The sequence below is a fragment of the Kitasatospora sp. NPDC032121 genome (genome assembly GCF_055580145.1).
This window is the reverse complement of record NZ_JBVILX010000003.1, coordinates 490,975-721,660: the sequence shown is the minus strand read 5'-3', so window position 1 is coordinate 721,660 and position 230,686 is coordinate 490,975. Positions and strand designations below refer to the sequence as shown.

181 protein-coding genes, 1 tRNA gene and 4 pseudogenes (2 of these 186 running past the window's edge) are annotated in these 230,686 nt (G+C 74.3%); 100 read left to right on the top strand and 86 right to left on the bottom strand.

Going from position 1 to position 230,686, the window contains the following annotated elements; translation table 11 throughout:
• The 3 genes and pseudogenes from ACZ5OX_RS13975 to ACZ5OX_RS13965 all read left to right on the top strand — a co-directional run.
• On the top strand, positions 1–855 hold the 3' portion of the coding sequence (locus ACZ5OX_RS13975) for an SDR family NAD(P)-dependent oxidoreductase (protein ID WP_465630105.1). 11,538 nt of this gene lie to the left of the window's left edge; only the last 855 of its 12,393 coding nucleotides appear in the window; the start codon falls outside the window, past its left edge; its stop codon occupies positions 853–855.
• Between the two features lie 127 nt (positions 856–982).
• A pseudogene (locus ACZ5OX_RS13970) lies at positions 983–7,510 on the top strand (type I polyketide synthase); the annotation flags it as partial.
• A gap of 125 nt (positions 7,511–7,635) precedes the next feature.
• Positions 7,636–9,147: an MFS transporter gene (locus ACZ5OX_RS13965; RefSeq protein ID WP_449810230.1), complete on the top strand. Its 1,512-nt coding sequence runs from the start codon at positions 7,636–7,638 to the stop codon at positions 9,145–9,147.
• Positions 9,148–9,346: 199 nt separating this feature from the next.
• Here ACZ5OX_RS13965 and ACZ5OX_RS13960 read toward each other — a convergent pair.
• A pseudogene (locus ACZ5OX_RS13960) lies at positions 9,347–9,528 on the bottom strand (IS982 family transposase); the annotation flags it as partial.
• A 125-nt stretch (positions 9,529–9,653) separates the two neighbouring features.
• On the opposite strand from ACZ5OX_RS13960, the gene ACZ5OX_RS13955 reads away from it, so the two are divergent.
• The 4 genes from ACZ5OX_RS13955 (at position 9,654) to ACZ5OX_RS13940 (ending at position 15,184) form a co-directional block, all read left to right on the top strand.
• Positions 9,654–12,566, top strand: coding sequence for an AAA family ATPase (locus tag ACZ5OX_RS13955; protein WP_465630104.1), 2,913 nt, complete (start codon positions 9,654–9,656; stop codon positions 12,564–12,566).
• Positions 12,567–12,650: 84 nt separating this feature from the next.
• Positions 12,651–13,208 carry a flavin reductase family protein gene (locus ACZ5OX_RS13950; RefSeq protein WP_465630103.1) on the top strand — a complete coding sequence of 186 codons (558 nt, stop codon included), beginning with the start codon at positions 12,651–12,653 and terminating at the stop codon, positions 13,206–13,208.
• 39 nt (positions 13,209–13,247) lie between these two features.
• Entirely contained in the window at positions 13,248–14,042 is a 795-nt protein-coding gene (locus ACZ5OX_RS13945; protein ID WP_465630102.1) for an AfsR/SARP family transcriptional regulator, read from the top strand.
• 92 nt (positions 14,043–14,134) lie between these two features.
• On the top strand, positions 14,135–15,184 hold the full coding sequence (locus tag ACZ5OX_RS13940; RefSeq protein WP_465630101.1) for an LLM class flavin-dependent oxidoreductase: 1,050 nt from the start codon (positions 14,135–14,137) through the stop codon (positions 15,182–15,184).
• Here ACZ5OX_RS13940 and ACZ5OX_RS13935 read toward each other — a convergent pair.
• The 7 genes from ACZ5OX_RS13935 to ACZ5OX_RS13905 form a co-directional block, all read right to left on the bottom strand.
• Complete coding sequence (locus ACZ5OX_RS13935; RefSeq protein WP_465630100.1) at positions 15,127–16,185, bottom strand: LLM class flavin-dependent oxidoreductase; 1,059 nt, start codon at positions 16,183–16,185, stop codon at positions 15,127–15,129. The genes ACZ5OX_RS13940 and ACZ5OX_RS13935 overlap by 58 nt on opposite strands.
• A gap of 83 nt (positions 16,186–16,268) precedes the next feature.
• Positions 16,269–17,891 carry a dipeptide ABC transporter ATP-binding protein gene (locus ACZ5OX_RS13930; RefSeq protein ID WP_465630099.1) on the bottom strand — a complete coding sequence of 541 codons (1,623 nt, stop codon included), beginning with the start codon at positions 17,889–17,891 and terminating at the stop codon, positions 16,269–16,271.
• Positions 17,888–18,766, bottom strand: coding sequence for an ABC transporter permease (locus tag ACZ5OX_RS13925; protein ID WP_465630098.1), 879 nt, complete (start codon positions 18,764–18,766; stop codon positions 17,888–17,890). The genes ACZ5OX_RS13930 and ACZ5OX_RS13925 overlap by 4 nt, the downstream gene beginning before the upstream one ends.
• The gene (locus ACZ5OX_RS13920) at positions 18,763–19,698 is read right to left on the bottom strand and encodes an ABC transporter permease (RefSeq protein WP_449793380.1); all 936 of its coding nucleotides are present in this window, start codon (positions 19,696–19,698) and stop codon (positions 18,763–18,765) included. The genes ACZ5OX_RS13925 and ACZ5OX_RS13920 overlap by 4 nt, the downstream gene beginning before the upstream one ends.
• 4 nt (positions 19,699–19,702) lie before the next feature.
• Entirely contained in the window at positions 19,703–21,334 is a 1,632-nt protein-coding gene (locus ACZ5OX_RS13915; RefSeq protein ID WP_465630097.1) for an ABC transporter substrate-binding protein, read from the bottom strand.
• Positions 21,331–21,558 (bottom strand): ferredoxin, encoded by a 228-nt coding sequence (locus ACZ5OX_RS13910; RefSeq protein ID WP_392925169.1) that lies wholly within the window; start codon positions 21,556–21,558, stop codon positions 21,331–21,333. The genes ACZ5OX_RS13915 and ACZ5OX_RS13910 overlap by 4 nt, the downstream gene beginning before the upstream one ends.
• Complete coding sequence (locus ACZ5OX_RS13905) at positions 21,555–22,790, bottom strand: cytochrome P450 (protein ID WP_449793383.1); 1,236 nt, start codon at positions 22,788–22,790, stop codon at positions 21,555–21,557. Before ACZ5OX_RS13905 ends, ACZ5OX_RS13910 begins: the two co-directional genes overlap by 4 nt.
• A gap of 165 nt (positions 22,791–22,955) precedes the next feature.
• Between ACZ5OX_RS13905 and ACZ5OX_RS13900 the strand changes: the two genes are divergently transcribed.
• From ACZ5OX_RS13900 to ACZ5OX_RS13885, 4 genes are read left to right on the top strand one after another with little or no spacing between them, the layout of a single operon-like run.
• A complete protein-coding gene (locus ACZ5OX_RS13900; RefSeq protein ID WP_449810236.1) occupies positions 22,956–23,729 on the top strand; it encodes a 2-oxo acid dehydrogenase subunit E2 in 774 nt (257 codons plus the stop codon).
• Positions 23,726–24,853, top strand: coding sequence for an alpha/beta hydrolase (locus tag ACZ5OX_RS13895; protein ID WP_449810237.1), 1,128 nt, complete (start codon positions 23,726–23,728; stop codon positions 24,851–24,853). Before ACZ5OX_RS13900 ends, ACZ5OX_RS13895 begins: the two co-directional genes overlap by 4 nt.
• Positions 24,854–24,858: 5 nt before the next feature.
• The gene (locus ACZ5OX_RS13890) at positions 24,859–25,734 is read left to right on the top strand and encodes a TIGR03621 family F420-dependent LLM class oxidoreductase (RefSeq protein ID WP_465630096.1); all 876 of its coding nucleotides are present in this window, start codon (positions 24,859–24,861) and stop codon (positions 25,732–25,734) included.
• Between the two features lie 4 nt (positions 25,735–25,738).
• Positions 25,739–27,226, top strand: coding sequence for an FAD-dependent monooxygenase (locus ACZ5OX_RS13885; RefSeq protein ID WP_465630095.1), 1,488 nt, complete (start codon positions 25,739–25,741; stop codon positions 27,224–27,226).
• 67 nt (positions 27,227–27,293) lie between these two features.
• Here the strand turns inward: ACZ5OX_RS13885 and ACZ5OX_RS13880 are convergent, their stop codons facing one another.
• Entirely contained in the window at positions 27,294–28,328 is a 1,035-nt protein-coding gene (locus ACZ5OX_RS13880) for a 3-oxoacyl-ACP synthase III family protein (protein WP_449793388.1), read from the bottom strand.
• 192 nt (positions 28,329–28,520) lie between these two features.
• Here ACZ5OX_RS13880 and ACZ5OX_RS13875 point away from each other — a divergent pair, with 192 nt between their 5' ends.
• From ACZ5OX_RS13875 to ACZ5OX_RS13855, 5 genes are all read left to right on the top strand, one after another.
• Positions 28,521–40,331: an SDR family NAD(P)-dependent oxidoreductase gene (locus ACZ5OX_RS13875; protein ID WP_465630094.1), complete on the top strand. Its 11,811-nt coding sequence runs from the start codon at positions 28,521–28,523 to the stop codon at positions 40,329–40,331.
• Between the two features lie 101 nt (positions 40,332–40,432).
• Positions 40,433–43,642, top strand: coding sequence for a type I polyketide synthase (locus ACZ5OX_RS13870; protein WP_465630093.1), 3,210 nt, complete (start codon positions 40,433–40,435; stop codon positions 43,640–43,642).
• A 97-nt stretch (positions 43,643–43,739) separates the two neighbouring features.
• Positions 43,740–44,282 (top strand): TetR/AcrR family transcriptional regulator, encoded by a 543-nt coding sequence (locus ACZ5OX_RS13865; RefSeq protein ID WP_465630092.1) that lies wholly within the window; start codon positions 43,740–43,742, stop codon positions 44,280–44,282.
• A gap of 862 nt (positions 44,283–45,144) precedes the next feature.
• Entirely contained in the window at positions 45,145–47,253 is a 2,109-nt protein-coding gene (locus ACZ5OX_RS13860; protein WP_465630091.1) for a flavin monoamine oxidase family protein, read from the top strand.
• The gene (locus ACZ5OX_RS13855) at positions 47,250–49,082 is read left to right on the top strand and encodes an alpha-keto acid decarboxylase family protein (RefSeq protein WP_465630090.1); all 1,833 of its coding nucleotides are present in this window, start codon (positions 47,250–47,252) and stop codon (positions 49,080–49,082) included. Before ACZ5OX_RS13860 ends, ACZ5OX_RS13855 begins: the two co-directional genes overlap by 4 nt.
• 133 nt (positions 49,083–49,215) lie before the next feature.
• Here the strand turns inward: ACZ5OX_RS13855 and ACZ5OX_RS13850 are convergent, their stop codons facing one another.
• Positions 49,216–50,559, bottom strand: coding sequence for a GH1 family beta-glucosidase (locus tag ACZ5OX_RS13850; RefSeq protein WP_465630089.1), 1,344 nt, complete (start codon positions 50,557–50,559; stop codon positions 49,216–49,218).
• A 245-nt stretch (positions 50,560–50,804) separates the two neighbouring features.
• Positions 50,805–52,346, bottom strand: coding sequence for a sialidase family protein (locus ACZ5OX_RS13845; RefSeq protein WP_465630088.1), 1,542 nt, complete (start codon positions 52,344–52,346; stop codon positions 50,805–50,807).
• Positions 52,347–52,742: 396 nt separating this feature from the next.
• On the opposite strand from ACZ5OX_RS13845, the gene ACZ5OX_RS13840 reads away from it, so the two are divergent.
• Entirely contained in the window at positions 52,743–53,264 is a 522-nt protein-coding gene (locus ACZ5OX_RS13840) for a SigE family RNA polymerase sigma factor (protein WP_465630087.1), read from the top strand.
• 622 nt (positions 53,265–53,886) lie between these two features.
• Positions 53,887–54,297, top strand: coding sequence for a hypothetical protein (locus ACZ5OX_RS13835; RefSeq protein ID WP_465630086.1), 411 nt, complete (start codon positions 53,887–53,889; stop codon positions 54,295–54,297).
• A gap of 147 nt (positions 54,298–54,444) precedes the next feature.
• On the opposite strand, the gene ACZ5OX_RS13830 is transcribed toward ACZ5OX_RS13835, so the two are convergent.
• Complete coding sequence (locus ACZ5OX_RS13830; protein ID WP_465630141.1) at positions 54,445–55,869, bottom strand: MFS transporter; 1,425 nt, start codon at positions 55,867–55,869, stop codon at positions 54,445–54,447.
• Between the two features lie 159 nt (positions 55,870–56,028).
• On the opposite strand from ACZ5OX_RS13830, the gene ACZ5OX_RS13825 reads away from it, so the two are divergent.
• Positions 56,029–56,454 carry a winged helix-turn-helix transcriptional regulator gene (locus ACZ5OX_RS13825; protein ID WP_392875880.1) on the top strand — a complete coding sequence of 142 codons (426 nt, stop codon included), beginning with the start codon at positions 56,029–56,031 and terminating at the stop codon, positions 56,452–56,454.
• Between the two features lie 141 nt (positions 56,455–56,595).
• On the opposite strand, the gene ACZ5OX_RS13820 is transcribed toward ACZ5OX_RS13825, so the two are convergent.
• On the bottom strand, positions 56,596–57,759 hold the full coding sequence (locus ACZ5OX_RS13820; RefSeq protein WP_465630085.1) for an MFS transporter: 1,164 nt from the start codon (positions 57,757–57,759) through the stop codon (positions 56,596–56,598).
• A gap of 622 nt (positions 57,760–58,381) precedes the next feature.
• Here ACZ5OX_RS13820 and ACZ5OX_RS13815 point away from each other — a divergent pair.
• On the top strand, positions 58,382–59,158 hold the full coding sequence (locus tag ACZ5OX_RS13815) for a hypothetical protein (protein WP_465630084.1): 777 nt from the start codon (positions 58,382–58,384) through the stop codon (positions 59,156–59,158).
• A gap of 70 nt (positions 59,159–59,228) precedes the next feature.
• On the opposite strand, the gene ACZ5OX_RS13810 is transcribed toward ACZ5OX_RS13815, so the two are convergent.
• Complete coding sequence (locus tag ACZ5OX_RS13810; RefSeq protein ID WP_465630083.1) at positions 59,229–59,774, bottom strand: EF-hand domain-containing protein; 546 nt, start codon at positions 59,772–59,774, stop codon at positions 59,229–59,231.
• A 372-nt stretch (positions 59,775–60,146) separates the two neighbouring features.
• A complete protein-coding gene (locus tag ACZ5OX_RS13805) occupies positions 60,147–60,770 on the bottom strand; it encodes a LysE/ArgO family amino acid transporter (protein WP_465630082.1) in 624 nt (207 codons plus the stop codon).
• 69 nt (positions 60,771–60,839) lie between these two features.
• On the opposite strand from ACZ5OX_RS13805, the gene ACZ5OX_RS13800 reads away from it, so the two are divergent.
• Positions 60,840–61,757 (top strand): LysR family transcriptional regulator ArgP, encoded by a 918-nt coding sequence (locus ACZ5OX_RS13800; protein ID WP_465630081.1) that lies wholly within the window; start codon positions 60,840–60,842, stop codon positions 61,755–61,757.
• A 312-nt stretch (positions 61,758–62,069) separates the two neighbouring features.
• Positions 62,070–64,160, top strand: coding sequence for a HelD family protein (locus tag ACZ5OX_RS13795; RefSeq protein ID WP_465630080.1), 2,091 nt, complete (start codon positions 62,070–62,072; stop codon positions 64,158–64,160).
• Positions 64,161–64,286: 126 nt separating this feature from the next.
• Here the strand turns inward: ACZ5OX_RS13795 and ACZ5OX_RS13790 are convergent, their stop codons facing one another.
• On the bottom strand, positions 64,287–64,619 hold the full coding sequence (locus tag ACZ5OX_RS13790) for a hypothetical protein (RefSeq protein ID WP_465630079.1): 333 nt from the start codon (positions 64,617–64,619) through the stop codon (positions 64,287–64,289).
• A 191-nt stretch (positions 64,620–64,810) separates the two neighbouring features.
• Between ACZ5OX_RS13790 and ACZ5OX_RS13785 the strand changes: the two genes are divergently transcribed.
• Both ACZ5OX_RS13785 and ACZ5OX_RS13780 read left to right on the top strand, forming a co-directional pair.
• On the top strand, positions 64,811–65,632 hold the full coding sequence (locus tag ACZ5OX_RS13785; protein WP_465630078.1) for an ABC transporter ATP-binding protein: 822 nt from the start codon (positions 64,811–64,813) through the stop codon (positions 65,630–65,632).
• On the top strand, positions 65,629–68,238 hold the full coding sequence (locus tag ACZ5OX_RS13780) for an ABC transporter permease (RefSeq protein WP_465630077.1): 2,610 nt from the start codon (positions 65,629–65,631) through the stop codon (positions 68,236–68,238). Before ACZ5OX_RS13785 ends, ACZ5OX_RS13780 begins: the two co-directional genes overlap by 4 nt.
• A gap of 46 nt (positions 68,239–68,284) precedes the next feature.
• On the opposite strand, the gene ACZ5OX_RS13775 is transcribed toward ACZ5OX_RS13780, so the two are convergent.
• The 4 genes from ACZ5OX_RS13775 to ACZ5OX_RS13760 all read right to left on the bottom strand — a co-directional run bounded on the left by ACZ5OX_RS13775 (position 68,285) and on the right by ACZ5OX_RS13760 (position 72,176).
• The gene (locus ACZ5OX_RS13775; RefSeq protein ID WP_465630076.1) at positions 68,285–68,707 is read right to left on the bottom strand and encodes a hypothetical protein; all 423 of its coding nucleotides are present in this window, start codon (positions 68,705–68,707) and stop codon (positions 68,285–68,287) included.
• Between the two features lie 153 nt (positions 68,708–68,860).
• A complete protein-coding gene (locus ACZ5OX_RS13770; RefSeq protein WP_465630075.1) occupies positions 68,861–69,643 on the bottom strand; it encodes a helix-turn-helix transcriptional regulator in 783 nt (260 codons plus the stop codon).
• A gap of 63 nt (positions 69,644–69,706) precedes the next feature.
• A complete protein-coding gene (locus ACZ5OX_RS13765; RefSeq protein WP_465630074.1) occupies positions 69,707–70,315 on the bottom strand; it encodes a hypothetical protein in 609 nt (202 codons plus the stop codon).
• Between the two features lie 316 nt (positions 70,316–70,631).
• A complete protein-coding gene (locus ACZ5OX_RS13760) occupies positions 70,632–72,176 on the bottom strand; it encodes an FAD-dependent monooxygenase (RefSeq protein ID WP_465630073.1) in 1,545 nt (514 codons plus the stop codon).
• Positions 72,177–72,234: 58 nt separating this feature from the next.
• Between ACZ5OX_RS13760 and ACZ5OX_RS13755 the strand changes: the two genes are divergently transcribed.
• Entirely contained in the window at positions 72,235–72,864 is a 630-nt protein-coding gene (locus ACZ5OX_RS13755) for a TetR/AcrR family transcriptional regulator C-terminal domain-containing protein (RefSeq protein ID WP_465630072.1), read from the top strand.
• A gap of 56 nt (positions 72,865–72,920) precedes the next feature.
• On the opposite strand, the gene ACZ5OX_RS13750 is transcribed toward ACZ5OX_RS13755, so the two are convergent.
• Both ACZ5OX_RS13750 and ACZ5OX_RS13745 read right to left on the bottom strand, forming a co-directional pair.
• Positions 72,921–73,259, bottom strand: coding sequence for a cyclic-phosphate processing receiver domain-containing protein (locus tag ACZ5OX_RS13750; RefSeq protein ID WP_465630071.1), 339 nt, complete (start codon positions 73,257–73,259; stop codon positions 72,921–72,923).
• A gap of 132 nt (positions 73,260–73,391) precedes the next feature.
• Positions 73,392–76,853 carry a S8 family serine peptidase gene (locus tag ACZ5OX_RS13745; RefSeq protein ID WP_465630070.1) on the bottom strand — a complete coding sequence of 1,154 codons (3,462 nt, stop codon included), beginning with the start codon at positions 76,851–76,853 and terminating at the stop codon, positions 73,392–73,394.
• A 223-nt stretch (positions 76,854–77,076) separates the two neighbouring features.
• Here ACZ5OX_RS13745 and ACZ5OX_RS13740 point away from each other — a divergent pair, with 223 nt between their 5' ends.
• Positions 77,077–77,610, top strand: coding sequence for a SigE family RNA polymerase sigma factor (locus ACZ5OX_RS13740; RefSeq protein WP_465630069.1), 534 nt, complete (start codon positions 77,077–77,079; stop codon positions 77,608–77,610).
• Entirely contained in the window at positions 77,607–78,416 is an 810-nt protein-coding gene (locus tag ACZ5OX_RS13735) for a hypothetical protein (RefSeq protein ID WP_465630068.1), read from the top strand. The genes ACZ5OX_RS13740 and ACZ5OX_RS13735 overlap by 4 nt, the downstream gene beginning before the upstream one ends.
• A 244-nt stretch (positions 78,417–78,660) precedes the next feature.
• On the opposite strand, the gene ACZ5OX_RS13730 is transcribed toward ACZ5OX_RS13735, so the two are convergent.
• From ACZ5OX_RS13730 to ACZ5OX_RS13720, 3 genes are all read right to left on the bottom strand, one after another.
• Positions 78,661–79,128, bottom strand: coding sequence for a hypothetical protein (locus ACZ5OX_RS13730; RefSeq protein ID WP_465630067.1), 468 nt, complete (start codon positions 79,126–79,128; stop codon positions 78,661–78,663).
• 331 nt (positions 79,129–79,459) lie between these two features.
• A complete protein-coding gene (locus ACZ5OX_RS13725; protein WP_465630066.1) occupies positions 79,460–80,431 on the bottom strand; it encodes an AraC-like ligand-binding domain-containing protein in 972 nt (323 codons plus the stop codon).
• 23 nt (positions 80,432–80,454) lie between these two features.
• The gene (locus ACZ5OX_RS13720) at positions 80,455–81,480 is read right to left on the bottom strand and encodes a helix-turn-helix domain-containing protein (protein WP_465630065.1); all 1,026 of its coding nucleotides are present in this window, start codon (positions 81,478–81,480) and stop codon (positions 80,455–80,457) included.
• Positions 81,481–81,685: 205 nt separating this feature from the next.
• Between ACZ5OX_RS13720 and ACZ5OX_RS13715 the strand changes: the two genes are divergently transcribed.
• Complete coding sequence (locus ACZ5OX_RS13715) at positions 81,686–84,439, top strand: AAA family ATPase (protein WP_465630064.1); 2,754 nt, start codon at positions 81,686–81,688, stop codon at positions 84,437–84,439.
• A 51-nt stretch (positions 84,440–84,490) separates the two neighbouring features.
• On the opposite strand, the gene ACZ5OX_RS13710 is transcribed toward ACZ5OX_RS13715, so the two are convergent.
• Positions 84,491–84,561 (bottom strand) — tRNA-Cys (locus ACZ5OX_RS13710).
• Positions 84,562–84,764: 203 nt separating this feature from the next.
• On the opposite strand from ACZ5OX_RS13710, the gene ACZ5OX_RS13705 reads away from it, so the two are divergent.
• Positions 84,765–85,613 (top strand): hypothetical protein, encoded by an 849-nt coding sequence (locus tag ACZ5OX_RS13705; RefSeq protein WP_465630063.1) that lies wholly within the window; start codon positions 84,765–84,767, stop codon positions 85,611–85,613.
• A 45-nt stretch (positions 85,614–85,658) separates the two neighbouring features.
• Here ACZ5OX_RS13705 and ACZ5OX_RS13700 read toward each other — a convergent pair whose 3' ends face one another.
• A complete protein-coding gene (locus ACZ5OX_RS13700; protein WP_465630062.1) occupies positions 85,659–86,330 on the bottom strand; it encodes a polysaccharide deacetylase family protein in 672 nt (223 codons plus the stop codon).
• Between the two features lie 534 nt (positions 86,331–86,864).
• Here ACZ5OX_RS13700 and ACZ5OX_RS13695 point away from each other — a divergent pair.
• Positions 86,865–87,521 (top strand): hypothetical protein, encoded by a 657-nt coding sequence (locus ACZ5OX_RS13695; RefSeq protein ID WP_465630061.1) that lies wholly within the window; start codon positions 86,865–86,867, stop codon positions 87,519–87,521.
• 66 nt (positions 87,522–87,587) lie between these two features.
• Here ACZ5OX_RS13695 and ACZ5OX_RS13690 read toward each other — a convergent pair whose 3' ends face one another.
• Positions 87,588–88,457: an NAD-dependent protein deacetylase gene (locus tag ACZ5OX_RS13690; RefSeq protein WP_465630060.1), complete on the bottom strand. Its 870-nt coding sequence runs from the start codon at positions 88,455–88,457 to the stop codon at positions 87,588–87,590.
• Between the two features lie 232 nt (positions 88,458–88,689).
• Complete coding sequence (locus tag ACZ5OX_RS13685; protein ID WP_465630059.1) at positions 88,690–89,493, bottom strand: methyltransferase domain-containing protein; 804 nt, start codon at positions 89,491–89,493, stop codon at positions 88,690–88,692.
• Positions 89,494–89,765: 272 nt separating this feature from the next.
• On the opposite strand from ACZ5OX_RS13685, the gene ACZ5OX_RS13680 reads away from it, so the two are divergent.
• Positions 89,766–90,458 (top strand): Tat pathway signal sequence domain protein, encoded by a 693-nt coding sequence (locus ACZ5OX_RS13680; RefSeq protein WP_465630058.1) that lies wholly within the window; start codon positions 89,766–89,768, stop codon positions 90,456–90,458.
• A 188-nt stretch (positions 90,459–90,646) separates the two neighbouring features.
• Here ACZ5OX_RS13680 and ACZ5OX_RS13675 read toward each other — a convergent pair whose 3' ends face one another.
• The 7 genes from ACZ5OX_RS13675 to ACZ5OX_RS13645 are packed head-to-tail and all read right to left on the bottom strand — an operon-like array spanning position 90,647 to position 100,194.
• Complete coding sequence (locus ACZ5OX_RS13675; RefSeq protein WP_465630057.1) at positions 90,647–91,402, bottom strand: class I SAM-dependent methyltransferase; 756 nt, start codon at positions 91,400–91,402, stop codon at positions 90,647–90,649.
• A 3-nt stretch (positions 91,403–91,405) separates the two neighbouring features.
• Positions 91,406–92,200 (bottom strand): SDR family oxidoreductase, encoded by a 795-nt coding sequence (locus tag ACZ5OX_RS13670; RefSeq protein WP_465630056.1) that lies wholly within the window; start codon positions 92,198–92,200, stop codon positions 91,406–91,408.
• The gene (locus tag ACZ5OX_RS13665) at positions 92,188–93,051 is read right to left on the bottom strand and encodes a TauD/TfdA family dioxygenase (RefSeq protein ID WP_465630055.1); all 864 of its coding nucleotides are present in this window, start codon (positions 93,049–93,051) and stop codon (positions 92,188–92,190) included. Before ACZ5OX_RS13665 ends, ACZ5OX_RS13670 begins: the two co-directional genes overlap by 13 nt.
• Positions 93,052–93,063: 12 nt before the next feature.
• Positions 93,064–94,320, bottom strand: coding sequence for an aspartate aminotransferase family protein (locus ACZ5OX_RS13660; RefSeq protein ID WP_465630140.1), 1,257 nt, complete (start codon positions 94,318–94,320; stop codon positions 93,064–93,066).
• Between the two features lie 11 nt (positions 94,321–94,331).
• The gene (locus ACZ5OX_RS13655; RefSeq protein ID WP_465630054.1) at positions 94,332–98,756 is read right to left on the bottom strand and encodes an AMP-binding protein; all 4,425 of its coding nucleotides are present in this window, start codon (positions 98,754–98,756) and stop codon (positions 94,332–94,334) included.
• On the bottom strand, positions 98,753–99,322 hold the full coding sequence (locus ACZ5OX_RS13650; protein WP_465630053.1) for a DUF6309 family protein: 570 nt from the start codon (positions 99,320–99,322) through the stop codon (positions 98,753–98,755). The genes ACZ5OX_RS13655 and ACZ5OX_RS13650 overlap by 4 nt, the downstream gene beginning before the upstream one ends.
• A gap of 11 nt (positions 99,323–99,333) precedes the next feature.
• Entirely contained in the window at positions 99,334–100,194 is an 861-nt protein-coding gene (locus tag ACZ5OX_RS13645; protein WP_465630052.1) for a phytanoyl-CoA dioxygenase family protein, read from the bottom strand.
• A 376-nt stretch (positions 100,195–100,570) separates the two neighbouring features.
• Here ACZ5OX_RS13645 and ACZ5OX_RS13640 point away from each other — a divergent pair, with 376 nt between their 5' ends.
• The 3 genes from ACZ5OX_RS13640 (at position 100,571) to ACZ5OX_RS13630 (ending at position 102,311) form a co-directional block, all read left to right on the top strand.
• On the top strand, positions 100,571–101,233 hold the full coding sequence (locus ACZ5OX_RS13640) for a TetR/AcrR family transcriptional regulator (RefSeq protein WP_449807008.1): 663 nt from the start codon (positions 100,571–100,573) through the stop codon (positions 101,231–101,233).
• 107 nt (positions 101,234–101,340) lie between these two features.
• Positions 101,341–101,535 carry a DUF1918 domain-containing protein gene (locus tag ACZ5OX_RS13635; protein ID WP_449807009.1) on the top strand — a complete coding sequence of 65 codons (195 nt, stop codon included), beginning with the start codon at positions 101,341–101,343 and terminating at the stop codon, positions 101,533–101,535.
• Between the two features lie 44 nt (positions 101,536–101,579).
• The gene (locus tag ACZ5OX_RS13630) at positions 101,580–102,311 is read left to right on the top strand and encodes a DedA family protein (RefSeq protein WP_465630051.1); all 732 of its coding nucleotides are present in this window, start codon (positions 101,580–101,582) and stop codon (positions 102,309–102,311) included.
• Here ACZ5OX_RS13630 and ACZ5OX_RS13625 read toward each other — a convergent pair.
• Positions 102,304–103,053 (bottom strand): PIG-L deacetylase family protein, encoded by a 750-nt coding sequence (locus tag ACZ5OX_RS13625; protein ID WP_465630050.1) that lies wholly within the window; start codon positions 103,051–103,053, stop codon positions 102,304–102,306. The two genes, ACZ5OX_RS13630 and ACZ5OX_RS13625, sit on opposite strands and share 8 nt — an antisense overlap.
• A gap of 108 nt (positions 103,054–103,161) precedes the next feature.
• Between ACZ5OX_RS13625 and ACZ5OX_RS13620 the strand changes: the two genes are divergently transcribed.
• The 3 genes from ACZ5OX_RS13620 to ACZ5OX_RS13610 are packed head-to-tail and all read left to right on the top strand — an operon-like array spanning position 103,162 to position 105,083.
• Positions 103,162–103,569: a hypothetical protein gene (locus ACZ5OX_RS13620; RefSeq protein ID WP_465630049.1), complete on the top strand. Its 408-nt coding sequence runs from the start codon at positions 103,162–103,164 to the stop codon at positions 103,567–103,569.
• 59 nt (positions 103,570–103,628) lie between these two features.
• The gene (locus tag ACZ5OX_RS13615) at positions 103,629–104,648 is read left to right on the top strand and encodes a zinc-binding dehydrogenase (RefSeq protein WP_465630048.1); all 1,020 of its coding nucleotides are present in this window, start codon (positions 103,629–103,631) and stop codon (positions 104,646–104,648) included.
• Between the two features lie 42 nt (positions 104,649–104,690).
• Entirely contained in the window at positions 104,691–105,083 is a 393-nt protein-coding gene (locus tag ACZ5OX_RS13610; RefSeq protein WP_465630047.1) for a MerR family transcriptional regulator, read from the top strand.
• A 94-nt stretch (positions 105,084–105,177) separates the two neighbouring features.
• On the opposite strand, the gene ACZ5OX_RS13605 is transcribed toward ACZ5OX_RS13610, so the two are convergent.
• The 5 genes from ACZ5OX_RS13605 to ACZ5OX_RS13585 all read right to left on the bottom strand — a co-directional run bounded on the left by ACZ5OX_RS13605 (position 105,178) and on the right by ACZ5OX_RS13585 (position 110,822).
• Positions 105,178–106,431, bottom strand: coding sequence for an MFS transporter (locus ACZ5OX_RS13605; RefSeq protein WP_465630046.1), 1,254 nt, complete (start codon positions 106,429–106,431; stop codon positions 105,178–105,180).
• Between the two features lie 5 nt (positions 106,432–106,436).
• Complete coding sequence (locus tag ACZ5OX_RS13600) at positions 106,437–107,024, bottom strand: GNAT family N-acetyltransferase (protein WP_465630045.1); 588 nt, start codon at positions 107,022–107,024, stop codon at positions 106,437–106,439.
• The gene (locus ACZ5OX_RS13595) at positions 107,021–108,316 is read right to left on the bottom strand and encodes a type III PLP-dependent enzyme (RefSeq protein ID WP_465630044.1); all 1,296 of its coding nucleotides are present in this window, start codon (positions 108,314–108,316) and stop codon (positions 107,021–107,023) included. Before ACZ5OX_RS13595 ends, ACZ5OX_RS13600 begins: the two co-directional genes overlap by 4 nt.
• 71 nt (positions 108,317–108,387) lie before the next feature.
• A complete protein-coding gene (locus ACZ5OX_RS13590) occupies positions 108,388–109,731 on the bottom strand; it encodes a DUF6271 family protein (RefSeq protein WP_465630043.1) in 1,344 nt (447 codons plus the stop codon).
• Positions 109,713–110,822 (bottom strand): phytanoyl-CoA dioxygenase family protein, encoded by a 1,110-nt coding sequence (locus tag ACZ5OX_RS13585; RefSeq protein ID WP_465630042.1) that lies wholly within the window; start codon positions 110,820–110,822, stop codon positions 109,713–109,715. Before ACZ5OX_RS13585 ends, ACZ5OX_RS13590 begins: the two co-directional genes overlap by 19 nt.
• A gap of 430 nt (positions 110,823–111,252) precedes the next feature.
• Here ACZ5OX_RS13585 and ACZ5OX_RS13580 point away from each other — a divergent pair, with 430 nt between their 5' ends.
• A complete protein-coding gene (locus tag ACZ5OX_RS13580; RefSeq protein WP_465630041.1) occupies positions 111,253–113,193 on the top strand; it encodes an FUSC family protein in 1,941 nt (646 codons plus the stop codon).
• Positions 113,194–113,303: 110 nt separating this feature from the next.
• Here the strand turns inward: ACZ5OX_RS13580 and ACZ5OX_RS13575 are convergent, their stop codons facing one another.
• A complete protein-coding gene (locus ACZ5OX_RS13575) occupies positions 113,304–114,707 on the bottom strand; it encodes an amidase (RefSeq protein ID WP_465630040.1) in 1,404 nt (467 codons plus the stop codon).
• 309 nt (positions 114,708–115,016) lie between these two features.
• On the opposite strand from ACZ5OX_RS13575, the gene ACZ5OX_RS13570 reads away from it, so the two are divergent.
• Complete coding sequence (locus tag ACZ5OX_RS13570; RefSeq protein WP_465630039.1) at positions 115,017–116,366, top strand: cytochrome P450; 1,350 nt, start codon at positions 115,017–115,019, stop codon at positions 116,364–116,366.
• Positions 116,367–116,474: 108 nt separating this feature from the next.
• The gene (locus ACZ5OX_RS13565) at positions 116,475–117,191 is read left to right on the top strand and encodes a rhomboid-like protein (RefSeq protein WP_465630038.1); all 717 of its coding nucleotides are present in this window, start codon (positions 116,475–116,477) and stop codon (positions 117,189–117,191) included.
• A gap of 68 nt (positions 117,192–117,259) precedes the next feature.
• Here the strand turns inward: ACZ5OX_RS13565 and ACZ5OX_RS13560 are convergent, their stop codons facing one another.
• Both ACZ5OX_RS13560 and ACZ5OX_RS13555 read right to left on the bottom strand, forming a co-directional pair.
• A complete protein-coding gene (locus tag ACZ5OX_RS13560; RefSeq protein WP_465630037.1) occupies positions 117,260–117,841 on the bottom strand; it encodes a DUF421 domain-containing protein in 582 nt (193 codons plus the stop codon).
• A 54-nt stretch (positions 117,842–117,895) separates the two neighbouring features.
• A complete protein-coding gene (locus tag ACZ5OX_RS13555) occupies positions 117,896–118,732 on the bottom strand; it encodes a LysR family substrate-binding domain-containing protein (RefSeq protein ID WP_465630139.1) in 837 nt (278 codons plus the stop codon).
• Positions 118,733–118,799: 67 nt separating this feature from the next.
• Between ACZ5OX_RS13555 and ACZ5OX_RS13550 the strand changes: the two genes are divergently transcribed.
• Both ACZ5OX_RS13550 and ACZ5OX_RS13545 read left to right on the top strand, forming a co-directional pair.
• Entirely contained in the window at positions 118,800–119,228 is a 429-nt protein-coding gene (locus tag ACZ5OX_RS13550; protein WP_449787474.1) for a DUF5997 family protein, read from the top strand.
• 150 nt (positions 119,229–119,378) lie between these two features.
• Positions 119,379–121,160, top strand: a complete 1,782-nt coding sequence (locus tag ACZ5OX_RS13545; protein ID WP_465630036.1) for a DUF885 domain-containing protein — start codon at positions 119,379–119,381, stop codon at positions 121,158–121,160.
• A gap of 116 nt (positions 121,161–121,276) precedes the next feature.
• Here ACZ5OX_RS13545 and ACZ5OX_RS13540 read toward each other — a convergent pair whose 3' ends face one another.
• Entirely contained in the window at positions 121,277–122,404 is a 1,128-nt protein-coding gene (locus ACZ5OX_RS13540; RefSeq protein WP_465630035.1) for a YncE family protein, read from the bottom strand.
• A 384-nt stretch (positions 122,405–122,788) separates the two neighbouring features.
• Here ACZ5OX_RS13540 and ACZ5OX_RS13535 point away from each other — a divergent pair, with 384 nt between their 5' ends.
• Both ACZ5OX_RS13535 and ACZ5OX_RS13530 read left to right on the top strand, forming a co-directional pair.
• Positions 122,789–123,460: a hypothetical protein gene (locus tag ACZ5OX_RS13535; RefSeq protein WP_465630138.1), complete on the top strand. Its 672-nt coding sequence runs from the start codon at positions 122,789–122,791 to the stop codon at positions 123,458–123,460.
• A gap of 120 nt (positions 123,461–123,580) precedes the next feature.
• Positions 123,581–123,967 (top strand): hypothetical protein, encoded by a 387-nt coding sequence (locus ACZ5OX_RS13530; RefSeq protein WP_465630034.1) that lies wholly within the window; start codon positions 123,581–123,583, stop codon positions 123,965–123,967.
• A 105-nt stretch (positions 123,968–124,072) separates the two neighbouring features.
• Here ACZ5OX_RS13530 and nadE read toward each other — a convergent pair whose 3' ends face one another.
• A complete protein-coding gene (gene nadE, locus ACZ5OX_RS13525; protein WP_465630033.1) occupies positions 124,073–124,912 on the bottom strand; it encodes an ammonia-dependent NAD(+) synthetase in 840 nt (279 codons plus the stop codon).
• Between the two features lie 66 nt (positions 124,913–124,978).
• Positions 124,979–127,114 carry an ATP-dependent zinc metalloprotease FtsH gene (gene ftsH / locus ACZ5OX_RS13520; RefSeq protein WP_465630032.1) on the bottom strand — a complete coding sequence of 712 codons (2,136 nt, stop codon included), beginning with the start codon at positions 127,112–127,114 and terminating at the stop codon, positions 124,979–124,981.
• 352 nt (positions 127,115–127,466) lie between these two features.
• Here ftsH and ACZ5OX_RS13515 point away from each other — a divergent pair, with 352 nt between their 5' ends.
• Positions 127,467–128,057: a DUF1707 SHOCT-like domain-containing protein gene (locus ACZ5OX_RS13515; protein ID WP_465630031.1), complete on the top strand. Its 591-nt coding sequence runs from the start codon at positions 127,467–127,469 to the stop codon at positions 128,055–128,057.
• A gap of 89 nt (positions 128,058–128,146) precedes the next feature.
• Here the strand turns inward: ACZ5OX_RS13515 and ACZ5OX_RS13510 are convergent, their stop codons facing one another.
• The 5 genes and pseudogenes from ACZ5OX_RS13510 to ACZ5OX_RS13490 all read right to left on the bottom strand — a co-directional run bounded on the left by ACZ5OX_RS13510 (position 128,147) and on the right by ACZ5OX_RS13490 (position 134,938).
• Positions 128,147–128,788: a mycothiol-dependent nitroreductase Rv2466c family protein gene (locus tag ACZ5OX_RS13510; RefSeq protein WP_392876826.1), complete on the bottom strand. Its 642-nt coding sequence runs from the start codon at positions 128,786–128,788 to the stop codon at positions 128,147–128,149.
• 154 nt (positions 128,789–128,942) lie between these two features.
• Complete coding sequence (locus ACZ5OX_RS13505; protein ID WP_465630030.1) at positions 128,943–130,520, bottom strand: alpha/beta hydrolase; 1,578 nt, start codon at positions 130,518–130,520, stop codon at positions 128,943–128,945.
• A gap of 586 nt (positions 130,521–131,106) precedes the next feature.
• Positions 131,107–131,820 (bottom strand): DUF6461 domain-containing protein, encoded by a 714-nt coding sequence (locus tag ACZ5OX_RS13500; RefSeq protein WP_465630029.1) that lies wholly within the window; start codon positions 131,818–131,820, stop codon positions 131,107–131,109.
• A 189-nt stretch (positions 131,821–132,009) separates the two neighbouring features.
• Positions 132,010–133,245 (bottom strand): glycosyltransferase, encoded by a 1,236-nt coding sequence (locus ACZ5OX_RS13495; RefSeq protein ID WP_465630028.1) that lies wholly within the window; start codon positions 133,243–133,245, stop codon positions 132,010–132,012.
• Between the two features lie 475 nt (positions 133,246–133,720).
• Positions 133,721–134,938, bottom strand: a pseudogene (locus ACZ5OX_RS13490) (amidohydrolase).
• 148 nt (positions 134,939–135,086) lie between these two features.
• Between ACZ5OX_RS13490 and ACZ5OX_RS13485 the strand changes: the two are divergent.
• Positions 135,087–135,578, top strand: coding sequence for an HPP family protein (locus tag ACZ5OX_RS13485; protein WP_465630027.1), 492 nt, complete (start codon positions 135,087–135,089; stop codon positions 135,576–135,578).
• A 254-nt stretch (positions 135,579–135,832) separates the two neighbouring features.
• Positions 135,833–136,483 carry an ankyrin repeat domain-containing protein gene (locus ACZ5OX_RS13480; protein WP_465630026.1) on the top strand — a complete coding sequence of 217 codons (651 nt, stop codon included), beginning with the start codon at positions 135,833–135,835 and terminating at the stop codon, positions 136,481–136,483.
• A gap of 167 nt (positions 136,484–136,650) precedes the next feature.
• Here the strand turns inward: ACZ5OX_RS13480 and ACZ5OX_RS13475 are convergent, their stop codons facing one another.
• A complete protein-coding gene (locus ACZ5OX_RS13475; RefSeq protein WP_465630025.1) occupies positions 136,651–137,226 on the bottom strand; it encodes an SRPBCC family protein in 576 nt (191 codons plus the stop codon).
• Positions 137,227–137,433: 207 nt separating this feature from the next.
• On the opposite strand from ACZ5OX_RS13475, the gene ACZ5OX_RS13470 reads away from it, so the two are divergent.
• Positions 137,434–138,354, top strand: coding sequence for a LysR family transcriptional regulator (locus ACZ5OX_RS13470; RefSeq protein ID WP_465630024.1), 921 nt, complete (start codon positions 137,434–137,436; stop codon positions 138,352–138,354).
• A 132-nt stretch (positions 138,355–138,486) separates the two neighbouring features.
• Here the strand turns inward: ACZ5OX_RS13470 and ACZ5OX_RS13465 are convergent, their stop codons facing one another.
• Together ACZ5OX_RS13465 and ACZ5OX_RS13460 are read right to left on the bottom strand one after the other, a co-directional pair.
• Positions 138,487–139,257 carry a GNAT family N-acetyltransferase gene (locus ACZ5OX_RS13465; protein WP_465630023.1) on the bottom strand — a complete coding sequence of 257 codons (771 nt, stop codon included), beginning with the start codon at positions 139,255–139,257 and terminating at the stop codon, positions 138,487–138,489.
• A gap of 147 nt (positions 139,258–139,404) precedes the next feature.
• Positions 139,405–140,166: a crotonase/enoyl-CoA hydratase family protein gene (locus ACZ5OX_RS13460; protein WP_465630022.1), complete on the bottom strand. Its 762-nt coding sequence runs from the start codon at positions 140,164–140,166 to the stop codon at positions 139,405–139,407.
• A gap of 205 nt (positions 140,167–140,371) precedes the next feature.
• Between ACZ5OX_RS13460 and ACZ5OX_RS13455 the strand changes: the two genes are divergently transcribed.
• The gene (locus ACZ5OX_RS13455) at positions 140,372–141,706 is read left to right on the top strand and encodes an aminotransferase-like domain-containing protein (protein ID WP_465630021.1); all 1,335 of its coding nucleotides are present in this window, start codon (positions 140,372–140,374) and stop codon (positions 141,704–141,706) included.
• A 20-nt stretch (positions 141,707–141,726) separates the two neighbouring features.
• Here ACZ5OX_RS13455 and ACZ5OX_RS13450 read toward each other — a convergent pair whose 3' ends face one another.
• Entirely contained in the window at positions 141,727–142,713 is a 987-nt protein-coding gene (locus tag ACZ5OX_RS13450) for a helix-turn-helix transcriptional regulator (protein ID WP_465630020.1), read from the bottom strand.
• Between the two features lie 193 nt (positions 142,714–142,906).
• Here ACZ5OX_RS13450 and ACZ5OX_RS13445 point away from each other — a divergent pair, with 193 nt between their 5' ends.
• Positions 142,907–143,455 (top strand): DinB family protein, encoded by a 549-nt coding sequence (locus ACZ5OX_RS13445; protein WP_465630019.1) that lies wholly within the window; start codon positions 142,907–142,909, stop codon positions 143,453–143,455.
• Between the two features lie 88 nt (positions 143,456–143,543).
• Here ACZ5OX_RS13445 and ACZ5OX_RS13440 read toward each other — a convergent pair whose 3' ends face one another.
• Positions 143,544–143,759, bottom strand: a complete 216-nt coding sequence (locus tag ACZ5OX_RS13440; protein WP_465630018.1) for a heavy-metal-associated domain-containing protein — start codon at positions 143,757–143,759, stop codon at positions 143,544–143,546.
• 545 nt (positions 143,760–144,304) lie between these two features.
• On the opposite strand from ACZ5OX_RS13440, the gene ACZ5OX_RS13435 reads away from it, so the two are divergent.
• Positions 144,305–145,216: a glutaminase gene (locus ACZ5OX_RS13435; RefSeq protein WP_465630137.1), complete on the top strand. Its 912-nt coding sequence runs from the start codon at positions 144,305–144,307 to the stop codon at positions 145,214–145,216.
• A gap of 87 nt (positions 145,217–145,303) precedes the next feature.
• On the opposite strand, the gene glmS is transcribed toward ACZ5OX_RS13435, so the two are convergent.
• Both glmS and ACZ5OX_RS13425 read right to left on the bottom strand, forming a co-directional pair.
• Entirely contained in the window at positions 145,304–147,130 is a 1,827-nt protein-coding gene (gene glmS / locus ACZ5OX_RS13430; protein WP_449787491.1) for a glutamine--fructose-6-phosphate transaminase (isomerizing), read from the bottom strand.
• A gap of 120 nt (positions 147,131–147,250) precedes the next feature.
• A complete protein-coding gene (locus tag ACZ5OX_RS13425; protein WP_359817625.1) occupies positions 147,251–147,526 on the bottom strand; it encodes a hypothetical protein in 276 nt (91 codons plus the stop codon).
• A 216-nt stretch (positions 147,527–147,742) separates the two neighbouring features.
• Between ACZ5OX_RS13425 and asnB the strand changes: the two genes are divergently transcribed.
• The 3 genes from asnB to ACZ5OX_RS13410 all read left to right on the top strand — a co-directional run bounded on the left by asnB (position 147,743) and on the right by ACZ5OX_RS13410 (position 152,588).
• Complete coding sequence (gene asnB, locus ACZ5OX_RS13420) at positions 147,743–149,593, top strand: asparagine synthase (glutamine-hydrolyzing) (protein WP_465630017.1); 1,851 nt, start codon at positions 147,743–147,745, stop codon at positions 149,591–149,593.
• A 280-nt stretch (positions 149,594–149,873) separates the two neighbouring features.
• Positions 149,874–150,989, top strand: coding sequence for a hypothetical protein (locus tag ACZ5OX_RS13415; RefSeq protein WP_465630016.1), 1,116 nt, complete (start codon positions 149,874–149,876; stop codon positions 150,987–150,989).
• A 159-nt stretch (positions 150,990–151,148) separates the two neighbouring features.
• The gene (locus tag ACZ5OX_RS13410; RefSeq protein WP_465630015.1) at positions 151,149–152,588 is read left to right on the top strand and encodes a pyridoxal phosphate-dependent decarboxylase family protein; all 1,440 of its coding nucleotides are present in this window, start codon (positions 151,149–151,151) and stop codon (positions 152,586–152,588) included.
• 278 nt (positions 152,589–152,866) lie between these two features.
• Here ACZ5OX_RS13410 and ACZ5OX_RS13405 read toward each other — a convergent pair whose 3' ends face one another.
• Positions 152,867–153,094 (bottom strand): hypothetical protein, encoded by a 228-nt coding sequence (locus ACZ5OX_RS13405; protein ID WP_465630014.1) that lies wholly within the window; start codon positions 153,092–153,094, stop codon positions 152,867–152,869.
• Between the two features lie 166 nt (positions 153,095–153,260).
• Positions 153,261–157,205: a non-ribosomal peptide synthetase family protein gene (locus tag ACZ5OX_RS13400; protein WP_465630013.1), complete on the bottom strand. Its 3,945-nt coding sequence runs from the start codon at positions 157,203–157,205 to the stop codon at positions 153,261–153,263.
• A gap of 266 nt (positions 157,206–157,471) precedes the next feature.
• On the opposite strand from ACZ5OX_RS13400, the gene ACZ5OX_RS13395 reads away from it, so the two are divergent.
• The 7 genes from ACZ5OX_RS13395 to ACZ5OX_RS13365 all read left to right on the top strand — a co-directional run bounded on the left by ACZ5OX_RS13395 (position 157,472) and on the right by ACZ5OX_RS13365 (position 165,256).
• Positions 157,472–158,170: a GNAT family N-acetyltransferase gene (locus tag ACZ5OX_RS13395; protein ID WP_465630012.1), complete on the top strand. Its 699-nt coding sequence runs from the start codon at positions 157,472–157,474 to the stop codon at positions 158,168–158,170.
• A gap of 282 nt (positions 158,171–158,452) precedes the next feature.
• The gene (locus tag ACZ5OX_RS13390) at positions 158,453–159,715 is read left to right on the top strand and encodes a MurT ligase domain-containing protein (RefSeq protein ID WP_224281748.1); all 1,263 of its coding nucleotides are present in this window, start codon (positions 158,453–158,455) and stop codon (positions 159,713–159,715) included.
• Between the two features lie 46 nt (positions 159,716–159,761).
• On the top strand, positions 159,762–160,490 hold the full coding sequence (locus ACZ5OX_RS13385; RefSeq protein WP_392876158.1) for a type 1 glutamine amidotransferase: 729 nt from the start codon (positions 159,762–159,764) through the stop codon (positions 160,488–160,490).
• Between the two features lie 351 nt (positions 160,491–160,841).
• Positions 160,842–161,867, top strand: coding sequence for a 6-phosphofructokinase (locus ACZ5OX_RS13380; RefSeq protein WP_392876160.1), 1,026 nt, complete (start codon positions 160,842–160,844; stop codon positions 161,865–161,867).
• Between the two features lie 156 nt (positions 161,868–162,023).
• Entirely contained in the window at positions 162,024–163,022 is a 999-nt protein-coding gene (locus ACZ5OX_RS13375) for a 2-hydroxyacid dehydrogenase (RefSeq protein ID WP_465630011.1), read from the top strand.
• 495 nt (positions 163,023–163,517) lie between these two features.
• Positions 163,518–164,525 carry a cytochrome c oxidase assembly protein gene (locus ACZ5OX_RS13370; protein WP_465630010.1) on the top strand — a complete coding sequence of 336 codons (1,008 nt, stop codon included), beginning with the start codon at positions 163,518–163,520 and terminating at the stop codon, positions 164,523–164,525.
• A 140-nt stretch (positions 164,526–164,665) separates the two neighbouring features.
• On the top strand, positions 164,666–165,256 hold the full coding sequence (locus ACZ5OX_RS13365) for a YdcF family protein (RefSeq protein WP_465630009.1): 591 nt from the start codon (positions 164,666–164,668) through the stop codon (positions 165,254–165,256).
• A gap of 69 nt (positions 165,257–165,325) precedes the next feature.
• Here the strand turns inward: ACZ5OX_RS13365 and ACZ5OX_RS13360 are convergent, their stop codons facing one another.
• Entirely contained in the window at positions 165,326–167,548 is a 2,223-nt protein-coding gene (locus tag ACZ5OX_RS13360) for an NADP-dependent isocitrate dehydrogenase (protein ID WP_465630008.1), read from the bottom strand.
• A gap of 343 nt (positions 167,549–167,891) precedes the next feature.
• Between ACZ5OX_RS13360 and ACZ5OX_RS13355 the strand changes: the two genes are divergently transcribed.
• Both ACZ5OX_RS13355 and ACZ5OX_RS13350 read left to right on the top strand, forming a co-directional pair.
• Positions 167,892–168,233 (top strand): SAV_915 family protein, encoded by a 342-nt coding sequence (locus ACZ5OX_RS13355; protein ID WP_465630007.1) that lies wholly within the window; start codon positions 167,892–167,894, stop codon positions 168,231–168,233.
• A complete protein-coding gene (locus ACZ5OX_RS13350) occupies positions 168,230–168,568 on the top strand; it encodes a hypothetical protein (protein WP_465630006.1) in 339 nt (112 codons plus the stop codon). The genes ACZ5OX_RS13355 and ACZ5OX_RS13350 overlap by 4 nt, the downstream gene beginning before the upstream one ends.
• 57 nt (positions 168,569–168,625) lie before the next feature.
• Here the strand turns inward: ACZ5OX_RS13350 and ACZ5OX_RS13345 are convergent, their stop codons facing one another.
• Both ACZ5OX_RS13345 and ACZ5OX_RS13340 read right to left on the bottom strand, forming a co-directional pair.
• On the bottom strand, positions 168,626–168,898 hold the full coding sequence (locus ACZ5OX_RS13345) for a hypothetical protein (protein WP_465630005.1): 273 nt from the start codon (positions 168,896–168,898) through the stop codon (positions 168,626–168,628).
• Positions 168,899–168,980: 82 nt separating this feature from the next.
• Positions 168,981–169,871 (bottom strand): DMT family transporter, encoded by an 891-nt coding sequence (locus ACZ5OX_RS13340; RefSeq protein ID WP_465630004.1) that lies wholly within the window; start codon positions 169,869–169,871, stop codon positions 168,981–168,983.
• 650 nt (positions 169,872–170,521) lie between these two features.
• Between ACZ5OX_RS13340 and ACZ5OX_RS13335 the strand changes: the two genes are divergently transcribed.
• Together ACZ5OX_RS13335 and ACZ5OX_RS13330 are read left to right on the top strand one after the other, a co-directional pair.
• Positions 170,522–171,142 (top strand): hypothetical protein, encoded by a 621-nt coding sequence (locus ACZ5OX_RS13335; RefSeq protein WP_465630003.1) that lies wholly within the window; start codon positions 170,522–170,524, stop codon positions 171,140–171,142.
• Between the two features lie 561 nt (positions 171,143–171,703).
• The gene (locus ACZ5OX_RS13330) at positions 171,704–173,365 is read left to right on the top strand and encodes an APC family permease (protein ID WP_449787511.1); all 1,662 of its coding nucleotides are present in this window, start codon (positions 171,704–171,706) and stop codon (positions 173,363–173,365) included.
• A gap of 67 nt (positions 173,366–173,432) precedes the next feature.
• Here the strand turns inward: ACZ5OX_RS13330 and ACZ5OX_RS13325 are convergent, their stop codons facing one another.
• On the bottom strand, positions 173,433–175,154 hold the full coding sequence (locus ACZ5OX_RS13325; RefSeq protein WP_465630002.1) for an FAD-dependent oxidoreductase: 1,722 nt from the start codon (positions 175,152–175,154) through the stop codon (positions 173,433–173,435).
• A 208-nt stretch (positions 175,155–175,362) separates the two neighbouring features.
• On the opposite strand from ACZ5OX_RS13325, the gene ACZ5OX_RS13320 reads away from it, so the two are divergent.
• The 9 genes from ACZ5OX_RS13320 to ACZ5OX_RS13280 all read left to right on the top strand — a co-directional run bounded on the left by ACZ5OX_RS13320 (position 175,363) and on the right by ACZ5OX_RS13280 (position 182,204).
• A complete protein-coding gene (locus ACZ5OX_RS13320) occupies positions 175,363–176,538 on the top strand; it encodes a SchA/CurD-like domain-containing protein (RefSeq protein WP_465630001.1) in 1,176 nt (391 codons plus the stop codon).
• Positions 176,539–176,566: 28 nt separating this feature from the next.
• Positions 176,567–176,992, top strand: a complete 426-nt coding sequence (locus tag ACZ5OX_RS13315; RefSeq protein WP_392876212.1) for a cupin domain-containing protein — start codon at positions 176,567–176,569, stop codon at positions 176,990–176,992.
• Positions 176,989–178,245 (top strand): beta-ketoacyl-[acyl-carrier-protein] synthase family protein, encoded by a 1,257-nt coding sequence (locus ACZ5OX_RS13310; protein WP_449787514.1) that lies wholly within the window; start codon positions 176,989–176,991, stop codon positions 178,243–178,245. The genes ACZ5OX_RS13315 and ACZ5OX_RS13310 overlap by 4 nt, the downstream gene beginning before the upstream one ends.
• A 5-nt stretch (positions 178,246–178,250) precedes the next feature.
• The gene (locus ACZ5OX_RS13305) at positions 178,251–179,489 is read left to right on the top strand and encodes a beta-ketoacyl synthase N-terminal-like domain-containing protein (protein WP_465630000.1); all 1,239 of its coding nucleotides are present in this window, start codon (positions 178,251–178,253) and stop codon (positions 179,487–179,489) included.
• A 31-nt stretch (positions 179,490–179,520) separates the two neighbouring features.
• Positions 179,521–179,781 carry a phosphopantetheine-binding protein gene (locus ACZ5OX_RS13300; RefSeq protein ID WP_465629999.1) on the top strand — a complete coding sequence of 87 codons (261 nt, stop codon included), beginning with the start codon at positions 179,521–179,523 and terminating at the stop codon, positions 179,779–179,781.
• A 1-nt stretch (position 179,782) separates the two neighbouring features.
• Positions 179,783–180,238 (top strand): SRPBCC family protein, encoded by a 456-nt coding sequence (locus tag ACZ5OX_RS13295; RefSeq protein WP_449787517.1) that lies wholly within the window; start codon positions 179,783–179,785, stop codon positions 180,236–180,238.
• Positions 180,239–180,243: 5 nt separating this feature from the next.
• Entirely contained in the window at positions 180,244–180,564 is a 321-nt protein-coding gene (locus ACZ5OX_RS13290) for a TcmI family type II polyketide cyclase (RefSeq protein ID WP_097235013.1), read from the top strand.
• A gap of 301 nt (positions 180,565–180,865) precedes the next feature.
• On the top strand, positions 180,866–181,396 hold the full coding sequence (locus tag ACZ5OX_RS13285; protein WP_465629998.1) for a hypothetical protein: 531 nt from the start codon (positions 180,866–180,868) through the stop codon (positions 181,394–181,396).
• Between the two features lie 103 nt (positions 181,397–181,499).
• On the top strand, positions 181,500–182,204 hold the full coding sequence (locus ACZ5OX_RS13280) for a class F sortase (protein WP_465629997.1): 705 nt from the start codon (positions 181,500–181,502) through the stop codon (positions 182,202–182,204).
• A 115-nt stretch (positions 182,205–182,319) separates the two neighbouring features.
• Here ACZ5OX_RS13280 and ACZ5OX_RS13275 read toward each other — a convergent pair whose 3' ends face one another.
• The 3 genes from ACZ5OX_RS13275 to ACZ5OX_RS13265 form a co-directional block, all read right to left on the bottom strand.
• Positions 182,320–183,354 (bottom strand): methyltransferase, encoded by a 1,035-nt coding sequence (locus tag ACZ5OX_RS13275; protein WP_465629996.1) that lies wholly within the window; start codon positions 183,352–183,354, stop codon positions 182,320–182,322.
• A gap of 61 nt (positions 183,355–183,415) precedes the next feature.
• Positions 183,416–184,510 (bottom strand): right-handed parallel beta-helix repeat-containing protein, encoded by a 1,095-nt coding sequence (locus tag ACZ5OX_RS13270; RefSeq protein WP_465629995.1) that lies wholly within the window; start codon positions 184,508–184,510, stop codon positions 183,416–183,418.
• A 423-nt stretch (positions 184,511–184,933) separates the two neighbouring features.
• A complete protein-coding gene (locus tag ACZ5OX_RS13265) occupies positions 184,934–186,280 on the bottom strand; it encodes a cytochrome P450 family protein (protein ID WP_465629994.1) in 1,347 nt (448 codons plus the stop codon).
• 197 nt (positions 186,281–186,477) lie between these two features.
• On the opposite strand from ACZ5OX_RS13265, the gene ACZ5OX_RS13260 reads away from it, so the two are divergent.
• The gene (locus tag ACZ5OX_RS13260) at positions 186,478–187,428 is read left to right on the top strand and encodes a deoxyribonuclease IV (protein ID WP_465629993.1); all 951 of its coding nucleotides are present in this window, start codon (positions 186,478–186,480) and stop codon (positions 187,426–187,428) included.
• A gap of 103 nt (positions 187,429–187,531) precedes the next feature.
• On the opposite strand, the gene ACZ5OX_RS13255 is transcribed toward ACZ5OX_RS13260, so the two are convergent.
• Positions 187,532–187,747, bottom strand: coding sequence for a hypothetical protein (locus ACZ5OX_RS13255; RefSeq protein WP_049652123.1), 216 nt, complete (start codon positions 187,745–187,747; stop codon positions 187,532–187,534).
• A 433-nt stretch (positions 187,748–188,180) separates the two neighbouring features.
• Here ACZ5OX_RS13255 and ACZ5OX_RS13250 point away from each other — a divergent pair, with 433 nt between their 5' ends.
• Together ACZ5OX_RS13250 and ACZ5OX_RS13245 are read left to right on the top strand one after the other, a co-directional pair.
• Positions 188,181–189,581 carry an amino acid permease gene (locus tag ACZ5OX_RS13250; protein ID WP_465629992.1) on the top strand — a complete coding sequence of 467 codons (1,401 nt, stop codon included), beginning with the start codon at positions 188,181–188,183 and terminating at the stop codon, positions 189,579–189,581.
• A 199-nt stretch (positions 189,582–189,780) separates the two neighbouring features.
• Positions 189,781–190,428: an HNH endonuclease family protein gene (locus tag ACZ5OX_RS13245; RefSeq protein WP_465629991.1), complete on the top strand. Its 648-nt coding sequence runs from the start codon at positions 189,781–189,783 to the stop codon at positions 190,426–190,428.
• 118 nt (positions 190,429–190,546) lie between these two features.
• Here the strand turns inward: ACZ5OX_RS13245 and ACZ5OX_RS13240 are convergent, their stop codons facing one another.
• Complete coding sequence (locus ACZ5OX_RS13240; protein ID WP_465629990.1) at positions 190,547–191,440, bottom strand: SDR family NAD(P)-dependent oxidoreductase; 894 nt, start codon at positions 191,438–191,440, stop codon at positions 190,547–190,549.
• Positions 191,441–191,520: 80 nt separating this feature from the next.
• Here ACZ5OX_RS13240 and ACZ5OX_RS13235 point away from each other — a divergent pair, with 80 nt between their 5' ends.
• From ACZ5OX_RS13235 to ACZ5OX_RS13210, 6 genes are all read left to right on the top strand, one after another.
• Positions 191,521–192,186 (top strand): TetR/AcrR family transcriptional regulator, encoded by a 666-nt coding sequence (locus tag ACZ5OX_RS13235; protein ID WP_449807042.1) that lies wholly within the window; start codon positions 191,521–191,523, stop codon positions 192,184–192,186.
• A gap of 160 nt (positions 192,187–192,346) precedes the next feature.
• Positions 192,347–192,535, top strand: coding sequence for a YegP family protein (locus ACZ5OX_RS13230; protein ID WP_449787528.1), 189 nt, complete (start codon positions 192,347–192,349; stop codon positions 192,533–192,535).
• A 112-nt stretch (positions 192,536–192,647) separates the two neighbouring features.
• Positions 192,648–193,865: a glycosyltransferase family 4 protein gene (locus ACZ5OX_RS13225; RefSeq protein ID WP_465629989.1), complete on the top strand. Its 1,218-nt coding sequence runs from the start codon at positions 192,648–192,650 to the stop codon at positions 193,863–193,865.
• Entirely contained in the window at positions 193,862–195,160 is a 1,299-nt protein-coding gene (locus ACZ5OX_RS13220; protein WP_465629988.1) for a glycosyltransferase, read from the top strand. Before ACZ5OX_RS13225 ends, ACZ5OX_RS13220 begins: the two co-directional genes overlap by 4 nt.
• A complete protein-coding gene (locus ACZ5OX_RS13215; RefSeq protein ID WP_465629987.1) occupies positions 195,135–196,019 on the top strand; it encodes an SGNH/GDSL hydrolase family protein in 885 nt (294 codons plus the stop codon). Before ACZ5OX_RS13220 ends, ACZ5OX_RS13215 begins: the two co-directional genes overlap by 26 nt.
• Positions 196,020–196,414: 395 nt before the next feature.
• Positions 196,415–197,611: an NUDIX domain-containing protein gene (locus tag ACZ5OX_RS13210; RefSeq protein WP_465629986.1), complete on the top strand. Its 1,197-nt coding sequence runs from the start codon at positions 196,415–196,417 to the stop codon at positions 197,609–197,611.
• An 88-nt stretch (positions 197,612–197,699) separates the two neighbouring features.
• Here the strand turns inward: ACZ5OX_RS13210 and ACZ5OX_RS13205 are convergent, their stop codons facing one another.
• The 5 genes from ACZ5OX_RS13205 to ACZ5OX_RS13185 all read right to left on the bottom strand — a co-directional run bounded on the left by ACZ5OX_RS13205 (position 197,700) and on the right by ACZ5OX_RS13185 (position 201,329).
• Positions 197,700–198,074: a hypothetical protein gene (locus tag ACZ5OX_RS13205; protein ID WP_449787533.1), complete on the bottom strand. Its 375-nt coding sequence runs from the start codon at positions 198,072–198,074 to the stop codon at positions 197,700–197,702.
• 64 nt (positions 198,075–198,138) lie between these two features.
• On the bottom strand, positions 198,139–198,534 hold the full coding sequence (locus ACZ5OX_RS13200; RefSeq protein ID WP_360356458.1) for a roadblock/LC7 domain-containing protein: 396 nt from the start codon (positions 198,532–198,534) through the stop codon (positions 198,139–198,141).
• A gap of 82 nt (positions 198,535–198,616) precedes the next feature.
• Positions 198,617–199,780, bottom strand: a complete 1,164-nt coding sequence (locus ACZ5OX_RS13195; RefSeq protein WP_465629985.1) for a hypothetical protein — start codon at positions 199,778–199,780, stop codon at positions 198,617–198,619.
• A gap of 4 nt (positions 199,781–199,784) precedes the next feature.
• Positions 199,785–200,168: a hypothetical protein gene (locus tag ACZ5OX_RS13190; protein WP_465629984.1), complete on the bottom strand. Its 384-nt coding sequence runs from the start codon at positions 200,166–200,168 to the stop codon at positions 199,785–199,787.
• A gap of 501 nt (positions 200,169–200,669) precedes the next feature.
• The gene (locus ACZ5OX_RS13185; RefSeq protein ID WP_465629983.1) at positions 200,670–201,329 is read right to left on the bottom strand and encodes a TetR/AcrR family transcriptional regulator C-terminal domain-containing protein; all 660 of its coding nucleotides are present in this window, start codon (positions 201,327–201,329) and stop codon (positions 200,670–200,672) included.
• A gap of 205 nt (positions 201,330–201,534) precedes the next feature.
• Here ACZ5OX_RS13185 and ACZ5OX_RS13180 point away from each other — a divergent pair, with 205 nt between their 5' ends.
• Positions 201,535–203,235: an amidohydrolase gene (locus ACZ5OX_RS13180; protein ID WP_465629982.1), complete on the top strand. Its 1,701-nt coding sequence runs from the start codon at positions 201,535–201,537 to the stop codon at positions 203,233–203,235.
• A 200-nt stretch (positions 203,236–203,435) separates the two neighbouring features.
• Positions 203,436–204,974, top strand: a complete 1,539-nt coding sequence (locus tag ACZ5OX_RS13175; RefSeq protein WP_465629981.1) for an APC family permease — start codon at positions 203,436–203,438, stop codon at positions 204,972–204,974.
• 103 nt (positions 204,975–205,077) lie between these two features.
• On the opposite strand, the gene ACZ5OX_RS13170 is transcribed toward ACZ5OX_RS13175, so the two are convergent.
• The 3 genes from ACZ5OX_RS13170 to ACZ5OX_RS13160 all read right to left on the bottom strand — a co-directional run bounded on the left by ACZ5OX_RS13170 (position 205,078) and on the right by ACZ5OX_RS13160 (position 208,207).
• On the bottom strand, positions 205,078–206,085 hold the full coding sequence (locus tag ACZ5OX_RS13170) for an LLM class flavin-dependent oxidoreductase (protein ID WP_465629980.1): 1,008 nt from the start codon (positions 206,083–206,085) through the stop codon (positions 205,078–205,080).
• 118 nt (positions 206,086–206,203) lie between these two features.
• Positions 206,204–206,707, bottom strand: coding sequence for a DUF2269 domain-containing protein (locus ACZ5OX_RS13165; RefSeq protein WP_465629979.1), 504 nt, complete (start codon positions 206,705–206,707; stop codon positions 206,204–206,206).
• Positions 206,708–207,013: 306 nt separating this feature from the next.
• The gene (locus ACZ5OX_RS13160) at positions 207,014–208,207 is read right to left on the bottom strand and encodes a peptidoglycan-binding protein (protein WP_465629978.1); all 1,194 of its coding nucleotides are present in this window, start codon (positions 208,205–208,207) and stop codon (positions 207,014–207,016) included.
• A 145-nt stretch (positions 208,208–208,352) separates the two neighbouring features.
• Here ACZ5OX_RS13160 and ACZ5OX_RS13155 point away from each other — a divergent pair, with 145 nt between their 5' ends.
• The 10 genes and pseudogenes from ACZ5OX_RS13155 to ACZ5OX_RS13110 all read left to right on the top strand — a co-directional run bounded on the left by ACZ5OX_RS13155 (position 208,353) and on the right by ACZ5OX_RS13110 (position 219,709).
• Positions 208,353–208,532: a hypothetical protein gene (locus ACZ5OX_RS13155; RefSeq protein ID WP_465629977.1), complete on the top strand. Its 180-nt coding sequence runs from the start codon at positions 208,353–208,355 to the stop codon at positions 208,530–208,532.
• Positions 208,533–208,692: 160 nt separating this feature from the next.
• Positions 208,693–210,318: pseudogene (locus ACZ5OX_RS13150) on the top strand (AMP-binding protein); the annotation flags it as partial.
• Positions 210,319–210,336: 18 nt separating this feature from the next.
• Positions 210,337–210,720 carry an acyl-CoA thioesterase gene (locus tag ACZ5OX_RS13145; RefSeq protein WP_392915487.1) on the top strand — a complete coding sequence of 128 codons (384 nt, stop codon included), beginning with the start codon at positions 210,337–210,339 and terminating at the stop codon, positions 210,718–210,720.
• Between the two features lie 70 nt (positions 210,721–210,790).
• Positions 210,791–213,166, top strand: coding sequence for an oxidoreductase (locus ACZ5OX_RS13140; protein ID WP_465629976.1), 2,376 nt, complete (start codon positions 210,791–210,793; stop codon positions 213,164–213,166).
• Positions 213,167–213,175: 9 nt separating this feature from the next.
• A complete protein-coding gene (locus ACZ5OX_RS13135; RefSeq protein ID WP_465629975.1) occupies positions 213,176–214,147 on the top strand; it encodes a carbon-nitrogen hydrolase family protein in 972 nt (323 codons plus the stop codon).
• Positions 214,144–215,343 carry a cupin domain-containing protein gene (locus ACZ5OX_RS13130; protein ID WP_465629974.1) on the top strand — a complete coding sequence of 400 codons (1,200 nt, stop codon included), beginning with the start codon at positions 214,144–214,146 and terminating at the stop codon, positions 215,341–215,343. The genes ACZ5OX_RS13135 and ACZ5OX_RS13130 overlap by 4 nt, the downstream gene beginning before the upstream one ends.
• Before the next feature lie 17 nt (positions 215,344–215,360).
• Complete coding sequence (locus ACZ5OX_RS13125; RefSeq protein ID WP_465629973.1) at positions 215,361–216,281, top strand: fumarylacetoacetate hydrolase family protein; 921 nt, start codon at positions 215,361–215,363, stop codon at positions 216,279–216,281.
• Between the two features lie 31 nt (positions 216,282–216,312).
• Positions 216,313–217,065: a maleate cis-trans isomerase family protein gene (locus ACZ5OX_RS13120; protein WP_465629972.1), complete on the top strand. Its 753-nt coding sequence runs from the start codon at positions 216,313–216,315 to the stop codon at positions 217,063–217,065.
• Positions 217,066–217,250: 185 nt separating this feature from the next.
• Complete coding sequence (locus ACZ5OX_RS13115) at positions 217,251–218,093, top strand: PaaX family transcriptional regulator (protein ID WP_449787549.1); 843 nt, start codon at positions 217,251–217,253, stop codon at positions 218,091–218,093.
• The gene (locus ACZ5OX_RS13110; RefSeq protein ID WP_465629971.1) at positions 218,090–219,709 is read left to right on the top strand and encodes an amidohydrolase; all 1,620 of its coding nucleotides are present in this window, start codon (positions 218,090–218,092) and stop codon (positions 219,707–219,709) included. Before ACZ5OX_RS13115 ends, ACZ5OX_RS13110 begins: the two co-directional genes overlap by 4 nt.
• A gap of 7 nt (positions 219,710–219,716) precedes the next feature.
• On the opposite strand, the gene ACZ5OX_RS13105 is transcribed toward ACZ5OX_RS13110, so the two are convergent.
• On the bottom strand, positions 219,717–220,235 hold the full coding sequence (locus ACZ5OX_RS13105) for a universal stress protein (RefSeq protein WP_449787551.1): 519 nt from the start codon (positions 220,233–220,235) through the stop codon (positions 219,717–219,719).
• A gap of 95 nt (positions 220,236–220,330) precedes the next feature.
• A complete protein-coding gene (locus ACZ5OX_RS13100; protein ID WP_465629970.1) occupies positions 220,331–221,014 on the bottom strand; it encodes a hypothetical protein in 684 nt (227 codons plus the stop codon).
• A gap of 61 nt (positions 221,015–221,075) precedes the next feature.
• Here ACZ5OX_RS13100 and ACZ5OX_RS13095 point away from each other — a divergent pair, with 61 nt between their 5' ends.
• From ACZ5OX_RS13095 to ACZ5OX_RS13085, 3 genes are all read left to right on the top strand, one after another.
• Positions 221,076–221,717 (top strand): alpha-ketoglutarate-dependent dioxygenase AlkB, encoded by a 642-nt coding sequence (locus ACZ5OX_RS13095; RefSeq protein ID WP_465629969.1) that lies wholly within the window; start codon positions 221,076–221,078, stop codon positions 221,715–221,717.
• Between the two features lie 118 nt (positions 221,718–221,835).
• Positions 221,836–222,597, top strand: a complete 762-nt coding sequence (locus ACZ5OX_RS13090) for a VOC family protein (RefSeq protein ID WP_465629968.1) — start codon at positions 221,836–221,838, stop codon at positions 222,595–222,597.
• Between the two features lie 163 nt (positions 222,598–222,760).
• The gene (locus ACZ5OX_RS13085; RefSeq protein WP_465629967.1) at positions 222,761–223,369 is read left to right on the top strand and encodes a DUF7691 family protein; all 609 of its coding nucleotides are present in this window, start codon (positions 222,761–222,763) and stop codon (positions 223,367–223,369) included.
• A gap of 178 nt (positions 223,370–223,547) precedes the next feature.
• On the opposite strand, the gene ACZ5OX_RS13080 is transcribed toward ACZ5OX_RS13085, so the two are convergent.
• Genes ACZ5OX_RS13080 through ACZ5OX_RS13070 form a run of 3 tightly spaced genes read right to left on the bottom strand, consistent with a single transcriptional unit; the run spans position 223,548 to position 226,814 of the window.
• Positions 223,548–224,489: a carbohydrate ABC transporter permease gene (locus ACZ5OX_RS13080; protein WP_465629966.1), complete on the bottom strand. Its 942-nt coding sequence runs from the start codon at positions 224,487–224,489 to the stop codon at positions 223,548–223,550.
• On the bottom strand, positions 224,486–225,463 hold the full coding sequence (locus ACZ5OX_RS13075; protein WP_449787556.1) for a carbohydrate ABC transporter permease: 978 nt from the start codon (positions 225,461–225,463) through the stop codon (positions 224,486–224,488). Before ACZ5OX_RS13075 ends, ACZ5OX_RS13080 begins: the two co-directional genes overlap by 4 nt.
• Before the next feature lie 40 nt (positions 225,464–225,503).
• Positions 225,504–226,814: an extracellular solute-binding protein gene (locus tag ACZ5OX_RS13070; RefSeq protein ID WP_465629965.1), complete on the bottom strand. Its 1,311-nt coding sequence runs from the start codon at positions 226,812–226,814 to the stop codon at positions 225,504–225,506.
• Between the two features lie 326 nt (positions 226,815–227,140).
• On the opposite strand from ACZ5OX_RS13070, the gene ACZ5OX_RS13065 reads away from it, so the two are divergent.
• The gene (locus ACZ5OX_RS13065; protein WP_449787558.1) at positions 227,141–227,947 is read left to right on the top strand and encodes an IclR family transcriptional regulator; all 807 of its coding nucleotides are present in this window, start codon (positions 227,141–227,143) and stop codon (positions 227,945–227,947) included.
• 319 nt (positions 227,948–228,266) lie between these two features.
• Here the strand turns inward: ACZ5OX_RS13065 and ACZ5OX_RS13060 are convergent, their stop codons facing one another.
• Both ACZ5OX_RS13060 and ACZ5OX_RS13055 read right to left on the bottom strand, forming a co-directional pair.
• Positions 228,267–228,818 (bottom strand): universal stress protein, encoded by a 552-nt coding sequence (locus tag ACZ5OX_RS13060; RefSeq protein ID WP_465629964.1) that lies wholly within the window; start codon positions 228,816–228,818, stop codon positions 228,267–228,269.
• A gap of 207 nt (positions 228,819–229,025) precedes the next feature.
• Entirely contained in the window at positions 229,026–229,700 is a 675-nt protein-coding gene (locus ACZ5OX_RS13055) for a TetR/AcrR family transcriptional regulator (RefSeq protein WP_465629963.1), read from the bottom strand.
• Between the two features lie 175 nt (positions 229,701–229,875).
• Between ACZ5OX_RS13055 and ACZ5OX_RS13050 the strand changes: the two genes are divergently transcribed.
• A protein-coding gene (locus ACZ5OX_RS13050) for an MOSC domain-containing protein (RefSeq protein WP_449787561.1) crosses the window boundary here: on the top strand, positions 229,876–230,686 show its 5' portion. The gene runs 8 nt beyond the window's last position; only the first 811 of its 819 coding nucleotides appear in the window; its start codon is at positions 229,876–229,878; its stop codon lies beyond the right edge, outside the window.

Sequence of the window (230,686 nt, the reverse complement as noted above, 5' to 3'; positions counted from 1 at the left end):
CACCGACACACCCTCGGCCTGCCCGCCACCTCCCTCGCCTGGGGCCTCTGGGACGAGGGCGGCATGGGCGAGAAGCTGAACGAGGCTGACCTGACCAGGCTTCGCCGCTCCGGCATCGTCCCGATGGCGCCCGAGGACGCGCTGCGGATGTTCGACGCGGCGCTCGGCCACGGCAGCCCCCTGCTCGCCCCGGTCGCCCTCGACAGCCCGGCCCTCCAGGCCAGGTCGGCCTCGGGCACGCTCCCCGAGATCCTGCGCGGCCTGGTTCGGACCGCCCAGCGGCCACCCCGCGCGAAGGCGGCCCCGACCGCGGTGGCCGCCACCGGCCCGTCCCTGCGCGACCGGCTCGCCGCGGCCCCGACGGAGGAGCGCGAGCCGCTGCTCCTGGAGCTGGTGCGGGAGCACGCGGCGGCCGTCCTCGGGCACGGCTCGCCGGACCGGGTCGAGGCGGAGCGCGGGCTGCTGGACCTCGGGTTCGACTCGCTCACGGCGGTGGAGTTCCGCAACCGGATCAACAAGGTCACCGGGCTGCGCCTGGCCACCACGGTGGTCTTCGACCACCCGACCCCGCTGGCGGTCGCCCGGCACCTGCTCGCCGAACTGGCCCCGGCGCAACCGGCCGGCGCCGGGGGCCCGTTGGAGGCGATCGACCGGCTGGAGGCACTGCTCAAGCAGCACTCGGCGGACGCCGCCGGCGGCGTCGTCCCGGAGGCGGCCGAGATCGCCCAGCGCCTCCAGCACGTGTTGCAGGGCTGGCACGGGCTGACAGCCGAGGAGGACCCGGACGGCGACCTGGCGGCGGCGACCGACGACGAGCTGTTCGACGCCCTCGACAAGGAGCTCGGCCTGGCCTGATCCCGCCCGCCGTCCCGCTCCCGACCGACATTTCCAGCTGAAGGTAGATTCCGTGGCGAACAACGACGTGCCGAACAACCAAGCGGCGAACAACGAGGAGAAACTCCGCGAGTACCTCAAGCGGGCCACCACCGATCTGCGGCAGGCCCGACGGCGGCTGACCGAGATCGAGGACGCCCGGCAGGAGCCGATCGCGATCGTCGGGATGGCCTGCCGCTACCCGGGCGGGGTCACCACGCCCGAGGAGCTGTGGCAGCTGGTCGCCGACGGCACGGACGCCATCGGCACCTTCCCCGAGGACCGGGACTGGGAGGAGGACCTGTACGACCCGGACCCGCACGCGACCGGCAAGTCGATCACCCGGCACGGTGGGTTCCTGTACGGTGCCGCCGAGTTCGACCCGGAGTTCTTCGGCCTCAGCCCGCGCGAGGCGCTGGCCACCGACCCGCAGCAGCGACTGCTGCTGGAGACCGCGTGGGAGGCCGTCGAGCGGGCCGGCATCGACCCGACCAGCCTGCGCGGCAGCGACACCGGGGTCTTCGCCGGCGTGATGTACCACGACTACGCCTCGCGGCTGAAGCCCGCCCCCGAGGAGTACGAGGGCTACCTCGCCAGTGGCAGCCTGGGCAGCGTGGCGTCCGGCCGGCTGGCGTACGTCTTCGGCCTGGAGGGCCCGGCCGTGTCCGTGGACACCGCCTGCTCCTCCTCGCTGATCGCCCTGCACCTGGCCGCCCAGGCGCTGCGGCAGGGCGAGTGCTCGCTCGCCCTCGCGGGCGGGGTGACGGTGATGTCCACGCCCAACACCTTCGTGGAGTTCAGCCGCCAGCAGGGCCTGTCCACCGACGGTCGGTGCCGTTCGTTCTCGGACGACGCGGACGGCACGGGCTGGGGTGAGGGCGCGGGCCTGCTCCTCCTGGAGCGCCTGTCCGACGCCCGCCGCAACGGCCACCCGGTCCTCGCCCTGATCCGGGGCACCGCCACCAACCAGGACGGCGCCAGCAGCCGGCTCACCGCCCCCAACGGGCCCAGCCAGGAGCGGGTCATCCGCCAGGCCCTCGCCAACGCCCGGCTGACGGCCGACCAGGTGGACGCCGTCGAGGCCCACGGCACCGGCACCAAGCTCGGCGACCCCATCGAGGCGCAGGCCCTGCTGAACACCTACGGCCGCGCCCGCGACACCGAACACCCGCTCTGGCTCGGCTCGATCAAGTCCAACATCGGCCATTCCCAGGCCGCCGCGGGCGTGGCCGGCGTGATCAAGATGGTCATGGCGATGCGGCACGCGACCCTCCCCCGCACCCTGCACGTCAGCGAGCCCACCAGCCACGTCGACTGGTCCGACGGCACCGTCCGACTGCTCACCGACGCCCGCCCGTGGGGCACCGCGGACGACCGGCCGCGCCGCGCCGCCGTCTCCTCCTTCGGCATCAGCGGCACCAACGCCCACGTCATCCTCGAACAGCCCGTCGAGGAAGCCGCGGAGCCGAGCACCGGGGAGCCGCCGGCCTCCGCTCCGGCCGCCCTCGAACTCCAGGCCCTGCCCTGGCAGTTGTCCGCCAGGTCGGCCGAGGCCCTGCGCGGCCAGGCCCGCGCCCTGGCCACCCACCTGGAGCGCCGGCCGGGCACCGACACCACCGCCGCCTCCCACGCCCTGGCCGCCCGCACCCGCTTCGACCACCGCGCCGTCGTCCTCGGCCAGGATCGCGAGAGCCTGCTCGCCGGACTGCGGGCGCTCGCCGAGGGCACCGAGGCCCCGGGGCTGGTCACCGGCACGGTCCGGCCGGGTAAGACGGCGTTCCTGTTCACCGGCCAGGGCAGCCAGCGCCCCGGCATGGGACGCGAACTCTACGAGGCGGTACCGGCGTTCGCCGCCGCCTTCGACGACGCCTGCGACCGCTTCGACCGGCTGCTCGACCGTCCGCTGCACGAGGTGCTGTGGGGCGGCGGCGAGGCTTCGGAGGTGCTGCACCAGACCGCGTACACCCAGGCCGCGCTGTTCACCCTGCAGACCGCCCTCTACCGGACGCTGGAGCAGCAGGGCATCGTCCCCGACTACCTGATCGGCCACTCGATCGGCGAGGTCGCCGCCGCCCACGTGGCCGGGGTGTTCTCGCTGGAGGACGCGGTGAGCCTGGTCGCCGCGCGGGGCTGCTACATGCAGGCCGCGCGCAACGACGGCGCGATGGCCGCCCTGGAAGCCACCGAGGAGGAGGTGCTGGCGCTGCTGGAGGTGCTGGGCCGCGAGCTGGACCTCGCCGCCGTCAACGGCCCGCGCTCCACCGTCGTCTCGGGCGACACCCCCGCGGTCGAGGCCGTCGCCGCGCACTTCGCCGCCCAGGGCCGCCGCACCACCCGCCTCCAGGTCAGCCACGCCTTCCACTCCCCCCACATGGCCGGCTTCCTGGACGACTTCCGGGCCTCGATCGGCAAGCTGACCTTCCGCCCGGCCCGGATCCCGGTGATCTCCAACCTCACCGCGCAGCCGGTCACCGGGGAACTCACCGACCCGGCGTACTGGGCCCGCCACGTCCGCGAGGCCGTCCGCTTCCACCCCGGGATCCAGTACCTGGAGGCCGCGGGCGTCACCCGCTTCCTGGAGCTCGGCCCCGACGCCACCCTCACCGCGCTCACCCGCCAGAGCCTCACCACCGACGCCGTGGCGATCCCCACCCTGCGCAAGAACACCCCCGAGACGCAGTCCTTCACCACCGCCCTCGCCACCCTCCACACCACCGGCCACACCCCCACCTGCTACCGGCCGGCCTCCCCCACGCCCCACGCCGACCTGCCCACCTACCCCTTCCAGCGCCGCCACTACTGGCTGGCGGCCCGCCGGACGGCCGGCGGGCAGTCCGGCACCGACCACCCGCTGCTGAGCACCGCCGTCCGGCTGGCCGAGAGCGACCGGCTGGTCCTCAGCGGCCGGTTCTCCACCCGCACCCACCCGTGGCTGGCCGACCACACCATCGCCGGGGCCACGCTGCTGCCGGGCACCGCCTTCGTCGACCTCGCGCTGCACGCCGCGGAGCTGGCCGGAGCGGCGACGCTGGAGGACCTCACCCTGGAGGCGCCGCTGGTGCTCGGCGGGCCCGGCGCCGTCGAACTCCAGCTCACCGTGGAGGGCCCGGACGACCGCGGGCTGCGCGCCTTCGCCGTCCACTCGCGCACCGAGGACTCCGCCCCCTGGACCCGGAACGCGACCGGCGCCCTCTCCGACGCCGTCCCCGGCACCGACCCGGACGCCGGGGTCCTGACGGCCTGGCCTCCGGCCGGCACACCGGTCGACCTGACCGACCTCTACCCGCGCCTCGCCGAGCACGGCTACGCCTACGGCCCGCTCTTCCAGGGCCTCGTCCGGGCCTGGCGCGACGGCGACACCCACTACGCCGAGGTCCGCCTGCCCGAGGGCGCCGCCACGGAGGGCCACGCCCTCCACCCCGCGCTGCTGGACGCCGCCCTGCACCCGTGGGCGCTCGCCTCCGGGGCGCTGGACGCCGACGAGGACGGGTCCGTGCTGCTGCCGTTCAGCTGGTCCGGTGTACGGCTGGCGGCGCTGGGAGCGCGCACGCTGCGGGTGCGGCTGGCCCCGGCGGGCGAGCGGACCATGCGCCTGGACCTGGCCGACCCGGAAGGAGCGCCGGTGGCGACGGTCGCCGCGCTCACCGCGCGCCCCGGCTCGCTGCGGGACTTCGCCGCCCTCGCCGGCCCGGCCGCCCGGGCCGCGGAGACCGCGGGCACCCCGCTGCACCTGGTGGAGTGGAAGCCGCTGGCCACCGCCCCGCTCGACCCCGCCGCCTCCGCCCGGGGCGTCCACGTCCTCGCGCCGGACGGCCTCGGCCTCGCCGACGCCCTGGGCGCCACCGTCCACGCCGACGTGGCCGCCCTGAGGACGGCCCTCGCCCGGGAGTCGGCCCCCGCCCTGGTCCTGGCCGCGCTCACCGGGGAGTCACCGGCCGACGCCGAACTGCCCGATCACGCCCGGGGCCTGGCCGAACGGGCCCTCGCCCTCACCCAGGAGTGGCTGGCCGAGGGCGTCCCCGACGACGCCCGCCTCGTCCTGGTCACCCGGGGTGCGGTGGCCGCGCGCCCCGGCCCGGAGATCCGCGACCTCGCGGCGTCCACCGTCTGGGGCCTGGTCAGGACCGCTCACTCCGAGCACCCGGACCGCTTCGGCCTGCTCGACCTCGACGGTCCGCTCGCCGAGGGCCCGGCCGGGGCCGTCACCGCCGCCCTGCTCGCCGGCGAGGAGTTCCAACTCGCCGTGCGCGACGGCAAGGTGTACGCCCCGCGGCTGGTCCGCGCGGCCGCCGCCACCGAGCTGCTCACCCCGCCGCCGGGCACCGAGCACTGGCGGCTGGACGTCCGCAGCAAGGGCAGTCTGAGCGACCTGGCCCTGCTCCCGGCGCCCGAGGCCGGTGCCCCGCTGGCGCCCGGCGAGGTACGGGTGCGGGTGCGCGCCGCCGGCCTGAACTTCCGCGACGTGCTGATCGGCCTCGGGATGTACCCGGGCGACGAGGCGCAGATCGGGGGCGAGGCGGCCGGCGTGGTGCTGGAGACCGGGCCGGGGGTCACCTCGGTGGCGGTCGGCGACCGGGTGATGGGGCTGTTCCCGAGCGCGGTCGGCCCGGCGGCGGTCACCGACCACCGGTGGCTGACCCGGATGCCGCGGGGCTGGAGCTTCACCGACGCCTCGGTCGTCCCGGTGGTGTTCCTGACCGCCTTCTACGGCCTGACGGACCTGGCCCGGGTCCGCGAGGGCGAGTCGCTGCTCGTGCACGCCGCGACCGGCGGCGTGGGCCAGGCCGCGCTGCAGCTGGCCCGGCACTGGGGCCTGGAGGTGTACGGCACGGCCAGCGCCCCCAAGTGGGAGACGCTGCGCTCGCTCGGCGTGCCCCAGGAGCGGATCGCCTCCAGCCGCACCCTCGACTTCGAGGAGCAGTACCGGGCGGCGACCGGCGGCCGCGGCTTCGACGTGGTGCTCAACTCGCTGGCGCAGGAGTTCGTGGACGCCTCGCTGCGGCTGCTGGCGCCCGGCGGGCGCTTCCTGGAGATGGGCAAGACCGACATCCGCGACGAGGCGCAGGTGCGCGAGCGCTTCCCCGGAGTGTCGTACACCGCCTACGACCTGATGCGGGTGCCGCGTGAGCGGGTCCAGGAGATGCTGGCGGAGCTGGTCGCCCTGTTCGAGGAGGGGGCGCTGCGCCCGCTGCCGGTGACGGCCTGGGACGTCAGCCACGCCCCGGAGGCGCTGCGCCACCTGAGCCAGGCCCGGCACACCGGCAAGGCGCTGCTGACGCTGCCGGCCCCGCTGGACCCGGAGGGCACGGTGCTCGTCACGGGCGGCACCGGGACCCTCGGCGGTCTGCTCGCGCGGCACCTGGTGACCCGGCACGGCGTCCGGCACCTGCTGCTCACCAGCCGCCGCGGCCCGCAGGCGCCGGGTGCCGCGGAGCTGCTGCGGGAGTTGGCCGACCTCGGTGCCCGGGCCCGGATCGAGGCCTGCGACACCGCCGACGAGGCCGCTCTCGCCGCCCTGCTCGCGTCCGTCCCGGCGGACCACCCGCTGACCGCCGTCGTGCACACCGCGGGTGCGCTGGACGATGCCGTCCTGGCCGCGCAGAGCCCGGGGCGGCTGGCCACCGCGCTGCGTCCCAAGGCGGACGCCGCGTGGAACCTGCACCGGCTCACCCGTCACCTGGACCTGAGCGCCTTCGTCCTCTACTCGTCGGTCAGCGGCCTGACCGGCACTCCCGGCCAGGCCAACTACGCGGCCGCCAACGCCTTCCTGGACGCTCTGGCCCACCACCGGCACACCCTCGGCCTGCCCGCGACCTCGCTGGCCTGGGGTCTGTGGGCGCAGGCCAGCACCATGACCGAGGGCCTCGGCGAGGCCGACCTGGCCCGGATGGCCCGGGACGGCGTCCTGCCCCTGGAGAACGAGCAGGGCCTCGCGCTGTTCGACGAGGCGCTGGCGGGCCGTCAGCCGCTGGCCGTGGGGCTGGGCCTGGACCTGTCGGCGCTGCGCCGCCGGGCCGCGGCCGGCGCTTCCCGGCCGCTGTTCGCCGAGCTGGTGGGCCGGGCCCCGACCCGCCGCACCGCGGCGGACGGCGGGGGCGCGGCGCCCGACGGCGCCCGGGCGGTGCGCGAGCGGCTCGTGGCGCTGGACCAGGCGGAGCGGCAGGGGGAGCTGGTGGACCTGGTGCGCGGCCATGTCGCCGTGGTGCTCGGTCACACCGACGCCGGGACGATCGGGACCGAGCGCCCGTTCAAGGACCTCGGTTTCGACTCGCTGACCTCGGTGGAGCTGCGCAACCGGCTGGCCACGGCCTTCGAGCTGCGGCTGCCGACCACGCTGGTCTTCGACCACCCGACCCCGATCGACCTGGCGCGGTTCCTGGCGCAGGAGCTGGCCCCGGCCGAGGAGGACGGGCTGGCCTCGGCGCTGGCGGACCTGGAGCGGGTGGAGCGCCGGCTGGCCTCGCTGCCCGCCGGGGGCGGGGACCGGCACCGGCTGACCGGCCGGGTGCGGGAGTTGCTGCTGCGGCTGGAGGCGGCCGAGAGCGGGGACGGCGAGGGAGGCGAGCAGGTGCAGCTGGGCGAGACCTCGGACGACGACCTGTTCGACTTCATCGACCGCGAGCTCGGGGTGAACTGACTGGTCCTCATCTTGGCTCGATCTCACGCCGATTGATGGGCGTTGATAAACGGGGACTCTCCCTGTATCTTCCCTGGAGGATACAGGGAGAGTCCCCGTTTAGGTTCTGAGGAGACAGCACACCCATGAGCGAACAGACTTCGGCGACCACTGCGGGCGCTCGCCCGACGGGCGCCGCGGGAGCAGGGACGAAGGAGAAGCGCCCGGGCGTGGTGCTCGTCCTCGTCCTGGCCCTCCAGACCATGCTCATCCTTGACGTCAACGTGGTGAACATCGCCCTTCCCGACCTCAAGGACGCACTCGGCTTCACCCCCACCGGCCTTTCCTGGGTGCTGAGTTCGTACCTGCTGACGTTCGGCGGCCTGCTGCTGCTGGGTGGCCGGGCCGGCGACATCCTGGGCCACCGCAAGGGCCTGCTGGTCGGTGTCACGGTGTTCACGGCGGCCTCCCTGCTCGGCGGCCTGTCCACCTCGGCCGGGATGCTGCTGGCCGCGCGGGCCGTCCAGGGCGTCGGCGCGGCGATCGCGGCACCGACCGTGCTCGCCCTGATCGCCACCCACTTCACCGAGGAGAAGGCCCGCGCCAAGGCACTCGGCGCCTACGCGGCGGTGTCCGGCTCGGGTGCGGCGATCGGCCTGATCGGCGGCGGCCTGCTCACCGACTGGCTCTCCTGGCGCTGGGTGCTGTTCATCAACGTGCCGATCGGCCTGGTGCTGCTGATCCTGGCCCCGATGTTCATCCACGAGACCGACCGCACGCCCGGCTCCTTCGACCTCGGCGGCGCGCTCAGCTCCACCCTCGGCATGACCGCGCTGGTGTACGGCTTCATCCGCGCCGCCGAGCAGGGCTGGGGCGACGGTCTGACGATCGGTTCGTTCGTGGCGGCGATCGTCCTGCTGGCGCTGTTCATCGTGGTCGAGAACAAGGCCAAGCAGCCGATCACCCCGCTGCGGCTGTTCGCCGACCGCAACCGCGCCATCGGCTACCTCGCCCTGCTGTTCGTGATGGCGGCGGGCAACTCGATGTTCTTCTTCCTCACCCAGTTCCTGCAGGAGGTCAGCGGCTTCAGCCCGATCAAGGCGGGCCTGGCGTTCGTCCCGCTGGCGCTGCTGATCCTCGGCTCCTCCAGTGTGGCCGCCAAGCAGCTGCCGCGCTTCGGCGCCCGGGTGCTGACGGCCGTCGGCGCCGCCGCCATCAGCGTCTCGCTGATCTGGTTCGCCCAGATCACGCCGTCCTCCTCCTACCTGTCCGCGCTGCTCGGCCCGATGGTCGTCGCCGGACTCGGCATGGGCGTCCTGCTGGTCGGCGTCACCACGATCCTGATGTCCGGCATCAAGCCGGAGGAGACCGGCGCCGCGTCGGGCCTGCTGAACGTGATGCAGCAGATCGGCGGTGCGCTGGGCCTCGCGGTGATGGTGACCGTCTTCGGCGCCGCGACCCGCGGCGCCGAGGCCCCGGCGGGCCTGGACACCAAGGGCGCGGCCGACTACGTCCTGACCGAGGGCGTCACGGCGGCCTTCAGCTGGGGCGCCGGGTTCACCGCGCTGACCATCCTGCTGACCCTGGTCATGCGGCGGATGACGGCCGGCGGCGACACCCAGCAGCAGAACGAGCAGCCCGTGCACGCGGGCCTCTGACTCTCGGGCGATCGTCCGAGAACATCCGCCGGGCGCGGCTGCCCCCGTCCGCACCCGGCACCGGCCCCGGTCGGCAACAGCCGACCGGGGCCTCGCCGCTCCCGAGCGCCGGCTGCGGGTGATCAACCTGAGAGACAGTCATTTAGTAGACTGACCGACTAGATGATTGATGCGAAAGGTCAGTGATCGTAGGCGGAGGACGGGGTCCGGAGGTGAAGCCGAGCAGGGCCTGCAGCACTGCGAGGATGACCGGCCCGGCGTAGCTCAGCCGGGCGCGATGCCGAGCCCGGGACACCGCGACGCTAGATATGACGATTCGATCAACAGATCGTCTGTCTTCGCATAGAGTGCAGTGCCGAGGGAGTCCGGATCAGGCGTCACAACCGATCCTTGGACTCCCTCGCTTCATGTCCTGCGTGCCGCGAGCCCTTGGTGTCGATCATCCAGTGCGGAGTGTCATCGGTAAGCGATCATGCGTATTCCACCGGGGGAAAGGTCAATTCGCTGTGGTGAATGTGCTGCCGGTCACGGACAACCCTGAACGCATCTCCTCCGTCCGCTGTGACGAGTCGCTCGAACTACTGCGCGCGGTGGACCGACTGGCGGGCGGCCAGGGCGGTGTGATCGAACTGATCGGTTGCCCCGGTTCCGGGAAGAGCAGACTGCTCGGCCCCATGACCGCGGCGGCCAGATCCCGTGGCATCACCGTCCTCGACGGTCGCTGCTCCCCCACCGAACGGCAGTACCCGCTGGCCGTCTTCACCCGGGCCCTGGCGGGCGTGATGACCCCGGAGAGGCTGGCCGAACTCTCTCCCGGACACGCCTCGCTGCTGCGCGCGGCGCTCTGCGCCCAACTCGGCCCCGACGCCCGGCGACCGGAGCCCCTCGGCGTCTCCCAGGCCGTACGCGCCCTGCTGGAACGCTCCGCCCGCGACGGCGGCGGGCTGCTCCTGGTCCTCGACGACTTCCACTGGGCCGATCCGCAGTCCCTCGAACTCGCCGACCACCTCGTCCGGTTGACCGCCCCCGCGCCCGTCCTGCTGGTCATCGTCCACCGGCCGCGACAGGCCCACGCCCCGCTCCTGGGCACCCTGGCCCAGGGCGTCGAGTCGGGACAGGTGGAACGGATCGAACTCGGTGCGCTCACCCTCTGCCAGGCCGCCTCGCTGCTCGGCGTACCGACCGACACCGGCTGGCTGCCCGCCGTCTACCACGAGAGCCAGGGCAACCCCCTCTGCCTGCTCGTACTCGGCGAGACCGCGCCGCTCAGCCCGCTGCTGGGCACCAGGCTGCTCACCGGACGGCTGGCCCCGCTGGCCGCCGAACTCGCCCTGCTCGACCCCGCCGAGCGGCTGGTCGCCGAGTCCGGCGCCGTCCTCGGCGACCGCTTCAGCTGGGAGGAGCTGTCCGCCGTCTCCGAGCTGCCCGCCCCCGAACTCACCACCATCGTCACCGAACTGATCGACGTCGACGTCCTGCGCCCGCTGCGCGGCTCCACCTCGCTGCTCACCTTCCGGCACACCGTGCTGCGCCGGATGCTGCACGACCAGGCCGACCACTGCTGGCGCGCCCGCGCGCACCGCCGGGCGCTCACCGTGCTCAGCCGCCGGACCACCTCCGCCGCCGAGCGCGCCATCCACATCGAGCTGTCCGCCAGCAGCTTCACCCGCGAGGACCTGGAGATCCTGGCGAAGGCCGGCGAGGAGGCCGTCCCGTCCTCCCCCGTGGACGCCGCCCGCTGGCTGCTGCTGGCCCTCAAGGGGCTGCCCCCCAACGGTGACTCACCGGGACGGCTGCTGGGCCTGATCCCCCCACTCGCCAAGGCGCTGCGGGCCGCCGAGTACGGCTGCAAGAACGACACCCTGCAGCACCTGCTGACCCAGGGCACCCCTCTGCAGCCCACCGAGTCCTACCGCTCCGCGGTGCGGCTGTGCGCGCTCGTCGACTGCCTGCACGGGCGCTACGAGGCGGCCGACGCCCTGCTGGCCGGTGAACTGACCGCCCTCACCGCCAGCAAGGTCCCCAACGGCGACCTGCTGGCCCGCTTCACCGTCTACCGGGGCATCGTCGCCCTGCTGGGCCAGCACCGGAACCTGCCGCGACTGGCCGCCGAGGCGCTGCTGCTGGCCCGGACCGACGGGCATCCCACCACCCTCGCGGGCGCACTGGTGCTGCACGCGCTGGCCGAACTGGGCGAGGGCCGCACCAAGTCCTGCCTGGCCTCGTACGACGCCGCCGTCCGGCAGATGGACGAGCTGCCGACCGCCGAGGCCTACCTGCACACCGAGTTCCTCGCCCTGCTCGGCTGGTGCGCCTTCGCGCTCGGCCGCCCGCGCGAGGCGGAGTCCTTCTACGAGCGGGGCGTGGAGCTGACGTCGGACTGCTCGCACAACGCGATGCTGCCGGTCCTGCTGAGCGGCCTGGCGGAGACCCAGCTGGTCCAGGGCCGGCCGGCCAGCGCGCGCCGCTCCGCGGCCCGGGCGGCGGACCTCGCGGGCTACCTGAACGCCGACCAGCTGCGCACCCACGCGCTCGCCCAGGAGGCGCTGTGCGTCACCTACGCCGAACCGCCGGGCAGCAGCCGGGCCTCGGCGCTGGCCGAGGAGGCGCTGCGGGCGCTGCGGCCCGGGCCGGGCAGCTGGTACGGCTCCGCGGTGCTGACGCTGGCCGAGACGATGCTGATGCAGGGCAGCCCCGAGCGGTGCCTGAGCCTGCTGGTCGAGCTGAACTCCCCCGCGGTCACGGGGCTGTCCGTGATGAACCGGGCCCGCTACCACGAGCTGCTGACCCGGGCGGCGACCGCCGCCGGGGTCGAGGGCGGCGCCCACTGGGCCGAGACGGCGGAGCGCACCGCGCGGCTGTTCGGGACACCGCACACCTCCGCGTACGCGGCGATGGCCAGAGGCCACTTCCTGCTGCGGGAGGACCGGGCCGGGGAGGCCGTCGCCGCGTACCGGGAGGCGGAGCGACTCTTCGACGGCTCCCACCTGCGGCTGCCGCAGCTGACCGCGCGGCTGCGCACGGCCCGGGCACTGGCCGCCGCCGGCCGCCCGGACCGGGCCCGGGCGCTGTCGGAGCGGATGAACGCGATGGCCGAGCAGTGGGGGGTGCTGCTGTACGCCCGGACGAGCCCGGACCACACCTTCGAGGGCACCCTGGACCGCGGCTGCCACGCGCTGATGCCGACGCCCGCCCCGCCGGCCGCGGACGACCTGGCCCTGCTGACCCAGCGGGAGCTGGAAGTGGCCCGGCTGGCCGGCACCGGCCAGCGCACCCGGGAGATCGCCGAGGCGCTCCAGGTGAGCCCGCGCACGGTGGAGGTCCACCTCTCCCGGATCTACCGGAAACTGGAGGTCGGCTCGCGGGCCGAGCTGGCCAGGCTGATGGCCGTACGTATTTCCCCTGATGCCGTTAAGTGATCCCTCTGAAAACATGAGGACAACGCGCCGGGCGGGGCATTCAGCCCCGCCCGCCTCAATGAGCACTTCACGGGGGCGAATGATATGGGTCAAAGTCAGGTTTCCGGTCTTCATGTCTGGCAGGCTTCCGGGAGTTGTTCGCCCACGGGCCTCGCGGACGGCGAGCCCATCGCCGCCGACGCCTTCCGCCGGGTATTCCGACGCCATCCGGCCGGTGTGGCCGTCATCACGGTTTCCGACGGCGCGAAGCCGGTCGGCTTCACCGCCACCTCACTGGCGTCCCTGTCCTCCACGCCCCCGCTGATCTCCTTCGGCATCGGCCGCACCGCTTCCTCCTGGGCGGCCGTGTGCACGGCCGAGCACCTCGCGGTGCACCTGCTCGCCGAGGACCAGCAGGAGCTCGCGACCACCTTCGCCCGCAGCGGCATCGACCGCTTCGCGCCGCCCACCGCCTGGCGCCCGGGCCCCTACGGGGTGCCGCTGCTGGAGGACGTGCCCGCCGCGCTGGTGTGCCGCAAGGTGTACGACCTGCCCGCCGGCGACCACACCCTGGTGATCGGTCAGCCGGTGCACGCGGTCGAGGGCGGCACAGCGCGGCCCCTGGTCTATCTCGACGGGCGATACGGCTCAGTGTCGCGCTGAGCCCATCGGTCACGCGAATCCCCCCACGAAGGACAGACAATGCGATTCGAGATTCTGGGCAGCCTGCGAATGACCGACGGCGAGAACGTCTTCGGCATCAGCGCACCCAAGGTGGAGTCCCTGCTCGCCGCCCTGCTGGTGCGCGCGGACGACGTGGTGTCCACCGACCAGCTGTGCCACGAGATCTGGGGCGACGCACTGCCCCGCCGCGGCACGGCGACGCTGCACGTCTACATATCGCAGCTGCGCAAGCTGCTGAAGCGGCCGGGGACGGCGGCCACGCCGATCGTCACCCGCCACCCCGGCTACGTGCTCCGGCTCGACGGCCACAGCCTGGACTCGGACGACTTCCAGCGGCTGGTGCGGCTGGGCCGGTCCGCGATCAGGGACGGCCGGTACGCGGAGGCCTCCACCCACTGCGACCAGGCCCTGTCCCTGTGGCGCGGCAGGGCGCTGGGCGAGTTGCGCGGTGGCGCGATCGTCGACGAGTTCGCCACCTGGGCCGAGGAGGCCCGACTGGAGTGCATCGAGATGCGCAACGAGGCGGATCTGATGCTGGGCCGGCACCGGGAACTGGTGGGCCCGCTGTACACGCTGGTGAAGAAGCACCCCCTGATCGAGGCCTTCCACCGGCAACTGATGCTGGCGCTCTACCGCTCGGACCGCCGGGCCGACGCGCTCCAGGTGTTCCACCGGGTGCGGTCGGTGCTGGACCGCGAGCTGGGCATCGCGCCCTGCCGCCAGCTGCACCAGCTGCACGACCAGATCCTGCTGGACAGCGGCCGGGGCGAGGTGCGGCGGCCGATCACCCTGCGGGCGCCGGCAGCCGCCTGAACCCGTCCCGGACCGAGGGCTCCCTCCCCTCTCAACTGTAGGACGGACAGCTGGCGTTGAAAAGTGGGGACAGTCCCCATATTCTGTTCGCCATGACCTCCGATTTGGGAATCAAGCTCTCGGTCCTGGACACCGCCCCCGTCTGGCAGGGGTCGACGGCCTCGACCTCGCTGCGCAACTCCGTGCGCCTCGCGCAGGCCGTGGAACGGCTCGGCTACCACCGCTTCTGGCTGGCCGAGCACCACAACATGCCGTCGCTCTCGACCTCCTCGCCCGCCATCCTGGCCGGGCAGATCGCCGCCGCGACCACCCGCCTGCGGGTCGGCGCCGGCGGCGTCATGCTGCCCAACCACCCGCCACTGGTGGTGGCCGAGCAGTTCGGCACCCTCGCCGCCCTCAACCCCGACCGGATCGACCTCGGCCTCGGCCGGGCCCCCGGCACCGACCCGATCACCGCCCGCGCCCTGCGCCGCCAGGCCGGCCCGCTGGGCGCGGGCGACTTCCCCGCCCAGGTCCACGAGCTGCTGAACCACTTCGCCCCGCCCGGCGGCGCCCCGGCCGCGGCGGCCAGGCCCGGCCAGGTCACCGCCGTCCCGGCCGCCGAACTGTCGGTGCCGGTCTGGCTGCTCGGCTCCAGCGGCTACAGCGCCCAGCTCGCCGCGAGCCTGGGCCTGCCCTTCGCCTACGCCCACCACTTCTCGCCGCACGGCTCGGTGGCCGCGCTCCAGGCCTACCGCGCCGAGTTCCGCCCCTCGCAGTACCTCAGCGAGCCGTACTCGATGGTCGCCGTCTTCGGCGCGGTGGCCGAGGACGACCGCAGGGGCGAGCTGCTCAGCACGCCCCTGCGGATGATCACCGCCCAGTCGCTGCGCGGGATGAACCCGCTCTTCCCTCCGGTCGAGGAGGCCTCCTCCTTCGTCTGCGGGCCCCAGGAGCGCCTGGTGGTGGACCAGATGTTCGACGCCCAGATCTTCGGCGGGCCGGAGACCGTACGGCAGAAGGTCACCGAGTTCGTCCGGGCGACCGCCGTCGACGAGCTCATGGTGCTCTCCGTGGTCCAGGACCACGAGGAGCGGGTGCGCTCCTACGAGCTGCTGGCCGAGCTGGCCGGGCTCAAGCCGGACGAGTCCGTGGCCGGCTGAGCCGCCTCGGCCAGCAGCTCGAACGACCGGATCCGCGCCTGCAGGCCGAACACCGGTGTCGCCGCCAGGAGTTCGTCGAAGCCGACCTCGGCCCGGAACTCCGCGAGGCGGCGCCGGACGGTCTGCGGACCGCCGACCACCTGGGTGGCGAAGTGACCCTCCAGATAATCCTGCTGAGCTGACGTCAGGCTGTACCGCGCCGCCTGCTCCGGGGTGCGGAACAGGGTCAGCGGGTTGATCCGCCCCTCCACGTGGGCGACCCGGATCGGACCGGCGTGCCACTGCGCCTCCTCGTCCGAGTCCGCGGCCACCACCTGCGAGGACACCGCCACGTACGGCTGCGCCAGCCGTTCCGAGGGCTGGAACTCCGCCCGGTAGCGGGCCACCGAGGCCGCCGTCCCGGCCGGGTTGAGGTGGTGCGCGAAGGCGTACGGCAGCCCCAGGCGGGCCGCCAGCGAGGCGCTGGACTCGCTGGTGCCCAGCAGCCAGACCGGCACCGGGCGCTGCGGCGGCGGGGAGACCGCCACCGCGGGGCGCTCACCGTCCCCGGACGGGGTCAAGTAGTCGATCAGCTCGACGAGTTGCTCCCCGAAGGCGCCGGCGTGGGCCGGGTCCCCGGTGCGGCGCAGCGCCCGGGCGGTGGCCGGCTCCCCGCCCGGCGCCCGGCCGACCCCGAGGTCGATCCGGTCCGGGTGGAACACGTCGAGGGTGGCGAACTGCTCCGCCACCACCAGCGGCGTGTGGTTGGGCAGCATCACGCCGCCCGAGCCCACGCGCAGGGTGGAGGTGACGGCGGCCAGCTGCCCGATCAGCACCGGCGGGGTGGAGGTGCCGAAGGCGGGCATGTTGTGGTGCTCGGCCAGCCAGTACCGGCGGTAGCCGAGGCGCTCCACGGCGGGCGCCAGCTCCAGGAGTTGGTGCAGCGAGTCGGCCGCCGGGACGCCGTACCAGACGGGCACGGTGTCCAGGACGGACAGGATCGGACCGGCAGTGTCGTTCATGTGCGGCTCTCCATCGTCGTTCGGGTGGTGCGTTCCGGTGGTCAGCGGTGGGGCGCCCGGGGTCGGTCCTCGGGCGCGGGCCGTCAGGGGCGGATCGGGTCCAGCGGCGGGATCGCCTCCAGCAGGTGGGCGGTCCACGGGTCCCTCGGGGCGGTGAAGACCTCCTGGGTGGCCCCGGTCTCGACGATGCGGCCCGCCCGCATCACCGCGACCCGGTCACTCATCCGTCGCACCACCGCGAGGTCGTGGGAGATGAACAGCAGCGCCACCCCGAGGCGGCGCTGGGCCTCGGCGAACACGTCCAGCACCTGGGCCTGGACGGAGACGTCCAGCGCCGAGACCGGTTCGTCGCAGACGATCACCTCCGGTTCGGGGGCGATCGCCCGGGCGATCGCGACCCGCTGGCGCTGGCCGCCGGACAGCTGCCGGGGCCGGCGCTCCAGCAGGCCCTCGTCCAGCCCCACCAGCGCGAGCAGTTCGGCGATCCGCGCCCGGTGGCGGCGGGCGGCCCGGCGGCCGGGGGCGCCCAGGGCCTCGGCGACGATGCGCTCCACCGTCCAGCGCGGGTCGAAGGACGACAGCGGGTCCTGCTGCACCAGCTGGATCCGCCCGCGCAGCGCCGCGCGGGCCGCCTCGCCGCGCCCGGACCACGGCTGCCCGAGCAGGGTCACCTGTCCGGCGTCCGGTTCCAGCAGGCCGAGCACCGTCTGGCCGAGCGTGGTCTTGCCCGAGCCGGACTCGCCGAGGATGCCGAGGGTCTCGCCCTCGCGCAGTTCCAGCGAGACCCCGTCCAGCGCGCTGACCGTGCCGGCCCGGCGGCCGCCGGTCGCGGGGTAGGCCTTGGTCAGCCCCTCGGCGCGCAGCACCACCCGCTCGCCGACCCGTGCCGTCGCCTCGGCCGGGCGGCAGCCGGTGGGCACCGCGTCGAGCAGCATCCGGGTGTACGGGTGCCGGGGCGCGGCCAGCAGCTCCCCGGTGGGCCCGGTCTCGACGATCCGGCCGGCGCGCATCACCGCGATCCGGTCGGCCAGCCTGGCCACCGCGGCGAGGTCGTGACTGATCAGCAGGACCGCCATGCCGGTGGCCCGGCGCTCGGCGAGCAGGTCGAGGATCTGCGCCCGTACGGAGGGGTCGAGGGCGGTGGTCGGTTCGTCGGCGATCAGCACCCGCGGTGCGGCGGCGATCCCGGCGGCGATCAGGGCCCGCTGGCGCTGGCCGCCGGACAGCTGGTGCGGGAACTGCCGGGCCCGCAGCTCGGGTTCGGGCACGGTCACCTCCCGCAGCAGTTCCACGGCGCGCTGCGGGCGGTCCCGGCGGGTGCCGATGCCGTGGACGGCGAGCGGCTCGGCGACCTCGTCGCCGACCCGGCGCAGCGGGTCGAGGGACACCAGGGCGTCCTGGGAGACCAGTCCGATCCCGGCGCCGCGCAGTCGCCGCCACTCGCGGGCGCCGAGGGCGCGCAGGTCCTGTCCGTCGTAGTCGAGGCGGCGCGCGGTGACGCTCGCCCCGGGGCCGGTCAGTCCGACCAGGGCGCGGGCGGTGAGGGTCTTTCCGGAGCCGGACTCGCCGACCAGGGCGAGGCACTCGCCGGGCCGCAGGTCGAGGTCCACGCCGTGGACGACGTCGGTGCGCCGGCGGCCGCGGCCGAAGGAGATCCTCAGGTCCTCGACGGCGAGCAGCGGGGCGGTTCGGTCGGGTGCGGTCACGGCCGTCCCTTTCCGTCCAGTCGCCGCTGGAGGTCCCGGCCGACGACCGTCACGGCGACGACCGTGAGGGTGATGGCGAGTCCGGGGAAGACGGCGACGGACCAGGCGGTGTCGAGGTGGTCGCGGCCCTCGGAGAGCATGCTGCCCCACTCGGGCGCGGGCGGCTTCGGGCCGAGCCCGAGGAAGCTGAGCGTGGAGCCCGCGATGATCGCGCTGCCGGTGTTGACGGTGGCCAGGACCAGCAGCGGCGGCAGGGCGTTGGGCAGGACGTGCCGCAGCAGGATGTCCGCGCGGCCGCGGCCCATGACCACGGCCGCCCGTACGTAGTCGCCGGCGCGCACGGCGAGTGCCTGGCCGCGGGCCAGGCGCAGGAAGCCGGGCAGCAGCGAGGCGCCGATGGCCAGGGTGGCGTTGGCGCTGCCGGGGCCGAGCAGGGCGACCACGATGAGGGAGAGCATCAGGCCGGGGAAGGCCATCAGGACGTCGGTGAGGCGGGACAGCACCCGGTCGACGGCGCGGCCGGCGGTGGCGGCGAGCACACCGAGCAGCGCCCCGCCGACCAGGGCGAGGGCGGTGGCGCCGAGGCCGATCAGCAGTGAGGCGCCGGCGCCGTGCACGATCCGGCTGAACAGGTCGCGGCCGAGCTGGTCGGTGCCCAGCCAGTGGGGCCGGCTTGGTCCGGAGAGCGCGTCGGCGGGGTCGATGGCCTGCGGGTCCTGCCCGGCGAGCAGGTCGGGGGCCAGGGCGGCGAGCAGCACCAGCACGAGCAGGGCCCAGGCGAGCGCCGTCCCGGCCCCGGTGCGGGGCAGGCGTGCGAGCGGGCGGCGACGGGTGACGGGCGCCGCGGCCCCGACCGGCAGTCGGTTGGTGGTCATCCGGTGCTCCTCTCGGCGATCCGGGGGTCGATCACCCGGTACAGCACGTCGACGGCCACGTTGATCAGCGCGAAGACCGTCGCGGACAGCAGCACGACCCCGGTGACCACCGGCAGGTCGCGGCCCTGGACGGCGGTGGCGGTGAGCTGGCCGAGCCCCTGGCGGCTGAACACGGTCTCGACCACGACCGCACCGCCGAACAGGGCCCCGGCGGCCCAGCCCGCGAGGGTGACCAGCGGGATCAGGCCGTGGCGCAGCGCGTGCCGCAGCCGGACCGCGAGTTCGGCGCCGCCCCGGGCGCGGGCGGTGAGGACGAAGGGCTGGTCGAGGACGCGTTCGAGCTCCTCGCGGAGCACCTGGGTGAACACCCCGGCCATGCCCACGGCGAGCGTGACGGCGGGCAGCACCAGGCCGGAGATGCCGCCTCCGCCCATCGCGGGGAACCAGCGCAGCCGGTAGGACAACAGGGCCAGCAGTACCGCTCCGATCCCGAAGGCGGGGCTGGAGGCGGCGAACAGCTCCAGCGCGGAGCTCAACCGCCGGGCCCGCGGCCGGTCGGCGGTGAGCACGGCGGTGGCGAGGGCGAGCAGCAGTGCCAGCACGAAGGCGGCGAGGGCGAGTTGGAGGGTCGGCCAGAGCTGGCTGCCGATCACCTGGCCCACCGGCTGCTGGAGCTGGTAGGACTCGCCGAGGTCGCCGGTGAGCAGGCGGCCCATGAAGCGCCCGTACTGCACCACCAGTGGCTGGTCGAGGGCGAGTTCGCGGCGCACCTGGGCGACGAGTTCGGGGGTCGGGTTGGTGGAGCCGAGCACGCTGCGGACCGGGTCGCCGGGCAGCAGCCGGAACGCGAAGAACACGGCGTGAGCGGCGCCGAGGACGACCAGCGCGGCCAGGACGAGGCGGCGCAGCAGCCAGCGCAGCGGGGCGGTCACGGGGTCATCCCTCCAGCCGGGCGTCGTAGAAGCGCGGGTACGCCTGGGCGTCGAAGGTGACGCCGCGCACCCGGTCGGCGGCGCCGACCAGGGTGGTGGGGGCGTAGACGGGCAGGGCGTAGGCCTGCTGCTGGATCCGGAGCTGGGCCTGGCCGTCGAGGGCGTCGCGCCGGGCCCGGTCGGAGGTGGCGGAGGCTTCCCGGAGCCAGGCGTCGAGTTCGGGGTCGGAGACGCCGAAGGCGTTGGACCCGCCCTTGTCCGCGGTCTGGTCGGAGGCGAAGTAGGTGCGCATGACGTCGGGGTCGGCGCGGTTCCAGCTGAAGGCGAGGATGTCGGCGTCGCGGGAGAGCGCCTTCTTCAGGTAGGTGCCGGGTTCGTGGGCGGTGAGGCGGATCTCGATGCCGGCCCGGCGGGCGTCGGCCTGGATGCCCTGGGCGAGCAGGACGCGCTGGTCGCGCATCAGGCTGGTCATGTACGGCCACTCGATGCTCAGGCGCCTGCCGTCGCGGGTGCGGTAGCCGGCGTCGTCGCGTCCGGTCCAGCCGGCCGCGTCGAGCAGGGCGGCGGCCCGTCCGGGGTCGTACGGGGTGGCGCCCTCGACGGCGGGGTTGTAGCCGGGGGTGGCCGGGGACAGGACGCCCCAGGCCCGTTGGTGGCGGCCGGAGTAGAGGGCGCGCACCAGGTCGTCGTAGCGGACGGCGTACTGGAGGGCCTGGCGGACCCGTAGGTCGTCCAGCGGCGCGCGGCGCGGGTTGAGCAGCAGCAGGTAGGGCGCGCCGGGCTGCGGGGCCTGGAGGAAGCGGAAGCCGTCGGCGTGCGCGAGTCGGCTGATGCTGCCGGGCGGGATGGCGGCGGCGATGTCGACCTGGCCGGAACTCAGCGCGCCGAAGCGGGAGGCGGCTTCGGGGACGAACTCCACGGTGAGTCCCTCGGCCCGGGCGGGGCCGGTGCGGCCGGCGTCCTCGGGGGCCCACTGGTAGGCGGGGTTGCGGTCGAGGACGATCCGGCGGTTGCGGGCCCAGTCGGTGAACACGAACGGGCCGCTGCCGACCGGGTGCCCGCAGGTGCGGCCCTGGTCGGCGCGCAGCGCGGTGGGCGACTGGATGCCGAAGACGGCGGTGGACAGCAGCTGGAGCAGTGGCGGGTACGGCCTGGTCAGGGCGATCCGCGCGGTGTACGGGTCGACCACGGTGGTGTCCCGGTACATGGAGATCAGCCCGGCCGCGTACTGGGACTTGGTCTCCGGGGCGACGGTGTGGTCCAGGGTGGCCTTGACGGCGTCGGCGGTGAGTGGGGTGCCGTCGTGGAAGCGGACGTCCTCGCGCAGCCGGAAGGTGTACTCCAGGCCGTCGTCGGAGACCTGCCAGGAGGTGGCGAGCCAGGGCCGGAGCCGGCCGTCGGCGTCGGTGGACACCAGCGAGTCGAAGATGTTCCGGTCGATCACGGCGGTGATGTCGTACGGGCTGACCTGCGGGTCGAGGCAGTCCGGCTGGGAGTCGACGGCGTAGACGATCCGCCCGCCCCCGGCACCGGAGCGGGCTCCGGTGCCGGGGGCGCAGGCGGTGGCGGCGGCGACGAGCAGGGCCAGGAGGGCGGCCGGACGGGCGCGTCGGGCGCGGCCGGGGTGGCGTCTCATGCCGGGTCGGCCTCCGTCTCCTCCTCCTGCAGGGTGATCGCGGCGGCCGGACAGAGCCGGGCGGCCTGGTCGAGCCGGTCGCGGTCGGCGGCGGGGGCGGTGCCGTCGGTGAGCAGGGCGACGATGCCGTCCTCGTCCTGGTCGAACACCTCGGGGACGGTGAGCACGCACTGGCCCGCTCCGACGCAGCGCTTGGGGTCGGCGACGATCCGCACGGCGCTCACCAGGCCACGGGGAGTTCGTAGATGCCCTGGACGCCGCTCTGCGCGGGCTTGATCTCGACCTGCTCGGGCGGCACCGCCAGCCGTAGCCCCGGGATCCGGGTGAACAGCGTGGTGAGCGCGCTCTCCATCTCGGCCCTGGCCAGGTTCTGGCCGATGCACTGGTGGACGCCGAAGCCGAAGCCGAGGTGGTGGCGGGCGCCGCGGGTCAGGTCGAGCTCGTCGGGGCGCTCGAAGGCCGCCGGGTCGCGGTTGATCTCGGCGGTGGAGAGCATCACGCTGTCGCCCGCGCGCAGGGTGACGCCGCCGACGGTGATGTCCTCGGCGGCGATGCGCATGGCGACGTCGCCGATCGACAGGTAGCGCAGCAGTTCCTCGACGGCGAGCGCGCCGCCGGCCGGGTCGGCGCGGAAGGCGGCCAGCTGCTCGGGGTTCTGCAACAGGGTGAAGGTGCTGAGCGTGATCATGCTGGCGGTGGTCTCGTGACCGGCCATCAGCAGGATGATGCCGAGCCGGATGACGTCGTCGCGCGAGAGCGTTCCGTCGGCGAGGTCGCGGGAGACCAGGGTGTCCAGCAGGCCGTCGCCGGGCACCTTCTCCTTCTCCTTGCGCTCCACCAGGGAGGTCAGGTAGCCGCGCAGGTTCATCAGGGCCTCGGTGGCCTGCTCCTCGGAGACCTGGGGGGAGACCAGTGCCGCCGACTGCGCCTCGAAGTAGTCGTGGTCCTCGTAGGGCACGCCGAGGATGCCGCAGATGGTGTACGAGGACAGCGGCAGCGCCAGCGCGCTGAGGATGTCGGCCGGCGGCCCCTGCTCCAGGATCGCGTCGACGAGTTCGACCGAGCGGCGCTGGATCGCCTCGCCGAGCTCGCGGGTGCGGCGCACCGAGAACGAGGAGATCAGCCGCCGCCGGTAGGAGGCGTGCTCCTCGCCGTCCATGCCGACCAGGATGGTCGCCTTCTGGATGGCCTTGCGCCGGGGGCTGGGCGAGGGGAAGTCCGGGCGGCTCCAGTCGGAGGACAGCCGCGGGTCGATCAGCAGGGCACGGGCCTCCGTGTGGCCGAGCACCACCCAGGTCGGCCGGCCGTCGTACAGCCTGGCCCGCACCACCGGGCCCTCGGTGCGGCGCAGTTCGCGGTAGCCCGGCGGCGGCTGGTACGGGCAGTGCCGCTGCTGCGGGAAGTCGGGCAGCGACGCGGGGTCGTCGGTGAGACTCACAGTGGTGGGGTGGGACATGTCCGGAAAACTCCTGCGAGCGGCGGCGTACGGGGGTCCCGGCCAGGCTGTGCCGGTGGGCTTTCGGGCCTCTAAAGCAGGTCTTGCGCCCGCTCGTCGGCGGTGTCCCGCGGTCTTTAGAGCGCGCTAAGGGGCCCTTAGGCCCGACTGCCGACATTGGCGCCCATGCAGATATCGGCCATCGCACGCGAACGGCGCCACACGCTCCTGTTCCTCGACGAGATCCGCCCGTTCTCACCGGTGCACCTGGACACCGAGGTCGACATGTCGGGGGTGCTCGCCCACCGGGAGGAGCACCGTGACGTGCGTCGGCTGTCGGTGGTCACCTACGTGCTGCACGCGGCCGCCCGGGTGCTGGCCGCGCACCCGGAGGCGAACGCGGCGATCCGGGGGCGGCTGCGGCCCCGGGTGGCCCGCTACGGCGAGGTGGCCGGGAAGGTGACGCTGGACAAGCGGATCGGCGGGCGCCGGGTGGTCGTCTCGGCGGTGCTTCCCGACCTCCAGCGGGCCGAACTACCCGACATCCAGTACCAGTTGGAGCGCTACCGGGACGGCGATCCGGTGTCGATGCCGGAGTTCGCGCCGATGCTGCTGCTGCAGCGGCTGCCGGGCCCGATCGCCCGCGCCGCCTACCGCCGGGCGGTGCGCTCGCTGGTGCGTCACCCCCGCTTCTTCGGGACCTTCGCGGTCACCTCGCTCGGCCACCGCGCGGTGGACGGCTTCCACTCGGTGGGCGGCACCACGCTCACCTTCGGGATCGGCCGCATCACCGACCGCGCCGTGGTCCGGGACGGCGAGGTGACCGGCGCCCCGGTGATGCGGCTCAACCTCACCTTCGACCACCGGGTGATCGACGGCGCGGAGGCCGCCGACATCCTCACCGAGGTCAAGGACCTGCTGGAGGGCTACTGCGCCGAGAAGGAGAAGGAGACGGCATGAACGACGTCACCGAGCTGAGGCGGTTCGTGGAGGTCCACGCCCGGATCCTCGGCATCCCGCAGGACGCGTCGCGCCGGGTGCTGGGCCGGATCGGGCACGACCTGGACGGCGAGCCCGGCTCCTGGGCCCGGGAGTGGACGGCCGCCGGCACCGTCGAGGAGCGCGCCGGGCGGGAGCTGTCGGCCGGCCGGTACTTCAACATCGCCCGCTTCCCGTACGTGGACGGCCCGGCGCGGGCCGAGGCCCAGGAGCTGACGGTCGCCTCCTTCGACCGCTGGCGGCTCGGGCAGCGGGCCGGCATCCAACGGCTGGACCTGGAGCTGTCCGGTGGCCGGGTGCGGTGCTGGGCGGCCGGGCTCGACCCGGCGGGCTCGGGCGAGCTGCCCCCGCTGCTGCTGTTCAGCGGCGGCATCGTCAGCGTCAAGGAGCAGTTCGGCCCGATCCTGGCCCGGGCCGCCCGGCTGGGCGTGGCCGCCGTGGCCACCGAGATGCCCGGCGTCGGCGAGAACACCTGGCGCTACACGGCCGACAGCCACCGGATGGTCAGCGAGCTGCTGGACGCCCTGGAGGGGCGCGCCGACGTCTCCCGCAGCTACGCGGTGATGATGAGCTTCAGTGGCCATCTCGCCCTGCGCGCCGCCCTGGAGGACAAGCGCGTGCGCGGGATCGTCACCGCCGGCGCCCCGGTCCGCGACTTCTTCGCCGATCCCGACTGGCGGCCGCGGATCCCCCGGGTCACCGTCGACACCCTGGCCCACCTCACCGGCCGGGAGCCGGGATCGGTCCTCGGGCACATCTCCGACTGGGGCCTGAGCGAAGCGGAACTGGCCCGCCTGGACGTGCCGTTGGCGTACATCGCGAGCGAGCGCGACGAGATCATCCCGCCCGGCGACCGGCTGCTGCTGGAACGTCACGTGCGCGGACTGCGGCTGCTGGCCCACGACGACGTGCACGGCTCCCCCGGTCACGTCGCCGAGTCCCGGCTGTGGAGCCTGCGCTCGGCCCTGGAGATGATCGGCGGCCACGGCCCGCAGCGGGCGGTGCTCGGCGCGGCCCTGGCCCTGCTGCGCGGCCGCGGGCGGATGCCGGGCCGGGGCGGTTCCCGGCCCGGCGAGGGCGGGTGAACGCCGTGGCCGCCGACCGCCCGCTGCGCTTCCTGGTGTCGGCGATCGACCCGGAGGCGGACTGGCCGGGCATCGCCGCCGAGGCCGAGCGGCTGGACTACGACCTGCTCGCCACCACCGACCACCTCGGCATGACCGCGCCGTTCCCCTCCCTGGTGGCCGCCGCCGCGGCCACCACCCGGCTGCGGGTGGCCACCTACCTGGTCAACACCGCGCTGTGGGACCCGGAGGTCCTGGCCCGGGAGATCGCAGGGACGGACCGGATCACCGGCGGGCGCCTGGAGGTGGGCCTGCACTCCGGGCAGACCGCCAGCACCCGGACCGCCCACCTGGACGCGACGCAGAAGCTCGCCCGTCTCACGGACACCGTCGAGACGCTCCAGCGGCTGCTGCCCGACCCCGGCCACCGTCCCCGGCCGCTCCAGCACCCCCGGCCACCGTTGCTCCTCGGCGCCGACGACCCGGCCGAGCTCGAACTCGCCGCCCGCCACGCCGACACCGTCTGCTTCATCGGCGCCTCGCTGCCGCCCGGCGGCGGCTTCGTCCTGCACTCCCCCGAGGAGTTCGCGCGGCGGGTGGCGACCGTACGGGAGCGGGCGGCGCAGCTGGGCCGGGACCCGGAGCTGAACGTCGGCGTCAAGCGGGTCGTCGTCACCGGCGACCGGCGCGCGGCCGCCGAGGCGCTGCGGGAGTCCGGCTTCGCCGCCCATCTGTCGACGGCCGAACTCCTGGAGCTGCCCACGCTGCTGATCGGCACCCACCGGCAGATCGCCGGGCAGGTCCGCGCGCACCGCGAGCGGTACGGGCTGACCTCCTACGCGCTCCTCGCCACGGCCCTGCACGACTTCGCCCCCGTGATCCCCCTGCTGCGGAAAGGATGACCCCGTGACCGCCACTGCCGCCCCTGACCATCCCGAGAGCGCCGCGGACCCCGTCGTCGTGGTGGGCGCCGGCCCCACCGGGCTGATGCTGGCCTGCGAGCTCGCCCTGGCGAAGGTGCGCACCGTGGTCCTCGACCGCCGCACCGAACCCGCCGAACACGCCCCCGGACAGGCCGTCAACGCGGCCGTGATGCAACTGCTCGACCAGCGCGGCCTCGGCGACCGGCTGCGCGGGCAGGGCATACCGCTCCCGGGCGCCCACTTCTCGCTGATCTGGCTGCACCCCGAGTTGCTGGACCCGCAGCCCGTCCGAGGCCTGCTGGTCCCGCAGAACCGGCTGGAGGCGCTGTTGGAGCAGCGCGCCCGCGAGCTCGGGGTCGAACTGCGGCGCGGCCAGGAACTGACCGGGCTGGACACCGGCACCGGGGACGGCCCGGTGACGCTGCGGCTGCGCGGCGCGGACGGCCGGGAGGGCGAACTCACCGCCTCCTACCTGGTCGGTGCCGACGGCACGCAGAGCGCGGTGCGGCGCCTCGCCGGCATCCCCTTCCCCGGCAGCGGGTGGACCGTCGCGGGCAGCGTCGGCGACGTCGAGGTCGACTTCGCCCAGCTGGCCCCCAACCACCTGGGCGCGCACTACGTGGACTCCGGCGGGGTCTACTCGGGCGCCCCCGCGGGCCCCGACCTGCTGCGGGTGATCACCACCGGTCTCGGCCCGGCCGCCGGCTCCGACGGCCCGGTCGGGCTTCCCGAACTCCAGTCCGACATCAAGGAGTTGACCGGGCGGGAGCTGCCCGCGCGCGGACTGCGCTGGGCCGAGCGGTTCACCAGTGTGAGCGGCAACGCCGAACGCTACCGCCACGGCCGGGTGCTGCTGGCCGGCGACGCCGCCCACTCCTTCTTCCCGCTCGGCGGGCTGCGGCTGAGCACCTGCCTCCAGGACGCCGTCAACCTCGGCTGGAAGCTGGCCGCCCAGGTCAACGGATGGGCGCCGCCCGGGCTGCTGGACAGCTACCACGACGAACGGCACCCGGAGGGCGAACGCGCCAGGGCCGCCCTGGACGCCCAGCTCGCCCTGATGGAGCCGCCCGGGCGCACCGCCGGGGTGCGCGCGCTGGTGACGCGGCTGGCCGGATTCGAGGACGTCAACCGCCACCTGGTCGAACTGGTCACCGGCGTCGACGTGCGCTACGCCGTCACCGTGCCGGGCGCGGACGACGGGCAGGACACCCACCCGCTGATCGGGCGGCGGATCCCCGACCCCGCTCCGCTGCCCCACGACGGCAGGGGCCTCCTGCTGGTGCCCGAGGGCGCGGACGGGCTCCCGCTCACCGACCTCGCGGCCGGCTGGGCCGACCGGGTGGCCACCGCCGTCGCGCCGGACGGGGTCTCCGCCCCGGCGCTGGTGCGCCCCGACGGCCACGTGGTGTGGACGACGGGCGCGGGCGAGCCGGCGGCGGCCCTGGCGCGGTGGTTCGGCGAGCCGCGCTGAGCGGGCCGGGACGCGAAGGAGCGGCGCGGACCGAGGGGTCCGCGCCGCTCCTTCGTCGTCGTCCCCGTCACACCACCTCGAGGACGAACCCGGCCTTGAGCCACTTGCTGGACTCCACCGACACCCCCAGCACCCGGTCGCCCTCGGCCAGTTGCGGCAGCGTCCGCTCCAGCTGGAAGAACGGCATGGCGTTGCCGGTGTTGGCGATGCGGTCGACCAGGCTGACCTCCTCCGCCGTCGGCATCCCCAGGGACTCCACGATCCGCTGGGTCATCCGCCCCGACAGCTGCGGCGGCAGCAGGTAGTCGACGTCGGTCGGCTCCCAGCCGAGGTCGCCGAGCAGTTCCTCCGCGATCTCCCGCGACATCACGGGCACGGACTGCTCGATCGCCTTGTAGTCCTCCTTGATGTACGCGCGGTCCGTCGCGTCGCGGTCCAGGGCGCCGGTCCACTCCACGATCTGGCCCGGCGCCCGGTCGAGGCCGGTCAGCCGGTTGAGCACCCGCCGGATCACCGGGGTGCCCGGCGCGGGCTCGGTGCTCAGCACGGCCGCCCCCGCGCCGTCGCCGAACAGCACGAAGTTCACCAGCTCCGCGGAGTCCAGCTTCGCAAGGTCGACACCGGGGTCGTAGTGCCGGGAGCACAGCTCGCCGCCGATCACCAGCGCGGTCCGCTCCTCGCCCGCGAGCAGGAGTTTGCGGCCCACCTCCAGGGCCTGGAACGCGCCCGCGCAGCCGGACTGGAGCTGGTAGGTCGGCACGCCGTTGATGCCGAGCCGGTCCGCCACCAGGTTGACCGTGGCGGGCATCAGCTGGTCCGGAGTCGCGGTGCCGAGAACGAGCAGGTCGACGTCGTCCGGGCCGAGGCCGGCCGCGTCCAGGGCCCGCGCGGCGGCTTCGGTGCTCAGGTCCGCGAGCGAGGAGCGCAGCTTTCCGGTGGCCAGGTCGACCGAGAGGTGGCGGGCGCGGGTACCGACGAACGCGTCGACCCACTGCTCCCACACGGGGTCCATGCCGAAGTGGCGGGCCAGGCCCGCGTTGTCCAGCGGATCGCCGGGCAGCGCGGTGCCGGCCGACAGGATGTGAACGTCCGAGGCTTCCATGCCGGTCACCCTCGACCGCCCGGCTAAAGGCCCCCTTGGGTCTGTCTTCGCCCTCCCGTCCCGCGGACGGGGGCGGGCCCGGCGACGACGCCCGTCCCGTCCCTCCGGCTTTAGACCACGCTAAGCAGCCCGCAAGCACGTTCGGCGACGTTGCCGGGCACGACCGTCTGGCACCTTGCGAGGGATGGGTTCATGGCCACCAACGAAGCGAAGCTCCGGGACTACCTCAAGCGGGTCACCACCGACCTGCAGCAGACCCGGCAACGGCTGACCGACGCCCAGGCAGCGGCCCACGAGCCGATCGCCGTCGTCGGCATCGGCTGCCGCTTCCCGGGTGACGTCCGCAGCCCCGAGCAGCTGTGGCGCCTGCTGGAGGCCGGCGGCGACGCGGTGGGTGACTTCCCCGAGGGCCGCGGCTGGGACCTGGAGACCCTGCACGTGCCCGACCCGGAGGCCGAGGCGCCCGCCAGCACCTATGTCGCCAAGGGCGGGTTCCTGTACGACGCCGACCGGTTCGACGCCGAGTTCTTCGGCATCAGCCCGCGCGAGGCCGAGGCCATGGAGCCGCAGCAGCGCGTGCTCCTGGAGACGGTCTGGGAGGCACTGGAACGGTCGACCATCGACCCGGACTCGCTGCGCGGCAGCGACACCGGCGTGTTCGTCGGGGCCATCGCCCAGGACTACGCCAGGCCCGAGGAGGTCCGCCCCGAGCTGGAGGGCTACCTCGTCACCAACACCTCCAGCGTCGCGTCCGGCCGGATCGCCTACACCCTGGGGCTGGAGGGCCCGGCGCTGACCATCGACACGGCCTGCTCCTCCTCGCTGGTGGCCCTGCACCTCGGCGTGCAGTCGCTGCGCCAGGGCGAGTGCGCACTCGCCCTGGCCGGCGGCGTCACCGTGATGTCCTCCCCCGTGCTGTTCACCGAGTTCAGCAAGCAGCGCGGCCTCGCCCCGGACGGACGCTGCAAGGCCTTCTCCGACGAGGCCGACGGCACAGGCTTCAGCGAGGGCGTGGGCCTCCTCGTCCTGGAGCGGCTCTCGGACGCCCGCCGCAACGGCCACCCGGTGCTGGCGGTCATCCGGGGCAGCGCCGTCAACCAGGACGGCGCCAGCAACGGTCTCACCGCACCCAACGGCCCCAGCCAGGAACGCGTCATCCAGCAGGCGCTCGCCAACGGCCTGCTCACCGCCGACCAGGTGGACGCGGTCGAGGCGCACGGCACCGGCACCTCGCTCGGTGACCCGATCGAGGCCCAGGCGCTCCTCAACACCTACGGACGCGGGCACGACGCCGAACACCCGCTCTGGCTCGGCTCGATCAAGTCCAACCTCGGGCACACCCAGGCGGCGGCGGGCGTCGCGGGCGTGATCAAGATGATCATGGCGATGCGGCACGGCATCCTGCCGCGCACCCTGCACGCCGAACAGCCGACCAGCCACGTCGACTGGTCCGACGGCACGATGCGGCTGCTCAGCGAGGCACGGCCGTGGGACGTCGAGGACGACCGTCCCCGCCGAGCGGCGGTGTCGTCCTTCGGCATCAGCGGCACCAACGCCCACCTCATCCTGGAGCAGGCCGGCACCGGATCCGACCACGAGGACACCGAACTCGCCGCACTGCCCTGGCAGTTGTCGGCGAAGTCGGCACCGGCACTGCGCGAACAGGCAGGGCAGCTGGCGGAGTACCTGGAGCAGCGGCCCGACGCCGACACCGTCGCGGCCGCCCACACCCTCGCCGCGCGCACCCGCTTCGACCACCGCGCCGTCGTGACCGCGACCGACCGCGAGGGCCTGCTCGCCGCACTGCGGGCACTGGCCGAGGACACCGAGGCCCCGGGTCTGGTCACCGGCACGGCCCGGCCGGGCAAGACGGCGTTCCTGCTCACCGGACAGGGCAGCCAACGCCACGGCATGGGACGCGAACTCTACGAAGCGGTACCGGCGTTCGCCGCCGCACTCGACGAGACCGCCCGTCTCTTCACCCCCCACCTCGACCGCCCCCTGACCGAGGTCCTCTGGGGCGACGACCCCGACCTCATCCACCAGACCACGTACACCCAGGCCGCCCTGTTCACCCTGCAGACCGCCCTCTACCGGACCCTCGAACAGCAGGGCATCACCCCCGACTATCTGATCGGCCACTCCATCGGCGAAGTCACCGCCGCCCACCTCGCCGGCGTCCTCTCGCTGGAAGACGCCGTCACCCTGGTCGCCGCCCGCGGACGCCTCATGCAGTCCGCCCGCAACGACGGCGCGATGGCCGCCCTGGAAGCCACCGAAGAGGAAGTGCTGGCGCTACTGGAGACGCAGGGCCACGACGTGGACCTCGCCGCCGTCAACGGCCCGCACTCCACCGTCGTCTCCGGCGACACCCCCGCCGTCGAGGCCATCACCGCCCACTTCACCACCCAGGGCCGCCGCACCACCCGCCTCCAGGTCAGCCACGCCTTCCACTCCCCCCACATGGAAGACATCCTCGACGACTTCCAGACCACCATCGCCGACCTGACCTACCACCCCGCCCGCATCCCCGTCATCTCCAACCTCACCGCACAGCCCGTCACCGAGGAACTCACCGACCCCGCCTACTGGGCCCGCCACATCCGCGAAGCCGTCCGCTTCCACCCCGGAATCCAGTACCTCGAAACCGCCGGCGTCACCCGCTACCTCGAACTCGGCCCCGACACCACCCTCACCGCACTCACCCGCCAAACCCTCACCACCGACGCCACCGCCATCCCCACCCTGCGCAAGAACACCCCCGAAACCCAGACCTTCACCACCGCCCTCGCCACCCTCCACACCACCGGACACACCCCCACCTGCTACCAGCCGGCTTCCCCCATCCCCCACACCGACCTCCCCACCTATGCCTTCCAGCGCCAGCGCTACTGGGTCGACCGCACCACCACGAAGCCGACCGACGTCACCGCCGCGGGCCTCACCTCCGCCGGCCACCCGCTCCTCGGCGCCCTGATCACCCTCGCCGACAGCGACCAACTCGTCCTCACCGGACGCATCTCCACCACCACCCACCCCTGGCTCGCCGACCACACCATCGCCGGATCCACCCTCCTGCCCGGCACCGCCTTCGTCGACCTCGCCCTCCACGCCGCCCAGCACGCCGGCACCGCCACCCTGGAGGACCTGACCCTCGCCGCTCCGCTGGTCCTGCGTGAGCAGCAGGCCGTGGACCTCCAACTCACCGTCGACGCACCGGACTCCGAGGGCCGGCGCGCGCTCACCATCCACTCGCGCGCGGACGAGGACCACCCCTGGACCCGTCACGCCACCGGCACCCTCACCAACACCGCCGACACCCCCAACACCCCCGACACCCACACCACCTGGCCCCCCGCCACCGCCACCCCCATCGACCTCACCGACACCTACCACCACCTCACCCAACGCGGCTACACCTACGGCCCCGCCTTCCAAGGCCTCACCAAAGCCTGGCGCGACACCGACAACACCCTCCACGCCGAAATCATCCTCCCCACCGACCTCACCCCCGAAGGCCACACCCTCCACCCCGCCCTCCTCGACGCCACCCTCCACCCCCTCCTCATCACCACCACCCCCGACACCCCCCTCCTCATCCCCTTCAACTGGACCGACACCACCCTCCACACCACCAACGCCACCACCCTCCACGCCACCCTCACCCCCACCACCCCCGACACCACCCACCTCACCATCACCGACCCCACCGGCACCCCCGTCCTCACCGTGGGCTCGTTGCACCTCCGGACGGCCGACCTCACCCCGTCGGCCACCGCCGCCGACCCCGGCCTCGGCCTGTTCCGGGTCGACTGGCAGCCCGTCGCCACCCCGCCCGAGGCGGAGCGGGCCGTCACCCGTGCGGTGCTGGGCCAGGACGTGATCGGCGTCGTCGCGGCGCTCGGCGGGGACGTCCCGCTCCACGAGGACCTGGACGCGCTGCTCGCCGCCGGGCCCGTACCGGAGGAGGTGCTGTTCGCGGTCAGCCCCGGCCGGCCGCCGCGCGGCACATACGTCCCGGTGGAGCTGGCCAGGGAGGCCCCGAGCCGAGTCCTGAAGGTCCTCCAGCAGTGGCTCGCGGACGAGCGGTGCAGCCGTTCGCGGCTGGTCGTGGTCACCCGCAACGCCGTCTCCACCCGCTACGACGAGACGATCCGAGACCAGAGCCTGGCGGTCTGGGGCCTGGTGCGCACGGCGGAGCGCGAGCACCCTGGGCGGTTCCTGTTGGTCGACGTGGACCGGGACGAGGCCTCGCACCGGGCACTGGGACAGGCGCTGACCGTCACCGGGGAGAACCAGCTCGCGCTGCGCCACGGCGCCGTGCTCGCCGCCCGGCTCGGCCGGGAGGCCCCCGGTGGCCGGCTGGCGGAGCCCGCCGGGTCGGCCAACTGGCGCCTCGGCTCGGCGGTTCGGGGCACCCTGGACCACCTGGCGCTGCTGCCCGCCGAGGACCCGGACGCCCCGCTCGGGCCGGGTGAGGTGCGGGTCGGCATCCGGGCGGTGGGCCTGAACTTCCGCGACGTCCTGATCGCGCTGGGCCAGTACCCCGGCGAGGCTCCGATCGCCAGCGAGGGTGCCGGCTACGTCCTGGCGACCGGGCCGGGGGTCGACGGGTTCGCTCCCGGCGACCGGGTGATGGGTCTGTTCGAGTCGGGCGCGGGCGGTCCGGTGGCGGTCACCGATCAGCGGCTGCTGACCGGGGTCCCCGGCAACTGGTCCTTCGCCCAGGCGGCCGGCGCGCCGGTGGTGTTCCTCACCGCTCTGTACGCCCTGCACGACCTCGGTGACTACCGGGCCGGCCAGACCGTGCTCGTCCACTCGGCGGCGGGCGGCGTCGGCATGGCCGCGGCCCAGCTGGCCCGCGCCCGCGGCCTGGAGGTGTACGGCACCGCGAGCCCGGCCAAGTGGGACGCGCTGCGCTACCAGGGCTTCGACGACGCCCACCTGGCAAACTCCCGCACCCTGGAGTTCGAGCAGCGGATCCTGGACCTGACCGGGGGCCGCGGCGTGGACCTCGTGCTGGACGCACTGGTCGGCGAGTTCGTGGACGCCTCGCTGCGGCTGCTGCCGCGCGGCGGCCGGTTCCTGGAGATGGGCAAGGCCGACATCCGCGACCCCGAGCAGGTCGCGCGGGAGTATCCCGGCGTGGTCTACCGGGCGTTCGACCTGATGGAGGCCGGTCCGGACCGGATCGCCGAGCTGCTCGCGGAGCTGTCCGCGGGCTTCGAGTCCGGTCAGCTGCTGCCGCTGCCCGTCGAGGCCTGGGACGTGCACCGGGCCGGCGACGCCTTCCGCCAGCTGCGCCAGTCGCGCCACGTCGGCAAGGTGGTGCTGACCCTGGCCAGGCCGCTGGACCGCGACGGCACGGTACTGATCACCGGTGGCACCGGCACGCTGGGCAGCCTGCTCGCCCGCCACCTGGTCACCGAGCACGGCGTCCGGCACCTGCTGCTCACCAGCCGCCGGGGCCCCGACGCCCCCGGCGCCGCCGAACTCACCGCCGGTCTCTCGGCGTTGGGCGCCGAGGTGGAGATCGTCGCCGCCGACCCCGCCGACCGGGAGGCCGCCTTCGCCCTGGTCGGCTCGGTCGGGCCGGCACACCCGCTGACCGCCGTGATCCACGCGGCCGGGGTTCTGGACGACGGCACCATCGAGTCGATGACCCCGGAGCGGCTGGACACGGTGGCCCGGCCCAAGCAGGACGCCGCCTGGCACCTCACCGACGCGGTACGGACCCTGGACCTGTCGGCCCTCGTGCTGTTCTCCTCCTTCGCCGGTGTGCTCGGCAACCCGGGGCAGTCCAACTACGCGGCCACCAACTCCTTCCTCGACGGCCTCGCGGCGTACCACCGCAGCAACGGTATCCCCGGCGTCTCGCTCGCCTGGGGCCTGTGGGGCGCCGAGGCCGGGGACGGCGCAGGCGGCGGCATGGCGGGCGCGCTGGACGGCGGGGCGCTGTCCCGGCTGGCCGCCGCCGGGTTCGCGCCGCTGGCCCCGGAGCAGGGCCTCGCCCTGTTCGACCAGGCGCTCGACCGCGACGAGCCGCTGCTCGTCCCGCTGCGGCTGGACCTCGCGGGGCTGCGCGCCCGCGCCGAGGACCGCTCGCTCGCGCCGCTGCTGCGCGGCCTGGTCCGTACCCCGCTCCGGCGGCCGGCGGCCACCGCGCGGGCGGCCGCGGGCGGCGGCGGTTCGCTGGCCGACCGGCTGCGCGAGGTGGACGAGGCCGAACGGGACCGGCTGCTGCTCACCCTGGTCCGGGCCGAGGCAGCGGCCGTGCTGGGCCACGGCGGCGCCGAGTCCGTCGGGCCCGAGCGGGCGTTCAAGGACCTCGGCTTCGACTCGCTGACCTCGGTGGAACTTCGCAACCGGATCAACAGCGCGACCGGGCTGCGGATGCCGTCCTCGCTGGTCTTCGACCACCCGACCCCGGCCGCCCTGGCGGGCCGGCTGCGCACCGAACTGCTGGACGAGGACGAGGCGGCGCCGGTGAAGGCCGTCGCGGTGCCGTCGGCCCCGGTCGAGGACGACCCGATCGCGATCGTGGGCATGGCCTGCCGCTTCGCCGGCGCGGTGACCTCGCCCGAGGAACTGTGGCGGCTGGTGGCCGAGGGCCGGGACGGGATCACCGACTTCCCGGAGAACCGCGGCTGGGACACCGAGGCGCTGTACGACCCGGACCCGCAGCGGACCGGCACCTCGTACACCCGTCGGGGCGCCTTCCTGACGGACGCCGACCGGTTCGACGCGGCCTTCTTCGGCATCAACCCGCGTGAGGCGACCGCGATGGACCCTCAGCAGCGGTTGCTGCTGGAGACCGCCTGGGAGGCCGTCGAGCGGGCGGGCATCGACCCGACCGCCCTGCGCGGCAGCGACACCGGGGTCTTCGCCGGCGTGGTCGCGGGCGACTACGTGACCAGGCTCGGGCACTCGCCGGAGAGCGTCGAGGGCTACCTGGCGACCGGGACGACGGCCAGCGTCGCCTCGGGCCGGATCGCCTACACCCTCGGCCTGGAGGGCCCGGCCGTGTCCGTGGACACCGCCTGCTCCTCCTCCCTGGTGGCGCTGCACCTGGCGGCGCAGTCCCTGCGGGCCGGCGAGTGCTCGCTCGCCCTGGCCGGCGGTGCGACCGTGCTCTCCGGACCCACCAGCTTCGTGGAGTTCAGCCGCCAGCGCGCGCTGTCCGCCGACGGCGTGTGCAAGGCCTTCTCCGACGACGCGGACGGCACGGGCTGGGGTGAGGGCGCGGGCCTGCTCCTCCTGGAGCGCCTGTCCGACGCCCGCCGCAACGGCCACCCGGTCCTCGCCCTGATCCGGGGCACCGCCACCAACCAGGACGGCGCCAGCAACGGCCTGACCGCGCCGAACGGGCCCAGCCAGGAGCGGGTCATCCGCCAGGCCCTCGCCAACGCCCGGCTGACGGCCGACCAGGTGGACGCCGTCGAGGCCCACGGCACCGGCACCAAGCTCGGCGACCCGATCGAGGCGCAGGCCCTGCTGAACACCTACGGCCGCGCCCGCGACACCGAACACCCGCTCTGGCTCGGCTCCCTGAAGACCAACGTCGGCCACACCATGGCGGCGGCGGGGGTCGGCGGCGTGATCAAGATGGTCATGGCGATGCGGCACGCGACCCTCCCCCGCACCCTGCACGTCAGCGCTCCCACCAGCCACGTCGACTGGTCCGACGGCACCGTCCGACTGCTCACCGAGGCGCAGCCCTGGCACCCCGAGGGCGATCGGCCGCGCCGCGCCGCCGTCTCCTCCTTCGGCATCAGCGGCACCAACGCCCACGTCATCCTCGAACAGCCCGTCGGGGGCCCGGAGCCGGCCACCGGGACGGCGGAGCTTCCGCTGCTGCTCTCGGCCCGCAGCGCCGAGGCGCTGCGCGAGCAGGCCGGGCGACTGACCGCCTTCCTGGCCGAGCAGCCCGAGGCGCGGAACGCCGCCGTCGCCCGCGCCCTCGCCGCCCGCACCCGCTTCGACCACCGCGCCGTCGTCCTCGGCCAGGACCGCGAGAGCCTGCTCGCCGGACTGCGGGCGCTCGCCGACGGAGTGGAGACCCCGGGGGTGGTCACCGGCAGCACGGTCGGCGACCAGCCGGGCCGGGCCGTGTTCGTCTTCCCCGGCCAGGGCAGCCAGTGGGCCGCGATGGGCCGCGAACTGCTCGACTCCGACCCGGAGTTCGCCCGCTACCTGGGCGAGTGCGCCGAGGCGCTGGCCCCGCACACCGACTGGGACCTGCTGGAGGTGCTCACCGAGGCGCCCGGCGCGCCGGGCCTGGACCGGGTGGACGTGGTGCAGCCCGCGCTGTTCGCCATGATGGTTTCGCTGGCCAAGCTGTGGCGCCACCACGGGGTGGAGCCGGCCGCCGTGATCGGCCACTCCCAGGGCGAGATCGCCGCCGCCCACCTCGCCGGCGCGCTGAGCCTGGCGGACGCCGCCAGGATCGCCGCGCTGCGCAGCCGGGCCATCACCCGGCTGGCCGGGACCGGCGGCATGCTGTCGGTGCAGGCACCGGCCGCGACCGTCGCCGAGCGGCTCGCCGAGCGACTCGGCAAGGGGCTCGGCACGGGCGAGGACGCGCACGTCGCCGCCGTGAACGGCCCTGCGGCGACCGTGGTGTCCGGGGCGCCGGAGGCGCTGGCGGCGCTGCGGGACGCCTTCGAGGCCGACGGCGTCCGGGCCCGGCTGATCCCGGTGGACTACGCCTCGCACTCCCCGCACGTGGACACGCTGGAGGAGGAGCTGCGGACGCTGCTGGCCGCCACCGCGCCCACCGCGGGCGACGTCCCGTTCTACTCGGCCGTCACCACCGAGCCGCTGGCGGGCACGGAGCTGGACGGTGCGTACTGGTTCCGCAACCTGCGCGAGCCGGTGCGCTTCGAGGAGACGGTGCGACGGCTGCTCGACCACGGGCACACCGCCTTCATCGAGGTCAGCCCGCACCCGGTGCTGACCACGGCGGTGCAGGACACCATCGAGGCCGCGGGCGCGGCAGCCGTCGCGCTGGGCACCCTGCGGCGTGACCAGGGCGGCCCGGAGCGCTTCGCGCTCTCGCTCGCCGAGGCGCACGTCAGCGGCACCTCCCCCGCCGCCTGGGCACCCGCCGCGGCCGGTGCGGCCGTACCGGAGCTGCCGACCTACCCGTTCCAGCGGGAACGCCACTGGCTGGAGGCGACGCACACGGCGGTGGACGCCGACGGACTCGGCCTGGACCGGGCCGGGCACGCCCTGCTCGGCGCGAGCGTGCCGCTCGCGGACGGCGACCAGCTGGTGCTGACCGGCCGGATCTCCGTCCCGACCCACCCCTGGCTGGCCGACCACGCCGTCGAGGGCACGGTGCTGCTGCCCGGCACGGCCTTCGTCGACCTCGCGCTGCACGCGGCCGAGCTCGCCGACCCGGAGGCCGAGGTGCCCGCCGTGGAGGACCTGGTGCTGGAGGCGCCGCTGGTGCTCACCGGACGGGACGCGGTGACCCTCCAGGTCAGCGTCGGCGCCCCGGAGGAGGGCGGCCGACGGCCCGTCGGGGTGCACTCCCGGACGGCCGGCGCCCCCGGCTGGACCCGGCACGCCGCCGGCTTCCTCGCCCCCGGCGGGTCGACGGCCCCCGGCGACCTGCCCTGGCCGCCGCCCGGAACCGAGGTCGACCTGTCCACGGCGTACGACGAACTGGCCGCGCAGGGCTACGCGTACGGACCGGTGTTCCAGGGCCTGACCGGCCTGTGGCGCGACGGCACCGACCTGTACGCCGAGGTGACCCTGCCCGAGGACACCGACGCCACCGGCCACACCGTGCATCCGGCGCTGCTGGACGCGGCGCTGCACGCACTGGCGCTCGGAGCGCCGGACGGCGAGCAGGGGCCCCGGCTGCCGTTCTCCTTCGCCGGACTGCGGCTGTACGGGCGCGGCGCCACGGCGCTGCGGGTGCGGCTCGCCCGGGCCCAGGACGGCACGGTGGCGCTGAGCGCCGCCGACGCCTCGGGCGCCCCGGTGGCCGAGCTGGCGGCGCTGGCGCTGCGGCCGGTGACGGCCGAACAGCTCGCCGCGCTGCGAGCCGGCGCCGAGGGCGGCGCGCTGCCGCTGCACACCGTGGAGTGGACCGCGCTGCCCGCCGGCCCCGCCGCGCCCGCCCCGGCGCCGGGCGCCTGGACGGTGCTCGGTGCCCCGGCCGTCGCCGACCTGCTCGGCGCCCCGGCCTTCACCGACCTGGCGGCGCTGCGCACGGCCGTCGAGGACGGCGCTGCGCCGGTCCCCGAGGTGGTGGTGGCCGCACTGCCGCCACTGGCCGACTCCGGCCCGGAGGAGACCCGGGCCGCGCTCGGCGGGCTGCTCGCACTGCTGCGCAGCTGGCTGGACGACGAGCGCTTCGCCGCCTCGAGGCTGGTGCCGCTGGTGCCGGGCGGCGCCGTCGGGGACGCCGACGCGGCGACACCCGCGGCGGCCGCGCTGTGGGGCCTGCTGCGCACCGCGCGGACGGAGAACCCGGACCGGCTGGTGCTGGTGGACCTCGACCCGGCCGACGAGGCCGCCGTCCTGGCCCTGCCGACCGCCCTGGCCTCCGGCGAGTCCGAACTGGCCGTCCGGGCCGGCACGGTGTCCGTCCCCCGGCTGGCCGCCACCCCGGCGCAGCCCGCCGACCACCCGTGGGCGGGCGCGGCCGACGGCACCGTCCTGATCACCGGCGCGACCGGCACCCTCGGCGCCCTGGTGGCCCGCCACCTGGTCACCGAGCACGGCGCCCGGCACCTGCTGCTGACCGGCCGACGCGGCTCCGCCGCCCCCGGTGCCACGGAACTCGCCGAGGAGCTGGCCGAGTCGGGCGCCGAGGTACGGATCGAGGCCTGCGACGCGTCCGACCGGGACGCCCTCGGCGCCCTGCTGGCCACCGTACCGGCCACCCGGCCGCTCACCGCGGTGGTGCACGCGGCCGGGGTCCTCGACGACGGCGTCCTGCAGTCGCTGACCCCGGAACGGCTGGCCACCGTGCTGGCCGCGAAGGCCGACGCGGCCCGGCACCTGCACGAGCTGACCAGGGAGGCGCCGCTGTCGGCGTTCGTCCTGTTCTCCTCGCTCGCCGGGGTCACCGGCGCCGCCGGCCAGGCCAACTACGCCGCCGCCAACGCCTACCTGGACGGCCTGGCCCGGCTGCGCCGCTCGCTGGGCCTGCCCGCCACCTCGGTGGCCTGGGGCCTGTGGGCGGACGCCAGCGGCCTGACCGGCCACCTGGACGCCCGGGAGCGGGACCGGATGGGCCGCACCGGCGTGGCACCGCTCTCGACGGAGGACGGCCTCGACCTGTTCGACCGGGCACTGCGCTCCACCGCACCCGCCCTGGTCGCGGCCAGGCTGGACACCGGGGCGCTGCACCGCCAGGCCGCGGCGGGGCTGCTGCCCCCGCTGTTCGCCGGGCTGGTCAGGCGCACGGCGCGACGCGGCACCGTGCAGCCGGCCAGGTCGCTGGCCGAGCGGCTGGCGGCGGTACCGCAGGCACAGCGGGAACGGCTGGTGCTCGACCTGGTCCGGGACACCGCCGCGCTGGTCCTCGGGCACGCGGACGCCTCGGCGGTCGACGACGAGCAGTCCTTCAAGGAGCTGGGCTTCGACTCGCTGACGGCAGTGGAGTTCCGCAACCGGTTGAACGCGGCGACCGGCGTACGGCTGCCCGCCACCGTGGTCTTCGACCACCCCTCGCCCGCGGCGCTGGCGGCCCGGCTGCTCACCGAGGCGGAGCCCGCCCGGTCCGCCGCCTCGGCACCGGAGTTCGGCGGCTCGGCGCTGGCGGGGCTGGACGCGCTGGAGAAGCTCCTGGTGCGCACACCCGAGGAGGACCCGGCGACCCGGGCCGAGATCGGCCGCAGGCTGCGCGAGTTGCTGCGCGGCTGGGAGTCCGAGCAGCCCGGCGGCGCGGAGGCCGACGTGGCCTCGCGCATCCAGTCCGCCTCGGCCGCCGAGATCCTCGACCTGATCGACAGCGAGTTCCGCGGAAAGGGCGGATCGCGATGACCAAGGACCCGGCCCCTCCCACGGCCCCGGCCCCTGCCACGACCCCGACCCCTCCCACGACCCCGGAACGAACGACTGCGGAAGAGACGGCGAGCACACCGATGAGCAACGAGGAGAAGCTGGTCGACTACCTCAAGTGGGTCACCGCCGACCTGCACGAGACGCGACAACGGCTCGCAGAACTGGAGGCGGCCGCCCAGGAGCCGGTCGCGATCGTCGGCATCGGCTGCCGCTACCCGGGCGGCATCCGCGGCCCCGAGGACCTCTGGCGGGTCGTCGACTCCGGCACCGACGTCATCGGGGACTTCCCCGACGGGCGGGGCTGGGACGTCGACACGCTGTACGACGCCGACCCGGACCGGCCCGGCACCTCGTACACCCGCCACGGCGCCTTCCTCCCGGACGCCGCCGAGTTCGACGCCGGCTTCTTCGGGCTGAGCCCGCGCGAGGCACTGGCCACCGACCCGCAGCACCGGCTGCTGCTGGAGACCGCCTGGGAGGCCTTCGAGCACGCCGGGCTGGACCCGCACACCCTGCGGGGCAGCCGGACCGGGGTGTTCGCGGGCCTGATGTACAGCGACTACGCGGCCCGGCTTCCGTACATCCCCGAGGAGTTGGAGGGGTTCATCGGCAACGGCACGGCGCCGTCGGTGGCCACCGGTCGGATCTCGTACACCTTCGGCTTCGAGGGCCCGGCGGTCACCGTGGACACCGCCTGCTCCTCCTCACTGGTGGCGCTGCACCTGGCGGTGCAGTCGCTGCGGCAGGGCGAGTGCTCGCTCGCCCTGGCCGGGGGTGCCACGGTGCTGACCACTCCGGGCCTGTTCACCGAGTTCAGCCGCCAGCGGGGGCTGTCCGCCGACGGCCGCTGCAAGTCCTTCGCGGCCGCCGCGGACGGGACGGGCTTCGGCGAGGGCGTGGCGCTGCTCGTGCTGGAGCGGCTGTCCGACGCCCGCCGCAACGGCCACCGGGTGCTGGCGGTGGTCCGCGGCAGCGCCGTCAACCAGGACGGCGCCAGCAACGGCCTCACCGCACCCAACGGACCGGCCCAGGAGGCGGTGATCCGCCAGGCGCTGGCCAACGCCCGCCTCGACCCGCAGGACGTGGACGCGGTCGAGGGGCACGGCACCGGCACCACGCTGGGCGACCCGATCGAGGCCCAGGCGCTGGTCAACACCTACGGCCGTGAGCGCGACCCGGGACGACCGCTGTGGCTGGGCGCCCTCAAGTCGAACATCGGGCACACCCAGGCCGCGGCCGGGGCGGCGGGCATCATCAAGGTGGTGATGGCGCTCCGGAACGGACGCCTGCCGCAGACCCTGCACGTGGACGAGCCGAGTCCGCACGTCGACTGGAACGGTGGGGTGCGGCTGCTGACCGAGCCGCGGCCCTGGCCGGCGGCCGATCGCCCGCGCCGCGCCGCGGTGTCCTCCTTCGGGATCAGCGGCACCAACGCGCACGTGATCGTGGAGGAGGCGCCGGCCGTCGAGTCCGCACCGGCGCAGGCGGCGGAGGCCGCCGAAACCGCGGAAGCCGCCGGTGCGCGTTTCCCGCTGGTGCCGTGGGTGCTGTCCGGACAGGGCCGCCCCGCCCTCGCCGGGCAGGCCGCCCGGCTGCTCGACCACCTGCGCGCGCACCCCTCGTACGAGCCCGCCGAGGTGGCCCGGGCCCTGACCGCCCGCAGCGCGTTCAAGGACCGCGCGGTGGTGGTCGGCGAGGACCGCGAGGAACTGCTGCGCGGCCTGGAGGCCCTCGCCGCCGGTGGCGCGGCGGCGTCGGTGGTCACCGGGCGGGCGGACCGCGGGGCCCGCACGGCGTTCCTGTTCACCGGCCAGGGCAGCCAGCGGCTCGGCATGGGCCGGGAACTGTACGGCAGCCACCCCGAGTTCACCGCCGCCTTCGACGAGGTGTGCGCGCTGTTCGACCGACGGCTGGAACGACCGCTGCGCGAGGTGGTGTTCGCCGCGCCCCGCACCCCGGAGGCGGAGCTGCTGCACTCCACCCGCTACGCGCAGGCGGCGCTGTTCGCGCTGGAGACCTCGCTGTACCGGGTGCTGGAACACCACGGCCTGGTCCCGGACTTCGTGCTCGGGCACTCGGTCGGCGAGGTGGCCGCGGCCCACGCGGCCGGGGTGCTGGGCCTGGCGGACGCGGTGACCCTGGTCGACGAGCGTTCCCGGCTGATGCAGTCGGCCCGCTCGGACGGCACGATGCTCTCGGTGCAGGCCTCCGAGGAGGAGGTCCGCGCGTTCCTGGACGCGGACGGCGGCGCACGCTTCGCCGGGCGGCTGGAGATCGCGGCGGTCAACGGCCCGCAGGCGGTCGTGCTCTCCGGTGACTCCGATGCCGCCGGCGAGGCCCTGGCGCACTGGCGCGGCAACGGCCGCAAGACCAAGCGGCTGCGGGTCAGCCACGCCTTCCACTCCCCGCACATGGACGGCATCCTGGCGGAGTTCGGCCGCGCGATCGCGGGCCTGACGTTCCGACCGCCGACGATCCCCCTGGTGTCCAACCTGACCGGACGACCGGGCACCGCGGAGGAGTTGGGCAGCCCCGAGTACTGGGTGCGGCAGGTGCGCGGGGCGGTCCGCTTCCACGCGGGCGTCCAGTACCTGGCCGGGCAGGGCGTGCGGATCCTGCTGGAGCTCGGACCGGACGGGGTGCTGTCGGCGATGGCCGGGCAGAGCCTGCCCGCCGAACCACTGGTCCTCGCCCCGGTGCTGCGCGCCGACCGCCCGGAGGGGCGGACCCTGCTGGCCGCGCTCGGCCTCGCCTGGGCCCACGGCCGGCCGGTGGACTGGCACCGCCCCGTCCCCACGGACGGCACCGGCGCGCTGCCGCTGCCGACCTACGCCTTCCAGCGCCGCAGCTACTGGCTGCACGGCCCCGCCCGGCACGCCGACCCGGCCGCCTCGACCCCGGCGCGGGACGGTTCCCCCGTTCTCCCCGAGGCCCTCGGGGAGGACGTCGACGCCCCCGGGGGGACCGTCCTGCGCCGGCAACTCGCCGCCCTGGAAGCCGACGCGGAGCGCGAGACGCTGCTGCTCGACCTGGTACGGGGCTCGGCCGCCTCGGTGCTGGGGCACGAGTCGGTCGAGGAGATCGCGGCCGACGTCTCCTTCCTGGACGCCGGATTCACCTCCTTCACCGGCCTGGAGCTGCGCAACCTGCTCTGCGCGGCGACCGGCCTGGACCTGCCCGCGGTGATCGCCTTCGAGCACCCGACCCCGGCGGGCCTGGCGAAGCGGCTGCTCACCGAGCTGACCGAGGGGGCGTCCGCCGCCGGGGAGGACGGGTCGGCCGACGGGTAGCACGGGCTAGAATCCGGGGAAAGGCCCCGGTACGGTGCTGCCCCCACGACCGGCGGGGGCAGCACCACGCCCAGTACGGCTAGGAGAAGGTGGCACCATGCGCGCAGACGCCCGCCGCAACTACGAGCGACTCCTCGCGGAGGCCAAGTCGGCCTTCGAGCAGCACGGCACCCAGGCCTCGCTGGACGACATCGCCCGCCAGGCCGGCCTGGGCAACGCGACCCTCTACCGCCACTTCCCCACCCGGGAGAGCCTGCTGGAGACGATGCTGCGGGACAGCCTCAAGGAACTCGGCGACACCGCCGAGGAGCTGATGACCACCGAGTCCCCGGGCGAGGCGCTCGCCACCTGGGTGCGCGCGGCGGTCGCGCACGCCACCCTCTACCGCGGCCTGGTCACCATGCTGATGGACAGTCTCAAGGACGAGTCCTCCGACCTCAACAGCGCGTGTACCGCGATGCAGTCCTCCGGCCGCCACCTGCTCGAACGCGCCCACCTCGCCGGCGAGGTCCGCCAGGACATCACCGCCAACGGCCTCTTCACCCTGATCGCCTCCGCCGCCTGGGCCCGCGAGCACGCCCCCGAGGAGAGCGACCAGGTCCTCACCGTCCTCATCGACGGCCTCCGACCCCGCCCCTGAGCCGCCCCCTCCCGCGGGACCACCCCCGGCCCGTCGAACCGGCTGTCGTCCGGCCGGCTGTCGTCCGGCCGACCGGAGGCCGGTCACGGCCGGTGGCCGAGCACGTCCAGCACCTCGGCGGGGTGGCCCCCGTGGCGAGCCCGCCCGGCGGGACGACCGCGAGGCCGTCGGCGAGGGCCGGACCGCGCAGCGTCGCCGGGCCGTCGAACGGCAGCGGCACAGCGGGTGCGGGCCGTGAGCGCCGCCAGCAGCCTGGCGAGGGCGCGGCCGAGGGCCCCGGAGAGCTCGGCGGGTGACGGCGGGCAGCGGCCGGCCCGCGCCGTTCCGGGCGGTCGCCCGCGCCCGCTCCCACGGCATCCGGTGGGCGGCGGTGCCGTGTCGGTGCGGTACGCCGTGCGCGATCCGCTCGGGGAGCACCCCGCGACTCATGCCGCCCCGCCTCCTCGGGACGCTCCGCCGCCCGGCGCCCGGCCGGTGCGGACACCCCGCAGTCGGCCTCGGTGACCGTTCCTACGGCGCTTCCGGGCCCCGTCGGCCGACCACCCGCCCGGAACCACCGGGCCACTCACCGCCGCACGGCACCCCCGGTCGGAGACCCCACCGACGCCGTGCGGCTTCCGGCGCGCACTCGCGCGGAAGCGCCGCGCCTGGTTACGCTGCGTGACCCCGCCGAGAGGCCGACCTCCGGTTGACAGGCCTCTCGCACCCACGGCACGGTCGACGTGAAGCGCTTGGTCCGCACGACGGGCGCGCTCTACGCCTTCACCCCCTCGATCAGCACGCTGCGCCTGCTCGCCGAGGGCAAGGACCTCCCCAACAAGCCGGTCGGCTCCTGACCCCCGAGCCGCTCCGAGGAGACACCATGGAGAACCCCGTCATCACAGGCGCCGCCGGCGAACGCGCCCGCCGACGGACCTGCCTGCAGCTGGCGCGCGAACTGCTGCTGGTCGGTCCGGACGACAAGGACCTGAAGCTGCGCTACCTCGACGTCCTGATCAAGGACGGCATCCCGGAGACGGACGAGCCCAAGGACGTGCTGATCGTCGGCGCGGGCATCGCCGGCCTGGTCGCCGGAAAGCTGCTCAAGGACGCCGGACACAACGTCACCATCCTGGAGGCCAACGCCAACCGGGTGGGCGGGCGGATCAAGACCTTCCGCTCCACCGACGACGAGGAGGACGGCCCTTTCTACGACCCGGAGCAGTACGCCGAGGCCGGGGCGATGCGGCTGCCCAGCTTCCACCCGCTCACCCTGGCCCTGGTCGACAGCCTCGGCCTGCAGCGGCAGCTCTTCTTCAACGTCGACGTCGATCCGGACACCGGCAACCAGAACGCGCCCGTGCCGCCGGTGGTCTACGAGTCCTTCGAACCCGGGAAGGTGTGGACGTACGGCACGGACAGCCCGGACTTCCGCGAACCGGCCAAACGCTTCAACTCGTGGATCCGCGCCAACCGGATCCAGGCCCGGCGCAACGAGTACGCCACCGACCCGAGCTGTGTCAACGAGGGCTTCCACCTCACCGGCGACGAGGTGCGGATCACCGCCGCCGACATGGTCAACCAGGCACTCGAGCCGGTCCGCGACTACTACTCGGTGATCAAGAACGGCACGCGTGAGAACAAACCGTTCGCCGAGTGGTTGGACGGCTGGGCCCGGGTGATCCACGACTTCGACGGCTACTCGATGGGCCGCTTCCTGCGCGAGTACGCGGGCTTCAGCGACGAGGCCATCGAGGCGATCGGCACGATCGAGAACATGACCTCGCGGCTGCACCTGTCCTTCTTCCACACCTTCCTGGGCCGCAGCGACATCAATCCCAAGGCCACCTACTGGGAGATCGAGGGCGGCAGCTGGAACCTGCCCCACGCGCTCGCCGAGGAGCTCCGAAGGGAGCTGCGGATGGGCGAGCGGATGATCCGGATGGAGTACTGGGACACGCGCCGGGACGGCGGGGGCGCCCGGAGCGTCGGCCCGAACGGGCCGCAGGTCGCCGTCATGACCGTTCCCGAGCACGACCCGGAGGCCGAACCCACCGTCTGGACGGGCGACTTCGCGATCGTGACGGTCCCGTTCTCCGCCCTGCGGTTCGTCCAGGTGACGCCCCCGTTCTCGTACAAGAAGCGCCGGGCGATCATCGAAACCCACTACGACCAGGCCACCAAGGTGCTGCTGGAGTTCTCCCGCCGCTGGTGGGAGTTCACCGAGGCGGACTGGAAGGTCGAGCTCGACTCCATCGCACCCGGCCTCTACGAGTACTACCAGCGGGCCGGCGAGGAGGACGCCGAGGCGGCCGTGGCCGCCGCCCACAACGGCCACCGGCCCCCGCGCAACCTGCCGGAGGTGCTGCTCGGCGCGCACCCGAGCGTGGACGAGCGCCGGATCAGCCAGGGCCAGCGGGAGGCCTACCAACACACCCCGCTGCTCCGGGCGAGCGTGCGCCCGGCCACCAACTGCTTCGGCGGCGGCTCGACCACCGACAACCCGAACCGCTTCATGTACTACCCCTCGCACCCGGTGCCCGGCAGCGACGGCGGCGGCGTGGTGCTGGCCGGCTACAGCTGGTCGGACGACGCGGTGCGCTGGGACTCCATGGAGGACGACGAGCGGTACGTCTACGCGCTGCGCAACCTCCAGTCGGTGCACGGCCGGCGGATCGAGGTGTTCTACACCGGCTACGGGAAGACCCAGAGCTGGCTGCGCGACCCGTACGCGTTCGGCGAGGCGGCGGTGTACACCCCGCACCAGATGACCAGTTTCCACCTCGACGCGGTCAAGCCGGAAGGCCCGGTGCACTTCGCCGGCGAGCACGTCTCGCTCAAGCACGCCTGGATCGAGGGCGCGGTGGAGACCGCCGTGCGGGCGGCCATCGCCGTCCACGAGGCGCCACCGCCACCGCCCCCGGCGGAACCGGAGATCCGGCCCGAGGTGCGGGTCCGCGAGGAGCGTCGACAGGAGGCGATCAGCAGATGAGCGGCGAGCACGACTGGACGGTGGCCCGCTACCTGGCCACCAGACTGGAGCAGTTGGGCATCCGGTACCTGTTCGGGGTGCCGGGCGACTTCCTCGGCCCGTTCCTGACGATCATGCAGTCCACCACCAAGGTGCGCTGGATCGGCACCCCGACCGAGATGGGCGGTGGCTACGCCGCGGACGCGTACGCCCGGGTGCGGGCCGCCGACGCCGACCCGGACAAGGACGAGGTCGGCATCGGCGCGGTCGCGGTGACCTACGGGGTGGGCGCGTTCAGCCTGCTCAACACCATCGGCGGCGCGTACGTCGAGGACGTGCCGCTGATCGCGATCAACGCGGCGCCCTCGTACGAGCAGTGGCTCAACCAGCAGGCGGTCGGCCTGCTCACCTCGCACATGAGCCCGCGCCGGGAGAGCAACCTGGACGTCTACCGGCAGGTCACGGTGGACGCGCAGGTGCTCTCCAACCCGGGGCTCGCGCCCTGGCAGATCGACGGCGCGATCACCGCGTGCCTGACCGAGCGCAAGCCCGTCTACCTGGAGGTGATGGAGGACCTCTGGCACGCGCCGTGCGAGCCGCCGCGGGGTGAACTCCGGGCTCACGAGCGGGTGCCCACCAAGCGGAACGAGGAGATGCTGGCCAAGGCGGTCAATGCGGCGGTGGAGCTGATCGGGAAGTTCGGCACGCCGATCGTCTGGGCCGGCGAGGAACTCGTCCGCCAGCGGCTGGAGGCCGAGCTGTTGGAGTTCGTGCAGACCACCCGGATGCAGTTCTGCACCACGGTCGGCGCGAAGTCCGTGGTCTCCGAACGGCATCCCCTGTTCGCCGGCGTCTACAACGGCAAGGCGAGCCTGCCGGAGATCCGGGACACCTTCAAGAACGCCGGGTGCCGGATCGGCCTGGGGACCTGGTCCACGTCCAAGAACCTCGGCGGCGAGCAGTCGATCGGCGACGACTGGATCGTGGCGGCCCGCGGCGGTGTCAGCGTCGGCGCCACGTACTTCCCCGAGGTACAACTCGGCCGGTTCATCTCGGCGTTGCGCAACGCGCTGCAGGGACAGACCTTCCCGGCCGACCACTTCGCGCTGGCCCACGCGGCGGGCCTGGACGTCCCGGCCACCACGGCCGAGTTCCTGGAGTCGCTGAGCACCGACCGATACCCGGAGGAGCTGACGTACGACAGCTTCTTCGAGCACGTCAACCACTTCCTGGAGCACCAGGCCACCGGTGGGGACCCGCAGGCCCCCTCGCCGTTCACGGTGGTCTCGGACGCGGCGTTCGCGCTGATCGGTTCGATGAACCTGCGGATCACCGAGCGGGCCGGCTTCCTGGCGCAGAACAGCTGGCTGTCCATCGGCTACTCGGTCGGCGCGGCCACCGGCGTGGCGCTGGGCCGGCAGAAGCCGCTGAAGCGGCCGCTGGTGTTCGTCGGGGACGGCTCGTTCCAGGAGATCTGCCAGGAGCTGTCCACCCATGTGCGCCACCACCTGCGGCCGGTGGTCTTCGTCCTGGACAACGAGGGCTTCTACGGCATCGAGCAGATGCTGGTCAGCCCCTGTTACTACAAGGACAAGCCGTCCGACGGCGCCGACTTCTACAACGTGCTGCACCCGTGGCGGTACGAGAAGCTGGCCGAGGTCTTCGGCACGGACAAGGACCGGATGCACGGGTACGAGCTCACCACCCACACCGAGCTCGAATCGCTCCTGCTGGACATCGCCGACCCCGGCAACGACATCAACCACGCGCCGATCCTGGCCCGCGTCCGGCTCAGCCGGCACGACTATCCGAGGGCGCTCCAGTACAAGATCGACGAGAAGTGCCAGTAGGCCCCCTCGTCCGCCGAGAGCGGGAGCCGGCCGCATCCGAGGTGTCGGGTGCGGCCGGCTCCCGCGCTGACCGCCCGCGCGCCGCGCGGGCGGTCAGCGGTGGTGCGCCACGGACCCGGCCGGCGGATGCCGACTACCGTGTCCGGGAAGCCCGGTGGGCGGCGATCAGGTCCCGGTACCAGGCGTAGGAGGCCCTCGGCGTCCGCTCCTGCGTCGCGAAGTCGACGTGGACGAGGCCGAAGCGCTGGCTGAACAGCCCCTCGGCCCACTCGAAGTTGTCGAGGAGGGACCAGGTGTAGTAACCGCGGATGTCGATGCCCTCGGCGGCGGCCCGGGCGAGGGCGTCGAGGTGGGCGGCCATGAAGTCGATGCGGGGCTGGTCGGGTTCGACGGACTCCTCGACGGAGCAGCCGTTCTCGGTGATGGTGACGGGTGGGAGGGCCTTGCCGTAGGTGTCGCGGAGGTCGAGGAGGAGGCGGGTGAGGGCGTCAGGGACGACGGGCCAGCCGAAGGCGGTGTGGGGGACGTCGGGGATGTCGACGAGGTCGAAGGGCAGGCCGGGTTCGGTGGGGGCGGCGACGCGGGTGGGGTTGTAGAAGTTGAGGCCGAGGCCGTCCAGGCCGGGTGCGTGGATGAGGTCGAGGTCACCGTCGCGCACGGCGCCGAAGATGTCCTCGGGGACGCCGAGGGCGGAGAGGTCGGGGTAGCGGCCGAGCAGGACGGGATCGGTGAACAGCCGGTTGTGGAGGGCGTCGTAGGCCCGGGCGGCGGCCGCGTCCCCGGCGGCGTCGGAGGCGGGCTCGACGGGGGTGAGGTTGTTGGAGAGCATCACCTCCAGGCCGCGCTCGTGGAGGATCGAGGCGGCCAGGCCGTGGCCGAGGAGCTGGTGGTGGGCGGCCGGGAGGGCCTCGAACATCAGGGTGCGGCCGGGGGCGTGGGTGCCCAGGGCGTAGCCGAACACCGTGTGGACGAAGGGCTCGTTGAGGGTGATCCAGGCGGGGACGCGGTCGCCGAGGCGGTCGGTGACGATCCCCGCGTACTCGGCGAAGCGGTACGCGGTGTCGCGGTTGAGCCAGCCGCCGTCGTCCTCCAGGCCCTGCGGGAGGTCCCAGTGGAAGAGGGTCGGCAGCGGCGTGATGCCGGCCTCCGACAACGCGTCCACCAGGCGGTCGTAGAAGGCGAGTCCGGCCGGGTTGACGGCGCCGGCGCCGGTGGGCAGGACTCGGGGCCACGAGACGGAGAAGCGGTAGCCGTCCAGCCCGAGGCCCTTCATCAGGGCGATGTCCTCGGGGTAGCGGTGGTAGTGGTCGCAGGCCACCGCGCCGGTGTGGCCGTCGCGGACGGCTCCCGGCCGGGCGGCGAAGGTGTCCCAGACGGAGGGCCCGCGGCCGTCCTCCTCCACCGCCCCCTCGATCTGGTACGCGGCGGTGGCGGCACCCCAGCGGAATCCCGCCGGCAGGTCGTAGCGGTCCGGCATGACAGCCTCCTGACGTAAACGTGAGGGCCACTCATGTTACTGGCGCGGCATCGATACGCCAGAGGGCGAACAGGATGCCCGGTGGGAGCCCTTCCGTCTCGCGTCGTCCCGCGGGACGGCCCGGGGGCGACGGATCACCCACGGTTCGGAGCGCCGGAGGACGTCGACAACTGCCGTGCGGGGAAGGGCCCGTCCTCCCGGTGGGGCGGGAGGACGGGCCCGGATGGAAGGACGGACCGGAGCGGTCAGTGGCGGGTCAGCGGCGGGAGGGGCCGCTCGTGGTCGGGCGAGGTGGAGAGGACCGGGCCGGTGCTCGACGGGGTGGCGCCGGCGCGGACGGGCAGGCCGCCCGGGACGGCGTACATCGCCTCGTCGAAGGCCCGGCCGCCGGCCGGGGCCCTGCCGACCGCGAAGACCGCCACCGCCCTGCCGTCGAGGACGGAGGTGGAGAGGTAGTCGCCGACCATGCTGCCCCCGGTCGTGGCGGCGATCCGGGACAGCGGCATCGGGCCGGCGACGGTCAGCGGTGTGCTCCAGGTGGCGCCGCCGTTGGCGGAGGAGATGTAGCCGACCTCCAGCCGGCAGGTGACGTCGGTGCAGTCGGCCTCCGGGTAGAAGTAGTAGTACAACCCGAGCTTGGCGGTGGGGCCGGCGGTGGCGCGGTCGACGCCGAGACCGGGCAGGAAGTGGTCGGCGCCGCTGGTGGCGGGGTCGATCGGCACCCTGGTCACGGCGGACCAGCTGGTGCCGTCGGGCGAGGTCGCGTAGACGATGTCGTTGGCCGGGCAGCCGGCGCGGAAGCGGCAGTCCTGCCAGGCGACGTAGACCCTGCCGTCGGCGTCGATCTCCGCCGAGGGCAGGCCCTCGCCGTCGCGCAGGCCGCCCGCGACCTCGTGCGCGGAGACGTCCGCGACCAGGACCGTGGAGCCCCAGGACCTGCCGCCGTCGGTGGAGGTGAAGGAGCGGATCGAGGTGGTGTCCGTCGAGAAGGGGACCACGACCGTGCCGTCCGGCCGCACCAGCGGCTGGCCGCCGAGGCCCAGGTTGACGCCGGACGGGGAGGCCGGGGCGGACCAGGTGGAACCGCCGTCCCGCGAGACGGACATGACCATCAGGTCGTCGGAGGACGGGATGTCGACCTCGATGTAGCAGGTGCCGAAGTAGCGGCTGGTCGGAGTGTTGTCGCAGACGATCCACTCCTTGTCGTAGGCCTGGCCGTCGAAGCCGACCGCCGGCACCGGCTCCCGCCAGCTCCGGCCGTCGGCGGAGCGGCTGACGGTCACGCCCACGGGGTTGCGCCCCGAGTCGATGACCAGGCCGGCGACCATCCAGGTGCCGTGCCTGACGTCGTAGGCGACCGACGGGTCGGAGGCGCGGGCCCAACGGCCGCCCTGCTGGACGGTGAGGCCGGGCAGCATGCCCTGCCGCCAGCTGACGCCGCCGTCCATCGAGGTGCTCCAGCCGAGGCCGGCCGCGCCGCCGTCGACGAACCGCCCGACCTGGAAGGAGGAGACGATCGTGCCGCCCTGGGCGAAGGTGTCGGGCTCCACCTCGGTGGCGTGCTGGCTGCCGGTGTCGGTGAGCGGGTCGGCGCCCACCCGGACCAGGCTCGGCCCGACGGCGGCGGTGTCCGGGGCGGGCGTGGCCGCGACGGCGGCGGCCGGGGCGGCGGCGGCGCTCGCGGCCGCCGGCGCGGTGCTCCAGGCGGCGCCGGCCAGAGCGAGGGCGGCGGCCGCGACGGCGGCGAACGGCCGCCGCCAGGGGGTGGGGGTGCGCGGGTGCTTCATCCGAAGCTCCTTTGCGTGGGGGTGGGAGTACGGACGACGGGGGCGGGCTCGGTCCGGGGGCACGGCGCCCACCCCTGCTGGTGCGTACGGTCAGAGGAGCGCGGCGGCGTCGGACCGAGCGTCCGGGGATGTCCTACGGTGATGGCGGCCGTCCTCCGGACCCGGCCGGAGGAGGGCATGCGGCAGCCGGGGAGCGCCCGGCGGACGAGAAGTGGAGGCCTTCGTGCGGAAGCGCACGTATGGTCGCAAATCGGTAGTGTGAGCCCGGCCATGACATCCCACAAGATGTGTGACCGAACTCACGGAAAATCAGGCCCGGCGCTCATCACCCCGGATCTCCGGGGCGAATACCGGTGGTTTGTCATCCGTTTTCGGCGGCCCGGACGTCCTGGGGACATGAAGCGCGAATCGATCCGCCCGGGGGGCTCCGGGCCCGACCCGTTCGACGAGTTCGTCGCAGCGCGGTACCAGGCCCTGCTCCGGGGGGCCTACTTGATCACGGGGGACGTCCACGACGCCCGCGACCTGCTGCACGACGCCCTGGCCCAGGTGTATCCGAAACGTTCGGCGATCCGGGACGTGGCGGCGAGCGAGGGGTACGTCCGCAGGACGATGGTCCGCACCCACGTGTCGCGCTGGCGGCGGACCAGACGCGAGGTGCTCACCTCCGCGCTGCCGGACGGGCCGGCGGCCCAGGAGGCCGAGCGGGACGACGAACTGGCCGCGGCACTGGCCGGGCTGCCGCGACGGCAGCGGGCGGCCGTGGTGCTGCGCTACTACTTGGACCTGCCGGTGGCGCAGGTGGCGGAGGAGCTGGGGTGTTCGGTGCCCACGGCGAAGACGCACCTGGCGCGCGGGATCAAGGCGCTTCGACAGGAGATGGAACCGGTGAGGGAGTTGGTGAGTCGTGAGCGCTGAGGACAGGTTCGAGGAGGAGCTGGTCACCCGGCTCGGAGCGCATGCCGCGGGAATCGGTGGCAGCCCGCCGCTGACCGAGCTGCACGAGGCCGGGCGCCGCCGGGCCCGACGGCAGGCGGTCGTGCGGGGAGTCACGGCGGTGGCGGTGCTGGCCGTCGGAGCGGGGGCGTTGACACAGCTCGTCGGCGGCCTCGGGGCCGGCCGCACGGGCGCGGCCGGGGCGGGCCCGGGCACGACGAGTCCGACACCGAGCGCGACGATGCCGGGACGCGTGACCGTGATGCTGAACTGCACGAACGGGCCCTCGTCGATGCGGACGCCGGGCTGGCACCAGCACGGCGGCCGGCTGCTGCCGAGTCCGCCGTCGGGCCACCCCTCGGGCGGAACGCCGTCGACCGGCCTTCCGGCGACGGACCAGCCCTCGTCGGGGATGCCGTCGACCGGCGGCCCGACGACCGGGGCCCCGACAACCGGCGTCCCGACAACCGGGGCCCCGACAACCGGCGTCCCGACGATCGGCGTCCCGACAACCGGGGCCCCGAGCTCCGACGCCCCGTCCAGGCCCGGCTCGCCGTCGACCTGGCCCACGGCCTCGGGCTCGCTGTCACCGTCGCCATCGTCGGTGTCGGAGAATCCGGCGGAGCTCGCCCTGAACCAGGCGGGTCAGGCCATCGAGGGACTGGCGATGACCGAGTACCCCGACCAGTACTTCGGCACCTGCCGCGACCGGAACACGAACACGCTGTACGTGATGCGCGTCCCCGGCAGCGGCCTGGACGCCGCCGTGACCCGCATGGCGGCACCCCCGGTGAAGGTGGCGTTCGCCGACGCGGCCGGCTCCCGCGGCCAGCTCATGACGTTCCTGAACCGGATCCGCGCGGACACCGAGGAGTGGCGGGCCAAGGGCGTGGAGATCGAGGGGCTGACGCTCGCCATCGACGGTAGCGGCGTGATCGTCGACACCCCGCAGTGGCAGTCCGCGGCTGCGGACATCAAGGCGAAGTACGGTCCCCTGGTGGCCGAGGTCCGCTGACGGTCGCCGCCGTACCATCCCTTGCCGTCAAGTGACTTGACGCCAGGGACCACAGCACCGGACCACCGCTGGCGGCAGGCCCCGCACCCCCACGTGCGGGGCCTACCGGTGCTGCACCGGTGCCCGGCCTGGCGTCCCGGAGAGGCCTCAGGAGACGAGCGCCTCGTCCTCGCGCGCCCCGGCCACGGGAGCGGCGACGACACGCTTCCGGCCGAGGCCGAAGGCGGTGACGACCGCCCCGAGGAGCACCGCGCCCACCGGCACGGCGAGCGCCGCGTGGAAGCCGTCCAGCTTGTCCCGGACGGTGCCGTCGGCCTTGGTGGCGGCCAGGTTGACGGTGGTGACGACGGAGAGGCCGAGCGCCGCACCGAACTGGAACGAGGTGTTGACCAGGCCGCCGGCCAGGCCCTGTTCCTCCTCCTCGATCCCGTCGGTGGCCGCGATGGTGAGCGGGCCGTAGGCGAGCGAGAAGGCCATGCCGGTGAGGATCATGGTCGGGAACATCGCCGCGTAGCTCCAGTCGAGGCCCACCGGCAGGAACAGCGCGTAGGACACCGCGGCCAGCAGGAAGCCGCCGAGGATGACCTTGACGTTGCCGAACCGGTCGACCAGCTTCGGGGTCAGGGTCGGGGCGAGGATCGCGTCGCATCCGACCGCCAGCAGGGCGAGACCGGTCTGCAGCGAGTTCCAGCCGCGCAGGTCCTGCAGGAACAGCGTGACCACGAACTGGAAGCCGAAGAACGAGCCGGCGAAGAGCATCGCCCCGAGGTTGGCGCGCACCAGCGGGCCGGAGCGCAGGATGCCCAGCCGCACCAGCGGCGTGGACGAGCGCTGCTCGGCGACGACGAACAGCACCAGCAGGAGCAGGCCGCCGCCCAGGACCGCCAGGGTGACCCCCGGCTCGGCATCGGGCTCGCCGAAGCGGACCACGGCGTAGACGAGCAGCAGCATCGCGCCGGTCGCGGTGATCGCGCCCAGGACGTCGAACTTCTCGTTCGGGTCGCGCTGCGGCGGCGCCTCCCGCGGGATCAGCGCCAGAGCCCCGAGCAGGATCGATCCTGCGAGGATCACCGGGGCGAAGAACACCCAGCGCCAGCTGATCCCGGTGAGCAGACCACCGACCACCAGGCCCAGCGAGAAGCCCGCGGCCGCGGTGCCCGCGTAGAGCAGCAGGGCCCGGTTGCGCTGCGGGCCCTCCGCGAAGGAGGTCGTGATGACGGCCAGGCCGGCCGGCGTCATGAAGGCCGCCGACAGACCGGTCACGAAGCGCGCGAGGATCAGGATCCAGCCCTCCGTGGCGAATCCACCGAGGCCGGAGAAGAGCACGAAGGTGGTCAGCCAGAACAGGAACATCCGCCGCCGGCCCAGAAGGTCGGCGGTGCGGCCGCCCAGCAGCATGAAGCCGGCGTAGCCGAGGACGTAGGCGCTCAGCACCCAGCTGAGCGCTCCGGTGGACATGCCCAGGTCGGCGCGGATGGAGGGCAGCGCCACGTTGAGCATCGCGACGTCGATGCCCTCCAGGAAGATGGCGCCGCACAGGACGATCAGTACACCCAGGGATCGGCCGGTGATCCGGCCTGAGTCGCCTTCCGGCGATGCGGTTCGGGTTGACACGGAGCTCTCCTTGCGAGGCGTCACGGGGCCCGGGACCGGACGGCCGGGGTCGGTTCCCGCACGGCCTGCCAGTTCCCTCTTGTAAGCAGTCGCCATCCTGCGGCAGCATGAGGAACCGTGGAAGAAGGCACTTCGAAGTTACCGACGCACTGCACGGATACCGACGGCGACTACGCGGTCCTGCAATGGGACACGCGTGAGGACTGCGAAGTCCGCCAGATCCTCGACCGGATCGCCGACAAGTGGTCGCTGCTGGTCATCGCCCTGCTGGACCGGCGCTCCCTGCGCTTCACCGAACTGCGCCGTGAGATCGACGGCATCAGCCAGCGGATGCTCACCGTGACGCTCCGCCAGCTGGAGCGGGACGGCCTGGTCAGCCGCACCGTGCATCCGGTGGTCCCGCCCCGGGTGGACTACGAACTCACCCCGCTCGGGCGCACCCTGCACTCGACGATCCAGTCCCTGGTGGTGTGGACGGAACAGCACCAGAACGAGATCGCCAGGGCCCGTTCCCGCTACGACATCCGGTCCGACGCGCCCTGACTCCCGGCGTCCTCGGTGGCGCCGGCCAGGCCCCGTCCTCGACCGGGCGCGGCTGGTCGGCCCCACCCACCGAGGGCGGAACCGCCGTACGCCGCCCACCGCCTGCCGCCCGCCGCCCGCCGCCCGCCGCCCGCACCACGATCAGGCGAGGTCGCGCACCCGGCGGATCGGGCCGACCAGCAGGATCGCCGGGCCCGCCAGGCCGCACACGGCCAGCACCACCAGGGCCATGCGCGGCCCCCAGGCGGTGGAGGCCGCGCCGGCCAGCAGCGCGCCGACCGGGGTGGCGCCCCAGGAGACGAACCGGACGGTGGCCATCACCCTGGGGAGCAGCTCCGCCGGGGCGTGGGTCTGCCGGTGGGTGCGGGCGACGATGCTGGTGACCACGACGCCCGCCGAGAAGCCCGCGTTGCCGACGGCGAAGACCAGCACCGCCCAGCCCGAACTCGCCGCCGGCAGCAGGAAGGTGAAGAGCGCGGCCACCAGCGCCGCCCACCGCAGGGCGCCGCCGCCGCCGATCCTGGACACCACCCGGGGTGTGAGGGCCGCGCCGGCCAGGCTGCCCAGGCCGCCGCTGGCCATCAGGGCGCCGACGGCGGCGGCCGGCGCGTCGAGGGTGTCGACCAGGAACACCGGGGTGAGCGTCATCAGCCCGCCCGCGACGAAGTTGACGACGGCGGCGTCGGCGGCGCACGGCCCGATCACCGGGTGGCGGGTGACGAAGTGCCAACCCTCGCCGATCTGTTCCCGCATCCCCGCGCCGGCGGGCCGCCCGGCGGGACGCTCCGCGCGCGGCAGGCTGCGCAGCAGGGCGGCCGAGACCAGGTAGCTGACCGCGTCCAGCACCATCGCTGCCGCACCGCCGACGAGTTGGACCAGGACCCCGCCGAGCGAGGGGCCGGCCAGCTCGGTCGCCGCGCTGCTGCCGGAGAGCAGGCTGTTGCGGGCGGTCAGCTCCTCCTTGGCGACGATCGAGGGCAGGAAGGTGGAGTTGCCGACGTCGAAGACCACGCTCGCCAGCCCGACCAGCAGGGCCACCGCAACCAGGTGCGGCAGTCCGAGCACCCCCAGTGCGGCCGCCACCGGCACCGTGGCCACGGCCAGCGCGCGCACCAGGTCCATCACCACCTGGGTGCCGCGCAGCGGGAGCCGGTGGACCAGGACACCGGCCGGCAGCCCGACCAGCAGCCAGGCCAGGTACCCGGCGCCGGTGACCAGGCCGACCTGCCAGGCCGTCGCGTGCAGGGTGAGCACGGCGATCAGCGGCAGGGCGACGGCGGTCACCTGGTCCCCGAGCCGGCTCACCAGCGATCCGGTCCAGTAGCGCCGGAACACCCCGGCGGACGGGCGGAGTTGCGCCTCCCGTCGCGCCTCCCGTCGCGCGTTCCGTTCCGCCCCCCGTTGCCCCGAGCGGTCCGTCGTGACTGCCGTCCGCGTCGTCACATCCACCCTCGGTCCCACCCCTTCTGTCGCCAACCGGCCCACCCACCGGGTGGGGGGAGATCCCCGGCACGGCCGACACGCACCCCTGAGTCCGACACCGACCGTGACCGAGTGGCCGAATCCACCGCCCGCGACGCCCGGGCCCACGGCTGCGGCACCCAACGCCCGTACTGAACGGCCACGTTCGCGGAGTCCGCCACGCGGCGATCGACCCAGCGGGGATCGGCCGAGGACGCACCCACCCTGATCGACGGGCTCCTCGCGCACTGACGGCAGGCCGCCACCGGCCCCGCTCCGACGCACCGGGCGTCCGCACAGCCGCCCGGGTCCTGACGCGTCCCTGCCCAACTCTCCCGACACTCACACCCCAGGCGTCGACAACACTCGGCAGGACGGGGCCCCGGACACAGCGGTGCACCGCCGTCCGACAGGATGGGGTGGGTCAGCGAACGGAAGCGGAAACGGAAACGGAGGAGGAAAGCCGATGTCGAGGTACGACATGCTCGTCGTCCTGCCACCGATGCCGCCCGAGCGGTACCGCAAGGCCCTGATCGCCGCCCTCGCGCCGTACCACAGCGAACTCGAAGTGCCCCCGTACCGGGACTACGAGCCGGCGGACCCGAACAGCGCGTACTGGGTGCGGGCGAACAAGGAGCGCGGCGTCCTGCCGGACCGGGACCGCCTCGGCTGGGCCGAGGTCGCCGACGTGATGAACTCCCGGACCGGACGAACCCCCGGTGACGACGGCTATCTTCACGTCGACGAGACCGGGCGCGGATACTTCCTCAGCACCCGCAATCCCCGCGGCGAGTGGGACGGCCTGTCCCTGCGCATCGAGGGCCCGCGCCTGCTGCACCGACCCGACGCCATCGCGGACCCGCGGCTGGTCAAGCACCTCTACGCCGAACCGCCCCAGGGCCGCGACCTGTTCGGCGGCCTTCCCAACCGGTGCGACGGCGGCCCGCGCGCACTGCTCGACTTCGAAGCGCTGCGTACCGCCCACGAACGCCTCGCCGCGGCCCGGCACGACGCATGGGCCGCGGGCGGCGATGAGCCGTGCGACTGGCCGTTCCGGTTCACCGAGGACCGGGCCCGGAACATCGCACGGGCCCGCGCCACCGCGGTGCCCGGCCACGCGCTGCTGCGGCTCGACGGCTCGTGGGCCGACCACGACGACGCCGGCTACCTGCCGGACGCCAACGCCTACCTGGACGCCCTGGCCCCGGAGGCCGTCGTCCTGGACGTGTGCTGCCACTGCTGACGGGACGCCGGGGCGGCGGGCCCGGAGCCCGAAACCCGCCGGACCCCGGTCGGGGCGGAGTTCAGGACTGCTACTGGATGGGGCCGATCAGCCAGTTCCCCGGCGCGTTCTCGTCGGTGCTCAGATAGAACTCGGTGATGGCCGTCCTGAATTCCTCGTGGCTGATCACCCCGTTGCCGTCCCGGTCGAGCCGCCGGAACGCATCCCCCGAATGCTCGGGCGGGATTCCCAGGGCGCTGTACATGCGCACGTACTCGTCCTTGCTCAGCACCCCGTCATGGTCGGTGTCCAGCGCGCGCATCAGAGCGTCCGCGATCGCCAGCACCGCCTTCTCGAAGTGCTCGGGGGCCGTGACGTTGGCCTCCATGACGTCGAGGAACTCCTTGCGGTCGATCCTCCCGTCCCCGTTGGCGTCCCCGTGTGTGAGCAGCACTCGCCACCACTCGTCGAACGCCTTCCGCATCGCCGAGGCGTTCTCCCGGTCGTCCTCCGCGGCCAGCCCGCCGAAGAGCTCTCCCATCGCCTGGAAATCATCGTGTGTGAGCGTTCCGTCGCCACCCTGGTCGAACCAGTCGAAGAGCATGCTGAACTTCTGCTTCTTCACCTTGACCGGCATTTCCTCGTCCTCTCCCTTGCCCGGCGACGGGGCACGCCTCCCCCGTCAGGACTTTCGGCGCACGTTAGATCGAAAATGAACGGCCCGACCATTGCTTTCCGGGAAATTCACGCCTTCGATGGAAGAATGCGCCAGGAACGCATGATCTGCGCGCGCGAGGATAGGGCAGCACGGCGCCGGCGCCGGCACCGGCACCGGCACCGGTCGACGCGGACGACTCGGCTGAGCCGTCCGCTCTCTCCTCGGGGTCGCCGTCGGGGGGCGCCGTCGGTGGGGTCGCCCGTCGGTGATGACGCCGCCGTTGCCGAAGCCGATCCACCGGGAGATACCGCCGAACGCCTCGGTCCGACGGTCAGGGCGCCTCGGACCGCCCTACGCCCCGGCGACGAGCATCCCGCCCATCACCAGCATGGTCACGGCGACCAGCCCGTCCAGCACCCGCCAGGCCTTCGGCCGGGACAGGACGCCGGTCAGCAGCCGGGCGCCGAAGCCCAGGGCGGCGAACCAGCACAGGCTGGCCAGCGCCGCGCCCGCGCCGAAGGCCCAGCGCAGGTCGCCGCGGTCGGAGGCGAGCGAGCCCAGCAGGAGCACGGTGTCGAGGTACACGTGCGGGTTCAGCCAGGTCATGGCGAGGCAGGTCAGGACCGCTCGCCGGACGGTCCCCGTCTCCGGTCCGCCTCCGGTGAGCGCGGCCGCCGGATCCGGGCGCAGCACCCGTCGAGCCGCCAGGAAGCCGTAGCAGAGCAGGAACGCCCCGCCGACCAGGCCCACGGCGGTCAGCGCCGCCGGCCAGGCCGTGACCACGGTGCCCACCCCGGTCACGCCGAGCGCGATCAGCGCCGCGTCCGAGAGGGCGCAGATGGCGACCACCGCGAGGACGGCGTGCCTGCGGGCGCCCTGGCGCAGGACGAAGGCGTTCTGGGCCCCGATGGCCACGATGAGGGAGAGTCCGGTTCCGAATCCGGCGATCACGGCCGCGATGGTGCTGCTGTTCATGGCCTCGACCGTATGGATCGCGCATCGATGAGTACAGCTAAAGATTCTTACGTATCCTTAGCGGTACTTATGGACGAGCTTCCCCTGGACCAGGTCCGGACCCTGCTCGCGGTGGTCGACGAGGGCACCTTCGACGCCGCGGCCGCCGCCCTGCACGTGACCCCCTCGGCCGTCAGCCAGCGCGTCAAGGCCCTGGAACAGCGCACCGGGCGGGTCCTGCTGCTGCGCACCAAGCCGGTACGGCTCACCGAGTCCGGCGAGGTGGTGGTCCGTTTCGCCCGCCAGCTGGCCCGCCTGGAACGTGACGCCCGCGCCGAACTGGGCCTGGCCGCCGAGCAGGGCCCGGCCCGGGTCCCGATCGCGGTCAACGCCGACTCCCTCGCGACCTGGTTCCTGCCCGCGCTCACCCGGGTGCCCCAGGACCCGCCGATCTGCTTCGAGCTGCACCGGGAGGACGAGGCCCACACCACCGCCCTGCTGCGCGAGGGCCAGGTGATGGCCGCCGTCACCTCCTCGCCCGACCCGGTGGCCGGCTGCACCGCGCGGCGGCTCGGGCTGGCCCGCTACCTGGCCGTGGCCACACCGGAGTTCGCGGCCCGGCAGCTCACCGGGAACCTGGCCGAGGACCTGTGTCACGCCCCCACCGTGGTCTTCGACCGGCGCGACGAGCTCCAGGACGAGTTCGTCCGCTCCCTCACCGGGGGGCGCTCGGGCGCCGGGCGGATCCGCCACCTGGTGCCCGCCTCGGACGGGTTCCGGGACGCGGTGGCCGCCGGTTTCGGCTGGGGCCTCGTGCCCGAACCGCAGGCCGAGCCGCTGCTGCGGTCCGGCCGACTGGTGGAACTGGCGCCCGCCCGGCCCATGGACGTCGCCCTGTACTGGCAGCAGTGGAAGCTGGATTCGCCCGCCCTGTCCACGGTCGCCGAGGTCGTCGCGACGGCCGCCGCCGAGGCCCTGCTGGCCGAACCCACCCGCCGCCGGCCATAGCCGGCCCTGGATGCACGGCGCACGGCGCACGGCCAGACCGCTGCCGGTGACGGCCGCGCGCCCGCGCGCAGAGGGCCGCGAGGCGGACGGCCACCGGGCTGCGACGAGGAGCGACACAAAAGGGAGTGACACCGGAGGCGCATTGCCGCGCAACGGATCCACGACGGCCCGGCGGGCGCGCGGCCGTTTCCGGAATTCCCCGGAAATCCGCGCCGCCGGAAATCGAAGGCCACATCCGTGCCGGAAAATCAACATTTACTTTCCCGGAATCGCTCTGCATAGTGGTGGGTCGAATCGAGAGGGGGCTCTTCCTTGTCGCAGATCCACGGCAACGCCGCACAGCAGGTGGAGCTGGAGCGGGTGCAGGTGTCCGTCATCGGCGAGCTGTTCGACGAGCGGCTCGCCGGGGCCCGGGCGCAGCTGGGCCGGGTGCTCGCGTCGGCGGCCGGCAGCGCGGGCGAGGTGTACGAGCGGGAGGTGGCGGCCGGGCGGCTGGCGGGCGAGGTGCGCCGGCTGGAGGGCGCCGAGGGAGGGCTGGTCTTCGGCCGGATCGACCTCGCGGACGGGACGGTGCTGCGGATCGGTCGGCTGGGCCTGCAACGGGACGAGGACGAGCTGCCGCTGCTGGTGGACTGGCGGGCGGAGGCGGCACGGGCCTTCTACGAGGCGACGCCGGTGCACCCGATGGGGCTGCGCCGGCGCCGTCATCTGAGCCTGGCCGGCCGCACGGTGGTCGGGGTGAGTGACGAACTGCTGGACGGCTCGGAGCCGATCCGCGGGGACGTCGTCGGTGACGGCCCGTTGGCGGCGGCGCTGCAGGAGCGGCGCACGGGTCGGATGGGGACGGCGGTCGCCACGCTCCAGGTGGAGCAGGACGCGATCGTCCGGTCGTCACACCGCGGGGTGACGGTGGTGCAGGGCGGGCCGGGCACCGGGAAGACGGTGGTGGCGCTGCACCGCGCCGCGTACGTGCTGTACGCGTTCCCGAAGGCGGCCGAGCGCGGCGTGCTGGTCCTGGGGCCGAACGCGCGCTTCCTGGACTACGTCTCCCAGGTGCTGCCCTCGCTCGGGGAGAACGACGTCGTCCTGGCGACGTGCGAGGAGCTGGCCGGTGTCCGGCCGGGTGCCGTGGACGGGTTCGGGGTGGCGCGTCTGAAGGGCGGTGCCGAACTGGCCGACGCGCTGGCCGGGTCGGTCCGCGCGCGGCAGGCGCCCTGCGGGGACTTCACCGTCCGGGTCGGGCAGGAGTGGGTCCGCCTGGCGGAGGGGGAGGTCGCCGGGGCGCGCGAGGCGGCGCGGGCGAGCGGACTCGCCCACAACCGGGCGCGCCGGCTGTTCCTGGAGCTGCTGGTGGACGCCCTGACCGGCGCGCTGGCCCGCGGCATGGCCGAGGACCTGGAGCGCATCGACGCCGAGGTCGCCCAGCTCACCGGCGTCGACTTCGACAAGATGGCGGCCCGGGACCTGCGCAACCTCGGCATCGACGGCGAACCCTCCACCGGGGCCGACGAGTTCGACGCCGACGCCGTCCGGTCCGCGCTCCTGGACGACGCGTACGTGGACCGGGCCGTCGAGGAGCTCTGGCCGCGGCTGGTGCCCGGCGGGGTCGTCGACGCCCTGCTGGCGGACGCCGACGCACTCGCCGAGTACCTGCCGCACCTCACCGACGACGAGCGGGCGTCGCTGCTGCGCTCCCCCGGCGCGCCGTGGACCGAGGCCGACGTGCCGCTCCTCGACGAGGCGGCGAGCCTGGTCGACGGGCCGCCCGAGCAGGACTTCGGGCATGTCGTCGTCGACGAGGCGCAGGAGCTGACGGCCATGCAGTGGCGGATGATCGTGCGCCGGTGCCCGGGGCGGTCGATGACGCTGGTCGGTGACTTCGCGCAGGCGGGCCCGGCGGCGACCGCGCGGGACTGGGACGAGGCGCTCGTCCCGCACCTCGGCCGGCGCTTCGACCTGCGGACGCTGACCGTCAGCTACCGGACCACACAGGAGATCCTCGCCACCACCGGGGAGTTGCTCCACCGGATCGCCCCGGCGCAGCCGCCGGTCCGGTCGATCCGGCACGGCGACGAGCCGCGGTCCGTCGCGGTGGCCCCGGAGCGGCTCGCCGGCGAACTCGTCCGCGAGCTGCGGGCGCAGGCCGCCGCGCACCCCGGCGAGCTGCTCGGTGTCGTCTGCGCGGACGGCCGGGTGGCGGAACTGGCGGCCGCCGGGGTCGAGGAGTACGCCCGGCTGGTCCCGGCGTCGGAGGCGCGCGGCCTGGAGTTCGACGAGGCCGTCGTGGTGGACCCGGAGGGGATCGTCGCGGCCCGCCCCGCGGGCGAACGGGACCTGTACGTCGCCCTGACCCGCGCCACCAAGCGGCTGTGCACGGTCGTCGTCCGGGGGTCACGGGCGTAGCGGGACGCCCGGCGCGGCCGGGGGCAGCTCCGCGGCCGGGCCGGGCGGTGACCGTCCGATCCGGTTGATCCGGTTGCTCCGGTTGCTCCGGTTGCTCCGGTTGTTCCGATGTGACGAAGCCCGTCGTCACCGTCGTTGCTGCATCGCACGGTCTTCTGCCGCGCGTCGCTGCCGGTCGGCCCTGTCCTTCGCCGCGTCCTTGCGGGCCTGGGCCGCGTCGGGGGGCTCCACGACGTGGTTGCAGTTGCCGCAGACGTAGCCCCCGCGCGGGCCGTAGGTGATCTCCGCTCCGCACTGGGCGCAGTTCATGCCCGACACGCCCACCTCCCGAGTGGTGACCTCTCGGGAGGTGGCGTTGGCCGGCGGGGGGACGACGTGCCAGCACGAGCCGCACACGTACCCGCCCAACGGCCCCTCGGTGGCCGGCTTCCTGCACTTGCCGCAGCGCGGAGACTTCATGGCTACCTCTCGGCGGGCTGGACGCTTCGGAGGAACAGCCTAGGGATGTGTTCCGGATGCACCCGGGTGGGGTTAACCCCACCCCTCGTCCGCCGGCAGCCTCCATGGCTCGCGACACCCGCCGTTCCTAGCCTGGGTCACGTCGACGACCAGCGACGATCCGCCGACGATCCGCGAGGGAAGGCACCACCATGGCACGCCGCCACGACCGCTCCGAGCACCGGTCCGAGTACCGGCCGACTGGGCCGAACGGGCCTTTCGATCAGGCCCGAGTCGCGATCGAGTTACGGGCGGTGCGGCGCAGCTACGGGCGCGGCGGTGAGACGGTGCACGCGCTGCGCGGCATCGACCTGGCGCTGGCACACGGCACCTTCACCGCCGTGATGGGCCCGTCCGGCTCCGGCAAGAGCACCCTCCTGCAGTGCGCCGCCGGCCTGGACGCGCCGACGTCGGGCGAGGTGTTCCTCGGCGGCGAGGAGATCACCGGCCTGAGCGAGAACCGGCTGACCGAACTGCGGCGCAGCCGGGTCGGGTTCGTGTTCCAGGCGTTCAACCTGCTGCCCTCGCTGACCGTGCTGCAGAACGTGCTGCTGCCGCTGCGCCTGGCCGGTGAGCGTCAGGACCGTGGCAGGGCACGGGAGTTGCTCGACCAGGTCGGTCTGGGTGGGCACGCTTCGCGCCGGCCGGGCCAGTTGTCCGGCGGTCAGCAGCAGCGGGTGGCGATCGCGCGTGCGCTGATCACCCGACCCGACGTGGTGTTCGCGGACGAGCCGACGGGTGCCCTGGACACCCGCACCGCACACGAGGTACTGGGACTGCTGCGGCACGCGGTGGACACGATGGGTGCGACGGTGGTCATGGTGACGCACGATCCGGTGGCGGCCTCGTTCGCCGACTGCGTGGTCTTCCTCGCCGACGGCGCCCTCGCGGGCGAGTTGCCCCACCCGGATCCGCAGTCCGTCGCCGACCGGATGGTCACGCTCACCACCGGCCGGGTGGAGACGGCGGCGTGAGCAACGGCCTCGCGCGCGCGTCGGTGCGCTTTCGGCCCGCCTCCTTCGCGGGCACGTTCATCGCCCTGCTCTTCGCCGCGGCGGTCATCATGGCCTGCGGCACCATGCTGCAGACCGGCATCACCGCCACCGTGCCCCCGGTCCGCTACGCGAACGCGCCGGTCGTCGTCGCGGCCGATCCGGACGTCGAGATCGTCCGCAAGACCGGCAAGAAGGAGAAGACCGTCGACCGGCCCGTCTCCGACCGGGCCCGCGTGGATGCCGCCCTGGCCCGGCGCATCGCCGCGCAGCCGGGCGTGGCGGCGGCCCGCGCGGACTCCGCCTTCCCGATCCAGCCGGGTCCGGCGACGCCGGGCCTGACGGGGCGCGGGTACGCGGCGCTCGGCATCGCCGGCGGCGCGGACACCCTGGTCGAGGGCGTCGCCCCCGGCGACGGCGAGGTCGTCCTCGACGCCGCCAGCGCACGCGCCGCCCACCTCGCCCCGGGCGCGAGCCTGAGCCTGGTCGCGCCGGGCGGCAGCGGCACCTACCGGATCTCCGGCCTGGCCGCGCCGCAGAGCGCCGGCCCCACCGCCTGGTTCGCCGACGACACGGCGAGCCGGCTCTCCGGCCACCCCGGCCGCGTCGACGCCGTCGCCGTCCAGCCACGCGAAGGCGTCAGTGCCGGGGACCTCGCCCGGCAACTGCGCGACGCGCTGCGCGACACCGCCGGCCGGAAGGCCGCCGGAGCATCCCAGCCCGCCGCCTCCCCCACCGGGATCAGGGTGGTCACCGGCGACGCCCGCGGATCCGTCGAACAGCCGGCGCTCGGGAACGGCCGGACACTGCTCATCGCGATCGGCGGTTCCTTCGGCGGCACCGCGACCATGACGGCCGTCTTCGTCGTGGTGTCCACCATCGCCCTGGCCATCGGCCAACGAGCGCGCGAGTTCGCCCTGCTGCGCGCCGTCGGCGCGACGCCCCGTCAGATCCGCCGCTCCGTCGCCACGGAGGCGGTACTGGTGGCCCCGCTCGCCGGCGTGCTCGGCCTCGTCCCGGGCGTGGCACTGGCCCGCTGGTGGTTCGACGGCCTCGCCTCGCGCGGCGCCGTCCCCCAGGGCGTCGAACTGGACGTCGGCCCGCTCCCCGCGCTCGTCGCCGTCGCCACCTGCCTGCTCGCCGCACTGGCCGCCGGCTACCTCGCCGCCCGACGGCCCTCCAACCTGCGGCCCGGCCAGGCGCTCGGCGAGGCGTCGGTGCCGGTGGCCCGAACGGGCGTGGTGCGGACCCTCCTCGGTGTGGTGGCCATCGCGGGCGGCGTGGTGCTGACCGCGGTCGCCGCCAACCTGAGCGGCGAGAACGCCGCCAACACCGCGCTCGGCGTGGTCATGTGCTTCCTGCTGGCCATCGCCCTGCTCGGCCCGTGGGTGGCCCGGATCGCCGCCGGAGTACTCGGCCTGCCGCTGCGGGCCGGCGCGGGCGGCGCCGGCGGATCACTGGCCGCCGACAACGCCCGCGCCAACGCCCGCCGACTGACCTCCGCCCTCACCCCCATCGCGATGGTGACCGCCTTCTGCGGCACCATGCTGTTCATCCAGAGCAGCGTCCAACACGCCACCGGCGAGCAGGTGCGCGACGGGATCACGGCCGACCACGTGCTCGGCTCCACCGGTCCCGGCCTGCCCGCCACCACCACCGAACAGGCCGCCCGGGTGCCCGGCGTCGACGCCGCGATCGGGCTGCTGCGCACCGGCGCCGTCTACCGCTCCGACGGCAAGCTCCGCTCCGCCAACGTCCTCGGCATCTCCGGCGACCCGGCGAAGCTGCCCCGGGTCCTCGACCTGGGAGTGCGGACCGGTTCGCTCGCCGACCTCGCCCGCGGCACCGACACCGTCGCCCTCGACACCGCCCTCGCCGACAAGCTCGGCCTCAAGGCGGGCGACCGCGCCTCCTTCTGGCTCGGCGACGGCACCCAGGCCCAGCTGACGGTCGTCGCCACGTACGAACGCGGGCTCGGCTTCGGCCAGTTGATCCTGCCCCGGGCGGCCGTGGCCACCCACGCAGCCGTCGCCTACGACAGCCAGGTCCTGGTCGCGGACACTCCCGGCACCGACCGCGCCGACATCGCCGCCCGGCTGGCGAACCTCGCCGCCGACACCTCCGGCACCGCCACCGCCACTCCCGGCGCTCTCACCGTGGCCGACCGCACCGGATACCTCGCCCAGACCGACCGCAGGCGCGCAGCCGGCGACTGGGCGAACTCCGTGATGGCGGGCGTCCTCGGCGGCTTCGCGGCGATCACCGCCGCCAACACCCTGGTGATGACCGTCCTCGACCGCCGCCGCGAAGTGGCCCTGCTGCGCCTCACCGGCGCCACCCGCCGCCAGGTGCGCGGCATGATGCGCTGGGAGGCCCTGCTCGTGGCCGCGGCCGGACTGCTGCTGGGCGGCGCGATCGCCTGGATCACCCTCGTCCCGATCGCCCGCGGGCTCGCCGGCACCGCACCGTACGTCCCGCCGGGCACCGCCCTGACCCTGGGCGCCGCGGCCGTGGCACTCTGCCTCGCCGCGACCGCCCTGCCGACCCGGGCCCTGCTGCGCACCCGCCCGCTCGCGGCGGACGGCTGAACCACGTCCGGATCGGGCGGCCCGCCAGTGCCCGGGTCACGTGTCCTCAGTCATCGGTGTGCCGAACGAACAGGTTCCGCCAGCGCTGACCGAGGACATGGCGTTTGCCCGCCGCCAACGGCGCAAGTGCCTTGCGAGCGGCGCGGATGTCCTGGTCCCGCCCACTCCAGCTGCGAGTCGCCGACGCGTCGCTACGGCGATAGACGGCGGAGACGGTGTTCCACTGCCGAAAGCCCAGAACCTTTGCGAGTGCCACCCGGTTCTCCGCCCACGCCTGCGCGGTCGGACGCGCCTGGTGACCAGCCGCACCGGCACTTCCTGTTTCCAGGCGAGCCAGGTCGTCGTCGACGAGGCGGGCACCTACGAGACCATCGGCCAGTTCCTGACGGACCGTCGCGAGCCATCCCCACAGAGTGGAGATCAGACCGCCGACCACGACGCCGATCAGACCGAACCACGCAGCATCCACGCGGCGATGGTACGTCGATTGGTCCTGGTTCCGGCGTATTTGGATCGCCGACCGGACCGCCGGCGGCGGGCCCGGGGAGAACTCCTCCGAGCCGGCGGCGCCCGAGCCGGCTACGCGTCGAGCGGGATGGTGGCGACGGCGTCCCAGCCCGCGTCAGCGGGAGCAGCCGATTCCCCAGGCCGCGGCCCGGGCCGCGGCGGCCGCACGGTTGGGGAGGTCGAGCTTGGCGAGGATGTGCTCGATGTGGGTCCCCACGGTGCGGGGCGTGACGTACAGCCGTTCGGCGATCTCCCGGTTCGTGCGGCCGGCCGTCAGTTCGGCCAGGACCTGCAGCTCGCGCGGCGAGAGCCCGCCGGGCCGAGGCGAGGCGCCCGGGCCGGGCACGGCTGCCCCGGCGGCCTCCTCGGACCGCGGGCCCGCGTGGGGGGCGACGGCCGCGGCGAGCGCCTCGCTGAGCAGGGTGACCACGGCCCGCGCGGGATCGGGCGCGGACCGCGGCCGGCGGGTGCTCACGTTCAGCACCCCGACGTACCGGCCGTCGACGGCGAAGAGGCACTGGGCCACCCCGTCCTCGATGCCGAGCGGGCGCAGCACCTCCCGGAAGCCCGGGGAGGCGGCCAGGAGCCGTCCGGGGACGTCCCCGAGCCAGAGGCCGCCCCGGGCCGGGCTGCGGAGCACGGGGAACACCGGGTCGTGGTGGAGCCGCGTCTCGATGTACGCGGTGGCGTCGTCCGGGTAGCTCCCGGCCAGGGTGGTGTGGCAGCCGCGCAGCGGATCCCACCGGGCCAGCGAGGCGTGGTCGTACTCCATCACCCCCGACAGCGCCGCCAGGACCGCGTCGAGGCCGGTCGCGCCGGTCGCCGCACCCCTGGCGGCCTCGCGGACGCCGACGGCCGCGTCCAGGATCTCCGCCACGCTCCGCTCCGCTGCCATCATCCCAGGATGATCATGTGCCCGGAATGCGTCAAACGCGCGCCCGGGCCGCGACACCGGCGACTCCTAGTCCCGGCCGTCGGGCTTCAGGGGCCTGCCGTCCAGGGAGGTGGTCGTGAGCGAGGCGCGGAGCTCGGTGATGACGGTGGTTCGGCCGACCGCCGCGCAGGTCATCTCCAGGAGCACGAAGCCCAGGCGGTGCTTTCCCCGCACCATGCCGGAGCCGGCCAGGCTGCCGACCCCCTCGCACAACCAGTCGTAGACGCTCTGCGCGTCGCCGTCCTGCCACTCGGCGAAGGCCGCCGCCTCGATGCCGAGGGCCAGCTTCTCGGCCAGGTACTCGGGGTCCAGGACGGTACGGAAGCGGATCGTCAGACGCTCGAACTCGTGGCCCGCGCCGAACTCCCAGAGCGCCCACAGTTCGTCGACGCCGTTCGCCCGGGGCGTGGCTTCGAGGAGCCAGTCGTACCGCTCCATGAAGGGCGCGTCGAGCTCCAGCCATCGGTCGCGTTCGCGCGGCAGCACCAGCCAAGGGCGCGGGACCTCTTCGAAGGCCGGCCAGACCACCTCGGGGCAGTCCCAACGCCCGGTCCACGAGCGGACCTTCTCACGGTTGGCGATGAACTTCGCGCGTGCCTCGTCCGCTTCCCGCCGCTTCCGCCTGCCCAGGACCATGCGCACCGCCTTCCCCGGTCGCCCCCGTCAGCCGCGGCTCCGTGCCCGTTCGCGACTCAAGCCCGGCAGGTGGGCACCGGGTCAATGTATCGACCCCCAGGTCGTTCGAAAACCACTGCGACACATCGGAGTTGGGACAGCTGAGCGCCCCTCCGGGCCTCCGCGACCAGGAACGCCACCGTCGCCGAGGGGCGGTCGCGCCGGCGCCGCGGGGGCGTGCCGGAGGCACCGCACGCGATGCGGCAGCTCCGGCCGTGTCGATCAGCCGGAGGACCGGGCGCCGGGCGTGCCGCGGCGGGCGTCCTCCTTTCCGCTCCTAGCGGCGGGCGAGCGTCGCCGCGACGGCGGTGCGGGCGGGTTCGCGGGGGTCGGGGTCGGTGGAGAGCCAGGCGAGGTGGCCGTCGGGGCGGACGAGGGCGGCGGTGATCCCGGACCAGGCGGCGCGGTGGCCCGTGGGACGGCTGCCGACCGGAGGGGCGGTGTGGACGTCGAGGCCCGGCGTCACGTCGTGGGCCAGCGGCGCGAGCGGCGACGGGGTGTCGGGGGCGGTGGTCAGGTCGAGCAGGACGTAGCGGCCGCGGCGCAGCAGGGGCAGCAGCGTCGTGCCGCCGTGAACGGGGAGGTCAGGGGTGCGGGCCCCGGTGAGCGGGTGGGTGTCGGACGGTTCGGCGGGCGGGTAGTGGACGGCGAGTCCGGAAGCGCGCAGGGCCAGGGCGTCGGAGAACTCCGGTACGTCGCCGATGAGTTCGCCCAGCAGGTCGCGCATGGCGAGGTTCTCCGGGGTGTAGCCGGTCATCAGGCCGGTCTGCGCGCTGGTGCTGCGCAGCAGGTCGGCGCCGACCGGGTGGCGCTCGGTGTGGTAGCTGTCGAGCAGGCCGTCGGGGGCGGTGCCGGCGAGGGTCTGGGCGAGCTTCCAGCCGAGGTTGCCGGCGTCCTGGAGTCCGACGTTGAGGCCGGGTCCGCCGGCGGGGAAGTGGGTGTGCGCGGCGTCGCCGGCGAGCAGGACCCGGCCGTGGCGGTAGCGCTCGGCCTGGCGGGTGGCGTTGCCGAAGACGGAGATCCAGTGCGGGTCGCGCATGCCGAGGTCGGTGCCGGCGATCCGGCGCACCCGGGTGCGGAGTTCCTCGATGGTGGGGGTCTCGGGCGGCTCCTGGACGCTGTGCGCGTCGTTGCCGACCACCCGGTGGAGGCCGTCGGGCAGGGGGAAGACCATGACGGTGCCGTGCTCGTTGAAGGCGGTGTGCGCGGCGGGCGGCGCGTCGAGCGTGACGTCGGCCATCCAGGCCCACCGGGTGGCGGACGTGCCGGGGAAGCCGATGCCCGCGGCGGTGCGGACGGTGCTGCGGCTGCCGTCGCAGCCGACCAGGTAGGCCGCGCGCAGCTGCCGGTGCCCGGTGGGGGTGTCGACCTGGATGGTCACCGCGTCGTCGTGCCGGGTCAGACCGGTCACCCGGTGCTCGCGCAACAGGCGGACGCCGACGGCCTCGGCGTGGGCGGCGATGAGCTCCTCGGTGCGGACCTGCGGCAGGACGAGGGTGAACGGGTAGGGCGTGTCCAGCCGGGAGAAGTCCATCCGGGTGGTGAGCGCGGCGAAGTGCCCGTTGGGCACCCGCAGTCCTTCGGCGAGGAAGGGCGCCACCAGCCCCCGGGCGGCGAACAGTTCGAGGGTGCGCGGGTGGACGGTGAGGGCGCGGGAGTGCGGGTCGGGCTCGGCCCGGGTCTCCAGCACGGTCACGTCGACGCCGTGGAGCCGCAGCTCGCAGGCGAGCCAGAGCCCGACCGGTCCGCCTCCGGCGATGACGACCCCGGTGGCGTGTTCGGCAGTGGCGGGTGCGGTGGTGGCGGGTGTTCCTTCGGGCATGACGAGACTCCCCTTCTTGGTCACTGACCAATAGCGATGCCTCCAGTAGACTAGGTCAGTGACCAAGAAGCAAACCCCGGCCGCCCCGCGAACCCGACTCGACCCCACCGCCGTGGTGCGGGCGGCACTCGAACTGCTCGACGAGAAGGGCGCCGACGCCGTCTCCCTGCGCGGCACGGCCGAACGCCTCGGCGTACGGATGAACACCGTGCTGTGGCACGCCAAGACCAAGGCCCGACTGCTGGAGCTGATGGCCGACGCGATAGTCGCCGGGATCCCGCTCACCGACCTGCCCGCGGCCCCGGACGAGCGGGCGCGCGAACTGGCCCGCCGCTACCGCCGCAGCCTGCTCGCCCACCGCGACGGCGCGGCCGTCGTCGCCGGCACCTACGCCGCCGAGCCCGCGACCCTCGCGTTCGCCGAGCACCTCGTGGCGGCCCTGCTCGACGCCGGACTCGACGAACGCCGGGCCGCCTGGACGTTCTGGAGCATCCAGTACCTGACACTCGGCCTGACCCAGGAGGAGCAGGCACTGGCCACCTCCGGCGAGGAACACACCCTCGGCCCCGCACTCGCCGCCGGCGGCTACCCTGCGCTCGACCGGGTGGTGCCGCACCTGGAGGACACGGCGTTCGACGAACGCTTCGAGTTCGGCCTCGACCAGCTGCTGCGGCCCCGACCTATGTGATCAAACGTTGAGTACGTTTGACGCCCGGACAAGCCGCCGAGCCGGTACCGGACTCGCTACGCCACTGCCCGCCGGACGCGGTAGTTCCAGCGCGCGAGTGACCGGACGACGGTTTCGGCGCCGATGGGGTTGGCGCTGTGGACGAAGACGGTTCCGATCCGGAAGGGCCGCCCGTTGAAGGCGGCTTCTTCCATGAGGGTCACCACGGGCATGATGCTGTCGTCGCCGCCGAGATCGTGGTCGAGCCAGAGTTCGTCGACGAAGACGTCGCGATGCTCTTCCAGGAGTCGGACGCCCTCACGGCTGGTGCGGGCGATCCGCGTGACTCCGGGGAGCGGCCGGAGGTCGTCTATGCCGAGGATGACGGGCGTCGGTACGACTGGATCCTCTTTCATCTGGTCATCATCGCAGTAGAACGGCCGCGCCCGACTGGCCCGGGCGGCAGGCGTCCTGCCACGGACCCTGGATCGGACCCGGCCCGCCACGCCGGTGGCCCGCGGGATCGCCCGCGGGCCACCGGCGGGCCGTCAGGGTGCCAGGCGGTAGGCGCGCAGCACGGTCTGCTCGACGGTGGAGCCGTCGGCGGCGCGTGCGGTGGCCTTGAGCGAGACGAAGCCGCCGGCGCCCTGCGGCGGGTCGACGGCGACGCGGTAGCCGCCGTCGGCCGGGGCGACGGGGGCGTCCTGCCAGGTGGCGCCGTCGTCGAAGGAGACCCGCACGCTCAGGCTCGCGGTGGCCGAGGCCGGGGCGCCCTTCTGCCGTTCGACGGCGGCGAGCAGGGTGTGCTGCCGACGCGGCGTCTGGTTGTCCGGGTCGACAGGGGCGGTGAAGCGGACGGTGTCGACCGGCAGCGCCGTGCTGCCGGTTCGGCCGTCGGGCCCGGGGGCGACGGCCGCCGAGCGGAAGGTCCAGACGGCCTCGACGGTGCCGGACAGCATCGCCCAGGGTTCGGCCCGTACGGCCTTGGCGGTCAGCCGGTAGGAGGCGTCGCCGGCCGGCACGGCGAAGCGGGCCTGTTCCCGGTCGCTGCCGCCGACGCGCTGCCCGTCGCGGGTCAGTTCGAGGCGGACGGTGTCGTCGAGCACGCGCGGCCACGGGGAGCCGAAGTGGCCGGCGGAGGCGTCGCTGAACAGCTGCGGGGCCACGGTGAGGTAGCCGTCGCTGGTGCGGGCCATGGTGGCGCCGCCCTTGCCCGGGGCCAGGCCCGGGCCGATGACGGCGGCGTTCCAGCGTTCCGCGCAGGTCGCGCCGGCGGCGCAGCGCACCGTGCCGCTCTGGCTGGTGGCACTGGGGACCATCTCGCCGCCGGGGCCGGCGGTCTGGCCGAAGGTCGTCTCGCGGAACTGGTCCTTCACGGTGAAGTACTCGGTGCGGGTGGCCGGCAGCGCGAAGGTGGGCTGGCCGATGCTGAAGAGGCCGAGGCCGCCGGCGGACGCGAAGCTGCTGAACTCGCCTGCGGTGCCCGGTCCCTGGGCGAAGTAGCGGGTGTTGAGGGTGGCGAGTTCGCCGGGGTCGACGGTCAGGGCCGGGTCGGGCAGCCCGCCGGTGCGGTGCACCAGCAGGTCGTAGCGGTCCGGCAGTCGGCCGTTCTGCGGGGCCGGGCCCTCCTGGAGGCTCTGCGTGACGAAGTCGATCCGGCCGGCGGTGGGCCGGGCGGTGGGGACGACGTACAGGTTGCCGGGCCGGGCCAGGACGGCGATGGAGTCCGCGCAGTCGCCCTCGGGGGCGCTCCCGGTGGCGCGGTGGCAGTAGCCCGCGGCGAGCGACCAGCCGGTGGTGGCGCGGCCGGGGACGGTGACGGTCAGCTGCCGGCCCTCGCGGGCGTCGACGGCGAGCCGGGTGTCGCCGCGCAGCTCCAGCTCGGGCTGCAGGAACAGCGTCGAGGTGCGGCTCGCGGTGCCCGAGGCGGGGGTGACCAGCTCTCCGCCGAGGTTGTAGCGGCCCTCGGGCACCCGCGCGGTGGCGGTGCCGCCGGTGAACCGCAGCTGGAAGCTCTCACGAGTGTCCAGGTTGACGAGATTGACCGTCGACCAGGTGTTCCAGGTGCCCGGCCCGATCTGCGCCCCGTTGCGGTCGACGGCCGTGACGGTGACGTCGTGCCGCACGGCCTCGCGGGTGAGCGCGTAGGCGGTGGTGACGGCGGCCCCGCCGGGCCCGGTCGCCCGCACCCGCCCGGTCAGCGACGCCCCCGAGGGGATGCGGGCCGGATCGACGGTCACGGTGGCCGACGCCGTGGCGCCCGCGGGCACCGTCAGGCGGGAGGGGGAGACGGTGAACGCGCCGGCCGCCGCGGTGGTCTCGACGGCCAGGTCCAGGGTGACCGGCGTCCCGCCGTCGTTGCGGTACTCGACCGTACGGGTCAGCGGCGCGCCGCCGGGCGGGCCCTCCAGGTGGATCCCGGTGCCCTCGGCGGTGGCGGACACCTCCTGGGCGGTGGCCCGGGCGAGGTCGACGCGCCCGGCGCCCTGCTCGTACGCGCCCTGGCCGGCGGCCGGCGCCGCGGAGGAGGTGAGCGCGGCCTTGAGCTGCGGGCCCTTCCACTGCGGGTGCTGCTGGGCGAGCAGGGCCGCGGCCCCGGCCACGTGCGGGGCCGCCATGGAGGTGCCGGAGATGGCCGTGTACCGGTCGCCGACCGGCTCCTGACCGTTCGTCCCGGCGGCCCGGGCGGCGACGATGCCGACGCCGGGCGCGGTGAGGTCCGGCTTGACGGCCTGGTCGCCGACGCGCGGACCCCGGCTGGAGGACCGGGCGAGCGCGCCGTCCCGGTCGACGGAGCCCACCGTGAGCGCGGCGTCGGCCGACCCGGGGGTGCCGACGGTGCCGGGGCCGCCGCTGTTGCCGGCGGCGGCGACGAACAGGGTGCCGTAGCGGGCGGAGAGCGTGTTGACGGCCTGGGCCATCGGGTCGGTGCCGTCGGTCGGGGGGCCGGTGAGGCTCAGGTTGACGATCGGCGCCCGGGCCGCGGCCCACTCCATGCCCTGGAGCACCCAGGACTCCTGGCCGTTGCCCTCGTCGTCCAGCACCCTGCCGACCAGCAGCTCGGCGTCGGGGGCGACGCCCTTGAACCGGCCGTCGGAGGCGGCCCCGGTGCCGGCGACGATCGAGGCGACATGGGTGCCGTGCCCGTCCGGGTCGGCGTTCACCGGCGCGTTGGCGGGCCCGGTGAAGTCGGAGGTCTCGCCGAGCGAGCCGGCCACGTCCGGGTGGCCCCGGTCGATGCCGCTGTCGAGCACCGCGACCTTGACGCCCTTTCCGGTCCAGCCGGAGTTCCAGGCCTGCGGGGCGCCGATCTGGGCGGTCGAGTGGTCGAGCGCCGCGGTGACCTTGCCGTCCAGCCAGACCTTGTCCACGCCGCCCGCGCCGCCCGCGGCGAGTCCGGCGTCCGGCCGCGCGACCAGCTGCCACAGCTCGCCCGCCCGCGCCTTCGGGGCGCGCAGGGCCGCGCCGTGCACGCTCTCCAGCGCGCGCACGGCGGTGGCGCCGGCGGGCGGCGCGGCCGCGGCCAGGCCCGGGGCGCCGGTGTGCTCCGAGCCCAGGATCAGCGGCAGTTCGGCGGTGTGCGCGTCGTCGTAGCCCTGAGCGATCAGCCCGGCGACGTCGAACAGCCGGGGGTCCAGCCGTCCGGAGTCCAGCGGCCCGACCGCGTCCGAGGGGACGAGGTTCAGCGAGCCGGGCGCACCGGAGCGCCGGAGGAAGGTCACGTCCTCGCGCCCGGGCCCGGGCCGCACGCCGGCCAGCGCCACGGTGCCGTCGGCACCGACCCGGGCCGTGACCGTGTCGCCGGTGACCAGGGTGACCTGGACCGGACGGCCCGACGTCGGCCCGTCCGCCGCCGCGTCGGGCGCCGACTCGGGCGCCGGGCCGGGAGCGGCCCAGGCGACGGGGGCGGCCAACGAGGCGACCAGCGCCGCGCCCAGCACGGCGGCCGACCACCGCCGGGCCGCCCGGGGCCCTCGCCCGGGCGTGTCGTTCCTGTGGGTTCCTCGCACAGGTGTCCTCTCGATCGGGCGGCACCACGGATCCCGGGGCCGCGCACAGGTTCTGGCAAGGAATCGACGGAACCCGGGGCAGCGGAGGATGTCATCCGATGATCAGAAACCCGGAGAACTTCTGGTCCCCCTCACGACCGGCGAACTTTTCCCGCCACCCGTGACATCCCGGCACCGGGTGCGCTCCGTCGGAGTGGACAGAGACGAACGGAGGACACGCCCTGTGCGTACCGCAGACCTGGAGGAGTTCCGCGGCTTCGCCGAGGACCGGTTGCCGCACCTGCGGCGGACCGCGTACCTGATGTGCGGCGACTGGCACCACGCCGAGGACATCACGCAGACCGCACTGACCAAGCTGTACGCGGTCTGGGGAAGACGGCACCGCATCGCCAACCTGGAGGCCTACGCCCACCGCGTACTGACCCGGACCTGCATCGACCACACCCGGCGCCGCTGGCGCCGCGAGGATCCGACACCCGCACTCCCCGACCGGCCCGGTCCGGGCACCGACCCGTCGCTCGGCCTGCAGGTCCGCGCCGCGCTCGCCGCCCTGCCGCCGCGTCAACGGGCCGTGGTGGTCCTGCGCTTCTGGGCCGACCTGGACATCGCGGACACCGCCAAGGCCCTCGGCTGCACCGCCGGAACCGTCAAGAGCCACACCGCCCGCGCACTCACCAAACTGCGCACCCTGCTCGGCGACACCGACCCGTTCGACGAACTCGCCGCCAACCCCACCCCCTTGAAGGAGCTGCTGTGACCCACGACGCCCTCGACCCGCAGGACGAGCTGCGCACCCTCCTCGCCGCCGGGCTCGGCGCCGAACCCCCGCTGCGCCCCGACGCGGTCGACGCGGCGGTCTCGGGCGGACGCCGCCGCCGCGGCACCCGCCTGGCCGTCCGCGCCGGCGCCGCGACGGCCGCCACCGCCGCCCTGGCCGCCCTGGTGGCCACCGTGCCCACCACCGGCACCCCCGCCCCGGGCGCCCCGGCGGCGGCCGCCGACCCCCTGACCGGCCCGCTCGCCCTCGCCGGCTCGGAAGGCGCGAGCGCCGTCCCGCTGCGCCCGGACTCCTTCGGCTCCGGCAGCGGCCGCGCCACCGACTGGACCAGCGAGCACCTGGCGACCACCCTGGCCGGCCTGCTCCCGGCCGGCTCCACGACCGTGGGCGCCGGCGACATCCCGGGCCGCACCTTCCGGGTCGCCTGGCAGGCCCCGGCCGGCCCGGTGAACTTCGTCGGCGGCGCCGAGCACACCGCCGAGGCGCCCAAGGTCCCGTTCTGCGCCACCATCGCCCTGCCCGTCGTCACCCCCCGCCCCGGCGTGCCCAGCCCGCAGGAGGTCGCCCCGCGCACCAGCTGCCACCTGGTCGACCTCCCCTCCGGTGCGCACGGCGAGGCCGTGACCCTGACCCACCCGCAGAGCGGCCGCACCTCCCAGTACGTCCGCCTCCAGCGCACCGACGGCCGCACGGTGACCCTCCAGCAGTGGACCGACCAGCCGGACGCCGGCCTGGCCGAGGCCGCCCTCCTGGCGATCGCCGACAACCCCGCCTGGCAGTTCTGACCGACCCTCCCCCACCCGGCCGCCGCGCCCCGCGCCCCTCTCGAAGGAGCGCGGGGCGCGGCGGTACCGGTGGCCGGTCCGCAGCGACGATACGCGGCGGTCCCGATCTCGCCGGAGGACCGGAGGCCCCGACCGGGGTGTGGCCGCGCTCACAGTGACGGCCCGGTCGGCGTTGACCGGAGTGACCCACGAGGGCCCGTGCCGCGCAACCGCGCGACACGGGCCCTCGCCCCGGTCCCTGAGATCAGTACCAGTTGGTGCAGGCGATGTTGTAGCCCCACTGGGGGTTCGCGTACGGGCTCCCCGCCCACTCGGCCGCGGAACAGGCGCGGTACCACACGCCCCCGTCGTCGTACTTCGTCGGCAGGGTGTACCAGCCGCCCGGGCCCACGTACGTCCGGTCGAGGAAGCTGTTCCAGGTCCGGCCGCCGTCGTGGGACTGGTCGTAGTAGAACGCGACATTGCCGCTCCCGGCGTACAGCCAGCCGACGACGTAGTGGTGGCTGTCGCTGCCGACGTACTGGTTGATCTCGACCGTGTTCACGTGCCCGTCGGGGTTGTAGGTGGCGGTGTTCCACACGCCGCTGTCGAGGGCGGGCTTCGCCGACGCTGCCCCGGCCACGGGCGCGGCGCCGGCCGCCGTGGCGGCGAGGGGACAGAGTGCGAGGGTGGCGGCCGCTGCCGTGGCGGCGGCTATGGCGCGAAGACGCATCGTTCCTCCGGTCCTGAGGGCTTGGCTGGCGCTTCGACCGACGACTGGACGTCGGTGCGTGAGGAGTTCGGTCGGCCGGTGGTCCACCGGCACGCGCCGGTCCTCGCTCCCCGGTCCCCGACCCCTTCTCGGGACCGGCCCCGGTGCGCTGGTTCCAGGAAACGCCACGCCACCTGACGGATCGAATCATTCGAAGTTCTTCGACGGATCGGCGAAGGAGGGGCCGTTCGTGGTACGGATCCGGGTGCCTTCGCCGACCGGACACGATCCCGGCTTCCGGTCACTCGTCAGGGCGCGATCGGCCGGGCGTCAGCGCCCGATCGACCGGGCGTCAGCCCGCCGCCCCGCCGCTGACCTGCCAGTCCCTCGGCGTCATGCCGTAGGCGTCGCGGAAGGCGCGGCTGAAGTGGCTGGAGTTGGCGAAGCCCCAGCGCCGGGCGATGCCCGCCACGCCGAGTTCCGCGGCCATCGGGCGCAGCAGGTCCCGGCTGCAGCGCTCCAGGCGCTGGGCCCGGATCCACCCGCCGACCGTGAGGTCCTCCTGCTGGAACAGCTTGTGGAGGAAGCGCACCGACATGAAGTTCGCCTCCGCGATGGTGGACGGCGAGAGGTCCGGGTCCCGCAGGTTGCGCAGGATGTGGTCCTTGACCCGCTCCAGCGAGGCGGCGGTCCGCGAACCCTGCGGCCGCACCAGCCCGGCCCGGTCGTCGACGAGCAGCGCCAGCAGATCGAGTGCCGTGGCCGCGGCCCGGCGCCCGACGGCCTCGTCCAGCCCGGCCGCCTGGCGCGTCATCTGCCGGAGGTAGCCGGCCAGCAGTGCGGCACTGCCCTCGGCGCCGTCGAAGGTGGTCGCGGTGAGCGCCCTCAGGTCCTCGTCCCGGACGTCGAGTTCCGCACGGGGGAAGTGGAAGGAGGTGAAGGCGAACTCCTCGTCGATCCTCTTGCGGAACACCCGGGAGGTGTCGGTGAGGGAGAATCCGCCGGGCCGGATGAGCGTCTCCCTGCCGTCCTGTTCCTTGAGCGCGACACCGCGCTCCTGCAGGCTGAGGATGAGCGTCGGCGAGTCGCCGTCGGCGATCAGGCGCCTGGTGCGGGTCACCATCTGCGGCCCGGCCTGGACCCTCGAGATCTGCACCGGACCGAGCCGGTGGCCGGTGATCTCCCCGGGTGACGCCACCTCCCCCAGGAAGTCCACGGCCATCGGCACGAAGGCGTGGGACACGGCGTCGTGCCACACGTCCGCCCGGTCGGAGGCGGACAGCGACGCGGTGGAGAGGGAGGCGGTGGAGCGGGATGGGGACACCGGGTTCCTCTCTGGTCGACGGGTCATCGGGACACCGGGCCTGGGGTGTCCGGCCGGGTGGCCGGCTCGGCGCCGCCGCGGGTGTCGCGCCACCGGCTCGGCGAGATGCCGTACGAGGCGCGGAAGAGCCGGCTGAAGTGGGCCGGGTCGGTGAAGCCCCATCGCTGGGCCACGCCGGAGACCGTACTGTCACCGCCGTCCTCACGGGTGAGTTCCTCGGCGCTCTCCTGGAGCCGGCGGCGCTGGATCAGACGGCTGACGGTGGTCCCCTCCCCTTCGAAGAGCTTGTGCAGGGAGCGGACGGAGATGTCGTGCGCGGCCGCGATGGTCTGCGGCCCGAGTTCCGGATCCTTGAGGTGCCGGTCCACGTAGGCGTGGATCTCCCGGATCCGGGTGTGTCGGGAGTCCTCCGTGCGGGAGTCCTCCGCGGCGGGCGTGTCACGGGCGGCCTGCTCGGTGACGAGGGTGGCCACCAGGTCGGTGACGTTGCGGGCCAGTCGGTCGGCGACGAGCTCGGGGCAGTCCTCGGCGGTCTCGGCCAGGGTCAGCAGGGACTGCGCGACCAGGGCGGCCACCGGCCCGCCGGCGTCGGCCACGGTGGCCGTCACCCGCGCCAGTTGCTCGTCCCGCGCGCCGAGGGCCCGGCGGGGGATCAGGCACACCCTGACGTCCACTCCGTCCGGGTAGTCGACCACATGAGGGGTCTCCGAGTACCAGAAGGAGACCGCTCCCGCGGGGACCTCGGTCGTCCTGCCGTCCTGCCGCACCACGGCGCCGGTGGCCCCCATCACGGCGACCACGAAGAACCCCTCGGCCTGCCGGGTGCCACGGGCGATCTCCCGCGGGCCGCGGGTGTAGCACCGGGGGCCCGCCTCCGTCGTGAGGAAGAGCAGGTGCCCCAACTGCCGGGCCGTCATCCGGCCCGGGTCCGACGCAGGCTCGTACGAGGCGACCGTGAAGGGTACGGCGGCGACGGGGACGGCCCCGCTCCGGCGGCGGAGCGTGCTCCCGTCGTCCGGCTGCCCGGCCGTGTCGGTCACGGATGCCATCGGTCCTCTCCCTCCGCTCGACATGGCTTCCAGCATGGGACACGGGATGACTTACGTCGGCGGCAGGATGACTGTGAAGCGACTGTAGGTGATGTGTCGCCGAACACATGACTATCCGTGCACTCGAACCGTGCAATGCGCGCACCTACACTGCAACGGTCCAGGTCAGGGCACTGGCACAGGCGCAGGCGCAGAGGAACTTCGGATGTCAGGCACCACACTGTTCGGCCGGGACGAGGAACTCGCGGCCGTCGACGCACTGGTCGACGCCCTGCCCGAGCGGGGCGACGCGCTGCTGGTCCACGGGGCCCCCGGGATCGGCAAGTCCGCCCTGCTGGACCACGCCGCCGCCCGGGCCGGGAGCGCCGGATTCACCGTCCTCAGGGCAGCGGGTGTCCGGGCCGAGACCGAGCTGCCGTTCGCGGGGCTGCACCAGCTGGCCCACACCCTGACGGAGCGCATCCCGCACCTGCCCGCCGTCCAGGCACAGGCCCTGCTGGGCGCCTTCGGCATGGCGGAGCCGTCCGACGACGCCTCCGCGCCCCGGTTCTTCATGATCGCCCTGGCAACCCTCGGCCTGCTCGGCGAGGCGGCCGCCGAAGCCCCCGTACTGCTGGTCGTGGACGACGCCCAGTGGCTGGACGCGCCGACCCTGGACGTCCTCGGGTTCGTCGCACGCCGCGTCGGCGCCGAACCCCTCGGCCTGCTCCTCGCCGTGCGCGACGACCGTACGGCCAGGCGGGGCGTCCCCGACATCCGCGAGCTGCACCTCGGGCCCCTGGCCCCGAGCGCGGGCGACGCCCTGCTGGACGCCCGCAGTCCCGGCCTCGACCCGGGGGCGCGCCGCCGGGTGGCGCAGCTGTCGGCCGGCAACCCCCTCGCACTGATCGAGCTCCCCCTCTCCCCGGCGGCGGACGGGGAGCCCACGGCGTCCGTGGGGTCGCCGGTGCTCCCCCTCACCGCCCGGCTCGAGCGCGCCTTCTCCTCGTGGCTGGCCGACCTTCCGTCCGACACCCACCAGCTGCTGCTGGTCGCCGCCACCACCGACGACGGTGCGCTGACCGAGGTGCTCGCCGCGGCCGCGGCCCTGACCGGCACCGAGATCTCCGCGCTGTCGCTGGAGCCCGCCGTGGCCGCCGGCCTGGTGCGTGTTGACGGGTTCCGGATCGCCTTCACCCACCCCCTGGTGCGCTCCGCCGTCCTGGGCTCGGCACCGCTCGCGGACCGTCTGGCCGCCCACGGCGCGCTCGCCGACACCCTCCGGGGACACCCCGACCGGCAGGCGTGGCACCGGGCCTCGGCCGGCGGCCGTCCCGACGAAGCGGTGGCCCGGCAACTGGACCGGGTGGCTCTCGGCGCGCGAGAGCGTGGTGCCGTCACGGCGGCCCTGACGGCGCTGGAACGCGCCACCGCGCTGAGCGAGGACCCTTCGGGACGGCGGGCGCGCCTCCTCGGTGCCGCGGAGCTGTGCTTCGAACTCGGCCGGGCGGATCGCGTGTCAGCCCTGGTGCAGCAGGCCGAATCGCTGGGCCCGGACGTGCTGGAGCGGGCCCGCGTGGTCCTGCTGCGCGAGTGGCTGGAGTCGGAGTCCGACACGAGCACGTCCCGGATCCACCTGCTGATCGCCACGGCGGAGCAGGCCGCCGAGGCCGGCGATCCCGAACTCGCGTTGCGGCTGCTGCGCGTGGCCGCGTGGCGTTGCTGGTGGGCGGATCCGGGGCGGGAACTGCGGGAACGCGTCGTGACGGCCGCCGAACGGCTGCCGGTCCCGGAACTCCACCCGGACCTGGTGTGCACGCTGGCGGGGGCCGCCCCGCTGGAGGCGTCGGCGACGGTGATCGACCGGCTGCGGCGCCTCGAACGCGAGGGCGGGTACGACGTCGTGGCCGCCGCCACCCTGGGCAACGCGGCCATCATGGTGAACGGGTTCGACCATGTCGCCGGCTTCGCCCGCCAGGCGGCGGACGGACTGCGTCGTCAGGGGCGTCGGGGCCCGCTGACCAAGACGCTGGTGCTCCTCGCCCTCGCCACCGTGCACACCGTCGACTGGGAGACCGGGCTCCCGGCGGCGGCCGAGGCGGCGCGGCTGGCCGAGGAGACCGCGCAGCCGCGCTGGCTGACCGGTGCCCGGGTGGCGAAGGCACAGTTCGCCGCGCTGCGCGGCGACCTGGACACCGCGCTGGTCGCGATCGGCGAGGCGGAGGGCCAGGGGCTGACCGTGGTCGACCCCTCCAAGCTCGCGTACATCCAGATCGCCCGCGGCCTCATCGCCCTCGCCGCGGGTCGGCACGCCGAGGCGTTCTCCTGCGTCTGGCGGGTCTTCGACCCGGCCGATCCCTCCTACCACCCGTTCATGCAGACCATGGCCATCGCCGAGTTGGCCGAGGCCGCCACCAGCGAGGACCAGCGCGCCATGGCGAAGGCCGCCCTGCGACACCTCGTCACGTCCGCCGGGGCGAGCGAGGTCCAGATGATCCGGGTGAGCCTGGGATTCGCCCAGGCGCTGCTCGCCGACGACGAGGACGCCGAGGAGCGGTTCCGGGCGGCCTTCGATCTGGACATGTCCCGGGCGCCCTTCGTCCGTGCCCGGCTGATGCTCGCCCACGGCACCTGGCTCCGGCGACACCGCCGGGTCATGGAGGCCCGCACTCCGCTGCGGATCGCCCGGGAGTCCTTCGAGGCCATGGGCGTGGAGCCCTGGCGTGAACGGGCGGCCCAGGAGCTCCGTTCGGCGGGCGAGGGCAGCAAGAGCCAGGGCCGCCCCGACCGGGACCTGCTCACGCCCCAGGAGGTCCAGATCGCCCAGCTGGCGGCGCAGGGCCTCTCCAACAAGGAGATAGGCCGGCAGCTGCACCTGTCACCCCGGACGATCGGCACCCACCTGTACCGGATCTTCCCGAAGCTCGGGATCACCTCCCGCAGCCAGCTGAGCGACAGGCTGGACGTGCCGTCGGCCTGACCGTCGACCCCGGGCCGCGCACCCACGTCGGCGGGCAGCGGACGGGAGAAGAGGTGGAGACAGGAATCGAACCCGTCTGAACGGCCCTGCAAGCCGTCGCCTCACCACTCGGCCACTCCACCGCGACACCGCGACACCGGTGGAAACATTACACGGGCATGAACAGGAAACTCTCCGGAAGTGGCGCTTCTTCACTCCGGAAGGCTCTTAGTGGGTCTAGTGCTATTTCTTCCGACATGGCCTCGAAAGGCTCCGGAGGCCCGCACGGGGAAAGGCCGGTTGCGCTAGCCTGTGCCGATATCTCCAACCCGATGGGATTTCATTGATGGCCGTCGAGGAATCACGGTTCCCCCGAACCGCGGAGCTGCGCTGCGAAACCGCCGCGAACCGGTGCCAGTACAAGAGCCTGCCCCTGCGCGACCTCCCCCCGCTCGGTGTCGTGCGCCGCGCCCGGATCGCCCGCGAGGGGCTGCGTGAGCGCCGCGACGGCGTTCCGGCGCCGGGCCGGCCCTCCCGCTTCGCCGAGGGGGACTGGGTCCGGGTGAAGGACGAGGCCGCGGTGCGCGCCACCCTCGACGACAGGGACCGCCACCGCGGCCTGTGGTTCACCGCCAGCCAGTGGTCGTTCTGCGGCGGCGTCTACCGGGTCGAACGCGTCGTGCGCCGCATGGTCGACGACCACTACCGGATGCGGCGCCTGTCGGGCACCGTCGCGCTGGCCGGCGCCACCTGCCACGGCGCCGACGGGACCCAGGGCTGCGGCATGGACTGCGCGCTGCTGTTCCGCGACGAATGGCTGGAGCCCGCCCCCGCGCCGGCCCCCGCCGAACGGCCCGTCACGCTGTGGGCGACGGTGCGCAGCCTCGCGGAGATCCACGCGACCCTGGGCCCCGACGGACGCCTGCACGGCGTGCCCTTCCAGGCGGGGATGGAGCGCTACGCCGGCACCCGGCACGGTGCCACCGAGTTGCGTCACCGGTCCCTGGTCTGGTGGCAGTACCCCGCCGGGGGGCGATGGTTCATCCTCGACGGGCTGCGCTGCGGGGGTGAGCCGCTGGCCGCGGGCTGCGACCGCCGGTGCGCGCTGCTGTGGCACGAGTCCTGGCTGCGCGTGGAGCCCGCCGCGGGGGCCGGCGCGGATCCGACCGTGGGATCCGCCGCCGTCCCCCGCTGAGCGGCCGCCCCCCACCGGGCGGCCGTCCGCGGCCGTCCGCGGCGGTCAGCGCCGCCAGCGGTCGCGCACCAGCTTCGCGGCCAGGTGCAACGGTCCGTCCCGGTCGCCGACGTAGCAGCGGGGAAGCGCGTACTCCCCGCTGTGGGCACCGGGGCTGACCGCGCACGCGTGGTCGTAGCCGGCCTCGGCCACCGCCTCCACCGCGGCGGCGTCGAGCGAGCCGTACGGGTAGCAGAACCCTGCGACCTCCCGGCCCGTGAGGTCCTCCAGGACGTGGCGGCTGTCAGTGACCTGGGCCTCCAGGTCCCGCGCGTCCAGGCCCGCCAGCCGCCGGTGCGTCAGCCCGTGCGAGCCGATCTCCATCCCGGCGGCGGCGGCCTCACGGACCTGGCGCGCCGTCATCAGCGGCTTGCGCGGGCCCTGCCGGTCCCAGTCGTTGTAGCCGCCCAGCCGGTCGGCCACCACGTAGACCGTCGCGGTGAAGGCGTGCTCCGCCAGGGCGGGCATGACCTCCTCCACGAAGTCGCGGTACCCGTCGTCGAAGCTCAGCCCCACCAAGCCCGCCGCGGCGCCGTCCCGGTGGGCACGCATCAGGGTGCCCACCGACACCCCGCGCAGGCCGCGGGCGGACAGCCACCGCAGCTGGCGGCGAAACCGTGCCGGATCGACGGTGATCAGATAGGGATCTTCGAGCGCCGGCGCCACCGAGTGATACATGAGCGTCCACGGAAAGCCGCCCGCGACTGCGCCGGGCCTCTTTTCCGAACTAATACGCGGCTGAATGATTCGCATGTTCCGCTCCAGCTGTCCGATGGCACCGACTGTGCGGGTGGACCCCGAGGAAATTGCATTCTGGCAGCGCCGGACCCGGCTTCATTCCGCGCCGGGCGGCGCCGCGCCAATTCACCCGGATGCCGGATCGGGAATCGCCTGCCGAAGGCCCGGCCGGAACGGCCCGGACACGACGCCGGGGCCGGCGGGGGCGGACTCGGGAGCCGTGCGGGGACTCGGGCGAGGTGCGAGGACCCGGCGACCCGGCACGGCGCGCAGCCGGGCGGAGCCCGTCGCACCCGGGCCCGTCGCCGTACGGCTCCCGGCCGTCACCTGCCACCGCATCCCCGCCGCCTCCGTCGCAGGACCGCGCGGAAGGTCTGCTTCCAGATTGTGACGTGCTCCTGTCTAGTTCGTCTCCGTCCTGGTGTGGTGGGATGAGGCCTCACGGGGATGAACCGCTGACGGGGGTGTGTGCTGGTGCTGAGTCGATGGCTGCGGGAGCTGGACGGGGACGCGGCGTGCCTGACGGCCGTGGGGCTGGTGCGGCTGGGGGCCGAGGACCGGCTGAGCACGGAGAGCGAGTCGACCACCTGGGTCGGCGGGGTGCGGGCGGCCTCGTTCGCCGATGCCTGGCTGGCGTTCGGGGACGGGTCCGCGGCCGGGCTGCGGGCGCCCGCGCCGGCGGTGCTGCGGGCCGTGGTGGCCCGGGCCGCGGAACTGGTGCTCCGCCGCTGCAGGGAGGACGTGCCGGCGGCGCTGGAGTGGCTCGGGCAGCGCTCGGCGGAGGCCCGCGAGCAGGCGCAGCGGGCCGGCTCCTCGCACCCGGCGGAGCCCTGCGCGCTGACCCTGGTGTGGCACGGGGTGCGGGCGCTGACCGCCGAGGACGGGCCGGGCCACATGGACCGGGTCGAGGAGCGCGCCGAGGCGTACGTACGGGAGCACCGCCGCCGCCGGGACACCCTGGCGCTGGTGCTGTGCTGCACCGGGATCGCCGCGTCCGCGCTGGTGGAGCTGTGCGAGGGCGATCCGGAGCGGGTGGCCGACTGGCTGGAGCAGGACGCGGCGCGCTGCATGCCGCGCGGCGGCCGGGTGCCGCTGTGGGTACCCGGCCGGCCCGCCCAGCCGGCCGGCTGAGCGCGGCGGTCGGCTGAGCGCGGCGACGAGCCGAGCCCGGCGACGGGAACCGGGCGAGCGCGCCGGTCAGGCCGCGTCGAGCAGCCGGGCGACCTCCGTCATGGCCGGCCCCAGCGGCAGGTCGAGCCGGAGCGCGGCGAGTTCGTCCCCGCGCGTCGCCCCCTGGTTGACGATCGCGACCGGCAGGCGCGACCGGGCGGCGCGGCGGACGAAGCGCAGCCCGGACAGCACCGCCAGGGAGGAACCGAGGACCACCAATGAGTCGGCCGCGTCGACCAGTTCGTAGCAGCGCTCGACCCGGGGCGGCGGGACGTTCTCGCCGAAGAACACCACGTCGGGCTTGAGCACCCCGCCGCAGTCCGCGCAGGCAGCGACCCGGAAGCCGTCCACCGCGGACTGCGGCAGCCGTGCGTCACCGTCGGGCCGCAGCTGCGCCCCGGGCCGACGGAAGCCCGGGTTGAGCTCCTCCAGCCGCCGGTCCAGCTCGGCCCGGGTGCCGGTGCGGCGGCAGTCGAGGCAGACCACCCGGTGGAGTCCGCCGTGCAGCTCCACGGCCTCCCGGGTGCCGGCCGCGTGGTGGAGGCCGTCCACGTTCTGGGTGATGACCGCCGCGACGTGCCCGGCCCGGTGCAGCCGCTCCACCGCGTGGTGCCCGGCGTTGGGCCGGGCCCCGGCGATCGCCGGCCAGCCGGTGTGGCTGCGGGCCCAGTAGCGGCGCCGGGCGTCGGCGCTGCCGGTGAACTCCTGGTACGTCATCGGGGTGCCGCTGCGGCGGCGGCCGGTGGCGCCCCGGTAGTCGGGGATGCCGGACTCGGTGGACAGGCCCGCCCCGCTGAGCACCACCGCGCCGCGCCGGTCCAGCAGCCGTACCAGGGCTTCCAGCCCCTCCCCCGGCGGGACGGCGGCCTGCCCGCCCGGATGTTCGAACGCGTCCATACCGTCGAGGTTAGACCGCCGGGCCGCGGCCACCCGGCCGAGCGCATCGGCCGGGGCGTGCCCCAGCGTGGTCTTGCCCGTCCCCGACGGAGCGCTCACGACGAGCGGCTGCGGGCGTCGGTGCGCGGTCGGGCGTCGTGTCATGCCAGGCTCGTTCGCCCGGGAGGGCCGCCGCCCGCGGCCTCCCCCGCGGGTGGTGGACGGCGGAGGTCGCCGGGCTCGGCGGGAGGCGTCACGGGCGGCGGGCCCAGGCGGAGATCATCGGGGCGGTGGCCAGGTCGAGGCGGCCGGCGGCGACGTTGGCCAGGTGGCGGTCGATCTCCTCGTCCGTCGCGAGGCCTTCGGCCACCAGCAGCCGGCGGATCTGTCGGACGGTCGCGTCCTCCAGGACGGCGCAGGCCGGCGAGGTGATCGGGAAGTACGCGTCGGCCTGGACGTCGGTCAGGCCCGCTTCGCGCAGCGCCCTGGGCAGCGTCCGGCCGTACGCGAGGTCGGCGCCGCGCCCGGCCATCAGGGTGCGGAAGCCGGACCGCAGGCGGTTGGCGAGGCGCTCGTCGGGGCCGGACTCGTCCGGGCAGAGCAGCGGCTGCAGGGCCGGGTCGGCGTCCTCCAGCAGCAGCCGGCCACCGGGGCGCAGCGCCCCCACCATCCGGCGCAGGGCCTCGGCGCGATCGGCGACGTGCACCAGGACCAGCCGGGCGTGCACCAGGTCGAAGCCGCCGGGCGGCGGCGGGTCGGCCGCCACGTCGTGGCGCAGCACTTCGATCACGCCGCCGGCGGCGGGGGCGGTCCAGGAGACGTCGATGTCGGTGGCGACCACCGCGCCGGTCGGGCCGACGCGTTCGGCGAGCCCGAGCGGCACCGAGGGGCCGCCCGCGCCGACCTCCCAGCAGCGCATGCCGGGGCCGATGCCGAGGGCGTCGACGTGCCGGAAGGTCACCGGGTCGAACAGCTCGGCGAGGGCGCCGAAGCGGATGCCCGCCTCGGTCTGCCGGTTGTCCAGGAGGTAGCCGTGGTCGCTCTCGTGCTCAGCCATGGCGGGATTCTCGCAGGCGGGCGGGGCGGCCGGGCGGCCGGCCCGGGGCGGCCGCCGGTCAGGCGCCGGGGCTACCGGCCGTCCCTTCGACCGAAACCCTTGACAGCACGGCTTGTTGACGAAAAGTCAGTAAGTTCCGCCCATCGCCTTGACGGCGCGCGGTCACGCCTGGAACGTATGGAACCCGGAAACGCCGCGCGCTCCCCGGTCCCCACCGCTCGGGAGCCCGCGAGAGGACGTCTTCTCGCCCCTCACCGAGGAAGAGGTTTCCCATGCGCTTCAGCCGCCACCTTGCCGTCACCGCCGCCGCCGTCTGCGCGACCACCGCGCTCGCGCTGGCCGCCGTCCCCGCCTCCGCGTCGCCGGAGGCCCTCGCCGCCGGCCCGGTGCTCACCACCGGGAGCGCGGGCGGCACCGCCGTCGCCGTGGGCGACGCGCTCTCCGCGCCGCTCGCCTCGGGCACCAAGGCGACCTTCTACTCGACCGCGACCAGCACCACCGGTGTCACCTGCGCCACCTCCCAGCTCTCGGCCTCGGTGCTGAGCAACCCGGCGGCGCCGGGCAGCGCCACCGCGTCGCTGACCGGGCTGACCTTCGGCTCGTGCACCGCGAACGTCACCGGGGTCACCTCGGTGCGCAGCCTGACGGTCGGCAACCTGCCGTACGGCGTCACCGTCTCCGACGCGCCCGGCCTGCCGGTCACCCTGACCGGCGGGTCCGCCGGGACGATCCAGGCCACCGCGGTGCTCGACACCTGGTTCGGCACCATCACCTGCTCCTACCAGTTGAGCGGCGCCTTCACCGGCAGCGCCGACAACACCGCGCACAGCCTGGCGTTCCGCACCGAGCACTTCGCCAAGAGCGCCGGCTCGACGCTCTGTCCGGGCGACGGCTACTTCTCCGCGGCGTACGGCCCGGTCACCGACGCCGGCCAGCCGGGAAGCCCCGTGGTCGTCGTCAACTGACCCCGCCCACAGGACCGCCGGGGTGGGCGCGGCGGCGCTGCCGCGCCCACCCCGGCAGCCCCCGGGCCCGGGGCACGCCGAGCTCCCGGGCGGTGGCCTGGACGCAGCAGCCGCCGGAGACGGATGACAACGGGACGGGACGGATTTCCGCGGGCCGCCGGCCGGGCCCGTGCGGCCCGGCCGCCCGCTCAGGCCCCGGCCTCCCGGTGCCGCCACCGCACCGGGTCCGTCGCCCTCGCGGCCGCCGCCGCGCCCGGTGCGGTCCTGGCCGGCGCCCGGTAGCCCGCGGTGGAGAGCACCAGCATCTCGTCGGCCCCCGGCTGGAACTCGTAGGCCACCCGCTCCACCCGGCTGGGGACGCCGAGCTCCGCGAGTTCCGCGCGCAGCGCCCCCAGCCCCTCGTAGCGCGCTCCGGTGTCGTACACCACCAGCGGGAAGACCCGCACCTCCCGGCGCGCGACCCGGGCGAGCTCCAGCAGCCCCGCCCGCTGGAACTCCCCGCCCAGCCGGTTGCCGTACGAGAACAGCAGGTGCGAGCAGAGTGCCAGGTCGAAGGAGTCGTCGGCGAAGGGAAGTGCGGGCAGCGAGCCGGCCACGTAGCGCTCCGGGCGGGCGGCGATGTCGGCGCCGAAGGCGCGGGCGTTGGCGGTCCACCGGCGGATCATGTCGTCCGCGTCGGCGTACCAGGACCAGACGTACCCCGCGGTCTCCTTCACCAGCAGCTCGCGCTTGAAGGCGGTCTCCCGCTCCACCAGCACGCCCAGCTCATCGCGGTGCTCGGCGTACTGGCGGTCGACGGCGACGGCGTCGACGCCGAGCCGCCCGGCCTCGGCAACGAAACTCGCCGCGCCGGCCGGGCAGTCCAGGATGCGCTGCTCCAGGTCGCGCTCGGTGAGCGCGAACATCGCCCGGTACTCCGCGAAGGAGCGCGCGCTGACCAGCACGGCTCAACCCCTCCCGACGAACGGCATGGTGGTCGGCAGCACCACCAGGGACTGGATGGTGGTGTCCGGCGGCTGCGAGGCCATCAGCACCAGGGCCTCGGTGAAGCGGTCCACCGGGATGGTCGCCTCGACGGCCATGGTCCGGTCGGCCTGCATGGCGGCCGGCTGCGGGCCGCCGTCCACCGGGGTGACGTTGCCGACGTCGATCTGCCCGCAGGAGATACCGTACGGCCGGCCGTCCAGGGCGAGCACCTTGGTGAGGCCGAGGACGGCGTGCTTGGCGGCGGTGTACGCGATCGAGTTGGGGCGTGGCACGTGGGCGGAGGGTGCGCCGTTGTTGATGATCCGCCCGCCCTGCGGGGTCTGGGCGCTCATCACCCGGAAGGCCTCACGGGCGCAGAGGAAGCCGCCGGTGACGATGGTGTCCAGCACCCGGTTCCAGTCCTCGAACGGGGTCTCGGTGATCGGCCGGCGCGGGGCGGCGGCGCCCGCGTTGTTGAAGAGGAGGTCCAGCCGGCCGTACCGGTCGAGCACGGTGTCGAAGAGCCGGGCGACCTCCTCCGGGCTGCGGATGTCGGTCGGGACGGGAAGCACCCGGTCGGCCCCGGGGCCGGCCAGGGCCGCGGTCTCCTCCAGGGCGTCCTTGCGGCGCCCGGCGATGGCCACCGTCCAGCCGGCCGCCAGCAGGGCCAGCGCCGAGGCCCGGCCGAGCCCGCTGCCCCCGCCGGTGACGATCGCCACCCGTCCGTGCGGTGCGGTCCCGCCGCCGCCCTCTCCCGTGGTCGTCACGGCGCCCACTCCTCCCCCTCGTTCACCCAGATCCGCAGCATCCGCCGGGAGTACGGCCCTGGCTCGTCGACGAACGGCGAACGCCCGTGCAGCACCCGGCTGTTGCGGATGATCAGCAGGTCCCCGGCGGCCATCGGCAGCCCGAAGGCGATCTCCGGCCGGTAGAGCACCTCGTCCAGCACGCCCAGCGCCTCCCACTGACGATCCGTCAGTTCCGGCCCACCGCGGTCGGGGGAGGAACGGACCGTACGGGTCTGGTAGTAGCAGCCGATCGTCCCGTCCTTGCGGTCGTACAGGATCGGGGTGACCACCACCTGCGGACCGGCCCGGCCACTGCGGTCGAAGGTCCAGTCCTCGCGGAGCGTGGCCAGCGCGTCCGGGCGCTCCCGCTGGATCAGGTCGTGGACGTGCCGGGCGCTCGCCAGCTTGGTCAGCCCTCCGCCGTCGAAGGCGGGCCGCAGGCAGAGCAGGACCAGCAGGTCACAGGTGTCACAGTGGAAGCCCAGTTCGGTGTTGCCGTCGCCGTCCTGGTCGTGCAGCACCGAGGTGAGGTCACCGCGCCCGTTCTGCGGGACGATCCGGCCGAAGTCCCGCAGCAGGAAGGAGAGCACCTCGGTGATCTCCTGCTCCGGGCGGCCCGGGTCCACCAGACCGCTCACATGGGTGACGCCCACCGAGTCGGCGGCGTTCCGGACGAACTCCCGTAGCCGGACCCGCACTTCCTCGGCCGCGCCCCAGCGCCCGGCCCGCGCGTCGGCCCAGAGCAGCCGTCGCTCCCGCTCCCCCAGCGGGAGCGACCAGAGCTCCCGCCGGGCGTCCAACTCCAGGCTGCTCCAGCCGATTTCGGTCACCGCATCCATGCCCTCTCCTTCCTACCGGCCGCCGGCCGCGACGGCCTTCGCCCACAACTCCAGGCCCTCGTCGATCTGTTCGGCCGTGACGACCAGCGCCGGGATCATCCGGACCACGTTCAGGTGGATCCCGCACAGCAACAGCAGCAGGCCGTGCTCGGCCGCGGACTGCTGGGCGCGCCGGGCCGCCTCCGGGTCCGGGGTGCCGTCCGGGCGGCAGAACTCGCTGGCGGCCATCAGCCCGAGCCCGCGGACGTCGGCGATCCCGGGCGTCCCGGCGGCCACCGCCCGCAGCCCGGCCAGCAGCCGGGCGCCCTGCTCGGCCGCGTTCTCGACCAGCCGCTCCTCGCGCAGCACGTCCAGGGTCGCCAGGGCGGCGGCGCAGGCCACCGGGTTCCCGCCGTACGTGCCGCCCTGCGATCCCGGCCAGGCACGCCCCATCAGCTCGGCGGGCGCGGCGATCGCGGACAGCGGGAAGCCGCTGGCCAGGCCCTTGGCGGTGATCAGGACGTCGGGGAGCACCCCGCTCTCGTGCTCGTGGGCCCAGAACCGGCCGGTGCGGCCGAAGCCGGTCTGCACCTCGTCCACCACCAGCAGGATCCCGTGCCGGTCGGCCCGCTCCCGCAGCCCGGCCAGGAAACCGGGCGGCGCCGGGACGTAGCCGCCCTCGCCGAGCACCGGCTCGACGAACATCGCGGCCGTCTCGGCGGGCGCGGAGACGGTGGCGAGCACCTCGTCCAGTCCGCGCAGGGCGTGCGCCACCGCCTCCTCCTCGGACAGTCCGAGCCGGAAGGCGGCCGGGAAGGGCGCCACCGCGACCCCGGGCATCAGCGGGCCGATGCCGGCCCGGAACCGGGTGCCGGCCGTGGTGAGCGAGGCCGCGCCCATGGTGCGGCCGTGGAAGGAGCCCTCGAAGACGATCACGTTCTGCCGGCCGGTGGCGTGCCGGGCGAGCCGCAGCGCGGCCTCCACCGCCTCGGTGCCGGCGGTGGCGTAGAACAGCGAGTCCAGACCGGCGGGCAGGACCTCGCCCAACCGCTCGGTGAGAGCGAGGAGTCGGTCGTGCAGCACGGTGGTGTACTGCCCGTGGATCAGCCGGCCGGCCTGGTCCCGGACGGCCTCGACCACCTTCGGGTGACAGTGGCCGGTGCTGGTCACCCCCACGCCGGAGGTGAAGTCGAGGTGGCGGCGGCCGTCGGCGTCGTAGAGGTGGAGTCCTTCGCCGCGGACCGCGACGACCGGGGTGGCCTGCTTGAGCACTGGGGAGAGCCGGGACACGGGGCCTGCCTTCACGGGTTGGTCCTGCCTTCACGGATGTCGTCTCGGATGTCGTCACGGCTGCCGTGACGGGTGTCGTGACGCGCGTCGTCACGGCTGTCGCGTCGGACGTCGTCACGCGCGTCGTCACGGCTGTCGCGTCGGGCGTCGTCACGGGTGGGCGGGGTCGGACCGACGGGCGGCAGGTAGCCGGCCTCGGCGGCCCAGGTGAGCGCGGCCGACCACCACCGCCGGGTCGGCACGGCGAAGCGCACGCCCAGCCGGTCGAGCACCGCGGTGGTGTACGCGCTGTCCACCAGGACGCGGCGCTCCTCCTGCGCCGCCCAGGCGGCGGCCACCCGGGCGGCCGTCGGGTGGAGGCGCTCGGCCCGGGCGAGGGCGGCCGCGAAGGCCTCCTCGTCGGTGAGCCGCACGGGGTGGCCGTGCCCGGCCAGCCACCGCACCAGTTCGTCGTGCGGGACGGCGTGCGGCGACTCCACGTGGTACGCGCCGGGCGCGGCGTACCGGTCGAGGGCGATCGCGGCGATCCCGGCGGCCACCGTGTCCACGTACGAGAACGCGAAGGCGGTGTCCGGCCGGCTCGGCGCGGCGCCGGCCAGCAGGTAGCCGCGGATCAGCTGGTAGATCCGGTTGTCCCCGGCGTTGGCCTGGAACGCGCCGGTCCGGCTGTGCGCCGCGATGTGGCCGCTGCGGTGCAGGTAGGCGGCGTGCCCGCCCGCCGCCCAGGCCCGGACGGCCCGCTCGGCCCGGTACTTGGTCCGCTCGTACGGGGTGCGGAAGTGCTGGCCGATCTCCAGGTCCGCCTCGCTGAAGCGACGCGGCGGGCCGTCCACCCCGCCCGAGACGGCGAGCGTGGAGACGTGGTGGAGCCGGGCGTCCGGGGCGTTCTCGCCGACCCAGTCGAGCAGCCGGCGCACCGCGAGGTGGTTGGTGCGCTCCAGCTCGTCGGGCGAGGCGACCAGCCGGACGTCCGCCGCCGCGTGCACCACCAGGTGGGCGCCCCGGGCGAGTTCACGTCCGGCCGGGGAGAGGCCGAGGCCGTCCCGGTCGACGTCCCCGGCGAGCGCCCGGACGGCGCCTCCGGCTGCGTTGTCGGCTCCGGCTCCGGCTCCGAGCCGTTCCAGCGCCGTGGCGTCGTCCGCGGCCCGCACCAGGCAGGTGACCTCGGCACCGCGCCGGACGAAGGCCTCCAGCAGGTGCCGGCCGAGGTAGCCGGTGGCGCCGGTGAGCAGCACCCGGGCGGGTTCGCGCACCGTCGCCCGGGCGGCGGTCGGGGAGACGCCGGGGTGCAGCAGCTGGCCGGAGGTGGACAGCGCCGCCCGGACGGGCGGTGCGGTGTCCGGCGCCTGCGCCTCGGCCGCCACGGCCCGGGCGAAGCGCCCGGTGATCCGCCCGGCGGCGGGGTGCGGCAGGCCGGGCCGGCCGTACACCAGGTCGGCCACCAGCCGATGCTCCACCACCCGTGCGGTGAGGCGCAGTTCGTACAGCGGGTCGCCGCCGGCGCAACGGGCCGTGCCGGCCTGTTCGGCGGCGACGGTCCAGTTCAGCGCGGGCTCCTCGGGCAGCCGGAAGGTGCCGAGGAAGTTGAAGCCGACGGCGGGCCGTTCGCCGGGCGCGTCCATCGGCCGGACGGGCGCCTCGCGCAGTCGCCGCGCCACGGTGTCCGGGGTGGCCCCGGCGTCCAGCTCGACGTGCTTGACGGCGGTGAACCAGCCGACGGTGTCCAGGAATTCACCCGGGTCGCCGACCGCGTCCCGGCCGTGGGTCTCGACCTCCACCGCGAGCCGGGGGCGGCCGTCGTCGCCGGTGACGGCCTTCGCGAAGGCGGCCAGCAGCACGGCCTCCAGCCCGGCCCCGGCGCCGTGCCGGGCGATCAGCCGGGCGGTGGCCTCCGGGTCGAGCGCCCAGCTGAGCGTGCCGGGCGCCTCGAACTGCGCTGCCGCTTCGGCTTCCCGGGCTTCCTCGGTCTTCTCGGCAGTGCGCTTCTCGTCGCCGTCGACCTGCTGGGCATCGGGCGAGGCGAGCGCCGCCCAGGCGTAGAAGTCGGCCGTCGGCGGCAGGTCGACCGGCTTCCGGTCGAGCACCGCCCGGTACGCGTGCGCCAGGTCGTCCAGCAGGATCCGCCAGGACAGTCCGTCGACCACCAGGTGGTGCGCGATCAGCGCGAGCCGGTCGTCGGTGCCGGGCAGGCCGGTGAACAGGTGGGCGCGCAGCAGCCGGCCCGCCGACGGGTCGAGGCTGCGGTGGAGTCCGGTGCAGACCCCGGCGACGGTGTCGGCGATCTCCCCGGCGGCGCGTGGGATCCGCGAGAAGGAGACCGGGTCGAGGTCGGCCACCGCCCGCGGTTCGCCGCAGCCGTCCGGGGTGACCGGCCGGCGCAGCGCCGGATGCCGCTCCAGGACGGCCGCGACGGCGGCCGAGAGCGCCGCCGGGTCGACGGCGGTGCGACAGCGCAGCAGCACGGACTGGTTCCAGTGCCGCAGGTCCCGCGGCGTCCGCTGCCCGTACAACCAGCGCTGGGCGGGGGCGAGTCGGAGCCCGCCGGTGGAGCCGCGCGGGGCCGGGGCGGACGGCGAGGCCGGGACGGCGGCCGCTGCCAGGCCCTCCGCCGTCGGGTGCCGGTAGAAGTCCTCGTAGGCGACCCGCAGGCCGGAGCGCCGCAGGAAAGCGATGGTGCGCATGGCGAGAATGGAGTCGCCGCCGAGGCCGAGCACGTCGGCGCGCGGCCCGACCACGGGCAGGCCGAGGGCGCCCGCCCAGAAGCTCGCGATCTCCCCGACCAGGCCGCCCCCGGCGTCGCCGCCCGGCTCCCCCGCGCCAGCCGCGCCCGACTCGGCCCGGGCCTCGACCAGTTCGGCCGCCAGCTCGGCCAGCCGCTGCCGGTCGAGCTTGCCGTTCGGTCCGACCGGGAAGCGCGGCAGCACCAGGATCGGCTGCGGCACGGAGTAGCCGGGGAGCCGGTCCCGCAGGTGGGCCCGCAGCCCCTCCAGCCGGTCCGAGCCGTCCGAGCCGTCCGAGCCGTCCGAGCCGTCCGACAACCGTACGATGCCGATCAGTTGATGGCCGAGCGAGGTTTCCCGCAGCAGCGCCGCCGAGCGGGCGACACCCGGGTACCCGTCCATGGCCCGCTCGACCTCGGCGAGGTCCACCCGGTACCCGCGGACCTTCACCTGACGGTCCACCCGGCCCAGGAAGACCAGGGTCCCGTCGGCCCGCCGGCGGCACAGGTCACCGGTGCGGTAGACGAGTCGGCCGTCGTGCCGGACGAAGCCGCGGGCGGTCTCGGCCGGCCGGCCGTAGTACCCGGCGGCCACGCCCCGGCCGCCGATGAGCAGTTCGCCCACCGTGCCGTCCGGGGCCTCCCGGCCGGTGCCGTCCACCACGGTCAACAGCACCTCGCCGATCGCGGTGCCGATCGGTACGGTCGGCTCCTCGGCGGGCAGTTGGCGGGCGGAGGTGACGAGCAGGCAGGCGGCGCCGACGGTGGTCTCGGTCGGGCCGTAGTGGTTGACCAGCCGCGCGGTGGTGCCGCCGTCGAGCAGGGCGGCGGCGAGCGGGCGGGGCAGCGCCTCGCCGCCGAGCAGCACGGTGTGCAGCGGCGGGGAGTCGGCCGGGCGGCCCTCCAGCAGGGCGGTCAGGTGCGAGGGGGTGGTCTTCAGCACGTCCACGCCGGCCCGGCGCAGCGAGGCCCAGAAGGCCTCCGGGTCGCGCACCTCGCGGTCCGGCACGAGGTGCACCGAACCGCCGGTGGCCAGGGCGAGCAGCCAGGAGGTGTGGCCGAGGTCGGCGGCCAGGGTGGTGACGTGCGCGGCGCACGGCGCGTCGGCCTCGGTGAGGTCGAGCCGCCCGGCCAGCGCCCGGGCGTAGTGCACGGCGTTGGCGTGGGTGACGGCCACCGCCTTGGGCTCGCCGCTCGACCCGGAGGTGAAGGAGAGGTACGCGAGGTCCTCGCCCCGCACCTCGCCCCGCACCTCGGCCCGCGCCTCACTCTCTCCCGACGGCAGGCCCGGGAGCGCCTCGACGTCCACCACCTCCCCGCCGAGCCCGCCCTCGGTGGCGAGCACCCGGGCCACCCGGACGGAGGCCAGCCGCCGGGCCAGGTCCGCCGCCGACCAGTCCGGATCGGCCAGCACGGCCGCCGCGCCCGAGCGCAGCACTCCGTGCAGCAGCACCAGCATCCGGGCGTCCCGGGGCCCGACCAGGGCGACCCGCTCCCCCCGGCCGGTGCCGGCGGCGGCCAGCCGGTCGGCGATCCGGTCGGCCGCGGCATCGACGGTGCGGTAGTCGAAGCCGCGGACGCCGTCGGTCAGGGCGGTCCGGTCGGGGTGCGCCCGGGCGAGGTGGGCGAGCAGCTCGGGCAGCGAACGGGCACGGCGGGCGGGGTCGGCCGGGTGGCCCGAGGACGCGGAGCGGACGTGCTGCGTCGCGGAGGTCACGCCGACTCGTCCCCCGTCCGGCCCGCCCGGGCGGGCTCGGCGACCACCGCCGGGTCGCCGACCAGGTAGCCGTCCAGCAGCGGCCGCCCGGGCAGCCGTCCGGCCAACTCCCAGGCCAGCATGCGGTGCAGGCCGTCGAGGTGGATCAGACCCGACCGGACCGCGAGGTCCCCGTAGTCGGAGTGGTCGACCGGGGAGGTGCTGAGGAAGAGGGGCGTGAACGGCGCCCGGCGCAGCAGCCGGAGCTTCGTCGCGCAGACCGGGTTGGCGGTGGCCCAGGCCGCCCCGCCGGCGCGGACCCGCTCGGCCGCCTCGGCCACCGTCAGTCCGCAGCGCGGCACCAGTTCGAGCTCCCCGCCCTCGCTGAGGTGCCAGGGCAGCACGACGCCCAGGACGTCCGCCCGGGAGAGCCGGATCCGCCACCAGCCGCCGCGGATGCGGTCGGCGCGTTCGATGTTCTCCTCGCCGTACATGTTGGTGTTCGCCTCGTGGGCCCGCTCCACCGGGTGGTCCCGCAGGTAGGCGTCGTGGACCTCGGGGTAGGCGACGGCGGTGACGATCTCCACGGCAGTGCTCCTCAGACGGTTCCGGTGTACTCGGTGCCGGACGGTCCGGTGCCGGCGTACTCGGTACGCCCGGTACGGCTCGTGCCGGTGTACTCGGTGAAGTGCCGCTCCGCGAACAGCTCGGGCCACTGGCCGTCGGCCAGGTCCAGTTCGCGGGCCCGGGCGAGCATCCGCCGCCAGTACGGCTTCACCGGGCGCCAGCGCGCCCCCACCTGGCAGTAGGAGGCGTCGACGAAGTACCGGGGCCGGCCCGGGCCTTCGGGCGCCGGCCGACGGGTGTGGAACAGCGCCGAGTTGAGCAGCACCGTCGAGCCGGGCGGCAGCCGGTCGATCACCACCTCGCCGGGCAGTTCCGCGGTGCCGTGGTGGGCGTAGGCGGACTTGTCGGCGGTGCGCAGGTGCGAGCCGGGCAGGACGGCCAGGCTGCCGACCTTCCCGTCCAGTCCACCGAGGTAGTGCAGCGCGTGGACCATCAGCAGCGACGGGTCGGAGCGGTCGTTGGGCTCGCAGTCGTGGTGCCAGGCCTTGCCCGGGATCCCCGGGTCCTGGCGGTCGCTGTGCAGGTGGTGGAAGACGAAGTCCGGCCCGAGCAGACGGGTCAGGGCGAGCAACAGCGGTGGGAAGGTGAGGAGTTCACCGTGGGCGGGAAGTTCCAGTTCCAGCAGCGGCGGCGGTCCGTACCGTAAGGGGTCGGTGCAGGCGGCGATCGAACGGGCCCGCAGGCCCTCGTCCACCCACCGGTCGACCTCGGGGGCGAGCCGTTCGCGCAGTGCTTCCGGCAGCAGGCCGGGCAGGACCAGGTATCCGGCTTCCAGGAACTGGCGGCGGTGCTCGGTGTCGAGGGCCTCGTGCCCTCCGGGCGGCGGCGTCACCGAACCGATCCCCTCCTTCCGGTCGGCGGGGCACACGCGGGGACGTGGCGCCACAGGGCGTGGCGCGGGCAGTGGAGGTGCACGACGTCATCCAGACCTCGGGTGGCGGCGGAGCGTCCGTCACAGGCGCCTCGGCCGCCACAGCTGAATCGCGATCACCACGAAGAGGCATGCGTTGATCACGCAAGGTAGTCCGCCTCAGGAGTATGAACCTGTCTTCGCGTCCACGACAAGGCCGATGCCAACCCGTGGACACCTTCCCGCCACCGTGCCGTTCAGCTCCGGCCACTACTCGCCTCCCGCCCCACGGGGAACTCCGCGCCGTTCGCGCCCCGGTGATTCGCCGCCGCAACAGCGGATGCGGCACAGTGAGGTCATGAGCGACAGGACCAACCCCGCCCCCGGACCGGTCAGGCGCCGCCCGGTCCAGCAGCGCAGCCTGGAGCGGTACGGCCGCATCCTGGACGCCTGCGCCGGACTGCTGGACGAGGTCGGGGCGACCGCGCTCACCACCAAGGAGGTGGCCCAGCGCGCCCAGGTGCCGATCGGCACCCTCTACCAGTTCTTCGCCGGCAAGGAGGACCTGCTGGCCGCGCTCGCCACCCGCAACCTCGACCGCTACCTCCAGCGCCTGGACGCCCGGCTGGCCGCCGCCGCACCGGTCGGCCCGGCCGTCTTCACCGACCTCGCGGTGGAGGAGTTCGTGGCGATGAAGCGCGCGGTGCCGGGCTTCGGCCAGCTGGACTTCGGCCTGGCCGTCCCGGCCGTGCCCACCGACGTCCTGGACGACCGGCACCTGCTGGACACCGGCGTCGACAACAACACCGCCGTCGCCCTGCGGCTCCAGTCGCTCGGCGGCGAACTGTTCCGGGCGGGCGACCCGACCGCCACCACGCTCACCCTGCGGGTGGCCCTGGAGGCCGCCGACGCGGTGCTCAAACTGGCCTTCCGGGAGGCCCCGGACGGCGATCCTGCGCTGATCGCCGAGTGCAAGCGGCTGGTCCGCGGCTACCTCGCGCAACAGCCGTCCGCCCGCTGACGCCCGCCCCGGGCGCCCGAGGCGTTGCGTACCCGCCGCCCCCGCAGCACAGTGGATAGCGGGAGAGGCCGCGCAGGCGGCCTGCACACGACCCGAGGGAGCAGAGCATGCACGCGGCGGTAGGTGACCAGCTCCACATCCACAGCAGGTCGGTGGGCATGGTGGACCAGAAGGGCGAGATCGTCGAAGTCCGCGGCACCGACGGCCAACCGCCGTACGTGGTCCGCTTCGAGGACGGCCACGAGGGCCTGATCTACCCCGGCCCCGACTGCAACATCGAACAGCGCCAGGCGGGACGCTGACCGACTCCCCCGCCACCTTGCCCCGCGCGAGGTGGTGAGGAGCGGTGTCCGCCCCCGCGACCCCGCTGCCCGGGGCGCTCGCCGGGCTCGCGCCACTGCTGGACCACTACGGGTACCTCGCGGTGGCGCTGCTCGTGCTGCTGGACAACTGCGGCATCCCGGTGCCCGGGCAGACCATCCTGGTGCTGGCCTCGGTGTACGCCGGCGCCGGGCACCTGGACTTCGCCGCCGTGCTGCTGACCGCGGCCGGCGCCGCCGCGCTCGGCAACAGCCTCGGCTACCTGATCGGCCACACCGGCGGGCGCGCCTTCGTCCACCGCTGGGGCCGCTACGTGCTGCTCACCCCGGCCCGGATGGAGCGCGCCGACGGCTTCTTCGCCCGGCACGGCGGCAAGGTGGTCACCGTCGCCCGCTTCGTGGACGGGCTGCGCCAGTACAACGGGATCATCGCCGGGACGACGGAGATGCCCTGGCGCCGGTTCCAGCCGTTCAACCTGCTCGGCGCGGTGCTGTGGACGGCGGTCTGGGGCACCTTCGGTTACGTCGCCGGGGCCCACATCGGCACCGTCTACCACACGGCGCTGCGCTACCAGGTCTGGTTCGCGGTCGCTCTCGGCGTGCTGGTCGCCGCCCTCCTGCTGCGGCAGGTGCTGCGCTACCGCCGTCGGCGCCGCGCGGGCACCGACGGCCCCACGGGCGGGGCCGAGGACGCCGGCTCCGAGGACGCCGGATCCGAGGACGCCGGATCCGAGGACGGGTCCGAGGCTCCTAGCTGAGCGGGAACACCTCGAACGACACCGCGAAACGCGTCCCCAGCCGGGTCCCGGCGCCCCGACCGGCACCCTCCAGGAACTCCCGGGGCTCCGCCATCGCCCCGCCCAGGCCGGCCAGGTACGCCCGGTGCTCCTCCAGTGAGGCGACGCCCCGGTCGAAGGTGTCGGTGGTGTCCACCGCGTGCTTCGCCTCCGGCGAGGCCGCCGCCCAGATCTGCCGCACGCCGTTCCACGGCTCGTGGCCCTCGGCCAGCAGCTCGCGGAACACCCAGCGGTTCCCGGCGTCCCTGACCCCGTCCAGGGTGGCCCGCCCGACCGCGATGTGGTCGGCCTGGTTGAGGAGCACCCCACCGTAGGTGTCCCGGAAGTTGCTGGTGATCACGATGTCCGGCCGGTGTCTGCGCACCAGCCGGGCGATGTCCCGGCGCAGCGGCAGCCCGTACTCGACCACGCCGTCCGGGTAGCCGAGGAACTCCACGGTGTCGACGCCGACCACGCGCGCCGAGGCGAGCTGCTCGGCCTCGCGCAGCGGGCCGCACTCGGCCGGGTCCAGCCCGTCGATGCCCGCCTCGCCGCTGGTGACCATCGCGTAGACGACCGTCTTGCCCTGCGAGGTCCAGCGGGCGACGGCCGCGGCCCCGCCGTACTCCATGTCGTCGGGGTGGGCGACGATCGCCAGCGCCGTCCGCCAGTCCTCGTCGACGGGCTCCAAGGGCTCCAAGGGCTCGCGGGCCTGCTCGCTCATGCTGCTCGTTCCTCTCGGTGCGGCTCACGGTCGTCCGGGGTCCGGCCGCGGACCATGATCCGGCGGCCGACTGGGAACTTACCCCGCGTCAGGTGGCGTCGAAGGGGCATGACCCGCTACCAGCTCGGCTTCGTCCACGCGGCGCTCGCCCTGCTCATCCTGGAGACCGTCGCCGCCGTCATGCTGTTCCTCATCGCCTCCCCGATGATCGGCGGCCTCTCGTTGCGCCACGACACGTGGGACGTGCCGCTCGGCGTGCTGATCGCGTCCGTGGTGGGCGTGTCCGCCGTGCTCAACATGTGGGCGGTCAAAGCGGTGTCGCGGATGGGCATGGCGGGCGAGCGGACCGGGCGCCGCCGGCTGGCCCTGGCCGGCGCCGCGATGGTCCAGCTCGGCCTGGCCGCGCTCGGCCTGCGGCACGAGAACACGCCGGCCGTCCTCTACCCGGTCGTGGTGCTGCTCCTCCTCGCGGCGCTGTCCGGCCGGCTTGCCTCTGACGCAGGGGTCAGGGGTTAGCGTCCGGGCACCCCGCGGCGGCACCGACCGCCGCCTCCCCCGCTTCGAGGAGTGCCGCCATGGCCCTGCCCGCCACCGCCCGTGTCATCCGGCTGACCGCCGCGCCGGAGGGGCTGCCCGCCCCCGGGGACTTCACCGTGGCCGAGGAGCCCCTGGGCGCGCCCGGCCCCGGGGAGGTGCTGGTCCGCAACCGGGCCTTCCTGGTCTTCCCCGCACTGCGCACGCTGATCGGCGGCGCGGGCTCCGGCCTTCCGCTGCCGGGCATCGCCCCCGGGGACGCGCTGTTCGGGCCCGCCCTCGGCGAGGTGCTGGCCGCCCCCGGGGGCGGGCCGCTGCGCCCGGGCGACCTGGTCACCCACCTGTACGGCTGGCGGGACCACGCGCTCGCCCCGGCCGGGCGCTTCACCGCCGTCCCGGCGGACTTCCCGGACCCGCTCGCCCTGGTCTCCTCCGCCGCGGCCGGCTACGGAGGGCTGACCCGCTGCGCCGGGGTGCGCCCGGGCGACGTGGTGCTGGTGACCGGCGCGGCGGGCGCGGTCGGCACGGTGGCAGGACAGGTCGCCAGGCTGCTCGGCGCCGCCCGGGTGATCGGCACCACCCGCTCGCCCGCCAAGGCCGAGCGGCTGACCGCCGAACTCGGCTACGACGCCGTGCTGGTGCCCGGCGAGCGGCCGCTCGCCGAGCAGCTGGCCGGGGCCGCGCCGGACGGCGTCGACGTCGTGCTGGACCTGGTCGGCGGCGAGCAGCTGACCGCCGCCGTGGCCGCGGCCCGGCGAGGCGCCCGCCTCGCCCTGGTCGGCACCCTGGCCGGTCAGCTCGCACCGGAGCGCCAGGGCGGCGACGCGCCGACCGTGATCGACGCGTTCCGGGTCGTCACCCTCGGTCTGAGCCTGCGCGGCTTCACCGTGCCGGACCACCCGGACCTGGAGGCCGAGTGGCGGGAGCGCCTGGCCGGCTGGCTGCGCACCGGGGAGATCGTCCTGCCCCGGACGCCGGTGGCGGGCATCGACCGGGCCGCCGGGGCGTTGGCCGGAGTGTTCACCGGGAACACCTTCGGGACCACCGTCGTGGAACTCTGACCACCCGGTACGACGACCGGGTACGACGACCAGGGAGCGGGCATGCGGATCGGCGACGCGGCGGCAGCGGCGGGCACCACACCCAGGGCACTGCGCTTCTACGAGCAGCGCGGCCTGCTCCACCCGCCGACCCGCTCCGCCTCCGGCCAGCGCGAGTACGGCCCGGACGACGTCGCCCGGGTCCGGGTGATCCGCCAACTCCTCGCCGTGGGGCTGACGGTGGACGACCTGGCCAGCCGGGCCCACCGCCTCGACCTGCTCGGCCAGGATCCGCCGGTCCGCTGCTCCGGCTCTCCCGGCCCGGACACCTTCGCCCCCGTCGTCCACGCCCGACTGGCCGCCCTGGACGTCGAGATCGCCCGCCTCACCGCGCTGCGCGCCAAGCTCGCCCACCACATCGCGACCGGCGGCTCGGACGTGCCGGCCGAGGCCTGACGGATGCGGGAAGCCCGTCCGAAGGACGCGGGAAGCCCGTCCGGCACCTCGCGACGGGGGTTGCGGGAGCTGCCGGACGGGCGTGCGGGGCGGATCAGGACGCGTCGGCGGCGAGTCGGACGTCGGCGGCCGGGGCGGCGGCGCTGTCCCGGCCGGTCCAGCTGATCCTGGTCGCGCAGAGGGAGACGACGGCCGCCGAGGCGGCGACGGCGGCCATGCCCCAGAGCAGGCTGGTGGCACCGGCGATGAAGCCGATCACGGCGGGGCCGGCCAGCAGGCCGGTGGTGCCCATGGCGGCGACCAGCGAGAGGGCGTCGGCGCCCTGCCGGGCGGCGGCGACGTAGACGCACGGGGTCACCGCGGCCACGCCGAGGCCGACGCAGGCGAAGCCCAGCAGGGTCGGGACCACGCCGCCGACCGCCAGCGCGAGGGCGAGCCCGAGGCCCGCGAGCAGGCTGCCGGTGCGCACGATCCGTCCGTCGCCGAAGCGGGTGCGCCAGCCGTCCGCGAAGATCCGGGCGCAGACCATCATCACCGAGACCACCGCGATGCCCATCGGGGCCAGTCCGGCGCCGGCGTGCACGTAGTCCTTGAGGTAGAGCGCCGACCAGTCGTTCATGGCGCCCTCGGTGACGGTGCCGAACACCATCGCCAGGCCCATCCAGAGGGTCGCGACGGTCGGCAGCACGAAGCCGCGGCGCTGCTTCTTCTCCGCCGATTCGCCGGTGTCGCCGGTGTCGCCGGTGTCGGCGGCGCCCTCGGCGTCGGCCGCCGCGGCCGGGCCGTCCGCGAGCAGCCCCGGCCGGGCGGCCACCACCAGCACCGCGAGCAGCGCGGCGGCGAGACCGAAGTGCACCGCCAGGGTGCCGGTGGCGGAGGTGACGCCCGAGGCCAGCAGCGCGGCGAGCAGCGAGCCGGCGCTGAAGGTGGCGTGCAGCCTGGACATCGTGGTCCGCTCGAAGCGGGCCTCGAGCGCGGCGCCCTGGGCGTTCATCGCGACGTTCAGGCAGCCGACCGCGACGCCGTCGAAGAACAGCACCAGCAGCGTGACCGGGTAGTTCGGCACCACCGACAGGGCGAGCAGGATCACGCCGAGGGCGAGTGCGGACAGCACCGAGAGCAGCCGGGAGCCGAGCCGCCGCATCAGCACCGCGACCACGGGGAAGGACACCGCCGCGCCGATGCCGCAGGTCATCAGCAGCAGGCCGATCTGGGCCTCGCCCAGGTCGAGCCTGGCCTTGAGCGCGGGCACCCGGGAGACCCAGGTCGCGTACTGGAATCCGAGGACGAAGAACAGTGCGCCGATGGCCACTTGGGACCGGCGGAACTCGTCGCGAACGGGGGACATCGGTATCAGCCCACTTCGGCTCTGGGACGCGGCCCGGGGACCGGGTCGGTGGAGTGCGGCAGCGGCCGGGCCGGGACGGGGTCCAGCGGCATCGCCATGTAGACCGCCCGGGTGCCGTAGCTCTCGGGCAGTTCGATCTCGGGCCGGGCGCGATAGCCCAGCGGGGTCCACAGCACGTGCGAACCGCGGACGGCGACCAGCGAGGCGGTGCGGTAGCCGGCCGCCCGGGCGGTCTCCTCCAGGTGCCGCAGCATCCGCAGGGACAGGCCCCTGCCGCGCAGGTCCTCGGAGATCACCAGGTCGTGGGCGTGCATGTTGGTCGGCCGCTCGCCCGCGCCGGGCGCGGTCCCGCCCTCCTCCTCGCTGCGGCCGAGGTCCGGGCAGCGGAACAGCGGGTACGGCAGGGCGAGCAGGTAGCCGCCGAGGCCGCCCGGGTGCTCCAGCACGAAGCAGGTGTCCGGCGAGGCGCGGTGCCGGGAGCGCAGGGCCTCGCGGCCCTCGGACAGGCCGCTGGCGGCGTAGGCGCGCTCCTCCAGCGCGACCACCTCGTCCCAGTCCTCCTCCCGGAGCAGCCGGATGCGGTACTCGCTCATGCGCTTCCTTCCTCGCGGCGCCCGCCGACGCAGGTGTACGGCAGCGGCGCGAAGCCGTTGAACCCCTGGGTGGCGTAGGCCGTGGCGTACGCGCCGCAGGAGTGGATCCAGACCGGGTCGCCGGAGCCGAGCGCGCGCGGGACGCGCACCAGGCCGTCCTCCTGCGCGTACGCGTCGTCGCTGTCGCAGGTCGGGCCGGCCACCACGGCGTTGACGAACTGCCCGCCCGGGTGGGTCGGGAACTCCAGCCGGTACTGCAACTGGTCCATCTCGTACAGGCCGTTGAACTTGCCGCAGCTCAGGTAGAGCCAGTCGTCCCTGGTGCCGTCGAGGCGGCGGCGGGAGGTGAGCCGGGAGACGTGGGCGCGGATCGCGCCGTGGTCGGCGACGAGGTGGCGCCCGGGCTCCAGCAGGAACTCCAGCGGCCCCGCGTTGACGGCGCGCAGCCGTTCCATGCCTTCGCGGATCACCGTGAACATCTTGTCCAGTGGCGGGTCGAGCGGGCGGCCGCCGCGGTCGAGGACGCCGAGGGCGGGCAGGCCGCCGCCGAGGTTGATCCGGGTGGGGGTGATGCCGCGCCGGTTGAGCGCCTCCAGCACGGCGGCCAGCGAGTCGATCGCCGCGGCCCAGGCCTCGGCGGTCATCTGCTGGGAGCCGACGTGCACCGACAGGCCGGAGGGCACCAGCCCGGCGGTGCGGGCTTCGTCGAGCACCCGCAGCGCGTCCTCGGGCGAGCAGCCGAACTTGTGGCTCAGGCCCCACAGGGCGCCCTCGCCGCTGGTCGCGATCCGGCAGAACACCCGTGCGCCGGGGGCGTGTTCGGCGATCGCCGCGACGTCCTCCAGGCTGTCGGTGGCGAAGTCCCGCACGCCCAGCCGGTACGCCTCGGCGATGTTGCGGTCGGACTTGACGGTGTTGCCGTAGTGGATCAACCCGGGCGGCACTCCGGTGCGCAGCGCCTGGGCGATCTCCTGCGGGCTGGCGGCGTCGAAGCCGGAGCCGAGCGCGGCGAGGTGGTCCAGCACCTCGTCCACCGGGCAGGCCTTCATCGCGAACCGGACGGCCACGCCGGGCAGTTCGGCGCACAGGGCGGCGTACTGGCGGCCGATGCCGTCGAGGTCGTAGATGATGGTGTCCTCGGTGGCGGCGGCGAGCGCGGCGCGCAGCGTGCAGTGGCCGTGCTCGTCGGGGCGCGGCGGGTTCGCCGGGGGCGCGTCGGTGTGCACCGCGGAGACGGCCGGGACGCGGTGTGTGGTCTTCGTGGTCCGGTGTCCCGCGGTCTGGTGTGCCATGGTCTGCGGTGTCACGGCCCGCGGTGTCACGGCCTGCGGTGTCACGGTCTGGTGTTTCACGGTCTGGCGTGTCACGTGGAGCTCCCCCTCGGCCGGCGCGGCAGCCGGTCGGCGGGGGTGGTCCTGCTCGCCCGCACCAGCGGGCCCCACGCGTCGATCAGTGTCGCGAAGTCCTCGATGTCCGCCTGCGCCTCGTCGAGCAGGCGCGCCCGCAGGGGCGCCAGGTGGTCCGCGAACTCGGCGTACTTCCCGCCGAGCCGCCGGTAGCAGCGGTCGAGTTCGGCGAGCCTGCGGTGGTTCTCCGCGCGGTCCGTCGCGGCGCTGCGGCGGGCGGAGTCGGCGATCGGCTCGGGGCGGACGCGGTGCTGCTCGTCGAGCAGGGCGTCGCCGGCGGCCTCCATCTCGGAGTAGATCGGGTAGAGGTAGAGCATCGACAGCAGGAACTTGGCGTAGCGCAGCTGGTAGGCGGTGAAGCCGGGGCCGGTGCGCCGTTCCGGGGTGTGGTAATTGACGATGTGGCGGTTGTGGGTGACGCCCGGCAGGGTCGCGTCACGCACCAGGTGGTGCAGGAAGTAGTCGCTGCCGATGGTGTCGGTGGCGGGCGGCAGCGGCACCCGTTCGTACACCTCGTGGTGGAGGGCGATGTTGCACATGTCGATGTGCCAGATGTCGGGCAGGTCGAGCACCGCGAGGTCGGTGGTGAACGGTTCGGTGCCGCCGCCGGTGAAGGATTCGGCGACCAGTTCGCGCTTCTCCTCCTCGCTCGCGCCGGTGGGCGCCCAGAGCGCGACCACGTCGTGGTAGACCTCGGGGTCGAGTTCGCGGATATCGCCGACGTCGACGGAGAGTTCACCGACGAAGGAGGCGCCGACCAGGGCGACCCGCTTGTCCGCGTGCACCGGGTCGAGGGTGTTCCGGGTGACGGCGGCGGCCGCGTCGGCGGCCTTCAGCCCGAGCGTGGCCAGCTCGTGCTCGATCGGGAACACCGGTTCGCCGTCGAGCAGTTGGTAGCGGCTGTCGGAGTCCCGGCGGTGCACCGACTCGCAGCCGAGGGCGGCGGCCAGCAGGAACGCGCGGTTGGTGCAGGCTCCGTAGGAGACGGCGCCCGGCAGCATGAGGTCCAGCAGCCGGTCCGGTCCGGCCTCGCCGGAAGCTCCGGAGCGCTCGATCACCGAGCGCAGGAAGTCGCGTTGGGCGTCCTCGTCCAGGTGGTGGACGACCACGCCCTCGACGGCCGGCAGGGCGGCGAGGGCCCCGGCGTGCCGTTCCCTGGCCGCCGGGTCGGCGGAGTCCAGCACCAGCAGGTGCACCCGGACGCCGAACCGCCGTACGGCGTGGGCGGCTTCGGCGCCGATCGCGGTGATGGTGTCCGCGCACTCGCGGTTGGTGGGCAGGGTCAGGCAGACGTCGCGCATTCCCGCTCCCCCGTGGCGGCCGGCCGGTCGTTCCCGTGCTCCTCGAAGGGCTTGCCGCTCCAGGACCGCAGGCCGAGCAACTTCTCCCCCAGTTCGGTGAGTTCGGCGGTCCCGTAGCGCTGGGCCTCGGGCCGGTCGGCGTCGCCGACCAGGGTGCGGTTCCAGTCCGGGGTGGCGAGCGTGCGCCAGGACTCCACCCGGGAGCGGCGCAGCTTCTCGGACTCCTCCAGGGCCGGCATCATCGACAGGTACTGCACCGCGCGCACGCCGTTCTCGGAGGTGTTGCGCTCCACGCCGTGGGCGAGCAGGCCGTTCCAGATCAGCAGGTCGCCGGCCTTCAACTCGGGCCGCACGACGGGGAACTCGGTGCGGTCGACGTCGGGGCGGATCGGGTCGCGGTCGGCCGGCTGGGCGGCCTGCCACTCGTTGAAGCGGCGGAACAGCTCCGGGGAGCACTGGAAGCCGCCGTGGTCGGGGGCGGTGTCGTCGAGCGCGATGATGCCCTGGACGCGCTGCGGCAGCATGCCCTGGGTGGTGTCGACGTCCCAGTGCAGCTCGATGTCGAAGCCGCGGTCGGTGGGCTCGATCAGCGCGCGGTCGCGGTTGCGGATGTTGGGCGGGTTGAGGTTGAGCCGGTCGAGGGTGACCCAGAGTTCCTCGCAGTCCCAGACGTCCACGAAGGCGTCGTAGACGCGCTGCGACTGGCGGCTGTCCCAGAGGAGTTGGTGGTGGTAGGCCTCGACGAAGCCGTAGATGTGCAGGTGTCGGTCGAGTTCGTCGCGGTAGTCGCGCTCGCGGTACCAGTCCTCGGGGCGGTCCGGTGACAGGCCCTGGAACTCCCAGGCGAAGTCGAGCAGTCGGCGCGCGGCCTCGGCCGGGATCGCCTGCTTCACCACCACGTAGCCGTAGGTCTGCCAGAACGCGTGGTCCTCCTCGGAGAGCACCCGCAGCGGGTGCTTCTTGCGGATGTCGCGCAGGGCGGTGCGGGCGAGGTAGCTCTCGGTGTCGGCGCTGAAGTAGGGGCGCTCCGACGCGGCCCGGTACAGGTACTCCCCGGCGGGCGCGTCGGGGCGTTCGGCAGGGCTCGGCATGGGCAGTCACTCCATGGTTCGTAGTCGGCGCAGCGCTTCCTCATGCGCTCGGTGCGGGCACGGCGGGTCGACGGCCGGTCGACGGCCGCGGCGGGAATTCGGGCGCGCGGTGGAGGGTCCGTCCGCACACGGTCCTTGCCGCCTCGCTCCACGGGCGCGGAACAGCGCCACGCCAGGGGCCAACTCGCCCGCCCGGCAGGGCGTCTCACCCCACATCAGCCACTGCCGTACCGCGCTCCCCATACGTTGGACTAGACCAACTAATGGTGTCAACCCTTTCCCGAGGGTTGTCGATTGGGAAATCGGCGCAGCTCACAACGCCTCTCGGGGTTCGCTTTATGTTTCGGAGACTGACATAAGCGCGGGTATGTTTCCGGAATTGACATAAGCGCGAACGGTGAACCGGACGGGCCCGCCGTACGTTGGGCGTATGGCACGCGCGCTGACGGCTCCCCCGTGGCTGACCGAGGGCCTGCGGCCCCGGGCCGCGCCGATCCCCCGGGCCGCGGTCGCCCGCGCCTCCGTCGCACTCGCCGCCCCGCTCGCGGTGGGCACCGCCACCGGGCGGCCCGCGTACGGCGCGCTGGTGTCGATGGGCGCGCTGTCCGGAGTCATCGGGGACACCGCCGACGCGTACCGGATGCGGGTGTTCAACATCGCCGTGCCCCAGCTCTTCGGCGCCCTCGGGATGCTGTGCGGCACCCTGGTGTTCGGCTCCGGCTGGGCGGCCGTCGCGACGCTGACCGTCGTCGCCCTGGTCTCCGGCATGATCTCCTCGATCGGCGCGGTCGCCTCCGTCTCCGGACTGCTCCTGCTGCTCAACGCCGTCGTCGGGGCCGGCCTGCCGCTGCCCTCGCCCTGGTGGCTGCCGCCCGCCCTGCTGCTGCTCGGCGGCCTGGTCGTGCTCGCCCTGACCCTGCTCGCCTGGCCGCTGCGCCTGGGCGTCCCCGAGCGGGTGGTGGTGGCCGACACCTACCGGGCGGTCGCCGACCTGCTGGCGGCCGCCGGCACACCGGAGTACGACGGCCGCCGCCGCGAGCTCACCCGCTCGCTCAACCAGTCCTACGACCTGCTGCTCGCCCGCCGGGCCCGGCGGCACGGCCGCTCACCCACCCTGGTGCGGCTGCTCGCCCAGCTCAACGCGGTGATCCCGGTGGTCGAGGCGGCCCCGGCGGCCCAGCTGCGCCCGCCCGAGTTCGGCCCGCTGTCCGCCCGCTACCCGGCCGCCGTGCGCGCGCTGGCCGACGCCGTCGAGCAGGGCCGCACCGGCCCGCCCCCGCCGCTCGACCTGCCGGTCCCGGCCGGCCCGTCCACCCGCGCGCTGGTCGAGGCGGTCCGGCACGCCGCCGTCGTCGTGTACGAGGCCGCGCCCGACCCGTACGCCGACGAGGACCGGCTCGGCCGGCCCGCCCGCCTCGCGGTCCGGGCCCGGCGCGCGGCCAGGGCACTGCTGCTGTCCGACACCTCCTGGCGGTACGGGCTGCGGCTGGCGCTGTGCATCGGGCTGGCGCAGGTGCTGGTCTCGGCGATCGCGGTGCCCCGCTCGTACTGGGTGGCGCTGACCGTGACCTTCGTGATGAAGCCCGACTTCGGCTCGGTGTTCTCCCGCGCGGTGCTGCGCGCGCTCGGCACCGCGGCCGGGCTGCTGATCGCCATCCCGGTGCTGGCCGAGGTGCCGCACGGCTGGTGGGACGTCCCGGTGATGGCGGCGCTGGCCGCGCTGATCCCCGTGCTGTCCGCCAAGGGGTACGCCTTCCAGACCGCGGCCATCACCCCGGTCATCCTGCTGCTCTCCGACCTGCTCAACCACCAGGGCTTCCACCTGGTGCTGCCCCGGCTCTACGACTCGCTGATCGGCTGCGGCATCGCGCTGCTGGTCGGCTACCTGCTGTGGCCCGAGTCCTGGCACACCCGGATCGGCGACCGCCTCGCCGACGCCGTCCAGGACACCGCCGCGTACGTGTCGCTGGCCCTCACCACCGCGCCCGGACAGGACGAACCGGCCCGCGCCCGCTACCGGCGGCGGCTCTACCGGGACCTGTCCACGGTGCGCAGCGAGTTCCAGCGGGCACTCACCGAGCCCCCGCCGGTCGGCCCCCGGGCGGAGGCGTGGTGGCCGGTGGTGATCGCGGTCGAGCGGATCGTGGACACCACCACGGCCACCCGGGTGCGGATCGAGCACGGCGCGCCGGTGCCGGCCCCCGAGGACGTCGCCGCCGTCACCCGGGAGCTGACCGGCCTGGCCGAGGCGCTGCGCACCGGGGCGCCGCTGCCGGCGGCGGAACCGGACGTGCTGTCGCCGGACTGCGCCCTGGCCCGGCTGCACCACGAGGTGCACGCGGCCCGCTCGGTGGCCGCGCCGGTGGCCTGAGCGCGCCCGGTGCGGCCGGTGTCGACCGAGGGCGCCGGCCGCCGGGCTCCGTCCCGGCATCGCCAGGCTCAGTCCCGGCATCGCCGGGCTCAGTCCCCGCATCGCCGGGCTCAGTCCTGGATCCGCCGCCAGGGCCGGTCCGCCTCCAGCGCGAAGGCCAGTTCCAGCAGCAGCCGCTCCTGCCCGTGCGCCGCCGACAGGTGCACCCCGACCGGCAGCCCGCCGGGCGCGGAGCCGGCCGGCAGCGCGATGCCCGGGCCGCCGGTCACGTTGTTGACCGGGGTGAAGGCGACGTAGCGCATCAGCCGGTCCATCAGCTCGTCGAAGTCGACGTTCGGGCTCAGGTGCCCGATCGGCGGGGCGGTGTGGGCGAGCACCGGGGACAGGATCACGTCGTGGCCGCGGAAGATCCGCGCGTACACGCCCTCGGCCCGGCGCAGCCGCCGCAGCACGCCGGGGGTCCGCGGGAACTCGGCCTGGAACCGGCGGCGCAGCCCGGTGGTCAGTCCGTCCAGCTTCCCGGCCCGGAAGCTCGGGTCGATCAGCAGCCGGCCGGTGGCCGCGATGGCCCAGGCGATGTAGCCCCAGTAGCTGACGAAGTCACGGGAGAACTCCTCGCCGAAGGGCAGTTCGGTCGGCTCGACCAGATGGCCCATCGCCTCCAGCCGGGCGGCCGTCTCCTCGACCACCCGCCTGGTCGGCTCGTCGGTCTTGGCGATCGGCGAGTCCACCACCAGGCCGATCCTCAGCCGCCGTTCGCCCGGCCCCTCGACCAGGCCGAGCGGGGGCAGCGCGGGGTTGGCGCGGTGCCGCTCGGCGGCGGCGAAGAAGGCGGCGGTGTCGCGCACCGAGCGGGTCAGCACGCCGTCGGTGACCAGGTCGATCGGCAGTTTGCCGCTCTGGGCGTTGGTGACCAGCCGGCCCCGGGTGGGCTTGAGCCCGACCAGTCCGCAGCAGGCCGCCGGGATGCGGATCGAGCCGCCGCCGTCGTTGGCGTGCGCGATCGGCACCACGCCGGAGGCCACCAGGGCCGCCGAGCCGCCGGAGGAGGCGCCGGCCGAGTGCGAGGGCTTCCAGGGGTTGCGCACCGGCCGGGCGGCGGCGAACTCGGTGGAGGCGTTGAGGCCGAACTCGGGCAGCCTGGACTTGCCGAGGACGGCGAGGCCGGTGGCGAGGAACTGGTCGGTGAAGCGCGCGTTGCGGCGGGCCGGTCGGGCGCGGTAGGCCGCGCTGCCCATCGCCGTCGGCAGGCCCCGCAGGTCCACGTTGTCCTTGAGGTACGTCGGCACGCCCCACAGCGGGCCGCCGATGCCCTCCCGGCTGATCCGCGGCCTGTCGTACGAGGCGTGGGCGACGGGCAGCAGCGTGCCGTCCACCCGGGCCGCCCGGTCGACGGCCGCGCGGACCAGCTCCCTCGGGTCGGCCTCGCCGGCCCGCACCAGTGCGGCGAGCGCCACCGCGTCGTGGGCGCCCAGGGCGTCGTCGGCGAACGCGTGGACCCGCTCGTCGGTCATCCGAACTCCCCACTCCCTGCCGGGCGTCCCGCCGTCCGGCGATCGCACCGGCTGGTCGTTCCTGCCCGGTTCTACTGACCGGTAATCCCGCAAGCGCTTCGAGTGTAGGCGTGGCCGGTGGCCCCCGCCGAGCCGGGGCGCCGTTCCGCGAATGAACGATTCGTCACATCGCCGAGGGCGCACGACCGTTCAACCCGCGCCCCCGCGTTCACCCCGTCCGCCGGTCCACGATCGTTTCGCCGCACGCCGCCGGGAAAGATCACGTTCACGATTCGTCCCGGTCCTCCCGCCCCAACCAAGGTGACGCCCGTGCCGACCCCCTTCTTCCCGACCACCCGGTTCACCGCGGCCCTGGCCCCCGGCGGCCTTCCCCTGCTCGGCCACGCCCCCGCCCTGCTCCACCGCCCGCACGAGTTCGTGGCCCGGCTGCCCGCCCACGGCGACCTCGTCCGGCTGCGGCTCGGCCCGCTCCGCGCGTACGTGGTCTGCCACCCCGAGCTGGTCCACCGGATGCTCGCCGACGACCACACCTTCGACAAGGGCGGGCCCCTCCTCGCCAAGGCCCGGGAGGTCGTCGGCAACGGCCTCGCCACCTGCCCCGCCGCCGTCCACCGGCGCCAGCGCCGGATGCTGCAGCCCGCCTTCCACCGTGAACGGCTGCCCGGCTACGCCGCCCTGATGGCCGAGGAGATCGCCGACGCCACCGCCCGCTGGCACGACGGCGACGTGATCGACGTCCCCGCCGCGATGCACCGCCTCAGCACCGCCGTCACCGCCCGCTGCCTGTTCGCCGCGCACGAGCGGGCCGGCTCACCGCCGGTGCACCGGCGCATGGACGTCGTGACCCGCGGCCTCGCCCGGCGGCCGCTGCTGCCACTGCCCGGCACCGACCTCCTCCCCACCCCCGGCAACCGCCGCTCGCACCGCGCCCGACAGGACCTCCGGCAGATCACCCGGCGGCTGATCGCCGAGCACCGTACCGCCGGCACCGACCGGCACGACCTGCTCTCCACCCTGCTCGCCGCCACGGACGAGGACGGCCGGAGCCTGTCCGACGCCGAGATCCACGAGCAGGTGCTCACCTTCCTGCTCGCCGGCGTGGAGACCACCGCCGCCACCCTCTCCTGGGCCTGGACGCTGCTCGCCGCCAACCCGGCCGTCCGCAGCCGGCTGCACGCCGAGCTGGACACCGTCCTGGACGGCCGTCCCGCCCGCCACGAGGACCTGCCCGCCCTGCCGCTCACCGCCCGGATCGTCAGCGAGACCCTGCGGCTCTACCCGCCGCCGTGGATCCTCAGCCGCACCGCCACCACCGACACGGAGCTCGGCGGCCACCGCGTCCCGGCCGGCACCACCCTGCTGTTCAGCCCCTACCTGCTGCACCGCCGGGCCGACCTGTTCCCCCGCCCCCACCGGTTCGACCCCGACCGCTGGCTCACCACCGCCAGCCCCGCCCCCGGCACCTACACGCCGTTCGGCCTCGGCGCCCGCCGCTGCATCGGCGACGACTTCGGCACCACCGAGGCCGTCCTCGCCATCGCCACCATCGCCGCCCGCTGGACCATCGCCCCCGCCCCCGGCCGGCCGGTCCGCCCCCGGCGCAGCTCCTCCCTCGCGCCCCGGCCCTTCACCGCGCGGCTGACCCGCCGCATCCGCTGACCGGACGCCGACCGGCGCCCGGGGACGGGGCTTCGGTACTGTCCCGGCATGGCCGGCCGTACGGGCGCCGGCCGGAACCAGGCCGCTCGACCGGGACACCACCACGCCATGAACGCTCGAACCCCACGGGGGCTCCTGACCGGGGCGCTGCACGCCGTCCGGACGTACCCGCGCCGCTCACCGCTGACCTTCGGCTACGTCGTCCTGCTCCTGCTCGGGCACGTCTGGGTCGAGAGCGTGCTCGCCGCCGACCGGGCGGACGCGCTCCGCGACCACATCAGCACCAACCTCGACAACCTGCACGACCACCCGGTCACCGCCCTGTTCGGCAGCGCGCTGCTCTTCGACGGCACCCTCACCGAGGTCCTCTCCACCGGCTTCGGCAGCACCCTGATCACCCTGGGCCTGGGCGTCTGCTGCTGCCTCGCCTGGACCGAGCGCCGCTACGGCAGCCTGCGCGCCGCCGCCGTCTTCCTCGGCGGGCACATCGGCGCGACCCTGGTCACCGCCGCGGTGATCGTGCTCGCCCTGCGGCACGGCTGGTACCCGCAGGACGTGCGGCAGGCCTCGGACTACGGCATCAGCTACGGCGCCCAGACCGTCCTCGCCCTCGCCACCCTCGCCGTACCCCGGTGGGCCCGACTGCCCTGGGCCGCCTTCGTCGTCGCCTGGCCGCTCGGCGGCGGCGGCGAATGGCCCGGCCCGCTCCCGGAGTTCACCACCGTCGGCCACCTCCTCGCCGCCGCCCTCGGCTTCGCCCTGGCCGCCGCGGTGGCCCTCACCGCCTCCCGCCGCCGTCGCGCCGGGGCCCCGGGGTCCGCCTGACGACACCCGCACCTGAACCGGGCGGGCGTCAGCGGGACGGGGGCGGGCGGGCGTCAGCGAGGTCGGCGTCAGCGGGGCGGGCGACGGTCGGCGGCGATGGCGGCGAGCAGCCGCTCGATCTCCGCCAGCCGGCGCCGCAGGTCCTCGACGTCGCCGCGGGTGGCGTTCTGCTCGTCCGCCTTGATCTCGACCAGCAGCTGCCCGTCCGGCTCCAGCCGGGCGCGGGCCACCTCGCCGAGGTCGTCGCCGTTCTGGATCCGGATGGCGTGCTCCAGCTCGGACGGGCGCAGCGCCAGGTCGTGCAGCGCGCCGGGCACCAGCCTGCCGTCCCGGACCACGGTGGTGGCCTTTCCCTCCAGGATGCGGGCGGCCCTCCGGTCGCGGGCGAGCCAGCGGGTGACGACGGCGTTCACCGCGACCAGGGTGACCGCCCCGATCGCACCGCCGAGCAGGCTGTTGTCGTTGCCGATGATGGCGTTCTGCACCACGTTGGAGAGCAGGAAGACGACCACCATGTCGAAGGTGTTGAGCCCCGCCAGCCCGCGTTTCCCGGCGAGCCGGAACAGCACGAGGATCAACGCGTAGACGGCGATCGTGCGCAGGACCTTCTCCCCGATCGGGATCTGGACCGCCACCAGGTTGTGCCACACTGCCCCGCTCCTCCCGCCTCGGCTGTTGGGAACGGGGCAGAGGCTACGCCTCGGTCACCGCTTCGGCCTGCCGCGCCGGGCCGCCGCGCCGCGCCCGGCGGCCTTGGCGCCGCCTGCCTTCGCGCCCTTCGGTCCCCCGGCCCGCTGGCCGCCCGCCTTCTGGGCGCCCCTCTTCTGGCCGCCCGCCTTCTGTGCGCCGGACTTCTGCCCGCCGGACTTCTGCTGCTGCGGCTTGCCCGGGGCCGCCTTCCCGGGCCGGGCCTCGGGCGCCGCCTGCCCGGCCCCGCGGCCGCGCGAGCTGTTGACCGTACGGCCGCGGACGATCCCGATGAACTCCTCCACCAGGTCCGTCGTCCGCTCCTGCGGCCAGGACAGCGCCACCTGGGACTGCGGCGCCTCCACCACCGGCCGGTAGGTGAGGTCCCGGCGGTGGTGCAGCCGGGCCAGCGACTGCGGCACCAGGAGCACGCCGACGTTCGCCGCGACCAGCTCGATCGCGTCCGCCGTGCTGTCCGGCCGCGCGATGGCGGGGCGCCCGGGCAGGGTCTCGGCGGTGAAGCCGAGGGAGTCGTCGAGCGGGTGGAAGACCACCTCCTCGGCCAGGTCCGCCAGTGGGACCTCCTCGGCGGCGGCGAGCCAGTGGTCCTTGGGGAAGACCACGACGGTGGTCTCGGTGTAGAGCGGGATCGCGCTCAGCACGTCCTTGTCCACCGGAAGCCGGACCAGCCCGGCGTCCGCGCCGCCCTCGCGCAGGGTGCGCTCGGCATCGCCGAACGGGACCGCGAGGAGGTCCAGCGGCACGTCCGGGAGCCGCTCGCTCCAGACCCGGACCCATTTGCCGGGGGTCACGCCCGGGACGTACACGAGCCGGAAGGACGGGTTCACCTGCATGTCTGTCACAGGGCAAGGCTACCGACCGTGACCGGAAGCGCCCGCGCGCTCCCTTACCCTTGTCACCATGACATCGCTCAAGCAGAAGACCAGCCAGACCATGAAGCCGGCCACGGCGGCCAAGAAGCTGGGGATCTACCTCGACGCCGCGCCGACCGACTTCCGGGAGGGCGTGGTCTCCCGCGAGGAGCTGAACGCACTGCAGGCCGAGCCGCCGCAGTGGCTCCAGGACCTGCGCAAGAACGGCCCGCACCCGCGCCCGGTGGTCGCCGCCAAGCTCGGCATCTCGATCTCCGGCCTGGCCCGCGGCGGCGTGACGGAGGCGCTGACCACCGAGCAGATCGAGGCCGTCAAGGCCGAGAACCCGCTCTGGCTCCAGCACGAGCGCGCCAACCAGGTGGACGTCCGCAAGGAGACCGCCCGGATCAAGGAGAAGCACGAGAAGGAGGCCGCCGCCAAGGCCGCCAAGGAGGGCAAGGCCGCCCAGGCGCGCTGACCCGTCTCCCCTCGGTGCGGCGGTGGCGGAAGGGGTGGAACTCCCCTTCCGCCGCGGCGTATTGACCGGGCCGTCGATCGCTCCGAATAATCGGCGGGATCGGGCGCGGCGGTACGCCGCACCGCGGCAACCGCACCGGGGGAGCGACCAGTGATCGAGCAGCCTCAGGACGCAGCGCGGACTCACAACGCAGGGCGGACTCAGGACGCCGGACAGCACCAGCACGCAGGGCGGCCGCAGGACACCGGGCAGCCTCAGGACACCGGGCAGTCGCGGCACGCGGGGCTCGCCGCGCTCGCGGACGAGTTCTTCGCCGCCGAGAACACCCACAACCCGTTCGACGCGACCCTCAGCGGGGTCGAGGGCTACGCCCACCTGGTGCCCGACCCGTCCCGCGAGGCCGCGCACCGCCACCGCGGGACGCTGCGCGGCTTCGCCGACCGGCTGGCCGCGATCCCGCCGGACACGCTGGCCGGCGAGGACCGGATCACCCACCGGGTGCTCGCCCGGCTGATCGACAACGGCATCGGCCAGATCACCCACGGGCTGGCCGAGTTCAGCGTCTCGGCGACCATCGTCGCCCCGCAGAACGAGGCCTTCTCCGCGCTCGCCATGACCTCGGTCGAGCAGGAGGGCGCCGACGCCTACCTGGAGCGCCTCGCCGCCCTGCCCGGCTACTTCGACGCCACGCTGCGCCGCACCCTGGACGCCGCCGCCGAGGGCCGCCGCCCGCCGCGCAGCGGGGTCGACGCCGCCGTCGCCCAGCTGGAGGCCCACCTGGCCACCGCCCCGGCCGAGGACCAGCTGCTGCGGCCGCTGGCCGGCCGCCGGGAGTCCGAGCGGGCCCTGGCCATCGTGCGCGACGCCGTCCGCCCGGCGGTGGCCCGCTACCGGGCCGGGCTGGCCCAGCAACTGATACCGGTTGCCCGGCCGGACGACAAGCCCGGGGTCTGCCACGTGCCGGGCGGCGCCGAGGGCTACGCGGACGCCGTCGCCCGCTTCACCCGGCCGGGGCTCACCCCGCAGGAGGTGCACCGGATCGGCCTGGAGGCCGTGGCGGCGCTGCGCGAGGAGTTCGCCGAGCTCGGCGGCAAGGTCCTGGGCATCACCGACCCCGCGGCCGTGCTGACCGCGCTGCGCGAGGACCGCTCGCTGCGCTTCGGCAGCGCGGCCGAGATCGTCGCCCTGGTGGACGGGGCGCTGGAGCGGGCCCGCCTCGCCTGCGCCGACTGGTTCCGCCCGTACCCGATCGCCGACTGCGTGACCAGGGAGATCGACCCGATCGAGGCGGAGAACGCGCCGCTGGCCTACTACCAGCCGCCGGGCCCGGGCGGGCTGCCCGGAACCCACTGGATCAACACGCTGCGCCCGGAGAGCCGGTTCAGCTACGAGTACGAGGCGCTCGCCTTCCACGAGAGCGTGCCCGGCCACCACCTCCAGCTCGCCGTCGCCCGGACCCTGCACCACCTGCCGCAGTTCCGGCGGAACCCGAGCGGCCAGCTGACCGCCCACGTCGAGGGCTGGGGCCTGTACACCGAGCGGCTCGCGGACGAGATGGGGCTGTACAGTTCGGAGCTGTCCCGGTTCGGCATGCTCTCGATGGACGCGCTGCGGGCGGTCCGGCTGGTGGTGGACACCGGGATGCACCACTACGGCTGGTCCCGGGAGCGGGCGATGGCCTACCTGCGGGCCAACACCGCGACCCCCGCGGCCAACGTCCGCAACGAGATCGACCGCTACATCGCCTGGCCGGGCCAGGCCACCGCCTACCTGATCGGCCGCCGGGAGATCGTGCGGCACCGCGAACGGGCCGAGGCCGCGCTCGGCGCCCGGTTCGACGTCCGGGAGTTCCACCACCAGCTGATCGGGCACGGCAGCCTGCCGCTGGGGGTGCTGGAGGAGCTGGTGACGGACTGGATCGCGGCGCAGTAGGCCGTACGTCCCATTGCCCTGCCACCGCTGCGCGTCCCCCTCGGTGCCGTCCTCGGTGCCGTCCGCCGGACGGCACCGAGGGGCTCCACGCCCGCCCCGGTGCCGTCAGGTCGTCGTCAGAACCGGACGGTCCGCAGGACCGAGTCACCGCCCTGGAGCCCGGCCAGGTAGAGGGTGTGCCCGTCCGCCCCGAGCTGGACCTGGACGACGGAGTCCAGGCCGAAGCCAGTGACGGTCTCGCCGGGGACGGCCGCGCCGGTCGCGGGGTCGTACGAGAGCAGCGCGGCCTGGGCGGTCTTCGCGCCGGTGAACACGAAGAGCCGGCGCGAGTCGGGGCTCGCCCCGAGCAGCTGGGGGCCGTTGTCGAAGGGCCCCAGGGAGAAGCCGGACCGGAAGGTGTTCGTCGCCGGGTCGAGGGTGTCGAGGGAGACGGTGCCCCATTCGCGGTAGCCGCTCGCGTAGACGGTGCGGCCGTCGGGGGCGGGCACGACGGCCTCGGCGGAGCCGAAGTCCGCCACCCGGTCGATGACCTCCGGGACGGCACCCTCGACGTCCAGGTGGTACAGGTTGTCCGCGGTGCCGACCCAGGCGTCGGTGGCGTCGGGGCCGAGCACCACCTGGTTCACGGTGAAGCCGGTGAGCGTCACGCTGCCGGGGAAGGTCCGGGTGGCGGGGTCGTAGGCGAGGACGCGGCCGGCCCGGCTGCCCATGCGCACGCCGTAGGGGCCGTACTGGGACAGCCAGAGCCGGGTGCCGTCCGGGCTGACGGTCACCCCGTGCAGCCCGCCCTTGGTCATCGCTCCGGGGCGCGGCTGGTCGGGCGTGGCGACCCGGGCGAGCAGCCCGCCGGTGACGGCGTCGAAGGTCAGCAGGTCCCAGTTGACGGTCACGTAGACCCGGCTGCCGTCCGGGCTCACGGTCGGACGGCCGACCATGTCGAAGGAGGAGACGGTGAGCAGGTCGGTGCTCACTCCGGTCCGGGTGTCGATGCTGCGGACCGCGCGGGCGCCGTGTCCCGGGTCGACGTCGTAACTGGCCACCACGAACGCTCGGCTGCCGTCCGGACTGACGGCGAACGACTCGCCCCTCGCTCCCAACGCCAGGGTGTCCGGGGCGACGCCCTGCCGGACCGTCACCGCCGGGCCGGCCGGCGCGGCCGCCACCGCCTCCGTCCCGGTCACCAGCAGCGCCCCCGCCGCCACCACCGCGCCAAGCCAACGTGCTTTGCGCACAAGCCCGTTCATGCTTCCCCTCCCGCCGGTCGGATCGCGGCTTCGCCGCGTCCGCGTCAGGCTACGACACGTTCGCGGGGCCCGCGTAGCGGTTCGGCCGGAGTCGGTCCCACTCCGGCCGAACACAGCCCCTTCACGACACCGCCGGAACCGGAACCGGCCACGGCGTCGGCGTCGGCGTCGGCGTCGGCGTCGGCGTCGGCCGGATTCGCCGTCGTCGCGGAAACGGTTCCGCGCGCCCGGCGAAGGCTTCCCGCGCCCGAACCGGCGTCACCCCAACGGCCCTGCCGACACGGTAGGGTCCGCTGGAACGGCCACCGGCACGCCCGGCGACCGCCGCCCGCGCCCACCCCGATGGAGGAACCCGTGCCGGCTCCCGCCCGCCGCGCCCTGGCCATGGCCGCCGCCGTCCTGTTCGCCGCCGCGGCCGCGGGCTGCTCGCCCGGCGGCGGCCACACCGCCGGGAGCGTCAGGTCCGACTCCGCGGCGGCCGCCCCGCCCGCCGCCTCGATCGTCACCGGCCCCGGCCCGAAGAACAGTTACGAGGTCCAGCCGCAGCCCGCGCCGGGCAGCTGCCACTACCGCTACACCGCGGACCAGCAGCCGCTGCCGGACCCCGCCTGCACCCCGGGCGCGATCAGCCCGGCGGTCAGCCAGGACAACCTCAAGGACACGATCTGCAAGCCGGGCGGCTACACCTCGACCATCCGCCCGCCGGCGAACATCACCGGCAAGGAGAAGGCCGAGAACGCCAAGTCCTACGCCTACACGGGGCCGTTGGCCGACGCCGAGTACGACCACCTGATCAGCCTCCAGCTCGGCGGCGACCCCAACGACCCGCGCAACCTGTGGGTCGAGCCGCCCTCCCCCGGCCACGTCCCCGGCAAGGGCCCGAACAACCCCAAGGACACGGTGGAGACCCACCTGCACACCGCGATCTGCAAGGGCCGGATCACCCTGGCCGCCGCCCAGCAGGCGATCGCCACCGACTGGACGACCGCCGAGGGCCGACTCGCCGCCGGCACCGGCTCCGCCCCGACCCCCGAGCCCGACGCGGACGGGGACTGACGGGCCCTCAGGGTCCAACTGCTGGGCACAGCTCCGCTGTTGCGACCACTCAGGTGGCGGGACACACGAGCGCCGGCCCGCCGCCGCGACCCCCGCCCCACCGGTAACGTGATCGGACACGTGAACGAGCGACATCAGGGGGCGGGCGCAGTGGCGAGGGCGGGCGTCAAGGGGCTGAGCAGAGAGACGACGGACCTCAGGGCCGGAGCGGTGTTCGCCGTGCTGTCGGTGGTGATCGACGGCTTCCTGCTGTTCGGGATCTGGCGCTGGACCGGGGAACAGACACCCGGGGAGCACCACTCGGCGGTGCTGCAGACCTGGGGGCTCCTCGCGGGCATCGCGTTCACGGTGCTGCTCGGCGTGGCCGTCGCCGGTCAGCGGTCGACCCCGCAGCGCCGCTGGCGCTGCGCGATGCTCGGCCTCCTCCTCGGCCATCTGGCCCTGGCGGCCTTCCTGGCCCTCGTGGTCGCCCTGCTCCTGGGCGGCGCCATCGGCGGCATTCCCTAGCAAGTGCTACCGGACCGCCCGGGCCCGTCGACCACCCGGCCGCCGCCCGCCGCCCGGCCAGCGAGGAGTCCGGGAGACGGGCGGCGAAGGCGCGGGCCCGGCCGGTCAGGCCACCGGCGGGACGACCGGCAGGTTGCGCTTGTGCTCGGTGCGGCGGTAGTGGCCGAGGACGGTCCGGAAGACCTCCTCGCTGACCGGCAGGCCCTCCAGGAAGTCGTCCAGGGCGTCGTAGCTGACACCGAGGGCGTCCTCGTCGGGGCGGCCGGGGGCGAGGTTCTCCAGGTCGGCGGTCGGGACCTTCTTGACCAGCTCGGCCGGCGCGCCCAGCGCCTCGGCGATCGCCCGCACCTGGCGCTTGGTCAGGCCGGACAGCGGCATCACGTCGGCCGCGCCGTCGCCGAACTTGGTGAAGAAGCCGACGGCGGCCTCGGCGGCGTGGTCGGTGCCGACCACCAGCCCGCCCTTGGCGCCGGCCGCCGCGTACTGGACCACCATCCGCTGGCGGGCCTTGACGTTGCCGCCGACGAAGTCCTCGTGGCCGTGGTCGGTGTAGGTCAGTCCGGCGGTCTTGAGGGCGGCCAGCGCGCCGTCGGTGGCGGGCTTGACGTCGACGGTCAGCACCTCGTCGGCGCGGATGAAGCCGAGCGCGAGCTGGGCGTCCGCCTCGTCCGCCTGGACCCCGTACGGCAGCCGCATCGCGGTGAAGGTCACCTGGCGCCCCTCGTCCCGCAACCGCTCGACGGCGAGCTGGCAGAGCCGCCCGGCGGTGGTGGAGTCGACGCCGCCGCTGATCCCCAGCACCAGGCTGCGCGCGCCGGTGCTCCGCACCTGGTCGGCCAGGAACTCCACCCGCCGCTCGGCCTCCTCCGCGGGGTCCGGCACGGGCACGACCCCGAGGGCACGGGCGATCTCCCGCTGGACGTCGGCAGGCAGGGGCTCGGTCATTCCGACTCCTCGGGACGGTGGGTACGTGACGCGCAAACGAGGATACGACCCCCGGCGGCACGGCCGTCACGGGCGGGGGGTCTCCCCCGGCTCAGCCCGCCCCCCGGGCCCCGGCTCCGCCCGTCCCTCGGACCCGTCGGGCTTGCGCAGCGAGACCGGCTGCCCCGGACCCGGTCCCGGGTGCGCCAGGATGTCCAGCACCACCCGGCCGTCCACCGTCTCCTGGGCGACCAGCAGCGCCGCGAGCTCGTCCAGGTGGTGCCGGTGCTCGGTGAGCAGGTCGAGGGCCCGCCGCTCGGCCCGGCGCAGCAGGCCGGCCACCGCCTCGTCCACGGCGCGCTGGGTCTGCTCGGAGTACGGCCGGCGCAGCAGGTCCTCGGGGTTGTCGCCGAGGTAGTGCGGGGTGCCGCTGGAGTAGCCGACCGGGCCGAGCTCCGGGGAGAGGCCGAACTCGCGGACCATCCGGGTGGCGACCGAGGTGGCGTTGGCGAGGTCGTTGGCGGCGCCCGTGGAGCCCTCGCCGAAGACCACCAGCTCCGCCGCCCGGCCGCCGAGCTGGACGGTGAGCAGGTCGGTCAGGTAGCCCTCGCTGTACAGGTGCCGTTCGGCCTCGGGCAGCTGCTCGGTGGCGCCGAGGGCGACGCCGGCCGGGAGGATCGTCACCTTGGCGACCGGGTCGGCGCGCTCGCACAGGGCGGCCATCAGCGCGTGCCCGGACTCGTGCACCGCCACGGCGTGCCGTTCCTCGGGCAGCAGCGCGTTGGAGGACTCCCGGCGGCCGAGCAGCACCCGGTCGCGGGCGGCGTCGAGGTCGTCGGCGGTGAGGACGGACCGGTCGGCGCGCACGGCGTTGATGGCGGCCTCGTTGACCAGGTTGGCGAGGTCGGCGCCGGAGAAGCCGGGGGTGCCGCGGGCGAGCCGCCCGAGGTCGACGTCCGGGTCCAGGTTCTTGCCCCGGGCGTGCACGGCGAGGATGGCGGCCCGTTCGGCCTGGTTGGGCAGCGGGACGGTGACCTGCCGGTCGAAGCGGCCGGGGCGCAGCAGGGCCGGGTCGAGGGCGTCCGGGCGGTTGGTGGCGGCGATGACGACGATGCCGGTGCTCTGGTCGAAGCCGTCCATCTCGGCGAGCAGCTGGTTCAGGGTCTGCTCGCGCTCGTCGTTGCCGCCGAGCCGGGTGCCGCCCGCGCGGCGGCCGCCGACGGCGTCGATCTCGTCGATGAAGATGATCGACGGCGCGCGTTTGCGGGCGTCCTCGAAGAGGTCGCGGACCCGGGAGGCGCCGACGCCGACGAACATCTCCACGAAGCCGGAGCCGGTGACCGAGAGGAAGGGCACCGAGGCCTCCCCGGCGACGGCCCGGGCGAGCAGGGTCTTGCCGGTGCCGGGCGGCCCGACCATGATCACCCCGCGTGGCCCCTTGGCCCCGGCGGCGGCGTACCGCTCCGGGCTGCGCAGGAAGTCGACCACCTCGCTGACCTCCTGCTTCACCCCCTCGTAGCCGGCCACGTCGGCGAACCCGGTGTTCGGCCGCTCGGCCTCGATGATCTTGGCCCGGGACCGTCCGATGGCGCTCAGGCCGCCGCCCAGCGAGCGGGCGGCCATCCGGCCGGACCAGAGGAACAGCGCGCCGAAGACCAGCAGCGGCAGGAACAGCAGCAGGGTGGACCAGATCGAGCCGCCGCCGCTGGTCCGGCTGCCGGTGACGGTCACCTGGTGGTCGGTGAGCGCGCTGCTGAGCTGGGAGGTGTCCAGGGCGGTGGGGATCTGGCTGGTGAAGTGGGTGCCGTCCTTGAGCGTGCCGCTCACCCCGCCGGTGTCGCTGACGTCCACGGTCTGCACCTGGCCGGCGTTGACCCGGTTCACGAAGTCGCTGTAGCCGTAGCGGGTGCCGGGCTTGCCGGGGTTGGAGAAGAGCACCAGCAGGAGCAGCGTCACCAGCACGGCGACGGGCAGCAGCCAGCGGCGCCACGAGGGCGGCGGGGGCTTGCCGGGGCCCCCTGGGCCGCCTGGGCCACCCGGGCCGCCGGGCCCCGGGCCCTGGTTGCGGCCCTGGCCCGGGCCCTGGCCGCGCGGCTGGTCCCAGCCCGGCCTCGGGCCAGGTCCGGTGCCGGGGCCGGCGCCCGAGTCGGTGCCCGGGCCGGAATCGGACCCCGGTGGAGTCGTGGGGTGACGGGCAGCGCGCAGCCGGATTCGTACGATCATCCACGCTCACCGCCTCTCGGGGACCGAGCTCTCGGGGCTGAACTCTCGGGGCCGAACTCTCCGGGGGCCGAACTCTCCGGGGGCCGAACAGCCTCCGCCCCTCCATGGTGGGACGGTCCGCGCCCGGACGGGAGACCGAACGGGGTGGTAACGGTCCACCCGGGGGAGAACGGCGCGTGCGGCGCCCCGGGCCGGCGGCCGCAGAGCGCGGGCGTCCGCCGGTCTCCGGCCCCCGGCTGCTCCGCCGACCACGGCGCCAGCCACGACGTCGGCCACGCTCACGGCACAGCCGGGCACGGGGAGTTGGCGATCGAGCGGCCCGCCAGGGCGGTTCGTGACCTAGAGTAGCCGCATGGTCAACGAGGAACTGCCCGCCATACGCACGACGCCCGAGGCCGCCATGGAACCCCGGGCCGGGGACAGCGACCGGGAGGCGGTGGCCGAGCAGCTGCGGGTCGCCGCCGGCGAAGGCCGCATCGACCTCGCGGAGTTGGAGGAGCGGCTCGACCTGACCTACGCCGCGCGGACCTACCGCCAACTCGACGCCCTGGTGGCGGACCTCGGCGGGCGGGTCGGGCCCGGAGCGGAGTCCGCGGAGGAGGCCCTCGTACTCCGGCCCCGGATGAACAACATGGTGCAGGCCGGCCGGTGGTCGGTGCCCCGCCGGATCGTCGCGGAGACCAGGATGTCGCTGCTCACGATCGACTTCACCGAGGCCGTCTGCCCCCACCGGGAGGTCACGGTGGAGGCGTCGACCGGCATGGGCCACGTGCGGCTGATCGTCCCGCGCGGCTGGGGCGTACGGATCGATCCGTCGAGCACCAACACCGGGAACATCGTCAACAAGGCCGCCGAGTCGGCGGAGCCCGGCGCCCCGACACTGGTCCTGATCGGCCACCCACGGTCGGGGCCGATCAGGATCAAGCAGCGCCGCCGGGGCTGACGGGCGGGGACGGTCTGGCCTGGCCTGGCCTCTGGCCGCGTCTGGCCTGGTAGGTCGGACCTGGCCTGGCCTGGCCTGGCCTGGTCGGATCAGGAGAAGTCGAGGCCGCCCGTCCGGGTCCGCTTGAGTTCGAAGAACTTCGGGTAGCCGGCCAGCAGCCGCACACCCTCGAAGACCCGTACGGCGTCCTCGCCGCGCGGGATGGCGCTCAGCACCGGGCCGAAGAAGGCCACGCCGTCCACGTGGATGGTCGGCGTGCCGACCTCCTCGCCGACCGGGTCCATGCCCTCGTGGTGGCTCTTGCGCAGGGCCTCGTCGTGATCGGTGCTGTTCGCCGCCTCGGCCAGCTCCTCCGGCAGGCCCGCCGCCGCCAGCGCCTCCCGGATGACGGTGTCGTCGGCGGGCCGGTCCTGGTCGTGCAGCCGGGTGCCGAGCTCGGTGTACAACTCGCGCAGCACCTGCGGGCCGTACTGCTCGGCGGCGGCAATGCAGACGCGTACGGGGCCCCAGCCGGTGGTCATCAGGCGCTGGTAGCGCTCGGGCAGGTCGGTGCGGCCCTCGTTGAGGACGGACAGGCTCATCACCCGGAAGTTCAGGTCGAGTTCACGCTGCCGCTCGACCTCCAGGATCCACCGCGAGGTGATCCAGGCGAACGGGCAGACTGGATCGAAGTAGAAGTCGACCTTGACGGTGTCGCTGTCGGGCCTGTGGCCGTTGTCGAGGGGCTGGATGGCGTGGTGGGCGGGGTGCTGGTCGAGCACGCTGTTCGTCACGTCGTTCGTCACGTCGAAGAGGCTAGCGGCCGAATGGCCCACCCTCCAGGGCCAATCGACAGCTGCCGTGGTGGGCCACTCTCGGACCCGAGCTCACGCCCGACCACCCCGCTCAGGCACACGTCGTCCCGTCCGCCGGCACCGTGCCGTCCAGCAGGTAGGCGTCCACGATCTGCTTCAGGCACGCGTTGCCGGTGTTGTAGCCGCCGTGCCCCTCGCCCTGCAGGGTCACGCTGACGCCGACCCCTGCGCCGAGCTGCTGCGCCATCGCCCGGGCGCCCTCCACCGGGGTGGCCGGGTCTCCGGTGGTGCCGACCACCAGGATCGGGGCGGCGCCCGGCGCGGAGACCTCCGGATGGGCGGTCTTGCCGGGGACGGGCCAGCCGGTGCAGCCGGTCAGGCCCCAGGCGGTGAAGGTCCCGAACACCGGGGAGGCGGCGCGGAACTGCGGCAGCTGCTGCTGCACGTCCTGGTCCGAGTAGCGCTGCCGGGCGTCCACGCAGCTGATCGCCCGGTTCGCGGCGTTCAGGTTGTTGTAGTGCCCCTGCGGGTCGCGCCCGTTCAGCGCGTCGGCGAGCTGGAGCAGCGTGTCACCGGTCCCCTGTTCCATCGCCTCGGTGAGCCCGCCGACCAGCGCGGGCCAGGTCGCCTGGCTGTACAGGCCACCCGCGATGCCGGTGACCGCCAGGCTCTCGGTGAGCTGCCGCCCCTGCTTGGTGGGCAGCGGCGACTGGTCCAGCCGCTGCAGCAGTGCGGCGACCTTCGCCGTCCCCTCGTCGCCGCCCGCGCCCGTCGGGCAGGCGGCACCGGCCTGGGCCGCGCAGGCCTTCATGAAGTCGGCGAGGGCGAGTTGGAAGCCCTGGGCCTGGCCGAGCGCGGCCTGCTGCGGGTCCTTGGTGGGGTCGACCACCGAGTCCAGCACCATCCGGCCGACGTGCTGCGGGAACAGGTGGGCGTAGACACCGCCGAGCTGGGTGCCGTAGCTGAAGCCGAAGTAGGACAGCTTCTGGTCACCCAGTGCCTGGCGCATCAGGTCCATGTCGCGTGCGGCGCTCTCGGTGTCCACGTACGGCAGCACCGCGCCGGAGTTGTGCTCGCAGGCGGCGACGAACCCGGCGTTGGTGTCGTCCAGGGCCTTCACCTCGTCGGGGGTTTCGGGGGTGCCGTCGGAGGCGGTGGCGGCGTCCATCGCCCGGTCGTCCAGGCAGGTCACCGGGGCGCTGGCACCGACTCCGCGCGGGTCGAAACTCACCAGGTCGTAGCGGGTGTTGAGGGAGGCGTAGGTCGCGGCGAGGGCGTGCAGGACGACCACGCCGGAGGCACCGGGGCCGCCGAAGTTGAACAGCAGCGAGCCGATCCGCTGCTGCTCGTCCTTGGCGGGGGTGCGGATCAGGGCGAGGTCGATCGTCGCGCCGTCCGGTTTGCCGTAGTCGAGTGGGACCTTGAGGGTGGCGCACTGCCAGTCGGCCGCGGGCGCGGTGCCGGCGCCCTGGGCGGTGGTGGGGGCGGCGCAGGCGTGCCAGTCCAGGCTCTGGGTGGCCAGGGCGGTGGCGACTTCAGAGGTGCCGGTGGCCGGCGAGGCCGGTGCGGCCTCGGCGGCGGAGGGTCCGTCGGCCTGGCAGCCGGTGGCGGCGGTGAGCAGCAGGACGGTGAGGCCGAGCGCTCCGGCGCCGCGGACGACGGTGTGCATGGGGTGGGTCCACCTCTCGGTCGGCCGGGCGCCCCGGCGCGCGGTCACGGGCCTTTGGGCCTGCGGGCCTTTGGGCCTGCCGGACGCCCGTGCGCTCGGCGGGACGGCGTACGCCCGGCGCTCGGTTCGTCGACGCACCGCAGACCCTAAGGGCTGGCGCCCGCCGGTACCGTGCGGAGGCCCACGGACGGGGGCGCGCGCCGAACCGACTGCCACCGGCCGAACGGGTGAGGGACCGGTCTGCGCGGCCCGGCTGCGGGACGCCTGCCTCCCTCAACCCCCGGTCTCCCCCCTGCCGATCGGCAGGGGGGAGACCGGGGGTAACGCCTCGGGAACCTCCCGATCGGCACATGTGCGACGGGCCGACAGCACGCAAGGATGACGGGCATCGGGGCCCCGCCGGTGGGGCCCGGGAAGGAACCCTGCCGTGACCACCCTGTTCCTGTCGCTCTTCCTGTCCGCCGCCTTCTGCGTCCGCCTCCGCTTCGCCCTCGGCGCAGGCCTCGGCTCCGCAGGCCTCGGCTCCGCGGGCTTCGGCTCCGCAGGCCTCGGCTCCGCGGGCTTCGGGGATCGCCGACGCGCCCCCTCAGCGCAGCGCCATGCCCGGGGTTCCCCGCACCGCGTACGCCGGCAGGCGCAGCCCCCCGAGGGCCGCGCGGGGCAGGCTCAGCCCGAAGCGCCGTTCGACGGCGCCCAGGGCACGTCTCCGGGCGGCGCCGCCGCCGGCCTCCCGCCCGGGGTCACAGGAGGTCACGCCGTCGGCCTCCAGGACTCTGGCGGCGACGAGGTCCGGCACCAGCAGATCCGGCTCCTGGCCCCAGCGCCAACGCTCCTCGCCGAGGCCGAAGCCGCACAGCACGGCGCCGTCCCGGGCGTAGTCGAGCAGGGCCGGCCGCTGCTCCGGCATCGGGCGGAAGTGCACCACCTCGGCTCCGTCACGCGCTATCTCGGTGATCAGCTCACCGCCGGTGGAGTCGCCGTACTCGATCGCGAACGACCAGCCTGCGCACCTGCCGACGCGGATCACGCCGTCGCCGTCGTCACCGGGGCGGTAGACCTCGATGTCCAGGTCCCGGATCTGGGCGTCGCTGATCGGCTCGGTCGCGGTGGCCGGGTCGGCGCCCATCCGGCGGGCGAGCTCCTCGGGCGTGATCCCCCGGGCGAAGACGACGCCGCCGAGCTCACCGTCCGTGTCGGCGCCGCCCGTCGGGCATCGCCCGGTGCCGGGCCCGCCGATCTCCGCGAGCCACTGGATGCCGTCGCCGTCCTGCCCCGCTCCCCCGTGCGTGCCGTCGCTCATGCCGCCCTCCCCTCGCGCGCGGCCTGCGGTGACCGGGCGCGCCGGTGGGCACCCTAACCGACCCGGCCGACAGCCGGTCTCCGGTCGCCGGAGCACTGCCGGAACCAGCCGTACGCGGGCCGACAACCACCCCCGATCGATTGGAAGGAGACTGAGCCAAAGCCGAACTCGCTCAGCCCGAGCCGCCGTTCACCGGGACACGGCCGGCGCCTCCTGTCCCACCGCTTCGAACAGCATCTTCGCGGCGACCATCGCCCCGTCGGTGCGGATGCCGCCGGCCACGGCCTCCGCCCGTGTCCTGGTCTCCGGCGCCAGGGCCCTGGTGAGCGCGGCGGAGAGCGAGTCGACGGTCGGCCTGCGGTCGAGGTGCGCCGCACCGATGCCCAACTCCGCCACCCGGGCGGCCCAGTAGGGCTGGTCCGCAATCCGGGGGACGACCACCTGGGGCACCCCCGCCACGGCCGCGGTCGTCGTGGTGCCCGCACCGCCGTGGTGGACGACGGCGGCCACCCGGCGGAACAGGGCCTGCTGGTTCACCTCGCCGACGACGTGGCAGTCCTCCCGGTCGTCGATCGGGGCGAGCCCGGCCCAGCCACGGGCGAGGAGCAACCGGCGGCCCTGCGCGCGGGCCGCTTCGACGGCCACCCGCGCGATGCCCTCCGGGGCGTACGCGGCCATGCTGCCGAAGCCGACGTACACGGGCGGTTCACCGGCGTCCAGGAACGCCTCCAGGTCGGCCGGGAGCGGGCGATCGTCGGGCAGGATCCACGCCCCGGTCGGCACCACGTCGAGTTCCGTCATGCCCTCGGACGGGCACAGCGTCGGGTCCGCCGCCAGCCACGGCCGCTCGGTGAAGACGTGGTCGCGGACGTTCTCCACCGGCGGCAGTCCGCTCGCCGCCCGGTGGCTGTTGAGCGCCTCCCCGTACAGCGCGTTCACCCGCTGGGCGTCCTGCTCCCACAGCTTCCGGTAGTCGGTCTCGTCCTCCGGGGACGGCGTTCCCGGCCGCTGCCCGGGCCGGAAGTGCCGCGAGGGCAGCCCGAAGATGTGGAAGCAGGCCAGCACGTAGTGGAGGCCCAGCTTCTCGGCGACGTCCCGCGCCCCGGCCGGCATCAGCCCTGTCGCCAGCAGCACGTCACAGCCCTCGGCAGCGGCGGTCAGCATCTCGAACCGCGCGGCGACCAGCTCACGGGCCAACCGGAACGCGTCCTCCGCCGTCGGCGGCTTCGGACCGGCGACCACCGACCGCACCGTCGGGCCGAGCGGCACCAACGGCACCCCGGCCCGCGCCAGCACCGCCACGAACTCCTCGTCCGGCGGCGCACACACCCGCACCTCCGCACCGAGCCCCCGCAGCGCCACCGCCAGCCCGGCCAGCGGCTCGACATCCCCGCGTGATCCCCACGTCGTCATCAACACACGCATTTCACGACTCCCGTTCCCGCAGGTCATGGCCTTACGAACGGGATTCTGCGACAGATCGGGGGCCTTGCCGCAAGCCCCGGGTCACGCTATAGCTTGATAGTGGCAAGGGGATTGACTCTCCTTGCCCCTTCCTTTGGCCGCGTGGTCCCGCCCGCTCTCCCGAACCGGCCATCACGTAGCAATCCCGCCGGCCCCCAGCGCAGACTGTCGACCGTCCCCAACGGCCCCCGCTGCCCTCGCCGACCCGCAGGACGCGAGCGGCCGCCGCCACGCCGGTGACGGCCTGGCCCCGCACCCTGTTGCCGGCCGTCCCGGTCGCGCTCGCCGTCCAGGCGCACGGGTGGAGGTCGGCGTGGCCTCCGGCTACCTCCCGGTCACCATGATCAGTACGGGCCTACAAGCGGACGGGCCCACAAGCGGACGGGCCGACGGGCGGCCGGGCACGAGACCCGCCCGGGCGGTCCGCGCGCGCCTGTCAGCCCGTGAACCGACCGTCCCGGGCCACCACCCGGCCCGCGCGGACCACCAGCTCGCGCGTCGGCAGGTCGACCACCACCTGCGGCAGGCACTCGCCCGTCACCAGCATGAAGTCGGCGGGCGAGCCCGGCTTCAGGGTGGCGGCCGGCAGGTCCAGCAGTTCGGCGCCGCCGTCGGCCGCCAGCGCGAAGCAGTCGGCCAGCTGCTCGTCGGTGCGGGCGTCGGTGGTCCAGCCGAGCAGGTGGGCGCGGTGCAGGAGGTCGGCGTTGCCGTACGGGCTCCACGAGTCGCGCACGCCGTCCTAGCCGAGGCCGACCCGCACCCCGTGCGCCCGCAGCTCACGGAACGGCAGCACCTGGTGGGCGGAGGGCGCCACGGTGGTGAGGCCGACTCCGGACTCGGCCAGCTCGGCGGCGAGGTCGGCGAGCGGCGCGCCGGTCAGTTCGGGGACGCAGAAGGCGTGGCTGACGACCACCCGTCCGGCCAGTCCGGCCGCCCTGGTCCGCGCGGCGATCTCGCGCAGCGGGCCGAGGCCGCGCTCGCCCCGGTCGTGCAGGTGGATGTCCAGGCGCAGTCCGTGCTGTTCGGCGAGTCCGAACAGCAGCTCCAGCTGGGCGGGCCCCTCGCCGTCGGAGCCCTCGGCCGAGAGGCCGTCGAAGCCCGCCGGGTCGATCCCGCCGATGACGTCGATCAGGCCGCTCGCCGCCGCCTCGGCGAGCAGGGCGCCCGCACCGGGCATCCGCCGGACGCCGTGCTGGGGGAAGGCCACCAGCTGGACGTCCAGCACTCCGGCCAGCCGTTCGCGTGCCTCGGCGAGGCCGGTCACCCCGGCCAGTCCGTACGCGGGCGCCACGTCCACGTGGGCCCGCACGGCGCGGGTGCCGCGCGTCACGGCGTGGCTGAGCAGCCGGCGGGCGCGGTCGGCGACGGGGGTGCGCTGGTGCCGGTGGAGGTCGACGTCGCCCTGCACGTACTCGGGCAGCGAGCCGGCCGGGCGGCGGCTGTACCAGGGCTCGCCCCAGGCGGTCTTGTCGGGGTGGATGTGGGCGTCCACCAGGGTGGGCAGCGCGATCCGGCCGCCGCCCTCGACCACCTCCGGCACCGCTCCGTCCGGCAGGCGCTCGGCCAGCTGACCGTCCACGGCGATCAGGTCGACGGTCCGGTCGGCGCCGTACGGGCGGACGTTCCGGAAGAGGGTGACGGAAGGCCTGGTCATGGGCTGCTCGCTCTCGCTCCTGGTTCCGGGCTGGTCCGCGTACGCGTCCGTGGACGGAATGTGCTCACCAGGCAAAACGTCCCACCTTTCCTTCAACAATCTGTTTATCATCTCCGGGTTCCCGTCCCCCATCCGGAGTCGCTCACGCATGCCCACACCACCGCCCGCCGACGTGCCCCGACCGCATCCGCTGCACGCCCTGCGAGCCGCCGTCTTCGCCATCGGCGCCCTGCTCCTACTGGTCGGGGTGGGCGTACTGCTCGACCAGCCACTGCTGATCCCGTCACTGGCCGCCAGCGCCGCGCTGGTGCACGGCGCACCCGGGCTGCCGATCTCGCAACCGCGCAACCTGATCGGCGGTCAGCTGATGTCGGCCTTGATCGGCTTCGCCACCCTGGCCGTCACGGGCAGCACCAGCTGGGGCGCGGCCGTCGCCGCCGGGCTCTCGCTGGGCGCGATGATGCTCACCCATCTCTCGCACTCCCCGGCCGTGGCCACCGCCGTGATCGTCGTCCTGCAGGCGCCGCACCCCGTGCCCTTCCTCCCGTTGCTCGTGCTGGCCACCGGACTGCTGGTGCTCATCGGCCTGCTGCCCTGCCGGATCGGCGGGCACCCGGTCCGCTACCCGGTGTCCTGGTGACGGCCACTCGGCAATGACGGCCACTCGGCCACAGACCACGCGGCCGCGACCGGCCGCACGGTCACGACCGGCCTCGCGCCGGTGCCTGATCTCCACTCTCCTGCCGAACGCCGACGGCCGGGTCATCCGATCGGATGACCCGGCCGTCATCCGTTCCACCCGACAGGGGCCACCGCCCCGCCGACGCCGCCGAGCGCCCGCGACGGCAGGCTGGGACCGTCGCGCAGTCCGCCACCCGCCGAGGAGCCCCCGCCATGACCGCCCGCCCGCTCTCCCCCGCCGACCAGGCCCTGCTGGAGGCCGCCGACGGCGGCGACGTCGACGCCGTCCGCACGGCCCTGACCGCGGGCGCGGCCCTCGAGGCCCGCGACGCCCAGGGCCGTACGCCGCTGCTGCGGGCCGCCCTCGCCGACCGGGTCGCCGTCGCCCGGCTGCTGGTCGAGGCCGGAGCGGACGTCAACGCGCAGGATTCCCGGCTGAACACCCCCTGGCTGGTCACCGGCGTCACCGGCAGCGTCCCGATGCTGCGCGCCCTGCTGCCCGGCGGCCCGGACCTCACCCGCCGCAACCGCTACGGCGGGGTGTCGGTGATCCCCGCCGCCGAACGCGGCCACGTCGCCTACGTCCGCGCGGTCCTCGCCGAGACCGCCGTCGACGTCGACGTCGACCACGTCAACGACCTCGGCTGGACGGCCCTGCTCGAAGCCGTCCTCCTCGGCGACGGCGGCCCGGCACACCAGGAGATCGTCGAGGTCCTGCTCGCCCACGGCGCCGATCCGCTTCTCCCCGACGCCGACGGCGTCACCGCCCGCGCCCACGCCGAGCGCCGTGGCTTCCGCACCATCGCCGCGGCGCTGCGCACGGCGGAGACCGCCCACAACGACGGCACGGGCACTACCGGCTGAAGCCCATCCAGGCCCGAGGGGCCGCGGAACCGCGGAACCGCGGAACCGCGGAACCGCAGAGGTGAAGACCCCGACCAGGAACCGTGGAACCGGCCCCCGGGTGGCTCCCCCGAGTCGGCGGGCGGGCCGGACGGGCACCCAGCCCGCCCCGCCCCGCAGGGCCGGGATCAGCGCTCGGGCAAGGCCCGATCCCCCTGCTCGGCCAGCGACTTGATGCCGTCGAGGGTGGCCGCCATGCCGGTGCGCAGCTCGTTCAGCCGGAAGTCGACGATCTTCTCCTCCAGCTCCGGCGTGGCGTCGATGAACAGGCTGGGGCCGCTGCGACCCGGACCGATCACCACCGACTGGCGCAGCCGGGTGCCGCCGTCTTCGGGGGTCAGCTCGAAGCGCCACCGGGCCAGCGCCCCGAGGAGGTCGGACACCGGCTCGCCGTAGCGGCCGTCCGCGTCCATCACGCCCCAGGCGAAGACGCGCCGGTCGCCCGGCCCGGCCGGTGCCGTCGCCCCGGTCAGCTCGGTGATCTCGGAGACCGTCCGCCAGTCGGGCATGCCCGCACGGCTGTTGTGCCCCTCGAAGCGGGCGCCCACCGCGGGGCCGTCCGCGCCGTCCAGCCAGGCGACCCGCCGGAGCTCCGGGCTGAGCCGGGCGGGCAGGCCGATGTCCGTCACCAGCTCCCACACCCGCTCCACCGGCGCCGCGGCGAACACCTCGCAGTGCGTACCCGGACCTTCGGCGTACCGCATTCCCGTCCCCCTCTGCCTTCCTCCGTCACCGCTCTTGCGCATCGATGCGGGTCGACACCCGCCCGCTGTCCTCACCGACGTCCGGACGCCGGTGAGGACAGCGGGCGGGTTGCCGCCCTGGGCCCTGGTTCGATGATCGATCCGGCGGAACACCCAAGTCAATCCGCCGATTTACTGGGACACCCCCAAGCGATACCTTGGGCCTCCGTGACCATTGACGACCTCCGTGTCTTCGCCGCGGTCTGCCGGGCCGGCTCGCTCAGCGCCGTGGCCCGCGAGCTGAACTGCACCCAGTCCGCCGTCAGCCAGCACGTCAGGCGGCTGGAGCGGGAGGTCGGCCTCGCCCTGATCGAGCGCCACCCGCGCGGGGTCGTCCCCACCGCTGCGGGGAGCCTGCTGCGCACGGCGGTCGCCGCCGGCCTCGGCAGCATCGACCACGCGCTGCACCGGATCGCCGAACTCGCCCGCGGCGAGGGCGGGTCCGTACGGATCACCACCGGCGCCACCAGCATCCGGCACTTCATGTCCGCGGCCGTGGTGGACTTCCGGCGGCGCTTCCCCCAGGTCAGCCTGGAGTTCCAGACCGAGGTGTCCAGCCGTAGCTGCCTGGAGTCGCTCAACGCCGGGCGGGTCGACCTCGCCTGGATCACCCTCGGCGCCCCGGCCCGGGGCGTCGACCGGCGGCCGGTGGTCGAGCTGCCCTGGGTGCTCGCGGTCGCGGCGGGCGACCCGCTCGCCGCCCGGGCCCGGATCTCGCCCGGCGACCTCCAGGACGCCCGGCTGATCGGGCTGCCGCAGAACTCCGTCTCCCGCTCCCAGGTCGAGGCCTGGCTGGGGAAGTCGGGTATCCGGCCGGTCTTCGACACCAGCGTCGCCGACTGGGACACCGCGATCCTGCTTGCCGAACTCGGCCTCGGCCACGCCGTCGTCCCGGCCCTCCCGCAGTGGCAGGGCCCCGGCCACCCGGGCCTGCGGCTGCTTCCACTGCCCGACCTGCCCGCCCTCACGGCCGGTTGGGCCGTCCGCGACTGGGAGAACCTCGGCCCGCTCGCACGCGCCTTCGCCGACACCGTCGCCACCCACTGCGGCCGCGACACTCCGCGGCCCGGAGGCCCGGAGGCGGGCTGACCGCGGCGCGGCCGGCCGCCGTCACCCCTCGCCCTCCAGGGCCGTCCGGTCCCCGGCCGACAGGAAGCGGCCGACCGGCGTCCACACGCCGTGCCGTTGTCGCATAGTCGTCGTCAGCGGCTGCGGTCGTCGTCAGCGGCTGTGGAAGGAGTGGCTGCGCCCGATCTGCGCGAAGCCCCGGCGGGCGTACCACTCGCGCGGCCAGTCCACCGCGTCCGCGAGCAGGAACAGCTGCGGGACGCCGGCTTCGGCCGCCAGTGCCAGGCCGGTGGCGAGCAGGGTGTCGCCGTGCCCCGCGCCCCGATGCCGCGAGGCGGTCACCAGGTCCTCCAACTGGGCCAGCTCAAGGGACGGTTCGAGGTAGAGGTCGCTCCAGGCCGCGACCTCGCCGACCGGCGTCCGGGCGGCCAGGAAGTGCACCCCCGCGGCACCGCGCAGCCGGGCGGCACGGCGGTCGGTGAGCTGCCGGCCGAGTTCCTCGTCCTCGCTCCACTCCCGCTGCTGGCGCAGCACCGCCTCCCGAATCTCGCCCAACTCCACGGGAATTGCGGCTGGTTCGGGCCGCAGGCAGCCGCCCGTCGGCCGGGCCAGGATCACCACGCTCTCCCGCTCGTACCCCGCCGCCGTCAGCACCGGGGCGGCCCGCTCTCCCGAGTCCGGGTCCAGCACCGTGATGCGGTACCGGCCACGCCGCCCCAGCCATCGGGCGGCGAGCTCGGGCAGCATCGCCGGATCGGTGCCCGGCCCCTCGACGATCAGCTGGTTGTGCTCCTCCGAGCGGGCGAACTCGGCGTCTCGGACGGCGAACACCCCTGGGAATTCGGGAAGTTCGAGGAGTTCGGCCGCCTGGCGGCGGGCGAAGGCGGAGCGGAAGGTGGTCACGCGCGCAAGCAGATCCGACATCCCGCCATGATCACCCCAGCGACCCCCGCAGGCAACGGCTTTCCCGGGCCCGCACCCGCGCGCCCCACACCCCGCACACCACCACACACCGACACACCGGCACACCGGCACACCGGCTGACCGCGCCTCGCACACCGCCCCGGCGGACTAACGATCCAGGAAGCGCCGGATCCCGTCCCGCACGCCGTCCGTCGGCACGGTCGCCGCGAAGGCCGCCGCCTCGACCGCCAGCCCCTCGTCGATCGGCAGGTTGATGCCCCGGGTTACGGCCCGCAGGCAGGCGGCCACGGCGGTCGGCGCGTGACGGATGATCCGCTCGGCCAAGTCGCGGGCGGTGTCCAGCAGTTCGTCCGCCGGGGCGACGGAGTTGACCAGGCCGAGCTCGGCGGCCCGGGTGGCCGGGATCGGGTCGCCGGTGAGGATCAGCTCCAGACCGTGCTTGCGGCCGACGTGCCGCGGCAGCCGCTGCGAGCCGCCGAAGGGCGGCGGGAAGCCGAGCGAGATCTCGGGCTTGGCGAAGGTCGCGTGCTCGGCCGCGACGGCCAGCGGGGCGGCCTCGGTGATCTCGCAACCGCCCCCGTAGGCCAGGCCGTTGACGGCCACGATGACCGGCTTGGGGAACTCCTCGATCCGCCGGGTGAGGGTGTGCCCGCGCCGGACGAACTCGCGCAGCGCCCGCTCCGGCCCGCCCGCGATGCTGGCCGCCAGCGACGGGATGTCGGCGCCCGCGCTGAACGCCCGCTCGCCGGCGCCTGTGAGGATCACGGCGCGGACGGTGTCGTCGGCGTCGATCAGGTCGAGCTCGGCGAGCAGCGCGTCGATCGTCGGGTAGTCGAGGGCGTTGAGCTTCTTCTCCCGGTCGATGGTGAGGGTGACGACGTGCCGGTCCCGCTCGCTGCGGATGGTCATGGGCGTGTGCTCCGTTCCTGGCCTCGCTGCTGGATGGGACGAGGCTAGGAACACCCGCCCAGGACAATCCACTTATTGTCCTGGATACACTCCGGTACCCGCCCGCACACCCGGGGCGGGCCTCCGCCCCCAGGAATCCCGCTCCAGAACTCCACTCCAAGAACTCCACTCCGGGAACTCCACCCCGAGGAACGGCAGGTGCCCCGTGCGGCCGCCCACCTACAAGGCCGTCGTCGACGAGTACGCGGCCGCCATCCGCTCCGGCGCGCTCCCGGCCGGCACCCGGCTGCCGACCCACCGCGCCCTCGCCCGCGAACGGCGGATCGCCCTCGCCACCGCCACCCGGATCTACGCCGAACTGGCCGCCGCCGGACTGGTGGTGGGCGAGCAGGGGCGCGGCACCTTCGTCCGGCTGCGGTCCGGCTACGACGGCCCCGAACCCTCACGAGCGCTCCCGGTGCCCCGGGTGGCCGACCTCTCCTTCAACCAGCCGCTCGCCCCCGGGCAGGGCGACCAGCTCCGGCAGGCCCTGCGCGCGCTCGCCTCCTCGGGCGACGCCGAGGCCCTGCTGCGCCAGCACCCGCCGGGCGGCCACCGGCACGACCGGGCCGCGGTCGCCACCCACCTGCTGGACCGCGGGATCGACACCCCGCCCGAGAACGTCCTGCTCACCAGCGGCGCGCAGCAGGCCCTGGACTGCGTCCTGCGTACGCTCACCCGCCCCGGGGACGTCCTCGCCGTGGACGCGCTCGGCTACCCGGGCATCAAGCTGCTCGCCACCGCCCACGGACTGGACCTCGCCCCCGTACCGGTCACCGCCGCGGGCCCGGACCTCGACGCGCTCGACCGGCTCTGCCGCACCCGGCCGGTGCGGGCGGTGTACACCCAGCCCACCGTCCACAACCCGCTCGGCTGGGTGCTCGACGCGGCGCAGCGCGAGCGCCTCGTCCGGCTCGCCGCCGACCACGGCTTCACCCTCGTCGAGGACGGCACCTACGCCTTCCTGGAGGCCGCACCGCCCCCGCCCCTGCACACCCTCGCCCCCGAGCGCACCTGCTACCTCGCAGGCCTCTCCAAGAGCGTGGCACCCGGTCTGCGGTTCGGCTTCGCCGTCCTGCCCACCCACCTGGTCCGGGCCGCCACCACCAACCTGCGCACGGCGGCCTGGGGCGCCCCCGGGCTGATCACCGCCCTCGCCACCGGCTGGCTCACCGACGGCACGGTCGCCCGGCTGGAACGGGAACGCCGTACGGACGCCGCCGCCCGCCAGTCCATCGCCCGCACCGCCCTGGCCGGCCTGACGACCACCGCCCACCCCACCTCGTACATCGTCTGGCTCACCCTCGAACCCCACCAGCGCCCGGACCACGCGGCCGCCGCCCTGGCCGCCGAGGGCATCCTGATCTCCACCGCCGACGCCTTCGCCACCACCCCCCACCACCCCAACGCCCTCCGCCTCGCCCTCGCCACACCCCCGCTCCCCACCCTCCCCGCCGTCCTCACCCACCTCCGCACCACCCTCGAAGCCATCGCCCCCTGACTCCCCCAGCCGGCACAGCATCAGAAGTCGGCCTCGCCGACTTCTCCCTCCCCCGCCGCGCGGGCGAAGCGGGTGCTCCAGTCGGCGAGCAGGCTCCGCAGGGCGGGTGGGGCGAGTACGTGGAACTCGGCGCCGAGGGAGCCCAGGGCCATGGCGGGCCAGTCGAGGGAGTCGGCCGTCATCCGCAGGCGGCAGCGGTCGGGGGTGACGGGTTCCACGGTGGCCCAGCGGCCGACGCGGGCGCGGACGTGGTCGGCCGGCGCCTCGACGAGGGCCTCCACGAGGTGCGGCCGGGGCATGCCCTGGAGGCCCGCGCGGACGAACTCCGCCGCGTCGGCGGCCGGGAGGGCCCGCGGGGCGAAGCGGGCGCCGCTGCCGGACGGGGCGGTGAGGCGGTCGATGCGGAAGCTGCGCCAGTCGGCCCGGTCGAGGTCGTACGCCACCAGGTACCAGCGGCGGTTCAGGCAGACCAGCCGGTGCGGTTCGACGTGCCGCTCCGTGCCGCGCCCGTCGGCGGCCGTGTAGGAGAACCGCACCCGTTCGCCGTCCCGGCAGGCGAGCGCCACCACGGTCAGGACGTCCGGGTCGACGCCCGCACCGGCCCCGGTCCCCCAGTCCACCGGGACGGTCACCGCGCGCAGTGCCTCCACCCGTCGGCGCAGCCGGACCGGCATCACCTGGACCACCTTCGCCAGCACCCGCACCGAGGCCTCGGCGACGCCCTCCACCGGGCTCTCGGCCGCCGCCTGCAGGCCCACCGCGAGGGCCACCGCCTCCTCGTCGTCGATCACCAGCGGCGGCAGCGCCGCGCCCGCCGCGAGCTGGTAGCCGCCGTCGACGCCGCGCTGCGCCTCGACGGGGTAGCCGAGTTCGCGCAGCCGGTCGATGTCGCGGCGCAGGGTGCGGACGGAGACGCCGAGCCGGTCGGCCAGTTCCTCGCCCGGCCAGTACCGGTGGGTCTGGAGCAGGGAGAGCAGTCGCAGCGTCCGGGTGCTCGTGTTGGCCATGCCCCGATTCTCCCGGGATTCAGGACAGGAAGTGGCCGCAATGGTCCGTAGCGTTCTTCTTGCCCGAGGGAGCAGGACCCGAGCAGGACCCACAAGACCCGCAGAACCAGGGCAAAACCACAGCAGAACCAGAGCAAGAGCCGAGCAAGACCCGAGCAGGAACCGTGCAGGACCCGAGCGAAAGGCCGTCACGATGACCACGTCCACCACCCCCGCCGCCACCCCCCGGACCCTCACCGGCGAGCGCGCCGACCTCCTGGTGGCCCTGGAGAAGCAGCGGCACTTCCTGCGCTTCACCACCCGCGACCTCACCGACGAGCAGGTCGGCCTGCGGACCTGTGCGAGCGAGCTGTGCCTGGGCGGCCTGATCAAGCACGTGACCAGCGTCGAGCGGCTCTGGGCGGAGTTCATCGTGCAGGGGCCGTCCGCGATGCCCGACTTCACGAGCTGGACCGAGGAGGACTTCGCCCGCCGCGCGGACGAGTTCCGCATGCTGCCCGGCGAGACGCTGGCCGGTGTCCTCGCGGCGTACGCCGAGGTCGCCCGCCGCACCGACGAGCTGGTGGCCGGCCTCCCCGACCTGGACGCCACCCAGCCGCTGCCGAAGGCCCCCTGGTTCGAGCCGGACGCCGAGTGGTCGGCCCGCCGGGTGCTGCTGCACATCGCCAACGAGACCGCCCAGCACGCCGGCCACGCCGACATCATCCGCGAGTCGCTGGACGGCGCGAAGAGCATGGGCTGAGCCGGTCCCGGACCGGCCGGGGTCCGTCGGCAGCCGCCGCGGACCCCGGGACCCACGAACCTGCCCCGGGAGCGCCCCGGAACCGCCCTCAGGCCCGCCCGACGAAGGTGAACCCGGCGCCGTCGACCACGCTGCGGACCAGGGCCTCGTCCAGCGGCTGCGCGGAGGCCACGGTGACCCGCCCGCTCGGTGCGTCGGCGCTGACGTCGGTGACACCCGGCAGGACGGCGAGTCCGGCGCTGACCGTCTTCTCGCAGTGGCCGCAGCTCATGCCGTCGACGGCGAAAACAGCGGTGGTGGACATGGCGGCGCCTCCGATGGCAGGTCAGACGGAACGAGGTCGACCCGGACGGATCGACCTGCCCCCACCACACCCGAATCCGACGGCGGCGCCCAGGGACACGCCGCCCGGGTGACACCATCGAGCGGTTCCGGGAACCGCCCGGGCCTCCCGTCCGACTGGCGTCCGCACGGCGGCCGGCCGTGGTGACGCGCGCCACTCTCCGAACCGCCGCCACTCCCCGCCGCGTCCCTCCAGGTCCGACTCTTTCGCACATTCGGGCGACGGCCCGGCCCGCAGATCCCGTCCTGGAGCACTTCCCCGCGATGTCCGTCCCGGCCCCGCTCGGCGGCCACCCGGCCATCCGGCCACCACCGCCCTTCCGCCGCCCAGGCCCCGAGCAAAGCGCCCTGACCTGCCGACATCCGCCCCCCCGTGCCGGGCCGCCTGCCGAAAGACGGATAATCCTGGTCGGACCGGACGCACCGCACCGCGCGCCCGGTCCCGGTCGTGTTCCAGTCGGTGCCGGTGGAGGAGAAGCGTTGAACGGTGTGCCCGGCGGGGAGATCCTGGACTGGCCGGTGCTGCTGGAGGCCGCCGAGGCGACCGCCCGCGCGACCACGGGCCGGGGCCGGGTCGCCGACTACATCCCGGCCCTCGCCAGCGCCGACCCGGAGGCCTTCGGCATGGCCGTGGCCACCGTCGACGGGGAGTTGCACGGCGTCGGGGACTGGGAGCGGCCGTTCTCCGTGCAGAGCGTCTCCAAGCTGTTCACGCTCGCCCTCGCGGTGGCCTACGGCGGCGACACGCTCTGGCGGGGCGTCGGTCGCGAGCCGTCCGGCAACCCGTTCAACTCCCTGGTGCAGCTGGAGACCGAGCACGGCATCCCGCGCAACCCGTTCATCAACGCGGGCGCCCTGGTGGTCACCGACCGCCTCCAGACCATGACCGGCGACGCCTCGGGCGCGGTACGGGAGTTCCTGCGCCGCGAGTCCGGCAACCCGCTGCTCGACACGGACCCGGTGGTCGCCGCCTCGGAGGCCGAACACGGCCACCGCAACGCCGCGCTGGCCCACTTCATCGCCAGTCACGGCAATCTGGAGAACCCGGTCGAGACCGTCCTGGAGCACTACTACGCCCACTGCGCGGTCGCCACCAGCTGCCGCGACCTCGTCCTCGCCGGTTCCTTCCTCGCCCGCTACGGCGTGCGCGCCGACGGCACCCGGCTGATGTCCCGCAGCGAGGCCAAGCGGATCAACGCCGTCCTGCTCACCTGCGGCACCTACGACGCCGCCGGCGAGTTCGCCTTCCGCGTGGGCCTGCCCGGCAAGAGCGGCGTCGGCGGCGGCGTCCTCGCCATACTCCCCGGCCGCGCGGCCGTCTGCGCCTGGGGCCCGCGCCTGGACCAGGCCGGCAACTCCGTCGCCGCGGTCGCCGCCCTGGACACCCTGACCACCCTCTCCGGCTGCTCGGTGTTCTGATCCCCGGTGGGGAACCGGGCCCCGGCCGTCCGCACAGCGACCGGGACCCGGTGGTTCGAAGGGCGGCCCGGCCGCCCTCGGGGAGGGCTACTCCACCGTCACGCTCTTCGCCAGGTTGCGCGGCTTGTCCACGTCGCGGCCGAGGGAGACGGCGGCGTGGTAGGCCAGCAGCTGGAGCGGGATGTTGAGCAGCAGCGGGTCCAGCTCGGGCTCGCTCTTGGGCACCAGGATGCAGTGGTCCGCGAGCTTCTCCTCGGGCCGCCGGTGGGCGACCGCGATGACCCGCCCGGAGCGGGCCTTGATCTCGCCCAGCGTGGTCAGGTTCTTGTCCAGCAGCTCGTCGTCCGGAACCAGTGCCACGGTGGGCAGTTCGGGGCTGATCAGCGCCAGCGGACCGTGCTTGAGCTCGCTCGCCGGGTAGGCCTCGGCGTGCACGTAGGAGATCTCCTTGAGCTTCTGCGCGCCCTCGCGGGCCACCGGGAAGCCGCGCACCCGGCCGATGAACATCATGCCCGTCGACTCGGCGTACTCGGCGGCGAGTCCGGCGATCGCCTCGCTCTGCTCCAGCACCTCGCGGATCTGGTCGGGCAGCGCCTGGAGCGCCGAGACGATCCGGCGCCCGTCGGCGGGCGACAGGTCGTGGATGCGCCCGAAGTGCAGGGCGAGCAGCGCGAAGGCGACCACGGTGGAGGTGAAGGCCTTGGTCGAGGCGACGGAGACCTCGGGACCGGCGTGCAGGTAGATACCGCCGTCACACTCTCGGGCGATAGCGCTTCCCACGGTGTTGACGACGCCGAGCACCCGGCCGCCCTTGCGCTTGATCTCCTGGACGGCGGCCAGCGTGTCGTAGGTCTCACCGGACTGGCTGACCGCGACGTACAGGGTGTCCGCCTCGATCACCGGGTTGCGGTAGCGGAACTCCGAGGCCGGCTCGCTGTGCGCGGGGATGCGGGCCAGCTCCTCGATCAGCTGCGCGCCCATCTCGCCCGCGTAGTAGGCCGATCCGCAGCCGAGGATCTTCACCCGGCGGATCTCGCGCAGCTCCCGGGCGTCCAGGTTGAGGCCGCCGAGGTGGGCGGTGGCGAAGCGCTCGTCGAGGCGGCCGCTCAGGGTGCGCTCGACCGAGCCGGGCTGCTCGTGGATCTCCTTGAGCAGGAAGTGCTCGAAGCCGCCGGTGTCGTAGGAGTCGACCTCCCAGTCCACGGTGGACGGCTGGCGGTGCGTGGTGCGGGCGTCCGCGGTGAAGGTGCGGAAGCCGTCGGCCCGGACGGTGGCGAGCTCGCCGTCCTCCAGGTGGACGACCTGGCGGGTGTAGCGGACCAGCGCGGAGACGTCCGAGGCGGCGAACATCTCCTTCTCGCCGATGCCCAGCACGATCGGGCTGCCGTTGCGGGCGACGACGATGCGGTCCGGCCGCTCGGCGTCGAGCACCGCGATGCCGTAGGTGCCGACCACCCGGCTCAGCGCGGCGCGCACCGCGTCCTCCAGCTCCACGCCCTCGGCGACGTTCGCCGCGATCAGGTGGGCGAGCACCTCGGTGTCGGTCTCGGAGTGGAACACGGCGCCGTCGGCGGTGAGCTTGGCGCGCAGCTCGTCGGCGTTCTCGATGATGCCGTTGTGGACGACGGCGATCCGCTCGGCGTTGTCCAGGTGGGGGTGGGCGTTGGCGTCGCTGGGGACGCCGTGGGTGGCCCAGCGGGTGTGGCCGATGCCGGTGGTGCCCTTGAACCGGGCCGGCACGGCGGCGGCCAGGTCGGCGACCCGGCCCTTCACCTTGCGGAGCTTGATCCCGCCGCTGCGCCCGGTGACGGCGACGCCGGCCGAGTCGTAGCCGCGGTACTCCAGCCGCGCCAGCCCCTCCAGCAGGAAGGGGGTCGCGTCCTTGGGGCCGATGTAGGCCACGATTCCGCACATGCGTGGTCTCCTCTTCGAAGTCTTCGGAAGGTCGGGAACGGCGGTCCGGTCGGGAACGGCGGTCCGATCGGGAACCGCGGCCCGGTCGGAAGGAACGGCGGATCGGCCGGATCGGACGGCTCAGCCGTAGACGATCCGCCGCAGCTGGCGGGCCGACAGCTCCGGCGCCGAGACCCGGCGCTGCGGCAGCTCCTCGGCGAGCCGGGCGAAGATCCGCTCGTTGGTCAGACCGCGTGCCTGGAGCTCGGTGTGGCGGCGGCGCACGTACTCCTCGGTGCTCTCGGAGAAGTACGCCAGCACCTCCGCCACGACCCGCGCCGCCTCCCGGGGCCCGAGCGGGCTGGTCCGGGTGAGGTGGGCGAGGAGGTCTTCGTGAGGGTGGGATGAGCTCGGCACGAATCAGGAGCCTAGGTCGGGCTCGCCGCCGAAGCCAAAGTTTCTGCCCGAAATCGGGCAGACATTACGACTTTCAGACCGCATTCACGCCTCCTTCACATTCGACCGCCGATCGGCCACCCGATCACCCCCGTTCCCGAAAGCCCCTTGAAGCGACGCCAACTCCGCACGTAGCGTGACCCCCTGAACACGAAGCGGAAGACCGGAGGCTTGCGGATGTGCGGGATCACCGGATGGGTCGCGTTCGAGCGCGACCTCACCGCCGAACGGGGGGTCATCGAGGCGATGACGGCCACCCAGGTCCGTCGCGGCCCGGACGCCGGCGGCGTGCACCTGGAGCCGCACGCCGCGCTCGGCCACCGCCGGCTCGCGGTGATCGACATCGCGGGCGGCGTCCAGCCGATGACGGCCGAGCACGACGGCCGGACGCTGGCCGTGCTCACCTACAGCGGAGAGGTCTACAACCACCGCGAACTGCGCGCGGACCTGGAGGCGGCCGGGCACCGCTTCCGCACCCGCAGCGACACCGAGGTCGTGCTGCGCGCCTACCTGGAGTGGGGCGAGCACCTGGCCGAGCGGCTCAACGGCATGTTCGCCTTCGCGATCTGGGACGTGCGGCGCGAGGAACTGCTGCTGGTCCGCGACCGGATGGGCGTCAAACCCCTGTACCTCCACCGCACCCAGGACGGCGTGATCTTCGGCTCCGAGGTCAAGGCCCTGCTCGCCCACCCCGCCGTCCGCCCGGTGGTGGACCTGGACGGGCTGCGCGAACTGCTCGGCTACACCCGCACCCCCGGCCTCACCCCGTACCGGGACATCCACGAGGTCCGGCCCGGGCACGTGGTGCGGGTGCGCCGCGAGGGCCTCACGGTGCGCCGCTACTGGGCGCTGGAGGCGCGCGAGCACGGCGACAGCCTGGAGGCCACCGTCGCCACCGTCCGGGCCCTGCTGGACGACATCGTGCACCGCCAGCTGGAGGCGGACGTCCCGCTCTGCTCGCTGCTCTCCGGCGGCCTGGACTCCAGCGCCGTCACCGCCCTCGCCTCCCGGACGCTGGGCGCCGCCGGGGCCGGCCCGGTGCGCTCCTTCTCCGTCGGCTTCGCCGGGCAGAGCGAGACCTTCCACGCCAACGACGTCCGGCAGACCCAGGACGGCCCGTTCGCCCGGCTGCTCGCCGAGCACGTGGGCGCCGACCACAGCGTCGTCGAGCTGGACGCCGCCGACCTGACGGACCCGTCCCGGCGCTCCGCCGTGCTGCGCGCCCGTGACCTGCCCAACGGCGTCGGCGACATGGACACCTCGCTGCTGCTGCTCTTCCGGGGCGTGCGCCGGCACTCCACCGTCGCGCTGTCCGGCGAGTCCGCGGACGAGCTCTTCGGCGGCTACCGCTGGTTCCACGACCCCGAGACCATCGCCGTCGAGGACTTCCCCTGGGCGCTCGGCCTCACCGGCATCGCCGGCGGCGGAGCCACCCCGCGCGAGTACCTCCTGGACGCCGAACTGCTCCGCAAGCTCGACCTGGACGGCTACCGCAGGGCCCGCTACCGCGAGGCGATCGCCGAGGTCCCGCACCTGCCGGCGGCGGATCCGCTGGAACGGCGGATGCGCGAGATCTCGTACCTCAACCTGACCCGCTTCGTCTGCATCCTGCTCGACCGCAAGGACCGGATGAGCATGGCCAACGGCCTGGAGGTCCGGGTGCCGTTCTGCGACCACCGGCTGGTCCAGTACGTCTTCAACGCCCCGTGGGCGATGAAGACCTTCGACGGGCGGGAGAAGAGCCTGCTGCGCGCCGCCGTCCGGGACGTGCTGCCGCCCGCGGTCGCCGAGCGGCCCAAGAGCCCGTACCCCGTCACCACGGACCCGCACTATCCGGCGAAGCTGCGCGCCGAACTGGCCCGGCTCGCCGTCGAGCGCACCTCACCGGCCCTGGACCTGCTCGACCGGCGGCGCCTGACCGACGCGCTCGCCCCGGACACCGACCCGCAGTCCGTCCGGCTGGCCGTGGACCTCGCGCTGGACTTCGACGCCTGGCTGACGGAGTACCGGGTGACGCTGGAGCTGTGAACGCGGGCGCCCCACGGGCCCCCGGGAGAGGCCCCCGGGAGAGGACCGCGGGGCGCCGGGGCGCGGGTGCCACCACCCGGACGGCGCAGTTGGCGACGCCCGCGCCCCCATACTCCGTCCGGGTGATTGTGCGGAGCCCCATCCCGCCGGGCCCCGCGGTCCCAGGGTGCGGTAGCGTCGCCGACACCTCCCGAACGGCGGGCGAATACGCGGATTACCCGCTCATCTGCCGTCAGGATGGAAGCGAAACGTTCACCTCGATCCGCCGGGGGATCCCGTCATGCAGCCGCGAGTCTTCGCGATTCTCACCGCCCTGCTCCTGGGCGTCCTGGGCCTGGGGTCGGTGGCCGTCACCGACTGGTCGCCCGCGGCGGCCACCGCGCCCCAGGCCGCCGCCCCCGGGGGCACCGCCGCCGGCGCCAAGCCGGCCGCGGCCGGTGCCGCGAGCGCCACCCCGACCGGCGACCCGGCGGTGTGGACCCGCTCCACCCTGCGCAACAAGCTGATGGCCGAGATGGACGCCACCGACCCCGGCGTCGCCCTGGCCGACCTCGACAAGATCACCAAGGAGAAGCCGTACACCGTGCGCTTCTGCCACCCGATCGCGCACGAGCTCGGCCACGCGGCGGTCAAGCGCTTCAACGCCGACTTCCAGAAGGTCATCTCCTTCCCGCACGAGACCTGCGCGGCCGGCTACCTGCACGGCGCGGTCGAGGAGATGCTCAACGCCTCCACCCAGCCCGAGACGGACCTGCTCAAGCTCTGCGCGCCCAAGAACAACGGCCCCTGCATCCACGGCGTCGGCCACGGCACGATGTTCGTCGCCAAGCAGGACGTCGCCAAGGCCCGCGACCTGTGCAACAAGTTCCCCTCCGACCAGAACCGGATCCGCTGCTCCGAGGGCCTGTTCATGCAGCTCTTCGGCCCCGACGAGGAGGACGAGCAGGCCAAGGCCAACCTCCCGGCCGACAAGCTCGCCCAGGACCCGCTCTACCCGTGCAAGGACCAGCCGGCGCTGTTCCAGTCCGCCTGCTTCTTCTACGCCCCGACCTTCTACCTGTCCTCGCACGACTACCCGAACCACCCCGAGGTCTACGCCGAGGCCCTCAAGTGGTGCCTCAACGGCAAGGCCGGCGGCGGAGCGGTGGACTGCAGCCGCGGCGTCGGCTCGCGCACCATGAAGTACAACCTGGACCGCGAGGACTGGGCGGCCCAGCAGTGCGCCACCGCCGCCGACGGCTGGCAGCGCAAGGCCTGCGCCGAGGGCCTGGTCAGCTACTACACCGTCAACTACACCGACGGGGGCGCGGCAGGACGGCTCTGCGCCAAGATCACCAACAAGGAGATGCAGGGCTACTGCCGCTCGGCGAGCGGCCTGTCCAGCTCGCTGGACTGACGCCCCGGTCACCCGGACCGACACCCCGGTCTCAGCACGAGGGCCCGCGCCGCACGGCGCGGGCCCGTTTGCGTAGGATCACCCGATCATCGCCTGATCAGGGTGCGCCAAGGACGCCGCGCCTCGCCCCGCCCCTCCCCGGCCTCCCTGGAGCACGCCATGACCACCGAGGACATCCCCGGCGCCGATTTCCGCCGTGCCGCCCACGCCACCGCCGACCTGGTCTCCGACTACCTCGCCGAACTTCCCGGGCGCCCGGTCTGGCAGCCCATGGACGAGGCCGCCCGCCGGGCCCTGCTCGACGCCCCGCTGCCCGCCGAGGGCCGCCCGCTCGACGAGCTGGTCGACGCCATCGGGCGGGACGTCCTCCCGTACCCGATGGGCAACGGCAACCCGCGCTTCTTCGGCTGGGTCAACTCCGCCCCCGCCCCCGCCGGGGTGCTCGCCACCCTCGCCGCCTCCGCGATGAACCCCAGCTCGGCCGGCGGCGACCACGCCGACGTCCACCTGGAGCGCACCGTGGTCCGCTGGACAGCCGAGCTGGTCGGCTTCCCGCACCCGACCGGCGGCGGCCTGCTCACCTCCGGCACCTCGATGGCGACCATCGTCTGCCTCGCCGCCGCCCGCAACCGCGCCGCCCGGCGGGCCGGCCGGGACGTCCGCGAGGAGGGCCTGGCCGGCCTGCCCCCGCTGGTCGGCTACGTCACCGGCGAGACCCACTCCTGCGTCCGCAAGGCCGCCGAACTCCTCGGCCTCGGCAGCCGCCACCTGCGCACCGTGGCCACCGGCCCCGACGGCCGACTGGACACCGCCGACCTGCGGGCGGCCGTCGAGCGCGACCGCGCGGCCGGCCTGCTGCCCTTCCTGGTGGTCGCCTCGGCCGGCACCGTCGGCGCCGGCGCGGTGGACGAGTTCGGCCCGATCGCCGACCTCTGCGAGGAGCAGGGCCTCTGGCTGCACGTGGACGGCGCGTACGGCGCCTTCGGCCGGCTCGACCCGGCCATCGCCCACCGCTACGCCGGACTGGAGCGCGCCGACTCACTCGCCCTCGACCCGCACAAGTGGCTCGGCGTCCCGGTCGACTGCGGCTGCGCGCTGGTCCGCGACACCGAGGAGCTGCGCGGCACCTTCAGCCTCGTCCCGTCCTACCTGCGCGACGAGTCGGCCGGCGCGCTCGGCTGGTTCTCCGAGTACGGCACCGAGCAGACCCGCCCCTTCCGGGCCCTCAAGGTCTGGGCCACCATCGCCCACAGGGGCCGCGCCGGCCTCGCCCAGGACATCGCCCACTGCACCGCGCTGGCCCGACGACTCGGCGAACTCGTCAAGGCGGACGAGGAGTTGGAGCTGCTCGCCGAGGTGCAGACCTCGATCGTGGCGTTCCGCCACCGCGCCCCCGGACTGGACGAGGCCGCCCGCGACGCCCTCAACCGCGACCTCCCCGTCGCCGTCCAGCGGCGCGGCCGGGTCTTCGTCACCGGCGCCCGCCTCGGCGCCGCCGAGATGCTCCGCGCCTGCCTCCTCAACGCCGCCACCACGGAGGACGACCTGCACCTCCTGCTCGCCGAGGTCAAGGCCGCGGCCGCCGAACTGCTCGGATAGCGGCACCGGATCCGCGCCCACCGCCCCGGCCCGTCCGGCGGGCGCGGATCCGGCCGGCGGTCAGTCCTGCGCCTCAGTCCTCCGCCTCAGTCCTCCGCCTCGACCCCGACCCCGACCCCGACCTCGGTCTCGACCAGGAACTCGTTCACGGCAAGGCTCCGTTCTCCAGGGGGCCGCGGCGGGGTCACACCTCTCGCCGCCCTTCGCACCGCCAGGTCTCAAAACTGCCCTGAGCCGCCCTCACCGCGCCGGCGGGGGCGCGGTGAGGGCGGGCCGGCTCAGCCCCGCCCGGCGGGCCGCACCGTGCAGGCCGCGTCGGCGAGCATCGACCCGAAGCCGCCGAACAGGGCGCCGATCACCTGGTGGCAGGCGGCGGCCTCCTCGGGCGTCTTGGGGCCGTTGTCGGCGGCGCCGGCCGGCCGGGCGAGGGCGAGCGGCACGGCCAGCAGCAGGGCGCAACAGGCCGTCGCCAGTGCGGAGTTCCTCACGGACGTGGAAGCGGACATCGGAAAGCCCCTTCGGAAGGAGTCGGGATCGGCGGAAAGCCGAGCCATCCCTATCCGAAGGGGCTCCCCCGCTCAGGGATCCTGGGCCATCCGTGAGCGTTTCCGCAGCATCTGATCAGAAGCAGCATTCGATCAGAAGCGGCATCCGGTCAGCGGCGCCGTCCGGTCAGCGCCCCGGGCGCTCGCCGGGCACCGTCCGCTCCACCTCCCGGATCGCGGCGGCCAGCTCGGCCACCCCGTGCTCCCGCAGCACCCCGTAGTGGTCGCCGGCCAGGTCGACCACGGTGGGCGGGGCGGCCGAGTAGCCGCTGCGGCCCTCGATGAAGGAGTAGTCGTCGCCCGTTGCCCTGAAGAGGGTCACCGGCGCCTCCAGCCGCCGCTCGGCGAGTTCGCGGAAGCTGTACTCGAACTCGTAGGTCTCACCGACGATCCCGGTGATCCGCCGGATCAGCTCCTCGTCCAGCTCCGGCAGCATCCGGTGCACGAAGGCGACGAAGGTCGGCTCGTCCACCGTCTCGGCCAGGCACCGTTCCAGTTCGGGGCCGCCGATCCGACCGGTGAACACCCCGAACAGGACGGTCAGGTACCCCGGGTCGGTGTACGAGGCCTCACGGCCCCGCCGACGGCCGTCGCCGTGACGCACCTTCGGGTTGCCGGGGCAGATCAGCAGCAGGCGCTCCACCCGCTGCCCGGCCCGCTCCAGCTGCCAGGCCGCCTCGAAGGCGACCCGGGCGCCGAAGGAGAAGCCCCACAGCGTGTACGGGCCCCGCGGCTGCACCCGGCGCAGCTCGGCGACGTCGGCGGCGGCCATCTCCCGGATGGTCGGGTACGGCGTCTCGCCGGGGTTGATGCCGTACGCCTGGACGCCGTAGAACGCCCGGCCCCCGCTCGCCTCGCGGCCGAGCGGCCGCAGGTTCATCGGGTAGCCGCCGAGGCCGGGCCAGCAGAACACCGCCCGGCCGGCGTCGCCCGGGTGCAGCGGTATCAGCCGGGAGGCCGCGCCCCCGCCGCCACTCTCCCCGCGGCCCCCGCCGTCGCCCTCCCCGCGCGCCCGCTCGATGCGCCCGGCCAGGTCACCCAGCCGGGGGCACTCGAAGAGCACCTGCAGCGGCAGGGCGACGCCGAACTCCCGGTTGATCCGGTTGACCAGGGCGACGGCGATCAGCGAGTTCCCGCCGACGGCGAAGAACTCGTCCGTCACCGACACGTCCTCGTAGTTCAGCGCCCGCCCCCAGGCCTCGGCCAGCCACCGCTCGTACCCGGTGGCCGGGGCGACGAACTCGCCGCGCACGTCGGCCGTGCGGACGGCCTCGGACGCGGCCAGCGCCTTGAGGTCCACCTTGCCGTTCGCGGTGAGCGGCAGGGCGTCCAGCACCAGCACCCGGCCCGGCAGCATGTAGTCGGGCAGCAGGGTGGCCAGTTCCTCCTTGATGATCTCGGCCGGGCCCTTCATGTGGACGGTGTCCTCGTGCATGCCCTCGCTGCGGATCTGCTCCTCGCTCACCTTGCCGCCGAGGAAGAAGTACGACGGTCCCGGCGTGATGCCGCGGCCGGCCAGGATCTCGTCGATGCGGCGTGCGGCGGGCAGCGGGTGGCCGGATTTGGAGCTGTAGCCGGAGGACATGAAGCCCATGGCCAGGCCGTTGCGCTGGAGGCGGTGCAGCACCGCGCCGAGTTCGACGTACTGCAGCCACTCCTCCTCGGCGCGGCTGACGGCGGTGATGCCGAACGAGGCCCGGGCGTAGACGGCCTGGTTGATCGCGATCACGTGCCGGGACTCCACCACCTCGTCCGAGACGTGCGTCAACTCGCCGTCGGCGTACCGGTAGAGGCCGCCGCGCAGGCCGTCCACCCGGCCCTCGTGGGCCTGGACGTACAGCTCGACGCGCTCGGCCCGCGCCGGGCCGCCGGCCCGGACGACGGCGAAGCCGCCCAGATAGTGGTCCTCCTCGGCGACGTCCAGCCGGTCCTTGACCGCCGGGTCGAGGCCGAGCGGGCGCACGTCCAGCCCGTACCCGGGCAGCACCTCCGCCAGGACGCCCAGCATGTGGCCGGTCTCGAACTCCAGCACCTCCCGGATGTTGTTCTTGTAGACCGGCTCGACGGCGCCGTGCTTCCCGGAGAAGTGCAGCGTCAGGTAGGCCTCGGACGCGGGCTCGGCGGGCCCGATCCGGACCAGGACGTGCTCGACCGGGTGGTAGTAGTACAGCCCGGCGGCGAGCCCGTCCAGGCCGTCGGTCTCCAGGTACAGCTGGGTCGCGTACAGCGCGCCGGGCGAGGCGTAGGAGTACTTGGGCAGCAGCCGCTCCCCGCTGTGGAACTGGCCGAACCACCGCAGCACGCAGCCGAGTTCCGGCAGGCCCAGGAGCTCCGGGGCGCGGCCGCAGGCGCCGGCCGGGCGCGGGGCGAGCAGCGCGGTGAGGTCGTCCCGGGTGACGGCGCCGCCCTCGTAGAACCGGTAGGTCTTGCGGGCGAAGGTCTCCCGGCGCTGCTCCTCGGTCTCCTTCCGTCCGGGCAGCTCGACCCGTTCGCGGCCGGCCAGTCCGCTCCGGTCGCGCAGGCCCGGGTCGGACAGCTGGGCCTTGACCTGGAGCTTGCTGGCTTTGGACTGGTGGTGGCCGCCGTGGCTGCCCTGGTCCATCAGGGCGGCCTCGCGCGGGTTGAGTTCGACGCAGGCGACCAGGTTCGGGTGCCCGGTGCGGTCGTCCCCGGTGACGACCGCGGCCGCGCGGCGCACCCAGGTGTGCTCCTCGATCGCGCGGGCGATCTCGTCCAGCTCGACCCGGTACCCGCGCAGCTTGACCTGGTTGTCCACCCGGCCGGCGAACTGCAGGGTGCCGTCCGGGTTCCACTGCACGAGGTCGCCGGTGCGGTACAGCCGCTCGCCGGGGTCGAACGGGGCGCGGACGAACCGCTCCGCGGTCAGCTCCGGCCGGTTCAGGTAGCCGCGGGCGAGCTGGACGCCGCCGATGTACAGCTCGCCGACGCCGTCGGCGGCGACCGGCAGCAGCTCCTCGTCGAGGACGTAGCACCGGGTGTCGGCCACCGGTCGGCCGATCGGCACCGAGCCCGCGCCGTCGCCCGGATCGGCCGGGTCCACCAGGTGCGAGGTGGCGTTGATGGTGCACTCGGTCGGGCCGTACAGGTTGACCAGCGCGGCCTGCGGCAGGGCCTGGAGCAGGTCGCGGGCGAGCCGCCGGGAGAGTGCCTCGCCGCCGGCGAACACCCGGGTCAGGCCGGTGCAGTCGGTGAAGCCCTCGGTGTCCAGCAGCGCCCGCAGCAGGGTGGGCACGCACTGGAGCGCGGTCACCCGGTGCCGCCGGACGGCGGCGACCAGCGCCTCCGGGTCGCGGTACAGGCCGGGCGTGCCGGCCACCACCCGGGCGCCGACGGCGGGGGCGAGGATCTCCCACTGCGCGGCGTCGAAGCTCATCGGGGTCTTCTGCAGCACCGTGACCTCGGGGTCCAGGTGCCCGGCGGAGTGCATCCAGCGCAGCTGGGAGACCACCGAGCGGTGCTCGATCATCACGCCCTTGGGCCGGCCGGTGCTGCCCGAGGTGTAGATCACATAGGCGAGCGACTCCGGCGCGGCGGCCTCCTCCGCCGCTTCCTCCGCCGCCGCGTCCGGCAGCGGCTCGGCGTCCTCGACGGTGAGGACCGCGGTCCCGGCGGGGGCCAGTGCGGCGAGCCGCTCGCGCAGGTGCGCCTGGGTGAGCACGATCCGGGTGCCGCTGTCCTCGAGCATGTAGCGGAGCCGGTCCTCGGGGTACTCGGGCGACAGCGGCAGGTAGCCGGCCCCGGCGTGGAGCACGCCCCAGGCCCCGGCGACCAGCTCGACGGACGGCTCGACGTACAGGCCGACGCAGCCGTCCGGGCCGGCGCCCAGCCGGCGCAGCCGCGCGGCCAGCCGGCGGGCCGTCCCGGACAGCTCCCGGAAGGTGAGGCCGCCGCCCTCACCGAGGACGGCCGGCGCGTCGGGCCGGATGCCCGCCTGCCGGTCGAGCAGCCCGGTCAGCGCGGTGCCGACCGGAGCACGGCGGGCGTGCGGGACGGCGGGGGTGGCGGTGTCGGTGTCGGTGTCGGTGGTGGGGACGGACGGGGTGTCGCGCATGAGAAATGACTTTCGATGGTGCGTGGACGGACGGGCCCGGTGCTCCCGCTCACCAGGAGCACCGGGATCGCCACCCACCGTCGGCCGCCCGGCGTCCCGGCCGCATGAGGCACCGGTCGGGACCTGCGCGGGTGCCGTCCCGGCCGGCCCGCCCGACGTCCCGGGCGGGAGCCCGCCCGGTCCCACGCCGCCCGAGCGCCGCCGGGCATTCGCGCGTTCACGATCACGTAACCGAACGGAAGCGCACCGTCGGTAGCGTCGGCGGCATGAAGGCATCCCGCACGCGCCCCGAACGGCTCTGGCACCGGCCCTTCCGCAGGTCCGACCGCAGGTGCGCGGCGCCCCAGGGCCAGGCCACCCGGCTGCCCGCGCTCACCGGCGGCCCGTACCGGACCGGCCGGCCGCAGCCGCCCGCGGAGCATGCCGCCGGCCAGGCACCGGAGGCCCCGTCCCGGCTGTCCCTGCCGGACGGGACCGAGCTGCTGCTGCGCCCGGCCGGGCCGGCCGACCGGGCGGCGGCACTGGCGATGCACGGCCGCTGCTCCCCCGCCGCGCTGCGGCTGCGCTACCACGGCCCGGTCCGCGACGCCGGCCGCTACCTGGACCACCTGCTGGACCCCCGGCACGGCCGCAGCCTCGTCGTGACCGCCCCGGACGGGCGGATCGTCGCGCTCGGGCACCTGATGTGGGACGACGGCGAGGCCGAGCTGGCCGTCCTGGTCGAGGACGCCTGGCAGCGGCGCGGGCTGGGCCTGGCGCTGCTGCGGCGGCTGTCGGCGGCGGCCCGGGCGGCCGGCGTGGGGACGGTGTACGCGGTGACCCACGGCGACAACGCCGGGCTGATCGCCGCGATGCGGCGGCTGGACGCGCCGCTGGACTTCCGGGCCGAGGACGGCACCCTGGTGATCACCGCCACGTTGGCCGCCGCGGATCCGGCCGGATGCGCCCACCGCCCGAACCGCTGATCATTTCTTCACCAGATCCTTACCCGGGTCGCTCGGGAACCCCGCGGTGCCCGTGGAGCGTCGTGAAGGAGTGGGGGTTTGGAGCCGATCCCTTGGGACCGCTCCGTACACCGCTCTCCCCGGCAGGCCGTCAGCGACGCCCGCGAACGCGTCGCAGCAGGCGGCACGGGGTCCGGATCGTCCGGCCGGGCTACGGAGTCGGTAGGCTGACCCCCGTCCCCGCCGCCCGTCGGCCCGTTATCCGGCCACGGGTGGTGCCGCAGCAAGGAGGAACCACTGAGCATGGCAGGCACCGAATCGGAGCCCACAGGCGCACGCGACGCCTCGCTGCCGGCCCGCGCCAAGATCGCGGTCACCGCCGGCCGGGTCGCCGCCGCCGTGTCGCGCAAGGCCGGGCGCGGGAGCGGCTCGGTGATCGGCGGCAAGGTCGCCCTCAAGCTCGACCCCGACCTGCTCGCCACCCTCGCCGACCACCTCGACGTCGTCCTGGTCAGCGCGACCAACGGCAAGACCACCACCACCCGCCTGATCGCCGAGGCGCTGCGCGCCGCCGGCCCGGTGGTCTCCAACGCCCTGGGCGCCAACATGCCGGCCGGCATCACCTCCGCCCTGGCCGGCGGCACGGACGCCCGTTTCGGCGTGATCGAGGTCGACGAGAAGTACCTGGCGACGGTCGCCCGCGACACCCGCCCCAAGGCGATCGCCCTGCTCAACCTCTCCCGCGACCAGCTCGACCGCGCCGCCGAGACCCGGATGATGGCCGAGAAGTGGCGCGAGGGCCTGCAGAACACCGAGGCCGTGGTCATCGCCAACGCCGACGACCCGCTGGTGACCTGGGCCGCCTCCTCCTGCAAGAAGGTGGTCTGGGTGGCCGCCGGACAGGCCTGGAAGGAGGACGCCTGGTCCTGCCCCGCCTGCGGCGGTGTCATGCAGCGCCCCGGCGACGACTGGTTCTGCCAGGACTGCGGCTTCCGCCGTCCCAACCCGCACTGGGCGCTCCAGGGCACCCACGTGATCGACCCGCAGCGCGGCGCCTGGCCGATCCAGCTCCAGCTGCCGGGCCGGGCCAACCTGGCCAACGCCACCAGCTCCGCCGCCGTCGCCGCCGTGTTCGGCGTCGCCCCGCAGGTCGCCCTGGAGCGGATGCGCTCGGTGGCCGCCGTGGCCGGCCGCTACGACGTGGTCCAGTACCAGGGCCGGGACATCCGCCTGCTGCTGGCCAAGAACCCGGCCGGCTGGCTGGAGACCTTCTCGCTGATCGACGGCCCGCCCGCCCCGGTGATCCTCTCCGTCAACGCCCTCGACGCCGACGGCACCGACACCTCCTGGCTGTGGGACGTCGACTACGAGCGCCTCGCCGGGCACCCGGTCTTCGTGATGGGCCAGCGCAAGCTGGACCTGGCCGTCCGCCTGGAGGTCGCCGGGCTCCAGTTCCACGTGGTGGACACCCTGGAGCAGGCCGTCCGGATGGCCCCGCCCGGCCGGATCGAGGCCATCGCCAACTACACCGCCTTCCAGCAGCTGCGGAAGGTCGTGGCCGGCTGATGCCGCGCCCGCACACCAGTCTTTACGTGACGGAAGGCCTTCGAGGATGAGTGAGAGCAGCCTGCGCGTGGTCTGGGTCTACCCGGACCTGCTCAGCACCTACGGCGACCGGGGCAACGCCCTGGTCGTGGAGCGCCGGGCCCGCCAGCGCCACCTCAACGTGACCCGGATCGACGTCCGCTCCGACCAGGCGATCCCCACCAGCGGTGACATCTACCTGATCGGCGGCGGCGAGGACCGCCCGCAGCGCCTGGCCGCCGAGCGGCTGCGCGCCGACACCGGCCTGGTGCGGGCCGCCGAGAACGGTGCGATCATCTTCGGCGTCTGCGCCGGTTTCCAGATCATGGGCCACGAGTTCATCAACGACCTCGGCGAGCGCGAGCCGGGCCTGGGCCTGCTCGACGTCTGGACCACCCGCGGCGAGGGCGCCCGCTGCGTCGGCGACGTGCTCGCCGACGTCGACCCCCGGCTCGGCCTGCCGCAGCTGACGGGCTTCGAGAACCACCAGGGCGTCACCCACCTCGGCCAGGGCGTGCAGCCCTTCGCCACCGTCAACGTCGGTCGGGGCAACGGCACCGGTGACGGCACCGAGGGCGCCTGGCGGGACACCGTGTTCGGCACCTACCTGCACGGCCCGGTGCTGGCCCGCAACCCCGCCGTGGCCGACATGCTGCTGAAGCTCGCGCTGGACGTCAGCGCGCTGCCGCCGGCGGACACCACCTGGTACGACGCGCTGCGCGCCGAGCGCATCGCGGCCGCGACGCGCCCCCAGTAGTACATCCGTACGCCCCGGCCGGGTGCCCGCCATGCGGTCACCCGGTCCGCGGGCGGCCCCGGAAGTACCACAATGGGGCTGCCTACTGCACACCCTCCTCGGCAGCAGGCTGCAATTCCGCGCGGGGGCGCCGACGGCGCCGCTCCCGCGTCGGCTCCTGCCCGGCCGGACCAGGGGCCGTATGCTCGACTTCGCGGCCGTTTTCGGACGTTCTGTCCGGATCGGCCGGTCCTTCACCCCTCGGCCACCTCCCCGCCACCCCGGCGTGGGAGCGCCCCGTTACGGTGACGGCTCGTCGTCCCAGCCTGTAGTCCGGCCGTTCCTCGGTTCTGCTCGGGAGTTGCAAAGCTAATGCGTATTGGAGTGCTGACCAGCGGCGGTGACTGCCCCGGCCTGAACGCGGTGATCCGTTCCGTGGTCCACCGGGGGGTGGTCGACCACGGCGACGAGATCATCGGGTTCGAGGACGGGTGGCGCGGGTTCCTGGAGGGCCACCACCGCCCCCTGACCCTGGACTCGGTGAGCGGCATCCTGGCCCAGGGCGGCACCATCCTCGGTTCCTCCCGGGTCCAGCCGAGCCACCTCCGGGACGGCGTCGAGCGGGCCAGGAAGTACTGCTCCGACCTCGGCCTGGACGCGGTCATCCCGATCGGCGGCGAGGGCACCCTGAAGGCCGCCAAGCTGATGAGCGACGCGGGCCTGCCGATCGTCGGCGTGCCGAAGACCATCGACAACGACATCGCCGCCACCGACGTGACCTTCGGCTTCGACACCGCCGTCTCGGTGGCCACCGAGGCGCTGGACCGTCTGAAGACCACCGCCGAGTCCCACCAGCGGGTCATGGTCGTCGAGGTCATGGGCCGCCACACCGGGTGGATCGCGCTGAACGCGGGCATGGCGGCCGGCGCGCACGCCATCGTCGTCCCGGAGCGCCCGTTCCACATCGACAAGCTCACCGAGGTCGTCCGCGAGCGCTTCGACCGGCAGAAGAAGTTCGCCATCGTGGTCTGCGCCGAGGGCGCCAAGCCCGAGCCCGGCACCATGCACTGGGAGGAGGGCACCAAGGACATCTACGGCCACGAGCGGTTCACCGGCATCGCCACCCAGCTCTCCCGCGAGCTGGAGCACCGTCTCGGCAAGGAGGCCCGCCCGGTGATCCTCGGCCACACCCAGCGCGGCGGCACCCCGACCGCCTACGACCGGGTGCTCGCCACCCGCTTCGGCTGGCACGCCGTCGAGGCCGTCCACAAGGGCGCCTTCGGGCACATCACCGCACTGCAGGGCACCAACATCAACCTGGTGCCGCTGGCCGAGGCGGTCGCCGAGCTGAAGACCGTGCCGCAGGACCGCTACCTGGAGGCCGAGACGGTCATCTGACCGCCCGCCCGCACCCACAGGCCCCCGGACCCGCCCCGCGCGGGTCCGGGGGCCTCGTGCTCGCCGGATCCGGTGGACGACGGCCCCGGCTTCGGGTCGGCGCGGTCTCCCGCCTCGGGTGGGCGCGGCCCGACCCCGGCCGTTAGCGTGTCCGGCATGGAGATCCTCGCGTACGGAGTGCAGGCCGACGAACGGCCACTGCTGGAGCAGGCCTTCGCCGGCCGGCACGGGCTTCGCTGCCTGGACGTGTTCCTCAACCGCGACACCGCGCCGCTGGCCGTCGGCTACCCGGCCGTCAGCAGCAGCGTCAACGCCGTCCTCGACGCCGAGACCCTCGCGGTGCTGGCGGCCGGCGGCACCAAACTCATCGCCCAGCGCTCCACCGGCTTCAACAACATCGACCTCGACGCCGCCGCCGAGCTCGGCCTCACCATCGCCCGGGTCTCCCACTACAGCCCGTACTCGGTGGCCGAACACGCCTGGGCCCTCGCCCTGGCCGTCAACCGCCGCCTCACCCGCGCCGCCAACCGCACCCGCGAGTTCGACTTCCGCCTCGACGGCCTGCTCGGCCGGGACGTCCACGGCATGACCGTCGGCGTGATCGGCACCGGCAAGATCGGCGAGTGCTTCGCCCGGATCGCGGCCGGCTTCGGCACCGAACTCCTCGGCTGGGACATCGCGCAGAACCCGGCCTGCCTGGAACTCGGCATGACGTACACCGAGCTCCCCGAACTCCTCACCCGCGCCGACCTGGTGAGCCTCCACGTTCCCCTCCTCCCCGCCACCCACCACCTGATCGACGGGGACGCGCTGGCCCGGATGAAGGACGACGCCATCCTGATCAACTCCAGCCGCGGCGGCCTCATCGACAGCGCCGCCCTGGTCGAGACCCTGCGCGCCGGACGCCTCTCCGGCGTCGGCCTCGACGTCTACGAGGAGGAGACCGGCCTCTTCTTCACCGACCGCTCCATCCAGGGCATCACCGACGACACCCTCGCCCGCCTCGTCACCTTCCCCCAGGTCCTGGTCACCAGCCACCAGGCCTACTTCACCCGCACCGCCGTCGGCCAGATCATCGACGCCACCGCCCGCAACATCGACGACTTCGCCGCCGGCCGCCGCAACGAGAACACCCTCGTCCCCACGAGCGCGTGAGCCGCGGTGCGGCGGCATCCCGGGCCCCAACACGGCGCAGTAGCACGGCCCTTCGGGCACGCCCGCCCCAGTGAACCGACTGGAGGGGTGGAACATGGAGCTCGTCGGCCGGCACCAGCAGGCGGGCCTCCTGACCCGTCTGCTGTCCGAGTCGCGGAGCCGGGGCAGTGCCGTGCTGGTCCGTGGCCCGGCCGGAATCGGGACCGACGTCCTGGTCGTCACGGGCGTGCAGAGGAGCACCCCGCCCGCGCTGCCGGCCCGAGTGCGCCGCCGGCCCGTGTTCCGTCGCCGTTCTCCGAGCCTCCCTGCCGACCGGTCGGTCGGTCCGGCCGGGACGGGCGCGCGGCGGGGAGCCACCCGTACGGAGGGGGCGGGGGTAGGCCCAAGGTAAGGCCCGCCTAGGCTGTATGCCAAGCAAAAGGGGCGAACCGGACCCGCACCAGGGACCACGAGGACGGAAAGCAGGACCCGCCGATGGGCGACGGAATGTCAGGAATGCACCACCACGGCGGGATGACCCAACTAGGCCCGTTCACCTTGTCGAACGTCTGGACCTGGTCCCCGGACTGGGTGTTCCTGCTCGGCGGTCTCGTCGTCCTGGCGCTGTACGCGGCGGGCGTGGTGCGGCTGTACCGGCGCGGCGACCGCTGGCCGATCGGCCGGATGGTCGGCTGGGCCCTGGGTGTCGCCAGCATGCTGCTGGTCACCTGCACCGGGCTGAACGACTACGGCATGGTGCTGTTCAGCGCGCACATGATCCAGCACATGGTGCTCTCCATGCTGACGCCGATCCTGCTGCTGCTCGGCGCCCCGATCACGCTGGCCCTGCGGGCGCTGCGCCCGGCCGGCAAGGGCCGCCCGCGCGGGCCGCGCGAGCTGCTGGTGGCGCTGCTGCACAGCCGGTACGTCCGGATCGTGTCGCACGCGGCGTTCACCATCCCGATGTTCATCGCGAGCCTGTACGGGGTCTACTTCACCCCGCTGTTCGACTTCCTGATGCAGTACCGCCTCGGGCACATCTTCATGATGGTGCACTTCCTGCTCACCGGTCTGGCCTTCTTCTGGCCGATCATGGGCGTGGACCCGGGCCCGCACCGCCCCGGCCACGTGATGCGGATCATCGAGCTGTTCATGGGGATGCCGTTCCACGCCTTCTTCGGCGTGGCGGTGATGATGGCCGGCCACCCGCTGGTCACCACCTTCACCGTGGAGGGCGCACCACCGGGGACGAACCTGCTGGAGGACCAGAAGCTGGCCGGCGGCATCACCTGGGCGTTCGGCGAGATCCCGACCGCGATCGTGCTGATCGCGCTGGTCTACCAGTGGATGGGCTCCGAGCAGCGGCAGGCCCGCCGCCGCGACCGTTCCGAGGAGCGCACCGGCGACGCCGAGCTGGAGGCGTACAACGCCTACCTGGCCTCGCTGCACAAGCGCGACCGCCGCGCGGGTGCGGCTCCGGCCGCCCCGGTCGCCGGCGCCGCCCCGGCGGCCGACGCGGGCTGAGGCCCGCCCTCCGCCGCGGAACGCTCGTTCCCGGGACCCCCGTTCCGCCTCCGGAACGGGGGTTCCGCCGTTACCGGGGCCTGGGACAGCGGTGCCACCCGGTGCGGAACGGTCGTTCCGGCGCGGGCGTTCGAACAGACATGCACGTCCTGCTGATCGTCGCCGTCCTGCTCTGCGGGTACGTCCTGCTCTGGCTGCTCGGCTTCCTCGGCTTGGCGCTGTACCACCGCCACCGCCGGCCCGCGCCGACCGGCTCGGACTACCTGGTGGTCCTGGGCGCCGCGCTGGACGGCTGTGAGCCCGCGGCCCCGCTGGCGGCCCGGCTGGACGCCGCGCTGGAACGTTTCGCCGCCGAGGAGGCCGCCGGGCATGCCCCGCTGGTCCTGGTGACGGGCGGGAAGGGCCCGCACGAGGAGTGCACCGAGGCCGCCGCGATGGCCCGCTACCTGGTGGCCAGGGGCGTCCCGGCCGAGCGGATCCGGCGCGAGGAGCGCGCCGTGAACACCGCCGAGAACCTGCGCTTCAGCGCCGCCCTGATGGCCGCCGAGCGCCCCGGCTACCGCTGCACGGTGGTCACCAACGGCTTCCACACCGTCCGCTCCGCGCTGGCCGCCCGCCGGGCCGGCGCCCCCGCCGCGGTGCTCGGCGCGGACGGCCCGCTGGCGCACGGCCCGTACCTCCTGCTGCGCGAGGCCGTCGGCACCGCCCTCGCCCTGCTCGGCCGCGCCTGAACCGGGACAGCCCGAAGGCCCCGGGTCCGATCCGGACCCGGGGCCTTCGTCAGCTCGACTCGACCGGAATCAGCCGAGGTTGGCGAGCGCCTCGTTGAAGGTCTTCGACGGGCGCATCACGGCGGCGGCCTTGGCCGCGTCCGGCTGGTAGTAGCCGCCGAGGTCGACCGGCGAGCCCTGGACGGCGATCAGCTCGTCCACGATGGCCGACTCCTGCTCGGTCAGCGTCGCGGCCAGGCCGGCGAAGGCCTGGGCCAGCTCGGCGTCGGCGGTCTGCTTGGCCAGCTCCTGGGCCCAGTACATGGCCAGGTAGAAGTGGCTGCCGCGGTTGTCGATGCCACCGAGGCGGCGGCTCGGCGACTTGTCCTCGTTGAGGAAGGTGCCGGTGGCGCGGTCCAGGGTGTCGGCCAGCACCTGGGCGCGGGCGTTGTCCGTGGTGCTCGCCAGGTGCTCGAAGCTGGCGGCCAGCGCGAAGAACTCGCCCAGGCTGTCCCAGCGCAGGTAGTTCTCCTTGACCAGCTGCTGGACGTGCTTCGGGGCGGAGCCGCCGGCGCCGGTCTCGAACAGGCCACCGCCCGCCATCAGCGGGACGACCGACAGCATCTTGGCGCTGGTGCCCAGCTCCAGGATCGGGAACAGGTCGGTCAGGTAGTCACGCAGCACGTTGCCGGTCACCGAGATGGTGTCCTCGCCGCGGCGGATGCGCTCCAGCGAGAACTTGGTGGCCTCGACCGGGGACTTGATCTCGATCTGCAGGCCGGCGGTGTCGTGCTCCGGCAGGTACTGCTTGACCTTCTCGATCAGCACCGCGTCGTGGGCGCGGGTCTCGTCCAGCCAGAACACCGCCGGGACGCCGGTGGCGCGGGCGCGGGTGACGGCCAGCTTGACCCAGTCCTGGATCGGCAGGTCCTTGGTCTGGCAGGCGCGGAAGATGTCGCCCGGCTGGACGGCCTGCTCCAGCACCACGTTGCCCTCGGTGTCGACCAGGCGGACGGTGCCCGCGGCGGCGATCTCGAAGGTCTTGTCGTGCGAGCCGTACTCCTCGGCCTTCTGGGCCATCAGGCCGACGTTCGGCACCGAGCCGATGGTCGCCGGGTCCAGGGCGCCGTGGGCGCGGCAGTCGTCGATGACGGCCTGGTACACGCCGGAGTAGCTGCTGTCCGGCAGCACGGCCAGGGTGTCGGCCTCCTTGCCGTCCGGGCCCCACATGTGGCCGGAGGTGCGGATCATGGCCGGCATCGAGGCGTCGACGATGACGTCGCTCGGCACGTGCAGGTTGGTGATGCCCTTGTCGGAGTCGACCATGGCCAGGGCCGGGCCCTCGGCCAGCTCGGCCTCGAAGGAGGCCTTGATCTCGGCGCCCAGGTGCGGCACGTTGTCGAGGCCGGCCAGGATGCCGCCGAGGCCGTTGTTCGGGTTCAGACCGGCGGCGACCAGCGCCTCGCCGTACTTGGCGAAGGTCTTCGGGAAGAACGCGCGGACCACGTGGCCGAAGATGATCGGGTCGGAGACCTTCATCATGGTGGCCTTGAGGTGCACCGAGAACAGCACGCCCTCGGCCTTGGCACGGGCGACCTGCGCGGCCAGGAACTCGTTCAGGGCGGCGGCCCGCATCACCGAGGCGTCGACGACCTCGCCGGCCAGCACCGACACCTTGTCGCGCAGCACGGTGGTGGTGCCGTCCTCGCCGAGCAGCTCGATGCGCAGCGCACCGTCGGCGGCGATCACGGCGGACTTCTCGGTGGACCGGAAGTCGTTCTCACCCATGGTGGCGACGTTGGTCTTGGAGTCGGCCGTCCAGGCACCCATGCGGTGCGGGTGGGTCTTGGCGTAGTTCTTGACCGACTGCGGGGCGCGGCGGTCCGAGTTGCCCTCGCGCAGGACCGGGTTGACGGCGCTGCCCTTGACCTTGTCGTAGCGGGCGCGGACGTCCTTGTCCTCGTCGGTCTGCGGGTCGTCCGGGTAGTCCGGCAGGGCGTAGCCCTGGGCCTGGAGCTCGGCGATGGCGGCCTTGAGCTGCGGCACCGAGGCCGAGATGTTCGGCAGCTTGATGATGTTGGCACCCGGGGTCTTGGCCAGCTCACCCAGCTCGGCCAGCGCGTCGCCGATCCGCTGCGCCTCGGTCAGACGCTCCGGGAAGCTCGCGATGATCCGCCCGGCCAGGGAGATGTCGCGGGTCTCCACCCGCACACCCGCGGTCGAGGCGTAGGCCTGGACCACCGGCAGGAACGAGTAGGTCGCCAGGGCCGGAGCCTCGTCGGTGTGCGTATAGATGATGGTCGAGTCAGTCATCGGTACTCCGCTTCACGTCTCCAACGTCTTGACGTCAAGATATCTCGTCACAGGCCTCCGGCTCCACCTCCCCCCGTCTTCGGGTGTCCACCGGTCCGGCGCAGGGCGTGACCGGGGGATGCGAGGGAGGCCGAACTCCACGGTGGTCCGGGTCGGGACGCGTGGCAAGCGGAGGGCCCGGGCAGTGGTTTGGCCAGTCGGGTGAGCCGGGCGTCAGGAGTGCGTCAACGCACGACCCCATTCGGTCAACGGCGCGTCAGGACCGGGGATCCCCGGGCCGGCCCGCCCTAGCGTCGAGGCAGTAGTTCCGGCAGGCACCACCACCCCACTCGGGAGCATCCGCATGGCCCGCGTCGTCTGGCACGTTCCGGTCACCACCTCCGGCTCCGGAAGCACCACCGCACTCCGCCTGTTCCGCCTGCGCGACGGCCGCCGCTGCGCGGTCGGATTCTCCAGCCCCGAGGCCCTCGCCGCCCTCCTCGGGCCCGGCCAGGCCCACACCGAGCTCGCCGAGCCCGCCCTCCGCGAACTCACCGCCCCGCTCGGGATCGACACCCTGGTGCTGGACCCGCGAATGGTCGCCCCCTCCGTGTCCACGCCGTCCGCGACCACACCGTCCCTGACGGCCCCGCCCGGCACCGCCCCCGTCGCCCCGGCCCCGACCGTCCAGTTCCAGCACCGGTGACCGCCCCGCTCCAGCTCGTCCCGGACGATCCGGCCCAGGGCCGGTCGGGAGCGGGGCGGGCCCGGCCGGCCCGGGCGCTGCACGCGATCGCCCGGATCAGCCACGGACCGGTCCCGCTCGACTTCGACCGTCTCGCGGCGCAGTTCCCGGCCGTCCAGAGCGGCCTGGCCCTGGCCGGCGAGGCCGACCTCGAGCTGCGCCTCGCCTGTACCGGCCCCGAGGAGTTACGGGCGATCGCCGCCGCCCTGCACCGCGCGGGCGCCGCCAGGGTGCACATCGACCTCGTCCTGCGCTCCCTCACCCCCTCCCCGGTCACCCTGCGCCCGGTGCCGTGACGCCGGTGGCGGACGGCGCCCCGCCCCCCTGCCCGGGGGCGGGGCGCCCGGCCGCGCTCACTCCTCCCCGGGGCGCGGATCCGGGTTGATCGCCTGGCCGTCGATGGGCTGGCCCCAGGCGTCGTCGCCGGCCGCGTCGACGCAGTAGCCGCTGCCCTCGACGTGCCCGCCCGCACTCCGGCACTGGTCGGCGGTGACGTCCCGGCGCCCGCTCGCCGCCGCCGGTCCGGCGGCGGTGAGCAAGGCCCCGGCGGCGCCCCCGACGACGGCGGCGAGCAGGAGGACGGAGGCGGCCGCGGCGGCCGACCGGGCCGGGAGTGAGCTGTTCATGCGGACCACGACAGCACGCCGCCAGGCCCCCCGGCGACCACAGGACGCCCGCCCGGGTGGCCGCCGCCCACCGCCCGCCGGTCTACGGCCGCGCCAGCGCCGCGATGGCCGCGAGCAGCAGCGCCGAGCCCGCCAGCAGGCCCGCCGTCAGCGGCTCGCCGAGGAACAGCACGCCGATCACCGCCGCGGTCGCGGGCTCCAACAGGACCAGCACCGCGGCCGTGGTGCTGGGCACGGCGGTCAGGCCGGTGAAGTACCAGCGGTAGGCGAACAGGGTGGGGACCGTACCGAGGAAAAGCAGCGCCACCGCGCTCACCACCGGGTCCCCGCCCGTCGGCAGGACGCCCTGGGCGCCCTGGACGGCCGCGAGCGGCAGCAGGCAGAGCAGGCCGGTGGTGAAGGCGCCGGTGCCGGCCCTGGCCGAGCCGCCGCCGCGGGCCCAGAGGGTGAGGCCGCTCTGGCCGGCGCCCGCGAGGACGGCCAGCGCGACGCCGAGCGCCGGGCGCGGGCCCGCGGCCGGGGCGGCGACCAGCAGGGCGAGGCCGGCCAGGGCCAGGGCCACCGCGGCCGCGGCGCGACGGGTCAGCCGCTCGCCGATCAGCAGGTGGGCCCCGAGGCTGGTGAACACCGGGCCGGCGCCGATGGTGATCAGGGTGCCCAGCCCGAGCCCGGCGTACCGCACCGAGCCGAAGTAGGCGCACTGGCTGACCGCCAGGGCGAGTCCGGTCAGCCCGGCGGCGCGCCACCGGGCTGTGCCGCGCTCACCGCCGCGCTCACCGCGCGGTTCACGGCTCGGCAGCAGTGCCAGGCAGAGCGCGGCGACGCCGAAGCGCCAGCAGGAGACGCCCGCCGGGCCGAGCCCGCCGGTGCGCATCAGCAGCGCGGACACGGCGCCGCCCACGCCCCAGGCGACGGCGGCGGCGGAGATGGACAGGAGGCCGTGCCGGAAGGGCACGGCGGCGTTCGAGGTCATGCGCAGGTACTCCACGATGAGTTGCCGGTTCGGGTCCGCGGGGTACGCGGGCGGCAGTCATCGCCCCGGCTGCGGGCTGGTCCCGTCGGGCCGGAGTGGGTGGAGTGGGCCGCCCGCTAGCGGGCCGGCGGGGCGAGGATCACGAGACGCACCGGGACAGCCTATGCCGCCGTTCGGTGATCGCTTCAGGCCCCTCGGGCCACCTACGGGACACCACGGACCAGCCGACCTGCGGCGAGATCGAGTCGGCCGGGCGTCGACCCCCGTCGAGCGGCGGGCGCTCCCCCCCGCGCCCGCCCCGGCACAGCCCCTCGGCGCGAACCTCGGTGCCCGCGATTTGGCAGGCCGTCATTCCGGTCCGCCATCGCAGGCAGGCCGACAGCACTCCAAATGAGCGAGGGGGGCGGGGCGCGATCGCACCGACTCCGTCCGCCCCGTCAACTCACGCTGGAATCAGGGGATTTGAGGAGACGTGACAGCCAGACAAATCGGCCAGGGGGACAGTTCGACGACGCATCTGACCACCCATTCGGCCCCCGCCGTCAACCATTTGGCACGGATTAATATGACAAGGAATTAGCCAGTCGATACGTTCATTCATGTCGGCACCAAGCCGATCCAGTCCAGAACAGGAAACCAGGAGAAGGTCCATGAAGAACATGACCACCGCCATTGTCCTCGCGGCGTCGGCGGCCGTGGCCGTGACCGGCATCACCTACGCCTCGGCCGCCTCCGAGCCCGTGACGCAGGCGGCGCCGGTCGTTCAGAAGGCCGTCCCGGCGGCCGCTCCCGCCCCGGCGGCCGCTCCCGCCGCGGCGGCCGCCCCCGCCCTGGCTCCGCTCGACGGCGGCACGAAGGGCAACGAGGGCAAGGGCAACGAGGGCAAGGGCGAGGAGCGTCGCCACCACAAGGGTCACGAGCGTCGCGGCATCATCCACGTCAACGAGCGGTCGTACTCCGCCGACGACTTCGGCTGCATCACGGTGATCAGCGGCCTGGGCGCCAAGTCGCTCAACGTCCGCAACGACAGCCACCGGTCCGTCGAGCTCTTCAGCGGCGCGGTCTGCGACAACGGCGCCCCCATCGCCACCGTCGGGCCCCACAGCTCCAGCGACGGTGTTCGCCCGCGCCTCCACCACGGTGAAGGCATCGAGGTCGAGGACGGCGTCGTCGGCAGCTTCCGCGTCGTGAGCCACGACTTCGGCTACGGCTACGGCGAGCACGGCGGCGGCGGGCACGGCGGCGGCGGCGGCTACGACAAGAAGAACTGATCCAACGGCATAAGTGGAGCCCCGGCCCGCCGTAATCGGGCCGGGGCACCGACATGGGCATCCTCCCACAGGTCCACGCGCTCCGCCGCGAACGATGACCGCTGCGGCGGCGCGGCAGCGACCGCCCTCCCCCTGATCCGGATACCTGAACTCACCACATTCACAGCACCTCGGGGCGACGCTGCGCGGAGGTCCCGCGATCCGGTCGATCGGATCGCGGGACCTCTTCACGGTCACCCGCGGCCACCGCTCGACACCCGCCGGCCCGCGCCCGCCCACCCCGTGTCATGGCTATGCGAAAGCCGCCATTCCCATGCATGGCCGGGCGCTCCACCTTGCCAGGACCGGAGAGGGAAGCTCAATTCGCGCTCAAACGGTGAACCTACTCACCGGTCACGTAACAGACGACTGAACAGACAGCCTCCTACCTGCAGGGACGTCCAGAAAAAAATGTAAACATTCAGTAATGAAATCTGTGCAGGGGCACCTGAAAAGTCCTACTGTGTGGCAACTCTCATCGCTCTGCCCACCTCGGGGCCCCCACCCACAGAGAGATCGTTCATGGCTTCCCTCAACCAGATCTCACCGCCCGATCAGGGCACCGGCTCCGATTCCGGGACCACCCACCGGTCGCTGCGTCGCCACGTCGGGCTCGTCGGCCTCATGTGGGCCTCGGTCGGCTCGATCATCGGCTCCGGCTGGCTCTTCGGCGCGAAGGAGGGTGTCATGGCGGCGGGCCCGGCCGCCGTCCTGTCCTGGGGCATCGGCACGGTCGCGATCGTGCTGCTCGCGCTCGTCCACGCCGAGCTCGGCAGCATGTTCCCGGTCTCGGGCGGCACCGCGCGCTACCCGCACTACGCCTTCGGCGGCCTGGCCGGCATGTCCTTCGGCTGGTTCTCCTGGCTCCAGGCGGCCACCGTCGCGCCGATCGAGGTCGAGGCGATGATCGGCTACGCTCGGCACTGGCCCTGGGCGGCCGGCCTGCTCAACGACAACAACACCCTCACCGTCAGCGGCTTCGTCGTCGCCACCGTGCTGATGGCGGTGTTCGTCGCGGTGAACTTCCTCGGCGTGCGCGTGCTGGCCCGCACCAACAACATCGCCACCTGGCTGAAGATCTTCGTCCCGCTGCTGACCATCTTCGTGCTGGCCGTGACCAACTTCCACGGCTCCAACTTCACCTCGCACGGCTTCGCGCCGTTCGGCGCCAAGGGCGTGCTCGCGGCGATCAGCACCAGCGGCATCATCTTCGCCCTGCTCGGCTTCGAGCAGGCCATCCAGCTCGCCGGCGAGAGCCGCAACCCCAAGCGCGACATCCCCCGCGCCGTGCTCGGATCCGTCGCCATCGGCAGCCTGATCTACACCCTGCTCCAGGTCGTCTTCATCGGCGCCCTGCCGGTCAGCACCTTCGCCAACGGCTGGGACAAGCTCGACTTCCCCGGCATCGACGGCCCGTTCGCGGGCCTCGCCACCCTGGTCGGCCTCGGCTGGCTGGCCTGGGTGCTGTACGCCGACGCCGTGGTCTCCCCCGGCGGCAGCGGCCTGATCTACACCACCTCGACCTCCCGCATCTCCTACGGCCTGAGCCGCAACGGCTACGCCCCGCAGCGGTTCGAGGAGCTGGACAGGAACGGCGTGCCGTGGTTCGGCCTGGTGATCGCCTTCGTCACCGGCGTGATCTGCTTCCTGCCGTTCCCTAGCTGGCAGGAGCTGGTCGGCTTCATCACCTCCGCCAGCGTGCTGATGTACGCCGGCGCCCCGCTGGCCTTCGGCGCGATGCGCCGCCGCCTGCCCGGACACGAGCGCCCCTACCGGCTGCCGGCGGGCGGGCTGATCTCCCCCGCCGCGTTCGTGGTCTCCAGCCTGATCATCTACTGGTCCGGCTGGCACACCCTCTCCCGCCTGGGCATCGCGATCGTGCTCGGCTACCTCCTGCTCGGCAGCTACGCCGCGTACGCGATCAGGAAGGGCCTGCCGAACGCGCCCCGGCTGAGCTGGAAGTCCGCCCAGTGGCTGCCCCCGTACCTGGTGGGCCTCGGCCTGATCTCCTGGCAGGGCGGCTTCGGGGACGGCACCGGCCGGATCCCGATGTGGGGCGACATGGCCCTGGTGGCGGCGTTCTCGCTGGTCATCTACTACTGGGCGATCCGGGTCGCGCTGCCGACCGAGGCGATCGAGCAGGAGATCGCCGACGTCGAGGTGGTCGACGAGGGCGGCCACTGACCGACCCAGGACAGACGCGGAAGGGCCCGCCGGCCGTGCGACCGGCGGGCCCTTCCGCGTCCCGTCCTCAGAGGCCCAGAACCGTCCGCAGCACCGTGGTGAACTCGGCCTCCGCGTCCTGCGCCGGGCCGGTCGAGCGCCAGGCGACGAAGCCGTCCGGGCGGACCAGCACCGCACCCTGGGGGCCGATGCCGTGCAGCGCGGCGAAGTCCGCGCCGGGCTCCGGCGCCAGGTCGTCCTCGGCGCCGTCGCCGATCCGGAAGCCGTCCAGCGGGACGGCCAGCCGGTCGGCCGCGCGCCGGGCGCCCGCCTGCCAGGCGCCGCCCTCCGGGCCGGTCAGCAGCACCATCGCCTGCTCGTACAGGTCCAGCGTGGACAGCCGCACCCCCGCCCGCAGCAGCCACTGGTGCGGGGCCCGGCTGCCCGGCTCGCCCGCCGACTCGAACTGCTCGGGGACGACCGGGCCGTCGCGGTCCGCGCCGACCACCGCGCCCACCGGGTACCGGTAGCCCAGCGCCACCGCCAGCACCCCGGCCTGCCGGCCGACGCCCGGCGCCACCGCGTAGCCCGGGTGGCTGTGCTCGGCGGAGCGGGCCGAGGCCCGCTCACTGGTCACCCGGGCGACCGGGCGGCGCTCCTGCCCGTACGACTCCAGCAGCCGCGGCCCGGCCCAGCCGCACAGCACGGCGGCGATCTTCCAGGCCAGGTTGTGGGCGTCCTGGATCCCGGTGTTGGAACCGAACGCGCCGGTCGGGGACATCTCGTGGGCGGAGTCCCCTGCGAGGAAGACCCGCCCGGCGCCGTACCGGTCCGCCACCCGCTCGGCGGCGTGCCAGGGCGCCCGGCCGGTGACCTCGACGTCCAGCTCCGGCAGCCCGACGGCGGTGCGGATGTGCCGCTCACAGCGCTCGTCGGTGAAGGCCTCCAGCGGCTCGCCGTGCTCGGGGTGCCAGGGCGCGTGGAAGACCCACTCCTCCTGGTTGTCCACCGGCAGCAGCGCGCCGTCCGCCTCCGGGTTGGTCAGGTAGCAGGCGATGAAGTGCCGGTCGCCGACCACCTCGGCCAGCCGTTTGGCCCGGAAGGTGATGCTGACGTTGTGGAACAGCTCGCCCTTGCCCGACCGGCCGATGCCCAGCCGCTCCCGGACCGGGCTGCGCGGGCCGTCCGCGGCGATCAGGAACTCCGAGCGCACCACCCGCTCCTCGCCGCTCTCCCGGCTGCGCAGTACCGAGGTGACGCCGTCCGCGTCCTGCTCGAAGGAGACCAGCTCGGTGCTGAACCGCAGGTCGCCGCCGAGCTCGCGGGCCGCGCGCCGCAGCACCGGCTCCAGGTCGTTCTGGCTGCACAGGCACCAGGAGCTGGGGCTGAACCGGGCCAGCCGGCCGCCCGGGTCGATCTCCCGGAACAGCCACTCCTGCTCGGTGCCGGTCAGCGACGGCGCCTGGAGGATGCCGTGGTTGGGGGCGAGGATCGAGGCCGCCTCGCGGATCGCCGGCTCGATCCCGGCCACCCGGTACAGCTCCATGGTGCGGACGTTGTTGCCGCGCCCCCGCGGATGGTGCGAGGTGTCGGCGTGCTTCTCGACCAGCAGGTGTCCAACCCCGAGCCGACCGAGGAAGAGTGAGGCGGACAGCCCCACCAGCGAGCCGCCCACGATCAGGACCGGCACCCGGTCGTCAACCTTCGGATTCATCGATTGCTCCGCCCTGTCAGGGGATTCCGCGGCCCGGCGGTTGGGCTCGGCGCCGCCCACGACGGGCCCGCTCAGCCGGGGGCCCCGCTCTTCCATCCCCCGCCGGAGGGGGCCTGTGGCGCCCCTTCGCCCGGATGGCCCGCAAATCTCGCGCCGCGCCCGGTGCGCCGCCCACGATCGACCTCAGGCCTGGCGCCGACTCGCCCGGCCGAACCGCCGTCGCACCGCACTCCCAGGCCGGGGAGCACCCGCCGGACACGGCCGACACGGCCCGCAGCGTGCGGCCCAGAGCAGAAAGTGGATCATGACGACTCTGTCAGAACCCCAGCCGAAGCAGCAGGACGAGGCCGACACCCGGCTGCGGGTGGTGCTGATGCTGGAGATCCAGGACGGCGCCCAACAGCGCTTCCTCGACGTGTACGAGCAGCTGCGCCACCAGGTGGCCTCGGTCCCCGGCCACGTCAGCGACCAACTGTGCCAGTCGATCAACGACCCGCGCCAGTGGCTGATCACCAGCGAGTGGAAGGACCAGGAGACCTTCCTGGAGTGGGTGGACAGCCCGGCCCACCGGGAGATGGTCAAGCCGATGCACGGCTGCGTCAGCGACAACTTCCGCTCGCTGCGCTACGCCGTGCTGCGCGAGACCTCGGCGGCCGGCTCGACCGGCACCCGGGCCCCGATGGAGGTGCCACCCGGGCTGCCGCGCACCGCGCCCGCCGGGCACGTCGGCCCGCCCAAGGCCGAACCGGGCCCTGACGGCATCGTCCGCCACGCGCTGACGTTCACCGTCAAGCCCGGCAGCGAGCCCGAGGTGGCCCGCATCCTCTCCGGCTACTCCTCGCCCAAGGCCGACGTGGACCAGCACACCCGGCTGCGCCGCACCTCGCTGTTCATGCTCGGCAACCGGGTCGTCCGCGCCGTCGAAGTGATCGGCAACCTCGGCGACGCGCTGCGCCACGTGGCGATGCAGCCCGAGGTGCGGGCCGTCGAGGAGGCGCTCAACCCGCACCTGGAGGAGGCCCGCCAGCTGGGCGACCCGCAGGCCGCCCGGGCGTTCTTCGCCAGGGCCGCGCTGCCCGCCCGGCACCAGGCGATCGCCAGCTCCCCCGCCTCCGCGCGGCTGCACCGGCACGCCGTGCTCTACCCCGTCCGCCCCGGCCGCGGACAGGCCGTGGCCGAGCTGCTGGCCGAGCACGACAACCTGGCCACCGCCGACCCGACCGGGCCGGTCGCGGCGGCCACCGTCTTCCAGCGCGAGGACGTGGTGGTACGCCTGGTCGACCTGCGGGTGCCGGCCGAGGCCGACCCTGCGGCCGCCCTCGGCGTGGCCGACGACGAGCAGGCCGCCGTGCTCGCCGGGCTGCTCGACCTCGGCCCGCAGGGCGACCTGCGCACCGCGGCCGGGCTCGGCGCCTTCCTCGCCGCCCGCGCGATGAACCCGGTCACCGACCGCACGTCCCCCGACCCCATCAACAACTGACGCTCCGACACCTTCACGGGAGAACTCCATGACCACGCAGTCCCCACGGATCGTCAGCGTCCACGAGGCACCGGAGAACCGCCGCCACGGCGCCGAGCTGCGCACCATGCTCACCCCGACCACCTGCGGCGCGACCAGCGGCTTCATGGGCCTGGCGATCGTCAAGCCCGGCGAGCGGATCGGCGAGCACTACCACCCGTACTCCGAGGAGTTCGTGTTCGTCGTCTGCGGCGAGCTGGAGGTGGACCTCGACGGGAAGCCCCATCCGCTCAAACCGGACCAGGGCCTGATGATCCCGATCAACATGCGCCACCGCTTCCGCAACGTCGGCGACACCGAGGCCCGGATGGTCTTCCACCTCGGCCCGCTCGCCCCACGCCCCGACCTCGGCCACGTGAGCACCGAGGGGACCGCGGCCTCCGGCCCGCCGGAACACGCCAAGGTGGGCTCGTGACCCGGCGCGTCGCCGTCACCGGGATCGGTGTGGTCGCACCCGGCGGGGTCGGCGTCCCGGCGTTCTGGGACCTCCTGACGGCCGGCCGCACCGCGACCCGGGGCATCACGCTCTTCGACCCCACCGGGTTCCGCTCCCGGATCGCCGCCGAGGTCGACTTCGACCCGGCGGCCCACGGGCTGGGCCCGGAGGACGTCCAACGGGCCGACCGCTACGTGCAGTTCGCGATGGTCGCGGCCGACGAGGCGATCGCCGACGCCGGCCTGGACCTGGCCACCGAGGACCCGTGGCGGATCGCCGTCTCGCTCGGCACCGCCGTCGGCGGCACCACCCGGCTGGAACACGACTACGCCCTGGTGAGCGCGTCCGGCGCCCGCTGGGACGTGGACCACCGGCAGGCCGAGCCGCAGCTGCACCGGGCCTTCGCGCCCAGCACGCTGGCCTCCGCGGTGGCCGAGCGGACCGGCGCGCACGGCCCGGTGCAGACCGTCTCCACCGGCTGCACCTCCGGACTGGACGCGATCGGCTACGGCTTCCAGGCGGTCGAGGAGGGCCGCGCCGACATCTGCGTCGCCGGCGCCTCCGACTCCCCGATCTCGCCGATCACCGTCGCCTGCTTCGACGCCATCAAGGCCACCAGCGAGCGCAACGACGACCCGCAGCACGCCTCCCGCCCCTTCGACGCCGACCGGGACGGCTTCGTGCTCGGTGAGGGCGGCGCCGTCCTGGTGCTGGAGGAGCTGGAGCACGCCCGCCGCCGCGGCGCCCGGATCTACGGCGAGATCGGCGGCTTCGCCACCTTCGGCAACGCCTACCACATGACCGGCCTCACCAAGGAGGGGCTGGAGATGTCCCGGGCGATCGACCACGCGCTCGCCCACGCCCGGGTGGACCGCACCGAGGTGGACTACGTCAACGCGCACGGCTCGGGCACCAAGCAGAACGACCGGCACGAGACCGCCGCGGTCAAGCGCTCACTGGGCGGGCACGCCTTCGGGACCCCGATGAGCTCGATCAAGTCGATGGTCGGGCACTCGCTCGGCGCGATCGGTGCCATCGAGGTGGTCGCCTGCACCCTGGCGCTCGTCCACGGCGTGGTGCCGCCGACCGCCAACTACGAGACTCCGGACCCGGAGTGCGACCTCGACTACGTGCCGCGCACCGCGCGCGAGCTGCCGCTGAGCCACATCCTCTCGGTCGGCAGCGGATTCGGCGGATTCCAGTCCGCCGTCGTGCTCAACAGAACGGGGTGAGTTCCATGACGTCACGTCAGCAGGGCCGCCGGGCGGTGGTCACCGGCCTCGGCGTGGTGGCGCCGAACGGCGTCGGGGCCGACGCCTTCTGGAAGGCCACCAGGCAGGGCGTGAGCGTCCTGGACCGGATATCCCGCGAGGGCTGCACCGATCTGCCGCTGCGGATCGCGGGCCAGGTGAACGGGTTCGATCCGCATTCGGCGATCGACAACCGCTTCCTGGTGCAAACCGACCGCTTCACGCACTACGCGATGGCCGCCGCCGACCTGGCGGTGTCGGACGCCGGGTTCCGGCCCGACCCGGAACAGCCCTTCGCGGTCGGCGTGGTGACCGCCGCCGGCTCCGGCGGCGGCGAGTTCGGCCAGCGCGAGCTCCAGCGACTCTGGGGCCAGGGACCGAAGTTCGTCGGCCCGTACCAGTCCATCGCCTGGTTCTACGCGGCCAGCACCGGCCAGATCTCGATCCGCGGCGGCTACAAGGGCCCCTGCGGGGTCGTCGCCAGTGACGAGGCCGGTGGGCTGGACGCCGTCGCGCACGCCGCCCGGGCGATCGAACGCGGCACCGACGCGGTGGTGGTCGGCGCCGCCGAGGCCCCGCTGGCGCCGTACTCGATGGTCTGCCAGCTCGGCTACGCCGAGCTCAGCCTGGCCGAGCGGGCCGATCGGGCGTACCTGCCGTTCACCGCGCAGGCCTGCGGCTTCTCCCCCGCCGAGGGCGGCGCGATGCTGCTGCTGGAGGACGAGCAGTCGGCCCGCCTGCGTGGCGCCAACGTCCGGGCGCAACTGGCCGGCCACGGCGCCACCTTCACCGGGGCCTCCCGCTGGACGGAGTCCCGGGAAGGACTGGCGGCCGCCATCCGGATCGCGTTGGACGACGCCCGCATCGCGCCCGAGGAGATCGACGTGGTCTTCGCGGACGCCCTGGGGCTGCCCGCCGCCGACCGCGCCGAGGCCCTGGCACTGGCCGACGCGCTCGGCCCGACCGCCGAGCAGATCCCGGTCACCGCGCCCAAGACCGGTACGGGGCGCGCCTACTGCGGCGCGCCGATGCTCGACGTGACCGCCGCCGTGCTGGCCATGGAGGACGGCGTGCTGCCGCCCACCCCCAACGTCACCGAGGTCTGCCACGACCTCGCCCTGGTGACCGGCCGCGCCCGCCCGGCCGAACTGAACACCGCGCTGGTGCTCAGCCGCGGGCTGATGGGCTCCAACTCCGCGCTGGTGCTCCGGCGCGCGCGGCCCTGAACCACTCCTCACACCTCCGAAGGGAAACCCCGTGAGCAACACCCTCAGCTATCCGGAACTCGCCGAGCTGCTCCAGGCCCGGGCCGGCGTCACCGTCGACCCGGGCGACCTGGCGCAGCCGGGCGCGGACTTCGACACGTTCGGCATCGACTCGCTCGGCCTGCTCGGCGTCGTCGGCGAGCTGGAGAACCGGCACGGCCTCAAGGTCACCTCGGGCGCCGAGTCGGCCAAGACCCCGGCCGAGTTCCTGGAGCTGGTCAACTCCTCCCTCACCGCGAAGGCTGGTGCCTGAGATGCCCGGACACACCGACAACGAGATCGTCATCGCCGCTCCGCTCGACCTGGTCTGGGAGATGACCAACGACCTGGAGAACTGGCCGCAGCTGTTCAGCGAGTACGCCTCGGTGGAGGTGCTGGACCGGCAGGGCTCCCGGGTCCGGTTCCGGCTCACCATGCACCCGGACGAGAACGGCCAGGTGTGGAGCTGGGTCTCCGAGCGGGAGACCGACCGGGACGCGCTCTCGGTGCGCGCCCGCCGGGTCGAGCCCGGCCCGTTCGAGTTCATGGAGATCCGCTGGGAGTACGCGGAGGTGCCGGCCGGCACCAGGATGCGCTGGATCCAGGACTTCGCGATGAAGCCGACCGCCCCCGTCGACGACGAGGGCATGACCGGCCACATCAACCGCAACTCCAAGATCCAGATGCAGCTGATCCGGGAGAAGGTCGAGAAGCGGGCGGCGGAGCTGTGACCGGCGTGCACAGGGCGCTGATCGTCGCCCGGATGAAGCCCGAGGCCGCACCGGACATCGCCGAGGTGTTCGCCGAGTCCGACCAGGGCGAACTGCCGCACCTCATCGGCGTCACCGGCCGCAGCCTCTTCCAGTTCGGCGACGTCTACCTGCACCTGATCGAGGCCGACCGCCCGCCGGGCCCGGCCGTCGCCAAGGTCGTCGGGCACCCGGAGTTCCGGACCGTCAGCGACCGCCTGACCGCCTTCGTGCAGGCGTACGACCCCGCCACCTGGCGGGAACCCAAGGACGCGATGGCGCGGGAGTTCTACCGCTGGGACCGGTGACCCCGCACCCTCGTTGATCCGCGGCTCCCTGATGGGCCCGCCCCCGGCCGCGTGCCGGGAGCGGGCCCACGCGTGTCCGGCGGCCGGGCGACCGGGCGGATTCACCCGGATCGACCGGCCGACCGGGTGAACACTCCCGGGACTCCACCCGAAGGGCGCACGCTGCGCACCGGCACTGCCACGCTCCGGTGGCAGGCGGCCCCACGGTGGATGACGGTGGATCAGGCGCACCCACCGCGAGTCCCCTTGTCCGACACCGTGTCGGACAGTCGCGGTCCTGCGCGCCGGAAGGATCATCCTCATGCGTTCTGCACGCACGCTGCTCGCCGGGGCGGCAGTCGCCGCCGCGCTCACCGTCGGCACCCCCGTCGCATTCGCCGACGGAGCCGCCGACCAGGGCAAGAACCTCACCTGGCAGGAGAAGCAGGACAAGTCCGAGAGGGCCTCCGACAACGAGCGGAACTCCGGCAATTCCAAGGGCGACGACGACAGGAAGGGGGGTGGCTCCGAGGAGCGCAAGGGTTCCGACGAGCGCAGGGGCGAGGACCACAAGGGCTCCGACGATCGCAAGGGCGAGGACCACAAGGGCTCCGACGAACACAAGGGCGAGGACCACAAGGGCTCCGACGAACACAAGGGCTCCGGCGAGCACAAGGGCTCCGAGGCCAAGGGCGAGGACCACAAGAGCCCGCACGGAGGCGTGCACACCGGTGGCGGCGGCCTGGCGCTGTCCGGTGGCGGGCTCGCCTCCGGCGCGGTGCTGCTGCTCGGCGGGCTCGGGGCGGGCGCGTTCGCCCTGCGCCGCCGCCGTTCCTCCGGCGCGGTCGCCTGACCCCCGGCGCCATGCTTCCGCCGCCTCCGGGCGCCCGCCCCGCACGGGGCGGGCGCGCCGGGGGCGGCGGGCCGTTGCGGAACCGGTCGATCGGAGGACAGGAATGACGGGCGCTCCCGCCTCTGGAATGCCCCGGCTGCTGCGCGCGGGAATGGGCGCGGCGGCGGTCGGGCTGCTGCTGATCTACAACTCGGTGGACACCGGGCCGAACGCCGGCGCGCAGGACGGCCGGCCCGCTCCCCCGGCGGCCGCCGCGGCGGCCGTCCCCGGGCCTTCCGCCGCCGCCACGGCCCCGCGCGCGACGTCACAGGCCCCGGGCACGACGTCACAGGCGCCGGTGCTCAAGCGCGCCAAGCCGACCCGGCTGCGGATCCCGCAGATCGCCGTGGACGCGCCGTTCACCGAACTGGCCCTCAACCCGGCCGGCCAGCTGAACGCGCCGCCGCCGAACGACAAGAACCTGGTCGGCTGGTACCGGGACGGCGTCAGCCCGGGCGAGCGCGGCAGCGCGGTCGTCGCAGGGCACGTGGACACCTCCAAGGGCCCGGCGGTGTTCCTGCTGCTGAGCTTCCTGCTGCCGGGCAACAAGATCGAGGTGAGTCGCGCGGACGGGACGGTCGCGGTGTTCTCGGTGGACTCCGTGGAGACCTTCGCCAAGAAGGACTTCCCCGACGCCAAGGTGTACGGCAAGACCCCCGACGCCCAGCTCCGGCTGATCACCTGCGGCGGCACGTACGACAAGAAGCGGCGGGACTACCTGGACAACGTCGTGGTCTTCGCCCACCTGGAGTCCTCGCACCCCGGGTGACCCGGGCCGGCCGCGCGTGCACGACCGCCGGCCCCCGGCCCCCGGGGAATCCAGGGGCCGGGGGCCGGCGGTCGTGCGGCCGTACGCGCGTAGGGGCGTACGCCGGGGCGGCGGTTCAGCCGTTCACGACGGCCTCGAAGGCGTGCAGATAGGGGTTGACCGGGCAGACCCCGGTGACCGTCAGGCCGGCCTCGGCCATCAGCCCGACCATGCTCTCCTCGGAGTGCTTGGCACCTCCCACGTTGAGCATCAGCATCAGGTCCATGGCGGTGGTGAAGCGCATCGACGGGCTGTTGTCGACCAGGTTCTCCACGACCACGACGCGGGCGCCGGAACCGGCCGCCTTCACCACGTTGGAGAGGGTGCGGCGGGTGCTGTCGTCGTCCCACTCCAGGATGTTCTTGATGATGTAGAGGTCGGCGTGGACCGGGATCTCCACCCGGCAGTCGCCGGGGACCAGCCGGGCCCGGGCGGAGAAGACGCCGCCGTCCTGGAGCCGGGGATCGGCGCCGGCCACCACCTTGGGCAGGTCGAGCAGGGTGCCGTGCAGCGCCGGGTGCTTCTCCAGCAGGCTGGCCAGCACATGGCCCTGGCCGCCGCCGATGTCCGCCACCGAGTCGATGCCGGTGAGGTCCAGGTACTCGGCGAAGTCCTCGGCGGACTGCCGGCTGGAGGTGGTCATCGCCTTGTCGAAGACCTTCGCCGAGTCGCCCGCGTCGCTGTGCAGGTACTCGAAGAACTCCTTGCCGAACAGGTCGGGGAAGACGTTGCGGCCGGAGCGGACCGCCTCGTCCAGCTTCGGCCAGGCCTCCCACGTCCACGGCTCGGTGCACCAGAGGGAGATGTAGCGCAGCGAGTTGGGGGCGTCCTCGCGCAGCAGCCGGGACATCTCGGTGTGCTCGAAGCGGTCGTCGCCGCTCTCCGCGAAGATGCCGTAGCAGGCGAGCGCGCGCATCAGACGGCGCAGCTGGCGGGGCTCGGTGTCGAGGGCGACACCGAGGTCGGTGACGCTGGTCGGGGTGTCGCCGAGCACGTCGGCGACACCGAGCCGGGCGGCCGCGCGGACGGCCGCGGCGCAGGCGGCGCCGAAGACGAGCTCGCGCAGGCGCATCGCGGCCTGGGAGGTGGTGTGGGCGGTTGCGGTGGTCATGGCTGGGTTTCCTCGGGTCCTTGGAGTTCCTGGGCGGCGGGCGGCGAGGGGGTGCCGGGGCTCAGCAGCGGCCGTCCGGCTCGGAGCGCTCACAGGTGTTGTGGGCGAAGGTGTTGTCCGCACCGGAGTCGCGGTCGGCGAGGTCGGCCGGGTCGTTCCCGCTCAGCGTGTTGTCGGTGATCACGGCGCGGGCGTTGGAGACGCCGACGACGCTCCTGAAGAGGACGATGCCGCCGGAGAAGTCCGAGGTGCCCGTGTTGTCGCGGACCTCGTTGTCGGTCACCCGGACGTCCTCGGTGCCGGTGAGCACGATGCCGGCGCCCTGGATGGCGCCCAGGCGCGGGTTGGCCGGGCAGGACTTGTTGTTGGCGACGACGGTGTTGCGCTGGACGTCGAGGTCCCCGGCGCGGGGCACGCCCTCGTCGCCGACCACGAAGACGCCGGCGCAGTTGCCGCTGATCCAGTTGTCCTGGACGGCCAGCCCGCGCAGCCGGCGGACGGTGACGCCGACCCGGTTGCCGGTCAGCTCGTTGCCCTCGACCACGGTGCCACCGGTGTCGGGCGAACCGCCCTCGCGATAGGCGTAGTTGGCGAGGAAGACGCCGGACTGGCCGTTGTCCGTCGAGCGGTTGTCGCGGATGGCGGCCCGGGTGGACATCTCCTGGCTGATGCCCTGCTGGGCGTTGTCGTGGACGTAGGTGCGGCTGACGGTCAGACCGGTGGTGCCGCTGGCGTCGATGCCGTTCTTGCGGAAGCCGGTGACGGCGAGGCTGTCGATGGTGACGTCGGGCAGCGGCTGCTCCTCGGTGCCGACCACGCAGATGCCGTGCCCGGCGGTGGCGCAGGCGTTCTCGGTGCCGTCCCCGGGGGTGATCACGGTGTCGACGCCGGAGCCGAGCAGGGTGAGGCCGGGGGTGGTGATGCGGACGCTGCCGTGGAAGGTGCCGGGGAGCACCTTGACGGTGTCGCCGGGGCTGGCGGCGTCGACGGCCTGCTGAATCGATTCGCCGGGGTGGACGAAGTGCATCGGGAGGCCGCTGTCGGCGTGGGCCGCGGGGGCGGCGGCCAGCGTGGTGAGGACGGTGGCCAGGACGGTGGTCAGGGCGGTGGCGGCGGCGGTGGCCGCGGCGAGGTGGTGGACCCGTCGCGTGGGCATGAGTGGTGACCTGGTTTCTTTCGGCGCGTTTCTTTCGGCGCGCGCGGTGTTCGTGCGGATGTGTCGTGGCCTCCCGCACGGTCCGGCGGTGTGTGCTGACGCGCTGTGCGCGGGCGGGGACGGCCGGTGGGTGCGGCCGTGTCGACCGTATGGGCGGCCGGGTGGGCCCGCCACCAGGGCTGGGCTGCGGGGCTGAACGGGGCGTCGACCGGATGTGGGACGGCCCGGCGTGGCGCGGGGGCGGGGGCGCCGGGCGTGGCGCGGGGGCGGGGGCGGGCGTGCGACGGGGGCGGGCGGCGGGAAGCGCCTTGGGGTGGGCCTTGGGTGGAGCTTGGGTGGAACTTGGGTGGGGGCGGATGTGGCGACGCGCCCGACCGCGGGCAGCGGTGGGGCGCGTCGGGTGCGTCGGCTATGTCGCGTGTGTCAGGTCGCGGCCTGCGGCCCGAGGCGGACGGGCAGCGCGGCGAGGTGCCAGGCGGCCGGGTTCGGTCCGCGCTCGACGGCCTCCGGCCCGACGGCGAGCGCCAGCTCCGGGTACGTCCGCAGCAGCGTGCCGAAGGCGACCACCGCCTCCTGGTGCGCCAGCACCGCGCCCAGGCAGCGGTGGGTGCCGTGGCCGAAGCCCAGGTGTGCCTCGTGGTGCCCGGCGCGGTCCGGCCCGCCCGCCCGGCAGACGTCCAGGCGCTCCGGCTCGGCATAGGCCCGCGGGTCGTGGTTGGCCCCCGCCAGGATCGGCATCACCGCCTCACCCTTGCGGACCGGGGTGCCCGCCAGGGTGAGGTCCTGCGTCGCGTAGCGCGGCACCCCGCCGATCGTCGGGCCGCACCAGCGCATCAGCTCGTCGACGGCGGCGGGCAGCAGGCCCGGGTCGGCCCGGACCAGCTCCAGCTGTTCCGGGTGGGCGAGCAGCGCGGCCGTGCCGTTGCCGATCAGGGTGGCGGTGGTCTCGTGGCCGGCCACGATCAGGTTGAGGATCAGCGAGACGGTCTCCACCGGGGCGAGGGTGTCGCCCTCGGCGCCGGCCAGCCGGGAGACCAGGCCGTCGGCCGGCTCGGCCCTGCGGCGCTCGACCAACTCCCGGGCGGCGGCCACCATGGCGCGCAGCGCCTCGTCCAGGCCGGGCCCGGCACCCCGGCCGAGGTAGGAGCTCCAGCGGCGCCACTGCGGGCGGTCCGCCTCGGGGATGCCGAGCAGCTCGCAGATCACCGCGACGGGCAGCGGGTAGGCGAAGTGCGCGACCAGGTCGACCACGCCGTCCGGGCCGGCGTGCTCGGGCAGCGCCCGGGCGTACTCCGCGGCGAGCCGTTCGATCCTGGGCCGCAGCCGCTCCACGGCGCCGGCCGTGAAGGCGGGGTGCACCAGGCCGCGCATCCGGCGGTGCCGGGCGCCGTCGGCCCCGAAGACCCCGGCGCGCAGGTACTTCGCGCACTCGGGCGGCATGCCGCGGGCGCGCCAGACCTGCTCGGTGCGGTGCGCGGGGACGGGCGCGGCGACGTCGTCGGGCGCCAGGTCGTCGGGGGCGGGGCCGTCGGACGGCAGGTCGCCGGGGGCGGCGCCGTCGACGGCGTTCACGTCGTTGACGAAGCGCGGGTCGGACAGCACGGTGCGGACGTCCTGGTAGCGGACGGCGATCCAGAACGGTTCCACGCCGGGGATGCTGGCGCGGGCGAGCGGGGCGCGCTCGCGCAGGTCGGCGAAGGCGGCGAAGGGGTCGCGGATCAGGTGGTCGGCGCGCAGGTCGACGGTCTCGGCCGGCTCGGCGGCGGTCACGGCTGCCTCCTCAGGAGTCGTGAGGTCCCTTGGTCACGGATCGTGACGGAGCCGGGGGACACGGTTTCCGGTTTCCGGGCCGGATTCACTCGATCGGGGACAGCGGATCGTTTCTCCGGTCGCCGGGAGCCCGGCCTCCGGGCCCCTGACCTGGACCGCCCTACGACCGCGTCCGGGCGCGTGACATGCTCGGGGCCATGACCACCGTGCCCGTGCCGCCCGTACCCTCCGTCGCCGCCCTCCGCAACCCGATCGGCGCCCACGTCCCGGTGGCCGGTCGCGGGCTGGCGGGCACAGGACTGGCGTACGCGGACCGGGTCGGCGCGGAGACGGTGCAGGTGTTCGTGGCCAACCCGCGCGGCTGGGCCACTCCCCCGGGCAACCCGGCCCAGGACGAGGAGTTCCGCACCGCCTGCGCCGAACAGGGCGTCCCGGCCTGGGTTCACGCCCCGTACCTGATCAACTTCGGCTCGGACAGCCCGGCCACCCGGGAGCGCTCGGCCGACTCCCTGTGGCACTCGCTGCGCCGCGGCCACGCCATCGGCGCGCTCGGCGTCGTCCTGCACACGGGCTCGGCGGTCGGCACCGCGCCCGGCGGCGGCTCGCGCCGGGCCGAGGCGATGGCGCAGGTCCGGGCGGACGTCCGGCCGCTGCTGGAGGAGCTGGACAAGCTCGGCGAGGACGCGCCCTGGCTGCTGCTGGAGCCGACGGCGGGCCAGGGCAGCTCGCTCTGCTCGCGGCTGGAGGAGCTGGCCGAGTACGTGGAGGCGCTGGACCACCACCCCAAGGTGGGAGTTTGCCTGGACACCTGCCACGCCTTCGCCGCCGGGCACGACCTGGCGAAGCCGGGCGGGGTGACGGCCGCGCTGGACGCCCTGGCCGCCGCGGCCGGGCCCGGCCGGCTGCGGCTGATCCACGCCAATGACTCCGAGGACGTCGTCGGCGCCCGCAAGGACCGGCATGCCAACATCGGGGCCGGGATGATCGGCGCCGAGCCGTTCCGCGAGCTGTTCGAGCACCCGGAGACGGCCGGGGTGCCGCTGGTGGTGGAGACCCCGGACCGCAAGCACGGCGGGGACGGCACCGGGCACGCGATGGACATCGCGGTGCTGAAGGAGCTGCGGGACCGGGCGGCGGTCCGCGTCTGAGACCGCGTGGCCGGACAGCCATCGCCTGGCCGCAGGGCCGCGGCCGGACAGCCGTGAGCCCGGAGGCCGACGGACGGCCTCCGGGCTCGGGGAGCTGAGGAGATCAGCAGCCGCAGTCGCTCTCGCCGTGCTCGGCGAAGTTGAACCAGGTGGCGTGCGGGCCGAACAGGCCGACGCCCGCGCTGCCGGACTCCAGGCTCTGTCCCTCCGACTGCGTCGGAGCGAAGCCCCCCGCCATGGCCGAGGTCGGGACCGCCACCACGGCACCGGCCACGGCGACGATCACGGCGAGCTTGCGGATCTTCCCACGAAGCGACATCTGATGTCCTTTTGGTTCGTCTCTGGTCCTCGGACCCGCGCCCCCGGCCGGCCGGACCGGCCGCCCGACGGCCCGGGCGACGCCCCACCGGGGAGGCGCCGGGCCCACGCTTGCACACGAACCCGCACCTCAGGGCACGCGCCGCAACCGGGCTGAGGCATTCGGGTGAGGCAACTCCCCCGGCCGGGCGAACCCGGGCGCACACCGGACGAATCCGGGCGTACATCCGTGAATCCGATCGAACGGCCTGCCGGAGGGCGCCGGACGAGTGCCCGTCCGGGCGCCCCGCGACCGCAAGACTTGCGGTGACGGACCGGGCGAACTGAACAAATCCCGGCGATTTGGCGCACGGTCCAGCCTCATCCGAGCATGAAAAGTCGCTCCATGGCGCTCCACCGGGAGCGAGCAGGACCACGAAAGGCGCACCACCCTCATGCAGACCAGTCCCGCCGCACCCCCGCAGGCGGCTCGACCGAGCATTCCGGAGACCCCGGGGCCGGTCGGCTCCGCGCCCCCGGGCCCGACGCCCCAGAAGAACAGCCGCCGCTTCGGGCTGACGACCGCCACCGCCCTGGTGATGGGCAACATCATCGGCGGCGGCATCTTCATGATCCCGGCCGCCGTGGCCCCGTTCGGGACGGTCAGCCTGCTCGCCTTCGCGGTGCTCACCGTCGGCGCGATCGCGCTGGCGCTGGTCTTCGGGCAGCTGGCCCGCCGCAGTCCGCGCACCGGCGGACCGTACGTCTACGCCCGCGAGGCCTTCGGGGACTTCGCCGGCTTCCTGTCCGCCTGGTCGTACTGGATCACCACCTGGGTCAGCAACGCCGCGCTGGCCGTGGCCGCCGTCGGGTACCTGGACGTGCTGCTGCCGCTCCACCACTCCATCCCGCTGGAGATCACCGCCGCGCTGGCCTTCCAGTGGCTGCCGGCGCTGGCCAACCTGGCCGGCACCCGTTACGTCGGGGCGGTCCAACTCGTCTCCACCGTGCTGAAGTTCATCCCGCTGGTGCTGGTCTCGATCGGCGGCCTGTTCTTCTTCGACCCGAAGAACCTCGGTCCCTTCGATGCCACCGGCCACGGCTGGGCGGGCGGCATGTCCGCCGCCGCGGCGATCCTGCTCTTCAGCTACCTGGGCGTGGAGTCGGCCGCGATGAGCGCCGGCCAGGTCCGTGATCCGGAGCGCAACGTCGGCCGGGCCAGCGTGCTCGGCACCACCGGTGCGGCGGCGGTGTACCTGCTCGGCACGGTCGCGGTGTTCGGCACCGTCGCGCACGAGCAACTCGTCCACTCCAGCGCGCCGTTCTCGGACGCCGTGGACGCCATGTTCGGCGGCACCTGGGGCGGCACGGTGATCGCGGTCGCCGCGCTGGTGTCGATGGCCGGCGCCCTGAACGGCTGGACCCTGCTCTCCGCCCAGGCCCCGTACGCGGCCGCCAAGGACGGCCTGTTCCCCGCCGCCTTCGGCAAGGAGCGGCGCGGGGTGCCGACCTTCGGTGTGGTGGTCGGCGTCTCCCTGGCCTCGGCGCTGACCGTGATCAACTTCGCCAGCGGCGCGAAGGGCGCCTTCGAGATCCTGGTGCTGGTCACCACCTTCACCGCCACCGTGCCGTACCTGCTCTCCACCGCCGCCCAGCTGTACTGGCTGGTGCGCGGGGCCGGCGAGCGGGTCGACCGCGGACGGCTGGTGCGGGACGCCGTCCTCGGCCTGGGCGCCTTCGGCTTCTCGCTCTGGCTCGTCGCCGGAGCCGGCTACGCCGCCGTCTACCAGGGTGTCCTGTTCCTGTTCGCGGGCGTCCTGGTCTACGTCTGGATGGCGGGCCGCCGCCGCGACTGAACGCCCGGCCGCACCTTGGCAGCGGCCGGAAAACCGGACACATCAACATGAACCACCGTGACGCGCACCGGACTTGTCCGGTGCGCGTCCAATATCCACGAGGATTTCACTTCCCCGATCTACCCGCGTAGGTGACGGGATCGCCACACTGGCGCACGCAATTCAGCAGTTCATCCGATCTGATGATGGAGCGTCCGCCATGGCCCCCACCGCACCCGCGCGCCGGTTCCTGTCCGTCATACCGGCCGCCGCCGCCCTCGCCGCCGTGACCGTGGTCACGGCGGGCACCCCCGCCCAGGCCGCCCTGCCGACCCCGATCTCCGCCGCCACCGCCCGCAGCTACCTCGCCGCGATGCCCGCCACCGCGGAGACCCACGGGGACACCTACGACCGCACGCTGTTCCCGACCTGGATCACCATCAGCGGCACCTGCGACACCCGCGAGTGGGTCGTCAAGCGGGACGGCGGCAACGTCGTCACCGACACCTCCTGCAAGTCCACCAGCGGCAACTGGTCCTCGCCGTACGACGGCGCGACCACCACCAACGCCTCCTCCTTCGACGTCGACCACCTGGTGCCGCTCTCCGAGGCCTGGGCCTCCGGCGCCTGGTCCTGGACCACCGCGCGGCGCCAGGCCTTCGCCAACGACGTCACCCGCCCCCAGCTGCTGCTGGTCTCCGCCAGCAGCAACCGCTCCAAGGGTGACCGCGACCCGGCCGAGTGGCTCCCCCAGGCCCCCTACCGCTGCACCTACGCCCGCGCCTGGGTGCAGGTGAAGCAGTACTACGGCCTCAGCGTGGACAACGCCGAGAAGACCGCGCTCACCGGCATCCTCGACAACTGCTGAACCCGGCAACCACCGCGGCCCGGCACTCACCCCGCGCCGGGCCGCGGTGCCGTGCGCGTCGGACCGGTCGACCGGTGCTCGGGGCAGCCGGCCCCGGGCCGGTCGACCGTCGAACCGGTCAGTCGGTCGAGTCCGGCGGGAAGGCGACCGGGTAGGCCTCGGCGAAGTCGGCCGAGCGGGCCACCTCGCGCCACCTGGTGTCCTCCGCCAGGAGCTGCCGGTCCATGGCGATCGAGCCCTCGGCCGCGTTGACCCCGAGCGGCAGGTGGTGCGGGACGTCGCGGCGCTTGGCCACCCGCACCAGGATCTCGGCGGCGCGCACCGGGTCGCCCGCGGCGCCGGCGCCGCCCTGCCGCATCCGCCGGTTCATGGCGCCGACCGTCTCCTCGTAGCCCTCCGGGACGTCGTGGACGACCATCGAGGAGCCGGCCCAGTCGGTGCGGAAGCCGCTGGGTTCGACCACCAGCACCCGCACGCCGAACGGCGCGGTCTCGGTGCGCAGCACCCGGCTGAACCCGTCGATGGCGAACTTCGCGGCCTGGTACGAGGCGATGCCCGGCGAGCCGCCGACCCGCCCGCCCACCGAGGAGAACTGCACGACCAGCCCGCCCTTCTGTTCGCGCAGCAGCGGGAGCGCGGCCTTGGTGACGTGGTAGACGCCCCAGAAGTTGGTCTCGAACTGGGCGCGGAAGTCCGCGTCCTCGGTGGTCTCGATCGGCGAGACGTTGGCGTAGCCGGCGTTGTTCACCAGCACGTCGATCCGGCCGAAGGCGGCCCGCGCCTCGGCGATGGCCGCGCGGGCCGCCGCCGGGTCGGTGACATCCAGCGCGATCGGGTGGATCCGGTCGCCGAACTCCTCGACGAGGTCGGCGAGTTGCTCGGGCTTGCGGGCGGCCGCCGCCACCCGGTCGCCGGCTTCCAGCGCGGCGCGGACGAGGGCGCGGCCGAAGCCGCGCGAGCTGCCGGTGATGAACCACGTCTGTTCCGTGCCCTGCTCCGTGTTCTGCTCCATGCCGCTAGTAAAACACCGTTGCGTTATTAGCGCAACAGCGTTGCGGTATTACGGCAACGGCGTTGCCCTACCATGAGTGAGTGGATGAAGCATCGGAGTTCCAGCGGGCGCGCTCACCCGAGGCCAAGCGCCGGCGCGAGGCCGCGATCCTGGCGGCGGCGCGGTCGCTCGGCCGTGAGCAGGGCATCAGGGACATCACCCTGACCGACATCGCCGCGGCCGTCGGGATGCACAAGTCGGCGCTGCTGCGGTACTTCGAGACCCGCGAGGAGATCTTCCTGCGGCTGACCGCCGAAGGCTGGGCCGAGTGGTCGGACGCCCTCACCGCACGGCTGCGGAAGACCACGGAACCCGGCCCGGCCGCCGTGGCCGGGGCGTTCGCCTCCACCCTCGCAGCCCGCGGGATGTTCTGCGACCTGCTCGCCCACGCACCGCTCAACCTCGAACGCAACGTCTCGCTCGACGCCGTACGCGACTTCAAACTCGCCACGCTCGCCGCCCGCGTGCCGATCAGCGCGGCCGTCCGAGCCCAGCTGCCCGCCCTGGACGAGCAGGACGTCGTCGACCTGGTCGCCACCGCCGTCTCGCTGGCCGGGGCCATGTGGCAGATCGCGAACCCGGGCAGCGAAGTCGCCGCCCTCTACCGCTCCGACCCCCGGCTGGCCCACGCCGTCATCGAGGTCGAACCCCGGCTCACCCGCATCCTGACCGCCACCATCACCGGGCTGGCCACCGGACGGAGCTGAGCGCGGCCCGCCCCGTCCGCCCGCCCCGTCCGCCCGGGCCGGCACCCGTTCCGGGCCGCCGCTGTGTGCACTCGGATGGATCATCTGACGTGCCGCGCAAGGGATTTGAGCCTACGGTGCGGTGTCAGGGGGTCATCCGAGCGGAAGGCTGATTCTGAACATGGCTGGCAAATTCGAGCTGTTCGTGGACGAGGGCGGCATGCACCGGTTCCGGCTCAAGGCGAGCAACGGGGCGATCGTGGTGACCGGCGACCCGAAGGAGAGCAAGGACGACTGCCTCAAGAGCATCGAGTCGATCCGCAAGCTCGCGCCGTACGCGGAGCTCAAGGAGACCGCCGGATCGGTGTGACGGGCCGGGCTTTCCGAGGACGCGGGTCGGTGGTGCAAATCGCCGACCCGCGTTCGCCTCCACGACAGATCCCTTTGGCCGGGTGCACGCCGGACGCGGACAGAACATCGGCATGCGCGTCGTCATCGTCACCGAATCCTTCCCGCCCGAGGTCAACGGAGTCGCCCACAGCGTGCTGCGGACGGCCGAGCACCTGGTCCGCCGGGGCCACCGGCCCCTCGTCGTCACCCCCGCCCCGGCACGGGGCGCCGAGTGCCCGCCGGAGACCTTCGGCGGGCACTCGGCCGGGGAGATTCCCGTGGTGCGCATCCCGTCGGTGCCGCTGCCGGGGTACCCGCAGGTGCGGATCGCACTGCCCAGCCGGCAGCTGGCGGCCGCCGTCGCCGGGCACCGGCCCGACATCGTCCACCTGGCCAGCCCCTTCGTGCTCGGCGCGCGCGGGATGCAGGTCGCGGCACGGCTCGGGGTGCCCGCCGTGGCCGTCTACCAGACCGACCTGGCCGGGTACGCCCACGCCTACCGGGCCGGGCGGGGCCTCGGCGAGGCCGCCGCCTGGCGGCGGATCCGGGCCGTGCACCGCGCCGCGGCCCGCACCCTGGCACCCTCCACCCCCGCCGCCCAGGATCTCACCGCGCACGGGGTGCCCCGGGTGCAGCTGTGGCCGCGCGGAGTGGACTCGGCGCGGTTCCACCCCCGGCACCGGGACGAGGCGCTGCACCGGGCGCTGGCACCGGGCGGGGAGGTGCTCGTCGGGTACGTCGGACGGCTGGCGCCGGAGAAGCGGGTCGACCTGCTGGCCGCCGCCTCGGCGCTGCCCGGCGTCCGGGTGGTGGTCGTCGGGGACGGCCCCTCAGCGCCCGGTCTGAAGGCCTCGATGCCGGGCGCCGTGTTCCTCGGCCGCCGCACCGGTGACGAGCTGGCGCGCTGCTTCGCGACCCTCGACGTCTTCGTGCACACCGGCCCGCTGGAGACCTTCTGCCAGACCATCCAGGAGGCGATGGCCAGCGGCGTGCCCGTGGTCGGCCCCGCGGCGGGCGGCCCGCTGGACCTCGTCGCCCACCACCGCACCGGCCTGCTGGTGCCGCCCCGGGACGGCACGGCGGTGGCCCGGGCGGTCGCCGAGCTGGCCGCCGACCCGGCGCGGCGGGCCGCGTACGGGCAGGCCGGGCGGGCCGAGGTGACCGCCCGCACCTGGGAGGCGGTCGGAGACCTGCTGCTGCGGCACTACGCCGAGGTGCTGGCGGAGCACCGCGGGCTGCCTCTGCCGGCGGCCGCCGCCGCGCCGGCCGAGCCGGCGGCGTCCGTCCTGCCGGAGGAGCTGCCGGCATGACCTCCGGATCCGACCGCGAGACGCCGACCGCTTCCGACGCCGGGGCGCCGACCGCTCCCCACGGTGCGACGCCGGCGGTCGGCCGGGCGTCGGAGGCCGGCGCGGCGCCGGGCGCGGGTGAGGCCCTGACGATCGTCCGGCTCGCCAACTTCGTCACCCCGGTCTCCGGCGGCCTGCGCACCGCGCTGCGCCACCTGGGTGCCGGGTACCGGGCAGCCGGGCACCGCCCGGTACTGATCGTCCCCGGGGAGCGGCGCTCCGAGGAGGAGACCGAGCAGGGCGTGGTGGTCACCCTGCCCGGCCCGGTACTGCCGGCCAGCGGCGGCTACCGGCTGCTCACCGACCGGCGGGCGGTGGCCGCCGAGCTGACCAGGTTCTCCCCCGACCGGCTGGAGGTGTCGGACCGCACCACGCTGCGCTGGACCGGCGCCTGGGCACGGCGGCACGGGGTGCGCTCGATGATGGTCTCGCACGAGAGCGCCGCCGGAGTGCTGCGCACCCGGGGCCTGCCCGGCCCACTGGCGGACGCCGCGGCCGACCGGGTCAACGCGGCCACCGCCCGCGCCTACGACTCGGTGCTCTGCACCACCGACTGGGCGGCGGCCGAGTTCCGGCGGCTGGGCACCCCGAACCTGGTCCGGGCCCCGCTGGGAGTGGACCTGGACGCGCTGCGACCACCGCCGCCGGCCGCACGGGCGGCCGAGCGGGCACGGTACGCCGCGCCGGACGAGACCCTGCTGGTGCTCTGCTCGCGACTCTCGGCGGAGAAGCGGCCCGAACGGGCGATCGACGCCCTGGCCGCCCTGCGGGCCGGACGGCGGCCCGCCGTCCTGGTGGTGGCCGGCACCGGCCCGCTGCGGGAGCGACTGGCGGACCGGGCCGCCCGGCTACGGCTACCGGTGCGCTTCCTCGGACACCTCGGCGGACGCGCGGAGCTGGCCCGGCTGCTGGGCTGCGCGGACGTGGTGCTCGCCCCCGGGCCGGTGGAGACCTTCGGGCTGGCCGCGATGGAGGCGCTGGCCTGCGGGACCCCGGTGGCGGTCAGTCGCTCCTCCGCACTGCCCGGCCTCGTCGGCCTCGCCGGGGTGGCGGCCGTCGACACCGGCAGTGGATTCGCCTCCGCCGTACGGCAGTTGCTGGACCGGCCGGAGGAACTGCGGCGGGCCGCCGCCCGGGCGCAGGCCGAGCGGTACGGCTGGCCGGCGGCGGTGGCGGCGTTCCTGGCGGCGCACGGCGTGCGCGGCGACGAAGCGGTGGACGGGGGTCGGGATGAGCATGCTGGAAGCCGGGCGTGACCGGACGGCGCGGGAGCACCCCGCGGCGGGCGAGCTGCTGCGCTTCGTCGCACTCGGGGACTCGCTCACGGAGGGGGTCGGCGACCAGGTCGGCGAGGGCTGGCGCGGCTGGGCCGCCGTCCTGGCCGACTCGCTGGCGCCCGAGGGGCGGAGCGTCGAGTTCACCAACCTGGCGTACAGCGGGGCGCTCACAACGGAACTGACGATACGTCAACTACCGGTGGCGATCGCGCAGCGGCCCCAGCTCGCGGCGGTGGTGGTCGGCGGCAACGACACCCTGCGCACCGGCTTCGACATCCGGCGCGCCACCCTGGAACTGGACGCCACGATGGGTGAACTCTCCGGCCGCGGAGCCAGGTTGCTGACCGCCTGCCTCCCCGACCCGGGCAGCCTGCTCCGGCTCCCCGCGCCACTCGCCCGCCCGCTGGCACGCCGGATGCGGGCGGTCAACACCGTGGTGCACGCCCTCACCGAACGCCACCGGGCGGTGCACCTGCACATCGCCGAACTGCCCTGGCTGACGGAACGACGGCTGCTGAGCGTGGACCGCCTGCACCCCAGCGCCGAGGGCCACCACTTGATCGCCCGACGGTTCCACGACCTGCTCACCGAGGCCGGCCACCCCCTCGGCCCACCCCCGGCCGCCGCACCCGCCGAACCCCCACCGACCCTGGCTGCCGACCTCTGGTGGATGGCCACCCGGGGCACCCGCTGGCTCGCCGCCCGCAGCACCGACCTCCTGCCGGGCCTCCTCGCCCTCGCGGCCACCGAAGGCGCCACCCGCCTGCGCGGCGGAAGCGGGCGACACGACGAGCAGATGGCCCGGGCGGCGGCACAGGCGCTCGCCTCCCTGGGGTGAGGGGCGCGGCAGGGGCAGAAACTCACCGGCCCCACGGCCCCCACCACTTCGGCGGCAGCGGATCCGCGGGGGCCCTCACGGCCGATGCGGGTGGCTGGTCCGCCGGGGCGGCGCAGGGACGGACCAGCGAGTCGGCCGGAGCTGCCGGGCGTTGAGCCGACGACTCCACCAGGACGGCGTGAGCCGCGAAGGCGACAGGCCCCCGGGCCCGCCGGGGCGGCCCGGGGGCGGTCACGCCGGGGCTCCGGCGCGGGGCGCTCACCCCGGGGAGGCCAGGGCCTGCGCTGCTTCGCGGGCCGTCTGCTCGTCGAGCCGCCCGCCTGCGTCGAGGGGCCGGGCGTGTCCCCGCCGTGAACCCCGGGTCGCCCGATCGTGGCGGTCGGGAGTGCCGTCGGGTGGGAACCATCGGGGTGGCCCGGGTGGTCGTGTCCGGGGAGGGTGCGGCGGAGGGAGTCAGGGTGGAGAACGCGGGTGCGGGCGGCCGGGAGGTCATGGCGGCGGCGGGGGTGCTGTTCCCCGACGGGGCGGGGCGGGTGCTGGTGGTGCGGCTGCCGTACGACCGGAAGCATCCGGTGGCGATCCCGGGCGGCGGCTGGGAGCCGGCCGACCGGTCGCCCCGGGAGACCGCGCTGCGGGAGATCCGCGAGGAGTTGGGCTTCACGCCCCGGCTGGGGCCGCTGGCCGGCGTGGACTGGGCGCTGCTGCGGGACGGCGACCGACCGATCGTGGTGTACCTGTACTGGGCCGAGCCGCTGACGTCCGAACAGGTCGCGGCGTTCCGGCCGGATGCGGCGGAGGTCGGCGGCTGGACCTGGCTGACGACGGAGCAGGCCGGGCACGCGCTGCCGCCACGGCTGTCGCGCCGGATGACGGCCTGTCTGCGGGCGCCGCGCGAGGCCTGGCCGCTGGAACTGGAGGACAGCCGGCCGGTCGGGCACACGCTCGGCTGGCTGCCCGCCGACGGGCCGGTACCCGCGTACGCCGGGCTGGCCGCCGCCCCCGGGCTGACGCCGTCGGCCGAGGAGCGTCCGGAGCCGCCGATGGACCGGGACACCTACTACGCCACCCGGCCCCGCATCCGGGCGAAGGCGCGGGCGCTGTTCACCGACGACGCCGGCCGGGTGCTGCTGGTGCGGCTGCGGCCGTGGGACGGGCCGCGCGGGCGGGTGCCGTACTGGACGCTGCCGGGCGGCGGGGTCGAGGCGGACCGGGAGATGCCCAGGGCGGCGGCCAGGCGGGAGGTCCGCGAGGAGCTCGGCTGGGAGGTCGAGCCGGGGCCGCTGCTGGCACTGGACTGGCAGCCGGGTGCGGCGGCCGACCCGGAGGCGGACCCGGCGACCGGCCGGGACACCGCCGTCCTGGTGTACGTGTTCGACGGGGGCACGGTGACGGAGCGGATGCTCGGTTCGATCGTGCTGCCGGAGGCCGAGCTGGTGGAGTGGCGGCTCTGCGATCCGGCCGAGGCGCGGACCCTGCTGACCGGCCCCTCCTGGGACCGTACGGCCGCCGCGCTGGCCGCCCGGGCGCGGCCGGGCGGGCCGGTCGAGCTGGTGCGCGGACGGGCCGTGGAGCCGGACCCGCCCCGGGGGTGAGGACTCGCGGAGGGGACCCCGGCGGGCCTGAGCCGCCGCCGGGGTCGTCCGGTCCGGAGGTCCGACCCGCCGGGACGGGAGCGGCGCGTCAGACCTCCAGGTCGGCCTCGATCCGGCTCAGCTGGTGGCGGGCCATCGCGAGGTTGGCGCGCGACTTGTCCAGGGCGAGGTAGAGGAACAGGCCCTTGCCGGTGCGGCCGGTGAGCGGGCGGATCAGGTGGTACTGGCTGGTGAGGGTGATCAGGATGTCCTCGATCCCGTCCTGGAGGCCGAGCATGTCCATGGTGCGCATCTTGGCGCGGACCACGTCGGTGTTCCCGGCGGCGGCGACGTTGAGGTCCAGGCCGCCGGGGCCGTCGAGGGTGGCCAGCGCCATGCCGCTGTTGTAGTCCACCAGGGCTGCGCCGATGGCGCCCTCGATGCTGGTCATGGCCTGCTTGAGCGCGCCGGCTGCGTCGGTCATCTGGGTAACTCCCGTTCGATGGTGGGTGGTTCGGATGGGTGATGGCGGCGGTGGTCGGCCCGGGTCAGCCCGCTTCGCGCGGGTCCTTGGGCACGAGGGCGTCGTTGAGCAGCCCCGCGATGCGCTGCGCGCTGCGGCGGGCCTCGAGGTGCAGTCGGCCGACGTTGACGTCGGGGTGCGCCAGCAGGGTCAGCACGCAGCTGCCGCCGGCCGCGTAGGTGGCGACGTAGCCGTTCTCACCGCGCACCAGCGACTCGCGGAACTCGCCCTGGCCGGTGGTGTCGGCGAGCCGCTGGGCCAGCGAGAGCGAGGCCGCCGTCATCGCGGCCAGTCCGGAGGGTTCGGTGCCGTGGGTGTCGTGCGCGATCAACAGGCCGTCCACGCTGGCGACCAGCCCACCCGCGAGGTGCGGGACGCGGTGTTTGACGGCGCGCAGTTCGGCGAGCAACTCGGTCTCCAAGGCGATCAGTTGTCTCCTTCCGACTCGCTGTTTGAGCGCCCGCCTCATGGCCGGAAGGACGGGGTCGCGGGCGGGGAGTGGGTCAAAGTCGGGCCTCCAGAAGGTTTCGGACCCGGGTCAGCAGCGCGATGTCCGGGTCGGGGACGGCCAGCGGGTGGGCCGCTGCCGCGGTGGGCGGGCGTTCGGAGCGTGTGGGGGCGTCGGGGGCGGCGTGGCTCCCGGCTTCGGGCCCGGCGTGGGTCCCGGTGCGGGGTGCGGCGGGTGCGGGCGCGAATACGGGTGTGGCCGTGACCGGGGCGCCGGGGAGTCCGGCACCCCGCAGGCTGGCGCCGGGGACCCTTCGGTGCAGCCCTCCGGCCGTTCTGCTCGCGACCGGCGGGCCGACCTTGGCCGTGGATACGGCTGTTGACGGTTCGTCGGGCAGCGGGGCCGCCTTCGGTGCGTCGGCCGGGTGCGCATCGACTGGGTGCGCGACGGCCGGGTGCGCGGCGCCCGCTTGGCACGAGGCGTCCGGCGGACGCTGGACCTCGGACGGCCGCGGCGCGTCCAGCAGTCCGGCGGCGGCCAGTCGGCGGACGTCGGCCGTCACGCCGAAGCCGGAGCGGCCGAGCAGCCGGGCCAGGTCCGCCGGGGTCCTGCGGCCGTCGGCGTGGTCCAGCAGCTCGCGGCGTCGGCGGCCGGAGGGGCGACGGGACGGCCGGCGGCCGTGCACGGCCGGTCGGACGGGCGCGGTGTCGAGCTGCCCCCAGGGCCAGATCCCGTCGAGGAGTCGGCGTCGGCGCTCGACCTCACGGCGGATCCGGGCCGCGGCGACCTGGGCGACCGGTCCGAGCCAGTGCCTGGCGTCGGCCTCGAACCGCCAGACGCCGCCGCCCGGGTCGGCGAGGACGAAGAAGGCGGCGTCGAACAGCGTTCCCAGGTGGCCGAGTTCGAGCTCTCCCCGGGTGAGCAGCCGCCGCTCGACGAGCGCGTCGCCGACCGTGGCGCGTGGGCCGTGGACCCGGAGCAGCTCCGTCCAGTCCTCGGGGGTGATCCGGCCGCAGCCGGTGAGCAGGTCGGCCAGGCCGGGCGCCCGGGAGGATTCGGCGGCGGTCACCTGGCCGTCGACCAGGTGGAGGCTGCCGAGCGGCCCGTGGAGGACACCGGTGGCGCGGCGGTCGGCGAGCAGCGTGAGTGCCTCGCCCGGAGTCCTCGGGGTGGCGGTTTCCAGCGGGGGCGGCGGCACGGTGCCGGTTGCGGCGGTCACGCGCTCACCCCAGCACCAGTTCCTCGGTGAGCGCCTGGAGGCGGAAGCGGGCGGCGGCGAGGTTGCCCTCCGCCCGGTCCAGCCAGAGGTGCAGGACGAGCCTGCTGTCGAAGACGGTGTCGATGAAGCGGATCAGGTGGTAACTGCTGCTGGCGGTGACGATGATGTCCTCCAGCGGGGCCCGCCGGTCCTCCGCCGCGGTGAAGGTCTGGCTCTCAACGGCCGCCCGTACCAGGTCGGTTGCCTCGGCGGCTGAGGTCTCGTGCTCTCCGGTCGGGCTGTCGCCGAGGCTGCCGAGGGCGAGCCCGCTGCTCCAGTCGACCAGGCTCGCGGCGCGGGCCCCGGGGATCGCCATCGCTCCGGAGAGGCATTCGTCGATACCGGGCACACCGGCTCCTTCGCGGGGTCTGGGCGGCCGGGCACGGCGCCGACCGATTCACCACCAGCAGTGGCTAGTTCGACACGGAAGGCTACTGCCGGATTCCGTGCGACGAACATTCCAATGGCATATTCACATCAGTAGAGACCAGTTCCGGCCAAGAACTGAGGTGGCATCAGAACGGGCCGGATGGCCGCACCACTGGTGGATCGGGACCGTTGGGGCACTGTTCATCGGCCACCTGGCACGGCACCTTGGCCGACATCGAGCCCCGAGAGAGGGTTTCGAGCCTGAAAGTGCGATAAGAGGACATGGCCTTGGAGTGCGAACACGACGAAGGGGCCCGTTCCGCTGGACGGAACGAGCCCCTTCGATGGGAGCGCCAGGCCCGGATCGCACGGACTCTCCCTACTGAAAGTAGGGCGTGCTCTGGTAGCACCGCTGACGCCTGTTCGAGATCCGTTTCCCGGAGGGCCACTTCCTCTCGACGGGAAGAACACTAGCAGGTCATCACGCCTGGTCAGAAATCCCGGCCGGGGCGCCCGGACCGGCCGGAAGCGGTCGGTCCAGCAGCGCCCGGTAGCCCTCGACCAGCGCGGTGAGCCCGAGCCCGAAGGCCCGGTCGGCGCGCTCGCGCCCGGCGGGGACGGCGTCCAGGGCCCCGGCCAGTCGCGGGGCGGCGGCGCGGTCGACGGCGTCGACCATGACGTCCGGGGCGACGAGGTCCAGCGCCGAGCCCAGGATGAAGCTCTCCAGGGCGGTGATCAGGCCCATCACGTCCTGGGCGGCGAAGCCCGCGTCCTCCAGGGTGGCGACGGCCCGCTCGTACAGCTCGTGCATGAACGATTCGGCAAGCGGCGCGGTGGCCAGCAGCCGGACGATCCCGGGGTGTTCGGCGAAGGCGTCCCGGTACGCGTGCGCCCAGGTGCGCAGCGCGGCGTCCCAGGGCTGGTCCCACACCGACTGCTCGCCGATCGTGCGCACCAGCTCGGCGCGCATCAGGGCGACGATCTCGGCCCGGCCGGCCACGTGGTGGTAGAGCGCGGACGGGCTCACCTTGAGCGCACCGGCCAGCGCGGGGATGGTGAGGTCCCCCGCCTCGTCGACCAGCCGGAGCGCGGTGTCCACGATGCGCTGCCGGTCCAGCAGGGGTGTGCGCGGCCTGGGCATGCCCGGTTCCTCACCTTCGGGGCCGCCGAGCCGCCCGTCGGCCCCGGCAGACCAAGATCGTCGTTATCCAAGCGTTACTGAACGGCTTTCAGTAAAACCCTTCCGCACCCGCCGGTGCCGCGCCTACGGTAACCGAACCCCATTCGGTTAGGCAGGCCGCGCACCCGTCGGCCCGCCCTGCCCCGGAGAGGACGCACACCCCCGTATGCGTGCCGAAACGATCTTCACCGGCGGCCGGATCCACACCGGTGACCCCGCCCTCCCCCGCACCCACGCCCTCGCCGTCAGCGCGGGGCGGATCGCCGCCCTCGGCGACGCCGCCCTCGCCCTGCGCGACGAAGGCACCGAGACCGTCGACCTCGGGGGCGGCGCCCTGCTGCCCTCCTTCGGCGACGGCCACGTCCACCCGCTGCTCGGCGGCATCGGCCTGCGCGGCGTGCCGGTCCGCGACTGCACCAGCCTGGAGCAGGTCGTGGCGGCCGTCCGCGACTGGGCGCAGCGCCACCCCGAGGCCGAGTGGATCACCGGCGACGCCGTGGACCCGTGGCTGGCCGAGGGTGGACTGTTCGACGCCCGGCTGCTCGACGCCGCCGTCCCGGACCGGCCGGTGCTGCTGCGCACCATGGACCACCACACCGGCTGGGCCAACAGCGAGGCGCTGCGCCGGGCCGGGTACGGGCCGGACACGCCCGAGCCGGTGGGCGGCGAGATCGTCCGCCGGCCGGACGGCAGCCCGCTCGGCACCCTGCGCGAATTCGGCGCACTCAACCCCGTCCTCGCGCTCGTCCCGCCACTGCCGTTGGCCGAACAGGTCACCGCGCTGCGGGAGACCACCGCCGCGCTCGCCGCCGCCGGACTCACCTGGCTCCAGGACGCCTGGGTCGAGCCCGCGCAGGTGGACACCTGGCTGGCGGCCGTCGCCGGGGAGGGCCTGCCCGTCCGGGCCGGGCTCGCCCTGCTGCTCGAACCGGACGGCTGGCGCGAGCGGCTCCCCCGCCTGGCCGCCGACCGCGACCGGGTCGAGGCCGCCGGACGCGGGCAACTCACGGCGCGGGCGGTCAAGTTCTTCGCTGACGGCGTCATCGAGTCCGGGACGGCCGCGCTGCTGGAGCCGTACAGCGACTGCCCGCACTCCCACGGCGTCGCCAACTGGACCGGCGCCGAGCTGGCGGACGCCGTCACCGCCGTGGACGCGCTGGGCTTCCAGCCGCACATCCACGCGATCGGCGACCGCGGTGTGCGGATCGCGCTGGACGCCGTCGAGGCCGCCGTCCGCCGCAACGGCACGCGCGCCCGCCGGCCGGTGATCGCCCACGTCCAGCTGGTCCACCCGGACGACCTGCCGCGCTTCGCCGAACTCGGCGTGATCGCCAACTTCGAGCCGCTGTGGGCACAGACCGACCCGCTGATGACCGAACTGACCCTGCCCCGGATCGGCCGGGAGCGCGGCTCCCGGCAGTACCGGATCGCCGCCCTGCTGCGCGACGGCGCCCGGGTCTCCTTCGGCAGCGACTGGCCGGTCACCCGCTACGAACCACTGGCCGGGCTGGCCACCGCCGTCACCCGGCAGACCCCGGACGGCCTGCCCGACGGCGGCTGGCTGCCCGAGGAGCGGATCGGGCTCCCCGAGGCGCTGGCGGCGTACTCGGCGGGCGTGGCGCACCAGGCCTTCGAGGAGACCGAGTGGGGTGTGCTGCGGCCGGGCATGCGGGCCGACCTGGTGCACCTGGCCACCGACCCCTACGCGGTGCCGGCCGGCGAGCTGGCCTCGATCGAGGTGGCCGGCACCTGGCTCGGCGGGCGGCGCACCCACGGTGGGCCGCCCGGTGGCGACCGCGGCCGGGGCCGCTCGGCGGGCTCGGCGGGCTCGGCGCGCTCCACGCTCTCCACGCGCGAGAGCCGCTGAGGCGTCCCGTTCGCCCGGCCGTCCGGCCGCGTGCCCGCTCCGACGGGCTCGCGACCGGTTCCGGCTGGTTCCGACTGGTCCCGGCCGTCCCCCACGGTGGCCGTGCCTCGTTCCCCGGTCGGCGGCCGACGCCCCGTCCGCCGCCAACCCCCCCCCCCCCCCCCCACCCCCCGTTCGTACGACCCAAGGAGAGCTCCCCCATGACCCCGCCCTCCGACGCGGCCTCCTCCTCCGCACTCCGTCCGCCCGGCTCCGCTGCTCCCAACGCCTCATCCGCCGCCGCTCCGGACCCGGCCGGTTCGGCCGGCTCGCCCGGCGGGCTGGGGCGCGGGGTGCTCGGCACCGGCGACATCGTCTTCTTCGTCGTGGCCGCCGCCGCGCCGCTGACCGTGATGGCCGGCGTGGCGCCGTTCGCGATCTCCTTCGGCGGCATCGGCGCGCCGGTCGCCTACCTGGCCACCGGGGTGGTGCTGGCGCTCTTCGCGGTCGGGTTCACCGCCATGACCGCGCACATCCGCAACGCGGGCGCCTTCTACGCCTACGTCACCCGCGGCCTCGGCCGGGCGGCCGGACTGGGCGCGGCACTGCTCGCGGTGCTCTCGTACAACGCGATCCAGATCGGCATGTTCGGCGCCTTCGGGTTCTTCGCCCACACCACGGCCGCCGACCTGCTCGGGCTGGACCTGCCCTGGCCGGTCTGGGCGCTGCTCGGGGTCGCGGTGGTCTGGTTCCTCGGCTTCCGATCGATAGACCTCGGGGCCAAGGTGCTCGGGGCGCTGCTGATCGCCGAGACCGGCATCCTGCTGGTGCTCGCGGTGGCGGTGCTGGTCAAGGGCGGGGCGCACGGGCTGAGCCTGTCCTCGTTCGCCCCGGAGCACGTGTTCTCCGGCGGGATGGGCGGGGTGCTCGGGCTCTCCTTCGCCGCCTTCATCGGCTTCGAGGCCACCGCGATCTACCGCGAGGAGGCCCGGCAGCCGCACCGGACCGTGCCGCGCGCGACCTACACCGCGATCGCCTTCCTCGGCCTCTTCTACACCTTCGTCACCTGGATGATCGTGCAGGCCTTCGGCGACGCCGAGGCCGTCGCGACTGCCACCGCCGACCCGGCCGGGATGTTCTTCACCGCGATGACCGACTACGTCGGCGGCTGGGCGACGGACGTACAGCGGGTGCTGATCGTCACCAGCCTGCTCGCGGCGCTGCTCGCCTTCCACAACACCATCACCCGGTACGGCTACGCGCTGGCCGCCGAGGGGGCCGCCCCGGCCGCGCTCGGCCGGATCCACCCGCGCCACGGCTCGCCGTGGATCGGCGGCATCGCGCAGTCGGTGCTGGCGGCGGTGGCCGTCGGGGTGGCGGCGCTGGTCGGCGCGGACCCGTACAACCAGTTCTTCCTCTGGGTGAACTCCCCCGGGGTGGTCGGCATCCTGGTGCTCCAGGCGCTGGCCGGCCTCGCGGTGTTCGCCTTCTTCCGCCGCGAGCGGGCGGCCGCCGCGAGCACCGGGGCGTTCCGTACCGTCGTGGCGCCGCTGGCCGCCACGGTGCTGCTGTGCGGGGCCACGGGGCTGGTGGTGTGGCGGCTCGACCTGTTCACCGGTGCCGGACCGGAGGTCAACTGGCCGCTGGTCGCGATCGTGCCGGTGGTGTTCCTGACCGGCGTCGGGATCGCATTGCGGCTGCGGGCCCGTCGGCCCGAGGTGTACGCGCGGCTCGGCACGAGCGAGGTCGACGCGGGCTGAGCGGCGGGCGGCTGTCGGGTAGCGGGTGAGCGGGGTCCGGGGTCCGGGGTCCGGGGCCTGGGGCCTGGGGCCTGGCGAGGCCCCGGTTCGCCCCGGGCCCCGCTCAGGCCTGGCCGACGGCTTCGGCGAGGAGCCGGTACGAGTCGAGCAGCGCGGTGCGGTCGTAGGTGCTGGTGGTGACCAGGAACTCGTCCGCCCCGCTGCGCTCGACCAGCGCCGCCAGCTCGGCGGCGGCCTGCTCCGGGGTGCCCGCGATGTGGCCCTTGGACGACTGCTCGAACGCGGCCCGCTCCCGGGCGGTCATCTCCCGGGCCAGGATCTCGGCGGCGGGGGCCAGCGGGGGGAACTCCCCGTGGGTGCGGGAGTACGCCCCCGACCAGGCCTCCGGGACGAGCAGCTCACGCGCCCGCTCGGCCGTCTCGGCGACGGCCACCGTGCCCGAGACCACCACGTACGGCTCGGCGGCCTGCGCGGAGGGGCGGAACCGGCTGCGGTAGCGGTCGATCGCCGCGAGCATCCGCTCCTTCCCGCGCGGGGCGGCGACCACCAGTGGCAGCCCGGCCTCGGCGGCCAGGTCGGCGCCCTCGCCGGTGGCCAGGACGAAGGCCGGGACGTGCAGGCCCTCGGCGGGCCGGGCGTGGACTCCGCGGTGCGCCTGCTGCGAGCCGTCGAAGTAGCCGAGCAGCTCGGCCAGCTGGGCACCGAAGCCGTCCGCGGCGTCCTTCTCCCGCCCCAGCGCCCGCCGGACACCGTCGGTGAAGCCCACCGAGCGCCCGAGCCCCATGTCGATCCGCCCCGGGAACAGGGCGGCCAGCACCCCGAACTGCTCGGCCACCACCAGCGGCTGATGGTTGGGCAGCATCACCCCGCCGGTGCCGACCCTGATCCGTGTGGTGGCCGCGGCCACCGCCGCGGCAAGCACAGTGGGCGCCGATCCGGCCGCCCCCGGCACGCCGTGGTGCTCGGAGACCCAGAACCGGTGGTAACCGAGCTGCTCCGCCTCCCGGGCGAAGGCCACCGTGTCCCGCAGTGCCTGGGCCGGCTCCTGGCCCTGTCTGGTCCGGGAGCGGTCGAGCACGGAGAGCCTGATCGTGGGCACGGCACTGGTCACTCGACGGACAACGCCCGCCCGCCGCACGGGCATTCCCGAACAGTCGGGCCGGGGCCGAGACCGACGGCCGGAGCCGGGACGAAGGCCGGAGCCGGGGCCGAGACCGAAGGCCGGCCGGTCAGGCGCCCGCCCCGGGTATTCGGCCCGGGCGGGGATGCGCGGGCTCGGCCCCGGTGCCGGCCCCGGCTCCGCCCCCGGCCGTGACCTTGCGGCGGCCCCAGGGCTTGTACACCGAGAGGACCACGTTGACCAGGTAGAGCGTCAGCGCCACCGCCGGAACGATCACCGTGTTGTAGCGGACGAAGCCGAGGTCCACCACCGTGATCGGGCCGGTCGGATGCGCGTCCGCCACCCGCACCGCGTCGTGCAGCCGGTCGGGGAGGGCGAGGACGGAGGCCGTCATCGCCCCGAGCGTCAACCAGAACTTGGCGCTCACCCAGTGGTACCGGAACAGCCCCCAGGGCGTGCCGAGCCCGAGCACCACCCCGCTCAGGAAGGTGAGCAGGTTCAGCGGCAGGATCAGCGCGTCGCCGAGCAGGCCCATCGCCCGGTAGGCGGTGCGCAGCCGCTCGGCGTCCCCGGCCGTCAGCGCCGTCACCGCCAGGGTGAGCAGGCAGAGCATCAGCGCCAGCCAGCTAACCGAGGCGACGACGTGCAGGACGACCAGTGGTTTGCGCGCCGCCGGCGGCGGCCCGCGGACACGGGCACGGATGCCGCCCCGGCCTGTGGCGTCGGCTCGGACGCCGGGACGGCGCCGGTGGGCGAGCGCACGGGTACCTCCTTCGAGTCGGGGTCACGAGGACGGCCCCAGGCTCTCCCGTCCGCGCCTCATCCGGCATCTGACGGTGGAAGTAACCTCGCCTACTCCCGGGCGAGTACGCTCCCCGACGACAGCGGCGCCGCGCCTCCCCCGGGAGCAGCGCCGCTCTCAGTCGACCACCGCGAACCCCTGTGCCGCGCCGAGCCGGTTCAGCGAGGCCTGCCCGGGAATCCCGTCCGCCGCGCCCGCCTCGTACCCGCACCGCCGCTGCCAGGCCGCGTACGCGGAGACCGTCCGGCTGCCGAACGAGCCGTCCACCCACCGCTGGTCGAGCAGCCCCTCGTCGACGAGCGCCTGCTCCACGATCGCCGCCTCGGACCCGTACGTCAGGTGCCCCTGCTCGGCTCCCGGGTCGGTGCGGGCGGCCGCGATCACGTGGGACACCGAGACCGTCCGCGGGCCGGGCAGGTAGCCGAGCAGCCGGCGCAGCGAGCCCTCGCCCGGGACGCCGTCCGCCGCCTGCCCGGAGTAGCCCAGACTCCTTTGGTAGTCCGCGTAGTTGCCGGTGTCCGCGTCCGTCCATTCCGGGCCGGGGCCGGAGCGGTAGTGGTCGCCGAAGCCGTGCGAGACCAGCGCCCGCCCGACCACCGTCACCTGGTAGCCCCGGGCACCGTAGCCGTACGGCAGGCCGTTGATGCTGACCTGGTAGCGGGCGGGCGTGGCCGGGGGCACCGGGTGCTGCTGCGAGGGCGGGTCGTCCGGGAAGCCGGGCCCGGCGGTGAAGTCGGGCCAGGAGCCGGGGTCGGTGTGGTCGTTGTAGGGCACGTGGGCGTGCGCGTACCAGCCGCCGAAGGCCTCCCAGGCCCGCTCGTCACGGTGGCCGGAGAAGTCGGTCGGCCGGCCCATCGGCCAGATGTCGGGCACGCCCCAGGAGGAGATCCAGGCGTGGATCCGGTTCCAGCCCGCGCAGGGGGTGTCGACCAGCCGCGGGTAGACGCGGCCCTGGTAGCGGCAGTAGGGGAAGAACACCGCCTCGATCTGGATCACCACCCGCCCGGCCCGGTTGGTGCGGGTGGGGCTCTGGGCGGGGCTGAGCAGGCTCTTCGAGCGGGAGTCGGCCGGGAACAGCTGCGCCGTGCGGCCGCTGAACGGGTCCCAGACCAGGTGCGGCGCGTTACCGGCGCCGCTGCCGGTGAAGTAGCCGACCAGGTCCTCGTAGGGGCACCAGTCCTGCGGCGCCGCGGCGGTCGCGTTGCGGTCCCAGGTGATGTGGGCGATGGCCTTCGGCGGGTACTGCTGATCGGTCGGCGCGTGGTCGCCGAGGTCGTGGATCTCTGCTCCGGGCAGCCACAGGTCGGGCATGACGGGCTCCTCCGAACGGCGTAAGGGCATCACCTCGGGTATCGGCAGCTGGGGCTCGCGGATTGACCCCGACGGCGTGATGCCCGGCGGTGAACCCCCGGCGCCCGTGCGGTCGTTCGACTCGACAGGGGGCATTCGCCCCCGCGTGCGATTCGAGGAGGAGGCGGCCTACGCCGTCGCGACCTTCGGGGTCGAGGTGCACCTCCACGTCCTCGACACGTCCGGGTTCCTCGGACTCGCCCGGTTGGTCGCCGAGCGCGCCCGGCAGGTACAGGAGGGACAGCTGCCCGATTCCTCCCGGCCGACGGCGACCCGACGGGACTGACCGTAGCCGCGGCCGGCCCGGGCCCGCCAACCGCCGACTGCCGACTGCCGACCCGCCGGGGCGGCGGGCCGTCGCCCGAATGCATGTATCGGTCTCTTGACTGGCGTCACCGACGCGCGATACTGGGCTCACTCCCAGCTCGCACAACGAGGTGCCGCCCATGGAGCTCTCACCCTCGGCGCACGTGGACACGTTCTGTCGAGACCACCTCCCGCCCTTCGAGCAGTGGCCCGAACTCCTCTTCGAACTCCCCGAGTTGGCCTATCCCGACCGTCTGAACTGCGCCGCCGCCCTGCTCGACGACACCATCGAACGCCTCGGACCCGACCGCCCCTGCCTGCTCACCGCCACCGAGCGGTGGACCTACGGCGAACTGCGCGACCACGCCGACCGGATCGCCCGCCTGCTGACCGAGGACCTCGGCCTCGTCCCCGGCAACCGCGTTCTGCTGCGCGGCCCCAACACCCCCTGGCTGGCGGCCTGTTGGCTCGGCGTACTGAAGGCCGGCGCAGTGGCCGTCACCACCGTGCCGCTGCTGCGCGCCGCCGAGCTGACCGAGCTGCACGACATCGCCGGGCCCGTCCTCGCCCTGTGCGACCACCGCTTCCTGGACGAGCTGCACCGGGCGCGGACCCCCGGCCTGCACGTCCTCGGCTACGGCGGCACCGGCCCCGAGGACCTCACCGCCCGCTGCGCCGCCAAGCCCGCCGGATTCCCCGCCGTCCCCACCGCCGCCGACGACGTCGCGCTGATCGCCTTCACCTCCGGCACCACCGGCCGCCCCAAGGCCACCCTGCACTTCCACCGCGACGTGCTCGCCATCGCCGACACCTTCTCCCGCCACCTGCTCCGCCCCACCCCCGAGGACCTCTTCACCGGCACCCCGCCGCTCGGCTTCACCTTCGGCCTGGGCGGCCTGCTGGTGTTCCCGCTGCGGGCCGGGGCCGCCAGTCTGCTGCTGGAGCAGGCCACCCCCGAGCAGCTCGCCGAGCAGGTCCGGCGCCACGGCGTGAGCGTGCTGTTCACCGCGCCGACCGCCTACCGGGCGATCCTCGCCGCCGGGCTGGCCGACCGGCTGGCCGGGGTGCGGCACTGCGTCTCGGCGGGCGAGCCGCTGTCCGCCGCCCTCTGGCAGGCCTTCCACGCGGCCACCGGGCAGCGGCTGATCGACGGCATCGGTGCCACCGAGCTGCTGCACGTGTTCGTCTCGGCCGCCGGCCAGGACATCCGCCCCGGCTCCACCGGCCGGCCCGTCCCCGGGTTCCGGGCCGCGGTGCTGGACGGGCAGGGCCGCCCGGTGCCGGACGGCGAGCCCGGGCTGCTCGCCGTCAAGGGCCCGACCGGCTGCCGCTACCTGGACGACGAGCGCCAGCTGGACTACGTCCGCGGCGGCTGGAACCTCACCGGCGACACCTACGTCCGGGACCACGACGGCTACTTCTGGTTCCGGGCGCGCGACGACGACATGATCGTCTCGGCCGGATACAACATCGCCGGGCCCGAGGTGGAGCACGCGCTGGCCGCCCACCCCGACGTGGCCGACTGCGCGGTGGTCGGCGCGCCGGACGAGCGGCGCGGCACGGTGGTCAAGGCGTACGTGGTGCTGCGTGCGGGCGTGCCGGCCGGGCCCGAGACGGCGCGCGGGCTCCAGGAGCACGTCAAACGCACCATCGCACCGTACAAGTACCCGCGGGCGGTCGAGTTCGTGCCCGAGCTGCCGCGCACCGCGACCGGCAAGCTGCACCGCGCCGAGCTGCGCCGACGGGCCGCGCGGACTCCCGCCAGTGTCAGCATCGAGCGCCGGGTGGAGTGGTTCGACACCGACGCCGCCGGGCACTACCACTTCTCCGCCGTGCAGCGCTGGGCCGAGGCGGCGGAGGCGGCCCTGCTGCGCCGGCTGGGGCTGGCCGACCTGTTCGGGCGGATCCCCCGGGTGCACTTCGAGGCCGACTACCGCGAACGGCTCTGGTTCGGCGACCTCGTCCGCACCGAGCTGCGGGTGGACCGGGTCGGCGGATCCTCGCTGCACTACGCCTTCGAGGTGCACGGTCCGCACGGGCTGGCCGCGAGCGGGCGGATGTCGGTGGTGCACTCGGCACCGCACGACGGGGGCGCCCAGCCGTGGCCCGCGCAGGTCCGCCGGACGCTGGCGGAGGCCGGGCCGCAGCGGCCGGAGGTGGTCGCATGAGCCCCCGAGCAGCCACGAGCCAGGAACCGGCCACCAGCCCCGACGCGACCGCCAGCCCCGAGGCGGAGACATGACCGCGGCACGCGACCGCGCCCGGATCGCGGTGGTCGGCGCCGGCCCCGGCGGGCTCTACTTCGCCGCCCTGGCCAAGCAGTCGGCGCCCGACCGGGAGATCACCGTCTTCGAACGGGACGCCCGGGACGACGAGTCCGGCTTCGGCGTGGTCTTCTCCGACGAGACCCTGGACGGCATCGCCCGGGCCGACCCGCGCGTCTTCGCCGCGATCAGCGCCGAGTTCGCCCGCTGGAGCGACATCGACATCCGCTACGCGGGCGAGGTCCGCACCAGCGGCGGCCACGGCTTCGCCGCCCTGGACCGCAACCGGCTGCGCGCCATCCTGCAACAGCGCTGCGCCGAGCTGGCGGTGGACGTGCGCTACCGCACCCCCGCCCCGCCGGTGGACCGGCTCTGCGCCGAGTACGACCTGGTGGTGGCCGCCGACGGCATCCGCTCCGGCACCAGGGCCGCGTATCCGCAGAGCTTCCGCCCCGACCTGGACGAGCGCCACTGCCGCTACATGTGGCTCGCCACCGACAAGGTCTTCGAGGCCTTCACCTTCATCGTCGAGCGGTTCGACTTCGGTGTCCTCCAGGTGCACGCCTACCCGTACAGCGCCACCCGCTCGACCTTCATCGTCGAGGCGGCCGCGGACTCCTGGCGCCGTGCGGGCTTCGAGGCGCTCGCCGCGCGGGAACCGGCGCGCGGCGAGAGCGACCTGGCGAGCGTGCGGCGCTGCGCGGAGCTGTTCGCCGGGCACCTGGACGGCCACCGGCTGATCCCCAACGCCTCCCGCTGGATCCGCTTCACCACGGTGCGGAACGCGAGTTGGCGCCACCGCAACGTGGTCCTGCTCGGCGACGCCGCGCACTCCGCGCACTTCTCGATCGGCTCGGGCACCAAACTCGCCCTGGAGGACGCCCTCGCCCTGGCCGCCGCGCTGGGTGAACAGCCCGCCCTGGACGAGGCCCTGGCCGCCTACGAGGCCGAGCGGCGCCCGGTGGTGGAGTCCACCCAGCGTGCCGCGCAGGCCAGTCTGGAGTGGTTCGAGACCATCGGGCGGCGTGTCGGCCAGGGCCCCGACCAGTTCGCCTTCAACCTGCTCACCCGCAGCCGGCGGGTCACCTACGGCAACCTGCGGGCCCGCGACCCCGCCTTCGTGGACGCCGTGGACACCGCCCTCGGCGGCTCGCCCGGGGTGCCGCCGATGTTCCGGCCGCTGCAACTGGGCGCGTTGGAGCTGCGCAACCGCGTCGTGGTGCCCCCGCTCGCCACCTACACCTCCCCCGACGCGCTGCCCAGCGACTTCGACCGCGCCCAGCTGACCGGCCACGCGCTCGGCGGCGCGGGGCTGGTGCTCGCCGGAATGACGGCGGTCGGCCCCGAGGGCCGGGCCACCGACCGCAGTCCGGGCCTGTGGACCGACCGCCAGGAGGGCGCCTGGCGTCAACTCGTGGACGCGGTACGGGCGGTGAGCGACACTCCGCTCGGCATCCAGCTGACCCACGCCGGACGCCGGGGCGCGACCGACACCCCCGGGCCGGACGGCGTCGGGCGCCCGCTCGCCGACGGCTGGCCGCTGATCGCCCCCTCGGCCCTCCCCTGGGACCCGGACAGCCCGGTGCCGCACGAGGCCAACGACATCCAACTGGCCGCCGTCACCGCGGACTTCGCGGCCGCCGCCGAGCGGGCCGCGCGGGCCGGCTTCGACGTGCTGGAGCTCCAGTTCGGCCACGGCCACCTGCTCTCCTCCTTCCTCTCCCCGCTCACCAACCACCGCACCGACCGCTACGGCGGCCCGCTCTCCCACCGGCTGCGGCTGCCGCTGGAGGTGCTGACGGCGGTGCGCGCCGTCTGGCCCGCCGGCCGGCCGCTGCTGGTGCGGATCTCGGCGAGCGACTGGGCGCCCGGCGGCACCACCGAGGAGGAGGCCGTGGCGATCTGCCGCGCGCTCGCCGGGGCCGGGGCCGACGCGCTGGACGTCTCCACCGGCGAGGTGGTGTCGCACCAGCGGCCGCCGTACGGGCGCGGCTACCAGACGCCCTTCGCCGAGCTGATCCGCGCCGCCACCGGAGTGCCGACCATCGCGGTCGGCGCGATCTCCGGCTTCGACGACGCCGATTCCGTGCTGCTGGCCGGACGGACCGACCTGGTCGCGGTCGGCCGCGCCCAGCTGTACGACCCGCTCTGGACGCTGCACGCCGCCGCCGAGCAGGGCTACACCGGGCCGGGCGCCCGCTGGCCGGAGCCCTGGCGGGCGGGCAGCCGCAAGCCGCCGGGCCCGAACGACGACCGGGTCGCCCCGCACCTGCGGCTGCTGCGCGAGCCGTCCACGCCCGTCCACCGCCGCTGGTCACCGCCCCGTCCCGACGACGCCCCCGAGGAGTGACGAGGAACCATGCCGCAGCTGCCCCGCTTCACCGCCGCCGCCGTCCAGGCCGCCCCGGTCTACCTGGACCCGGCCGCCACCGTCGACAAGGCCGTCGCGCTGATCCACGAGGCGGCCGGGCACGGCGCCGAACTGGTGGTCTTCCCCGAGGTCTTCGTGCCCGGCTACCCGTACTGGAACTGGACGATGAACCCGGTGCAGGGCTCGCCCTGGTTCGAGCGCCTGTACCGGGCCGCCGTGGACGTTCCCGGCCCGTACGTCGACACCCTGCGGGCCGCCGCCCGGCAGGCCGGCGTGGTGCTGGTGATCGGGGTCAACGAGCGCGGCGGACCCGGCCTCGGACTGCTGTACAACACCCTGCTGACCATCGACGCGGACGGCGAACTGCTCGGTGTGCACCGCAAACTGGTGCCGACCTGGGCCGAGAAGCTGACCTGGGGGCAGGGCGACGGCAGCACGCTCACGGTGCACCCCACCGCCGTCGGCCCGCTCGGCGCGCTGGCCTGCGGCGAGAACACCAACCCGCTGGCCCGCTTCGCCCTGCTGGCGCAGGGCGAACTGGTCCACGTCGCCTGCTACATCGCGCTGCCGGTGGGCCCCGAGGACTACGACATGGCGGACTCGATCGCGCTGCGCACCGCCGCGCACTGCTTCGAGGGCAAGGTGTTCTCCGTGGTCTCCTGCTCCACCGTCTCGCCCGAGATCGTGGACCTGATCGCCGGTGACGACCCGCAGGTCCGCAAGCAGCTCGCCCGGCCGCACAGCGCCCTGTCCGGGATCTTCGGCCCGGACGGCCGCCCGGTCACCGAGCCGCTGGTGGACGAGGAGGGCGTCGTCTACGCCGAGATCGACCTCGGCCGCTGCGTCCAGCCCAAGCAGATGCACGACATCGTCGGCCACTACAACCGCTTCGACGTCTTCCGGCTGCACGTGGACAACCGTCCGCTGCGGCCGCTGGTGCTCCCCGAGGAGGAGGCATGACCAGCACCGAGCGCGCCCCCGGGCCCGTCACCGCGAGCGCCCCCGAACCCCTCGTCGAGCGCGCCCCCGCCCGTGACGACGACCGTGACGGCATCCACGACGACGACCGGATCGGCCGGGCCAGGGTCACCGACAGTCCCGAACTGCTCGCCTACTACGAGGAGTTGGCCGAGCACCAGGCCGGCGCCCTGTGGACGGTCGCCAACGAGATCGAGCCCTGGTACCCCCGGCCGCGTTCCGTCCCGGTGCTCTGGCGCTACTCCGACCTCCGCCCGCTGGTGCGCAAGGCGCTGCCGCTGGTGAAGGCCGACGACGCCGGGCGCCGGGTGGTGATGCTGGTCAACCCCGGCCGCCGCGAACTGAGCGCCGCCGTCGGCCTGTTGTACACCGGACTGCAGATCATGGGCCCCGGCGAGGCGATGACCGCGCACCGCCACCAGGCCTCCGCCCTGCGCTTCGTCCACGAGGGCACCGGCGCCTGGACCGTCGTGGACGGGCAGAAGCTCAAGGTCGGCCCGCGCGACTTCGCGATCACCCCGAACAACACCTGGCACGAGCACGGCAACGAGTCCGACGACGCCCCGGTGATCTGGCAGGACGGCCTGGACATCCCGCTGGTCAACACCCTCGACGCCAACTTCTACGAGGTCCACCCGGAGCTGTACCAGCGGCCCGGACCGGTCGTCAACTCCTCGCTGCTCAGCCACGGCGGCAACCTGCTGCCGTACGGCGTCGAGAAGTGGACCCGGCCCTACTCGCCGCTGCTCGGCTGGCCCTGGGAGCCCAGCTACGAGGCGCTGTGCCGGCTCGCCCGCGCCACGGAGGGATCGCCCTACGACGGCGTGATCATGGAGTACACCAACCCCGTCACCGGCGGGCCGGTGATGCCGACCATGTCCGCCCACCTGCAGCTGCTGCGCCCGGGCCAGGCCACCCGCGCCCACCGGCACACCGGCTCGGTGGTGTACACCGCGGCCAAGGGGCGCGGCGTCTCGGTGATCACCGGACGGCGCTTCGAGTGGCGGCAGGGGGACGTCTTCGTCGTCCCGTCCTGGGCCTGGCACGAACACGCGAACCTCGACCAGGGCGAGGACGCCTGCCTGTTCTCCTTCAACGACTTCCCGGTGATGCACTCGCTCGGCCTGCACCGCGAGGAGGCCCACCCGGACGGGCAGCAGCCCACCACCACCGCCTGACCAGGAGCCCCGCCACCATGCACCTGCTCACCTTCCGCACCGACGACGCCGACGGCACCGACGGCACCGGCGGCCACGACACTCCCCGTCTCGGCGCCCGGATCGACGGCGACCGGGTCGCCGACCTGACCGCCCTCGCCACCGCCGCCGGGGCCCAACTGCCCCCCGACCTCCTCGGGTTGATCCGCGCCGGGGAGCCGGCCCTGGCCACCGCCCGCCGGCTGCTCGCCGGGGCCCCCGCCACCAGGCCGCTCGCCGAGGTCTCGCTGTGCGCGCCGCTGCGCCCCGGCAAGATCGTCGGCGTCGGCCTCAACTACGTGGAGCACGTGGCGGAGTCGCACCGCACCCTGGACACCGACCGCGAACTGCCCGACCGCCCGGTGCTGTTCGGCAAGCCCTCGACCGCCGTCACCGGCCCGGGCGGGCCCATCCCGCACAACGCCGCCCTCACCAAGCAGCTCGACTGGGAGTGCGAACTCGCCGTGGTGATCGGCGCACCGGCCTTCCGGGTCGCCGAGGAGGACGCGCTGCGGCACGTCTTCGGCTACAGCATCGTCAACGACATCAGCGCCCGCGACCAGCGCCGCTCCGGCCAGTGGTTCTTCTCCAAGGGCCAGGACGGCTACGCCCCCTTCGGCCCGGTCGTGGTGACCGCCGACGAGATCCCCGACCCGCAGCGGCTCGACCTCTCGCTGAAGGTCAACGGCGAGCTGCGGCAGGACTCCAACACCCGCCACATGCTGTTCGGCGTCGCCCGGCTGATCGCCGACATCTCCTCCGGCGTCACCCTGGAACCGGGCGACGTGATCGCCACCGGCTCCCCCTCGGGCGTCGGCGCCGGGATGGTGCCCCCGCAGTTCCTCCAGCCCGGAGACCTGGTCGAGGCCACCATCGAGCGGATCGGCACGCTCGCCAACCCAGTGATCGACGCCCGCTGACCCGCCCCGGACCGGAAGGAGCACCCACCCGATGACCACCTACCGGATCGGCCAGATCGTCCCGAGCTCCAACGTCACCATGGAGACCGAGGTCCCCGCGCTGCTGCGGGCCCGCGAGGCGGTCGCGCCCGAGCGGTTCACCTTCCACTCCAGCCGGATGCGGATGACCAGGGTCACCCCCGAGCAACTGCGGGCCATGGACGGCGAGTCCGACCGCTGCGCCGCCGAGCTGTCGGACGCCCGGGTGGACGTGATCGGCTACGCCTGCCTGGTCGCCGTGATGGCCACCGGCCCCGGCTACCACCGCCAGGCCGAGCGGCGGCTGCACCTGCGCACCGTCCAGAACGGCGCCCCCGCGCCCGTGGTCACCAGCGCCGGCGCGCTCGTCGCCGGGCTGCACGAACTCGGGGCCGCGAAGGTCGCGATGGTCACCCCCTACCTGCGCCCGCTGGCCCGCACGGTGGTCGAGTACCTCGCCGCGGAGGGCATCGAGGTGCTCGACCACGCCGCCCTGGAGATCGCCGACAACCTCGACGTGGCCGCCCACGACCCGGCCCGGCTCCCTGCGATCGCCCGCGCGCTCGCGTACACCGAGGCGGACGCCGTGGTGCTCTCGGCCTGCGTGCAGATGCCGTCCCTGTCCGCCGTCGAGGAGGCCGAGCAGCAGCTGGGCAAGCCGGTGGTCTCGGCCGCCGTCTGCACCGCCCACCAGCTCCTGCGGGCCCTCGGCCTGCCCGCCTTCGCGCCCGGGGCCGGGCACCTGCTCTCCGGCGCCTACGCGTAGCGAGTGTGTCCGGCGGCACCGGTCGCAAGAGCGGGGCCGGTCGCCGGACACCCCTTGGCAGATCCGCTCCGCCGTTCCCGCCCGATCGGCGGAGACGGCGGAGACGGCGAAGACCGGCAAGACACCGCCCAGGACCCGCAGCCTCGTTATGATCGCCACCAGTCGCCGGGGAGGAGGGCCCGCGCATGTCCGAGCACACACCCCGGCCGAGCTCCCTGATCCACACCGTCTACGGCGAGTTCGTCCGCCGCCTCGGCGGCTGGATATCCATCGCCGACCTGATCGCCCTGCTGGCCGAACTGGACGTCGACGGCCCGGCCGTCCGCTCGGCGACCTCCCGGCTGAAGAAGGCCGGCACCCTGCTCCAGGAGCGCCGCGGGGGGACGGGGTACCGGCTCGCCGGGGCGATGGAGCCGGTCTTCGAGGAGGGCGACCGGCGGATCTTCCACAGCCTGGAGCCCGCCGTGCTCGCCGACGGCTGGGTGGTGGCGGTCTTCTCGGTGCCCGAGTCCGCCCGCGCCCACCGCCACCAGCTGCGCTCGCGGCTGAGCTGGCTCGGCTTCGGCAACGCCGCCCCCGGGGTCTGGCTGGCGCCCGCCCGGCTGCTGCCGGACGCCCGTCGGCTGCTGGACCGGCTCGGGCTGAGCGCCTACGTCCACCTGTTCCTCTCCGCCGAGTACGCCGGCTTCGCCGATCCCCGTACCGCGGTGGCGGGTTGGTGGGACCTCCCGGCGATCGAGGCGCAGTACGCGGCCTTCTCCGACGCCTGGCGCCCGGCCGCCGAGAAGCTGCGCGGACGGCCCTCGATCGATCCGGCCGAGGCGTTCCGCGACTACGTGTCGATGCTCACCCGGTGGCGCCGGCTGCCGTACCTCGACCCCGGGCTGCCGGCGCAGCTGCTGCCCGCCGACTGGAACGCGGTGCCGGCCCGCGCGGTGTTCACCGAGTTGCACGGACTGCTCGCCGAGCCCAGCCTTCGGTACGTGGAGAAGGTCACCGGGCTGTCCCGTTCCCAGGAGCCGCGATGACCGACCCCACCCCCGCCGACCTGCTGATCCGCGCCGCCGCCGTGCACACCCTGGTGCCCGGCGAGCCGCCCCGCCGGGCGCTCGCCGTCACCGGCGGGCGGATCACCGCCCTCTCCCCCGCGCCCGACGGGCTGGACGCCCTGATCGGCCCGGGTACCGAGGTGCTGGACGCCCCGGGCTCGACCGTGCTGCCCGCCTTCGACGACACCCACACCCATCTGATCCTGGCCGGGCACAGCGTCCACGGCGTGCCGGTGCACCGGGCCCGCGATCTCGCCGGGTTCCTCGGCCTGATCCGCGAGCGCGCCGCCCGCACCCCCGCCGGGGAGTGGATCCACACCACGGTCAACTGGCAGGAGATCCTGCTGGCCGAGCAACGGATGCCCACCACCGGGGAGTTGGACACGGCCACCGCCGACCACCCGGTGCTGGTGCGCCGCGGCGCGTACAACATGGTGCTGAACTCGGCGGCGCTGCGGCTGGCCGGGATCACCGAGGCCACCGAGGCGCCGCCGGGCGGTGTGATCGAGCGCGACGAGCGGGGCCGGCTCACCGGGCGGCTGATCAACCGGGCGGTCGAGCTGGTCGAGCGGGTGGTGCCGCGCCCCTCCCTCGCGGAGCGGATCGAGGGCCTGCGCGCCGCCTCCGCCGAGTTCGCCGCCACCGGGATCGGCACCGTCCGCGACTGCCTGGTGCCGGCCGAGGACCTCGACGTGCTGGACGCCGCCCGGGCCGAGGGCGCGCTGGCCGTCCGCGTCCGGGCGCTGGTCTCCGGCTTCGCCGCCCGGACGCCGGAGCAGGTGGACGCGCTGCTGGACCGGATGGACGACTGGCGGGCCGCCGGCCGGGACGACGACCGACTGCGGCTCTGGGGCGTCAAGTTCGGCATCGACGGAGGTTTCGAGGCGGCCGCGGTGGAGGAGCCGTACCGGGGGCAGCCGTGCTACCACGGCCGGCTGCTCTGGGAGCCGGCCGAGCTGCTCGCGGCGGTGGAACGGGTGGTCGGGCGGGGCCGGCGGGTCGGCGTGCACGCCTGGGGTGACCGCGGACTGCGCGTCCTGCTGGACGTCTTCGAGCAGGTGGTCGCCCGCCACCCCGGCCTGCCGCCCGGCACGCTGGTGGTCGAGCACGGCGGTCTGGCCCGGCCGGAGCTGCGGGCCCGGGCGATCGCCCTCGGCATCCCGGTGACGGTCCAGCACCCGCTGCTGCACGACGGCGCGCTCACCCAGCAGCGGGCCTGGGGCGAGGAGCGCACCGCCGCGGTCTTCCCGCTGCGCGAGTGGCTGGACGAGGGCGCGCTGATCACCGGCGGCTCGGACTTCCCGGTCGGCCCGTACGGCGCGATGGTGTCGGTGTGGGGCATGACCACCCGGGGCACAACGGCCGGGGTGGTCGGCCCGGAGCACGCGATCGGCCGGTCCGAGGCGGTCGCGCTGCACACCGTGAACGCGGCCCGGCTGACCGGCGAGAGTGCGGTGCGCGGCAGCCTGCGGCCGGGGGCGTTCGCCGACCTCACGGTGTGGCCGGTCGATCCGCTGGACTGCCCGGTGGACGCGCTGCGCGAGCTGCGGCCCACCCGGACGATCGTCGACGGGCGGACCACCCACCGGAGTTGACGGACTGTCAGGCTGCCGCGAGCTCCCGCAGGTCGATGCCGCGGTGCAGCGCGCGCAGGTCCTCGTGCAGCGTGGACGGCGGGACGGTGAGCACCCCGCAGCGGGCCCGGCTCAGGCAGCGCCGGGTGACCGAGCGGCGCGCCAGCCTGCGCAGCCCGACCCGCAGGCCGCCCTGCTCGCCGGTGCTGACCACCAGCAGGTCGCCCGGACGGTCGGCGAGCCCGGTCAGCACCGCCGCGGCCTCGCCGCGCACGACCAGCGGCCGCACCGGCACGCCGATCGGCAGGCCGCCGAAGGCCTGCTCCAGCACGTCCGCCATCCGCGCCTCGGCGAGTTCCTGCCAGGCGCGCAGCAGCGGCGGGCAGGGCCGGGCGCGGTAGCTGCGCTCGCCGCCGACCGGCGTCCAGGCGAGCACCGGCACCAGGACGGCCTGCCGGGCCCGGGCCTCCTCGGCCGCCCGGTGCAGGGCCGTCAGGCTGTGCAGTGAACCGCTGACTCCGACGATGACGCGGGCGCCGTCCGACATGATCCTTCACTTTCCGATGTCAAAGCTCTTCAATGTCTGCGATTAGGCTGCCACACTCCTCGTTTGACCTGCAAATCGAAGGCATTCACTGAATATCACCTTGCATAGCCCGGCATATTCATGCCCTGGCCCGGCCCACCCCGGTCCGACCCGCCCTGACCCCGGCCGTCCTGACCCTGGCCGTCCTGACCCCGGCCGTCCATCGGGCGGACCTCCTGGAGCAGCCCCCAGGTGAAGTCGGCCTCGCACGGACGCGGCCGCCCGTCGGCGTCCGGTGCCGCGAAGTCCAGCCGGAACCTGGTCGGCGCGCTCCCCTCGCGCGGCACGGCCGGCGGGAACGCGGCCCCGACGTCACCCACCACGCAGCTCCACGGCGCGAGGTCGGCCAGGGTGCGCAGCGCGGGGGCCGGCGCGTCCGCCGCCCGCACCAGCCACTCGTTGAGCAGCGGCCCGCCGATCTCCGCCGGGCCGAGCAGGATCTCGAAGCGCAGCTCGGGCCAGAGCGGCAGCGTCCACTGCCGGGCGACGCACGCGAGGTCCCCGATCCGGCGCGGGGCGCTCGCCTCGGCCGGCCCGAGCACGGCGGCGTAGCGGGCGGCGCCGCGCGGGAACCGAGGGGCGCGGACCATCGCCTGCCAGCGCTTGTTGGCCTCGCGCATCGACGTCCGGGTGGCGCCGAGCCGCCGCACCGCCTCCTCGACCAGCCCGGGCTGGAAATCGGCCATCCTGCGCAGCAGTACCAGCTGGAACTCGGTGACCCCGAAGCCGTTGATCGCCATACCCGCAGCCTAGAACTCGAATATTCGAGCATGCGTTCGAACGAAGGCGTACGCTTGCCCCATGCACGGCACCGTCCACCTCCAGCCCTCGCTGTTCGACGACACGGAGCGCGGCGGCATCCGCCTCGGCCCGCTCGACGGCCTGCGACGGCAGCCGCTCGGCGACGGCGCCTGGCTGGACCTGCTCCCCGGCTGGCTGCACGGGGCGGACGAGCTGTTCGAACAGCTGGCCGCCACCGTGCCCTGGCGGGCCGAACGCCGCGAGATGTACGAGCGGACGGTCGACGTCCCGCGCCTGCTGGCCTCCTACCCGGCGCACGCCGAACCGCCCCACCCGGTGCTCGGCCTGGCCCGGGCGGAGCTGAGCCGGCACTACGCCCAGGAGCTGGGCGAGCCCTTCCAGACCCTCGGGCTCTGCTACTACCGGGACGGCCGGGACAGCGTGGCCTGGCACGGCGACCGGATCGGGCGCGGCGCCCGCGAGGACACCATGGTGGCGATCCTCTCCGTCGGCGAGCCGCGCACCCTGGCACTGCGGCCCCGCTCCGGCGGCCCGGCGGTCGTCCGCCACCCGCTCGGCCACGGGGACCTGGTGGTGATGGGCGGCTCCTGCCAGCGCACCTGGGAGCACGCGATCCCCAAGACGGCCCGCCCGGTGGGCCCGCGGATCAGCATCCAGTTCCGGCCGCACGGGGTGTCCTGAGACGTGCCTGCGGGCAACCCCGCTTGCCGCCCACCCGCCGGGCGCGGAGGCTGGCGGGTGGGGCCGGTGGCGCTCGGTGCGCCGGGCACCGAAACGCCGGGCCCGCCAGGAGGGCCGCATGCCGAAGCCGGGCAGCTACCACGCCGGGGTCCCGTGCTGGGTCGTGCTCACGACGCCGGACCCGGACCGGGCACAGGCCTTCTACGGCGCCCTGTTCGGCTGGGAGTTCGTCCCGACCGCCCCCACCGAGGCGGTGGCCACCCGGCACGGCGCCCAGGTCGCGGCCGTCGAACGGGCCCTGCCGGCCGAACCGCCCGCCTGGACCACCTTCCTCGCCTGCCCGGACCCGCTGCGCACCGCCACCGCCGTCCGGGCCGCCGGCGGGCGCCTCGCCCGTGAGCCGTACGAGGTGCCCGAGCAGGGCCGTGCCGCGCTCGCCGTCGACCCGCTCGGCGCCCGCTTCGGGCTCTGGCGGGCCGGCACCATCGACGGCGCGGGCCTGGTCGACGAGCCGGGCGCGCTCGCCTGGAACGAGCACCTCTCCCCCGACCCCGACGCCGCCCGGGCGTTCTACCGCCGGGTCTTCGGCTACACCTACGACCGGCCGCGGGCGGGCCACGCCCTCGCCCGGGTGGGCGGCCTGCCCGCGTGCAGCATCGGCCCCTCCCGCCCCGGCCGGGGCGCGGGCGCGCGCTGGCTGGTCCACTTCGCGACCGAGGACACCGACCGCACCGCCGACCGGCTGCGCGCCCTCGGCGGCACGGTCCTCTCCGGGCCGGCTCCGGCGCCGTACGGCCGCACCGCGCTGGTCAGGGACGACGCCGGCGCGGAGTTCGTGCTCGTCGCCGTCCCGTCCCGCGGCTCCGCGGCGGCGGCCTGAGCCCGGGCCGCCGACACCTGCGGCCCCACTGCCCCGGAACCGGCGCCATCCCTTCCGATCAGTCAACTTGTCTCGGTGGCACGAAGATTCAGTGCCGCCACCGGCGCCCAGCACGATCGGCCCCGCCCGGCCCGCTGTCCGTTGCGACCGCTACCGTGCTGGCATGAGTTCCTTCCTGAGCGCATACCTGGTCGACCCCGCGGAGCTCCGCGCCCGCGTCGGCAGCGGCAACGACGGGGCGGTCGACGAAGCCCTCGCGTACTTCGGCCCGTCCCTGGACAGGTCCGACGAGTACTTCGCCGACGAGATCGCCCAGGGCGCTCCGACCGCCCGGGAGGCCCTGTGCGCCGTGGTGCACGGCGGGCCCTTCTCCGCGGACGAGGACCACGCCTTCCAGTACGGCTACGCCTACCGGCGGCTGTGCTGGCTGGTCGGGCAGCCCCTGGAGGTCGACTCCTTCGGCCCGTTCCGGGGCGACTGGCTGGAGGTCGTGGACGGGGGCCTGAAGGCGTACGGGATCACCGCCGTCTCGGTCGCGGAGTTCCGGTACGGCGGCCTGCCCGACGGACTGCCCCACTGCGACGTGCCCTCCTGCAGCACCTGGTCCGCCGAGGACTGCCGGACGGCTCTGGACCAGTTCGAGCGGGCCGAGCGCGAAGGCCGCACCCCCGTGCCGGAGCGCGAGGTGGCCGAGGCCGTGGCGGAGGTCGCCGGCTGGCTCCGGCTCGCGCAGCGCTGGAAGGACGGTCAGATCGTCGGCTTCGTCTCCTGAGCCGAACGGCCACGGCCGTCGACGTGGGCCCGGACCGCCGCGGGAACCGGACCGCCGCGGGAACCGGACGGCCGCGGTCCTCTGACGGCTGCGAGCATCTGACGGCCGCGGTCCTCTGACGGCTGCGGGAGTCCCGGCCGATGGCGGGGACTCCCGGGTGCGCGGCCCTCGGCCGACGTCAGTCCTTCACCGCGCCGGCCAGCCCGGAGACCAGCCTGCGCTGCACCGCGATGAAGAAGATCAGCACCGGCACGGTCATCAGCGTGGACGCCGCCATGATGCCGCCCCAGTCGTTCTCGTCCGGCTTGAAGAAGACCAGCAGCGCCGAGGGCAGCGTCTGGTTCTGGGTGGCGCTGATGATGAAGGTCTTGGCGAAGACGAAGTCGTTCCACGCCGCGATGAAGGAGAACACGCTGGTCGCGGCGAGGCCGGGCGCCACCAGCGGCAGCAGGATCCGCCACAGGATGCGGGTCCGGCCGGCCCCGTCGATCTGCGCCGCCTCCTCGATCGAGACCGGGACGGCCGCGACGAAGCCGCGCATCATCCAGATCCCGAACGGCAGCGAGAACGCCAGCTGCACCAGGACCAGCGAGGCCAGGGTGTTCAGCCCGACGCCCGGGGCGAACCGGCCGGCGTCGCGGAACATGAAGAACAGCGGGATGGTCAGCGCCTCGACCGGGATCATCTGGGCGATCAGGAACATCACCATGATGGTGGTGCGGAACCTGAACCGGAACCTGGTCACGGCCACCGCCGCCAGGAAGACCACGACCGCCGACAGCACCACCACCGACAGCGCCACCACCAGGCTGTTCGCGAAGTAGCGGCCGAAGCCGTCCACGCTGAGCACCTGACGGAAGCTGTCCAGCGTGGGGTGGGCGGTCCACGGCCTGGGGTCGAGCGACTGGATCTCGCCCTTGGGCTTGAAGGCCGAGAGCACCATCCAGAAGATCGGGAAGGCGGTGACCACGGCCAGCACGATCGCGCCGGTGTTGGCGGCCAGCCGCCACCGGCCCCGGATGTTCCGGCGGCCACCGACGGACCTGGCCGATGCCGGCGTGGGCGTCGACGCCGACGCCGACGCCGACGCAGCGGCGGGGAGGGAGTTCGCCGGGCTCACAGTTCGTTCCCCGTCCGTCGCAGCGTGCGGATGTACAGGACCGTCGGGATCACCAGGATCAGCAGCATGATCACGCCGATCGCCGCGCCCAGCCCGTACTGCGAGGAGGCGAACGCCTTCTGGTACGCGTACACGTTGAGCACCAGGTTCTGGCCGGCGATGCCGCCGCCCTCGGTCATCACGTAGATCTGGGTGAAGACCTTGAAGTCCCAGATCACCGACTGGATCACCACGACCGTCAGGATCGGCCGCAGCATCGGCGCGGTGATCCGGCGGAAGGTCGTCCAGGTGCCGGCGCCGTCCAGGGCGGCCGCCTCCAGGATCTCCTCCGGGATGGCCCGGATGCCCGCGTAGAGGGTGACCATCACGAACGGGTAGGAGTGCCACACCACCACGGCGCCGACGACCAGGAACGCCGTCCACTTGTCGTAGAACCAGTTGAACTCGTGGAAGCCGGAGAGCCCGAGCCCCTCCAGGGTGTGGTTGACCAGGCCGAGGTTGGTGTCGAACAGGAAGCTCCACACCGTCGAACCGGTCATCGCCGGCGCCGCCCAGGCGGCCATCGCCGCGGTGGTCAGCACCAGCCGCGGCCACCGGCCGACCCTGGTGAGCAGCACCGCGAGGGTGGCGCCGACGGCCAGGGTGGCGACCACGCAGAACGCGGCGAAGCCGATGGTCTGGACGAGCACCGTCCAGAACTGCTCGTCCTCCAGGATCCTCGTGTAGTTGCCGAAGCCGACGAAGGAGGTCGGGGCGCCGCCGGAGGCCTGGGCCTGCCCGAAGTCCAGGACGGACAGCAGGCCGAGCTGGTAGATCGGGTAGGCGACCAGCGGGATCAGGACGACCGCGGCCGGCAGGAGCAGCAGCAGCGGGGGCCGCCGGCGCCGGCCGCCCGGGGGTGCGGCCGGCGCCCTGCCCCCACGGCGCCGCTGCGGGGAAGGCGGCGCCGGGGCGGTCGGGGTGGATACGGACACGTGCGGGACCTGCTCTCTGAGGCGAACCGGGAGGGGGCCGTCAGTGCGCGGCGAAGGCCGAGGAGATCTGCGCGGCGGCGTCGGCCGAGGCCTTGGCCACGTCCGCCTTGCCGGTGACGACCTGCTGGAGCATCGTCGGGATCACCGACTGGGCGTCGATCTGCGCCCACGCCTGGTCGAGCGGGACGAACTTCGTGCCGGCCGCGATGGTGTCGGCGAAGGGCTTCAGGAACGTGTCCTTCGCCGCGACCCTGCCGCTGACGGACTTGAGCGTCGGCAGGTTGCCCATCGCGTCGTACATCTGCTCCTGGTACCCGGGGCTCGCCAGCAGCTGCGCGAACTCGACCGCCAGCGTGCGGTGCTTGGCCGCCTTCATCACGCCCAGGTTGTTGCCGCCGGCGAAGGCCGGGGCGATCGAGCCGGGCTTCTCGCCGGGCAGCGGCACCACGCCGTACCTGCCCTTGACCGCGCCCGCGTCCACCTTGCTGCGGGCGGAGTTGGGCATCAGCGCCATCGCGGACTTGCCGGCCGCGAACAGGTCGATGATCTTGCCGCCGGTCAGGTCCGCGCACTGCTGGGCAGGGCAGCCGTCCGGGCCGAACAGGTCGGTGTAGCGCTTGATGCCGGCCTGCGAGGCGGGCGAATCGATCGCCGCCTTGAACGTGGAGCCGTCCTTGGCGGCGATGTCGCCGCCCGCGTCCCAGACGAAGGGCAGCGCGCCGAAGGTGTACTTGCCGCCGACGGCGATGCCGAAGGTGTCCGGGTGCGCGGCGTGGACCTTCTGGTTTGCGGCGACCAGCTCGGCGTACGAGGTCGGCGGGGTGAGGCCGGCCTCGGTGAACAGGTCGGTGCGGTAGTACAGCGCGCGCACGCCGACCCACCAGGGCAGGCCGTAGGTCTTTCCGTCGACGACGGCGGTCCTGGCGATCGCCGGGTCGAGGTCCCCCTTGTCCTGCCACCTGTCCAGGTCGGCGGAGATGTCGGCGAGGCCGCCGGCGGCGACGTAGCCGGGCAGGTCGGTGTTGCCGAACTCGACCAGGTCGGGGGCGCTGTTCGGGTCGTTGAACGCGCCCTTCATCTTGGCCGCACGGGCCGAGGCGTCGGTGTCGATGTAGCTGACGTTGACGGTGACGCCCTGGTGGGAGGCCTGGAACTCGGTCACGGCCTTGGCGATCACGGCCTCCTTGGCCGCGTTGCCCGCCTCGCTGTACAGCCAGACCTGCAGCGTGCCGGTCCGGTCGTCGGCGGCCTTGCCGCCCACCGACGAGGCGGTGCCGGGGGCACAGGCGGTGGCGGCCAGGCAGCCGGCGGCGAGCACGACGGCCGCGGCGGTCCGTCCGATGAGTCGCATGGTGGAGACCTCCCCTCCCGACAGCTGCCGCCGAGACGTCCGCCGCCGGGGACGGGCACGTCGAAGCAGGCCCTGACCGGGGCCGATGGTGGGTGAAGTGGTGGGGGTACGGCAGGGCGCAGCGCTCGGGTGGGGCGACGTCGCCTGCTCGATGGCAGGGACGTTAGGCGGGGGCGATCGGCGCCAACAAGGGGGAGTTGGCGAAAGTTTTGCACTGCACAACGTTGTGTCGAGGATGCGGCGATCCGGCCGCGAACGGGTACGTTCTGACAACCGCCGCCGACCAGCGGGGGAACACCGCCGGAACAACACCAGGGAACGGACCCATGACGGAGACGGCGCCCAAGAAATCCGCGACCGAACGCAACCAGTCCTCCTCGCTGCGCCGCGCGCTCGCCGTCCTCGGCTACGTCCGCGACCACGGTGACGGGCGGGGCGTCCCGCTCGCCCAGCTCGCCGACGGACTCGGCCTCAACAAGAGCACCGTGCTGCGGCTGGCGGGCCCCCTGCTGGACGAGCACCTCCTCGACCGGGACCGCGAGACCGGCTGGTTCCGGCTCGGCCACGGCTCGCTGCGGCTCGGTCAGGCCTACCTGACCACCCTCGACCTGCGCAGCGTCGCCGCCGAGCACCTGCGCCGGCTCCAGCGCGAGGCGGGCGAGACCGTCCACCTGACCGTCTGGCAGGCTCCCGGCATCGTCTACCTGGACAAGGTCGAGGACGAGACCAACGTCCGGATGGCGTCCCGGGTCGGCAGTCGGGCCCCCGCCTACTGCACCGCCACCGGGAAGGCGATCCTCGCCTGGCTGCCCGAGGAGGCCGTCGCCGAGGTGGTCGAGGCCGGCCTGCGCCCGGTGACGGCCTGGACCATCGCCGACGAGCCCCGGCTGCGCGCCGACCTGGCCCGGATCCGCGCCCGCGGCTACTCGATCGACGACCGGGAGAACGAGCCCGAGGTCCGCTGCGTCGCCGCCCCGATCTTCGACCACACCGGCGAGGTCACCGCCGCCCTGTCCGTCTCCGGTCTCACCTCACGGATGACCGCCGCCCGGGTCCGCGCCCTCGGGCCGGTCGTCGCCCAGGTCGGCCTGCGGATCTCCCGCGAGCTGGGCTCCGACCGCCAGCCGTCCTGATTCCGTTTCCTCCCGGAAACGCGAACGGGGCCCGGCGCCGATTCCTCGGCACCGGACCCCGTCCGATTCGGAGCGCCAGGCCCGGATTGCACGGACTCTCCCTACTGAAAGTAGGGCGTGCTCTGGTAGCACCACTGACGCCTGGCGAGGAATCACTCCCTCGCGACGAGAAGTACAGTAGCAGCCCCGTGATCATTCACCGAATCGGAGGGGAACCCCGGATGACGAGCACTCGGCTCGAGGTGGTTCCGTACACCGCCGGGCGGCTGATGGACGTCCGCGTTCCGGCCGCCGGCGCCACCTGGGCGGCCGGGCTGTCCTAGGGCTTGCCGGAGACGCTCCGACCGCGGTTCCCCGCCGCCGACTCCCTGAGCCCGTGGCCACGTCGGAGGGCCTCCAGATCCCGCTGCAACGGCGGCTGCGGGACGGCCAGGACGGGGCAGGTGGCGTGCCGGACGCAGTAGGCGGCGACCGAGGGGTGCACCAGTCGGGCGAGACGGCCGCGCTCCCGTCCGGCACCGAGGACGAGCAGGTCCCCGGGCCGGTCGGCGCACCGCACCAGGGTGTGGCCGGTGTCGCCGCGGACGGCCTGGCAGCGCAGCCGGACGCCCGCGTGGCGGCCGGCGAAGGCCTCGTCGAGGGCCTGCCGCAGCCGGGCCACGGCGGCGTCGCGGCCGGCGTCGACCACCGGCGGGCACGGGGTGCGGCGGTAGCCGAGTTCGTCGCCGGGCGGGGTCCAGCAGAGCACCGCCAGCACCTCGGCGTCCGTCCGGCGGGCCTCGGCCACCGCGTGGTGCAGCGCGGCGAGGCTGCCGAGCGAGCCGCTGACGCCGACCACGATCCGGCTCTCGTCCGCACCACTGTCCCTCATGGCCCCGCTCCCGCCTCTCCGTCCGCCCGCGCGTCCTGGTGCCCGGCCGCCCGTGCACCGGACCGCGCCGAACCGGACCGCGCCGATTCCACCCCAGCAAAGCGGCCCGCACCCCCGCGGCTCCGGCCCGTTGACACGGCTCTGACGCGGCGGCCGCGCTTCCGTACGCGTCCCTGATGCCTGTGCGCGCTCCGGTACCGCGCGTGCTCAGGCCCGCGGCGGCTCCGCCTCCCAGAGGTCCGCGAACATCCGGTCCAGGTGCTCCTCACCGATCGGCGGGACCGGCAGCGGATGGGCGGCCCGGGCGCGGAAGCCGTCGAGCAGGAGCGCGAGGTAGCGGCGCCAGAGGTCGGGCCGCAGCTCGGTGGCGGCGGGCAGGGCGCGGCAGAGCGGGCCGAGGAGGAAGAGCAGGTCCATGGTGACCACGTCGCGGCGCATGGTGCCCTGGTCCTGGGCGCGGGCGATCAGGGCGCCGACGGTGGCGGCGTGCCGGCGGCTGATCTCGGTCATTCCGGGGATGGTCGGGATGGCCTGGGTGACCAGGTCGTTGATGCCCCGGTCGGCGGCGACCAGTTCGAAGATCCGCCCGAAGTACCGTTCGAGGCCGCTCCAGGCGTCCTCGGCGGCGAGCGCCTCCTCGCCCGCGGCGGCCAGTCCGCCCCCGGCGTCCGCGAACACCTCGCCGATCAGCGCCTCGCGGGTGGGGAAGTGCCGGTACAGGGTGGCGTTGCCGACCCCGGCCTCCCTGGCGATCTGGTCCAACGGGACGTCCAGGCCGTGCCGGGAGAACATGTCGCGGGCGGCGGCGAGCAGCAGGTCACGGTTGCGCTGCGCGTCCCGCCGGAGCCGCCCCGGGGGGTTCGCGCTGCTCGGTGGTGCCATGCCCCCGACCCTAGGGCGTGTCCGACAATCCGCGCCAGGCGGGGCCGCCCACCACGCTCGCGGGTACCGCCCACCACACTCGCGGGTACCGCCCGCCACGCCGACCGGGGCCCTCAACTACCCTCTGGGGTCGGCACGATCCACGGAACGCGGACGCCAAGGGGGCGGCAGGACGATGGCCACGGTGACGGAGCTGCGGTACTACCCGGTGAAGGGGTGCGCCGCAGTGGCGGCCGCGCAGGCGGAGCTCACCCCGGCGGGGCTGGCCCACGACCGGGCGTTCATGGTGGTGGACGAGGAGGGCGTGTTCCGCTCCCAGCGCCTGGATCCGGCGCTGGCCACCGTCCGCCCGACGGTGGCGCAGGACGGCCGTACGCTGACGCTGGCCGCCGCGGGGGTGGAGCCGGTGTCGGTCGCGGTGGACGCCGAGGGCCCGCGCCGCCCGGTGCGGCTGTTCAAGCTGCCGCTCCTCGGCATCGACCAGGGCGAGGAGGCCGCCGGCTGGCTCTCCGAGGTGCTGGGTGCGCGCAGCCGGCTGGTCCGGGTGCCGCCGGAGCACGACCGGGTGACCGACGGGCTGGTCCCGGGCACCTCGGGCTACGCGGACAGCTGCGCCGTGCACATGCTGTCGCGCGCCTCGCTGGAGCGTTTCGACGAGCTCTCCGGTGCCCGGCCGATGCCGATGGACCGGTTCCGCCCGAACGTGGTGGTGGACGGCTGGAGCGAGCCGCACACCGAGGACCTGGTCCGCCGGGTCGAGGTGGGCGGGGCCGAACTGGGCTACGCCAAGCTGGCCATCCGCTGCGCGGTGACGCTGGTGGACCAGGACCGCGGCACCAAGGCGGGCCCGGAGCCGCTGCGCACGCTGGCCCGGTACCGCCGGGCGGCGGCCGGCGGGGTGGCGTTCGGCAGCAAGTTCGCGGTGCTGCGGCCCGGCACGCTGCGGGTCGGGGACGAGCTGACGGTGGGGGCCTGGGGGCCGTCCG

Bases quoted from the DNA above. Each gene is read 5' to 3' on its own strand.
- ACZ5OX_RS13840 (WP_465630087.1), top strand. From the start codon at position 52,743: ATGAAGCGCGAATCGATCCGCCCGGGGGGCTCCGGGCCCGACCCGTTC.
- ACZ5OX_RS13925 (WP_465630098.1), bottom strand. From the start codon at position 18,766: ATGACCACCAACCGACTGCCGGTCGGGGCCGCGGCGCCCGTCACCCGT.
- ACZ5OX_RS13940 (WP_465630101.1), top strand. From the start codon at position 14,135: ATGACCTCCGATTTGGGAATCAAGCTCTCGGTCCTGGACACCGCCCCC.
- ACZ5OX_RS13090 (WP_465629968.1), top strand. From the start codon at position 221,836: ATGCCGAAGCCGGGCAGCTACCACGCCGGGGTCCCGTGCTGGGTCGTG.
- ACZ5OX_RS13690 (WP_465630060.1), bottom strand. From the start codon at position 88,457: ATGGACGCGTTCGAACATCCGGGCGGGCAGGCCGCCGTCCCGCCGGGG.
- ACZ5OX_RS13330 (WP_449787511.1), top strand. From the start codon at position 171,704: ATGGCTTCCCTCAACCAGATCTCACCGCCCGATCAGGGCACCGGCTCC.
- ACZ5OX_RS13165 (WP_465629979.1), bottom strand. From the start codon at position 206,707: ATGCTCTGCCTGCTCACCCTGGCGGTGACGGCGCTGACGGCCGGGGAC.
- ACZ5OX_RS13750 (WP_465630071.1), bottom strand. From the start codon at position 73,259: ATGAAAGAGGATCCAGTCGTACCGACGCCCGTCATCCTCGGCATAGAC.
- ACZ5OX_RS13340 (WP_465630004.1), bottom strand. From the start codon at position 169,871: ATGACCTCGAACGCCGCCGTGCCCTTCCGGCACGGCCTCCTGTCCATC.
- ACZ5OX_RS13965 (WP_449810230.1), top strand. From the start codon at position 7,636: ATGAGCGAACAGACTTCGGCGACCACTGCGGGCGCTCGCCCGACGGGC.
- ACZ5OX_RS13720 (WP_465630065.1), bottom strand. From the start codon at position 81,480: ATGGCATCCGTGACCGACACGGCCGGGCAGCCGGACGACGGGAGCACG.
- asnB (WP_465630017.1), top strand. From the start codon at position 147,743: ATGTGCGGGATCACCGGATGGGTCGCGTTCGAGCGCGACCTCACCGCC.
- ACZ5OX_RS13915 (WP_465630097.1), bottom strand. From the start codon at position 21,334: ATGAGACGCCACCCCGGCCGCGCCCGACGCGCCCGTCCGGCCGCCCTC.
- ACZ5OX_RS13585 (WP_465630042.1), bottom strand. From the start codon at position 110,822: ATGCCGAGCCCTGCCGAACGCCCCGACGCGCCCGCCGGGGAGTACCTG.
- ACZ5OX_RS13085 (WP_465629967.1), top strand. From the start codon at position 222,761: ATGAGTTCCTTCCTGAGCGCATACCTGGTCGACCCCGCGGAGCTCCGC.
- ACZ5OX_RS13815 (WP_465630084.1), top strand. From the start codon at position 58,382: ATGTCGAGGTACGACATGCTCGTCGTCCTGCCACCGATGCCGCCCGAG.
- ACZ5OX_RS13475 (WP_465630025.1), bottom strand. From the start codon at position 137,226: ATGCGGTACGCCGAAGGTCCGGGTACGCACTGCGAGGTGTTCGCCGCG.
- ACZ5OX_RS13540 (WP_465630035.1), bottom strand. From the start codon at position 122,404: ATGAACGGGCTTGTGCGCAAAGCACGTTGGCTTGGCGCGGTGGTGGCG.
- ftsH (WP_465630032.1), bottom strand. From the start codon at position 127,114: ATGATCGTACGAATCCGGCTGCGCGCTGCCCGTCACCCCACGACTCCA.
- ACZ5OX_RS13590 (WP_465630043.1), bottom strand. From the start codon at position 109,731: ATGCGCGACGTCTGCCTGACCCTGCCCACCAACCGCGAGTGCGCGGAC.
- ACZ5OX_RS13305 (WP_465630000.1), top strand. From the start codon at position 178,251: ATGACGTCACGTCAGCAGGGCCGCCGGGCGGTGGTCACCGGCCTCGGC.
- glmS (WP_449787491.1), bottom strand. From the start codon at position 147,130: ATGTGCGGAATCGTGGCCTACATCGGCCCCAAGGACGCGACCCCCTTC.
- ACZ5OX_RS13595 (WP_465630044.1), bottom strand. From the start codon at position 108,316: ATGGCACACCAGACCGCGGGACACCGGACCACGAAGACCACACACCGC.
- ACZ5OX_RS13240 (WP_465629990.1), bottom strand. From the start codon at position 191,440: ATGGAGCAGAACACGGAGCAGGGCACGGAACAGACGTGGTTCATCACC.
- ACZ5OX_RS13355 (WP_465630007.1), top strand. From the start codon at position 167,892: ATGGCCCGCGTCGTCTGGCACGTTCCGGTCACCACCTCCGGCTCCGGA.
- ACZ5OX_RS13905 (WP_449793383.1), bottom strand. From the start codon at position 22,790: ATGTCCCACCCCACCACTGTGAGTCTCACCGACGACCCCGCGTCGCTG.
- ACZ5OX_RS13445 (WP_465630019.1), top strand. From the start codon at position 142,907: ATGACCACGTCCACCACCCCCGCCGCCACCCCCCGGACCCTCACCGGC.
- ACZ5OX_RS13685 (WP_465630059.1), bottom strand. From the start codon at position 89,493: ATGGCTGAGCACGAGAGCGACCACGGCTACCTCCTGGACAACCGGCAG.
- ACZ5OX_RS13485 (WP_465630027.1), top strand. From the start codon at position 135,087: ATGCCCACACCACCGCCCGCCGACGTGCCCCGACCGCATCCGCTGCAC.
- ACZ5OX_RS13605 (WP_465630046.1), bottom strand. From the start codon at position 106,431: ATGTCCCCCGTTCGCGACGAGTTCCGCCGGTCCCAAGTGGCCATCGGC.
- ACZ5OX_RS13135 (WP_465629975.1), top strand. From the start codon at position 213,176: ATGCCGCAGCTGCCCCGCTTCACCGCCGCCGCCGTCCAGGCCGCCCCG.
- ACZ5OX_RS13245 (WP_465629991.1), top strand. From the start codon at position 189,781: ATGGCCCCCACCGCACCCGCGCGCCGGTTCCTGTCCGTCATACCGGCC.
- ACZ5OX_RS13140 (WP_465629976.1), top strand. From the start codon at position 210,791: ATGACCGCGGCACGCGACCGCGCCCGGATCGCGGTGGTCGGCGCCGGC.
- ACZ5OX_RS13345 (WP_465630005.1), bottom strand. From the start codon at position 168,898: ATGAACAGCTCACTCCCGGCCCGGTCGGCCGCCGCGGCCGCCTCCGTC.
- ACZ5OX_RS13360 (WP_465630008.1), bottom strand. From the start codon at position 167,548: ATGACTGACTCGACCATCATCTATACGCACACCGACGAGGCTCCGGCC.
- ACZ5OX_RS13175 (WP_465629981.1), top strand. From the start codon at position 203,436: ATGACCCCGCCCTCCGACGCGGCCTCCTCCTCCGCACTCCGTCCGCCC.
- ACZ5OX_RS13325 (WP_465630002.1), bottom strand. From the start codon at position 175,154: ATGGAAGAGCGGGGCCCCCGGCTGAGCGGGCCCGTCGTGGGCGGCGCC.
- ACZ5OX_RS13680 (WP_465630058.1), top strand. From the start codon at position 89,766: ATGCGCTTCAGCCGCCACCTTGCCGTCACCGCCGCCGCCGTCTGCGCG.
- ACZ5OX_RS13870 (WP_465630093.1), top strand. From the start codon at position 40,433: ATGAGCAACGAGGAGAAGCTGGTCGACTACCTCAAGTGGGTCACCGCC.
- ACZ5OX_RS13860 (WP_465630091.1), top strand. From the start codon at position 45,145: ATGGAGAACCCCGTCATCACAGGCGCCGCCGGCGAACGCGCCCGCCGA.
- ACZ5OX_RS13100 (WP_465629970.1), bottom strand. From the start codon at position 221,014: ATGGCGATCAACGGCTTCGGGGTCACCGAGTTCCAGCTGGTACTGCTG.
- ACZ5OX_RS13070 (WP_465629965.1), bottom strand. From the start codon at position 226,814: ATGCGACTCATCGGACGGACCGCCGCGGCCGTCGTGCTCGCCGCCGGC.
- ACZ5OX_RS13370 (WP_465630010.1), top strand. From the start codon at position 163,518: ATGCACCACCACGGCGGGATGACCCAACTAGGCCCGTTCACCTTGTCG.
- ACZ5OX_RS13450 (WP_465630020.1), bottom strand. From the start codon at position 142,713: ATGGCCAACACGAGCACCCGGACGCTGCGACTGCTCTCCCTGCTCCAG.
- ACZ5OX_RS13845 (WP_465630088.1), bottom strand. From the start codon at position 52,346: ATGAAGCACCCGCGCACCCCCACCCCCTGGCGGCGGCCGTTCGCCGCC.
- ACZ5OX_RS13625 (WP_465630050.1), bottom strand. From the start codon at position 103,053: ATGAGCGAGCAGGCCCGCGAGCCCTTGGAGCCCTTGGAGCCCGTCGAC.
- ACZ5OX_RS13395 (WP_465630012.1), top strand. From the start codon at position 157,472: ATGAAGGCATCCCGCACGCGCCCCGAACGGCTCTGGCACCGGCCCTTC.
- ACZ5OX_RS13810 (WP_465630083.1), bottom strand. From the start codon at position 59,774: ATGCCGGTCAAGGTGAAGAAGCAGAAGTTCAGCATGCTCTTCGACTGG.
- ACZ5OX_RS13880 (WP_449793388.1), bottom strand. From the start codon at position 28,328: ATGGAAGCCTCGGACGTTCACATCCTGTCGGCCGGCACCGCGCTGCCC.
- ACZ5OX_RS13580 (WP_465630041.1), top strand. From the start codon at position 111,253: ATGGCACGCGCGCTGACGGCTCCCCCGTGGCTGACCGAGGGCCTGCGG.
- ACZ5OX_RS13285 (WP_465629998.1), top strand. From the start codon at position 180,866: ATGCGTTCTGCACGCACGCTGCTCGCCGGGGCGGCAGTCGCCGCCGCG.
- ACZ5OX_RS13460 (WP_465630022.1), bottom strand. From the start codon at position 140,166: ATGACCATCCGCAGCGAGCGGGACCGGCACGTCGTCACCCTCACCATC.
- ACZ5OX_RS13535 (WP_465630138.1), top strand. From the start codon at position 122,789: ATGGCCGCCGCCGTCCTGTTCGCCGCCGCGGCCGCGGGCTGCTCGCCC.
- ACZ5OX_RS13950 (WP_465630103.1), top strand. From the start codon at position 12,651: ATGGGTCAAAGTCAGGTTTCCGGTCTTCATGTCTGGCAGGCTTCCGGG.
- ACZ5OX_RS13855 (WP_465630090.1), top strand. From the start codon at position 47,250: ATGAGCGGCGAGCACGACTGGACGGTGGCCCGCTACCTGGCCACCAGA.
- ACZ5OX_RS13315 (WP_392876212.1), top strand. From the start codon at position 176,567: ATGACCACGCAGTCCCCACGGATCGTCAGCGTCCACGAGGCACCGGAG.
- ACZ5OX_RS13280 (WP_465629997.1), top strand. From the start codon at position 181,500: ATGACGGGCGCTCCCGCCTCTGGAATGCCCCGGCTGCTGCGCGCGGGA.
- ACZ5OX_RS13765 (WP_465630074.1), bottom strand. From the start codon at position 70,315: ATGGTCCTGGGCAGGCGGAAGCGGCGGGAAGCGGACGAGGCACGCGCG.
- ACZ5OX_RS13935 (WP_465630100.1), bottom strand. From the start codon at position 16,185: ATGAACGACACTGCCGGTCCGATCCTGTCCGTCCTGGACACCGTGCCC.
- ACZ5OX_RS13220 (WP_465629988.1), top strand. From the start codon at position 193,862: ATGACCTCCGGATCCGACCGCGAGACGCCGACCGCTTCCGACGCCGGG.
- ACZ5OX_RS13065 (WP_449787558.1), top strand. From the start codon at position 227,141: ATGACGGAGACGGCGCCCAAGAAATCCGCGACCGAACGCAACCAGTCC.
- ACZ5OX_RS13575 (WP_465630040.1), bottom strand. From the start codon at position 114,707: ATGACCGACGAGCGGGTCCACGCGTTCGCCGACGACGCCCTGGGCGCC.
- ACZ5OX_RS13850 (WP_465630089.1), bottom strand. From the start codon at position 50,559: ATGCCGGACCGCTACGACCTGCCGGCGGGATTCCGCTGGGGTGCCGCC.
- ACZ5OX_RS13120 (WP_465629972.1), top strand. From the start codon at position 216,313: ATGACCACCTACCGGATCGGCCAGATCGTCCCGAGCTCCAACGTCACC.
- ACZ5OX_RS13900 (WP_449810236.1), top strand. From the start codon at position 22,956: ATGCAGATATCGGCCATCGCACGCGAACGGCGCCACACGCTCCTGTTC.
- ACZ5OX_RS13335 (WP_465630003.1), top strand. From the start codon at position 170,522: ATGAAGAACATGACCACCGCCATTGTCCTCGCGGCGTCGGCGGCCGTG.
- ACZ5OX_RS13785 (WP_465630078.1), top strand. From the start codon at position 64,811: ATGGCACGCCGCCACGACCGCTCCGAGCACCGGTCCGAGTACCGGCCG.
- ACZ5OX_RS13565 (WP_465630038.1), top strand. From the start codon at position 116,475: ATGAACGCTCGAACCCCACGGGGGCTCCTGACCGGGGCGCTGCACGCC.
- ACZ5OX_RS13255 (WP_049652123.1), bottom strand. From the start codon at position 187,747: ATGTCGCTTCGTGGGAAGATCCGCAAGCTCGCCGTGATCGTCGCCGTG.
- ACZ5OX_RS13375 (WP_465630011.1), top strand. From the start codon at position 162,024: ATGGAGATCCTCGCGTACGGAGTGCAGGCCGACGAACGGCCACTGCTG.
- ACZ5OX_RS13550 (WP_449787474.1), top strand. From the start codon at position 118,800: ATGACATCGCTCAAGCAGAAGACCAGCCAGACCATGAAGCCGGCCACG.
- ACZ5OX_RS13125 (WP_465629973.1), top strand. From the start codon at position 215,361: ATGCACCTGCTCACCTTCCGCACCGACGACGCCGACGGCACCGACGGC.
- ACZ5OX_RS13620 (WP_465630049.1), top strand. From the start codon at position 103,162: ATGACCCGCTACCAGCTCGGCTTCGTCCACGCGGCGCTCGCCCTGCTC.
- ACZ5OX_RS13415 (WP_465630016.1), top strand. From the start codon at position 149,874: ATGCAGCCGCGAGTCTTCGCGATTCTCACCGCCCTGCTCCTGGGCGTC.
- ACZ5OX_RS13110 (WP_465629971.1), top strand. From the start codon at position 218,090: ATGACCGACCCCACCCCCGCCGACCTGCTGATCCGCGCCGCCGCCGTG.
- ACZ5OX_RS13260 (WP_465629993.1), top strand. From the start codon at position 186,478: ATGACCACCGTGCCCGTGCCGCCCGTACCCTCCGTCGCCGCCCTCCGC.
- ACZ5OX_RS13700 (WP_465630062.1), bottom strand. From the start codon at position 86,330: ATGTATCACTCGGTGGCGCCGGCGCTCGAAGATCCCTATCTGATCACC.
- nadE (WP_465630033.1), bottom strand. From the start codon at position 124,912: ATGACCGAGCCCCTGCCTGCCGACGTCCAGCGGGAGATCGCCCGTGCC.
- ACZ5OX_RS13615 (WP_465630048.1), top strand. From the start codon at position 103,629: ATGGCCCTGCCCGCCACCGCCCGTGTCATCCGGCTGACCGCCGCGCCG.
- ACZ5OX_RS13665 (WP_465630055.1), bottom strand. From the start codon at position 93,051: ATGGATGCGGTGACCGAAATCGGCTGGAGCAGCCTGGAGTTGGACGCC.
- ACZ5OX_RS13275 (WP_465629996.1), bottom strand. From the start codon at position 183,354: ATGACCACCGCAACCGCCCACACCACCTCCCAGGCCGCGATGCGCCTG.
- ACZ5OX_RS13270 (WP_465629995.1), bottom strand. From the start codon at position 184,510: ATGCCCACGCGACGGGTCCACCACCTCGCCGCGGCCACCGCCGCCGCC.
- ACZ5OX_RS13405 (WP_465630014.1), bottom strand. From the start codon at position 153,094: ATGTCCGCTTCCACGTCCGTGAGGAACTCCGCACTGGCGACGGCCTGT.
- ACZ5OX_RS13895 (WP_449810237.1), top strand. From the start codon at position 23,726: ATGAACGACGTCACCGAGCTGAGGCGGTTCGTGGAGGTCCACGCCCGG.
- ACZ5OX_RS13180 (WP_465629982.1), top strand. From the start codon at position 201,535: ATGCGTGCCGAAACGATCTTCACCGGCGGCCGGATCCACACCGGTGAC.
- ACZ5OX_RS13480 (WP_465630026.1), top strand. From the start codon at position 135,833: ATGACCGCCCGCCCGCTCTCCCCCGCCGACCAGGCCCTGCTGGAGGCC.
- ACZ5OX_RS13865 (WP_465630092.1), top strand. From the start codon at position 43,740: ATGCGCGCAGACGCCCGCCGCAACTACGAGCGACTCCTCGCGGAGGCC.
- ACZ5OX_RS13385 (WP_392876158.1), top strand. From the start codon at position 159,762: ATGAGTGAGAGCAGCCTGCGCGTGGTCTGGGTCTACCCGGACCTGCTC.
- ACZ5OX_RS13805 (WP_465630082.1), bottom strand. From the start codon at position 60,770: ATGAACAGCAGCACCATCGCGGCCGTGATCGCCGGATTCGGAACCGGA.
- ACZ5OX_RS13875 (WP_465630094.1), top strand. From the start codon at position 28,521: ATGGCCACCAACGAAGCGAAGCTCCGGGACTACCTCAAGCGGGTCACC.
- ACZ5OX_RS13105 (WP_449787551.1), bottom strand. From the start codon at position 220,235: ATGTCGGACGGCGCCCGCGTCATCGTCGGAGTCAGCGGTTCACTGCAC.
- ACZ5OX_RS13600 (WP_465630045.1), bottom strand. From the start codon at position 107,024: ATGAGCGAGTACCGCATCCGGCTGCTCCGGGAGGAGGACTGGGACGAG.
- ACZ5OX_RS13610 (WP_465630047.1), top strand. From the start codon at position 104,691: ATGCGGATCGGCGACGCGGCGGCAGCGGCGGGCACCACACCCAGGGCA.
- ACZ5OX_RS13500 (WP_465630029.1), bottom strand. From the start codon at position 131,820: ATGAGCGACGGCACGCACGGGGGAGCGGGGCAGGACGGCGACGGCATC.
- ACZ5OX_RS13380 (WP_392876160.1), top strand. From the start codon at position 160,842: ATGCGTATTGGAGTGCTGACCAGCGGCGGTGACTGCCCCGGCCTGAAC.
- ACZ5OX_RS13095 (WP_465629969.1), top strand. From the start codon at position 221,076: ATGCACGGCACCGTCCACCTCCAGCCCTCGCTGTTCGACGACACGGAG.
- ACZ5OX_RS13640 (WP_449807008.1), top strand. From the start codon at position 100,571: ATGAGCGACAGGACCAACCCCGCCCCCGGACCGGTCAGGCGCCGCCCG.
- ACZ5OX_RS13060 (WP_465629964.1), bottom strand. From the start codon at position 228,818: ATGAGGGACAGTGGTGCGGACGAGAGCCGGATCGTGGTCGGCGTCAGC.
- ACZ5OX_RS13320 (WP_465630001.1), top strand. From the start codon at position 175,363: ATGACGACTCTGTCAGAACCCCAGCCGAAGCAGCAGGACGAGGCCGAC.
- ACZ5OX_RS13390 (WP_224281748.1), top strand. From the start codon at position 158,453: ATGGCAGGCACCGAATCGGAGCCCACAGGCGCACGCGACGCCTCGCTG.
- ACZ5OX_RS13790 (WP_465630079.1), bottom strand. From the start codon at position 64,619: ATGAAGTCTCCGCGCTGCGGCAAGTGCAGGAAGCCGGCCACCGAGGGG.
- ACZ5OX_RS13215 (WP_465629987.1), top strand. From the start codon at position 195,135: ATGAGCATGCTGGAAGCCGGGCGTGACCGGACGGCGCGGGAGCACCCC.
- ACZ5OX_RS13160 (WP_465629978.1), bottom strand. From the start codon at position 208,207: ATGCCCGACCTGTGGCTGCCCGGAGCAGAGATCCACGACCTCGGCGAC.
- ACZ5OX_RS13465 (WP_465630023.1), bottom strand. From the start codon at position 139,257: ATGTCGGATCTGCTTGCGCGCGTGACCACCTTCCGCTCCGCCTTCGCC.
- ACZ5OX_RS13555 (WP_465630139.1), bottom strand. From the start codon at position 118,732: ATGCAGGTGAACCCGTCCTTCCGGCTCGTGTACGTCCCGGGCGTGACC.
- ACZ5OX_RS13945 (WP_465630102.1), top strand. From the start codon at position 13,248: ATGCGATTCGAGATTCTGGGCAGCCTGCGAATGACCGACGGCGAGAAC.
- ACZ5OX_RS13185 (WP_465629983.1), bottom strand. From the start codon at position 201,329: ATGCCCAGGCCGCGCACACCCCTGCTGGACCGGCAGCGCATCGTGGAC.
- ACZ5OX_RS13715 (WP_465630064.1), top strand. From the start codon at position 81,686: ATGTCAGGCACCACACTGTTCGGCCGGGACGAGGAACTCGCGGCCGTC.
- ACZ5OX_RS13635 (WP_449807009.1), top strand. From the start codon at position 101,341: ATGCACGCGGCGGTAGGTGACCAGCTCCACATCCACAGCAGGTCGGTG.
- ACZ5OX_RS13295 (WP_449787517.1), top strand. From the start codon at position 179,783: ATGCCCGGACACACCGACAACGAGATCGTCATCGCCGCTCCGCTCGAC.
- ACZ5OX_RS13365 (WP_465630009.1), top strand. From the start codon at position 164,666: ATGCACGTCCTGCTGATCGTCGCCGTCCTGCTCTGCGGGTACGTCCTG.
- ACZ5OX_RS13440 (WP_465630018.1), bottom strand. From the start codon at position 143,759: ATGTCCACCACCGCTGTTTTCGCCGTCGACGGCATGAGCTGCGGCCAC.
- ACZ5OX_RS13400 (WP_465630013.1), bottom strand. From the start codon at position 157,205: ATGCGCGACACCCCGTCCGTCCCCACCACCGACACCGACACCGACACC.
- ACZ5OX_RS13130 (WP_465629974.1), top strand. From the start codon at position 214,144: ATGACCAGCACCGAGCGCGCCCCCGGGCCCGTCACCGCGAGCGCCCCC.
- ACZ5OX_RS13055 (WP_465629963.1), bottom strand. From the start codon at position 229,700: ATGGCACCACCGAGCAGCGCGAACCCCCCGGGGCGGCTCCGGCGGGAC.
- ACZ5OX_RS13505 (WP_465630030.1), bottom strand. From the start codon at position 130,520: ATGCACACCGTCGTCCGCGGCGCCGGAGCGCTCGGCCTCACCGTCCTG.
- ACZ5OX_RS13250 (WP_465629992.1), top strand. From the start codon at position 188,181: ATGCAGACCAGTCCCGCCGCACCCCCGCAGGCGGCTCGACCGAGCATT.
- ACZ5OX_RS13205 (WP_449787533.1), bottom strand. From the start codon at position 198,074: ATGACCGACGCAGCCGGCGCGCTCAAGCAGGCCATGACCAGCATCGAG.
- ACZ5OX_RS13515 (WP_465630031.1), top strand. From the start codon at position 127,467: ATGGTCAACGAGGAACTGCCCGCCATACGCACGACGCCCGAGGCCGCC.
- ACZ5OX_RS13115 (WP_449787549.1), top strand. From the start codon at position 217,251: ATGTCCGAGCACACACCCCGGCCGAGCTCCCTGATCCACACCGTCTAC.
- ACZ5OX_RS13410 (WP_465630015.1), top strand. From the start codon at position 151,149: ATGACCACCGAGGACATCCCCGGCGCCGATTTCCGCCGTGCCGCCCAC.
- ACZ5OX_RS13705 (WP_465630063.1), top strand. From the start codon at position 84,765: ATGGCCGTCGAGGAATCACGGTTCCCCCGAACCGCGGAGCTGCGCTGC.
- ACZ5OX_RS13230 (WP_449787528.1), top strand. From the start codon at position 192,347: ATGGCTGGCAAATTCGAGCTGTTCGTGGACGAGGGCGGCATGCACCGG.
- ACZ5OX_RS13760 (WP_465630073.1), bottom strand. From the start codon at position 72,176: ATGCCCGAAGGAACACCCGCCACCACCGCACCCGCCACTGCCGAACAC.
- ACZ5OX_RS13730 (WP_465630067.1), bottom strand. From the start codon at position 79,128: ATGCGTCTTCGCGCCATAGCCGCCGCCACGGCAGCGGCCGCCACCCTC.
- ACZ5OX_RS13800 (WP_465630081.1), top strand. From the start codon at position 60,840: ATGGACGAGCTTCCCCTGGACCAGGTCCGGACCCTGCTCGCGGTGGTC.
- ACZ5OX_RS13225 (WP_465629989.1), top strand. From the start codon at position 192,648: ATGCGCGTCGTCATCGTCACCGAATCCTTCCCGCCCGAGGTCAACGGA.
- ACZ5OX_RS13495 (WP_465630028.1), bottom strand. From the start codon at position 133,245: ATGCGTGTGTTGATGACGACGTGGGGATCACGCGGGGATGTCGAGCCG.
- ACZ5OX_RS13770 (WP_465630075.1), bottom strand. From the start codon at position 69,643: ATGATGGCAGCGGAGCGGAGCGTGGCGGAGATCCTGGACGCGGCCGTC.